This window comes from Marinomonas rhizomae (assembly GCF_003315485.1).
Taxonomy (GTDB): domain Bacteria; phylum Pseudomonadota; class Gammaproteobacteria; order Pseudomonadales; family Marinomonadaceae; genus Marinomonas; species Marinomonas rhizomae.
On the sequence record NZ_QNSE01000006.1, the window covers coordinates 57672 to 288357 of the forward strand.

Annotated in this window: 190 protein-coding genes, 7 tRNA genes and 1 pseudogene (2 of these 198 only partly in view); 65 read left to right on the forward strand and 133 right to left on the reverse strand. The window is 43.0% G+C overall.

Translation table 11 applies throughout. The features are described 5' to 3' along the window. The 3 genes from DFP80_RS08540 to DFP80_RS08550 form a co-directional block, all read left to right on the forward strand. A protein-coding gene (locus DFP80_RS08540; protein ID WP_113916390.1) for a TRAP transporter small permease crosses the window boundary here: on the forward strand, positions 1 to 298 show its 3' portion. 206 nt of this gene lie to the left of the window's left edge; the window shows 298 of its 504 coding nt (coding positions 207–504); its start codon lies off the left edge, out of view; it ends in the stop codon at positions 296 to 298. Next, positions 291 to 1610, forward strand: a complete 1320-nt coding sequence (locus DFP80_RS08545) for a TRAP transporter large permease (RefSeq protein WP_113916391.1) — start codon at positions 291 to 293, stop codon at positions 1608 to 1610. Before DFP80_RS08540 ends, DFP80_RS08545 begins: the two co-directional genes overlap by 8 nt. A gap of 128 nt (positions 1611 to 1738) precedes the next feature. Then, positions 1739 to 2197, forward strand: coding sequence for a MarR family winged helix-turn-helix transcriptional regulator (locus tag DFP80_RS08550; protein ID WP_175020601.1), 459 nt, complete (start codon positions 1739 to 1741; stop codon positions 2195 to 2197). A 106-nt stretch (positions 2198 to 2303) separates the two neighbouring features. Here the strand turns inward: DFP80_RS08550 and DFP80_RS08555 are convergent, their stop codons facing one another. Next, a complete protein-coding gene (locus tag DFP80_RS08555) occupies positions 2304 to 6548 on the reverse strand; it encodes a PAS domain-containing hybrid sensor histidine kinase/response regulator (protein ID WP_113916393.1) in 4245 nt (1414 codons plus the stop codon). Between the two features lie 291 nt (positions 6549 to 6839). Here DFP80_RS08555 and DFP80_RS08560 point away from each other — a divergent pair, with 291 nt between their 5' ends. Together DFP80_RS08560 and DFP80_RS08565 are read left to right on the forward strand one after the other, a co-directional pair. Further along, positions 6840 to 7829, forward strand: a complete 990-nt coding sequence (locus tag DFP80_RS08560) for a 2-hydroxyacid dehydrogenase (RefSeq protein ID WP_113916394.1) — start codon at positions 6840 to 6842, stop codon at positions 7827 to 7829. A 136-nt stretch (positions 7830 to 7965) separates the two neighbouring features. Then, complete coding sequence (locus DFP80_RS08565; protein WP_113916395.1) at positions 7966 to 8922, forward strand: sugar-binding transcriptional regulator; 957 nt, start codon at positions 7966 to 7968, stop codon at positions 8920 to 8922. Between the two features lie 105 nt (positions 8923 to 9027). Here DFP80_RS08565 and DFP80_RS08570 read toward each other — a convergent pair whose 3' ends face one another. From DFP80_RS08570 to DFP80_RS08630, 13 genes are all read right to left on the reverse strand, one after another. Continuing rightward, positions 9028 to 9600 carry an RpiB/LacA/LacB family sugar-phosphate isomerase gene (locus tag DFP80_RS08570; RefSeq protein WP_113916396.1) on the reverse strand — a complete coding sequence of 191 codons (573 nt, stop codon included), beginning with the start codon at positions 9598 to 9600 and terminating at the stop codon, positions 9028 to 9030. Between the two features lie 137 nt (positions 9601 to 9737). Then, on the reverse strand, positions 9738 to 10796 hold the full coding sequence (locus DFP80_RS08575) for an ABC transporter permease (RefSeq protein WP_113916397.1): 1059 nt from the start codon (positions 10794 to 10796) through the stop codon (positions 9738 to 9740). 2 nt (positions 10797 to 10798) lie between these two features. Continuing rightward, a complete protein-coding gene (locus DFP80_RS08580; protein WP_113916398.1) occupies positions 10799 to 12316 on the reverse strand; it encodes a sugar ABC transporter ATP-binding protein in 1518 nt (505 codons plus the stop codon). Next, positions 12316 to 12906 (reverse strand): DUF2291 family protein, encoded by a 591-nt coding sequence (locus DFP80_RS08585; protein WP_113916399.1) that lies wholly within the window; start codon positions 12904 to 12906, stop codon positions 12316 to 12318. The genes DFP80_RS08580 and DFP80_RS08585 overlap by 1 nt, the downstream gene beginning before the upstream one ends. A gap of 80 nt (positions 12907 to 12986) precedes the next feature. After that, the gene (locus tag DFP80_RS08590; protein ID WP_113916400.1) at positions 12987 to 13919 is read right to left on the reverse strand and encodes a D-ribose ABC transporter substrate-binding protein; all 933 of its coding nucleotides are present in this window, start codon (positions 13917 to 13919) and stop codon (positions 12987 to 12989) included. A 213-nt stretch (positions 13920 to 14132) separates the two neighbouring features. Then, positions 14133 to 15686, reverse strand: coding sequence for an FGGY family carbohydrate kinase (locus DFP80_RS08595; protein ID WP_241560211.1), 1554 nt, complete (start codon positions 15684 to 15686; stop codon positions 14133 to 14135). After that, the gene (locus DFP80_RS08600; protein WP_113916402.1) at positions 15649 to 16599 is read right to left on the reverse strand and encodes a transketolase family protein; all 951 of its coding nucleotides are present in this window, start codon (positions 16597 to 16599) and stop codon (positions 15649 to 15651) included. The genes DFP80_RS08595 and DFP80_RS08600 overlap by 38 nt, the downstream gene beginning before the upstream one ends. Continuing rightward, positions 16592 to 17422 (reverse strand): transketolase, encoded by an 831-nt coding sequence (locus tag DFP80_RS08605; RefSeq protein WP_113916403.1) that lies wholly within the window; start codon positions 17420 to 17422, stop codon positions 16592 to 16594. Before DFP80_RS08605 ends, DFP80_RS08600 begins: the two co-directional genes overlap by 8 nt. 260 nt (positions 17423 to 17682) lie before the next feature. Continuing rightward, positions 17683 to 18909, reverse strand: a complete 1227-nt coding sequence (locus DFP80_RS08610; protein ID WP_241560212.1) for a beta-barrel domain-containing protein — start codon at positions 18907 to 18909, stop codon at positions 17683 to 17685. Further along, the gene (locus tag DFP80_RS08615) at positions 18899 to 21076 is read right to left on the reverse strand and encodes a peptidase domain-containing ABC transporter (protein ID WP_113916404.1); all 2178 of its coding nucleotides are present in this window, start codon (positions 21074 to 21076) and stop codon (positions 18899 to 18901) included. Before DFP80_RS08615 ends, DFP80_RS08610 begins: the two co-directional genes overlap by 11 nt. A gap of 23 nt (positions 21077 to 21099) precedes the next feature. Beyond that, complete coding sequence (locus DFP80_RS08620; RefSeq protein WP_113916405.1) at positions 21100 to 22386, reverse strand: TolC family protein; 1287 nt, start codon at positions 22384 to 22386, stop codon at positions 21100 to 21102. Then, positions 22383 to 24545: a tetratricopeptide repeat-containing sulfotransferase family protein gene (locus tag DFP80_RS08625; RefSeq protein WP_113916406.1), complete on the reverse strand. Its 2163-nt coding sequence runs from the start codon at positions 24543 to 24545 to the stop codon at positions 22383 to 22385. The genes DFP80_RS08620 and DFP80_RS08625 overlap by 4 nt, the downstream gene beginning before the upstream one ends. 78 nt (positions 24546 to 24623) lie before the next feature. Further along, positions 24624 to 34505, reverse strand: a complete 9882-nt coding sequence (locus tag DFP80_RS08630; RefSeq protein WP_113916407.1) for an Ig-like domain-containing protein — start codon at positions 34503 to 34505, stop codon at positions 24624 to 24626. Between the two features lie 355 nt (positions 34506 to 34860). Here DFP80_RS08630 and DFP80_RS08635 point away from each other — a divergent pair, with 355 nt between their 5' ends. Continuing rightward, entirely contained in the window at positions 34861 to 35721 is an 861-nt protein-coding gene (locus DFP80_RS08635) for an inositol monophosphatase family protein (protein ID WP_113916408.1), read from the forward strand. Between the two features lie 52 nt (positions 35722 to 35773). Then, positions 35774 to 36064 (forward strand): nucleotidyltransferase family protein, encoded by a 291-nt coding sequence (locus tag DFP80_RS08640; RefSeq protein WP_113916409.1) that lies wholly within the window; start codon positions 35774 to 35776, stop codon positions 36062 to 36064. A gap of 53 nt (positions 36065 to 36117) precedes the next feature. Here DFP80_RS08640 and ptuB read toward each other — a convergent pair whose 3' ends face one another. The 6 genes from ptuB to DFP80_RS08670 all read right to left on the reverse strand — a co-directional run bounded on the left by ptuB (position 36118) and on the right by DFP80_RS08670 (position 45976). Then, positions 36118 to 36885: a retron Ec78 anti-phage system effector HNH endonuclease PtuB gene (gene ptuB, locus DFP80_RS08645; RefSeq protein ID WP_113916410.1), complete on the reverse strand. Its 768-nt coding sequence runs from the start codon at positions 36883 to 36885 to the stop codon at positions 36118 to 36120. Beyond that, complete coding sequence (locus DFP80_RS08650; protein ID WP_113916411.1) at positions 36882 to 38183, reverse strand: AAA family ATPase; 1302 nt, start codon at positions 38181 to 38183, stop codon at positions 36882 to 36884. Before DFP80_RS08650 ends, ptuB begins: the two co-directional genes overlap by 4 nt. Positions 38184 to 38232: 49 nt before the next feature. Next, positions 38233 to 39684, reverse strand: a complete 1452-nt coding sequence (locus tag DFP80_RS08655; protein WP_113916412.1) for a restriction endonuclease subunit S — start codon at positions 39682 to 39684, stop codon at positions 38233 to 38235. Then, positions 39681 to 41309: an N-6 DNA methylase gene (locus DFP80_RS08660; protein WP_113916413.1), complete on the reverse strand. Its 1629-nt coding sequence runs from the start codon at positions 41307 to 41309 to the stop codon at positions 39681 to 39683. The genes DFP80_RS08655 and DFP80_RS08660 overlap by 4 nt, the downstream gene beginning before the upstream one ends. A gap of 100 nt (positions 41310 to 41409) precedes the next feature. Continuing rightward, entirely contained in the window at positions 41410 to 44973 is a 3564-nt protein-coding gene (gene hsdR / locus DFP80_RS08665; RefSeq protein ID WP_113916414.1) for a type I restriction-modification system endonuclease, read from the reverse strand. A 103-nt stretch (positions 44974 to 45076) separates the two neighbouring features. Beyond that, positions 45077 to 45976, reverse strand: a complete 900-nt coding sequence (locus DFP80_RS08670) for a LysR family transcriptional regulator (RefSeq protein ID WP_113916415.1) — start codon at positions 45974 to 45976, stop codon at positions 45077 to 45079. 123 nt (positions 45977 to 46099) lie between these two features. Between DFP80_RS08670 and DFP80_RS08675 the strand changes: the two genes are divergently transcribed. Then, complete coding sequence (locus DFP80_RS08675) at positions 46100 to 46966, forward strand: MBL fold metallo-hydrolase (RefSeq protein ID WP_113916416.1); 867 nt, start codon at positions 46100 to 46102, stop codon at positions 46964 to 46966. Further along, on the forward strand, positions 46960 to 47580 hold the full coding sequence (locus tag DFP80_RS08680; protein ID WP_113916417.1) for a DsbA family protein: 621 nt from the start codon (positions 46960 to 46962) through the stop codon (positions 47578 to 47580). Before DFP80_RS08675 ends, DFP80_RS08680 begins: the two co-directional genes overlap by 7 nt. A gap of 75 nt (positions 47581 to 47655) precedes the next feature. Here DFP80_RS08680 and DFP80_RS08685 read toward each other — a convergent pair whose 3' ends face one another. The 5 genes from DFP80_RS08685 to DFP80_RS08705 all read right to left on the reverse strand — a co-directional run bounded on the left by DFP80_RS08685 (position 47656) and on the right by DFP80_RS08705 (position 53308). Next, the gene (locus tag DFP80_RS08685; RefSeq protein WP_113916418.1) at positions 47656 to 48633 is read right to left on the reverse strand and encodes a lipid A deacylase LpxR family protein; all 978 of its coding nucleotides are present in this window, start codon (positions 48631 to 48633) and stop codon (positions 47656 to 47658) included. Positions 48634 to 49149: 516 nt separating this feature from the next. After that, on the reverse strand, positions 49150 to 50523 hold the full coding sequence (locus DFP80_RS08690) for a short-chain fatty acid transporter (RefSeq protein WP_113916419.1): 1374 nt from the start codon (positions 50521 to 50523) through the stop codon (positions 49150 to 49152). Between the two features lie 160 nt (positions 50524 to 50683). Next, the gene (locus DFP80_RS08695; RefSeq protein WP_113916420.1) at positions 50684 to 51859 is read right to left on the reverse strand and encodes an acetyl-CoA C-acetyltransferase; all 1176 of its coding nucleotides are present in this window, start codon (positions 51857 to 51859) and stop codon (positions 50684 to 50686) included. A 57-nt stretch (positions 51860 to 51916) separates the two neighbouring features. Further along, positions 51917 to 52576: a CoA transferase subunit B gene (locus DFP80_RS08700; protein WP_113916421.1), complete on the reverse strand. Its 660-nt coding sequence runs from the start codon at positions 52574 to 52576 to the stop codon at positions 51917 to 51919. A gap of 27 nt (positions 52577 to 52603) precedes the next feature. After that, a complete protein-coding gene (locus DFP80_RS08705) occupies positions 52604 to 53308 on the reverse strand; it encodes a CoA transferase subunit A (protein WP_113916422.1) in 705 nt (234 codons plus the stop codon). A 289-nt stretch (positions 53309 to 53597) separates the two neighbouring features. Here DFP80_RS08705 and DFP80_RS08710 point away from each other — a divergent pair, with 289 nt between their 5' ends. Then, positions 53598 to 54809: an MFS transporter gene (locus DFP80_RS08710; RefSeq protein ID WP_206610569.1), complete on the forward strand. Its 1212-nt coding sequence runs from the start codon at positions 53598 to 53600 to the stop codon at positions 54807 to 54809. Between the two features lie 204 nt (positions 54810 to 55013). Further along, complete coding sequence (locus DFP80_RS08715; protein WP_113916424.1) at positions 55014 to 55895, forward strand: LysR family transcriptional regulator; 882 nt, start codon at positions 55014 to 55016, stop codon at positions 55893 to 55895. A gap of 88 nt (positions 55896 to 55983) precedes the next feature. Here DFP80_RS08715 and aldA read toward each other — a convergent pair whose 3' ends face one another. From aldA to dctP, 6 genes are all read right to left on the reverse strand, one after another. Beyond that, positions 55984 to 57423, reverse strand: a complete 1440-nt coding sequence (gene aldA / locus DFP80_RS08720) for an aldehyde dehydrogenase (RefSeq protein WP_113916425.1) — start codon at positions 57421 to 57423, stop codon at positions 55984 to 55986. A 21-nt stretch (positions 57424 to 57444) separates the two neighbouring features. Beyond that, positions 57445 to 58242 carry an HpcH/HpaI aldolase family protein gene (locus DFP80_RS08725; protein WP_113916426.1) on the reverse strand — a complete coding sequence of 266 codons (798 nt, stop codon included), beginning with the start codon at positions 58240 to 58242 and terminating at the stop codon, positions 57445 to 57447. 102 nt (positions 58243 to 58344) lie between these two features. Continuing rightward, on the reverse strand, positions 58345 to 59520 hold the full coding sequence (gene rhmD, locus DFP80_RS08730; protein ID WP_241560213.1) for an L-rhamnonate dehydratase: 1176 nt from the start codon (positions 59518 to 59520) through the stop codon (positions 58345 to 58347). Positions 59521 to 59547: 27 nt separating this feature from the next. Then, the gene (locus DFP80_RS08735; protein ID WP_113916428.1) at positions 59548 to 60861 is read right to left on the reverse strand and encodes a TRAP transporter large permease; all 1314 of its coding nucleotides are present in this window, start codon (positions 60859 to 60861) and stop codon (positions 59548 to 59550) included. Then, complete coding sequence (locus tag DFP80_RS08740) at positions 60861 to 61352, reverse strand: TRAP transporter small permease subunit (RefSeq protein WP_113916429.1); 492 nt, start codon at positions 61350 to 61352, stop codon at positions 60861 to 60863. Before DFP80_RS08740 ends, DFP80_RS08735 begins: the two co-directional genes overlap by 1 nt. 19 nt (positions 61353 to 61371) lie before the next feature. Beyond that, on the reverse strand, positions 61372 to 62394 hold the full coding sequence (dctP, locus tag DFP80_RS08745) for a TRAP transporter substrate-binding protein DctP (RefSeq protein WP_158601346.1): 1023 nt from the start codon (positions 62392 to 62394) through the stop codon (positions 61372 to 61374). A gap of 166 nt (positions 62395 to 62560) precedes the next feature. On the opposite strand from dctP, the gene DFP80_RS08750 reads away from it, so the two are divergent. Together DFP80_RS08750 and fdhA are read left to right on the forward strand one after the other, a co-directional pair. Next, positions 62561 to 63283, forward strand: coding sequence for a FadR/GntR family transcriptional regulator (locus tag DFP80_RS08750; protein WP_113916431.1), 723 nt, complete (start codon positions 62561 to 62563; stop codon positions 63281 to 63283). A 392-nt stretch (positions 63284 to 63675) separates the two neighbouring features. Then, positions 63676 to 64869, forward strand: a complete 1194-nt coding sequence (fdhA, locus tag DFP80_RS08755; RefSeq protein WP_113916432.1) for a formaldehyde dehydrogenase, glutathione-independent — start codon at positions 63676 to 63678, stop codon at positions 64867 to 64869. 98 nt (positions 64870 to 64967) lie between these two features. On the opposite strand, the gene DFP80_RS08760 is transcribed toward fdhA, so the two are convergent. Both DFP80_RS08760 and DFP80_RS08765 read right to left on the reverse strand, forming a co-directional pair. Next, positions 64968 to 66521: an NAD(P)H-hydrate dehydratase gene (locus DFP80_RS08760; RefSeq protein ID WP_113916433.1), complete on the reverse strand. Its 1554-nt coding sequence runs from the start codon at positions 66519 to 66521 to the stop codon at positions 64968 to 64970. A gap of 37 nt (positions 66522 to 66558) precedes the next feature. Next, positions 66559 to 67491 (reverse strand): 2-hydroxyacid dehydrogenase, encoded by a 933-nt coding sequence (locus DFP80_RS08765; protein WP_113916434.1) that lies wholly within the window; start codon positions 67489 to 67491, stop codon positions 66559 to 66561. Positions 67492 to 67757: 266 nt separating this feature from the next. On the opposite strand from DFP80_RS08765, the gene DFP80_RS08770 reads away from it, so the two are divergent. The 5 genes from DFP80_RS08770 (at position 67758) to DFP80_RS08790 (ending at position 73793) form a co-directional block, all read left to right on the forward strand. Further along, positions 67758 to 69152, forward strand: a complete 1395-nt coding sequence (locus tag DFP80_RS08770) for an aspartate aminotransferase family protein (RefSeq protein ID WP_113916435.1) — start codon at positions 67758 to 67760, stop codon at positions 69150 to 69152. A 112-nt stretch (positions 69153 to 69264) separates the two neighbouring features. Next, on the forward strand, positions 69265 to 69759 hold the full coding sequence (locus tag DFP80_RS08775) for an Lrp/AsnC family transcriptional regulator (protein WP_113916436.1): 495 nt from the start codon (positions 69265 to 69267) through the stop codon (positions 69757 to 69759). A gap of 196 nt (positions 69760 to 69955) precedes the next feature. Then, positions 69956 to 71437, forward strand: coding sequence for an NAD-dependent succinate-semialdehyde dehydrogenase (locus DFP80_RS08780; RefSeq protein ID WP_113916437.1), 1482 nt, complete (start codon positions 69956 to 69958; stop codon positions 71435 to 71437). A 17-nt stretch (positions 71438 to 71454) separates the two neighbouring features. Then, the gene (locus DFP80_RS08785) at positions 71455 to 72447 is read left to right on the forward strand and encodes a M14 family metallopeptidase (RefSeq protein ID WP_113916438.1); all 993 of its coding nucleotides are present in this window, start codon (positions 71455 to 71457) and stop codon (positions 72445 to 72447) included. A gap of 20 nt (positions 72448 to 72467) precedes the next feature. Next, complete coding sequence (locus tag DFP80_RS08790; protein ID WP_113916439.1) at positions 72468 to 73793, forward strand: NAD(P)/FAD-dependent oxidoreductase; 1326 nt, start codon at positions 72468 to 72470, stop codon at positions 73791 to 73793. A gap of 113 nt (positions 73794 to 73906) precedes the next feature. On the opposite strand, the gene DFP80_RS08795 is transcribed toward DFP80_RS08790, so the two are convergent. The 8 genes from DFP80_RS08795 to DFP80_RS08830 all read right to left on the reverse strand — a co-directional run bounded on the left by DFP80_RS08795 (position 73907) and on the right by DFP80_RS08830 (position 83547). Then, positions 73907 to 74308 carry a helix-turn-helix domain-containing protein gene (locus DFP80_RS08795; protein ID WP_113916440.1) on the reverse strand — a complete coding sequence of 134 codons (402 nt, stop codon included), beginning with the start codon at positions 74306 to 74308 and terminating at the stop codon, positions 73907 to 73909. Between the two features lie 52 nt (positions 74309 to 74360). Continuing rightward, a complete protein-coding gene (locus DFP80_RS08800) occupies positions 74361 to 76199 on the reverse strand; it encodes an ABC transporter ATP-binding protein (RefSeq protein ID WP_113916441.1) in 1839 nt (612 codons plus the stop codon). An 11-nt stretch (positions 76200 to 76210) separates the two neighbouring features. Next, positions 76211 to 77080, reverse strand: coding sequence for an ABC transporter permease (locus DFP80_RS08805; RefSeq protein ID WP_113916442.1), 870 nt, complete (start codon positions 77078 to 77080; stop codon positions 76211 to 76213). Further along, positions 77077 to 78030: an ABC transporter permease gene (locus DFP80_RS08810; RefSeq protein WP_113916443.1), complete on the reverse strand. Its 954-nt coding sequence runs from the start codon at positions 78028 to 78030 to the stop codon at positions 77077 to 77079. Before DFP80_RS08810 ends, DFP80_RS08805 begins: the two co-directional genes overlap by 4 nt. 73 nt (positions 78031 to 78103) lie before the next feature. Further along, a complete protein-coding gene (locus DFP80_RS08815) occupies positions 78104 to 79714 on the reverse strand; it encodes an ABC transporter substrate-binding protein (RefSeq protein ID WP_113916444.1) in 1611 nt (536 codons plus the stop codon). A gap of 129 nt (positions 79715 to 79843) precedes the next feature. After that, positions 79844 to 81121: an NAD(P)/FAD-dependent oxidoreductase gene (locus DFP80_RS08820; RefSeq protein WP_113916445.1), complete on the reverse strand. Its 1278-nt coding sequence runs from the start codon at positions 81119 to 81121 to the stop codon at positions 79844 to 79846. A 25-nt stretch (positions 81122 to 81146) separates the two neighbouring features. Further along, the gene (locus DFP80_RS08825) at positions 81147 to 81815 is read right to left on the reverse strand and encodes a haloacid dehalogenase type II (protein ID WP_113916446.1); all 669 of its coding nucleotides are present in this window, start codon (positions 81813 to 81815) and stop codon (positions 81147 to 81149) included. Between the two features lie 253 nt (positions 81816 to 82068). Further along, entirely contained in the window at positions 82069 to 83547 is a 1479-nt protein-coding gene (locus DFP80_RS08830) for an aldehyde dehydrogenase family protein (RefSeq protein WP_113916447.1), read from the reverse strand. A 324-nt stretch (positions 83548 to 83871) separates the two neighbouring features. On the opposite strand from DFP80_RS08830, the gene DFP80_RS08835 reads away from it, so the two are divergent. The 3 genes from DFP80_RS08835 (at position 83872) to DFP80_RS08845 (ending at position 86512) form a co-directional block, all read left to right on the forward strand. Beyond that, positions 83872 to 84756, forward strand: a complete 885-nt coding sequence (locus tag DFP80_RS08835; RefSeq protein WP_113916448.1) for a GNAT family N-acetyltransferase — start codon at positions 83872 to 83874, stop codon at positions 84754 to 84756. Positions 84757 to 85046: 290 nt separating this feature from the next. Then, positions 85047 to 85910: a GNAT family N-acetyltransferase gene (locus DFP80_RS08840; protein ID WP_113916449.1), complete on the forward strand. Its 864-nt coding sequence runs from the start codon at positions 85047 to 85049 to the stop codon at positions 85908 to 85910. 179 nt (positions 85911 to 86089) lie between these two features. Further along, a complete protein-coding gene (locus tag DFP80_RS08845) occupies positions 86090 to 86512 on the forward strand; it encodes a VF530 family protein (RefSeq protein ID WP_113916450.1) in 423 nt (140 codons plus the stop codon). A gap of 132 nt (positions 86513 to 86644) precedes the next feature. Here DFP80_RS08845 and DFP80_RS08850 read toward each other — a convergent pair whose 3' ends face one another. From DFP80_RS08850 to DFP80_RS08860, 3 genes are all read right to left on the reverse strand, one after another. Next, on the reverse strand, positions 86645 to 87958 hold the full coding sequence (locus tag DFP80_RS08850; RefSeq protein WP_175020602.1) for a sulfatase family protein: 1314 nt from the start codon (positions 87956 to 87958) through the stop codon (positions 86645 to 86647). 2 nt (positions 87959 to 87960) lie between these two features. Further along, complete coding sequence (locus DFP80_RS08855; RefSeq protein WP_113916452.1) at positions 87961 to 89901, reverse strand: TRAP transporter permease; 1941 nt, start codon at positions 89899 to 89901, stop codon at positions 87961 to 87963. A gap of 72 nt (positions 89902 to 89973) precedes the next feature. After that, positions 89974 to 90975, reverse strand: coding sequence for a TAXI family TRAP transporter solute-binding subunit (locus tag DFP80_RS08860; RefSeq protein WP_113916453.1), 1002 nt, complete (start codon positions 90973 to 90975; stop codon positions 89974 to 89976). Between the two features lie 363 nt (positions 90976 to 91338). Here DFP80_RS08860 and DFP80_RS08865 point away from each other — a divergent pair, with 363 nt between their 5' ends. Together DFP80_RS08865 and DFP80_RS08870 are read left to right on the forward strand one after the other, a co-directional pair. After that, positions 91339 to 93117 carry a SulP family inorganic anion transporter gene (locus DFP80_RS08865; RefSeq protein WP_113916454.1) on the forward strand — a complete coding sequence of 593 codons (1779 nt, stop codon included), beginning with the start codon at positions 91339 to 91341 and terminating at the stop codon, positions 93115 to 93117. Position 93118: 1 nt separating this feature from the next. Further along, a complete protein-coding gene (locus DFP80_RS08870) occupies positions 93119 to 94042 on the forward strand; it encodes a LysR family transcriptional regulator (protein ID WP_113916455.1) in 924 nt (307 codons plus the stop codon). An 87-nt stretch (positions 94043 to 94129) separates the two neighbouring features. On the opposite strand, the gene DFP80_RS08875 is transcribed toward DFP80_RS08870, so the two are convergent. The 15 genes from DFP80_RS08875 to paaF form a co-directional block, all read right to left on the reverse strand. Next, on the reverse strand, positions 94130 to 95158 hold the full coding sequence (locus DFP80_RS08875; RefSeq protein WP_113916456.1) for a TRAP transporter substrate-binding protein: 1029 nt from the start codon (positions 95156 to 95158) through the stop codon (positions 94130 to 94132). A 142-nt stretch (positions 95159 to 95300) separates the two neighbouring features. Further along, on the reverse strand, positions 95301 to 96632 hold the full coding sequence (locus tag DFP80_RS08880) for a TRAP transporter large permease (protein ID WP_113916457.1): 1332 nt from the start codon (positions 96630 to 96632) through the stop codon (positions 95301 to 95303). Position 96633: 1 nt separating this feature from the next. Beyond that, complete coding sequence (locus DFP80_RS08885) at positions 96634 to 97167, reverse strand: TRAP transporter small permease (protein WP_113916458.1); 534 nt, start codon at positions 97165 to 97167, stop codon at positions 96634 to 96636. 84 nt (positions 97168 to 97251) lie between these two features. Beyond that, the gene (gene paaZ, locus DFP80_RS08890) at positions 97252 to 99321 is read right to left on the reverse strand and encodes a phenylacetic acid degradation bifunctional protein PaaZ (RefSeq protein WP_206610570.1); all 2070 of its coding nucleotides are present in this window, start codon (positions 99319 to 99321) and stop codon (positions 97252 to 97254) included. A gap of 116 nt (positions 99322 to 99437) precedes the next feature. After that, the gene (gene paaE, locus DFP80_RS08895) at positions 99438 to 100511 is read right to left on the reverse strand and encodes a 1,2-phenylacetyl-CoA epoxidase subunit PaaE (RefSeq protein ID WP_113916459.1); all 1074 of its coding nucleotides are present in this window, start codon (positions 100509 to 100511) and stop codon (positions 99438 to 99440) included. Positions 100512 to 100547: 36 nt separating this feature from the next. Next, the gene (gene paaD, locus DFP80_RS08900) at positions 100548 to 101081 is read right to left on the reverse strand and encodes a 1,2-phenylacetyl-CoA epoxidase subunit PaaD (RefSeq protein ID WP_113916460.1); all 534 of its coding nucleotides are present in this window, start codon (positions 101079 to 101081) and stop codon (positions 100548 to 100550) included. Next, entirely contained in the window at positions 101068 to 101829 is a 762-nt protein-coding gene (gene paaC / locus DFP80_RS08905; protein WP_113916593.1) for a 1,2-phenylacetyl-CoA epoxidase subunit PaaC, read from the reverse strand. Before paaC ends, paaD begins: the two co-directional genes overlap by 14 nt. Before the next feature lie 7 nt (positions 101830 to 101836). Continuing rightward, positions 101837 to 102118, reverse strand: a complete 282-nt coding sequence (gene paaB, locus DFP80_RS08910) for a 1,2-phenylacetyl-CoA epoxidase subunit PaaB (RefSeq protein WP_113916461.1) — start codon at positions 102116 to 102118, stop codon at positions 101837 to 101839. Between the two features lie 19 nt (positions 102119 to 102137). Further along, positions 102138 to 103130, reverse strand: a complete 993-nt coding sequence (paaA, locus tag DFP80_RS08915; protein ID WP_113916462.1) for a 1,2-phenylacetyl-CoA epoxidase subunit PaaA — start codon at positions 103128 to 103130, stop codon at positions 102138 to 102140. Between the two features lie 178 nt (positions 103131 to 103308). Beyond that, positions 103309 to 104628 (reverse strand): phenylacetate--CoA ligase PaaK, encoded by a 1320-nt coding sequence (gene paaK / locus DFP80_RS08920; RefSeq protein WP_113916463.1) that lies wholly within the window; start codon positions 104626 to 104628, stop codon positions 103309 to 103311. Between the two features lie 93 nt (positions 104629 to 104721). Then, positions 104722 to 105936, reverse strand: coding sequence for a 3-oxoadipyl-CoA thiolase (pcaF, locus tag DFP80_RS08925; protein ID WP_113916464.1), 1215 nt, complete (start codon positions 105934 to 105936; stop codon positions 104722 to 104724). Further along, on the reverse strand, positions 105929 to 106396 hold the full coding sequence (gene paaI / locus DFP80_RS08930) for a hydroxyphenylacetyl-CoA thioesterase PaaI (protein WP_113916465.1): 468 nt from the start codon (positions 106394 to 106396) through the stop codon (positions 105929 to 105931). Before paaI ends, pcaF begins: the two co-directional genes overlap by 8 nt. Then, positions 106386 to 107924 carry a 3-hydroxyacyl-CoA dehydrogenase PaaH gene (gene paaH, locus DFP80_RS08935; protein ID WP_113916466.1) on the reverse strand — a complete coding sequence of 513 codons (1539 nt, stop codon included), beginning with the start codon at positions 107922 to 107924 and terminating at the stop codon, positions 106386 to 106388. The genes paaI and paaH overlap by 11 nt, the downstream gene beginning before the upstream one ends. Positions 107925 to 107926: 2 nt before the next feature. Continuing rightward, positions 107927 to 108718 (reverse strand): 2-(1,2-epoxy-1,2-dihydrophenyl)acetyl-CoA isomerase PaaG, encoded by a 792-nt coding sequence (paaG, locus tag DFP80_RS08940; RefSeq protein ID WP_113916467.1) that lies wholly within the window; start codon positions 108716 to 108718, stop codon positions 107927 to 107929. 43 nt (positions 108719 to 108761) lie between these two features. Then, positions 108762 to 109547 (reverse strand): 2,3-dehydroadipyl-CoA hydratase PaaF, encoded by a 786-nt coding sequence (gene paaF / locus DFP80_RS08945; protein WP_113916468.1) that lies wholly within the window; start codon positions 109545 to 109547, stop codon positions 108762 to 108764. 356 nt (positions 109548 to 109903) lie between these two features. Between paaF and DFP80_RS08950 the strand changes: the two genes are divergently transcribed. Together DFP80_RS08950 and paaX are read left to right on the forward strand one after the other, a co-directional pair. After that, positions 109904 to 110491 carry a phenylacetic acid degradation protein PaaY gene (locus DFP80_RS08950; protein ID WP_113916469.1) on the forward strand — a complete coding sequence of 196 codons (588 nt, stop codon included), beginning with the start codon at positions 109904 to 109906 and terminating at the stop codon, positions 110489 to 110491. A 105-nt stretch (positions 110492 to 110596) separates the two neighbouring features. Further along, on the forward strand, positions 110597 to 111520 hold the full coding sequence (paaX, locus tag DFP80_RS08955; protein WP_113916470.1) for a phenylacetic acid degradation operon negative regulatory protein PaaX: 924 nt from the start codon (positions 110597 to 110599) through the stop codon (positions 111518 to 111520). 123 nt (positions 111521 to 111643) lie between these two features. Here paaX and DFP80_RS08960 read toward each other — a convergent pair whose 3' ends face one another. The 15 genes from DFP80_RS08960 to DFP80_RS09035 all read right to left on the reverse strand — a co-directional run bounded on the left by DFP80_RS08960 (position 111644) and on the right by DFP80_RS09035 (position 129690). After that, positions 111644 to 113368: an ATP-binding cassette domain-containing protein gene (locus DFP80_RS08960; RefSeq protein WP_113916471.1), complete on the reverse strand. Its 1725-nt coding sequence runs from the start codon at positions 113366 to 113368 to the stop codon at positions 111644 to 111646. 416 nt (positions 113369 to 113784) lie between these two features. After that, positions 113785 to 114807, reverse strand: a complete 1023-nt coding sequence (locus tag DFP80_RS08970; RefSeq protein WP_147243844.1) for a LacI family DNA-binding transcriptional regulator — start codon at positions 114805 to 114807, stop codon at positions 113785 to 113787. 41 nt (positions 114808 to 114848) lie between these two features. Beyond that, a complete protein-coding gene (locus DFP80_RS08975; RefSeq protein WP_113916474.1) occupies positions 114849 to 116138 on the reverse strand; it encodes a D-tagatose-bisphosphate aldolase, class II, non-catalytic subunit in 1290 nt (429 codons plus the stop codon). After that, a complete protein-coding gene (locus DFP80_RS08980; RefSeq protein ID WP_158601347.1) occupies positions 116139 to 117095 on the reverse strand; it encodes a sugar kinase in 957 nt (318 codons plus the stop codon). It lies immediately after the preceding gene. A gap of 166 nt (positions 117096 to 117261) precedes the next feature. Beyond that, positions 117262 to 118203 carry an ABC transporter permease gene (locus tag DFP80_RS08985; RefSeq protein WP_113916594.1) on the reverse strand — a complete coding sequence of 314 codons (942 nt, stop codon included), beginning with the start codon at positions 118201 to 118203 and terminating at the stop codon, positions 117262 to 117264. Continuing rightward, positions 118196 to 119698 carry a sugar ABC transporter ATP-binding protein gene (locus DFP80_RS08990; protein ID WP_113916476.1) on the reverse strand — a complete coding sequence of 501 codons (1503 nt, stop codon included), beginning with the start codon at positions 119696 to 119698 and terminating at the stop codon, positions 118196 to 118198. The genes DFP80_RS08985 and DFP80_RS08990 overlap by 8 nt, the downstream gene beginning before the upstream one ends. 58 nt (positions 119699 to 119756) lie before the next feature. Next, positions 119757 to 120641 carry a substrate-binding domain-containing protein gene (locus DFP80_RS08995; RefSeq protein WP_113916477.1) on the reverse strand — a complete coding sequence of 295 codons (885 nt, stop codon included), beginning with the start codon at positions 120639 to 120641 and terminating at the stop codon, positions 119757 to 119759. A 418-nt stretch (positions 120642 to 121059) separates the two neighbouring features. Further along, positions 121060 to 121896, reverse strand: a complete 837-nt coding sequence (locus tag DFP80_RS09000; protein WP_206610571.1) for an inositol monophosphatase family protein — start codon at positions 121894 to 121896, stop codon at positions 121060 to 121062. Between the two features lie 32 nt (positions 121897 to 121928). After that, complete coding sequence (gene derI, locus DFP80_RS09005; RefSeq protein WP_113916478.1) at positions 121929 to 122390, reverse strand: D-erythrulose-4-phosphate isomerase; 462 nt, start codon at positions 122388 to 122390, stop codon at positions 121929 to 121931. 16 nt (positions 122391 to 122406) lie between these two features. Continuing rightward, positions 122407 to 123189 carry a triose-phosphate isomerase gene (locus tag DFP80_RS09010; protein ID WP_113916479.1) on the reverse strand — a complete coding sequence of 261 codons (783 nt, stop codon included), beginning with the start codon at positions 123187 to 123189 and terminating at the stop codon, positions 122407 to 122409. Beyond that, positions 123186 to 123962: a DeoR/GlpR family DNA-binding transcription regulator gene (locus DFP80_RS09015; RefSeq protein ID WP_113916480.1), complete on the reverse strand. Its 777-nt coding sequence runs from the start codon at positions 123960 to 123962 to the stop codon at positions 123186 to 123188. The genes DFP80_RS09010 and DFP80_RS09015 overlap by 4 nt, the downstream gene beginning before the upstream one ends. A 483-nt stretch (positions 123963 to 124445) precedes the next feature. Then, on the reverse strand, positions 124446 to 125402 hold the full coding sequence (locus DFP80_RS09020) for a sugar-binding transcriptional regulator (protein WP_113916481.1): 957 nt from the start codon (positions 125400 to 125402) through the stop codon (positions 124446 to 124448). Between the two features lie 181 nt (positions 125403 to 125583). After that, positions 125584 to 126516, reverse strand: coding sequence for a sugar phosphate isomerase/epimerase family protein (locus tag DFP80_RS09025; RefSeq protein WP_113916482.1), 933 nt, complete (start codon positions 126514 to 126516; stop codon positions 125584 to 125586). 12 nt (positions 126517 to 126528) lie between these two features. Continuing rightward, entirely contained in the window at positions 126529 to 128064 is a 1536-nt protein-coding gene (locus tag DFP80_RS09030; RefSeq protein ID WP_113916483.1) for a glycerol-3-phosphate dehydrogenase, read from the reverse strand. A gap of 33 nt (positions 128065 to 128097) precedes the next feature. Further along, positions 128098 to 129690, reverse strand: coding sequence for an FGGY-family carbohydrate kinase (locus DFP80_RS09035; RefSeq protein ID WP_113916484.1), 1593 nt, complete (start codon positions 129688 to 129690; stop codon positions 128098 to 128100). A gap of 563 nt (positions 129691 to 130253) precedes the next feature. Here DFP80_RS09035 and DFP80_RS09040 point away from each other — a divergent pair. From DFP80_RS09040 to DFP80_RS09055, 4 genes are all read left to right on the forward strand, one after another. After that, positions 130254 to 130919, forward strand: a complete 666-nt coding sequence (locus DFP80_RS09040; protein ID WP_113916485.1) for a DUF2291 family protein — start codon at positions 130254 to 130256, stop codon at positions 130917 to 130919. Beyond that, positions 130916 to 132463, forward strand: coding sequence for a sugar ABC transporter ATP-binding protein (locus tag DFP80_RS09045; protein WP_113916486.1), 1548 nt, complete (start codon positions 130916 to 130918; stop codon positions 132461 to 132463). Before DFP80_RS09040 ends, DFP80_RS09045 begins: the two co-directional genes overlap by 4 nt. Positions 132464 to 132493: 30 nt before the next feature. Next, on the forward strand, positions 132494 to 133546 hold the full coding sequence (locus tag DFP80_RS09050) for an ABC transporter permease (protein WP_113916487.1): 1053 nt from the start codon (positions 132494 to 132496) through the stop codon (positions 133544 to 133546). A 100-nt stretch (positions 133547 to 133646) separates the two neighbouring features. Next, positions 133647 to 134597 carry a D-ribose ABC transporter substrate-binding protein gene (locus DFP80_RS09055; protein ID WP_113916488.1) on the forward strand — a complete coding sequence of 317 codons (951 nt, stop codon included), beginning with the start codon at positions 133647 to 133649 and terminating at the stop codon, positions 134595 to 134597. A gap of 129 nt (positions 134598 to 134726) precedes the next feature. Here the strand turns inward: DFP80_RS09055 and DFP80_RS09060 are convergent, their stop codons facing one another. From DFP80_RS09060 to DFP80_RS09100, 9 genes are all read right to left on the reverse strand, one after another. Further along, entirely contained in the window at positions 134727 to 135485 is a 759-nt protein-coding gene (locus DFP80_RS09060) for a DeoR/GlpR family DNA-binding transcription regulator (RefSeq protein WP_113916489.1), read from the reverse strand. A gap of 30 nt (positions 135486 to 135515) precedes the next feature. After that, positions 135516 to 136784, reverse strand: a complete 1269-nt coding sequence (locus DFP80_RS09065; RefSeq protein ID WP_113916490.1) for a TRAP transporter large permease — start codon at positions 136782 to 136784, stop codon at positions 135516 to 135518. 2 nt (positions 136785 to 136786) lie between these two features. Then, positions 136787 to 137341 carry a TRAP transporter small permease gene (locus DFP80_RS09070; RefSeq protein ID WP_113916491.1) on the reverse strand — a complete coding sequence of 185 codons (555 nt, stop codon included), beginning with the start codon at positions 137339 to 137341 and terminating at the stop codon, positions 136787 to 136789. 18 nt (positions 137342 to 137359) lie between these two features. After that, positions 137360 to 138340, reverse strand: a complete 981-nt coding sequence (locus DFP80_RS09075) for a DctP family TRAP transporter solute-binding subunit (RefSeq protein WP_113916492.1) — start codon at positions 138338 to 138340, stop codon at positions 137360 to 137362. A gap of 57 nt (positions 138341 to 138397) precedes the next feature. Next, complete coding sequence (locus tag DFP80_RS09080) at positions 138398 to 139234, reverse strand: phosphogluconate dehydrogenase C-terminal domain-containing protein (RefSeq protein WP_113916493.1); 837 nt, start codon at positions 139232 to 139234, stop codon at positions 138398 to 138400. 13 nt (positions 139235 to 139247) lie between these two features. Then, on the reverse strand, positions 139248 to 140474 hold the full coding sequence (locus tag DFP80_RS09085) for a ribulose-bisphosphate carboxylase large subunit family protein (protein ID WP_113916494.1): 1227 nt from the start codon (positions 140472 to 140474) through the stop codon (positions 139248 to 139250). Next, on the reverse strand, positions 140475 to 141788 hold the full coding sequence (locus DFP80_RS09090; RefSeq protein ID WP_113916495.1) for a four-carbon acid sugar kinase family protein: 1314 nt from the start codon (positions 141786 to 141788) through the stop codon (positions 140475 to 140477). It lies immediately after the preceding gene. Positions 141789 to 142271: 483 nt separating this feature from the next. Beyond that, positions 142272 to 143525: a dihydrolipoamide acetyltransferase family protein gene (locus DFP80_RS09095; protein WP_113916496.1), complete on the reverse strand. Its 1254-nt coding sequence runs from the start codon at positions 143523 to 143525 to the stop codon at positions 142272 to 142274. 10 nt (positions 143526 to 143535) lie between these two features. Next, entirely contained in the window at positions 143536 to 145641 is a 2106-nt protein-coding gene (locus tag DFP80_RS09100) for an alpha-ketoacid dehydrogenase subunit alpha/beta (RefSeq protein ID WP_113916497.1), read from the reverse strand. 159 nt (positions 145642 to 145800) lie between these two features. Between DFP80_RS09100 and DFP80_RS09105 the strand changes: the two genes are divergently transcribed. Then, the gene (locus DFP80_RS09105) at positions 145801 to 146283 is read left to right on the forward strand and encodes an Lrp/AsnC family transcriptional regulator (RefSeq protein WP_113916498.1); all 483 of its coding nucleotides are present in this window, start codon (positions 145801 to 145803) and stop codon (positions 146281 to 146283) included. A gap of 42 nt (positions 146284 to 146325) precedes the next feature. On the opposite strand, the gene mdoH is transcribed toward DFP80_RS09105, so the two are convergent. After that, a complete protein-coding gene (gene mdoH, locus DFP80_RS09110) occupies positions 146326 to 148479 on the reverse strand; it encodes a glucans biosynthesis glucosyltransferase MdoH (protein WP_113916499.1) in 2154 nt (717 codons plus the stop codon). Between the two features lie 2 nt (positions 148480 to 148481). Then, on the reverse strand, positions 148482 to 150089 hold the full coding sequence (locus DFP80_RS09115) for a glucan biosynthesis protein G (protein ID WP_241560214.1): 1608 nt from the start codon (positions 150087 to 150089) through the stop codon (positions 148482 to 148484). 285 nt (positions 150090 to 150374) lie between these two features. On the opposite strand from DFP80_RS09115, the gene DFP80_RS09120 reads away from it, so the two are divergent. Further along, positions 150375 to 151142 (forward strand): M90 family metallopeptidase, encoded by a 768-nt coding sequence (locus tag DFP80_RS09120; RefSeq protein WP_113916500.1) that lies wholly within the window; start codon positions 150375 to 150377, stop codon positions 151140 to 151142. Positions 151143 to 151147: 5 nt separating this feature from the next. Here the strand turns inward: DFP80_RS09120 and DFP80_RS09125 are convergent, their stop codons facing one another. Then, positions 151148 to 152071, reverse strand: coding sequence for a LysR family transcriptional regulator (locus tag DFP80_RS09125; RefSeq protein WP_113916501.1), 924 nt, complete (start codon positions 152069 to 152071; stop codon positions 151148 to 151150). A gap of 134 nt (positions 152072 to 152205) precedes the next feature. Here DFP80_RS09125 and DFP80_RS09130 point away from each other — a divergent pair, with 134 nt between their 5' ends. Then, positions 152206 to 154122 carry an FAD-binding monooxygenase gene (locus DFP80_RS09130; protein WP_113916502.1) on the forward strand — a complete coding sequence of 639 codons (1917 nt, stop codon included), beginning with the start codon at positions 152206 to 152208 and terminating at the stop codon, positions 154120 to 154122. A gap of 280 nt (positions 154123 to 154402) precedes the next feature. Here DFP80_RS09130 and DFP80_RS09135 read toward each other — a convergent pair whose 3' ends face one another. Next, positions 154403 to 154657, reverse strand: a complete 255-nt coding sequence (locus DFP80_RS09135; RefSeq protein ID WP_113916503.1) for a hypothetical protein — start codon at positions 154655 to 154657, stop codon at positions 154403 to 154405. A gap of 55 nt (positions 154658 to 154712) precedes the next feature. Continuing rightward, on the reverse strand, positions 154713 to 154898 hold the full coding sequence (locus DFP80_RS21065; protein WP_113916504.1) for a DUF1036 domain-containing protein: 186 nt from the start codon (positions 154896 to 154898) through the stop codon (positions 154713 to 154715). Positions 154899 to 155071: 173 nt separating this feature from the next. On the opposite strand from DFP80_RS21065, the pseudogene DFP80_RS09145 reads away from it, so the two are divergent. Both DFP80_RS09145 and DFP80_RS09150 read left to right on the forward strand, forming a co-directional pair. Continuing rightward, positions 155072 to 155272 (forward strand): annotated as a pseudogene (locus DFP80_RS09145) (hypothetical protein); the annotation flags it as partial. A gap of 50 nt (positions 155273 to 155322) precedes the next feature. Beyond that, on the forward strand, positions 155323 to 155940 hold the full coding sequence (locus DFP80_RS09150) for a LysR substrate-binding domain-containing protein (protein ID WP_241560215.1): 618 nt from the start codon (positions 155323 to 155325) through the stop codon (positions 155938 to 155940). Between the two features lie 388 nt (positions 155941 to 156328). On the opposite strand, the gene DFP80_RS09155 is transcribed toward DFP80_RS09150, so the two are convergent. Next, positions 156329 to 157246: a helix-turn-helix domain-containing protein gene (locus DFP80_RS09155; protein WP_206610572.1), complete on the reverse strand. Its 918-nt coding sequence runs from the start codon at positions 157244 to 157246 to the stop codon at positions 156329 to 156331. Between the two features lie 32 nt (positions 157247 to 157278). Continuing rightward, on the reverse strand, positions 157279 to 158451 hold the full coding sequence (locus tag DFP80_RS09160; protein WP_113916506.1) for an alpha/beta hydrolase: 1173 nt from the start codon (positions 158449 to 158451) through the stop codon (positions 157279 to 157281). 292 nt (positions 158452 to 158743) lie between these two features. On the opposite strand from DFP80_RS09160, the gene DFP80_RS09165 reads away from it, so the two are divergent. Continuing rightward, entirely contained in the window at positions 158744 to 159415 is a 672-nt protein-coding gene (locus DFP80_RS09165) for a fibrobacter succinogenes major paralogous domain-containing protein (RefSeq protein WP_113916507.1), read from the forward strand. A 69-nt stretch (positions 159416 to 159484) separates the two neighbouring features. After that, positions 159485 to 160417: an SDR family NAD(P)-dependent oxidoreductase gene (locus tag DFP80_RS09170; protein ID WP_113916508.1), complete on the forward strand. Its 933-nt coding sequence runs from the start codon at positions 159485 to 159487 to the stop codon at positions 160415 to 160417. Between the two features lie 519 nt (positions 160418 to 160936). Here the strand turns inward: DFP80_RS09170 and DFP80_RS09175 are convergent. From DFP80_RS09175 to uvrB, 3 genes are all read right to left on the reverse strand, one after another. Continuing rightward, positions 160937 to 161013, reverse strand: a tRNA-Val gene (locus DFP80_RS09175). Positions 161014 to 161095: 82 nt separating this feature from the next. Continuing rightward, entirely contained in the window at positions 161096 to 161284 is a 189-nt protein-coding gene (locus DFP80_RS09180; RefSeq protein WP_113916509.1) for a hypothetical protein, read from the reverse strand. Positions 161285 to 161305: 21 nt separating this feature from the next. Next, on the reverse strand, positions 161306 to 163330 hold the full coding sequence (uvrB, locus tag DFP80_RS09185) for an excinuclease ABC subunit UvrB (protein WP_113916510.1): 2025 nt from the start codon (positions 163328 to 163330) through the stop codon (positions 161306 to 161308). 237 nt (positions 163331 to 163567) lie between these two features. On the opposite strand from uvrB, the gene DFP80_RS09190 reads away from it, so the two are divergent. From DFP80_RS09190 to DFP80_RS09225, 7 genes are all read left to right on the forward strand, one after another. Then, the gene (locus DFP80_RS09190) at positions 163568 to 165292 is read left to right on the forward strand and encodes a SulP family inorganic anion transporter (protein WP_113916511.1); all 1725 of its coding nucleotides are present in this window, start codon (positions 163568 to 163570) and stop codon (positions 165290 to 165292) included. A gap of 568 nt (positions 165293 to 165860) precedes the next feature. Continuing rightward, a complete protein-coding gene (locus tag DFP80_RS09200) occupies positions 165861 to 166934 on the forward strand; it encodes a TRAP transporter substrate-binding protein (RefSeq protein WP_113916513.1) in 1074 nt (357 codons plus the stop codon). A gap of 75 nt (positions 166935 to 167009) precedes the next feature. Then, on the forward strand, positions 167010 to 167603 hold the full coding sequence (locus DFP80_RS09205; RefSeq protein ID WP_113916514.1) for a TRAP transporter small permease subunit: 594 nt from the start codon (positions 167010 to 167012) through the stop codon (positions 167601 to 167603). A gap of 8 nt (positions 167604 to 167611) precedes the next feature. After that, positions 167612 to 168961, forward strand: coding sequence for a TRAP transporter large permease (locus DFP80_RS09210; RefSeq protein WP_113916515.1), 1350 nt, complete (start codon positions 167612 to 167614; stop codon positions 168959 to 168961). Between the two features lie 21 nt (positions 168962 to 168982). After that, entirely contained in the window at positions 168983 to 170140 is a 1158-nt protein-coding gene (locus DFP80_RS09215; RefSeq protein WP_113916516.1) for an iron-containing alcohol dehydrogenase, read from the forward strand. A gap of 40 nt (positions 170141 to 170180) precedes the next feature. Further along, positions 170181 to 171677, forward strand: a complete 1497-nt coding sequence (locus DFP80_RS09220) for a CoA-acylating methylmalonate-semialdehyde dehydrogenase (RefSeq protein WP_113916517.1) — start codon at positions 170181 to 170183, stop codon at positions 171675 to 171677. 105 nt (positions 171678 to 171782) lie between these two features. Further along, entirely contained in the window at positions 171783 to 172556 is a 774-nt protein-coding gene (locus DFP80_RS09225) for an IclR family transcriptional regulator (RefSeq protein ID WP_113916518.1), read from the forward strand. Between the two features lie 163 nt (positions 172557 to 172719). On the opposite strand, the gene DFP80_RS09230 is transcribed toward DFP80_RS09225, so the two are convergent. The 5 genes from DFP80_RS09230 to ihfB all read right to left on the reverse strand — a co-directional run bounded on the left by DFP80_RS09230 (position 172720) and on the right by ihfB (position 175827). Beyond that, the gene (locus DFP80_RS09230) at positions 172720 to 173034 is read right to left on the reverse strand and encodes a ComEA family DNA-binding protein (RefSeq protein WP_113916598.1); all 315 of its coding nucleotides are present in this window, start codon (positions 173032 to 173034) and stop codon (positions 172720 to 172722) included. A gap of 135 nt (positions 173035 to 173169) precedes the next feature. Next, complete coding sequence (gene pyrF / locus DFP80_RS09235; protein ID WP_113916519.1) at positions 173170 to 173877, reverse strand: orotidine-5'-phosphate decarboxylase; 708 nt, start codon at positions 173875 to 173877, stop codon at positions 173170 to 173172. A gap of 59 nt (positions 173878 to 173936) precedes the next feature. Further along, the gene (lapB, locus tag DFP80_RS09240; RefSeq protein WP_241560216.1) at positions 173937 to 175124 is read right to left on the reverse strand and encodes a lipopolysaccharide assembly protein LapB; all 1188 of its coding nucleotides are present in this window, start codon (positions 175122 to 175124) and stop codon (positions 173937 to 173939) included. Beyond that, a complete protein-coding gene (locus DFP80_RS09245; protein ID WP_113916520.1) occupies positions 175121 to 175444 on the reverse strand; it encodes a LapA family protein in 324 nt (107 codons plus the stop codon). The genes lapB and DFP80_RS09245 overlap by 4 nt, the downstream gene beginning before the upstream one ends. Positions 175445 to 175518: 74 nt before the next feature. After that, complete coding sequence (ihfB, locus tag DFP80_RS09250; protein WP_113916521.1) at positions 175519 to 175827, reverse strand: integration host factor subunit beta; 309 nt, start codon at positions 175825 to 175827, stop codon at positions 175519 to 175521. A 208-nt stretch (positions 175828 to 176035) separates the two neighbouring features. Between ihfB and ppa the strand changes: the two genes are divergently transcribed. After that, positions 176036 to 176566, forward strand: coding sequence for an inorganic diphosphatase (ppa, locus tag DFP80_RS09255; protein ID WP_113916522.1), 531 nt, complete (start codon positions 176036 to 176038; stop codon positions 176564 to 176566). A gap of 89 nt (positions 176567 to 176655) precedes the next feature. Here the strand turns inward: ppa and trxB are convergent, their stop codons facing one another. Further along, positions 176656 to 177609, reverse strand: a complete 954-nt coding sequence (gene trxB / locus DFP80_RS09260; protein ID WP_113916523.1) for a thioredoxin-disulfide reductase — start codon at positions 177607 to 177609, stop codon at positions 176656 to 176658. A gap of 162 nt (positions 177610 to 177771) precedes the next feature. Continuing rightward, complete coding sequence (locus DFP80_RS09265) at positions 177772 to 178524, reverse strand: HesA/MoeB/ThiF family protein (RefSeq protein ID WP_113916524.1); 753 nt, start codon at positions 178522 to 178524, stop codon at positions 177772 to 177774. A gap of 87 nt (positions 178525 to 178611) precedes the next feature. Here DFP80_RS09265 and DFP80_RS09270 point away from each other — a divergent pair, with 87 nt between their 5' ends. After that, on the forward strand, positions 178612 to 179910 hold the full coding sequence (locus DFP80_RS09270) for an inosine/guanosine kinase (RefSeq protein WP_113916525.1): 1299 nt from the start codon (positions 178612 to 178614) through the stop codon (positions 179908 to 179910). 119 nt (positions 179911 to 180029) lie between these two features. Here DFP80_RS09270 and DFP80_RS09275 read toward each other — a convergent pair whose 3' ends face one another. The 8 genes from DFP80_RS09275 to DFP80_RS09310 all read right to left on the reverse strand — a co-directional run bounded on the left by DFP80_RS09275 (position 180030) and on the right by DFP80_RS09310 (position 192099). After that, positions 180030 to 180539 (reverse strand): chemotaxis protein CheW, encoded by a 510-nt coding sequence (locus DFP80_RS09275; RefSeq protein WP_206610573.1) that lies wholly within the window; start codon positions 180537 to 180539, stop codon positions 180030 to 180032. A gap of 105 nt (positions 180540 to 180644) precedes the next feature. Beyond that, on the reverse strand, positions 180645 to 181508 hold the full coding sequence (locus DFP80_RS09280) for a Tim44 domain-containing protein (protein ID WP_113916526.1): 864 nt from the start codon (positions 181506 to 181508) through the stop codon (positions 180645 to 180647). A gap of 11 nt (positions 181509 to 181519) precedes the next feature. Beyond that, positions 181520 to 182527: a tryptophan--tRNA ligase gene (locus DFP80_RS09285; protein WP_113916527.1), complete on the reverse strand. Its 1008-nt coding sequence runs from the start codon at positions 182525 to 182527 to the stop codon at positions 181520 to 181522. A gap of 169 nt (positions 182528 to 182696) precedes the next feature. After that, complete coding sequence (recD, locus tag DFP80_RS09290; RefSeq protein WP_113916528.1) at positions 182697 to 184631, reverse strand: exodeoxyribonuclease V subunit alpha; 1935 nt, start codon at positions 184629 to 184631, stop codon at positions 182697 to 182699. Then, entirely contained in the window at positions 184618 to 188313 is a 3696-nt protein-coding gene (gene recB, locus DFP80_RS09295) for an exodeoxyribonuclease V subunit beta (protein ID WP_113916529.1), read from the reverse strand. The genes recD and recB overlap by 14 nt, the downstream gene beginning before the upstream one ends. Further along, the gene (recC, locus tag DFP80_RS09300; protein WP_113916530.1) at positions 188310 to 191756 is read right to left on the reverse strand and encodes an exodeoxyribonuclease V subunit gamma; all 3447 of its coding nucleotides are present in this window, start codon (positions 191754 to 191756) and stop codon (positions 188310 to 188312) included. The genes recB and recC overlap by 4 nt, the downstream gene beginning before the upstream one ends. 115 nt (positions 191757 to 191871) lie before the next feature. After that, a tRNA-Ala gene (locus tag DFP80_RS09305) sits at positions 191872 to 191947 on the reverse strand. Positions 191948 to 192023: 76 nt separating this feature from the next. Further along, positions 192024 to 192099, reverse strand: a tRNA-Ala gene (locus DFP80_RS09310). 200 nt (positions 192100 to 192299) lie between these two features. Between DFP80_RS09310 and DFP80_RS09315 the strand changes: the two genes are divergently transcribed. Beyond that, positions 192300 to 193526, forward strand: coding sequence for an EAL and HDOD domain-containing protein (locus DFP80_RS09315; RefSeq protein WP_113916531.1), 1227 nt, complete (start codon positions 192300 to 192302; stop codon positions 193524 to 193526). Positions 193527 to 193601: 75 nt separating this feature from the next. Beyond that, a tRNA-Leu gene (locus DFP80_RS09320) sits at positions 193602 to 193686 on the forward strand. A gap of 143 nt (positions 193687 to 193829) precedes the next feature. Here the strand turns inward: DFP80_RS09320 and DFP80_RS09325 are convergent. Next, positions 193830 to 194258, reverse strand: a complete 429-nt coding sequence (locus tag DFP80_RS09325; RefSeq protein ID WP_113916532.1) for an acyl-CoA thioesterase — start codon at positions 194256 to 194258, stop codon at positions 193830 to 193832. A gap of 117 nt (positions 194259 to 194375) precedes the next feature. After that, the gene (locus DFP80_RS09330) at positions 194376 to 194813 is read right to left on the reverse strand and encodes a DUF4156 domain-containing protein (RefSeq protein WP_113916533.1); all 438 of its coding nucleotides are present in this window, start codon (positions 194811 to 194813) and stop codon (positions 194376 to 194378) included. 209 nt (positions 194814 to 195022) lie between these two features. Between DFP80_RS09330 and DFP80_RS09335 the strand changes: the two genes are divergently transcribed. After that, positions 195023 to 195220: a CPXCG motif-containing cysteine-rich protein gene (locus DFP80_RS09335; protein ID WP_113916601.1), complete on the forward strand. Its 198-nt coding sequence runs from the start codon at positions 195023 to 195025 to the stop codon at positions 195218 to 195220. A 798-nt stretch (positions 195221 to 196018) separates the two neighbouring features. On the opposite strand, the gene DFP80_RS09340 is transcribed toward DFP80_RS09335, so the two are convergent. From DFP80_RS09340 to DFP80_RS09365, 5 genes are all read right to left on the reverse strand, one after another. Next, positions 196019 to 196366, reverse strand: coding sequence for a hypothetical protein (locus DFP80_RS09340; RefSeq protein ID WP_113916534.1), 348 nt, complete (start codon positions 196364 to 196366; stop codon positions 196019 to 196021). Between the two features lie 788 nt (positions 196367 to 197154). Next, complete coding sequence (locus DFP80_RS09350) at positions 197155 to 197868, reverse strand: heme-binding beta-barrel domain-containing protein (RefSeq protein ID WP_113916536.1); 714 nt, start codon at positions 197866 to 197868, stop codon at positions 197155 to 197157. Positions 197869 to 197992: 124 nt separating this feature from the next. Further along, positions 197993 to 198442, reverse strand: coding sequence for a translesion error-prone DNA polymerase V autoproteolytic subunit (umuD, locus tag DFP80_RS09355; RefSeq protein WP_113916537.1), 450 nt, complete (start codon positions 198440 to 198442; stop codon positions 197993 to 197995). A gap of 159 nt (positions 198443 to 198601) precedes the next feature. Continuing rightward, entirely contained in the window at positions 198602 to 198880 is a 279-nt protein-coding gene (locus DFP80_RS09360) for a hypothetical protein (protein ID WP_113916538.1), read from the reverse strand. A gap of 68 nt (positions 198881 to 198948) precedes the next feature. Continuing rightward, positions 198949 to 199545 carry a KilA-N domain-containing protein gene (locus DFP80_RS09365; RefSeq protein ID WP_113916539.1) on the reverse strand — a complete coding sequence of 199 codons (597 nt, stop codon included), beginning with the start codon at positions 199543 to 199545 and terminating at the stop codon, positions 198949 to 198951. A gap of 359 nt (positions 199546 to 199904) precedes the next feature. On the opposite strand from DFP80_RS09365, the gene DFP80_RS09370 reads away from it, so the two are divergent. Both DFP80_RS09370 and DFP80_RS09375 read left to right on the forward strand, forming a co-directional pair. Next, positions 199905 to 200204: a hypothetical protein gene (locus tag DFP80_RS09370; RefSeq protein WP_113916540.1), complete on the forward strand. Its 300-nt coding sequence runs from the start codon at positions 199905 to 199907 to the stop codon at positions 200202 to 200204. A gap of 133 nt (positions 200205 to 200337) precedes the next feature. After that, a complete protein-coding gene (locus DFP80_RS09375) occupies positions 200338 to 201912 on the forward strand; it encodes an AAA family ATPase (protein ID WP_113916541.1) in 1575 nt (524 codons plus the stop codon). Here the strand turns inward: DFP80_RS09375 and DFP80_RS09380 are convergent. The 9 genes from DFP80_RS09380 to DFP80_RS09420 all read right to left on the reverse strand — a co-directional run bounded on the left by DFP80_RS09380 (position 201892) and on the right by DFP80_RS09420 (position 208217). Then, complete coding sequence (locus DFP80_RS09380) at positions 201892 to 202767, reverse strand: tyrosine-type recombinase/integrase (protein WP_113916542.1); 876 nt, start codon at positions 202765 to 202767, stop codon at positions 201892 to 201894. The genes DFP80_RS09375 and DFP80_RS09380 overlap by 21 nt on opposite strands. Before the next feature lie 290 nt (positions 202768 to 203057). After that, positions 203058 to 203143: transfer RNA gene (locus tag DFP80_RS09385), tRNA-Leu, on the reverse strand. An 11-nt stretch (positions 203144 to 203154) separates the two neighbouring features. Next, a tRNA-Cys gene (locus DFP80_RS09390) sits at positions 203155 to 203228 on the reverse strand. A 22-nt stretch (positions 203229 to 203250) separates the two neighbouring features. Beyond that, positions 203251 to 203325, reverse strand: a tRNA-Gly gene (locus DFP80_RS09395). Positions 203326 to 203421: 96 nt separating this feature from the next. Continuing rightward, positions 203422 to 203982: a CDP-diacylglycerol--glycerol-3-phosphate 3-phosphatidyltransferase gene (gene pgsA / locus DFP80_RS09400; RefSeq protein ID WP_113916543.1), complete on the reverse strand. Its 561-nt coding sequence runs from the start codon at positions 203980 to 203982 to the stop codon at positions 203422 to 203424. 45 nt (positions 203983 to 204027) lie between these two features. Next, positions 204028 to 205851 (reverse strand): excinuclease ABC subunit UvrC, encoded by a 1824-nt coding sequence (gene uvrC / locus DFP80_RS09405; protein ID WP_113916544.1) that lies wholly within the window; start codon positions 205849 to 205851, stop codon positions 204028 to 204030. A gap of 18 nt (positions 205852 to 205869) precedes the next feature. Then, positions 205870 to 206511: a response regulator gene (locus tag DFP80_RS09410; RefSeq protein ID WP_113916545.1), complete on the reverse strand. Its 642-nt coding sequence runs from the start codon at positions 206509 to 206511 to the stop codon at positions 205870 to 205872. A gap of 121 nt (positions 206512 to 206632) precedes the next feature. Continuing rightward, positions 206633 to 207502, reverse strand: a complete 870-nt coding sequence (locus DFP80_RS09415) for a replication protein P (protein ID WP_241560217.1) — start codon at positions 207500 to 207502, stop codon at positions 206633 to 206635. Beyond that, positions 207411 to 208217, reverse strand: coding sequence for a DnaT-like ssDNA-binding domain-containing protein (locus DFP80_RS09420; RefSeq protein ID WP_113916547.1), 807 nt, complete (start codon positions 208215 to 208217; stop codon positions 207411 to 207413). The genes DFP80_RS09415 and DFP80_RS09420 overlap by 92 nt, the downstream gene beginning before the upstream one ends. 332 nt (positions 208218 to 208549) lie before the next feature. On the opposite strand from DFP80_RS09420, the gene hpf reads away from it, so the two are divergent. The 6 genes from hpf to DFP80_RS09450 all read left to right on the forward strand — a co-directional run bounded on the left by hpf (position 208550) and on the right by DFP80_RS09450 (position 211131). After that, positions 208550 to 208867 carry a ribosome hibernation-promoting factor, HPF/YfiA family gene (gene hpf, locus DFP80_RS09425; RefSeq protein WP_113916548.1) on the forward strand — a complete coding sequence of 106 codons (318 nt, stop codon included), beginning with the start codon at positions 208550 to 208552 and terminating at the stop codon, positions 208865 to 208867. Between the two features lie 162 nt (positions 208868 to 209029). After that, positions 209030 to 209683, forward strand: a complete 654-nt coding sequence (locus DFP80_RS09430; protein ID WP_113916549.1) for a Bax inhibitor-1/YccA family protein — start codon at positions 209030 to 209032, stop codon at positions 209681 to 209683. Positions 209684 to 209770: 87 nt separating this feature from the next. After that, positions 209771 to 210163 carry a sulfurtransferase complex subunit TusD gene (gene tusD, locus DFP80_RS09435; protein ID WP_113916550.1) on the forward strand — a complete coding sequence of 131 codons (393 nt, stop codon included), beginning with the start codon at positions 209771 to 209773 and terminating at the stop codon, positions 210161 to 210163. Positions 210164 to 210167: 4 nt separating this feature from the next. After that, positions 210168 to 210515 (forward strand): DsrE family protein, encoded by a 348-nt coding sequence (locus DFP80_RS09440; RefSeq protein ID WP_113916551.1) that lies wholly within the window; start codon positions 210168 to 210170, stop codon positions 210513 to 210515. Positions 210516 to 210517: 2 nt separating this feature from the next. After that, on the forward strand, positions 210518 to 210805 hold the full coding sequence (locus tag DFP80_RS09445; protein ID WP_113916552.1) for a DsrH/TusB family sulfur metabolism protein: 288 nt from the start codon (positions 210518 to 210520) through the stop codon (positions 210803 to 210805). A gap of 5 nt (positions 210806 to 210810) precedes the next feature. Further along, the gene (locus tag DFP80_RS09450; protein ID WP_113916553.1) at positions 210811 to 211131 is read left to right on the forward strand and encodes a TusE/DsrC/DsvC family sulfur relay protein; all 321 of its coding nucleotides are present in this window, start codon (positions 210811 to 210813) and stop codon (positions 211129 to 211131) included. A 77-nt stretch (positions 211132 to 211208) separates the two neighbouring features. On the opposite strand, the gene cobA is transcribed toward DFP80_RS09450, so the two are convergent. The 7 genes from cobA to DFP80_RS09485 all read right to left on the reverse strand — a co-directional run bounded on the left by cobA (position 211209) and on the right by DFP80_RS09485 (position 219624). Next, entirely contained in the window at positions 211209 to 211967 is a 759-nt protein-coding gene (cobA, locus tag DFP80_RS09455; RefSeq protein ID WP_241560218.1) for a uroporphyrinogen-III C-methyltransferase, read from the reverse strand. A gap of 48 nt (positions 211968 to 212015) precedes the next feature. After that, positions 212016 to 213317, reverse strand: coding sequence for a serine--tRNA ligase (serS, locus tag DFP80_RS09460; RefSeq protein WP_113916555.1), 1302 nt, complete (start codon positions 213315 to 213317; stop codon positions 212016 to 212018). Positions 213318 to 213383: 66 nt separating this feature from the next. Beyond that, a complete protein-coding gene (gene crcB, locus DFP80_RS09465) occupies positions 213384 to 213755 on the reverse strand; it encodes a fluoride efflux transporter CrcB (RefSeq protein ID WP_113916556.1) in 372 nt (123 codons plus the stop codon). Continuing rightward, positions 213752 to 215140 (reverse strand): replication-associated recombination protein A, encoded by a 1389-nt coding sequence (locus DFP80_RS09470; RefSeq protein ID WP_113916557.1) that lies wholly within the window; start codon positions 215138 to 215140, stop codon positions 213752 to 213754. The genes crcB and DFP80_RS09470 overlap by 4 nt, the downstream gene beginning before the upstream one ends. Continuing rightward, on the reverse strand, positions 215140 to 215766 hold the full coding sequence (lolA, locus tag DFP80_RS09475; protein ID WP_241560219.1) for an outer membrane lipoprotein periplasmic chaperone LolA: 627 nt from the start codon (positions 215764 to 215766) through the stop codon (positions 215140 to 215142). The genes DFP80_RS09470 and lolA overlap by 1 nt, the downstream gene beginning before the upstream one ends. 60 nt (positions 215767 to 215826) lie before the next feature. After that, positions 215827 to 218577 (reverse strand): DNA translocase FtsK, encoded by a 2751-nt coding sequence (locus tag DFP80_RS09480; RefSeq protein WP_113916559.1) that lies wholly within the window; start codon positions 218575 to 218577, stop codon positions 215827 to 215829. Between the two features lie 174 nt (positions 218578 to 218751). Beyond that, on the reverse strand, positions 218752 to 219624 hold the full coding sequence (locus tag DFP80_RS09485; RefSeq protein WP_113916560.1) for a hypothetical protein: 873 nt from the start codon (positions 219622 to 219624) through the stop codon (positions 218752 to 218754). Between the two features lie 545 nt (positions 219625 to 220169). Between DFP80_RS09485 and aat the strand changes: the two genes are divergently transcribed. Together aat and infA are read left to right on the forward strand one after the other, a co-directional pair. Then, the gene (gene aat / locus DFP80_RS09490; RefSeq protein ID WP_113916561.1) at positions 220170 to 220913 is read left to right on the forward strand and encodes a leucyl/phenylalanyl-tRNA--protein transferase; all 744 of its coding nucleotides are present in this window, start codon (positions 220170 to 220172) and stop codon (positions 220911 to 220913) included. Between the two features lie 227 nt (positions 220914 to 221140). Continuing rightward, positions 221141 to 221359 (forward strand): translation initiation factor IF-1, encoded by a 219-nt coding sequence (gene infA / locus DFP80_RS09495; RefSeq protein WP_110571526.1) that lies wholly within the window; start codon positions 221141 to 221143, stop codon positions 221357 to 221359. A gap of 101 nt (positions 221360 to 221460) precedes the next feature. Here infA and clpA read toward each other — a convergent pair whose 3' ends face one another. Together clpA and clpS are read right to left on the reverse strand one after the other, a co-directional pair. Next, positions 221461 to 223716: an ATP-dependent Clp protease ATP-binding subunit ClpA gene (clpA, locus tag DFP80_RS09500; protein ID WP_113916562.1), complete on the reverse strand. Its 2256-nt coding sequence runs from the start codon at positions 223714 to 223716 to the stop codon at positions 221461 to 221463. 20 nt (positions 223717 to 223736) lie between these two features. Then, on the reverse strand, positions 223737 to 224087 hold the full coding sequence (clpS, locus tag DFP80_RS09505; RefSeq protein WP_012070938.1) for an ATP-dependent Clp protease adapter ClpS: 351 nt from the start codon (positions 224085 to 224087) through the stop codon (positions 223737 to 223739). A 305-nt stretch (positions 224088 to 224392) separates the two neighbouring features. Between clpS and DFP80_RS09510 the strand changes: the two genes are divergently transcribed. The 7 genes from DFP80_RS09510 to purB all read left to right on the forward strand — a co-directional run. Then, on the forward strand, positions 224393 to 224659 hold the full coding sequence (locus DFP80_RS09510; RefSeq protein WP_113916563.1) for a cold shock domain-containing protein: 267 nt from the start codon (positions 224393 to 224395) through the stop codon (positions 224657 to 224659). A 130-nt stretch (positions 224660 to 224789) separates the two neighbouring features. After that, positions 224790 to 225518, forward strand: coding sequence for a pseudouridine synthase (locus DFP80_RS09515; protein WP_113916564.1), 729 nt, complete (start codon positions 224790 to 224792; stop codon positions 225516 to 225518). Continuing rightward, on the forward strand, positions 225412 to 225855 hold the full coding sequence (locus DFP80_RS09520; protein WP_241560220.1) for an NUDIX domain-containing protein: 444 nt from the start codon (positions 225412 to 225414) through the stop codon (positions 225853 to 225855). The genes DFP80_RS09515 and DFP80_RS09520 overlap by 107 nt, the downstream gene beginning before the upstream one ends. Before the next feature lie 69 nt (positions 225856 to 225924). Continuing rightward, complete coding sequence (mnmA, locus tag DFP80_RS09525) at positions 225925 to 227046, forward strand: tRNA 2-thiouridine(34) synthase MnmA (RefSeq protein ID WP_113916602.1); 1122 nt, start codon at positions 225925 to 225927, stop codon at positions 227044 to 227046. Between the two features lie 17 nt (positions 227047 to 227063). Continuing rightward, on the forward strand, positions 227064 to 227693 hold the full coding sequence (gene hflD, locus DFP80_RS09530; RefSeq protein WP_113916566.1) for a high frequency lysogenization protein HflD: 630 nt from the start codon (positions 227064 to 227066) through the stop codon (positions 227691 to 227693). Positions 227694 to 227968: 275 nt separating this feature from the next. Then, entirely contained in the window at positions 227969 to 230191 is a 2223-nt protein-coding gene (locus DFP80_RS09535) for an NADP-dependent isocitrate dehydrogenase (RefSeq protein WP_113916567.1), read from the forward strand. A 150-nt stretch (positions 230192 to 230341) separates the two neighbouring features. Beyond that, positions 230342 to 230686 carry the 5' portion of an adenylosuccinate lyase gene (gene purB / locus DFP80_RS09540; RefSeq protein ID WP_113916568.1) on the forward strand. The gene runs 1029 nt beyond the window's last position, so 345 of the gene's 1374 nt are visible here — the first part of the coding sequence; the start codon lies at positions 230342 to 230344; its stop codon lies off the right edge, out of view.

Sequence of the window (230686 nt, forward strand, 5' to 3'; positions counted from 1 at the left end):
AGCTTGCTATATACGCAAGGGGCACGTCATTGTTGACTTATTTACGGCTAATTGTAAACCCAGCACCTTACTCACGTTGGAAATAATAAGTGACATTGTGTTCACAGTTATTTCTTTTACTTTTGCTTATCGCATGAGTTTAAGCGGAATAGAAGCGAAAGAGTATTTAGAACAAAGCATGCTGCTTGAACTCCCCACTTGGTGGACTTTTATTATTGGTGTCATTGCAATGACCCTATGCGGCTTATGCGGTCTATATCGCTTGTTCGCTACGCTTCGTGGAGGTAATCATGAGTAATATTGAATTGGCTTTTTTAATGATGGCGGTGTTGATGGTCTTAATGAGCATCCGCATTCCAATTGCGCTATCCATGTTAGTGTGTGGCGCAGTTGGTTACGCCATGATCGGTGGTTTCCCTGCTCTATTAGAATATTTAGGTACTGCTCCAGTATCAAAATTCTCTAGCTACGATTTGTCGGTTGTCCCCCTTTTCTTACTTATGGGAGAACTGGCAACTCGATCTGGTATTACGGCAGAGCTGTTTAGAACCTGTAACACCTGGATCGGCCGACAACGTGGCGGTATTGCCATGGCTGCTATTGCAGGTTGCGCTGCATTTGGTGCTATTTGCGGGTCATCTTTGGCAACAGCATCTACTATGGGCAAAGTGGCACTTCCTGAAATGAAGCGTCTAAACTACTCTGGTAGTCTCGCCGCTGGCGCACTGGCTGCTGGCGGAACATTGGGAATTTTGATTCCACCTTCTATGGTACTAATCATCTTTGCCGTACTGACCGAGCAGAACATCTCCAAAATGTTTATTGCAGCATTTGTGCCGGGCTTCTTAGCCGCTGGTGGTTATATTCTTGCAATTGCTATTTATGTGCGCTTGTACCCTGATGCTGGCCCACGTGGTGAAAAAACGACTTTTGCACAAAAAATCAAATCCACTAAAGATGTCTGGCACATCACAGGGATTTTCTTAATCGTATTGGGCGGCATTTATTTAGGTATTTTCACTCCGACTGAGGCGGCGTCTGTAGGGGTTATTCTTACAGCAATTCTCGCATTCACTCACGGAAAAATGCGCCTTGATGGTTTGCTAGTCTGTCTGATGAAAACCGCTGTCTCGTCTGCAATGATCTTTTTCATTGTATTGGGTGCCGATCTTTTTAGTGTCTTTATTGCCCTCTCAAGACTACCAGATTTAGGTGTTGAGCTAATTCAGAACTCTGGGCTTTCTCCTTACACTATTTTAGTTTGCATGTTATTAACCTACCTAGTTATGGGGTGCTTTTTGGATAGCCTAGCAATGATATTGCTAACAATCCCAATCTACTTCCCAATGATAATGGCAATGGATTTTGGCATACCTCAAGCAGACTTAGGTATTTGGTTTGGTATATTAGCTTTGATTGTTGTTGAAGTCGGGTTAATTACTCCTCCCGTGGGTATGAACGTTTTTATTATAAAATCGTTTGATGACTCACTGAAACTAAAAGAATGTTTCAAAGGTGTGATTCCATTTTTAATTTCTGACTTTGTTAGAGTTGCTTTGCTGATCCTCTTCCCTGGCATCACTCTTGGATTAGTTCACTTAATAGGCTAGCGTAACAACCGACAATAGCTGCAAACCACCAGCTATTGTCGTATAGAGAACCTAAACAGTTTAGCACTACACCAAATTCACATTTTTATATTACAATGTGGGTTTACTTGATTAAAAATGAGACTTACATGGCAGACGATACAAAAAAAACAGATCAACCAGTAGACTTTGGATTACTAAATAACTTAGTTGGTTATCGCTTACGTCGTGCCCAAATGAACTTTTTCAGCAAATTTTCTGAAGTCTGTTCTGATCTCGGCATCAGCCCTGGTTTATTTGCCATTATAGCCATCGTGGAACGCAACCCAGGATTAACGCAAACAGCGGTAGCTCAAGCACTTGGTAATGACAGATCAGCCATGGTTGCCGCCGTCGATAAGTTAGAAAAAATGGATATTCTTGAACGCCGTCCAGCAATCAATGATCGTCGTTCATATGCTTTGTTTATGACCACGCAAGGTGAAAAGTTTTTCTTAACACTCAGCGAGCGAGTTATGGAGCATGAACAAATCATGGCGGCACGATTGGAAGGTGAAAATGAACTAGAGTGGCTATTGAAGACGCTAGATACCTTGTCTCATGGCTAAAGCGATATAACAAATTCTATCAAGCCTGAAGGTAATCAAAAAACAGCCCAGTCGTTTTACAATGATTGGGCTGTTTTTATAGGAAGGCCTTCACTACTGAACGAAACTATTCTATTTCAGCAAAAATCATAGCAAATTCCTCTTCCAACCCAACCTGTAATTCAGTTGTGTTAATAGACGCCATACAGGTTTCTATTTCGTCAATGTCTTCTGAAGACTTCAATACTTCTTCAAAGGCAAACAATCGATTGGACAGCTTCAGTAAGCCGATAGTCAGCGCCGCACCTTTTAAAGTATGAAGATTCTCACGCGTTTTAATTCTATCTTTTTCATCGACCCCTTCTTTTATCTTAGCTAATAAATCCTTTGCTTCCAGTATAAAACCCTCAACAACGCTTTTATAAAGCTCAACACTGCCACCAAAGCGACTCAAGATAGAATCTATCTCTTCATACTCATCAGACGCAGCAGCGGTCTCAAGCACCAAATCCAGCCCACCCTCAGATTTAAACGTCGCATTTTTAAGAATACAAGCCACCATTCGGTCGATGTCTAATGGCTTTCCAATGTGATCATCCATGCCTGCCTGAAAACAAGCTTGGCGGTCAGCCTCTGATACATTTGCAGTCATAGCAACAATCGGAAGTGAGGAAAATCTAGAATCTGCACGAATTTGTTTCGTGGCTTCTAATCCATCGACATCTGGCATCTGCATGTCCATCAGTACTAAATCGAACATCTCTTCCTTTCTATTTAATACCATAGCCACACCTTCTAACCCGCTTTCAGCCACAGTGACGCTCGCCCCTTCAGCAACTAACAGTTCTGTCGCCACCTGTCGATTAAAAGCATTATCCTCCACTAACAACAATGTCACTCCAGTTAATCGCTCTTCTTCATAGTTAACATTTTGGCCTATCATATTTGGCGATCTAACATTGGAAAGAGATTGATACACAGCTTCTGATAATTTGCTCAAAGTAATAGGTTTCAATAAATAACCAGTGACAAATTCCAGTTCATTTTCTAATTGATTGCTTTGCATACTAGACAATAGAATTATTTTTGGTGCTTGCTCAACTGTAGTAAAATTCGACTGTATTTTTTCAATACTTTCCTTCCCTCTAAAGTCGACTGTTTTGGTATCTAACAAAATTACGTCATAGGAATTCCCACGCTCGAACGCTTCGTGGATTAATGGCATAGCGTGTTCAAGTGCTTCTGCTTTTTCACTCACCCAACCGAGACTAAACGCCATACGAGAAAAAATCATTTGAGTCGCAATATTGCTATCAATAATTAGAATACGCAGCGATTTTGCCAATATTTGATTCGGTTTCTTTTCGGCTTGAATATCCGCAATGGGCAAATCAACTGTAAAATAAAAGCGACTACCTTCACCTAATATACTGTCTACACACAAAGAACCACCCATTAATTCAACGAAGCGACGGCATATTACCAAACCTAACCCAGAGCCCCCAAAGCGCCGGGCTGTAGACGTTTCTGCCTGAGAAAACACATTAAAAATAGAATCAATTTGATCTTGTGCGATACCAATGCCCGTATCTTTTACAGAGACAGTTAAACGCGATATGTCAGAATCAACCGTCTGCTGATTGATTTCTAAAACGACACTCCCTTGTAAGGTGAACTTCACTGCGTTGCTAACTAGGTTTATTAATATTTGCAGTAACCGTAGTTTATCTCCAATAAGGTAAGCAGGAATGTCTTTATCAATGTCAAAAATCAGCTCAACGTCTTTGCCTAGCGAACTTCCAGATAAAACGGTAGACAGCTCACATAATAAGTCTTCAACTTCAAACGGTGCCTTCTCTAACTCTAACTTACCGGCATCAACCTTAGAGAAATCTAAAATATCATTAATTAAATTCAATAAGGATTTCGCGGACATTTGTGCTTTGGATACATAATCATTTTGCTGATGAGTCAAAGTTGTACGTTTGACTAAATGAAGCATACCAAGGATTGCATTCATCGGAGTGCGGATTTCGTGACTCATATTGGCAAGAAAACTCGATTTAGCTGCGCTGGCTGCATCCGCCTCATCTTTGGCTTTTCGAAGCCAGCTTTCTAGTTCATGCTCTTGGGTAATGTCACGATTAATACCTGTTACTTTCGTCATTTTACCTGTCGAGCTTTTTTGTAGTGAAGCTCTGGCAAAGATGTAACGAATACTGTCATCCGGTAAGACAATTCGGAACACTGAATTATATTCATACCCCCCCTCGACAGCCTCTTTCAATGCTGTTTCGGCCATCGCTCGGTCTTCTGGATGAACTCGGTTACACCAGTCTGTATATTTAACATCCTCTTTTTTAACTGTCACAGGCAGGTGATATATGTCAAACATTTGATCACTCCACTCAAGAGTGTCATCTTCAATATCCCAAGTCCAAATACCTAACCCTGCAACGTCAGCAGCTAGCAATAACTGATCTCTGGTGTAAACAAGCTCACGCTGGCTTTGCTTCTGTTCAGAAATATCCATCGCTATGCCAAGAAAACCAATCACTTTATTATCACTATTTTTCATTGGCGTAATCACTAAGGTAACAGGACGTGAGTTACCATGTTTATCAATATAACTCCATTCGCGCTTATCGTAGTTATCACGTAATGCATTAAAAACAACTACTGCCATGTCATCAGAAACTTGCCTTCCTGTCGTTTCAAATATCTCAGTTCGTTGCTGATCTATCTCCGTTTTTAAATGGAACCTCATCGGTGTTATATGACCGACAACTTCCTCAGCCCTATAACCCAGCATTTTTTCTGCGCCATTATTAAATAGCGTAATAATGCCATTCTTATCAGTCGCAATAATGGACACTTCAGAGGATGCATTTACAACATCATTTAAAAGCAAGTTAAGTTCGACAAGCTCTGTCGTGCGCTCTTTAACTTGATTCTCTAAATTTGCGTTTAATTCTCGTATTTGAGCTTCTGCTTTTTTACGTTCAGAAATATCGCGTACACTTTGAGATACACCAATAATGCCATCATCGTCATTAAAAATAGGAGAAAACGTCAGTGAGACAGGGACTTCTGTACCGGCTTTCGTCTTTCTTCTTGTCTCAATAGAGATGGATTCTTTTTGTTCTTTTACTCTAGAGAAGAGTGCTTTATCTTCGCCTTGAAGCGAGCTCGGCACCAATAAGTCAAGAACCTTATGCCCTAAAACCTCGTCCTTAGTATAACCAAAGATAAACTCAGCACTTTTGTTCCAGCTAACAATAGCGCCATCTAGGCTTTTACTAATTATGCCATCAGCAGAGCTTTCAACAAGCGCCGTAATTCTAGATTGGTGAGCCACCACTTCACGCTGACGCACCATGTTTACTCGAACCACTACAACTAAAATAGTGCTCAGCACACTGATCAGAAAACCAACAACCAAAAATACAAAGGGATCTGGGAGGTGCAGATCAGCAATAAAAGCGGGAGATACATTCAGCTTACTTTGCCAATGACGTCCATAAACAGTCATTGTTTGAACTTGCTCATTGCCTCTATCGTTCAAGCTGCCACTATTATAGAAAAGAACTTGATCATCTAAATCCGTAATGTCTAATAGTTGGTAATGTACTTTTTCTGGGTCGTAATTTAAGCCACCAAGTACCTCTTCCATTAACAAAGGCGCATAACTCCAACCAAAACCTTTCTCTATGCGTTCGGCTTGAGTAACTGGCGTGCTACCCCCCCTATAAATTGGCATGAGTATCAAAAAAGATTGCTGTGGTTTTCCTGAGGCTTGAACTAAGGTAATTGGGCCAGTTAAACGAACTTCGCCTGTGTATAGAGACTCGGCTGCGGCTTCTCTGCGGTTCCTTTCTGATGCAATATCTAACCCGACAGCCTGACGGTTACGCTCAACAGGTTCAATATATTGGATAACATAGTGCTCGTTGAAATTAGGGTTAAGCATTTTTATAGAAAAATCTGGCCAGCCATCATTACGAGCAATTGACGTAAAATAATCTATATCAGATTGCAACACTCGACGAATAAAACCAAAGCCGCGAGCTCCAGTGAACTCTTCATCGACGTCTCTCGATCGACTGTACTGCTCAAAAGTTTCGCGTGTAATGGCATTTTCCCCTGCCGTAAGCACAGCGCCACGAGCTCCGCGAAGTCCATACTGATACAGCTCTATTCGAGATGTCACTTCTTCTTTCAATTTAATCGAAGCATCGGATGCGGCTTGGTTAACCCTGATTACATTTGAGTGTTGAACGTTATAGGTAACGGCGCAAGTGAGCAGCCCCCCAACCAACAAAGTAATTATCACCCAACGGTTATATATATTTTCAGATGATATCCAATTCACATTTGCCTCCTGGCAAGAGTCTCATTCAGTATAGACACCTAAAAAAGGCGTAGGGAAGCTAGTAGGATTAATTTTTCAGTATTAATCTATTAATGACTTATAACTTAATAATGTGTGATAAAACTAGCCAAGGTTACAAAATCTTACGCTCTGTCGTTAAGGAAAGTTTTCCTTTTTTAGCGGCCACTCCATTGTTATAAATCAAGATATTGGCCGTAAAGAGCATATTTTCAGCCTTTTTAAGCTATAAATACTCTAACCTTTTCTAATAAAACGACAGGATCATGTTCTATGAAAGTCGCTGTTTTCTCCTGCAAGCCCTACGACAAACGCACTCTGACAACCTTTGCTAACGATAAGCAACTATCCATGAGTTACTTTGAAAGTCGCCTAAGTATGGAAACCATCAGCTTAGTCAAAGGTTTTGATGCGGTTTCTTGTTTCGTCAACGACGATATCAACGCTGAGGTCATTCAGTGTTTAAAGCAACAAGGCGTCAAAACTATTGCCCTACGCTGCGCAGGATTTAACAATGTCGACCTAGATGCGGCACAAAAACAAGGCATAAAGGTATTTCACGTTCCAGATTACAGCCCAACCTCTGTCGCCGAGCACGCCGTTGCACTCATCATGACATTAAACCGAAAAACGCATCGTGCTTATCATCGAGTAAAGGAAGGCAACTTTGCCTTAGAAGGGCTAATGGGTTTTAACTTAGAAGGTAAAACTGTTGGCTGTATTGGTACTGGACGAATCGGCGCGGCATTCTGTCGTATTATGAAAGGCTTCGGTTGCCGTGTCTTATGTTATGACTTATTCCCATCACAAGAACTTATCGATCAAGGCTGTCAATACATAGCACTCGATGAAATCTACCAAAAAAGCGACATTATTAGCCTACATTGTCCTTTAAACCCTTCGACTCATCACCTAATAAACAAACACAGCTTAGAAAAAATGAAAGATGGCGTGATGATCATCAACACCAGTCGCGGCGCACTCGTACACGCACAAGAAGCTATCGATGCCCTGTACAGTGGAAAAATTGGTTATTTAGGCCTAGATGTTTACGAGCAAGAAAACAAAATATTCTTCGAAGACATGTCATCCCACATCATCCAAGACAGCGTATTCCAGCTTATGCTCACCTTCCCTAACGTTGTGGTTACCGGCCATCAAGGGTACTTTACTATTGAAGCGCTGAACCACATTGCTGAAACAACCATCGACAACTTATTGCATCATCAAAACGATAAAAACAACTCAAGACAATTAACCTAACCCTACAATATATTCTAGCCTTATTTCACTGGCTACTCTTAATATCTGGTGAAGTGAGGTTAGCAATAGTATTTTTTGTGATACGATCTTTAGTCTTGTAATTAAGAATAAAAGACCGTTTAGAGACCAGGAAATAATGTCAAAGACCGATGAAAAAAGATTGCTACTAAAGATAGCTACCCTTTATTACCAAGAAGGGTTAAAACAAGCGGATATTGCAAAAACACTTCGGCTATCACAATCCCAAGTATCCCGCTCTATCACTCGATGCCTTAAAGAGGGCATTGTAAAAATCAGTGTCATTCAGCCACCTTCGGTTTTCATTGGATTAGAATCTCAAATTCAACAACGTTTCAATGTTTCTAACGTTATTGTGGTTGATATAGAAGACAATCCAACAGATGCACAAATTAAACGTGTCATTGGCTCTTCTGCTGCTCATTACTTGGATACCTCGTTACGAGATGGCGACTTAATCGGCATTTCCTCTTGGAGTGACACCATCCGCTCTATGATAGACCAATTACACTCCACAAAAACAAAAGCCAAGGGCGTCATTCAAGTCTTAGGAGGCGTCGGTCACAACGGTAATATACAAGCCACAATCTTGACACAAAACATGGCTGACATCCTATCATGTGATGCCTTCATGCTACCGGCTCAAAGTATCGAACACTCTTTAGAAGATAAAAGCAAACTACTAAGCACCACCGAAGTGGCCGATGTCGTTGACATGTTTAATAAGGTAAACCTAGCCATTGTCGGTATTGGCATGCTAGAGCCTTCAAATCTGTTGCGAAATTCTGGTAACTACTACGACACGGACCGACTAAAAGAACTCGCCGATCGCGGTGCTGTGGGTGATATGTGTTTGCACTATTACGATAAAAACGGCAAACCAATAATAAAGCTAGAAGAGGATCCAGTGATAGGAATGTCGCTAGAACAACTTGAAGCTTGTGAGTTGGTCGTTGCTCTAGCAGGCGGTTTAGATAAAGTAGAAGCCATAAAAGGCGCACTATCTGGTAATTACATCAACGTCTTGATTACGGATCGAGTAACTGCAGAGGCGATCGTTAAGAATCCAAGCTAAATCGGCATTTAGCAACCGCCAACGACCACCCTTAATAACGATTTTGCCAGTAATAGTTTAACAAAGAATAAACAAAACCCCGGCAAAAAGCCGGGGATGGTCATCTTACGGTTCTTCAGGCCTATCTACTAGGCTTAGGGTCAAATCGCCTAATTTGTGCACTTCAAAATTATTGGCCTTGTATTCGTCGTAATCAAACGCTTCCATCTCATCCACGGCAATTTTATGATATTCATAAAAGTCTGGCCACCACTCATGGTCATCACCAAATTTAGTACTCAAGAACGCATCAACAGCTGCCTTACCCATCTCTGGTGCGACATACCAAGCTCCCAGAGACAAGACGTTAACATCGTTACCAATCACACAACGACGAGCAGCAGGAACACTTTCTACTACGCCACAACGAACACCAGGACACTTAGCCGCAGCCAAATGAACGCCCATCCCCGTACCACAGAAAATAATCGCACGTTCGAACTCTTTTTCAGTGATTTTTGATCCTGCGCGTAAACCAATGCGATGAAACATTTCCACATCAGGATCATCTGGGTCTTTCACACCGATATCTGTCACTTCCCAACCTTTGCTTTCCAAATACTTAACGATAACTTCTTTAAGCGGAAAACCAGCCCAATCAGCGGCGACTAAAATCTTTTTGTCTTTTATTAATTTCATTTTTATTCTCCAAAGGACACTCTAAAGTGATGAAAATTTAGGCAGTTGCTTCTTTCTTTAGTGTTTTCATTTAATAAACCTCGATGTTCCAATTTATAATTTCTTAAATTCATTTTACTAATGTCTTAAGCAATAAATTAAGATGCCAGTTTTTGAGAGCTAATGGCCGCTTTGTACTGTAATTTATTCTGCATTTGATCAATGATCACAGCGATAATAATCACAAGCCCTTTTATAACCATCTGCCAAAATTCACTGACGCCCATCATGACCAGACCATCAGCCAATATACCAATAACAAAGGCCCCTATTAGCGTTCCCATTATGGTTCCGCGGCCACCCGCCAGAGACGTACCACCCAACACAACGGCCGCAATAGCGTTCATTTCAAACGCTGTCCCTGTCGCTGGATGGCTAGCAACCAACTGAGAAGTCACCACAATACCGGCAACAGCAGCACACAAACCGGCAATGGTATACACCCAAACTTTAACATTATTCACTTTTATACCTGACAGTTCAGCAGCACGTTCATTATCACCAATCGCATACACATGACGGCCAAAAGGCAATTTTTTAGCGATATATGCGATGATGGCGGCCATAATAAACATCAACCAAATTGCGATTGGCAGGCCAAGAAGATACCCCGCACCAATAGCATCAAACCCTGTGTTACCCAATTCAGGATTACCCTGAAGCCCTGGGAAAGTCTCACCACCAGAGAGCAACATTGCCGCTCCGCGGATAATATACATAGTCCCTAAAGTACAAATAAATGGCGCAACTTTATATCGAGTAATAATTAGTCCATTTAATGCACCGATTAACCCACCGATAACAATAACAACAGGCACCACAACCCAAACACTAGGAAAGATAGCAATACCAAGTGGCTCAATAATCAAACTATTTGAAATTAAATAACCTGCGATCATGCCACAAAACCCTAAAGTAGCACCAATAGACAAATCAATTCCCGCAGTAATAATAACAAAGGTAATCCCCAATGCCAGAAAGGCATTAATAGAGATATGTTTAATCATGATAATCAAACTACTTGGTGCTAAAAAACCATCTACGGTTAAAGAAAAAAAACCTAATATAATAAATAATGCAATAAAGGTTCTCATTTTAAGAAGAAGCAACGCAACATTACCGCCATTATATAAACTTTTTTTATTATTTGTTTTCATAATTAAAACCCTTGGGCACTAGCAAAAACCAAACTTGACTCGTCAGTTTCATTTCTTAATAAGTTAGCGGTTATTTTCCCATTGGACATAACCAGTATTCGATCCGAAATTGCCATAATTTCTTTTAAATCAGACGTAGAAAATAAAATCCCGATACCTTGCTCTGACAACTTAACCATCATTTCAAAAACATCGCCTTTCGCACCAACATCAATTCCCCTTGTTGGTTCATCAAGAAGTAGTACCTTGGGCTCCGTTAATAAGGAACGACCAATCACCACTTTTTGTTGATTGCCACCACTTAAAGCTTGTATTTCAACTAAAGGAGAAGACACTTTTATGGAAAGTTCACTGATCGCTTTTGTTACCGCTTCTTTTTCAGCAGACTCATTAATAGCTAGGCCTTTCAAACGCTTCCATAAACTTGAAAGAGACAAGTTATCTGATACAGAGCTAATAGGAAAAATACCTGATTGTTTTCGGTCTTCAGGCACTAAGCCTATACCCATTTTTATACGCTCAGACGTGGCTGTCATTTCATTGATAACTCGATTATTTAAAGAGAACTCGCCAGAATATTGCGCCTTGCCCAACAAACACTCGAATAACTCTGTTCGGCCAGCCCCCATCAATCCATATATACCGACAATTTCACCCGACTTGAGAGAGAAAGAAACATCGTCAACCAATTTAGACTCAGCATCATTAATTAGCGTAATACCCTTTGCATCTAAGACTACATCACCAAAAGAACGATCAGGTTTTAAAAAATTCGTAACAGGATCGCTTCCTAACATTTCTCGGACTATCCAAGCGACATCAATATCTTTAACTAAAGCTTCAGACTGAAACTTACCGTCACGTAGAATAGTGATGTACTGTCCTATTTCCATTAACTCTTCCAAACGATGGGAAATATAGACAATGGACACACCCTGTTCGGTGAGATCATTAATGACATCAAATAAAATCTTCACTTCTTTCTTACTTAATGCCGATGTTGGCTCATCCAGTATCAAAATATCCACGTTAGCAATAAGAGATTTAGCAATTTCGACCAACTGCTTTTGGCCTACTTTTAAGTTTGCTACTAATTCAGTAGGATCTATATCCTGTTTTAATCGAGCCATTGCCTCTTTCGTAATAGAGTTTTGGCTATGGGTATCTATCGGGGATAACCCTTTTTGCTTTTCTCGACCTAAAAAAAGATTTTCTGCCACAGAAAGATTGTCGGATAAGTTAAGCTCTTGATGCACCATGCCTATACCATGTTGCGCTGCAGCACGAGGGCTGTTGATATTAATTGCCTTACCTTTTAAATAAAGCTGACCTTCTGATGGTGATTGAACCCCAGAAATGATTTTCATCAAGGTTGATTTTCCAGCACCATTTTCGCCAATGATGACGTTAACAGCCCCTTGATAAACGTTGTAAGTCACCTGATCCAACGCTTTTGTACCTGGAAATAGCATAGAAATATTTTCAGCGCTTAAAATGACTTCTCCATCTAGCTTCGACATTACATTGCTCCTTCTTTAATTTCTATAGGAACTGCATGGGTGATTTTATTAGCCTTGATAGTAAGTGCTGCCAATACGGTAACTGTCTTACCAACCCAAGTCGCGTCAGGCTGTTCTATTTGGTTTATGGCTTTTTTATTTAAAGCTTTTGATAGCTGAGCAAATTGAATTTGATTTTTAAACTGATCAAAAGAAATCAAAGAAGCGGAATCTCGAATAGAGTTTCCTTTTATAATCTTGCCAATTTGTAACTTAATGTCTCGGCCGCCACTGTTTACAACAAGAGAGGTTTTAAGCGACGTTTGATCAAAGCGACTAACCTTTCCCTGAAACCTTACAAACGAAATAAGATTTTCATTTTTACCGATAGTTGATAATTCAATGGCTTTTTCATGTGCTTCTTTGTTAATCAAAGGCCAAAGCTTGTCGGAAATTTTTTCTGGTGTCATATTCTTGAGTAATCCAGCGTCTGCAGCAGACATAGGAATAATAGGCTTCCCATTCTCATCAAGATCAACCACATGACAAGCCGCTAAACTCATAGCTAACACACCTAAAAGCACTCTTTTTATTACTGCATGTTTAAACATCGTCTACATCCTTTGGCACGGATAATTTCCAAACAAATCGGAAATAAAGCCAGTACTTTGGCTTTATTTCCAAGTAGTTATTATTTCAATGCAAAAGTATCTAATTGGTTCGCATTAGATTCATCGATAAGCACACAATCCATTAGCTGCTTTTCTTCTAACCCTGTAGAACCTGTTTTGATGTATTTGTCTGCTTGCACTACCGCCATTTGAGCTTGATCCCAAGCTGGCTGTAAAACAGTGGCTTTAATGTTTGCTCCAGCTAAAATAGAATCACGTACGTAATCACTGCCATCAAAACCTACCACAATGACATCGTTACGACCTGCGGCTTTTAGTGCAGCTTCGGCACCAAGCGCCATCGTATCGTTACCTGAAATAACGCCTTTAATATCTGGATACGCCTGAAGAATGGATTCCATTCGATTAAAGGCTTCGATTTGACTCCAGTTAGCCGTTTGCTGAGACACCATTTTAAGATCGGTATAGTCATCAATAACATCATGATAACCTTGTGAGCGTACTCGAGCATTGGTATCAGATTCTCGACCAAGCAATTCAACGTAAGAACCTTCACCTTCCATTAACTCAACGAATTTTTCAGCACCCAATTGCGCGCCTTGATAATTGTTAGAAACGATCTGCGAAATGGCGACACCTGTTTTATTAATCTCTCGGTCAATAAGAAACGCGGCCACACCTGCCGCCTTAGCTTTTTCTAACGCACCAATCGTCACATCGGCCCCCGCATTATCAAGAATAATCGCTTTGGCTTTTCGAGCAATAGCCGTCGAAATCAGCTGGTCTTGCTTATTAGCATCATCATCATGAGATGCCACTAGTGTTGTGTAACCTAAGGATTCCGCTTTGGCTTTGGCTCCCATCGCTTCAGACTTAAAAAATGGGTTATCGTGAGAAGGAGTAATGATAGCAATTAAGCCACCAGCTGACGCCACTCCAGAGAAAGCAACCGATAAACCAAACAAAGCAGAGATAAGGATTTTCTTATTCATATTATTTACCCTCTTGAATATATATTCATCTTAAGTTATTTATGCATAAACAGTGTAATAAACACCTCAAGAGATGTCTACATCACCAGTGAAAAAAATTAAATAGGATTATTTTTTATTACCAAACAGCCTGAAAATTTAAATAAAACTTAATAAAATCATAAAGATAAAAAGTTTTAACGTTCAAATAGGCACTCTATTTTCTAAATAGGATTAACAGGACAGCCTAGCTTTCTTAACAGCCAGCGCCCATTCTTTATAACGGTTCAGCCAGTAATCGTATTTATCTAGTCTAGGGGTAAATAAATGCCCCTGATTAGCCAGTTGAGCTAACTCATCTTTACCTTGCCACCAGCCAATAGCCAACCCAGCCAGATAACCAGCGCCCACCGCTGAAACCTCAGCCACTTCGCCACGACGAATAGTGACGCCTAACAAATCAGCTTGTGCCTGCATCAACCAATCATTCAGTGTAGGTCCACCATCAACACACAAATATTCAATTTTCTCTGGCAACTCTTCAGCGATAAGATGAAAAACATCTGCTACTTGAAAAAGCACCGATTCAAACGCCGAACGAGCAATATCAGCTCTCTCGGTAGCGCTTTTTAATCCACAAAAGATACCAGTAGCATCCAGATCCCAATACGGCGCTCCAAGTCCAGATAATGCAGGCACAAAGTAAACTGAATGACCAGAATCCGCTTGCGCAGCGAGTTGACACATAGTGTTCATATTTTCAACACCGAGCACGCGACGTACCCAGTCGATTGCAGATCCGGTATGAGTAATATTGCCTTCTAATCCATAGAATGTGGTCGAATCGTCCCAAGCTATGGTGGTACTGATTTCATTTCGGATAGTCGGCAACTTAGACATGGCCGCCATTACTGAGCTGCCGGTTCCATATGTTGCTTTTACAACGCCAGATTTATAACCTCCATGGCCATATAAAGCAGCATGAGAGTCGCCAATTTGAGAGGCAACAGGAACACCTTGCGGAAGCACACCAAACTCTCTAGTCAGACCAACGATATGAGAGGAAGGCACAACAGGAGGTAAAGCCGCCGCTGCAATGCCTAAACGTTCTAAAATAGTCTCGTCCCAAACTTGCTTACCAATATGATAAAGCTGTGTACGAGCGGCATTAGATGCATCCGTCACAAATACATTATTGGTCATATTCCACACCATCCAAGCGTTAATAGTACCGATACAGATGTCTCCTCTTTCAGCACGAGCATGACCGTCGGGAATCTGCTGCAATGCCAAAGACACTTTTGTCGCTGGAAACATAGGGTCAAGAGTCAACCCAGTCGCTGCTTGAACATAACGGCTAAATGCTTCGTCTTGACGCAAAGTTTCACACAGAGACTCCGAACGCCGACACTGCCAACTCATCACTTGAGTCAACGGTTTTCCGGTACTTCGCTCCCACAACACAACAGACTCGCGCTGATTACTGATCGCCACCGCCGCGATCTCAATATCTTCAGCAATAGTTCCCTCAGACTGCGCCAAAGAGTCCACAGCAAGGGCAATAGACACTTTCATCTTCTCAATAATTTCAAGCGGGTCTTGTTCAACCAACCCAGCCGATGGAAAGCTTATTGATAAAGGCACTGAACCTTTGCCAATGACCTTGCCTTGTTTATCCAAAAGTAACGACTTAACATTTGTCGTCCCTTCGTCTATGGCTAGAATCACACTATGCATTCGATGTCTCGCTTTATGCCGATGTTTGATTAACAAGTTGCTGGCAGACATTGACAATACCTGCGCTATCAATAGAAAGCATTTTTCGAGTGTATGGACGATTTCCGGCCGCAGCATAACAGCCATCTTGTACACCAAGACGTACTAATTTAGCAGTCATCCCCTGCTCGGCCATGACTTCTGCTACAACACTTCCCAGGCCACCATTAATGTTGTGCTCTTCTACACTAACAACATGCTTCGTACCATCAAGCATATTGGCCAAAGCGCAGCGATTCAGCGGACGAATAGAAGACACATTTACGACAGCAGCTTCAATACCCTGAGATTTCAGTATATCTGCTGCATCAACCGCTTCATGCACGACAGAACCCATGGCGCAAATCACCACTCGCTTTCCATTTCGTAATAAAGAAGGCTCGCCCGCGACAAAGTTATAATCTACTGAATGCAGTTGTGGTAAAGCCTTACCATCCATACGAATATATACCGGACCTTGTTCGGCAATGGCGTATTCAATGATCTGCTTGCACTCAATAGGACAGCTAGGTGCGAAAATTTTAATATTACCAAAACCTCGCATGACACTAATATCGTCAATGGAGTGATGTGTGCTGGCCAATGGGCCGTAGCTTGCACCAGAATTTAAACCAAACAACTTAACATTGGTGTTGTTATAACAAACATCGACCTTCACTTGTTCGTTAGAGCGCGAAATTAAAAAAGGCGCGGCGTTACAGGTCACGGCGACCTTACCAGCCAGTGCCAAACCTGCTGCAGTGCCTACCATTACTTGCTCAGCAATACCGACGTTTACCAATCGGTCTGGAAAAGCTTCGATAAAAGGTTTGATTTTGGCAGTGGAAGTCGAATCCGCTACCACGGGAACAAGATCAACGCCGTTATTTACGGCCTCGATAAAGCATTGCACCATGATATTGGCAAAATGTTCACTGTTAGACATCAGCTAACTCCTTTAATGCAAGTTCAACTTCTTCACCTTTTGGCACTCTATGATGCCACTCAGGACGACCAGCAATAAACGATACACCAGCACCTTTAGTCGTATTGGCTATCACCACATTTGGTTGGCCTTCTGCTCTTAGCCCTTCTAATGTTTCCACTATTGACGCGACGTTATTACCATCACATTGCGTCACACTAAAGCCAAATGCTTGCCATTTTTTATCCAATGGATCGGTTTTCATAATAGATACGGTTGGCCCAGCAAGTTGCAGCTTATTCTTATCATTAATCACAATAAGGTTATCGAGTTTATAATGGGCTGCTACTAGCGCTGCTTCCCAATTACTACCTTCTGCTAGTTCACCATCACCAGTTAAAACATAAACTTTTCTTGAACTGCCATCCCGCTTTGCCGCCAAAGCCAAACCAACAGCGACTGGCAAACCATGACCTAAAGCACCTGTATTTAATTCCACACCTGGGGTTTTCTGACGTACCGGATGCCCAGGTAAATGAGAGTCATTATGTTGATAGGTTGGTAACCACTCTTCTGGGAAATAACCCGCCTCAGCAAGACAGCAGTAGTAGCCGCCCGCCGCATGACCTTTAGATTGAATGTAAATATCTCGAGTATCATCAGATACACGATCTGGTGCGCAATTTAGCAACCGAAAATACAAAGATGTCACAATTTCGACTTGTGAAAGATCAGCACCCGTATGACCCCCTGCAGGACTATCCGCATTAAGTCTTATTATTTTTCGTCTAATCGATCGAGCCTTCTTTTCAAGCCCATCAACATCAAGCTGGAAAGGATTCATACACCCTCCTAATTGAAATACACGTTTGAATTTATTTTCTTGATTGAATAATTATTCTGTTAGAGCAAAAAAATCCGCTTCACTCTGATGTTTCTAGTTTTCTTTAATAATAAAAAGAAGGTAGAATTAAAGTGGATATTTATGCAAACAAGAATCTTTATTCTGCATTCTTATTTGAACATTGTCAACACAACAAAAAAGGGTCTAATGATTTCCCATTAGACCCTCAAGTTTTTTAACCCGTAGCGTTTTATAAATCGCTATTTCTCACCAAAGGCTTGGCTCAAGGTTTTACGCAATGGTTTCAATAAATAGTCCATAACGGTTCGTTTATCCGTTTTAATCGATACCTGAGCCGTCATACCTGGCAACATTTCCACGCTTCGGCCTATCGTAGTCGTAATAGGCAATTGCAATGGGATCACATGCACACGGTAATAAATCTCCTCACCTTGAGATGACTCTTCTTTAAGAGTATCTGCACTAACATAAATAACTTTCGCTTCTACGCCGCCATAAATGGTGTAATCAAAAGGGTCTAGCCGAATATTTGCGGCCATGCCATTTTTTACCCTAGCGATATCTTCTGGCCGAATTTTTGCTTCGACGATTAAGTCATCATCAATCGGGATAATCTGCATAATTTCCTCGCCTGCACGCAAAACCCCGCCAACCGTGGTGACACTGACGTTTTTTACTATTCCTGGGACTTTCGCAATAAAAACACTGTCTTGAAGCTCTTGTTGTTTTCTCGCTAGAATTTGTTCACTTTGCCCTAAGTCATCTTCAACTTTTGCAAGCTCAGCACTGGCCTCTTCTAAAAATTGGTTCTTACGGTTAATAAGTTTCGCCTCTGCGGCATTAAGCGCTTCTCTTGCTTTGAGCATTTCACTGCTGCTAACGTCACCAGATGCTTGAAGATACTTCACAATATCTTGTTCTTCTTGTGCAAGTGACACAGATACTTGCAAGGTGCGAAGCTCTTCTTTGATTCCAGTTTTACGTTGTTCAAAAAGTGCTTTCTCCACTTGCGCTATGTCTTCATAACGATTCAGCATCTCCTGAGAGAAATTGAGTTTTGCTTCACCAAGAATTTCCGCACGCAACCGAATAGCCTTGGCTTTTAATGCAAAAACACGGGATTCAATTTCCCCAACCGAAGCACTTAGACGAGTCTGATCAAGCTGACCGAGAATTTGCCCTGCTTGAACGCGATCCCCTTCACGGACATTTAGCTCGGAGATCACGCCGCCATCAACGGATTGAATCAGTTGCACTCGACTACTGGCGATCACTTCACCTTGCGCTTGTGCTACTTCATCAATATAGAAATGCTTAGCCCAAACCACAAATGCCACCAGTGCAAAGAAAATTGGCCAAGCAATCAATGAGCGTTTTTTTTGATGATAGCCAAACACCGAACCCTCATTTTGGCTACTCTCTATGCGAGAAGGGGCAGTATTGGCAGATATTGCATTAGATGGCATTGAAACCTCGCTTAACTCGAGATTGTGTTCCTTTAGGCGTCACTTGTTTGGAGTGATTCATCATAGCTGGAATAATAGCGGCTGGGGCACCGTCCCGAATGACTTTACCTTGCTGCATGACTAAAACTCGATTTGCGACATGCGCTGCAAGCATAGGTCGATGAGTCGACACGATAAGAATATCATCAGGTTTAATGTGTTTTTCTAGAACGTCCCACACTCGTTTTTCACTTTCCGCATCCAAAGAGGCGGTCGGTTCGTCCAACAGCCAAACGGTTGGCTTAGCCGTAATAGTACGAGACAAGGCAACCAATTGACGCTGTCCACCAGACAGACCTTCACCACCTTCAGCAATCTCTAACTCCATACCTTTTGGGCTACTCTGAGCAATTGCATCAACACCTAATTCAGTCGCAACTTGCATCATCTCTGTATCACTCACAGTGCCGGATAACGTCAAATTGCTTTTTAAAGTACCTTTGAACAAATGCACATTTTGAGGTAAATAACTAACATGTGAAGTCACAAACTGCGGGTCTATTTCCCACAAATCCAACGCACCCAATTTAATACGCCCCTCTGATGGTCGATATAAGCCTGCTAACACTTTAAGTAACGTAGACTTTCCGCAACCAATTGGGCCAACCAGCAACACTCGATCACCAGCATTAAAGGTAAGTTGTTCTATGTCCAAATGTTTCACTGGCGAATCGCCATAAACAAATCGAACTTGCTCAGCAGACACAGAGCCGATGGTTTGTTCACCCACTAAAAGGTGCTGAGAAGGCTTTCGCTCTAAATCTAGCGCAAGCAACTGGTCCACCATGGTTAAAGATTGCGAAACAGATTGCCATTGCACTAGATACTGCACGCCTTGCGCTACAGGGTTAATAACACGACCACCTAAAATACTGCAGGCAATCATGCCACCCATTGTCAAATTACCTGCTTCGATTTGAAACACACCGACGACTACCGCAGACACATAAGCAATCGTTGATAAACTTCCTGTCGTTGCGGTACTGACTTGACTGATGGTTTTCTGATGAACTTGATAACCAGCAAGGGACTGCGTTATTTGTTCCCACTCGTTAGAAAAACGCCAACCCGCGTTGTTGGCTCGAATGGTTTCTGATCCTCGAATCACGTCGATTAACAAACCCTGCCGCTCATTAGAACGCAGTATTTGTTTTTTAATTAAAGTTCTTAGGCGAATCTGAGTGACCACGCCCAAGAGTATTGCTAAGGGGAATAGCAATGCGTATACCCAACTTACAACACCGCCAATCACTGCAATAAAGGCGATGAACATAAGGGCAAAAGGTAAATCTATCAGGCCAAATACAATACCTGACGTGAAAAATTGTCGGACGGATTCCAGTCCATTTACTTGGGCATTGAGAGTGCCAAGACTATTCGGTTGCTTATCTAAACGCAGATGAAGGAGGTGATGAAACACTTGTTTAGACAAGCGCATGTCCACATCTGCCGCTAAGCTATCCAATACTTTCGCGCGAATACCTTTCAGCATCCAGTCAAGCAGCACAATACCCAGCATACCAACAACCAAAGTAGTTAAGGTTGAATAAGCTAGCGTCGGAACCACACGGTCATAAACCTGCAAAGCAAATAGCGATGTCGCAATAGCAAGTAAATTAATAACGACAGTTGCGACCAAAACATTACCGAGCCACATTTTATCTTGAAATAAGGCACTCAAAATCAATTTTCGGGCAGTAGGAATATCTTGCTCTTCGTTCTCTTCTAAACGGTTAGATTTCGCACGCTGTAACCACAACACCGAAGATTCCACCAGCACATCACTAGAAAGGGTTTGCGTGGGCAACCCCTCTCCTTGCTCAAGCAATACACTGTCCGCTTGCTCACCATTTTTAGCCAACCACCACTGGCCATCATAGGACACTAATGCCGGCAGTTGTCGACGATCAAAGCGACGCCACGCGACCATACCACCCTTGACGCCTTTGATATTTAAGCCATGCAAAATGGCTTGAATCTGATCCAATAACGCCAAGGACACAATGTCTTGACGCTGCAATGCGATATCAATATCGGCAGGTGATACACTAATTCCCAACGCCTTAAATAGACTGTGTAAGGCGGTGCCTGGTAACGTACAATTTTGTTTAGTAGGTTGATCACTCACCTAAAACCCCTTTTGATACAGCATTATTGATTTACTAAATTGGAGAACGGCAGGCTATCTAGACCACCAGTTAATGCGACTAAGCTTAGTAAATTAATTAATAAATTGTTTTTTGCTTTAGCCTGAGATAGCTTCTGCTCTGTTATTTCTCTCTGTACATTCAAAACATCAAGCCACTCTTTACGCCCGCTTTGATACTGCCTTACGTAAGAAGCCAAAGTAGCATTCAAGGTATCAATGGAAGATTGGTGTATTTCAATCAATGACTGTTGAGTTTTTCGGTTCAATAACAAAGTATTAAGACGGTTTCTTAAATCAAACTGAGTCACTTCCACATCTCGCTGGGCGGCATGAAGCTGCGATGCAGAAGACTCCTCTTGATACATATTAATGAACCCCATCCCTTCCAAAGAGCCTTCCATAACCAAGGTAAGACGAGATTCATCTGGATAAGTCGCGCTGTCACTGTATTCATGAGAAAACTTCACATACAAAGTCGGCATAAAGTTTGATCGCTTGCGATGTACATCTTTTAACGCCAGATCCACCAGCTGTTCTTTATATTGTACTTCAGCACTTTGTTTTAAAATGCTCTCTCTCATAGAGTCATCATCAGACAAATACTGAAATACATCACTCGATATAGGATGGACTGATTCAATCGGTAACTGTGTTAAGGTTTGCAAAACCATTAAGGCGTCTCTTAAATCACCTTGAGTTTGAATCTCTTGAGCTTGCGCTTGGATTAACCGAGATGCGGCTAACTGGGTATCCGTTTCTGATGCTAATCTCCCTATTTTTCGGCGCTCTACCTGTTCAACAAACTCTTGATACTTAAGTATATTCTCTTTAATAATGTGCAGCTGATCTTGCACACCAATCACTTTGGCGTAAGCAATCGCAGTATCTTCCAACAGTTGGCGAGTTAACCTTAGTTTATCAATAGATTCTGCAGCTACATCAATATTGGCATAGTCAATACTGGCATCAATTCGTCCAAATGCCCATAAAGGTTGCTTCAAGATAAAAGCCCCTTCTTGGTTATTATCTCTGTCTTCTCCATAAGAGACATTCAAACTTGGATAACGCTCTGCTTCAGCACTTTTAAGTAAAAACTCTTTCGATTCGATCTGCGCCTGCTTGCCAAGCAGTGCCGGATGACGCCCCAGCATGGCATTAAGTGCGGTTGGGAAATTCGTACCGCTATTACTTTCGCTAACAGCAATACAAGAAACGGTTAGTAAGACCAGCCCAACGAACACATATTTGCACCGTAATTGCTCTAAAATAGACAAAATACAAGGTATCATTTTGCCTCCCTATAGAACTTTGAACGAGTCGGCTGAAGAGGCTCTTTGCTAGTCCCTTGAGACTCTAAAAGCGTTCTCGCCCTAATTAGATTAGGTTGCCATTGTTGAGACTTCCACGGTGCAAGATCAATTGCCCTACTCAAATACTCCACCCCCATTGGAATTAATCCGTTGCGGATATAAATTTCCCCCAGTAAATAATGAGCAGGAGCAAAATCCGGCAAATGGTGCAATAAAACTTTGCACTGATACTCTGATTCTCGATAAGCGCCTTGCGTATAATACTCATAAGCTAAAGACAGTATATTTGCTTCAGGCAAGGTAACCATGTCGCGAACAGGCACAGGTGTTTTTTTACTCATGGCTCGCAATAGAAAAGACAATTCCAGCTTATGATTAGACCATTTTATTGAAGCATCATCCGGTGCATATTGAGCGACTGTTCTTACCTTCTGTTCAATATGATCTGGTACAAATAGGTCTAGAAAATCAAACAAACGAGCTGCTACAAAATTACCTTTCGAAGTAAGTTCCTCAAACGATACCTCTAATATTGAATCTGCAAAAAGGCTTTTCCAATGCGTCAACAAGCTGTTGTATTGCGCCAACTGTTGCCCTAACAAAGATGACACCGTCATAGATTCATTATCATTGGAAGCCATAAACTGACCTAAATGAGGCTCAAGCCAATTCGAAACAGACGAAGATAAAGCCAGTGCTCTTGGGTCGCGACGAACCGATATGATTTTAGCGTTAGGAAAGATGCTCTTTATCAGACCTATATGACAAATGTTGTGGATACTTTTATCTATCACTACAGGCGCATCAGAAACTTTGCCGTAATAAAGTGAATGCAGACCCTGTGCTATGTCACCCAATTGCTCAAGGCCCAGCGTATCAACAAGATCTGGATAATAGCGACTAGAGCCTTTTTTTCGATGCTGGTAATTTAATGCTTCCACTAATACTGGAAAATGGGAAGAAGCGCCAAGTGACGCCACTTGATCACTGCACACTAGTATTTGTTCGACAAGAGATAATCCAGAAAATGGCACGCCAACAATAAAAACTGGCTGTAAATCCTTTAGCAATTCGCCTTGCTCAATCGGTAACAGTCGTGTTGATAAAAAGTCACGATTAAAACGCGCTCTGATTCGAGCGCTGTCTTTAAAATCCACCACGGAAAGAGCACTAACATTCTGCCCAAATGCCCAATGTTCACCTGAATTAAACGTTCGTGAATCGTACTGAGACTGATAGTACTGCGCATCAGCAATTCGATTTTGATCGTAAGCAAAAATAGCCAATTGGCGATATAACTCAGCGTCATCAGGGAAGCGTTTAGCTGCATTTAACAAGGTTGCCTCTGCAACAAATCCATTCCCATGTTGCAAAAGGCACTCGGCATAAACAAGCACATTATCTCGATAACGCTGACCTTCTTCTGAGTGCGCATCTAACCAAACTTCCGCTTCGGCTAACTTTCCTTCCAATACCCAACACTCTAGACGTATGGCATCTAATTGCCGAGCCAAACCCTCAAGGCGTTGCGCCGTATAGCCTACGTGTAATTTAGTATTTGCTTGAGAGTAAGTACTTTCTTGCATTTGCTCTAATTGCGCTTCAGCTTGCGCTAAATTCAACCAAACTAACTCAAGAGGATGGATACAATCTAAACCTAAGTCACCTCTGACATCAGAATGATTTACCAATATCAACAAGCAAAGATTTACCCATACTTCTACTTTACTCGGATCATGCTCAAGGGATTGTACATATAACGGATAAGCGCCACGATTATCACCCAGCATTAACCGACAATAGGCTTTTCTCGCCAAGTTGAGAGCATTAGTAGGCTCCTTTTGCAGTAAACAATCCAAAGTAAGCTCGGCAGACTGGTAATCTGTTATTGCAATATAAACAGCACTCATGTCTTGCTGTTCAGCAAAAGTAAGCGGGTCAGATAACGCGGTTTCTAGCACTCGATTGAGTATGTTCCGCGCTGATTCTGGTTCGTTCAAATGCGCAAAAGATAAAGCCAAAAGGATTTGTACAGGCCGAGAGTCGACCTGTACAAGCTGTTCACGACAGGTTTGCTGCAGCGCAGAGTATTCTTGCTGCTCCGCCATATTACGAAGTAACGCGAGTTTAGAATCCATAAATGATCACATCAAAGTAATGCTTAACTCAATGCTCTCAACACATTATTAAGCGTTACCTTGATCACTCCTTGTCGTCTAAACGTCTGGCGTTTCAGTGGCGATAACTTGGGACAGAGACAACCCAGCGTCTGGGTTTGACGCCCAAGCATTTTCCCATAAGTCGAAACTATCCGGATCTATACTGAATTCACCTTCGGCCGTTAACGTCATATCACTGCTGCCAACAGACCAAGTAATGTCATCATTTGAATCGGCAGAGAAGCTCGTGACCGAATCATCACTCACCAGAATAATAGTATCGTCATCACCAAGATTGTCAGCACCACTCCATTGCACGGCTTCACTAAACGTCAAATGAGAACCATCGCCTACATTGATATAAATGTCGTAGGTTTCATCTTCGTCAAAAACTCGATCGTTAAGCTCTGTTGATTCTCCTGTAGTAAGGTCAAACACTAGGGGTTCAGCAACGACAATACCTACATCGTTGACATTCACATTCCCTGCAAGGTCCGCCACTAATACATAATAAGTGCCGCTTTCTAAACCATCTATAGAAAGAGTGGTTTCCTCCCCTGCCGTTACATCAACACTATTCCAATATGAAGTATCAGCGTTCAATACGGTATCAAACAGCCCCTCTTCCCATTGATCGTCATCTGACAAGAAATTCGATTCAAACAAGCTGCTGTGTACCAAATAAGCAACACCATCTTCATTACTCTCTACGGGAATATCGTCACGAACATTCACAGTTGACGAGTTGGCCATGGTTCCATCTGCATTAAATTTTTGTGTATAAATATCAGTATAAGTTTCACTATCATTATAAGTGTCACCTATCCAAGAAATTAAATACTCACCTCCACTTAACTCGACAATCGAAGGGGTTCGATCGAAAGAGCCATCAGTACTCGCTTCCAATAAAACGGTATCCCCTATCGCTTCACCATTTACATCGTATAACTGAACACTCACCCCATAACCATCTAGATTGGTTTGGTTCCAAGCAACGACAAACGCGCCTTCATCTCCGACTGACTCAACAGTAAAGCGAGGATTGCTATCCGCAGAAAGATCGACGTCATCCAGATCGACAACGGCACCATCCGCCGTTACAAATTTGGCGTAATATTCTCGATCGCCTGAGTCTGCATACTCTACACGACCTAAAAATACATAACTGCCTTGCTCTCCAACTGGCATAATGTCAGCGATTCGAACCGAGATTTCCTCGTCCTCTCCGATACTTTCAAATGGCGCAATAGCTTCTCCCGACAGAGTTCCATCGCTGGTATTAATCGTTTGTAGGTAGGTTATTTTTGATCTCGGACCACCAGTTTCTCTATCTCGCTCAGTCCAAACAACGACGACTTTATCTCCACCAATCCACTCTACCGCTGAGCGAGAGTGATGTATTCCTAGATTTAGGCCGCCCGTAGCAATCTCTATACTTTCGCCCTGGTACGCGCCTTCAGCAGTAAATACCTGAGCAAATACAACCGGATACCTTTCATAGTTATCGTCATCTTCATAGCTGTCATATTGATATGCAGAAGTCACCACCATATAAGAGCCAGTATCGCCAATAGCGACTGCGCCTTCATATTCAAAATAATTACTTGGACTATCTTGAAGTGTTGGCAAGGATTCACCTATGGCTTCACCTGAAGCCGAGTACAATTGGACATCTTTCTTGCCAACGACAATAAAGCTTCCGTCTTCGCCTATTGCCTTAACATGGGCTTGATATTCGTCACCAGTGTCATCTGAATTTGCAATTTCAGCAATTACCTCGCCATCCGCATTCATTAAGGTTGCGGTTAACATTCTGACACTTTGATCTTCATCGTAGTAATTATCGGTCACCACAAAATTACCTTCACTGCCAACAGGGAGGATAAAAGAATCCGTAAATTGGCCGTAATAACCCACGTAATTTTCTAAACTTTGAAGGTCACCCACCGCGCCATTTTCGTCAAAGATTTGATAGTAGTAATCAGCGGTATCAGAATCTTCATCGTATTGCTCCCACGTCACTACAAAAGAGCCTGTATCAGCCAATGGAATAGCATCCATTAGATCAAGATATTCAGTGATGCTGCCATGCTCTATTTTCATATAGTCCGATGTGGGGTCACCATTCGCATTCAACATCTGAACCACTAATTGAGAATTAACGTCTTCGGATTCAGAATTGAGGTACCACATAGAAACATAGGTTCCAGTGTCACCGAGCTGAATGGTTTTTTGATAATCTATAGTTGCGTCGGTCGAGTCACCTAAACCACCATCCAGTTTTTCAGCACCCGATTCTTCAACAACATTGTCATAAGGTGAATAACTGTTTTCATAAACCTCATCATAAGGAGTGTCTTCGTCCGTAATAATGACCTGACCATTGGTCGCAATGGCGCTGACTTCGCCCGTTGATCTGATCTGACGCACTTGAATATCGTCAATGGCGTATTCTTCGTCATAATCAAGGTCAATAAAGTAGCCATCTGCGTCCGTCCAATTGACGTCTGTGAAGGTCTCACCACCGTCAATCGAATAACTCCAACGAACAGTTCCTTCGGCTAAATCAAAACCTATTTCGGAGTCTATTTCCTCATCGTCATCATGATGGCGATACACTTCTGTTGCATTGCCTTGTGCATCGTACTCATAAGCAACAAAATCTCTGTATAAAAAGCTTACTCCTTCGTCTAGAAGCATGTAGGCACCTGAACCAAACTGCCACGTCTCGCCACCATTTAAGGAGTACTCAAACGCTACAGCATCGTCTGCTAAAAACACATTTAATGAGCCTTCACTGGTCACGCCATCACTATCGGAAAAACCTGTGTCTTCAAATAATTCGAAGCTTGGTGCTTCATAGGCGTCACCTGTCACCACTTGTTGTTGATATACAAATTCCGCTTCATTGCTGGCAATATCTTCAACATAAACGACGATATCGCCTGCGTTATACGTGGTATTCGGTGCTAATGAAAAGCTATCGCCAACGCCTTGTGTCCAGTTATTTTCATCTTCTCCACCACCAACAAGGGAGTAATACCATTCATTTTGGTCGTCATCTAATGTCACCAAAACTGAGTTGCCGACAACTTCAATTTGAGGATCTGAAATGATGTTGTCCGTGACAACATAGCCATCCGAGTTAGTGGCAATTTCACTGACATTGTCATCAGCGTCATACTGTCTAATCTGGATATCGTAGTAATTGAAGGTGGTGTTTTCTGTCAGATTAAAAGACGCTCCTTCCCCTTCTGTCCAGTTTGCACCATGATCTAGAGAATATTCCCAGCGCACCGCGTCATCCGTTAGAGTGACATCCACCTGCGTATCATTGGTGATTTCATCGTCATCGTACGTACCAGTGTCTTCATTTAATTCAACGTCTGGCTCAGCGAGTAACTCAGCACTGATCGTAACAACCGTTGTGTTTAGCGTGATATTGCCCGCTTCATCCGTCGCGTAAACCACATATTGACCAACTGGCAGCCCTTCTGTATTCAAAACATGGTCAGTATCTGCGCCAACTTCAACACTGCTCCAGTTACCTTCTTCTAACGCTAAAATATCTGACAATGTCGTAATGGAGGCGGAGTCTGAAAGACTAACAAGGTAAGCTGCCCCAGCTTCAGCCACAGATACTGGTAAATCATCCCCTTGTTCAATCTCTATTGGCGTAATCGATGTGCCATCAGCATTAAACATTTGTACGTGATGCGTTACTTCATTGACCCAGCTGGCTTGCTCTTCATCATAGTAGCCGCTAGATTCCACCCAAGAAATAAAGAAGTCACCCTCGCTGTTTAGCTGTGCCCACTCTACATTATAGATGTTGCCAGTAAAGTTAATCAGGTCTGTTTTGGCCGCGCCATCAGAGCCATATATTTGTACCCATGAATCGGTATCCGATGTTTCGTCGTCTTGGCCTTCCTTGAAGACCAAAACATCACCCGCATCGTTTAGTACACGAAGATCAAAGTAAGCCCAATCATCATCTTCGCTAGCCGCAATTTCTGTTACGCTATTTCCATCAACGAAATACACACCCGCAGCAATAAAGCTATCGTATTCATTATTTTCTTCAGAATAATCCACCGTAATGAAATACCCTTCATCCGTCACAGCACTGGCGGATTCGATAGACAAATCGTAATCTGTATCGGCATTAAACTCGAGCGGTAAGGCGATCGGATCGTTTTGCGGAGTGCCATCCGCCATAAAAGACTGGGTGTAAATAACAGGCTCGTCAGACTCATTTATACCAGCCCAAGTGACAGCAAAATCATTGTCTGAATTTAGTATGGCAATGCCTACTTCCAAGTCCACTAAATCGCTGAATTCACTCAGATCCACCCGTGCACCTAAGCTGCCATTGTCATTGACCAATTGCAGACTCATGGTCATGTCTTGTTCGTTAATCATCAAGGCAATAAAGGCACCATCTTCGCCAAGTAGACGCATACCATCGCTGTACTCTCCCGCTTCAGGGTTCAGTACAATGGTTGAGCCGATTGGAATCCCATCCGATGAATACGTCTGCGCTTTTACAATAGCTGAGGCATCCTCAAAGCTGACAACTTCATTCCATAGCACTACGAACTCGCCATTATTTCCTGTCGGAAGTACACTCGCGACGACGCTAGTGTCGAACGTTAGCAACGCCCCCTCCTCCCCTGTAGTCGAATCAAATAGCTGTAAATAAGCGACGGTGTCATCAGTACCATCTTCTGTCCAAGACGCTATAAACTGATCTGTTTCTGCTAACGAAATGATTTGTGAATCTCTAACCCACTCTTCAGTGGCTGTCGCTTGCTGTATCTCACCAACAGGCTGGCCCGCGGCATCAAACAATTGAAAATACAGGTTCGTTTCATCGTAGTAGTCTTCATCTTCGTTATAGCTTTCACCGACCCATGTTATAACCACTGCACCATCAGCACCCACAGGAGTAATGTCTTCGACACTGTAATAGTCTTCTGACTCATAAGTAGGAATAGGCACGGCATAGGGCAAACTCATTTCTGAACCATCGGCGTTATACCGTTGAACCATCAATAAAGTGTCACCAGCATCTTCGTCATCTTTGATCCAAGAAACCACAAAATCGCCATTCTCACCAAGACGGTACCGCTCTACGCCATAAAGTTGATCATCTCCGTCAGCGATAACCGTATCAATACTGCTATCCGATGCGAGATAAATGTCTTCTTCCAATTGAGATTCTGTGTCTGTCGTTACATCACTGTCATTGCTGAAGGTCGCACTTTCATTGTCATCAGCGTCAAATTGTTTTACTTGAATGCTTTCTGCCGCATAGGTCGTATTCGCATCCAGTTCAAAACTGCTTCCTTCTCCATCAGCCCAGTTCGCTCCGCCATCCAGACTGTATTGCCAGCTGGTTGCATTCACATCCAAGGTGACATTCATAGTAAGGCTACTGGTGATGTTGTCACTATCTGACAAACCAGTATCTTCAGCTAATGCCACTTCTGGAGCAGGTAAAGAGTCGGATTCAAACACCACCTCATTGCTGACTGCCACACTAACATTACCTGCAAGGTCTGCTTGACGGACTTGAATCTGACCGACGTCATAGGTTTGTAAAGCGCCCATTTCGAAACTCGTACCAGTTCCATCAGACCAAGTAGCACCACTGTCTAAAGAATATTGCCAACTTGCAGCATCGTCAGACAAAGTCACATCAATAGTGGTATCGCTAGTAATAAAGTCACTGTCAGATTCACCCGTGTCAGCATGCAGTGCAAAACTTGGCGTTGCAGGTGCAATAGAATCTGTCACAATCTCTGAATCGTTAGATCCAACGACTGACTCATTTCCCGCCGCATCTACTTGCTTCACTTGGATGTCGCCAATAGCGTAAGTAGTATTGTCGGCAAGCGAGAAGCTGGAGCCTGTTCCCTCTGTCCATGTTTCTCCAGCATCTAAACTGTACGACCAACTTTGTGTGCTTATCTCGCCGTTCGAGTCGAAATTAACCACTACATCGTTGGTAATACCGTCTGAACCATCAATTCCAGAATCTAGGTTTAAAGCGAAGGTCGGTGTCATTGCAGAAATGTCTATTTCAATCGTATCTTCGTTACTAGCAGAAACACTGACATTCCCCGCCGCGTCTAATTGTTGAACTTGAATATCGCCTGCCAAATAAGACGTATCCGCCGCCAATTCAAAGCTCGTTCCAGTCCCCTTTTGCCAAGTCAAACCGGCGTCTGTGCTGTACTGCCAGCTGACAGCGTCTTCCGATAACGCAACATTAATAAGCGCATCATTGGTAATATTATCGACAGTGCTAGAGCCTGAATCGCTGTTTAAGCTAAAGGTAGGTGCTGCCAGAGGCTGCGTATCGGTCGTGATCGCGCTACTATTTTGATAGGCAAGACTCTCATTACCTGCCAAGTCAGTCTGTTTAACTTGAATTGCACCAACGTCATAGGTGGTGTTCGCATCCAGTTCAAAACTTGTAGCTTCGCCATCCAACCACGTTGAGCCACTATCTAAACTGTATTGCCAAGTCGAAACGTCATCAGCCAGATCCACATTGATAACCAAATCATTGGTAATGCCATCAGAAACGGAACTTCCCGTATCCGCATTTAAGTCAAACTCAGGTGCATCGACTAAAGAGTCGACGATTACAGCGCTGTCATTCGCCGCGTAAGCACTGGTATTGTTTTCGGCATCGGTCTGCGTGACCACAATTTGCCCAATATCGTAGGTAGTGTTGTTCGCTAATTCGAAGCTGGTCGTTGAAATGTCTTGGTCATCTGACCAAGTTTCACCACCATCAAGGCTATAGTTCCAGCTCACCGCGCCTTCATCACCTTCCAGTAAAGTGACGTTCACCGTCGTTGCAGATGTAATGCCATCGTCATCCGAAACACCAGTATCGGAAGCTAATTCAAAGCTTGGTGGATCAATCGCCACATCCGTTTCTAACGCTTCATTAATGGCTGTATCGCTTACATTGCCCGCGACATCCGTTTGACGAACTTGAATGGCATTGGCGTCATAAGACGTTAATGGTTCTAAGCTAAAGCGCTCGCCGCTGCCATCATTCCAAGTCTCGCCAGCATCTAGGCTGTATTCCCATGAAGCAACATCGTCTGCTAGCGTCACGGTCACTGTGGTGCTAGTCAGCTCATTTGAAGTAAGTGAGAAATCCAGAGTTGGTGCAGAAACCACACTATCTAGAGTAATAACTTGATCATTTGAATCGACGACACTGACATTACCCGCTGAATCGTATTGGCGAACTTGCAACGAATCAATCGCGTACGTGGTGTTGTCAGCTAATTCGAAACTCGTCTCGGAAGCCTCTTGTGATGCAGACCAAGTACTGCCACCATCTAGACTGTATTGCCAGCTGACAGCGTCTTCTGACAAAGTCACATCAACCCTGGTGTCATTCGTTATGCCATCTTCGTCATTTGCACCCGTATCATCATGCAATGAAGCGCTTGGTGTACCGGGAGCGATAACATCAGTCGTAATAGCCTCGTCATTGGATTTTATAGCACTAACATTACCCGCCGTATCAGTTTGGCGAACCTGAATACTTTCAGCAGCATAAGTCTGGTTTTCATTGAGTTCGAAACTAGTTCCAGATCCGGTTACCCAATTCGCCCCGCTATCAAGGCTGTATTCCCAACTTTCTGTGTCTTTGGCTAACTTCACCCGATAAGTCGTATCATTGGTAATGCCGTCACTTTGGCTCTGACCGCTGTCGGTTGCAAGAAAGATAACAGGCGTGGTCGCAATGGTGTCTGTCACAATTTTCGATGACAAAGCAGACAGCTCTTCATTGCCTTCGCTATCAATTTGCTTCACTTGAATGGTGTCGGCTTGATAAGTTGTATTCGCTGTCAATTCAAACGATGTGCCCGTTCCATCCGTCCATGTAGAGCCTACATCTAAACTGTACTGCCAAGAGGCTAAATCAACGCCTTCGTCAAAGGTTACAGAAACCGTTGTGTTGTTGGTGATGCCATCACTGTTGCTTGTTCCTGTATCTTCAAAACTCAAATCAGGTGCCGAGGTTTCTAACGTTGTGATAGTCGAATCGTTGCTCGTTACATTACTTTCATTACCTGCTTTGTCGACCTGTTTAACCTGTATGTCTCCCACCACATAAGTAGTCTCACCTTTTAATTCAAAGCTTGATCCTGATGTACGAGAGATCCAAGTTGATCCGCCATCCAAAGAATACTGCCAATTAGTAACGCCGTCCGCCAGAGTCACATCGACGCTTGTATCACTGGTAATGCCATCGCTGTCAGACTCACCAGTGTCTTGATGCAATTCAAAAGCGGGGGCTTCTGGCGCGGTAGTATCCACCGTCACCGTCGTGGTCGAGTCAATATCATCAACTGTAACAACAACATCATAATTGCCGTCTGCCGCCGAAAACCAACCACTAGAAATAGGTACATAGGCGTAGCCTTCAACAACATCACTCGCTAAGACCGTGTAGTTAGTCGTGTTTTCACCAACTGTTAAGGTCACCACCTCATCAGCGGATACACCTTTGATTTTAACCTTGATAGTAGAATCCACTACCTCTGCGTTTATCACTTTGATTGCATCGCCATCAGCGTCAACAAGCACTGGCACGCTACTAAAAGAAAAACTTGATTCAATCACATTGTCTCGACCAGTTGGGCCGTCATTAAAGGCTTCCAAACCTTTAGTCAAGATATCAGCCACTTCAGAAGTAAGCTTTAAAGGAGCTTCTGTATCACTATTAGCCTCTTTCAGTGAATCGGCGATGGTAGCAATAGTTTCCGCAGCACTAGCATTACCTGCTTCAGAATCGGCACCAGACAGAATCGCCAAAGCTTGACCGTATTTGATGGAAGCCGCATCTGCTGAACTGGTGTCTTCAGTCACTACCGCGGGTTTTTCTAAAATATCGTCTAACCCAAACAGCGTGGCAACCTTACTATTCACCTCTACATTATCTGCTGTGACCGAACGATTTTCAGGCGTTACGCCTGCAATCTGTGTCGCCAATTCTGTAAGTGGCGTAACGCTAATCGCTTTATCACTCGAACCATCAGTGGTCGTCATTGCACGAAGAGATGTCCCTAAGCTTTTTTCTTCGCCTGTCGTTTCGTCTGTATAATCTGTTTCCGTACCGTTAATATCAGTGATTTCAACCAACATCGGGCCAGAATAACTGCCTGTATAGACGTAATCCCCTGTTGAATAATCATGCTCGGCAGAGCTAATTAAATCACCCGATGCATCATACAAATCGATTTGAACCGTGGAAAAGAAAATACCAGCAGCACTAGAAATGGTTGTTGATGATGTAGAGGCAGAGCCATCTGAATTTGAGCCGCCACCTGAACCGCCGCCGCCAGCTAAAGCTCCTAAGCCTAATGCCGCTGCGGCATACCATCCCCACCCCATTTCACCTTCCACACCTTGATTATCGGGCACTGGCTGGTCTTCGGGTTGCTCTTTTAGATTGGCGTCCATCACCCCTCCTTGAGCGATACTGTCTTCCGGAGGACGCATATCGGAGGGAAGCGTTGCATCTATCGCGTCATCCTTATCATCTAGAGTCACGACCGTATCCGTTTGAGCATCCCAAATTGGACTGTCGAAATCAGTGTCATCTTGCTGTATCACAACAAAATCTGTTGCCGATAAATGCGCCCCAAACTCGTCAAAAGAAACCTCTTTTCCTTCCTCAAAATAATCATTAATAACCAACAATACTTCACCGTTAACAATTACCTGCAAAGCTTCATCTTCTTTTTGTAGAACAACACCTTCAGGGTATATTCCAGTAGCAGAATCCACGAGAGAGTAAGCAACACCCGATTCAGCCGTGATACTAAGACCCCCAACTAGCTCCATTTGCTGTGGTTGAACGCCAGATGATTTTTTAATGATTAAAATTGAGTTTTTCATGGGCACACCTACTGTAAAGAAATACTAAATATTTTCATTTTACTAACACAATTAAACCAATATAGGAGTTATAGAGATTTCCGTCATACCACATATGGGGTATATTCAATAAATTAATGCAAATTTACTAAGGGAAATATATGGAAAGGTATCCACTAATGGACCTGGTCAATCTTATTGATGACCGTGGCTTTGAGCACAAACAGAGTTAGTTAGGACATTAGTAATCCGTTCTATTAACCTAGCTCCTTAACAGACATTTGTTTATGAAATAATCTACTAGACAGTAAACCATTCACTACTCCAATCGCGTATAATTTGGACACACTGAATAACGCAACAGGAGTGACGAAAGATGAACCTCGATAAACCAACTCAAGCAAGACTAATAAACATTGTCCGTCGAGCAGGCCAAGAGATCGTCATGCCCAGCTTTCGTCAACTGAGCGCGGCTGATGTGGATACAAAAAGTAGCCTAACTGACCTTGTCACTATTGCTGACAAAGCCAGCGAAGCTTTTATCACCACTGAAATCCAACAGGCGTTTCCAGGTTGGGCCATTGTCGGCGAAGAAGCCGTCGCCGAAGATCCATCAACCACAGATAAAATCGCCACAGCACAAACATGCGTCATCATCGACCCCATCGATGGCACATGGAACTACGCTCATGGATCGCCTGAGTTTGGCCTGATACTCGCCGTGGTGGTAAAAGGCGTCACACGTTTCGGCTTACTATACGACCCAGTCAACGACGACTGGATTTACGCCAACCTAGGCGAAGGGGCCTTTTTCCAACGCACCGCCATGGATGAAAAAGGCAAACATCAAACGCCCGCCCAAGCTCCGTTGGCTTTACGCCTCAACGACACCACAGAGACCGACCTAGATAAGCTCTTTGGCATCATGTCCGTTAACTCCTATACCGGCCAGAAAAAACAAGACTTCGCTCTCAAAGCCTCGCGCTTTGTGCGCATCAACAACCTGCCTTCTTGCCCAGCCTATCGTCAAATCGCCCAAGGTCATTTCCACTTCAGCCTAACCTACAAAATGCTTCCTTGGGATCACGCCGCAGGCGTACTCGTCCACACCGAAGCAGGCGGCATCTGCCGAACCTTAGAAAATAAAGACTATTCCCCATCCACGCTTGACGGCGAAATGCTGGCAGCGCAATCGGAGCAGCAATGGCAAGCGCTGGCGGAGTATTTCTGTCGCTGAATAATAAATTCACGCTATAATTATTTTCAACACAACAACATGGGTGTTAGGTATGGATAAGCATCACGCTTTAAAAATACTAGCAGGTAGTAAAAAAGAATTAGCAAAACGCTATGGCGTTATTGAATTAGCCCTATTTGGTTCTACTGCTCGCAACACCGCATCGCCACAAAGCGATATCGATGTATTAGTTACCTTTGATGGCCGCGCCACGGCAAAACGCTATTTTGGCGTTCAATTCTATCTGGAAGATTTACTTGGCTGCCCAGTTGATTTAGTAACGGATAAAGCATTAAGACCTGAATTTCGACCTTATATAGAACGAGATAGAGTCAATGTTTGACCCCTATTAGAACAGATTCGAAGGTCTGGGGTGGTTATTTACTCCATACAAACTTAGCCTGAGTAATGATTATTTCTTAGATGTTTTTCAGCCTCATTCCCCAAATAACCACGAATACTGGTAAAAAACTTAGGCCAATGACCACTAGCGTTTTTTCTTAGTATCGCTTTAGCAAAATTTTCACGAACATCGCCAATAGACATGCCTTGGGCAACACGAGCCCGAATCTGATCATTTAAGTCATTTAGTACCGCTCTACGCAATCGCTTTAAACGCTCGGCATCTAAATTTAGCTCATCAATAGTATTTTGTGCTTTTGCAACACTAACATTGGCTTGATCACAATTATCTGAATCAACGGTCAGATGACCTGTTGCTCTCTCGCAAGAAAATAATCGCGGAAAAGCAGGAAGATAAAGAGGATTTAAGATCACGTCATCCAAGTTCTTATCGCCTTTAGGGACATCGCAAGAATGATCTGGGCTTGTAAAACGCTTACCTGCATCAACCACATTTTTCTGGCTTCCACCATGACAACAACCCAACAAATTCTGCCAATCTAAATGCCAATTATGTACGGTGGTTTGATCGGATTTAGGGTGAAAATGCTCAACACGAAAATCAGCTTCATCATTTCCAGAGCTTGGCAAAAGATCAATCTCACAATAGGCACATAATCCACCTTGATCAGCCTTTATTTGATCTTGAGTTTCATTACGTCTACCTTTTTTATCTGTAAATTGCTCCCAAGTATTAGTAGATTTCGCCGTTCGATAACCTTTTAAAAGCGCTGGTTCAATTCCTTTTGAGACCTTTTTCATGATTGTTCACGCTCCCACTCTTTCATACGAATATCCATATCCAAACGAGCCAACTCTGGCTCATGTTCTGCGCCCCATTTATCGAGGGTTTGACGCATTTCTAGCGCCTCTTTTGAGTCCCACTTATCCTGCCTAACCAGCGCTTGATACTGCTCCAGCATTTTCACAACCTCTAGCGCTTCTACTCGTGGAGACGCCAGTCCTAATACATCCAATAAGACTTGCTGCGCTTCTGCCCCTTCCGAAAAAGCGATAGGAACTAATATCGGTTTACCTTCTTGCCAATCAATCACCCGAAGGCATTGCGGTTTTACTGAGGAAATAACCTGAGGACTATGAGTGGAAACAATAAACTGCACATTAGGAAACGTGCGCATTAAATCCAAAAGAATCGTTTGCTGCCAGCCGGGATGAAGATGCAGATCCACTTCATCTATCATCACCACTCCATGGCTTTCTAGTGGGTTACTCATCTCTGGGTTTGCTTCAGCCATGCGTCCTGCAATATCCATAACCATGGCTAATGTCGTTCGATAACCATCGCTCAACTGCTCTATGCGCAATCTCTTTGTAACACCTTCTTGCTGCCAGTCCACATAAATACCTGCGGGGTAAGCGCCTCTTGGATTAGAAAAATCAGGCACCATTTTGTTAACGGCCTCACGAATGGCTTTTAATTCGGGAATCTCTAAATCAAAAGAGCGCGCTTCCTTTTGTTTGTTGTTTTCAATTTCTTCTAGAGAATAAAAATATTCAACAAAACTACGAAAGTTAGTTCGGCTTTCAAGACAGCCTTTTAATGCATCAAAGCGCTGAAAGTTTTTACCAAAACCACGCCTTCTCGCCGGCACATCGAACACGCCACGGCCTGCTCCATAATAAGCCAATACAGGCAATTCAAAGTGAGTTCGGTTGTTATATTGCTCAATAAAACTATCGGCGTATTCGTTAATTGGCTTAACGCCCAGCGCATCAGGGATTTGTTTGGCTGTGCCTTTTGCTTTGTCACGCTTCTCGGTTCTATCCCACTTAACGCCATCAAAAGACTCGGCAGTGATACGCATATAAGCAGGCCTGCTGCCATCGGGCAAAACCTGAAAATCGGTCTCTTTCGGGTTGATGCCACTCACCCCCGGAAGACGAGTTAAAAATGGCCCCAGCGCCGTTGCTAAGCCATCCAGTATGCTGGTTTTACCTGCCCCATTTCTTGCCACCAACACCGTTAGTTGCTCGTCAAATGAAATTGGAAAATCATCGAAGCGTCTAAAATGCTCCAACTTAAGAGATTTTATCTTCATGCTTCACAACTCCGCTCAACATAAGGGATTAAATACAAAATAGTGTCCATCATTGTAACGTCTTAGTGGTTTTTTCAGCAATTTTCTTCCCAACCTTCTTCGCGGCCTTGGCAAGCGCTTCGCTTTCGGCGCGAGCGGCGGCGATGCGTTTGAGCAGTTCGTCGGCGGGTTCGTCTGTTGGATTTTGTGGCACCAGCTCGCCGCGAAAGGCTTTGGCTAGGATGGATTGGGTGAGTTTATCGACGCGCTGTTGGGCTTTTTGCACTTGCTTTTCGATGGTGTCGGCAAAGGCAAAGTATTGATCCACAAGACGGACGATTTCGGTTTGTTCTTCGATAGAAGGAAGAGGAATTGCTAAACTTTTTATATCATCTAGACCTAATCCAGCTTTAGTAGCGCCACGCTTGAGAACCTGAACTTGTTTCATTCCTACATTTTTAGAAGCTATACAAAAAGCTAAATATTCAGAATCAATAACACCTAATGGTCTAGCAAGAGCCAAATGTTGATTTATATAAGCTTCACCAAAATTTTCAGTAATGCGAGCAACTCGTCCAACATCTGCAGTAATAGAAATTATTAAATCATTCTCTTTTACTAGTGACCTTTTGCCTTCGATTGTAGCTGGTAAGTCCACATACTGAAGATCATTTAAATCCAGTTTTGTAGTGTCATAACGGACATTACTCATTCGCAAAAACAATGCGCCATCTTCTGCATAATATTCAGCCCATCCACGAGAGCCACTTGTCACATATTCCAAAATATTCGCCGAAGGAGTAACAATCCATTCATTAGGTAAGTCTGGTAAAGAGCTTTTTGCATTTTCAAAAAGCTCTTGCTTGAATTTTAACTTTCCCTTTTCAATTTTTTTACCTTTAAAAACATTCACTTTCCTCCACTCTTCGGTCAATTTCCCGCTAACGGCGGCGGCGAGGACGGATTGGCGGAAGCGTTTGAGAATGGCGGGGATGCCGTCGAGGCGGGCTTTGATGGTGTCTACCTGCGCTAAGACTTGATCCAATTTTTCGACGATGCGTTTTTGTTCAGCTAGGGGAGGAAACGCAACCTTCGTCTTCTCAAAAACTCCCTTGGTAACATGCCTGAGACCAACACCGCCATTTGCATTCCCTATCAGCTCTTCTAACTTATGATTGATTGCATGACGAAAAAAACCTTTAGAGATCAAATCGTTTGAAAATTCAATTTTGAAAATATGCTGGTTTAAAACAGCATTTTCACCTTTCCATTCATGAGTACCAAAAGATGTTCCGGGTGTTCCCGACCAAGCAAAAAGTAAGTCGCCTTTTTGGATAAAGTGCCTGTTGTCAAAATCACCATTAAAATAATTGAATGGTGCATCTTTCTTATTTAAATTTTGAATACGAATTATTGGAAGGCCAGATGTAGACCATTCAGTTTGTTTGAATGCTCTTCCATTATATAGCGAGCATAAATCCTTAATTTCTGGGTTTTTCCACCCTTTCGGCAATTCGCTCACGCTTGGCCTCCAAATAGTTCGCCTTGGCCTTTGTTCTGCTCTTTGCTCTGTTCTACGGTTTTTTCTTCCAGTCCAAAGGCTTGTTCTAGCAGTTGCTTTTGCGCTTCGGCTTCGTCGTCGGCGCCGAGGGCTTGCATGAGTTGGTAAAGCTCGCTCATGGCTTCGGTCAGTTCCGCCATGGCTTCGCCCGCTAAGATGTCTGGCTCGGGTAGGTTTTCCGAGTTACTGGCTTCTAGGTCTTTTAGCCATGCGATATCTAGGCTGTCGCCTTTTTGCTCACGAATGTAGTCGCGGCTGAATTTGCGCCAGCGGGCGGTGTCGTCGCCTTCGTCGGTAGAAAGCCCGTCGATTTCACCCATCTGCTGATAGACACCCTCTTCCCGTGGGGATTGGCCGTTGGCGTCTTCTCCGTAGGCCGCGATAAAGCCATCAAAGTGGGCATCGGTTAACATGCGGCGTTTGCCGAAGGTTTGCATGTTGGTGCGCATGTCGTAGACCCAGGTTTCTTGAGTGCAATTGGTGTCTTGCTGGGGATTATCTGGCGTGCCTTTTTGGAAAAACAGCACGTTGGTTTTCACCCCTGCGGCGTAGAAGATGCCTGTGGGCAAACGCAAAATGGTATGCAGGTTGCACTTGTTCATTAGGTCGCGGCGAATGTCGGTGCCTTTGCCGCCTTCGAATAATACGTTATCAGGAATCACCACCGCCGCACGGCCACCGGGTTCCAGTGTTTCAACTATGTGTTGCATAAAGCAGAGCTGTTTGTTGCCCGTTGGGTGCACAAACTTGCGAGTAATATTGGTGCTAGATGCGCTGCCAAACGGTGGATTAGACAAGACCACATTGGCTTTGGGCACACTTTCGCCATCCGCGCCCAAGGTGTTGCCCAAACGAATCGCGCCGTGTTCGCTGTCGCCTTCGATGTCGTGCAATAAACAGTTCATCAAGGCGAGGCGGCGCGTTTCTGGTACCAACTCTAGGCCAATAAAAGCCCGTTCCATTTGGAATTTTTGTATGTCATCGGGCAAGTCTTCTAAGTTATTACTGTGAGCCTTGATGTATTTGTCGGCTTCGATCAAGAAGCCCGCCGTGCCGGCCGCTGGGTCTTGGATGATTTCGCGGGGTTGCGGTTTCATCAGTTCCACAATGGCGCTGATCAGCGGGCGCGGCGTGAAGTATTGCCCCGCACCAGATTTGGTTTCGTTGGCGTTTTTCTGTAACAAGCCTTCGTACATGTCACCAAAGTCGTCGCGGGCTTTGCCTGTGCCGTCATTGTCGTACCAATCCAACTTGTCCATGTTGGTAATCAATTCGGTCAATTGCGCGGGTTGAGTAATGGTGGTGGTGGCGTTGAGGAAAATCGCTTGCACGATGGCATGATGATCGCCATCCAGTTTGTTCAATAAGGTTTTGTAAAAGCTGTGTTGTTCTATACCAATTTTGCTGGTCAGGTCTTTCCAACGGTAGCCTTCTGGCAATAAGTCTTCGTCTTGGCCAGTTTGTTCGCACATTTTTAGAAACAGCAAAGACGCCAGTTCATTCACGTAGTTTTGGTAGGACACACCGCCGTCGCGAAGGTTGTCGCACAGCTTCCAGAGTTTGGCGACCAGTTCGTTGTTGTTCATAAAACGTCTCTATTAATAACACAATTAAATAAGGTAAAAGCGCCCTAACAGGTGGTTGGCTAAGGCGTATTGAGTGACAGTTGGCGCGTATGATACCGAGCTAAGCCAGTTCGTCCCAGATATACTCGTTAAATTTCTGCAGAATCTCGTCCAGCTCGTTGTCGAAGGCGTCTTGCAGTTTGCGTTTGCCGCCATCGCGTTTGTAATTGCCGATTTTATAGACATCGTCGTCCAATACGACCTTGTCTTTTATGGAGCTGGCGAGACGATCCAGCCATTTGATTTGCACTGGGTTCCAGTCGTTTTCGCTTTTTATGCGTTCAAGGGCGTGGTCGACACGCACATCAAAAGGTAACAACTGCGGGTTTCTCATGCTGGCGCGGCGAATGTGACCGACCAGCTTAGCGGCGATGTCTTGGTTGGTTTTTTGCTTCCATGCGGTTTGCAACGCGGATTCGTCAAAGTGCTTGGCATCAAACCATTCTTGTAATTCCACCAGCCCTTTACGAGTAAGGTCTCGCGGCCGATTGACCACCGCATCAAGCGCCGCGAGTTGGTTGACGTTGTCTTTGACCAGTCGATCAAAGGCATCAAGGAAGTCATCTGGCTGGTTGTAATCGCCATACAGGGTTTCCACGCCAATTACTTTGTCTTCGATATCGGTAAAAATCGGGCGATCTCGCAAACTGTTTATCGTGCGTTTTAAGCCTTCGATTTGCTCGATCACGGTGGGTAGCTTGGCAAAATACTCAGCGGATTGCTTCGTGCCTTGGCTTTTTAAGGTATTGGCAAACTGAGCAAAATCACAGCCAACCACGTTGGTTAGACGTTCATCCAATTGTTGCACTTGCTGTTCGACCTCGCGGCTGCGGTCTTTTTGGTAATTCGCTTGGGTGATCACTCGCTGTAGTTTAGACACCAGCTGTTCATGGCTGTTGTCGGCAAAGGATTTGTCATTGCTTTCGATCACTGTGTAGGTTTTGTCGTCACGAATTTCGGCTACCAAGGTCGACAAGCTGACGTTAGGACGCACGACGACAGCTTGCATGGTGTCGACGGATTCCAGCGTAGCAAACAGGTCTACGGCATCAAAAATACGGAAATTGGTTTTGCCAACTTCGGGACACAAGCGCGTGGCGCGGCCTTTCATTTGCTCGTACAAGATGCGACTGCGCACCTTGCGTAAAAACACCAGATTACAAATGCTAGGAATGTCGATGCCCGTGGTTAATAGATCCACGGTGACAACGATGTTCGGTAGGCGCTCTTTCTCAAAGCGGGTAATCAGGCTTTGTACCTTGTTGGCGTCTTTGTCGGCGTTGCCGGTGATCTTGATAATGGCGTCGTGTTCTAGATTCGCGTATGTCAGGTTGTCCGATTGTCGAAAGGCGTTTCTTAAAGTATCGACCACCATGTCGGCGTGTGCGTTATTGACGCAGAAAATTAAGGTTTTCTGCTGGCTGCTTGGGTCGAGCCAGTTGGTTAATTCTTGGCATACGGCCTTGGTAAAGTTGGTCGCGATGATCTGCTTGTTAAAATGATCCACCTCGAAGTTCTGTTCGTCTTCCAAGGTATCCAGTTGTAAATCACCAGTGACAGCAAGACGTTGCACCTGCTCGCCTTTGGCAAAAGCAATGCCTTTGGTATTGAGTTCGGTGTTGATTTTGATCGGCGGTTGGTAGTCGTTTAAGTAACCATCTATCACGGCGGTGCGGTAAGAATAATTGAAAATCGGACGGCCAAAAATCTCGGTGGTATGCAAGGCAGGCGTGGCAGTCAGCGCCAATTTGAAAGCGTCGAATTGGTCGATCACGCGGCGATAAGCGGAAATGTAGTCACGCTGGTCACGAAATTCCAATTCCCCTTCGGTTTGTTCTTTATCCAGAATATAGCCACGATGGGCTTCGTCTATGATGATGGCGTCGTATAAACCAACGGGGATAAATTCGTCGTTTTGCAAAACGCGCTTCACCAAGGATTGCACGGTAGCGACATGAATTTTGGTGCTGCCTTCGGGGAAACGGTCGGTCAGCCCTTTGATGTTAAAAATGCTGTTAAAGGTTTGCCCTTGAATGCGAGTATCGTCGAAGGAAGCAATGGCTTGACTGCCCAAGGAACGACGATCCACCAAGAACAACACTCGCTTAAAACGCTGAGACTGAATCATTCGAAACATGATGGCGATGGCGGTGCGGGTTTTGCCTGTGCCCGTTGCCATGGCCAGTAAGGCGCTGCGCTGGCCACTTAGAACAGCACGCTCAACCGCACGTACCGCGTCTTCTTGATAATAACGTAAGCCCAGTTCGCTCATATCGGGGTGCGTGGTAAACCAGTTGTTTAATTGGCCGATGTTTTGATTAAGCTTGCTAAGCAACTCGTCTGGGGTAAACCATTGGGGCAAGGCGTCTGGCTGGTTGCTGGCGAGTCGTGTGTCTCTATACCAAATACCGCTTTTGCTTTTTACCGCCGCGCTGTAACCACGGCCATTGGCGGAGAAGCAAAAGGGAATATTGTAGCCAGTGGCGTTGTATTGGTTGATTTTCAGCTCGCTGACCTGCGCCATCATCTCGCTATCGTTGGCGGCACGTTGGGCGAGCTCGTTTTGGTACGACAGTAAATCAAAGGTTTGGCTGTAGCGGTAGGCTTCGTTTAGTTTGCTGGCAACGTCTATGTTGTAACGCTTGGCTTCCACCACGCCAACGGGTGTTAATCCGACAAACAAGACATAATCGGCAAAGCCCTTACCTGTGTTAGAAAGCGCCGTTTCATCGGTGCCTGTTGGCCATTCGGCAATCGCCATATTACGGCCAATTTGTGGACGCGTGCCATTGCTGTGTTTGAGGTGTTGAGTGTCCGCATCCCAACCAGCAAGGCGCAATTGTTCGTCGATCAAATAGCGGGTTTCTTGTTCATCCAAATTGAGCTTGTTTTGGCTGGCCTGCGTTGCTGTCACCTTGTGGAAAGTGTTTCGCTCTGGCTCGCTGAGTGTGGCTAATTCGTCTTCTTTGGCTTTGAGTTGGGCTTCTAAAGCGGCAATACGCGCTTCGCTTTGGGCTTGGGTTTCTTGCTTGCTACTTTCAAATACCGACAAACGGCCTTTTAGCTCGGCTAATTCGGTTTGTTGCGCTTCGATTTCGGCTTGGCTTTTATGCTCATTTTGTAGAGCCGCTTTTTCAGCTTGAGCAAGTGCTTGCTTTAATAAGGCCATTTCTTGTTGAAAAGCCTGTTGAGTGGCTTGCTGATCTTGCTTATTGGGCAATTGAAAAAGTGGCGAAGGGAAATCTTTGTCTTGGCTGATCAGTCGGTAATACCAAACCGCCAAGCGAAAGGCTAAACGCAGGCACATTTCCGCGTCGTTTAAGTCGTTATGGTATTTGTGAACGGCGTCGTTTCCAATGGTACGCAGCTTGTGAAAAACATCGAGAATGGTTTGATCGACATTGGCTTTCTTATTAATTTCATCGAGCAGCTTAAACTGGGTTTCTTGTGGCTCGATATTAAGCAAGGTGCCAAGATGGTTCGCCACGTATTCGCCGAAAATGCGCAACTTTACTAATGTCGTATTTGGATCACCTGGGTAATTATTCTCAGCGGCTTGAGCAATAGAGAAAAGAAAGTCGTTGTGACCTTTTAGAAATGCAAAATTGGATTTTGTGGTTGTCATTGCGTTCTAAAGTCCCTTTTTCGCTTAATGTCGTCATCTTGAATTGTCAGTTTACCCTGACAATTCAAATTGCGAAATCCTTTCATTGTTATTGGATAGATTTTCACCAAGGATGCTCGGCAAAGTATTGCTCCAGATGATCGATCAAGGCTCGCACATTGGGTGATAGATGTTTTCGTGACGAATAAAGCGCATAGATAATCAGGTCTTTGGGTTTCCACTCGGGTAAGACATGACATAAATGCCTATCGTTGATGTAACGATTGGCCAAGTAAGTCGGCAACATACTAATCCCCACCCCATTAAGCGTACCGTGAAGTATCGCGGTGGCTTCGTTGATGGTTAAACGACAATCTACCGTAATCGATTCAAATTGATCGTGTTTGGACAAATGCCAAATATGTTGCTCAAAGTTTTTATAGCCCAAGCAATCATGCGGAGATAAATCCTGCGGTTGCTGAATGCGACCTAATGCTTGTTGAGCTTGGTCTAGGTATTCAGGTGAAGCAACCAGAACGGATTCGCACACGGCAATGGGTTTGCCGATTAACGACGGATCCGGATTCGAGGCAATACGTATGGCAAGGTCAATACTTTTTTCCGTCAAATCAGCCGTGCTGTCTTCTAGGTCGATGTCGACACGTACTTTTGGATACAGCTGCATAAAGTCTTGAATCGCCGGCATCAATTGTGAAAAGCCAAACGACATACTGGTCGTTATCCTAACCAAACCAGACAGCTCTTTACCTGAGTTCGCCAGAGCGGTAATTTTTTCAGCCTGCTCAAGCCACAACTCAACGTCCTTTAAACACGCCTCCCCCGCCGTAGTAAGCGATATTTTACGAGTCGTTCGATGCAATAATCTGGTTTTCAGCCAATCTTCCATGGCTTCCATATAACGCGTCACCATAGGACGAGACATATTGAGACGCTCAGCCGTTACCGTAAAGCTACGTGACTGAGCCACATCGATAAATACCTTAGCGGCCGTAACACGATCCATTTTCATTCCTTTTAAAATTAGAACGATTTAAGAAACAATCTTGTTCATTTTTGTGTGTTTTTCTGATCATGTCAATTCTCTATTATCGCCACATCAACGCAACATTCACTCTTGGAGAATATAATGAAACAACTGGTTACCTTAGCGGCTTCCGCTCTTATCGCGCATTCTGCATTGGCAGCAGACACTAAAACGTTAACGCTGGATGTTTATAATGCCGCGCCTAGTAGCTTTGGCGTAACCTCTACCGTCGTATATGGCGAAACAGAAGCCATGGTCATTGATGCTGGATTTACGAAGGCGGATGCATTGCGCATTGCCGCTAAAGTATTGGATTCTAAAAAAGAACTAAAAACCATTTTTATTAGCCAAGCAGATCCAGACTATTATTTTGGTGCGGAAACACTGCACAACATTTTTCCAAAAGCAGACATCATTACTACGCCTGCTGTAAAAAAAGTTATTGAAGAAAAAATGGCGGGGAAATTGGCTTTTTGGGGCTCTCAAATGGGCGCAAACGCACCGGTCGCACCTATCGTCCCTTCCGCTTACACTCAATCTACTTTGACGATTGATGGTCAAACCATTGAGATTCGTGGTACGGAAGGTGTGTTAGCCCACCGCCCTTACCTTTGGATTCCATCCAACAAAGCCATTTTGGGCAACGTTGCCGTATTCGGTAACATGCACTTGTGGATGGCCGATGCGCAATCGGATGCGTCTCAAGCGGCTTGGAAAGTACAGTTACAAGAAATGCTCGACCTTAGACCAACTACGGTTGTACCGGGTCATATGGCACAAGGTACTGCGTTAACTGCAGACAACATTCGCTTCTCGCTTGATTACATCAATGCCTTCCAAACCGCGAAGAAAGACAGCAAAAACAGTGCTGAATTAATTAAAACGATGACAACGGAATACCCAAAAGCACAAGGTGATTTAAACCTAAACATCGCAGCGAAAGTCCATAAAGGTGAAATGAAATGGTAAAAGTGCATTATTTTTTCGACCCAATGTGTGGTTGGTGTTACGGAGCAACATCGTTAATTGGAATACTAGCAGAGATGACTGAGTTCGAAATTCATTACCACCCAGGTGGCATGATTCCGAAACGTGCGATTGATCCGTCTTTCAGGCAACATATTTTGCAGGCTGACAGTCAAATTGCCGCCATGACAAACACCCACTTTGGCGAGGCTTATAAAGCCAGAGTAGCAAACAGTGGCGAGTTTGTTCTTGACTCATACTTACCAACCCAAGCCTTTTTGGTTGGCATCGAGATGGGCATTGAACCACATTTGATGCTGAAAACGATTCAAGAAGCGCATTACCAAGATGGTAAAGAGCTGGATAAAGCCGAAGCGTTACAGGCTTTAGCGGTTTCTTTAGGCCTTGATGAAGCCACTTGGAAAGTAAAAATGGCAGAAGCGACATCTACCATGATGGAAGAGATCCAAGAAAGCCAAAAGTTGATGGGACGGTTGCAGGTAAGCGGTTTCCCGACCTTGATCATCGAAAAAGACGGTCAGTTCGTTCGCTTACCTCACAGTTCTTACTACGGTAAGCCAGCTGAATGGGAAGCGTATTTGGTGTCTTTGACATAATACGGCAATCCGTTATAAAAACCTCCTGCATTAAGGCAGTTAATACAGGAGGTTTTATTATGAAACTAAGTAATACTATAACTGCCACGCAAAGGTTAACGTTCCATAGCGTGTCAATTTATCCATCTCACGAGCATTTTCACGACCGTTTAAACTAAATGGCGCATTAATGGCAAATGACAAGGAAGCGTCATCCCAAGCGTAGGTTAGGCCTGATGTGAACATATTGCTGTTGTGATCATAGTCTACAGATCGACTGTCTCGGAAAGTATTGCCATCGGTAAATATTTGATTAAAAGTGTAGTCAAACTTCAATCCAGCATAAACAAACCAACCTCGATTTACGGCTAATGGATTCGATGCCCGCATATCACTGAGTAGAACTGTAGAGAAAGATTCATTCAGGTTACGACCGTAACGCAACATAAAGCCAGCACCGACATCACTTTTAAGCGTTCCTACACCGGCTTCCAGCCCTGTTAAAATATCCATATTATTGCTGTCTGATACCCAAGAACGCCAAGTTCTTCCTCGTGAAAAATGAAACACTAATTCATTTTCCAATTGCGTATCCCACCCCTTCGGATCTTGAGCTGAGATGATTTTATGTATCGTTTTTTGCGTTTGTTTACCTAAGGCAATTGGCCCCACAATACCCAAAGTGGTACTCACTTTATCCGCATAGCCTGGACCTATCGCAATGTAGGTATTAGTAAAACTAATTAATCCAGAATACGGCAAAGAATCTTCTGATGGGTTAGCCACAGTAAGATCTGAAGGCGTTGTTAATGATTGACCAAAGCTATAGACGTTTACAACTTGACCTGTATTTTTACTAGGCAAACTCCATGACAATGGCATCACCCAAGCATCTGGCTTTGGTAATGCCGCCACGTTGTTGTAGACATCGTAAAGTGAGACATAAATACCATTGGTATAGCCATTGTCTTCATTAACAAAGAAATCATTATCCAATGTAGCCGATACCCAATTGCTCTCAGCATACGCGGGAATTACGAAAAAAACAGATAAGCACAACATCAATTGTCGCATTAGAACCCTCGTTTTTATTAAACCAATTTCACTGTCAACGATGACATTGTTTGTATCACCCAGACTTATTTTTTACGCTTTCTTATTATCAACAGATGTTGACCGCTTAACCTAAGTTACCAATCATTATAAATCGAATACCCATAAACTAAGTCACTCAAGAGTTATAATAATATGGAGATATAAAGATGGTTTTAACATAAAACTCAAAAACATGACGCTTTGTGCACTAAAAGTGACTTATCTACGTTTAAATCCTCTTACATCAATGGGTTTATTAGCCATTTCCCCATCACTAAAATGTGAAGCATTGTTATTATAACGCTCCCTTATCAAATACCGTCCTATATAACATCTATAACCAAAAAGAAATCAGTCGACATTCAATGACTTCCAATTCATCTACTCTTTTATCACTTGAGATGGACGGTTTAGCACGAAAAAAACCACTGTTTGGATCATCCAAACAGTGGTTTTTCAATCAAAACAAAACCTGTAATTAAGCTAAATACGCTCTTAGAAAATTAAAAATCCCAAACAAATAATCACACCAGAACCGATCAAGGCCATCAAGCAATAACCCATGACGTCTTTTGCACCAAGCCCAGCAATCGCCAATGCTGGTAATGCCCAGAATGGTTGGATCATGTTAGTCCAGGCATCGCCCCAAGCAATCGCCATAGCCGTTTTCGCGGCATCTACCCCAAGAGCAGCACCAGCAGGCATCATAATAGGTGCTTGCACAGCCCATTGACCACCACCAGAAGGTACGAAGAAGTTAACAATACCCGCACTCAAAAAGGTGAACAGAGGGAAAGTGGTTTCATTAGAAATAGACACAAATGCCTGTGAAATAACACCGGCTAACGAAGCGCCTGAATCACCAGTCGCGGTCATCATGCCCATGATGCCGGCATAAAATGGAAATTGCAGCAAAATACCAGAACAGTTACGTGCCCCTTGAGAAATCGAATTCAGCAAACTTTTTGGCGTACCATGCAATAAGATAGCCGCGAATAAGAAGGTAAAATTGACGATGTTCAAGTTAAGCGCGAAGCCTTTGGTCACGAAGTAATAAATAATATAAGCAAAGCCCATTACGCCCAATGCCAAAGACAAGATACGGCTATTTTCAAGACGCTCAGCTGGCGTCATGTTCTCTTTTTCAACAACGTCGACGACTTGCTCTTCCAACAGTTCAGCATCAATCGTAATGGTGTCTTGTGGAGCTGGGTGCATCAAACGATTTAATAGCGGAATAGTGACAAACATAACCGCTAAAATCGTCAAGTTCATCGGTGAAAAGATGGTTTCTGACGTCGGTATTGCCGCCGTTACCGCGCCATTAGTAACAGCCTCAATATTTTTTCCACCAGCAATAGACAAGGGAATAGAACCAGATAAGCCGCCATGCCAAAATAAGAAGCCACTGTACGCTGAAGCGATTAGCAAACGGTAATCCACACCTTTTACTCGCGCGGCGATCTCACGAGCAAAGATAGCACCTACAACCAAACCAAAGCCCCAGTTTACCCAACACGCCATAGCACTAATAACCGTCACGAGAATAATCGCTTGTCCTGGCGTTGTCGCTACACCAGCCAGCATAGCCAACTTGCGTTTAAACGCGGGCGCACTGGCCATAGCATGTCCCGTCACAACCACCATCGCCATTTGCATAGAGAAACTGAGCAAATTCCAAAAACCACCCGCCCATGCGTTTACCACTTGCATTGGCCCTTGCCCTGTACTTGGCATAACAAACAAGAACACAACAAATGTTAATACGATGGCGAAAATGAAGGGATCGGGTAAGTATCGCTGTAAAAGCGTTACGAAAAATTGGCTTACGCTTTGTAAGACTGTCTTTTTTTGTTCGATAGTGTTCATCAATTTATCCTGTTTTTTTATATTTTTTATATTTTTTATATTTTTTATATTTTTTATTAGACGATAAAAGCGAAAGCAGAAAGGGGAATCACTAGGAGCCCCCTTTCTGCTATGCCACTTTATTACGTTTATTTATTTGGTCTATCTAGTACAAAACCTTTTAACGAGATACCAACATAGCGACACCCATTCCGCCGCCGATGCATAAGGTAGCAAGCCCCTTTTTAAGGTTTTGGCGCTGCATTTCATGAAGCAAGGTCACCAAAATTCGGCAGCCAGATGCTCCAATAGGGTGACCGAGCGCCACGGCACCACCATTCACGTTGACTTTTTCACTGTCTAAACCGAGTTCTTTATTGACACAAAGCGCTTGAACCGCGAACGCTTCGTTGGCTTCAATCAAATCCAGATCGGCCACTTGCCAGTTCGCTTTACTCAATACTTTTTGTGTTGCTGCAATCGGGCCCGTCCCCATAATTTCAGGGTCTACACCCGCGGCACTTGCCGCTTCAATTACCGCTAATACTGGTAAACCTAAACGCTTAGCTTCAACATCTGAAGTTACAATGACCATGGCTGCGCCATCGTTTAAAGTAGACGCATTACCCGCGGTGACTGTGCCTTCTTTAGCAAATGCAGGGCGTAATTTCGCTAACGATTCAACACTGGTTGAAGGGCGAATTTGTTCATCTGCATCCACAATGACTGGCTCGCCTTTACGCTGTGGAATGGAAACCGGCAAGATCTCTTCAACAAAACGACCTGTCGTTTGCGCCTGTGTGGCTTTTTGTTGAGAGTTTGCAGCAAAGGCGTCTTGCTCTTGGCGACTGATGTCCCAATGTTTGGCAATGTTTTCCGCTGTTTGCCCCATGTGATAATCGTTAAACGCATCCCACAAACCGTCGGTTACCATGGAATCTAACAATTCCCAGTTGCCCATTTTTTTACCAGAACGACTGTTTGGTAATACGTGCGCAGCCTGGCTCATGCTTTCTTGCCCGCCAGCGACAACCATGTTGGCATCGCCATTTAATACGGCTTGTGCTGCAAGTTGTACGGCTTTCAAACCGGAGCCACACACTTTATTGATCGTCATCGCCGATACATGTTTTGGTAGACCAGAATGAACCGCAGTTTGCCGAGCAGGGTTTTGACCACACCCTGCGGTCAGTACTTGACCTAAAATAACTTCGTCAATGTTCTCTTTTAAGATAGGGTGTTTGGCTAACATGCCAGACAATAATTGGGTACCTAGTTGTACGCCACTCAATGAAGATAAAGCCCCATTAAAAGCACCGATTGGTGTTCTTGCTGCAGCAACGATAACGGCCTTCATAAGACAACTCCTATAATTATTATTTGTTGTTCATCGCGGTTAATGATTATTCATCACTCAAGCAAAAACCATTTCCGGTACATGATCCGGTACAATGAGTTTGCCTTGTGTTTTTTCGATAATCTCTTCAACGGAGACGCCTGGTGCTCTTTCTTTCAACACAAAAGCGCCATCTTCAATTTCAAGCCAAGCCAAATCTGTGAGAACTTTTTTGATACAACCTTTACCTGTTAATGGAAGCGAACATGCCGTCAACAGTTTTGACTCGCCATTTTTTGAAGCATGAGTCATGGTGACAATAATATTCTCAGCCCCAGCCACCAAATCCATCGCACCACCCATCCCCTTGATAAGTTTGTTAGGAATCATCCACGACGCGATATTGCCGTTTACATCGACTTCAAAGGCACCCAAAACAGTTAAATCCACATGACCACCGCGGATCATGGCAAAGGATTCAGCCGAGGAGAAAATCGACGCCCCCTTTACGGTTGTCACGGTTTGTTTACCCGCGTTTATCATGTCCGCATCAATGGTTTCTTCGGTAGGAAACTCGCCCATACCAAGCAAACCATTTTCTGACTGCAGCATCACATCCATATTTTTGGGAACGTAATTAGCAACCAAAGTAGGAATACCGATACCAAGATTCACGTAAAAACCGTCTTGTAGTTCTTGGGCAACACGTTGCGCCATTTGCTCTCTAGTAAGTGACATAAGAAACCTCTTTTTTATTCTGTTGTTTTATTCTGCTGTCTTCACGGTTCTTTTTTCGATGCGTTTCTCAAATGTGCCGAGAACAACTCGATCCACATAGATACCAGGCGTATGGATGTGCGCAGGGTCTAATTCGCCAATCTCGACGATTTCTTCCACTTCTACGACAGTGATTTTGCCAGCAGTTGCGGCCAGAGGATTAAAATTCTGTGCGGTATGGCGATAAACGACGTTGCCATAACGGTCGGCTTTCCAACCTTTAACGATAGCGAAGTCACCAACGATCGCTTCTTCTAATAGATATTCACGGCCATTAAACTCTTTGGTTTCTTTGCCTTCTGCGACGGGTGTACCAACGCCGGTTGCGGTGTAAAAAGCAGGAATACCCGCACCGCCTGCGCGCATTTTTTCGGCCAACGTTCCTTGGGGCGTCAATTCGACTTCTAACTCACCATCCAATAGTTGCTTCTCAAACAACGCATTTTCGCCCACATAAGACGACACCATTTTACGCACTTGTTTGTCTTCGAGCAGAATGCCTAAGCCAAAACCATCGACTCCGCAGTTATTCGACACAATGGTTAAACCTTTCGTGCCTTTGCGTTTGATTTCAGCGATCAGGTTTTCTGGGATGCCACACAGACCAAAACCGCCCGCAAGCACCGTCATATCATCTTCTAGCCCGACCATGGCTTCTTCGTAAGAAGCAACGACTTTGTCAAAACCAGCCATATTATTCTCCTGTCTTTATTATTTTTAAATTCCATCCAGTTTGACCCAACACAATAAATTAATTAAATTTGTTTTTTCTATTTATTAATAATTTTTTCAAATTAATAATAAATTTAACTAAAAATGTGTATAACTAGGATTCTGCTTAGCTACATAGTCAATATTCTAAAATGACTTAACTACCGCTCTCCCATAGTGCATCTCTCATTTTGAAAGCATTTATCAGTAGCATTTTCACCCACCTTAATTAATAATGATTATCAAATTCATTTGTTTAAGGAGGAATAATATGAACCGTAAAATACAAAATGAAACCACCGCATTAATGATATTAAACATGCTATGTTTAACGGCTATGATGGCGTTTATTCCAGTAGTTGGTCCTGTAGTACGTAAGTTACAAATGTCAGAATGGCACGGCGGATTAGTCGTCACCGTCGCGGGGGTATTATGGATGTTTATGGCCCGATATTGGGGGCGTTTAAGCGATCGCCTAGGACGTAAAAAAGTACTGCTGAGAGCCGCCTCAGGCTATACAGTTAGTTTTTTCTTAATGGCTATTATCTTAGACGTAATGCTTGCCGAGCCACCTCCGCTTTGGGTTTCTTTAGCTGCCCTACTTATTTTACGAGGATCTGTTGGAGCCTTTTATGCGGCCTTACCCAGTGTCAGCGCCGCTAGAATCGCAGACATCACCGAGCCAAAGAAACGCCCGTCCGCTATGGCAAAACTGGGTGTCGCAAATGGCGTCGGTATGGTTGCCGGACCTGCGATAGGCGGTCTATTGGTTCAAGACAGTTTAATATTGCCTCTCTATGCAGCTATCATGCTTCCCTTATTCGGTATTGTCTGGCTAATCAAAAAAGTCCCTACAGATAAAGAGCATGTCGCTACAACATCGCCTCCGTTAGCACTCAAAGACAAACGCTTACGCCTGCCCTTATGGGCTATATTCTTAGCGATGAGCAGCGTGCTTACTGCGCAAATGATCGTTGGCTTCTATACTATGGACATCATACATTTAGACGCTCATGATGCCGCTCGCGTAGCTGGAATAGCCATGGCAACCGTTGGCGTGGTGCTGATTTTGGTTCAAGCTGGATTGTCTAAAATGAAAGAGCTCAATCCTAGATGGTGCATTGCAGTAGGAGCCTTTATTGGTAGTCTGGGCTTTATATTATTAACTGTGTCATCCGGGGTATTTGGTCTTATAACTTGTTATGCCATAATCGCATTTGGAATGGCATTCGTTTTTCCTTCAGTACAAGCATTAGCCGCAAATAGAGTAAGTGATAAAGAACAAGGGATTGCCGCAGGGTCAGTCGCTGCCGTTCAAGGGCTTAGCATGGTTATTACTCCTTTGATTTGCACTTTAGCCTACGAGATAAAACCTCAGATTCCTTATTTAATGGCTGCCATAGCACTAATCATTTTGACACTGATTACCATGCTCCAAAAAGAAAATAAGGATAAAGTAAAGCCAATTTCTTACTCATCTTAGACTATACTTACATCTTAGAATTTCTATCTAAAAAGCCTCATCAGGCGGAGGCTTTTCTACACAATAAACAACCTGATTTTTCCTCACTTGTTCAAGATAACCAAGCAAATTTGACTCAAAGTGACAAATTCTTTAACTTTCCTCCTTACTAATAAGTTTTACAAATAAATAAAACTTAAAAAATTTAACAAACGGGCAAGATAAATGAATATTAAGCAGGTTCGTGCCTTTTTGGCGGTCTCTCAAACTATGAGTTTTGCCAGCGCCGCCACTCAGCTGCATTTGTCTCAGCCAGCATTGAGTTTATCGATCAAAAGCCTAGAAGAAAACTTGGGCGGTAAATTACTTACTCGGACAACTCGTCATATCGCTTTAACACCAGAAGGTGAAGCATTAATGCCAATAGCCAGGCGATTGTTGGCCCAATGGGAAAATGCCGAAGACGAGATGAAGCAACGTTTTGCATTACAGCTTGGTAAAATCACCATTGCTTCCATGCCCTCTTTTGCAGCTTCGTTACTACCAAAAGCCATTCGCAATTATCACGCTTCATACCCAAATATTCAGGTCGCCATCGACGACGTGTTGTCTGATGTCGTTGTCGAAATGGTGCGTAATAACCAAGTTGAGTTGGGCATATCCTTCGAGCCAAGTAACCTTGTAGATTTATCTTTCCACCCTCTTTATGAAGATAGATTCATCGCGATCTTGCCAAAAAATCACCCACTGGAAGCACAAGAAACAATCTCTTGGAGCGCCTTATTGGAATACGATTTCATCACCTTGCAACGCCCTTCCAGTGTTCGCACTATGATTGAAAGCGCACTCAATAAGACTGGCATCGAACTCAACGTGGCGTTTGATGCTCACCAACTTGTAACAGTGGGTCGCATGGTCAGCGAAGGAATGGGCGTCGCCGTTGTCCCCGCGCTGTGCCGACAACAATCCATAGAACAAGGCGCGATCTGCCGCCCAGTGATAGAGCCTGAAATTCGCCGTCGCGTAGGCGTCATCTGCCAACCCAGATCCAATCTCTCCATAGCTGCTGCCGCCATGCTGGATGTGTTAATTGAGACTTATGCTTGAACCTATTTATTAAATTGCTTCATGAATAGATAAAATAGCGCTTGAGGTACATCAGGCGCTTTAAACAACACTTTATCTGAAACTGAAACTAAGATTGAAGATAGACAACATGAGTATTCGTGTACTCATACAAGCCATGCTTACCATCAGCACCACCAATTCCAGATTTTCTCACGCCAGCATGAAAACCTTGCATTGCTTCAAAGTTTTCTCGGTTTATGTAAGTTTCACCAAAATCTAACTCACGCATTGCTTGCATCGCTTTAGACAAATCACGTGTATAAATTGCTGATGTTAAACCGTATTCACAATCATTAGCATGTGTGATTGCTTCATCTAGAGAGTCAACTATTTGAATCGGCAGTACTGGTCCAAATATTTCTTTACGCATAATGTCCATAGACATATCACATTGACTCAATACAGTTGGTTGGAAGAAATAACCTTTTCCAGTATCTGCAACTCTACCACCACATTCTAACTTCGCACCTTGCTGCAGCGCTAACTCAACACTCGCTGCGACTTTATCAAGTCCAATCTTATTAACCATAGGCCCCATCACAATATCGCTGTCTTTTAGTGGGTCACCAAAAGCAACTTGCTCCATTGCTTGGGTAATACGCTTGGTAAACTCTGCTGCTGCACCACGCTGTACATAAACTCTTTCTGTACAGTTACAAACTTGTCCAGAGTTAATAACTCGAGAATCGCAAATTGCCCTAACAGCAAGATCTAAATCCGCATCATCAAGAACAATCGCTGGCGCCTTACCGCCCAACTCCAAATTTACTTTCGTTATATTTTTGGCTGCCGCCGCCATGATTTTTTCACCAGTACCCACACTTCCAGTAAAACTGATCATATCTACGTCAGGTGAAGCACTTAGTTGAGCCCCTACTAGTCCAGATCCGCAAACCACATTAAAAACACCTTTAGGTAAAGACGTTTCTGCTAGTAACTTTGTGAATTCGAAACAATTATTCGGCGTTTCCTCACTCGGTTTTATAACAATAGTATTGCCTGTTACCAAGGCTGGGGCCATTTTTCGTGCAATTAAAAAGAATGGAAAATTCCATGGCAAAATACCTGCTACGACACCAACAGGTTTACGGAGTAAGAAAATATTTTCGTTTTGACGGTCACTGGTGATCACTTCACCTTCAATACGACGAGCCCATTCGGCCATGTAGTCCATATAGTCGGCGGTAAAATTCACTTCGACTTCTGCAAGGGGGAGTATTTTACCTTGTTCTTCGCTAATTACTTTTGCCAACCTTGGAGCGTGCTCACGAATTTTTGCAGCAATTTCACGCAAATAACCTGCTCGTTCATTCGGCGTCTTACGTGCCCAAGGTTTTTGTGCCACACGAGCTGCATTAATAGCTTGCTGAACGTCATTCTCAGAAGAAGCAGGAACGTGAGAAATTAACGCTTCCGTAGCAGGATTAAAAACATCAAGACTATCGTCGCTGGAACAAAACTCGCCATTGATAAAATTCTGATAAGTAGGAATATTATTGTTTTTCATATTGTCTCCTATGTTTCTTATTTAGTAGGTACCTGAGTTATTTGATTTAGAACGAGCACCAAGGTATTTATTAAGGTTTTCTTTTGCTGCGCTACGCATCAAGGAAATGTCTATTCCAACGGCCACAAAACTACAACCCATTTGCATATATTTACGGGCATCGGCTTCCACAGGAGCCAAAATACCGCAAGCTTTTCCTGCTGAAAGTGTTGCATCGATCACCGATGAAATGCTGGATTGCACATCGCCATGGTAAGGGTTTCCTGGATGACCAAGACCAATTGAAAGATCCGCAGGCCCAATAAAGACAGCATCAACACCATCAACATTGGCAATTTCTTCTGCATTCTTAACACCTAACGATGACTCAATCTGCACAATCAAACACAACTCATCACCAGCTATGTTTAGATAATTATCAATAGCATCCCAGCGTGTTGCTCGAGCAAGACCACCACCGACACCACGAATCCCTTTTGGTGGGTAATGCATCGCTGAAACTAGCTCTTTTGCTTGCTCTGCGGTCTCCACCATTGGAATCATTAAGGTTTGGACCCCTATGTCTAAGAGACGCTTGATATTGTCTTTATCCGAACTTTCAGGACGCACGATTGGATGTGAATGATAAGGCGCTATAGCTTGTAACTGCCCCAATAAAGACTGTGTAGTATTAGGAGCATGTTCACTATCTACCAAAAGCCAGTCATAGCCTACAGTAGCCAAAATTTCAGCGGCATAACCCGTTGTTAGCCCAGCCCAGCAGCCGTATTGCTTTTCAATATTTAAACGCGATTTAAACGTATTTTTTGGAAGTTTCATTACCTTCTCCTACTCAAAATGTGCTCCGATGCCAGATTAAGGCAAAATATTCCCCTACCCATTACAATTAGGGCACATTTAGAAGTTATTAATAGGAAGTGTTTAGTGAATGTAAGGTCGGCTCAACTCACATTCAGGATTCAATCGAACACCAAATCCAGGTTTATCCAGAGCTGATATGTTCATCTTTCCGTTCAATGGAACAGGCTCGTCCAACAATAGAGGATTGAACATAGGTACAACTTTATCTGCGTTAGGAGCCATCATCAAAAACTCAGCAAATGGACTATTTTGACGAGTAAATACAAAGTGATAGCTATAAACAGACGACCCATGAGGAACCACAAGTTTATTATGTGCATCTGCTAATGCCGATATCTTTAAAAGTTCGGTCAAACCACCGCACCAACCCACATCTGGTTGGATTAAGTCACAACAATTTTTGTCAAACAGCATGCGGAAACCCCAACGCGTTGCCTCATGTTCACCTGTTGACACCATCATTCCATCAGGGATATTTTCACGAAGCTCGGCATAGCCCCAGTAATCGTCTGGTGGTAGCGCCTCTTCAATCCATTTCAAACCATATTCACTAGCCGCTTTTGCTAACTTGATCGAATAGTTCAAATCTAAACTCATCCAGCAATCGAACATTAACCAAAAATCATCGCCGACTTTTGAACGCATATGAGCAAGCGTTTCTATATTTTTTTTAAGCCCTTCGTCTCCATCAGCTGGTCCCCATTGCAATGGTAGCTTACCGCCAATAAAACCCATTTCTTTGGCCAAATCGGGACGAGCTCCTGTTGCATAAAATTTCAGCTCATCACGAACAGCACCACCAATCATCTTATGAACAGGCTCATTTCGAACTTTGCCTAACAAATCCCATAAGGCTAAATCAACACCAGAAATAGCATTTAACACCACTCCTTTACGACCATAGTACAAAGTTGAGTTAAACATCTGATCCCAGATCTTTTCGATGTCAGTAACATCAGCCCCTTCAACGAAACGAGCTAAGTGTTTTTCGACAATAAAAGCACCGATTTCCCCCCCTGTCGTGACAGCAAAACCGACCGTGCCATCTGTAGCTTCAATTTCGACCACTAAAGTACCTAATACATTGATACCAAAACTTTTACGACTTTGTTTATATTCCTCATATTTGCTCATTGGCGTACAGATATGATCATCTATCCAATGAGCTTCTGTTTGGTCATGGTAATCAGCGCCACCGCCTCTCACCACAAAAGCGCGAACTTCTTTTATTTGCATTTTCATCACCTTAGTTAATGGGTTTTATTATTGTTTAAGCGTACTAGGTAGCCACAAAGCAATGTCTGGAAACATCATGACAATAGCCAGTGCAATCACCTGTAAAATAATGAAAGGGATTACTCCACGGAAAATATCCATAAGTGACACATCTTTAGGCGCGACACTCTTTAAATAGAAACAAGCAGGGCCAAATGGTGGAGATATAAATGAAATCTGCATATTCATACAGAACAACACACCAAACCACACTGGATCTAACCCCAAAGATTTAATGATTGGAATAAAGATAGGCATGGTCAGAATCAAAATACCAATCCAGTCCATGAACATCCCCAAAATGGCTAATATCACCATCATAATGATAACAATCACCATTGGAGAATAAGGTAGGCCCTGCATTAGGCCCGAAAGGTAACGTGATCCCCCCATGATATTGAAAATACCAATAAGTGCTGTTGCTCCAAGGCTTAACCAGAAAAGCTTTCCACAGGTTTGCAGTGTTTCTAGCAACGCAGATTTTAACGAGTCCGACGTCAGCATTCTGCGCTTAACTAATACGGCAAAAGTAGCAATACAACCCATTGCAGCCGCTTCAGTTACCGAGCAGATACCTCCATAAATACTTCCAAGTACCCACAAAGCAATTAAGCCCGGGCCAATCAGATTTTTTAACGTTTTAAGCTTTTCAGAAAGGCTCAACACTTCGCTTTCAGGTAACGCTGGACCATGATCAGGGTTTAACTTACACAGCACATAGATATAAATCATGTACAAAGTAGAAAGCAATAAACCAGGTAATAACGTCGCTTTGAATAACTCTCCCGTTGACACTCCTGCAGTTACGCCATACATAATTAATACGATACTTGGAGGTATCATTGTTCCCAAAGCACCACCCGCAGCAATCGTACCAACAGCAAGCTGCTTGTTATATTTCAAACGTAACAATTGCGGCAAGGCAACTAAACCAAGCATAACGGTTTCACCGCCCACGATCCCCGTAATGGCTGCTAGAAGAACCGCTACAAACATGGTTTGAATAGCAACCCCCCCTCGTAGACGCCCAGACCAAACATACATAGCGTTGAATAAATCCTTTGCAACACCCGATCGCTCCATGAAAGCCGCCATCAACACAAACATCGGAACGGCTAGCAACGATGGTTCCATCACAAAAGTGTACATACGAGCAGCTATTAGCGTAATGCCATCTGGGCCAATCACCGCAAGCGTCGTCACAATTGCAATGGCCATTGTGACAAATGCTAGGGGTAACCCAAGCATCATCAGTACAATCATTGCCCCTAAAATACTGAGAGTAACGTACTGCACAGACATTAGTATTTACTCCCTATTCCATGGCTAAAAGTATCTTCAATAAAGTTGACCAGCGCCTGGAGAGACATGAATACAGCACTCACTGTAATCATAGGCTTGATAATGGCGGGAATGGGAACATCCCAACTTCCTCCAGTCGATTCACCACGTATGATGGCATCCATACCGAAACGCCATCCAGCCCATGCAATACATAAGCACACGACAAAACAAAAGAGACTATTTAGCTGAACTAAACGATGCCGCCACTTTTCAGGCAACATCTCTTGTATTGCCGTAATCGCAATATGATCTCGTTCTTTCATCACATAACTACCGGATAAAATGATAGCTGCTGCAGACAGAGCCAAACTAAGATCAAAAACCCAAGTAGTAGGGCTATTTAAGAGGTAACGCATGCCGACCTCATACCCAGTAATGGCAACACTGATTAAGAAAAACCAAGACACTACTTTTCCTAACCAATCTGAAATACCACGAATAATATTCATAATCCCCCCAAGAGCCTTGTTATTCGAGTAACCCTAGGCGCTTCATGAAATTAACGTGCGACTCGTATGCTTTATGAGCTAAATCCGACTCTTTAGAAGCTTCTAGCCAAACACCCTTAGCAATTTCACGCATCTTGTTCTGCTCTTCTGCAGACCAATAAATAGGTTCAACCCCTTCAGTTTTATCTTTTTCCATTATCTCGCCACGAGAAACCATGTCGGATAAGTTAATTTGAACGGTTAAATCTCGGTAGGCTGTAGTGATGATTTGCTGAATATCTTTAGGTTGGGCATCCCATTTTTTCTTGCTCACAGACATAGAAAGAACAGGTAAGGAATGGAAGTCAACGATAGGATACTTAGCCACTTCGTGATAACCAGCAGCACTATTCATTACATAGCTACTAGCATCAGCTGCATCTATAACGCCTTTTTCAAGCGCAGAATAGATATCAGCCATTCCCATATTTAATGGCGCGGCCCCCATATCAGAGAATATTTCCGAAGCAAGCCCAGAAGGAGCACGAACTTTAACACCTTTAAAATCAGCTACGCTACGGATCGGCTTTTTAGCAATTAAAGACTCAATTCCTGCATTTGAACAACCAACAAAATGAATGTCGTAGTTATCATATACTTCTTGGAAAAGCTCTTTACCTCCACCGAACTCACACCAAGCAAAAGCTTGTGTCCAATTAGTATACCCACCAACTAAATCAGCCAGCATGGCAAAACCTTTATCAAGACCGGCAAAGTAAGCAGGTGAAGTAATATCGCCATCAATAATGCCATATCCCATCGCATCAATAGTTTCACTGGCTGCAACAACAGAACCGCCGGGAAGTAACTCAAGTCGTAAACGTCCACCTAACATTTCGTTCACATTATTCACCCATGCATCTTCAGCTTGATAAACAATATGTCCAGTAGGTAGATGGCTTTGAATTTTCCAAACCTCTTCAGCAAGGGCATTTGAGGATAAAGCACCTAATGCCATACCTATAACGGCGACTTTAGATACAAATGTATGTTTTTTAAACATTCTTATTCTCCACACTTTTATATACATTTTTATTGTTAGGTACATAGGTAACCTGTCTGACAGGTTAACTATGTTTACTATTTAGCCTAGTTGAACTATTATTGTCAACATTAGATTTTAAAATGCCCATTTAAAACGGCATCCAACAAAATGGATAATTTGAACAATGACCAAATTTTTAGAGTCTCTCAATCTAGACCCTATAGACAGAGAGTCTATTGCGGAAAAAGTAGTGAATAAAATTCTTTCTCTAGTTCAATCTGGTAATTTGAAACCTGGTGACAAACTACCTTCCGAAAAAGAGCTAATGACAGTTTTTTCTGTCAGTAGACCTACCCTCAGAGAAGCACTACGCGCCTTATCAATACTAGGAATAACAGCGACTAGAAAAGGCGGAGGAACCTATATCTCAGAATTGAAAGCGGCAGACTTATTGAGACCATTAGAGTTTTTTGTCTCAATAGAAGATCAAAGTATTAAAGATATTTTTGAGTGCAGACGAATTCTAGAATGTGAGATGGTTGCCAAAGCAGCAGCTTGTGTAACAGATCAACAGCTTATTGAATTCGACCAATTAATAAGCGTTCAAAAAGAAGCAGTAAAAGACCCTGTAGCGTTTCGAATATCCGATCAAAAATTTCATGAGTTATTGGCAAATATTTCAGGAAACGTTGTTTTAGCACGGTTGGCCGACGGTATGTATAACATCGCCATGGATGCTCGCCGCAAGGCAACAGAAATGAAAGGAGTTCTACCTCAGAGTATTGCCGACCACATCGCTATAGTTAATGCACTCAAGAAAAAAGATTCTACTCTTGCATCAGAAGCCATGAGAGAGCATTTGAATAATATTGAAAACTCGACTCTACTAGCCATATCACATACGTAAGATGAACAGTTTAAAATAGTGATTCAAAGAAGTTTACCCTGTAAAGTATTTATTACCCGAGACCCAAAAAACCTCTTCAAGTGACAGCTTAAAGAGGTTAACCAGCCTATAAATCAAATACTTACACACTTAAATTGATACATTTTTTGTTGAGTTTAGGACTGTTTGCCTCTTCAGGTATCTGCCTGATCGCCCTATTCATCCTTTGGAAAGTTCCACCTATGGTACTTTTTAAAAAATAACACTTTCTGGCACTTAAATGATTTATTAACAGAAGTCGCTTTCAGCCCCTGTTTCTGTCGTATAAAGACTCATCCTTTTTGCTACTGGTGACAAAATAACCAGTCGAGCTCAAAAGCAAAAATAAAAACAACAGAAAAAAGGATGTCGATATGAGTAGTCATGCAAACCGCGGCGTTATTTATCAAGGTGACGGTACAGTCAAAGTCGAAGCCATTGCCTTTCCTGAGTTAGCCATAGGCAAACGTCGATGCGACCACGGCGTTATTCTCAAAGTCGTTACCACAAATATTTGCGGCAGCGATCAACACATGGTTCGAGGCCGAACAACCGCCCCAAGCGGCTTGGTACTCGGCCATGAAATCACTGGCGAAGTCATCGAATGCGGCCGAGATGTAGAATTCATTAAGGTGGGTGACTTAGTCTCTGTACCTTTCAATATTGCTTGCGGACGTTGCCGTAATTGTAAAGAAGGCAAAACTGGCATTTGTTTAAACGTCAACCCAGCTCGCCCTGGCGCGGCGTATGGTTATGTAGACATGGGAGGTTGGGTGGGCGGACAAGCTGACTATGTCATGGTGCCTTACGCCGATTTCAACTTATTGAAATTCCCCGACGCCGACCAAGCCCGTGAGAAAATCCAAAGCCTCACACTGCTGTCTGATATTTTCCCAACGGGATTCCATGGCTGCGTCACTGCTGGTGTTGGGCCGGGTTCCACCGTTTACATCGCCGGTGCGGGCCCTGTTGGTTTGGCCGCTGCAGCATCGGCTCATTTACTTGGTGCAGCTTGTGTCATTGTCGGCGACATGGTGGAAGACCGTCTTAACCAAGCACGCTCTTTTGGTTGTGAAACAATCGATCTTACCCAAGATGGTGACATTCAAGATAAAATCGAAGCCATTCTTGGTGACCGAGAAGTGGATGCCTTTGTGGATTGCGTAGGTTTTGAAGCCCATGCATGCGGCTGCAATCATCATCAAGAATCCCCTGCTGTCGTATTGAATTCCGCAATGCAGATGACCCGAGCGGGTGGACAAATTGGTATTCCAGGTTTATATGTCACAGAAGATCCAGGTGCTACTGACGAAGCGGCAAAACAAGGCAGCCTAAGCATGCGCTTTGGTCTAGGTTGGGCAAAATCTCATTCACTTCATACTGGCCAATGCCCCGTAATGAAATATCATCGTGCACTAATGCAAGCTATCTTGTTTGATAAGATCGACATTGCAAAAGCGGTGAATGTACAAATGATTTCACTGGATCAAGCGCCACAAGGTTATGCTGATTTCGATGGCGGCGCGGCGAAGAAATTCGTTATCGATCCACACAAAATGGTGAGTTGATAAGCCCAGAAGCAGAATAACTCAATGAAAAAGGCCCTGTGTTGCTAACGCTTAGAATCTCGTTAACAAGACAAGGCCTTTCATCTATTTTACTTTTTTTATGAGAAATATTGCGTCTTAAAAGTAGATAGCACCTTGGGGAGATGATCAGGTAAATCTTCGGCAATCAAACCTGCACCAATATCATTTCCCACTTCGCCATGCATCCACACCGCCGCAGCAGCCGCATCAAATGGCTCCATACCTTGAGCGAGCAGACCGACAATAAATCCTGTCAACACATCCCCAGATCCACCGGTTGCCAACTCCGCAGGAGCATTTGAATTAATAATAGCTAGACCATCTGGAGCTGCAATCACGGTATCTGCGCCTTTCAAAACCACAACAGCACCGCTTTGTTTAGCGGCGAGCCGAGCACGCGTTAATTTGTTGTCAGGATGGTTTTTCTTTATCTCAGGGGTGTTATTTATTTCAGGGCTGTTATTAATATCAGGAAACAGTCGCATAAATTCCCCCTCATGAGGCGTCATCACGCAAGGACCATTAATGGCATCAAAAAGTATTTGAGGATCTTCTGAAAACGCGCTGAGTGCATCTGCATCCAGTACAGTCGCTCGACCAGTCAAAAGCGCGGTAAGAGCTATTTTGCGTGTCCGAATACGTTCAAAACCAGCCAAGCCGGCTCCCGGCCCCACTGCAATCGCGTTATGACGGGAGTCTAATAACAACTCTTCAAAATCTTCCGTCTCTTGACTCTGTTCTAACTTAGCCACCATTACGCCAGTTAATGCTGTGGCGTACACAGCCCACGCTTTAATAGGGGCTGCTAGCGTGACTAAACCAGCGCCAATACGCATTGCACCACGGGCCGTTAAACGACTCGCCCCCGTCATAGTTTCGCCGCCGTATACTACTGCATGCCCACGATGGAACTTGTGTCCATCTAATCGCGGCCAAGGGTATTTTTGATACCAAAGTTCAGGGTTGTTTTCCCAAGTTTGCAGATTCAACTCGTCCAGAACAGTGACAGGAATACCAATATCAGCAACCATCAACTCACCGCATAAACCACGACCTGGAAACAATAAATGGCCTGGCTTCTTACGGAAAAAAGTCACCGTCAATTCGGCGTTGACCGTTACTCCAAATACCTGCCCAGTTTCCCCATCAAGCCCACTGGGAACATCCACCGCACAAACAGGCAAACCTGACTGAGCAACGGCTTCAAGCATGTCATGAGCAACGCCTTCTATTGGCCGCGACAAACCCGCACCAAATAAGGCATCCACCACCAACTCAGCATTTTCTAGCTGTGTTGGAGACAAGGTCTGCCATTCTCCTTGCCACGCCTTAGCATGAGCTTGTGCTTCCTCCGACATGACATCAATTTGCCCCATAAAGGCCAACGTCACTGGCCAACCATGCTGTAAAAGCGCTTGAGCAATCACAAAGCCATCACCGCCGTTATTACCCGGACCAGCCATCACTAAAACAGAGTGTTTTGACCATCGCGTCATAATGGCATCCGCCACCGCTTTTCCAGCCGACGCCATTAGCGTAAAAGCGGACTCACCCGCGACAACGGCGGCTTTATCCGCCATGCCCATTTCGTTTGGGGTTAGAAGTAATTGAGTGCTTGCGATCTGAGCCATGCTTTAGCCCCCTATCTTTTTACATTATTTCTAACAATCAATAACCCAAGACTTGGTTGATCTGATTGTTGAGTGTTTGCCCGGCAGCAAGTTTCATTGCATTACTCACTAGCTGATGAATAATTTCAGGTTTCGAGGCATCAGAAGCCACATGAGGTGTAATAAATATGCCTTTGGTTGTCCACAATGGATCGCTAGAAGGTAATGGTTCGACATTAAAAACATCTAACAATGCACCACGCAAGTGCCCTCTGTTGACGGCTCGGATCAAGTCCTTTGTCACTAAGTGAGCACCGCGACCACAATTCATTAGATACGCACCTTCTGGTAATTGACTCATCAAATCTTCGTTCAAAATCCCCTTGGTATGAACGTTTAATGGCAACATATTCACTAAAACATCAGACTGACTGACCAATGTCTGCAAACCATCAACACCAAAATGACAGTTTACATTAGGTAAAGATTTTTCTGTTCGAGACCAACCAGAAACACGGTAACCGAACTCAGCCAATTGGCTTGCTGCAAACCCACCTAATTCACCTAATCCTAAGATACCCACTCGCATCTCGCCCCTTTTACGCATTGGGTATCTTTGCCAATTCTGTGACGCTTGCTCCATAGCCGCTTTGTCAAAATTACGCTGTACGTTCAAAATACCACACAGAATATATTCAAACATGCCCACTTTTTGACCATCATCGACTACTCGGCAAACTGGCGCACCAGAAGACAGTAAGTCAGCGCCAATATGATCCACACCTGCCGCCACAGAGTGAATGAGTTCAATATTAGGGTACTGTTGGAGCAGTTTCTGATCCGGTGACCAACAAGCGGCCAATTTGGCTTTCTCGGCGCCGACATCCCCCGGTAGATATACTTCAACCTCAGGGTAAAGCTCACGACATAAGTTGATTAAAGTATTCGAATACGTAGGCGAATTGGTAGCAAATAAAATAGCAACGCTCATTTATGTTCTCTCTTTTACGTTAGGTCTTCGTAATTAAAATTGCTGGGGAAACAGCAATAACACCCAACAAGATACCGCTCGAACGTAGACTTTAAAAGGCGTCTAAACCGATAAAAACACTCAAAAACCACAAACCAAATAATATTCCGAATACGCCTCGAATTCGTTATATCTGCCTTGTTCTGACTATCTGACTCGACAGAATACACCGTCTTTTTGAGACTACCATAATAGTCACTTTTTAAACGACATATGGCAGATTCATCATGCAAGACGATTCTTTAGTATCGCTAGACAAACAACATTTGATTCACCCCGTTACAAACTATCATGCACACGAGCATCGAGGAGCCACCATTCTTAAGTCTGGACAAGGCGCTTATCTAACCGATAGTACAGGAAAGGAACTTCTGGATGCTTTTTCAGGACTTTGGTGTGTAAATGTTGGTTATGGTCAAGAAAGCATTGTACAAGCCGCCGAAGCACAAATGCGCACACTGCCATATGCGACAGGCTATTTTCACTTTAGTTCTGAACCTGCCATTAAACTGGCAGCAAAACTGGTCGAGATCACACCAACGTCGTTACAGCATGTGTATTTTACATTAGGTGGTTCTGATGCCGTCGATTCGACTATTCGATTCATCGTCAATTACTTTAATTCGTTAGGGAAGCCGCAAAAAAAACACTTTATCAGCATAGAGCGAGGCTACCATGGTTCGTCGTCACAAAGTGCGGGGCTAACGGCGTTACCCGTTTTTCATCGGCACTTTGACCTTCCCTTACCCAATCAACATCGCATTCCTTGTCCATACGCTTACCGTAACGCACAAGACACGAGCCCTGAGGCCATCATTGCCGAATCCGTCATGGCATTAAAGAACAAAGTAGAAGAGCTTGGTGTTGACCATGTCGCGGCCTTTTTCTGTGAACCTGTGATCGGTTCTGGCGGCGTGATTGTACCTCCTAAAGGCTGGTTAAAAGCCATGCAAGACTGTTGTAATGCCTTGGGGGTACTGTTTGTTGTCGATGAAGTGATTACAGGCTTTGGCCGAACAGGTCCTATGTTTGCCAGTCTAGCAGAAGACGTTACGCCAGACTTAATGACAATGGCAAAAGGCCTAACCGCAGGTTATGCGCCCATGGGTGCCGTCATGATGAGTGATGCCATTTACCAAGGCATTGCCGACGGTTGTGGTCCAGATGCACCAGTCGGTCATGGCTACACCTACTCAGCTCACCCTGTAAGTGCAACCATTGCACTGGAAGTAATCCGACTCTACGAAGAAGGAGGCCTACTTGCCAACGGGCAAGCAGTAACCTGTCATTTTGAGGCTGGGTTAACAGCGATGCTTGATCATCCACTTGTAGGGGACGCCCGTAGCCGTGGCTTACTAGGTGCTCTCGAATTGGTCGCAAATAAAAACAAAAAAACACCTTTTGATCCAGCACTTAAATTGTCTGAACGCGTCTCTACAGCAGCCTATAAACATGGCTTAATCTTCAGAGCATTTGCCGACAATATTCTTGGGTTTGCTCCTGCACTATGTTACACAAAAGAAGACTTTAATCTCTTATTTGAGCGGTTAAAACGTACCCTTGACGATGTACTCGAACAACCTGAGGTTTTGTCTTACATTGAGTCAGCTAAACACCCCTAATTAGCCACCTTATCTTGTCCGTAAACATTGTGATGCATCAATAGATGACGCCTCGCAATGTTTACTGTTAGTATCAAGGGAACCTAACTGATTAAAATAACTGGAGATTTTAATGAACGGCGCGCCGAAACTGGATCGACTTGATATTCGTATTCTGAGCCATCTGCAGCGCAACGGCCGTATTTCCAATGTCAACCTAGCCGACGAGGTTGGTCTCTCTCCTAGCCCTTGTCTCACTAGAGTCAAGCGTCTTGAGAAAGCTGGCTATATCATAGATTATGGTGCCCATATTCAATTAGAAAAGCTTGGTACTATCCAACGCGTGTTCACACAAATTACATTAAAGGACCATAGACCAGACCATTTCGCTCAATTCGAGGCTTACATTCGTAAAGTAGACGAAGTTCAAGAATGTCACCTTGTTAGTGGTGGATTTGACTATCAACTCATTTTTTTAACTCGCAATGTAGTGCATTACCAAGAAGTGATGGAAAACTTATTAGACCAAAATATCTTCATAGATAAATACTTCAGCTATATAGTTATCAAATCCCCTATCGTCAAAAAATACTACCCAATTGATAACTTATTCAGCCCAGAAGATTGACCTATAGAAACTCCATATTGTGCATAGTTGTCACTATCCGCACATTTTACTAGTCACGGCATAAACTTCTGAATCCAACCAAAAAAACACTCAATCCTGCGATTTATCCCCGTCATAACAAACGTAATTGTTAGCCCGCTCTCGCTAAAATAGTTATCAATTCTATGATGACTGTATTTTAAAAGGCCGCGACTCTATGACTTTGACACTAACTCGACCAGACCTTATCCGTTCCGGTAATTTCATAAACGGCCAGTGGCAAAACAGCAAAAAAAATGAGCAATACCCTGTTAGCAACCCTGCTAATGGCTTGGTATTTGCTCAAGCAGCAAACAGCACAGCCGACGATGCAAAACTCGCAATAGAGGCGGCCTACGTAGCATTTGAAGATTGGCGTAACCTACCAGCAAAAGCTCGTTCCCAATGCCTTATTCGTTGGCATAAATTGATCCTAGACAACAGTGAAGACTTGGCCCGCATTATGTCGTTTGAACAAGGAAAGCCACTTGCTGAGGCCCGCGGTGAAGTTGCTTACGGTGCCTCTTATGTGGATTGGTTCGCGAGCGAAGCTTTACGAACGTATGGCGACATTATTCCAGAAGCCGTTCAGGGTAAAAAACTCATGGTCGTCAAAGAGCCCGTTGGTGTTGTGGCCGCTATTACCCCATGGAATTTCCCGCTCGCCATGATCGCTCGTAAAATCGCCCCGGCTCTAGCGGCAGGCTGCACTGTGGTAGCCAAACCAGCTGAAGACACACCACTTACGGCATTGGCCTTGGTCGTTTTGGCAGAAGAAGCCGGTATTCCCGCGGGCGTATTAAACATCATCACGTCATCACGTGATCGAGTATCCGATGTGGTAGGGGTTTGGCTGACAGATTCTCGTGTGCGTAAAATCACCTTCACAGGATCCACCGCCGTCGGGAAGATCCTGGCTCGTGAATCGGCTTCAACACTCAAGCACCTTTCTTTAGAGCTTGGCGGAAATGCGCCATTCATCGTCTTTGAAGATGCTGATTTAGACGCCGCAGTAGAAGGTTTAATGGCGGCTAAATTCCGTAATGGCGGACAAACTTGCGTCTGTCCAAATCGCATTTATGTTCATGACAGTGTCTATGATGCTTTTGCAGATAAATTGACCGAACGAGTATCGTCACTAAAAGTCGGACCTTGGGACCGAGACGACAGCCAAATAGGCCCGATGATAAACGACCGAGCCATCGACAAAATACAGCAACATGTACAAGACGCCCTACAGCATGGAGCAAAGCTGCTAACAGGTGGCGAACGCATTCAAAATGCTATTGCCACTGGGCCCAATTATTTTGCCCCAACGGTACTGATCGATGCCAATCACAACATGCAACTAGCACACGATGAAACCTTTGGCCCTGTCGCACCTTTGTTTCGTTTTCGCTCAGAGCAAGAAGTCATTGAAGCGGCAAATAACACCCCATTTGGCTTAGCTGGTTATTTTTATTCGAATGACATCAAACGAGTTTGGCGAGTATCAAACAAGATGCAGACCGGTATTGTCGGTATTAATGAAGGTGCCATCGCATCTGAAACAGCGCCTTTTGGAGGTGTAAAGGAATCAGGTTATGGCCGTGAAGGCTCGCGTTATGGCCTTGATGACTACATGGACACGAAATATCTCTGCCAAGGTAATTTAAGCTAATCATGGAGACACGTTTAATGAACAATAAAGAGACTCATTCGACAACGGGCACCTTGCCAGAATACCCAATCGAAATCGATTTCCCAGACATCACCCCTTATGCTTCAGGCAATAATGGTATTCCCTATCTATATACTTTTGACAGTGGCGAGACTGGGCCTCATGTGATGATCAATGCCATCACTCATGGCAACGAAGTATGCGGAGCGATCGTGGTAAAGGAGCTCATCGACTTAGCCATTAAACCGCGTAAAGGCAGACTTACCCTAGCTTTCGCCAATGTGGCCGCTTACCTAAAGTTTGATTCAACCAATCCTGATACATCACGATTTGTTGATCAAGACCTTAATCGCGTTTGGACAAAAGAGATTCTTGATGATCTCAGTCAGAATTCCACAGAGTTACAACGAGCTCGTCAATTACGCCCTATCATTGACGAAGTAGATTTCTTGTTAGATTTACATTCAATGCATGAAAAATGCCCACCCCTTTGTGTGTGTGGCCCACTGGAAAAAGGGCTAGAGCTTGCCCAAGAACAACAATCACCAGCTTGGGTTATTCGCGATGAAGGCCACCCTGAAGGTTGCCGTCTTCGTGATTATGCTGGATTTGGTGACTCTAGTAGCGCAAAAAATGCCTTACTCGTTGAATGCGGCCAACATTGGGAATCATCAGCCGTGACCGTTGCACGTGATGTGACAGCGCGTTTTTTGCTGTTACATGGCCTCTTCCAAGACAGTGATTTACCCAGTAGTTGGTTTCAACCACTTGAGCCCAAAATGAACATTGTCAAAGTGACTGAACCAGTCGTGGCCACCAGCATGAATTTTCGTTTTACCGAGAATTACACCGGTCTCGAAACATTCAGCGAAGCTGGCAGTATTATCGCATGGCGCGATGGTAAACAAATCACAACCCCTTATGAAAATTGCGTTTTGGTGATGCCGTCGGTTCGTCAGTTGCGACCAGGAGTTACAGTAGTTCGCCTAGGCGAACTTCAAAGCGCGTAATAATCGGCTAGGAGAACAAGATGCCAGCTCCACTAATGAGTATTTCATCAACACCAGAGTTACCCGAACAGGCCGATGTCGTTGTTATAGGCGGTGGCATAGTCGGCGTATGTGCCGCATATTTTATAGCGCGCCAAGGCATGACCGTCGCCTTAATCGAAAAAGGCCGCATTGGCGCAGAACAATCCAGCCGGAACTGGGGCTGGTGTCGTCAGCAAAATCGCGATGCCCGTGAACTACCGCTTGCAACGAAAAGCCTCGACCTCTGGGAAGAAATAACCGCCGATATTGGCGAAGATTTGGGGTTTCGTCGCTGCGGCCTGCTGTATTTATCTGACAATCAAACAGAGCTAGACGGCTGGGCCAAATGGCGAGACTTTGCCAAAGGCGAAGGCGTAACAACGCATATGCTTAGTCCTAGTGAAGCCGCTGATCGCGGTAAAGCTACCAATAAACCATGGCTAGGAGGCGTATTCTCTCCTTCTGATGGCATAGCCGATCCTTCTAAAGCCGCACCACTAATAGCTAAAGGCGTAATGAAGCACGGCGGAAGTGTTCATCAATTTTGTGCTGCGCGCGGCGTAGAGACTGAGGCCGGCAAAGTTTCTGGGGTCATAACAGAAAAAGGTGTCATAAAGACGACTCAGGTAGTGATGGCAGGTGGCGCTTGGGCGTCGTCTTTCTGCAATCAGTTGGACATTCGATTTCCACAGTCTGCAGTGCGCTCATCCATTCTCTCTATCATGCCAGGGGCAACAGACATTCCAGATGCATTGCACACCTCCGGAGTATCGATCACTAAACGTGGTGACGGTGGCTACACGCTTGCCATTTCAGGCACGGCAAATGTAGATATCACTCTACAGCAGTTGCGCTTTGCAACGGATTTTTTACCTATGTTTGCAAAGCGCTGGAAAGCTCTGTCTCCGGGTGGTTTACAAGCTTGGCTTTCTGGCCATGAGACACGAACAAAATGGGCGTTAGACAAACCAACCCCCATGGAGCGAAATCGAATTCTCGATCCTGAACCTTCCAATAAATTAATTAATGAAACCCTGTCTCGTGCTCGCCGTATGCTTCCTGGACTAGGACATGTTCCTGTACAAGCATCATGGGCAGGTTATATAGATAGCACGCCAGATGGCGTACCCGTTATTGATCACGCTACAAATGTATCTGGCTTTATGATTGCTGCTGGTTTTTCGGGTCACGGCTTTGGCATCGGCCCCGGTGCAGGCAAGCTTATCGCGGAAATGATTGCAGGCAAAGAGACCTTTGTAGAGCACAAGCAATATCAACTTGCTCGATTGCATAAAAGCGTTTGGGGTAAAGTGTCTGAATTTTAAGCTGAAACAATATCCTAAGCCACTCAGAGCAACAAAACAAAACCCCATGCAGAGACCTGTCATGGGGTTTTGTTTATGCTGTTAAAACACTCAAAAGAAAAGTAAAACGCTAGCTAAGCCTTACAAAAACGTTCTCTATATTGACTAGGCGTGATGCCGCACAATCGTTTAAAGTGTTTAGCCAAGTGACTCTGGTCAAAAAAACCTACAGCGCCAGCAATCTCTGTAGGACGCTCACCCTGCTCAATCAAGGATTGAGCATTACGAATACGTACTCGACATACGTATTGATAGGGAGAAACACCAACTAATTGACGAAATTGCTTAGCGAGACTGAAACGGGTCAATCCAACTAAATCGGCTAAAGAATCAAGATTTATAGACTCTTTATAATGTTGTTCTATATGAGCTTTCGCTTGAGCAATTGCCTGGAACGCAGAGCCATTCTCATGCAAGGATAAACTTTCAATCTGTAACCATTGCTCATTAAAAGACAAACGTGCTTGATTTTCCATCCGTCATACCTCACCGCTTTATAAATCAACAAGGATTCACTTTGATACATTGTTAGACACTTGCAGCCATTGCATCAACTTGCACTCTAGTTTGGTCATGTGTCTGTCCTTTATGCTCGACAAACGCGTGATGACAAAGTATCTGATTGCCTTTTTTCAGCTTGATACGAGAAGGAATAATACGATTACACTTACCTTCTTCTCTTGCAGAGCAACGATCTAAGAAAGGACACAACTCAACATTAGGTTTAGGGGCGCCAATCGAAGGTAGGAGTTCATGGTTAGCTGTGGTGGATTCAAGCCAGCCTTGCTGCATCTCTGGCACTGAGTCGATAAGTAGCTGAGTATAAGGATGAAATGGTGGACGCTGAAACGATTCACCTGCTCCTTGCTCTACCTTGAAACCAGAATAAAGAACAACGACCTCATCACAAATGGCTTGAACCATGCTGATATCATGACTAATAAACAAATATGAAACGTTGAGCTTCTTCCGTAAATCCGCCATCAATTCTAAAATCGCAGCGCCAACCACCGTGTCCAGAGCCGATGTCACTTCGTCACATAGAATGATATCAGGCTCAGCCGCTAAGGCTCGTGCCAAATTGATTCGCTGCTTTTGACCACCAGATAATTCCGTTGGACGACGTTTAGCAATAGTGGCCGGTAAATGTACTAAATCAAGCAACTCAATAACCCTATCATGCTGCTTTTTTCCTTTCATTCCATGATAAAAACGTAGCGGACGGGCTAGAATCTCTTCTACGGTATGCAATGGATTCAATGCGGTATCAGCATTTTGAAACACATATTGGACACGTCGTAATTGTTCTCGGGAACGGTCGGATGCAGACGCTTCCAATGGCAAACCATCAAGATAGATATTCCCTAAACTTGGTTGCACTAAGCCTACAATGGTTCTAGCTAACGTTGTTTTACCTGAACCAGATTCGCCAATAACACCAACTGTCGCCCCTCGACGAATTTTTAAATCGATATCCTGAAGCACTTTTTTATCACCAAAACACACCTCCAAATGGCGTACCTCTAACAATGGCGTATCAGTATCTAAATCCATTTTTTTCTGTTCGATGGTATCTTGACGGGTCTCAGGCTTCATCGCCGACAAAAGACTTTTGGTGTAGTCATGCTGTGGTGTTTCTAAAATCTTTTTAGTTAAGTTATTTTCTTGGATTTGACCATTTCTAAGCACCACAATACGGTCAGCCATTTGCGCAACAACCGCTAGATCATGGGACACATACACGGCAGTAGTATTACGTTCGCGCACGACTTTCTTAAACGCTCTTAACACTTCAATTTGTGTCGTTACATCCAACGCCGTTGTCGGCTCATCCAATATGACCAGCGCTGGATCAGTGATCAACGCCATAGCGGCCATCAACCGTTGTAATTGACCACCCGAGACCTGATGAGGATAACGTTCGCCAATTTTTTCAGGAAAGGGTAATGCCAACTCTCGAAACAAACCAATGGCTTTTGCTTGAGCCTCTTTACGGCTGCAAGTTTTATGAATCATGGCACTTTCAATTACCTGATCCATTATGGTTTTTGAAGGGTTAAATGCAGCCGCCGCACTTTGCGCGATGTAAGATATGGTACGGCCACGAACTTTCGCTAGCTGAGCTGGAGATAGCGACAATACATCCACATCATCAATTTGCACAGAGCCGTCTACAATATGACAACCATTTCGAGCATAGCCCATTAAAGATAAAGCAATGGTTGTTTTCCCTGAGCCTGATTCACCAATTAATGCTAATACTTCGCCTTTTTTTAGACTAAAGTCCGCACCATGCACAATAGGGATATCCGCACCACCAGAACGTACCGCAACACGCAAACCACTTACTTTTACAAGTTCTGTCATCTTTGTTCTCCTTAATGATGTGCTGACTTATTGCCAATACTGTCGATTAGTAAGTTGACGCCAATAGTCAAAGACGCAATAGCAACGGCAGGTGCAATTACTGCTGGAGCACCAGCACCTAAACCAGAGATATTTTCACGAACTAAAGATCCCCAATCCGCATCTGGCGGCTGAACGCCTAACCCTAAAAAGCTCATAGAACTCAACAACAACACAATAAAAACAAAGCGCAGACCAAAATCAGTTAGCACTGGACGAAACATATTGGGCAATACTTCTTTGAAGATTATATACGCCATAGATTCGCCTCGAAGGCGGGCCACTTGGACATAATCCAGTGTCATCACATTGACCGCCAATGCACGTGCAATACGAAAACTTCCTGGCATATAAGCAATCGCCGCCATTATGATTAATAAGGGTACGGACGAACCAAACGATGCCACCATAATCAAAGCAAACATTTTGCTAGGAATGGAGATCAAGGCGTCTTGAGCCCGACTAATCACAGCATCGACCCAACCAGCTGATGCTGCAGCAACCAATCCAGAAACAACACCAGCGGTGCAAGCTGCAACCGTAGCAGCTAACGCCACACCTATGGTATATGGCGTACCATTTAATACTCGACTAAAAATATCTCGCCCAAGATAGTCTGTCCCCATTAAGTAGTCTTTACTCATAGGACCAAAGACATCATAACTAACAAAGTCATTCGCACCATAAGGGGCAACCATCGGACCGATGACCGCCATAACCAACCAAAAAATAATTAAAGCACCGCCTATCAGCCCACTGACAGATTGCACATGGAAGCGAGAAAATAAAGATAGGGGATTACTGGTATTCGTTGTGGCAACCGTCGTCTTATGTATACTCATTTTCGTAACCTCGGATTAGATACAATTTCACAAATATCAGCCATTAACACCAAAATGAGATAACCAAAGCAAAACAGCATGGCACAACCTTGAACCAAGGGCATATCCCTTGTACTGACCGCATTTAGCATTAAGGTTGCAATGCCAGGGTAGTTGAAAATCGACTCAACGATGATAACGCCACCCAATAAATAAGACAGACTCAACGCAATAGCATTGGCTATCGGACCCAGAGCGTTGGGCAACACATGAAGTAACACAATTCGAATGGGGCTAGCGCCTTTTAATAAGGCCATTTCTACATAAGGTGAACTTAGCTGATCGATGACCGCTGCTCGGGTCATTCGCGCCATCTGTGCTACCAATACACTACATAAAGTCAGTACCGGCATAGCATAAACTTTCAGCATTTCACCAAAGGTATTCGCACTTTCAATATGAGATAACGCCGATAGCCATCCCAATTTTACTGCAAAGATTAATACAGCAATGGTAGCAATTAAAAATTCAGGAACAGAAACAGCAAAAACAGCCAACATATTGCTATATCGGTCAAACCAAGAGCCACGATACATGGCCGAAAAAATACCAATCGACAAGGCCACAGGCACTGACACAAGAGTTGCAAAAGCAGCCAGGCTTAATGTGTTAGGCAAACGACTCCAAATCAACTCCATAATTGACATACCGTTTACCATAGAATAACCAGCATCCCCAACTAACAAGCCGCCAAGCCATTGGATATAACGAGTGTAAATAGGAAGGTCTAGCCCTAGCTGAGAACGCAAAGCTGCCAAGGTTTCAGGAGTAGCTGATTGGCCTAATAGCTCTTGAGCAGCATCCCCAGGCAATAAATTAGTGATCATAAAAATCACCAACGACACAATCAATAAGGTCAGCAAACCCAACCCTATGCGATTTATAATAAGTCGTGAAATAGTTTGATTCATGGTTCACCTATTGTGCAGAGTGTTGTGGCATACATCGCCACAACACTGGACATCATTAACAAGAAAATGCGACTTACACTTCCAGCCAAACTTGCTCTGCAAACATGTACCCCATAAAACCGCCAAGCGGGTGAGGCTTATAACCACCTAACTTACTACTACAGGCATCATTAATACTGCTAAACGTTGGGATACCAATACCGCAAAGGTCATGTACAAGCACTTGCATGTCACCATACATCTGCTTGCGCTTGCTTTCATTCGTTTCGCCACGAGCAGCCACTAACAACTGATCGAATTGGTCATTTTTCCAGCCAGATTCATTCCAATTTGAGCTAGATTGATAAAACAGGCTGAAAATTAAATCCGCTGTAGGGCGTGGATTTATATTGGAAAAACCTAATGCATCCTTCATCCAGTGATTAGACCAGTAGCCATCCGCAGGCACTCGTTTAATATCTAGCTTCAAACCCGATTGCTGTCCCGCCAATTGAATTAACTGAGCCATCTCAACAGAGTTATCTGCTGCGGAAGAAGCGACCATGGGAATACTTTGTCCTAACACCCCTGCTTTTTTGAAATGGAATTTAGCTTTTTCTGGGTCGTATTCACGCTGTGATAATCCACTAGTGTAATAACGATGTCCTTTAGGAATCGGTTGATCATTGGCAATCGTACCAAAGCCCCGACAAGCAATGTTTAGGATCTGTTCGCGATTTAAAAGAGACTTCATGCCCAATACAAAATCTGGGTTTTGCACTGGACCGAGCTGATCACGCATTACCAAATTCGTGTAACCACCAGAATCTGACTGAATGACGCGGGCCAATGGACTGGCCATTAACGTACTCATAGAACGTGGATTTACCGAGTTAATCAAGTGTACATCGCCAGACAATAGCGCATTGACACGAGCAGGCTCATCTGGAATAGAAAACAGCTCTACTTCATCTAAATAAGGAAGGCCTTTTTTCCAATAATCTGGGTTACGAGTACCGATAGAACGAATACCTGGTTGAAACTCCTGACAAATAAAAGGCCCCGTACCGTTAGCCTTGCTAAAATCTGTTGTCCCATCACGCACAATCAGAAAATGCGATACAGCTAGAATCGCAGGTAAGTCGGCATTTTTTGTTTCTAAACTGATGTGTATTTCATCGGTTCCCACCGCCTTAATTTCGACCATTTGCTTGGCGACTGTTTCGACTTTAGAGCTAGTTTTTGGGTTTTTATGTCGATTTAAACTGTATACAACATCGGCAGAAGTTAAAGGTTTTCCATCATGAAAGTTTACCCCTTTACGCAGTTTAATCACCCAATTCTGTGCGTCTCGAGTATCAAAGGATTCTGCTAATACCATTTTCGGAGCAAGACTTTCATCCAACATAGTTAGGCCATTATAAAACATATATTGGCGAGTATAGTCTGTTGAACCTGACCCTTTGGCTGGGTCTAACGTATCGGCAGTGGAACCGGATTGACTGGCCACTTTAATTTTACCACCGCGTGTGCCTTTCGCTGTATCGGCAAATGCTAAAGACGAACCTGGTACTAAAACTCCAGAACCAGCAGCAACCAATCCACTTGTCATCATTCCACGTAGCACCTGACGTCGTGAAACGCCCTGCGTGGCTGAATTTGAACTCTGTTGATCCACCAACGAACGCGTTTTTTCATCTTTCATTTTATGGTTCCTTTTGTGAGTTGTTATGTCTTTTGTGTGTCGCTATTTTTATAAATATTTATCTTTCTTATAATAAAACTCTATTCTTTGCCTTATGAGGCTGCAAACTTTGTTAAATCTCTTCTACCCCTAGTGAATGAGGTCTTGAAAACGATAATAAGCTCCTACAAACGGCAAAAACCAAGGCTTTCCGAAGTGACCAGGTACCGGCGGCCAATTCAGTTCTCGCCAAGGATTTACCATCTCATTACCCATCATCACCTGAGCCATCACCTTGCCCATATGTGTTGACATTTGAACGCCATGCCCACTGTATCCCAGTGAGTAATACATGCCATCGTACTGGCCCGCTCGTGGTAAGCGATCTGCCGTCATATCAACCAAACCACCCCAGCAATAATCAATACGAACATGACTAAGCTGCGGAAACACCTCCGCCATTGAAGCACGTAAGATATGCCCACTTTTCTCATCAGAACGAGGATTCGACATCGCGAAACGAGCACGACCACCAAATAACAAACGATTGTCAGGCGTTACACGAAAGTAATTACCGATATTCTTAGACGTCACGTAACTACGGCGCTCTACTAAAAGACGAGACAATGGCTCTGGTGCCAAGGGTTCGGTCACCACAATAAAACTGCCGACCGAGACCAAGCGTCGACGAAAATAACTAAAAGGCCCTTTAGCCGAACTACCTGTCGCAAGAAATACCTTATCTGCCGTAACAGTTCCACGGTTTGAAATCACTTGATATCGATTACTAGAAAGACGATCAATCCCCGTCACAGCAGCGGATTCATAAAGCTTAGCGCCATGCTTAACAGCCGCATCAGCCAAGCCGACACCAAATTTTCCCATATGCATCTGCGCACTGGTGGTTTGCAATATGCCACCATAAAATTGATCCACCCCCAACTCATCTCGCACTTGATCTGCTGTCAACATGACCACATTAGGATCCACTTCGTTCACCAAGGTCTCATGAGCACGAGCCAACTTATCGTAATGAGCAGGCTTAGCCGCTAACTTTAAGCGACCATTGCGGGTAAAATCACAGGCAATATTTTCTTCTTCAACAAGATCCGCCACCGTGTCCACCGCCGCCATATAAGAATGGTAAAACGCGCGCGCTTTGTCCGCTCCGATACGCTGCGCTAATGACGCATAATCATGGGCTAGTCCTGCATTACATTGACCACCATTACGGCCTGACGCCTCCCCAACAACATGACCGGCTTCAAACAACACGACTGAAAGCCCTTGTTTAGCCAGCTCAATTGCTGCAGATAAGCCAGTAAAGCCTCCACCCACAATTGCCACATCATACTGACCAGATGCGGTGCCTTGTTCACCCTTGGTAAAAGTGGATACCGTGTCGAGCCAATAGGATTCTAGCTTCATGATGATTCCTTCTGATAATGGCAGACTAAACGCCCAACAAATCGGCCAAACCAGCTAAATCGCTGACTTCATGATATTCATAGAAAGGCGTAGAAGGTTCATGACCACGGTTAACAAAAACCTTATTCTTGATGCCCATATCATGAGCAGACATCAAGTCATAACGTAAGCTAGAGGAAACATGCAACACATCCTCTGGACCACAACCTAGCTTATCCAGCATGTATTCAAAGCCTTTTAAATGAGGCTTGTAAGCCTGAACTTGTTCAGCGGTATAAACCGCATGAAAAGGCGCGCCTAATTTTTCAATGTTATGAGGAATTTGCTCATCCATGGCGTTGGTTAACCCCACCAACTTAAACTTTGTCGCTAAACGCGCCAAAGCATCAGGAACATCTGGATGCGCCCCCCAAGTAGGGACTGCGTTATAAAAAATCATACCTTCGTCGTCACGGTATTCAATTCCCCAACGCTGGCAAGTACGTTTAACGGCATTACACACCACTTGGTCATAAGGTTTCCAATCACCAAGTACTTCATCCAAACGATAAGCCGCAAAATCTTTTACAAACTGATCCATATCTTCCGCTGAGATACGATCTTCAAAAACACGACGTGCGGTGGGTCCCATTTGGAAATAAATTAAAGTGCCGTAGCAATCGAACGTAATATACTTGGGATTCAAGGTAGACATGTTTTCTCTCCATTTAACAATTCGGTAGCCCGTATTTTTGATGTCATCAAAAAAACAGTTCGTTAAGGTTTCTTAAAATTCTTGGCACTAAAAATACGTAATGAATTTATTACACCATTAAAACAAAGCCTGTTTGACTCGATTTTGTTTTGCTGCAACGCATTTTCAGCGGTATTGTCCCCTTACCTCAGCACAATCTACCGCAGATAATCAGAATGTCGTTATCAGGCAAGTTTTAATGCAATTAGCAGAATCAGGCTTCGTCGCCAGTGAAATCGATCAATACACTTTTGGTTTTTTGGTTGGCTTCATAAGCATAGCGGCCAAGATCTTTACCAATACCAGAGCTTTTAAATCCTCCTGTTGGAATGGCAAAATCCCAACTACGTCCATAACGATTTACCCAGACAGTGCCTGCTTCCAATTCATTCACCATGCGCATTGCGCGATTTAGATCGGCCGTATGTACGCCTGCCGATAAGCCATAAGAAGGATGGGATGCCAATTGCAACGCATCATCATCGCTATCAAAGGTTTCCACACACAGCACAGGACCAAAGATCTCATCTCGCACCGCTTCCATGCCCATGTTTACATTGGTCAAAATAGTCGGCTCATAAAAAGCACGATTGTTTTCTTTTAAACGGCACCCACCGACTAGAATCTCACCGCCTTGCTGAACAGTGCGTTGCACGACCCCCTCAATGCGATCCACTTCTCGTGACGAAATAATAGGCGACATGGTGGTATCATTTTGCCAAGTTGGGCCTGCAACCATTTCTGAAAAGATGTCGGAGATACGCGCCACCAGTTGATCAGCAATGCCTTTTTGTACCAAGAGACGAGAACCTGCGACGCAAACTTGACCGGCATTGGTGGTAATCGCCCCTGCAATTCGACGCGCAACTTTATCGATATTTTTAATATCATCGAATACCAACTGTGGACTCTTACCACCTAATTCAAGCGTCACCGGTTTCGTGCCAGTTTGCGCACAAGCCGTCATAATTAGAGCACCCGTTTTGGTCGACCCTGTAAATGTGACTTTTGATACACGTGGATGACGGCAAATAGCATCACCCACTTGCCCATCACCTTGCACCACATTAAAAATACCTGGAGGAATACCTGCTTCTATCGCTAATTCCGCTAAACGCACAACGCTGAACGGTGTCATTTCTGAAGGCTTCAATACCACAGCATTTCCTGCAGCCATGGCTGGGGCTATTTTCCAAGACGCCATAACCAAAGGAAAATTCCAAGGCGCAATAGCACCAACCACACCATAAGGTTCGGTAATCGTCATTCCTAAACTGCCGTTAGCCGTCGGAATCACTTCGCCACCGCATTTGTCCGCAAACTCAGCAAAGAAACGAATACCCTCTGCACAAAATGGAATATCCCACTGGGTCGCCGCCGAGATAGGACGAGTCGATCCTATCGCCTCAAGAGGAGCGAGGACATGCACATCGGCTTCTATTAAGTCCGCCCACCGTTTCATCGCCTTCGCTCTATCACGCGGGGATTGACTCGCCCAATTACTTTGCTTAAAAGCTTGCCATGCGTTTTCTACCGCATGATCTACCAAATCGAGATTAGCAACAGGAATAGAAGCGTAAGCCTGGCCATCAGATGGCCGCCAAACGTCCATTTTCTCACCGCTATTTACGGTTTTACCGCCAATAAAATGACTATTAGGAACCTGAACATCTACAGGATTAAAAGATGCCATATATTTACCTCCCACTTTATAAATACAAATTAAGCAAACTTACCTTGAAGTAACGTCAGTCATCACAAGCATGTTGTTTACTGCTTTTTCTATTTTAAGCGCGTAGAAGAAGCGTTTTATGCCGTTAAAAAGTAAGGTGACGATATAAAGCAACCTTTGTGACAAGATGATTAAGCCATTGATGCTGAATCTGCACACAATACCTATAACCTTGATATCACAAGACTAATTGGCAAGAACGTCCTAGTATTTGATAGCGCGCAATGACAAACTAAGATATGTATTTACAATTCGCAGTATTTGTAGAAAGTAGAGGTGGCAAACGTGCCAAGCGAGACCGAGACATCAAAGCGATTAGAAACATACGAACTCACAATCAGAGAAATGACGCTTGAGGATATCGATAAGCTACATGAGCTTTCGATCACCGTACTCTGGCCGCATCGTCCTGAAGATTGGCGTATGCTATTGCAGGTAGGGAAAGGCTTTGTTGGTTGCGACCCCATTGGGCGAATCGTTGCTTCTGGCATGTGGTTTCCAATAGGTGATCATTTCGCAACCATTGGCATGGTCATCACCTCACCTCGCCTACAAGCTTTAGGCGGTGGACGCTGGATAATGAGGCATGTTATGGCTCAGTGTGAAAATCGTGACATTGTATTGAGCTCCACTAAAGCAGGATACCGACTCTACCAGTCACTTTCTTTTCAACCCGTCGCGACCGTTTTTCAATATCAAGGCATTGCTACGTCGATAGATCAATCACGCCTATGCGTTAACGAAGGCATTAGACAACTTGAAGCCAATGATACAGAGAGCATACTACAGCTGGATGAAAGTGCCTTCGGCACAGACAGAAGCAACATTATCAAAACCATACTAGAAAAGTCTCTAGGCTCAGTATTAGTCCGTGACAATAAAGTTATTGGTTTTGCGTTATGCAGAAAATTTGGCCGCGGCCATGTAATCGGTCCGGTTGTTGCTCAAAACAGTGCTGACGCCATCTCTTTGATTGCCCCTCACGTAAATCAACATACAGGGAATTTCTTGCGTATCGACACAACAATACAAGATAAGGCATTTCTGGACTTTCTAAACGAATCTGGTATGCACGAATTTGATACCGTTACTTCGATGACAAGCAAACCACTTACACCAGTAAATACAAGCTTTCATAGTTTTGCTTTAGTCAGTCAAGCACTCGCCTAACGCAGTAACTCGCGAGTGCTATTGGCGATAAAGCCCGCCCGTTTTTTCCTGCTCTCTCACTATTTACCAACCACTAACATCTTCAAATACAGCTAATTGGCTTTTAGCTATCTTGTCACATCACAATATTGTGCCGTCATGAAACCACCTTTCGATAGATTTATAACATCAACACCGCCTTCTCGGTGCATACTGCCGTATTTCATTTCAGCTCTATTTTGCGGCAAGAACATCCTAGTATTTACTCATACCAAACTCCAAAATATCTTGCATATTATAAGGAGACAAGCATGACAGCGACTAAAGATACCCTTTCCATTTCTTACCGAGCAATGACAGAAACAGACATCAATACGGCCTATGATCTTTCTCAAGCCGTGAAGTGGCCACATCGAATTGACGACTGGAAAATGGTTCACAATCTCGGCACGGGATTTGTTGCCGAGCTTAATAATCAGCCCATTGGCACTGTCCTATGTTGGGACCATGGCGAAGAGTATTCTTCTCTTGGCATGGTCATTGTTTCTCCAGACAAACAAGGTAATGGCATTGGCCGAAAACTAATGAATCAAATATTGGAAGAGATCGGCGATCAGAAAAATGTTCTCCTATTCGCAACACCATCTGGCCAACCTCTTTATGAAAGCTTTGGTTTCAGCGCGTCAGGTAATGTTTATCAGCACCAAGCTGTCATTGAAACCGCCACGGCTATTGAAGCAAGCATGAAAGAAGGTTTGCGTAAAATCACTCAAGACGACTATGCAAGCATCGCTAAATTAGCGGAAACATCATGTGGCCTAGCACGAACAACAACACTAAATGAAATACTAAAATCCGCTTCTGGCGTTGTTATAGAAACACAAAATGAGATTACAGGCTTTGCGCTCATACGTGAATTTGGTCGTGGTTATGCTATTGGTCCGGTTATCGCTTCATCACAACAGCAAGCCAAAGTCATGATCCAATCTTTGCTCAATAATCGAGTCGGTGATTTTGTGCGTATTGACATCCCCCAAAGCAGCGAGTTAAGCACTTGGCTTGTAGAAATTGGCTTGCCCCAAGTCGATACTGTTGTCGAAATGGTTCGAGGTAACATTCCAGTTAGAGACACTCAAATGCGTCAATTTGCACTGATTAGCCAAGCCCTAGGTTAGATGTTTAGAAAATATAAAAAGCGACTACTACATTAGCAAGTCGCTTTTTTGCGAATAAAACATGTTGTCCCTTCTTAACCTTATGTTGTCCAGCCTTTACTATATTGTCTAAGCTATCACAGGTATGATGGCCCATTCAGAGCGCTTTTCAATATTTCGACTTATTACCGGACACTTTTATGAACGACGAGATCAACTACACAAACAATCCTCTACACGGCTTAGGATTACAAGAACTGCTAACCCAAATAGTTGATCACTACGGTTTTGAGATTCTATACGCTTACCTGAACATCAACTGTTTCAAAACTAACCCAAGTATTGAATCCAGTGTGAAGTTTCTTAAAAAAACCGAATGGGCACGGGAAAAAGTAGAAATATTCTATCTGTATAAATACAAAAACTTACCACGAGTGTCATCGGAACAATTTGCATTGCCACCAAGAAAACGCATTATTCCTGAAGGCCAGACGCCCCGTGAGCCGGTAGAATTGAGTCTAGAAGATGCGGAACGCGTACGCGAGAAGCAAGCATTAAAAGCAGCAGAGCATGGTAAAACGAAAAGGTATGGTAACGGCAAGTCTGGTCAATGGGGAAGATAGGCAAAAGATAAGGCCACTTTCCTGAAAAACATATAGCTCTTAGAAACAATTTCCGCATACTTCATAGGAATAAAAAAACCAGCACGCTATAACAGAGTGCTGGTTTAAGTTAGAACCATAAAACGGTAAAACTTATCGTTGTGGCATATCCGCTACGCTATAGCCTAAACTAACGGTTGCATCTTCCGGTATTTGTGGCATGGTCTCATTCCAATCCAGCCATTGCTGTCTCATGTCTGCGAGTTTATCCGGATAACGCTTCGCAAGATTAGCGCGCTCACGAGCATCATTTTTAACGTTAAACAAATACTCGTGTTCATCCACTTTGAGATATTTCCACTCCTCTAACCGCAATGCTCTTTGGGCCCGATGTTTCATACGCCAATACAAGGGACGTTCAAAACGTTCGGTTTCCCCTTTCAGTACCGGCATTAGCGATACCCCATCTACTGGATAATTGGGATCAAACTCACCATTACCCGCTTCAAGGAGCGTTCTAGACCAATCCATCGTCATACAGTGCTGCATACTGACACTGCCTTTTTTGACAACCCCAGGCCAACGAACGACCCAAGGCACTCGAATTCCGCCTTCGGTTAAGTCCATTTTGCCGCCGACTAAGGGCCAATTATCAGAGAAGCGTTCGCCACCATTGTCACTGGTAAACACAATGAGGGTGTCATCTGCCATACCATGCTTTTCCAAAGTTTCCATGATACGGCCAATGCCTTCATCCATGTGATGAATCATTTTTCTGTAGGTATGAATGTTGCCACCTTCTAGATGGAATAAGGTCGTCATTTTTTCAGACAAATGCTCATCATCTCGAGTTTCCCAAGGCCAATGAGGCGCGGTGTAGTGAATACTCAAAAAGAAAGGCTGTTCTGACTTTTCTTCGGCTCTACGATTGATGAAATCAAGCGAACGCTCTGAAATAAGATCCGTCAGATACCCTATTTCTTTGTGCTCTTCTTCGTTTATCCATAAATCGTGATCACCTTGCCCACTTTTATGAGAGAAGTAATCGACACCACCTGCCATGATGCCAAAAAATTCGTCATAGCCCGAAGCTCTTGGGCCAAACGTCGGTGGGTAACCCAAATGCCACTTACCCATTAGGCCAGTATAATATCCAGCTTTTTTTAATTGCGACGGCAGTGTGGGAATATGCGTCGGCAAGCCTAATGTATCACTGCCTTTACTCTTACTATTAATCGGCTCTTCTAATGCTCCACGAAGGCGATACTGATACGCCATGGTCATTAAAGCAAAACGGGTGGGCGAACAGACTGGGGAATTTGCATAACCCTCTAAAAAAATCATGCCCTCTTCTGCTAATTTATCAATGTTGGGTGACACCTGTCCGAACTGAGCCTCACGACCACCGTAACAACCCAAATCGGCGTAACCAAGATCATCTGCGACTATGTATATTATATTCGTCATTGTTATGCTCCCTTAAATTTTTGTAATATTTTTAAATCGTGACGTAAATGCCAAGCCCACGAGAAGATGGCCAATGAAATACCTATTTGATCCCATAAAATACCTGGGGCGAACAACATGACAGCCGCCACCAAACGAGCGACGATTTCATAAAAATGCAATTTACGCATATGAAAACCAGTCAAGGCTGTCGCCAGTAATAAAATACCAATAGCCAGTTTGATCAGTAGCCAGCTCCAGGAAACGAAATCAAAAGGAACACCAGAGTCCCCAACCGTTAATAGCATTGGGTTAAAGGCAAAGGTGAATGGAATAATAAAAATCATGATGCCGACTTTCGACGCTTGCACAGAAGTACCAATCGGACCGCCTTTGGAGATACTGGCGGCGGCAAACGCGGCAATGGCGACAGGTGGTGTTATGGCAGACCCAACGGCAATAAAGAACACAAACATATGAGCCGTCAATGGTGCCAAACCAAGCTGTTCCATCGCTGGAATCGCAATCGTCGCTACTGTCACATAAGCAGGCAACGTTGGCATACCCATGCCCAAAACGATGCAGCAAAATGCTGCGATCAATAATGAAAACAGTAATGAACTGGACACGATGCTAGACAGTAAAACACTGAATTTTACTGGAACGCCCGTGGCCGATAGTGCCGAAATAACAATACTTACTGCTGCAATCGCCATCAATAAACCAGCAAACGTTCTACCACCAACACATAGGCTTTTAATCAGCTTAACTGGCTTTTCTCTAATATCCGGATTAATTAAACTCAATGGAAACAAGCAAACAAGTGCGGTAATAGAAGCGCCAGACGGAGATAGCCCGTACAGCAACAATGCGACAATAATCGCAAGAGGAATAAAAATCAGCAGTAAGTTGAGATAATCTTGTTTGACTGGCTTATCAACCCCAACAAATTCATCATCCGCTTTAATATCTAAGCGGCGTGACTCAAACACTATCATGGCAAATAAGCTAGCATAGTAAGCGATCGAAGGTACTAATACGGCAATAATCACCGTCATGTAGTTCACACCTACGAAATCGGCCATCACCAATGCCGCCGCTCCCATAATAGGTGGCATAATCTGTCCACCCGTTGACGCTGATGCCTCAACAGCACCGGCAAAATTAGCTGAAAAACCACGGCGTTTAATCATAGGGATAGTAATAACGCCCGTTCCCACCACGTTGCCTACTGCACTACCAGAAACCGTCCCGAACAAAGCAGAGGACAATACCGCCGCATGAGCTGGCCCGCCTGCTGTTTTACGCATCCAATGAAAGGCGATTCGAATCATAGAATCACCAGCGCCGACACCTTCCAGCAAAGCACCTAGGATGATAAAAGGAAACACAGTGGTAATAACAATCCCAAAGGTGCTACCTAAAATCCCCGTATCTAAGCTGTATAAAAGGTTCTGGGCCAAGGTTTCATTCACATCATGACTTACCGTCTGCAGTGGTCCTGGCCAATATTGACCAGTGGCCATGTACAAAATCCCTACAACTCCCAACAGAGCAACTGGAACCCCCCAAATACGCCAACAAAAGAATAAAGCGCCTACTGATGCCAGAACCGCTATCCACATTTCATTTGAGCCGAACAAGAACATGCCATCGTCCAACTCACTGCTGATTTGATAGAAGGACCAACAACACCACAGCATGCCAAACATCAAAACAGTACTAATGAGAGCAACGAAAACATTAGACTTACCATTCAAATAACTTTCATACATGGCAAGCGCTACAGCAACAACACACAAGGCAAAAAAAGAAGCTCGAAAAGACACTAGAGGCAATGGCCCTATTCGAAAGTCACCGATTGCAGGCATCACATTAGCAAGACCATACATACAGATAACAAAGCTCAAGATGGCTATAGCCAACGAGACAAACCTTAGCAAAAGGCCAGAGGAGGAATGCATAAAAAACTCCCTTAAACGGAGGCCAACGCCTCCGTTTAATTAGAAATACAAATAAATAGGAAAGTTTAAATATTACTTAGGCATTAATTCAGCAGGAATATCGACACCAATTTCTTGATAATAACGCACAGCACCTGGATGTAGGGGAGCATTAACACCAACAAAATAGTCAGTGACAGGAAGGTCTCTAAAGTTTGAATTTGACTCCGCGAGAGCGAGGCGATTCTCGACATAATTTTTCGTCAAGGTGTAAGCAATGTCATCGGACATATCTTTTTTTACCGCCATCATCATAACGGTTTGCCATGTAATAGCCGGATTTTCATTCACTTGACCTGGATAGGTATTAGGTGGAATAACGGCTGTTTGCATCCCTAGCCCTTTAGGCGGCACCATTTTTTCACCAGGTATTCCCAGTATACGAATATCATTAGTCAAACTTAATTCAGCGACCGATTGAGATCCTAAACCAAAGGCACCAACATAAACATCAAATTGTCCATCTTGATAACTCTGTGTCGCAGCACCCCATGGGGCTTTTATAGGATCATATTCGCCTTCAGATAATCCCCCTGCATTCGCCAATGCTATGATTTGTTGATTGGCGGCACCTGCTGGAGGTCCAATAAAGACACGCTGACCTTTGGCTTCTGGCCAAGACGTAATACCTGAATCGGCACGTGTAATAGCATGATAGTAACTACCAGGGATTGTGAATAAGCCTCGTACATTATGAGACAGCTCTTTGGCTTTATCTGACATTTTTGCATAAGGCCCCACACCTTTTTGCAATGCTGAAAAAGCTGGCGGAGGCACCATGGCAGAATCCAAGCTGCCCTTAGCAATTTTAAGCAATGATTTCGTCAAGGTTTGATTCAATGATAATTGAACATCGACACCACTTTTAGACCAATAAGGCGCCATAGCTTGAGGAACCATTCCTAAAAGGCTATTTGGTGACGCTGATTCCATGCCAATCTGCTCAGCATAACTGGCCGATGCAATAAAGCTGCTAGCACATACCATGCTGACTGCACACAAGCCGCTGCGTAATAATTTTTTAGGGTTATACATTGAACTCTCCGCTGATATTATTTTTTTTGTTTGTTTAGCTCTAATCAATCTAACCTTTTCACTGATATCCGTAAAATAGCAATTTGAAAGCTCAATCAATCAAAAGTAAATATAAAAAAAGACGTCTTTTGTACATCATTCCTATATTATCAGACCTATTAAGTATGCGTTATCGATCGTTAGGACTTCCTATTTGTTATTTTACGAATAGAAAAATCTCTAATATCATCAACCGCTATTTAAAAATAGGATGAGTTAAAACAGCCTGATGCTTGTCTGTTAAACAGCATAAATGGAATAGCTGGCGCTTTTAAATACAATCAATAGACATTTGTTAATCCACTTTGCTATGACGGACACCCTATGTTTCAGACTATTATGTCGACTTTATTTCCCTTTTTAATTTGGCTAAAGAAGCAGAATCCGACTATCGTCAGAAATGACATCATCGCAGGGATTACAGGTGCGGTGTTAGTCTTACCTCAAGGTGTTGCCTACGCTTACATTGCGGGACTTCCCCCAGAGATCGGCCTTTATACCGCAATTGTTTCTGCTTCTATCGCGGCATTATTTGGCAGCTCTTTTCACATGATCTCAGGGCCAACCGCCGCGCTATCGATTGTCGTAGCTTCTGTTATCCATCAAATTAGTTACACATCTGTTACCGAGCAAATGTCAATTGTGGTGACCCTATCGTTTTTAGTTGGGTTCATTCAATTCTCATTTGGTGCATTGCGACTTGGTGCCTTAGTTAATTTTATTTCACATACCGTCATTATCGGCTTCACCACAGGTGCCGCCTTGTTAATAGCAACCAGCCAAATAAAGCATCTGTTTGGGATTGAGTTAACGTCCCGCCTATCTTTTCTTGAGGAAATTAGTGCGATTGCACAACAGATTACTCAGCTCAATCCATATGCACTCGCAATCGGAGCAAGCACTCTTGCTGCATCTCTCATAGTAAAAAGCATTAATAAAAAACTTCCTAACCTGTTAATCGGTATGGTTGTTGGCAGCCTATTGAGCCTGCTTTTGGGGGCTCAGAATCATGGCGTAATCATGGTAGAAAGCATGCCGGGGACATTACCACCTATTTCGCTCCCCAATATGTCACCCTCGAATTTACAGGCATTATTTTCTGGCGCCTTCGCAGTCGCGCTTCTTGGGTTGATTGAAGCGGCGTCTATTGCTCGTGCTATTTCGATGCGATCCAAACAAATTATCGACGGCAATCAAGAGTTTATTGGCCAAGGGATGTCCAATATAGTGGGTGGATTTTTCTCATGTTACCCAAGCTCTGGCTCATTCACCCGCTCAGGAGCCAATTATGATGCAGGGGCTGTTAGCCCAATGTCTGCAGTATACGCAGCGATAATTGTTGCTTTAGTCATTGCGTTTGTTCCTTCTGCCACCTCATATTTACCTTTACCGGCAATGGCTGGAAGTGTGCTGCTAATCGCTTGGAATCTGGTCGACCGAAAGCACATCATGGAAACCCTTAAACTCAGTCATGCAGAAGCTATCATTTTACTGGGCACTTTTTTATCAACCTTATTCATTCAATTAGAATTTGCCATTTATGTCGGCATCATTTTATCCATTGGCTTTTATTTGCGCCGTACCTCAAGGCCAAGAATCATTGAAGTTGCCCCCATACAAAGCACTGACAATCGAATCATTCGTAATATTCAGCGATATTCCTTAGAGACTTGTCCCCAAATCAAAATGATCCGAATTGACGGCTCACTGTATTTTGGTTCCGTAGACTATGTACAAAAAACCATAGCTAAGCTAACTCAAGATGAGACAAAGTATCTAATCATAGTCGCAAAAGGGATTAACTTTATGGATGTATCAGGTATTCATTTACTTGAGTCTGAGATATCTCGAATTGAAAAGCGTGGCGGCAGTGTCAGAATTTGCTCTCTTAAAGGCACGGTATTGGATGAAATCCGTTCTATGCCAATTTTTAGTTCTTTTTTGAAACACTACCTGACAGACAACTCGAAAGAAGCCATCTCAAGCCTACTAGCATTTATAGATACGCAAAAATGTCATCAGTGTAATGCGCGTATTTTTAATGAATGCAAAAACTTTCCATCTGCTAATATAGTAAATCAACACATCTCGGTAGGGTCATAAAATGGAATCTAAACACCTTGTTTATCTGTCTATCATTTTAGAAAAAGGTTCTATCACCGCCGCTGCAGAACATTTGAATATTGCTCAGCCTACACTAACTAGAGCAATGGCAACGCTTGAAATGCAAGCCGGCACTCAGCTTTTCACCCGCAGTCGATTTGGTGTTTCGAGCACGCAAGTTGGAGAGTCATTAGCCAGGGAAGGACGAGCGATCACACGCAGGTTAAGCGCGGCAAAAGAACAAGTTTCTCGCTATAAGTTAGGTATTAAACAAAATTTACGCATTGCTTCAGGCTCATTACTTGCGATGGAAATCCTACCTATCATCATTGAGAGAATGTTGGAGCAACACCCAGAAATCGCCCTAACCGTCACTTGCCTTAATCCTTCTATTGCTCTTGAAGGACTAATGGATGATCAATTTGACATAATCATTGCACCACAACCATCAGACAAAAGCGCGATGAACATTCACAAAGAGCTTATTATTAAAGACAGGATTGGAATATTTTGTAGTGAAAATCATCCACTGGCGAACAAGCCACATATTCAAATTGAAGACTTCGAAGAATTAGATTGGCTCAGCCTTGGCATTGCTTCCTACTTTGAAAAACAAACTACTGAAATGCTCGCCTCCTATAAAATTCACAGCGGGAGAACGAAAATAGTCTTTCGTAATGACGCGATAATGCTGATAAGAATGCTGTCCTCTGGACGCTACCTCGCTGCTCTTCCTTGCTTTCCAGTTTCCGTTATCAAAGACACCTACTCCATTAGGGAAATACGCCTCGATAATACTATTCCCATTGAACGAGATATCTACGTAATGTGTTCAGAATTCTTAAAAGAACAAGGAGCCTTCCAATCTTTCACAAAAATCACCCACGAAGTCTTTGCGGAATTAAAAAAAGACCTAGAGCAATAGTTAGTCAGAAACGAGCCTCACACAGGTAAAAACCACGCCCTTTTAAAGGCCGTGGTTTTACATTTTCCCATATAAATATATGAAAAATTATTGGCTGAGTTCACTGACATTTTTTCGAAAGTAAGCAAGTGCCGCCTTTGCATCTACTTTGCGATCTGATACTGAGTCAATCCATGCCTTATCTATGCCTTCTTCCAGCTTCTCCATAGCTTTCACGATCGCATCATCTTCAGATAAATAGATTACCTTCACGCCGTTCGCTTTTGCTTCCAGAATGCCATCTTGGTCTTCTTTCCCCCAAGCCGCTCCAGCAAGTCTTGAAAGTTTCTCACCTGATACACTCATAATGGCGTCGCGATCTTTTTTGCTAAGACTCTCTAGCGTATCTGGATTCATCACAATACTAAATGCAGTGGTATAAAGCCCTTTAGGAAACAGAGTAAGGTCCGTCGTCACTTCACTTAAGCGCAAAGTTTTTTGCTGTGAAGTCGGTAAAAAGGTGCCATCTACCACACCTTGTTGCATCATTTCATAAGACTTAGGTGCCGGAGCAGAAACAGGCGTCACTTCCAAACGTTCGGCCAGAGTATTTACCAGACCACCACCAATACGCATTTTTTTACCTTTCAAATCGTCTAACGATTTGACTGGAAAGTTAGTATTCAACTGACCAGGACCGTGTACAAACAAAGCAAGTAATTCAAGACCTCTGAACTCTTGATCGGCTTTAAAGAATTTTTCATAAGTATGCCACAACGCCACAGAGCCAACTTCTGCATCGGTTATTTCACCTGGAATTTCAGCCACACTGGCTAGCTTGAATCGACCTGGCAAATAAGCGTTAACACTAAAACCTACATCATAAACACCGTCTTCTACAGCATCAAAAATCGTTTTAGGATCACCAGTATAATTTTCAATAACCACTTCAACACGACCTTCAGTCGCCTTTTCAACCCACTGTTTCCAAGTTGGCCAAACAATTGAGTTTTGCGAGCTCGTTGGCGGCAGCCAAGTAGCCACATGCAATGTCGTTTCTGCTGCTGAAACCATTCCAGACGCTAAAATAGACGTACCGCATAGCGCCCACAGTAGATTTTTTTTAACATTCATCATATTTATTATTCCTATAGTTTATGATTTACATTGATAAAAACTGCTCTCTCAGAACAATGACTTTCTCTAAAACCAATCAAACTTTTATGGCTATCAAAAGTCATAAAACACCCTAGCCTTTCATAACGACCTATTTTAAAGCTCATTGATCGTATAAAAATTGAGGCAAAAACATCGATACAGGAACGATGAAAACGATAATAAAAAGTCGAACAATATCGGCACACCAGAATGGCGTAACACCTTTAAAAATCGTGCCTGCTTTTACATCTTTTAATACTGCACTTAATACAAAGACATTCATTCCCACCGGTGGAGTTATCAAACTAATTTCGGTGACAACCACCACCACAATGCCAAACCAGACAAGGTCGAAGCCTAAACTAGACACAAGAGGATAAAAAACCGGCACAGTCAGAAGCAGCATAGAAAGACTTTCAAACACCATTCCAAGAAGGACATAAATCACGAGGATAACCATGATCACCAGCATAGGACTTAACTCCAATGCCGTAACAAGGTTCAACAAAGTATCAGGCAGACCAGCTCGGGTGATGAAATCCGAAAAAATAAACGCGCCAATCACAACACAAAACAACATTCCAGAGGTTCTAGCGGTGTCTACTAATGTTTCTAAAATTCCACCAAAGCTCAGACTGCGACGACTCAAACCAATAATTAGTGCTCCACCAGCACCAATGCCAGCCGCTTCCGTTGGTGTAAATACACCTAAATAAATACCGCCCATCACAATCGTGAACAGCAATAAAACACCCCAAATACTCTTTAAAGCCGCCATTCGCTCTTTAAATCCCATTCTCTCCCCAGCAGGACCCGCTGCAGGATTTCGCCAAACTACAAAGCGAACGGCACACATATAGAGAAAAATACCCAACATGCCGGGAATAAAACCAGCCGCAAATAACTCACGAATACTGGTCTGCGTCAGCAATCCATATATCACCAAAATAACGCTAGGAGGAATCAAAATACCCAATGTTCCACCCGCTGCAATAGAGGCTGTTGCCAAGCTATCCGCATAACCAAATTTACGCATTGGCGGCATGGACACTTTTGCCATGGTTGCCGAAGTAGCCAAACTGGACCCGCAAATAGCCGAAAAACCGCCGCAAGCTAATACAGTCGACATCGCCAGACCGCCTTTTCGATGCCCTAAAAAAGCATAAGAGGCGTTATATAATTCCTGCGATAAACCAGAACGGGTTACTAGATTCCCCATCAAAATGAACAAGGGAATTACGGATAGGTTGTAATCTTGAACAGTACCTATCACTCGATTCGATGCCAGCGTAAGAGCAGCCGTCCAGCGAAAGGACAATACATTGTCAAAGCTTAGCCCCTGCAAAATAGCAAAACCTAAAAAACCAACCACTCCCATCGCGAAAGCGATCGGCATACGAATAACCAAAATTAAAAATAAAAGAACGGCAAAGCCGATTAACACAACTGACATGCTACTCTCCAAATTGCTGCGATTCGTTATTGCCTTTCAGTACGCGATACGCACCATAAGTCAGCATACAAGCCGCGGTTACCCAGCTCATAATGGCGATATATTCGGTTAAATATCCGGTTGGAATTTTTAAATATTCACTAACCTCACCACGACGCAGAGACCGTTCAGCCAGCTCATAAATACGAATGGCCAGAAAATAAAACGAAGAAGAGACTATAAATACCGAGAATATGCCGAGCACTTTAACAATACGGTTACCTAAAACATGATCCAATAAATCCACGACCACATGGCTTCCACGCCACGTAATCAAAGGCATTTGAGCAAATACCATGATAGCTAAACCCATTTGAGTCAGCTCAAAAGCACCATTAATAGAATTATTAAAAAGGTAGCGACCCACTACATCTACACAAGTCAACGCCATCAACGAGAACAACACAGTTGCAGATACGACTTCTAGCACAACCCCAATCCAACGATAGATATTTGGCTCTGGGTAATGCTTCTCAATCCAGCCCTTTATCGACATGACAACTCCTAAATTTTTATTATTTTATTGAGTCAAATACATATGAAACCCAAAATCAGGGGCGGATAAACCGCCCCGTCGGCATCAAACAAATTGCTTCTTAACCAAGGTTAAAATGTCATAACTAGCGACCAACTCTTCATGTTGATTAGTGACTTGAACATCCCAAACCACCACTCCTTGTGGCTCGCCTTTCGGGCTTAACTTGCCTTGATCGATTTTGCGTTTGCAGGTTAAACGTGCGCGAATGGTGTCGCCAATTGGAACGGGAGTGATAAAGCGCAAAGTATCCAAACCATAATTTGCCAATACCGGACCTTCTCCAGGGGAAACAAATAAACCAGCGGCAGCCGATAAAACAAAATAACCATGGGCAATACGCTGTTCAAATTGAGAGTCACGGGCAGCAATATCATCGAAGTGCATGTAAAAATGATCACCAGATAAACAGCCAAAATTCACTATGTCAGTTTCCGTGACAGTTCGTCGATGAGTCAGTAAAGACTCGCCAATGCGAAGGTCTTCGAAATAACGACGGAATGGATGCACATCACTTTCATAAGTTTCACCACCACGAACATATTCTCCAGTGACCGCTGACAACATGGTTGGTGAACCCTGAATAGCAGCACGTTGCATATAATGTTTAACGCCGCGTATACCACCTAATTCTTCACCACCACCAGCCCGTCCTGGACCACCGTGTTTTAACATCGGCAGTGGAGAACCGTGTCCAGTGGATTCTTTGGAGGAGGCTTCATTAAGAATATGTACTCGGCCATGCCAAGCCGCTAAAGCAGGCACCACTTTTCTCGCAATCTCAGGGTCTTGAGTTACTAATGTTGTTACCAAAGATCCCTTACCACGCGCCGCAAGCGCAATAGCATGGTCGATATTTTTATAAGGCATTAGGGTGCTGATTGGACCGAACGCTTCAATGTCATGCGCGCCGCCTTCTGCATCTGGATCATTACTCAGCAACAAGGTCGGCTGTATAAACGCACCTTTCTCAGAACCTTTACCTAAAAGCTCAAAGCCGTCTTCATGACCATAAACAAGCTGACTACTTTTTAATAACGCTTCAAGCTGCGCCAATACATCTACTTTTTGCTCAAAAGATGCCAATGCGCCCATGCGTACTGTGTCTAAATGAGGATCGCCAATAGACACTTTGGCAAGGCGTGCGGTTAAGCGCTCGGAGACGGCCTGAACTTGATTTTCAGGAATCATAACACGACGAATCGCAGTACATTTCTGCCCTGCTTTCACCGTCATTTCACGTGCTACTTCTTTAATGAAAAGATCAAATTCAGGGCTATCTGCTGATACATCAGGAGCCAAAATGGCACAGTTCAACGAATCGGCTTCGGCATTAAAAGGAATAGAGTTATTGATAATATTCGGTGTGATTTTTAATTTAGCAGCGGTGCTCGCAGAGCCCGTAAAAGTCACTACATCTTGACCATCCAAACGATCTAATAAATCGCCAGTACGTCCAATGATTAACTGCAAACTGCCTTCAGGCAATAAACCAGACTCTTGCATCAGACGCACACAAGCCTCAGTCAGATACGAGGTAGAGGTCGCAGGCTTAACAATACAGGGCATACCCGCCAAAAAGTTAGCGGCGAATTTTTCTAACATGCCCCAAATCGGGAAGTTAAACGCATTGATATGTACGGCAACACCTTGGCGAGGCACCAAAATATGTGAGCCAAAAAATTGCCCATCACGACCTAAAGGAAAGGCATCATCTTCATGAATCAGGTTACCCGATGGCAACTCACGTCGGCCGACACTCGCATAAGCAAACAGCGTACCTGCACCACCTTCTATGTCGACCCAGCTGTCATTGCGAGTCGCGCCAGTTAACAGCGAAGTTGCGTATAACGACTCCTTGTGCTCAAGTAAATATTTGCCTAAGTCACGTAAACAAGATGCGCGACTCTGGAAATCCATTACCATTAAAGAAGCACGCCCTTTGGTACGGGCAAACTCCAGTGAACAACCAAAATCAATAGCTTCAGCGTGCGTATGATAAATTACTTCACCGTTAACAGGGCTAGCTAACGCTTGTCCAGCTTGCTTCCCTAACCACTCCCCAGCAATAAAACTTTGTAGAACTGGGCTTTGTAAAACAGAGCTTGGGCTCATAGTGCTCTCCATCAGTGACATAAAGCCACCGTCATCTTTGTTGTTTTTATGATGCATCGATCGTATTTTTTTATGTGTTAAATCGTCTTTGTGATCGGCTGGGCCGCCCCATAGACTTATATCTGGTCAAAATCCAGCACAACCTTTTTAGACACAGGGTAAGACTGGCAAGAAAGCACATAACCCGCTTCCACTTCGTAGTCTTCCAGACCAATACTGATGTCCATATCCACTTCGCCTTCAACCACCTTACATTTACAGGTAGAGCACACACCGGCTCGACACGAGAACGGCAAGTCTGCACCCTGATCGTTACCCGCATTCAGCAAATTTTCGGTATTCTGCTTCAAGTCAAAGTTCATTGCATGACCATCACGAATGACGGTGATTTCCGACATATCTGCATTAGCAGCTGCGTGTGCACGCTGCTCTCGTTTGCGCTCATTACCTGCTGCGGCAAACAGTTCAAAGTGGATTTTTTCTTCTGGTGTACCAGACTCTTTTAATAAATCTCTCACCGTTTCCGTCATGGATTGAGGGCCACAAATAAAGGCCCCAGCCAGTGTCTTCACATTTACCCAACGCTCAAACAAGGCACGACATTTATCTTCATCAATGTGACCGTTATACAAATCAATATCTTGCTGTTCACGACTCAAAACGAAAATCAGATTCAACCGATCCATGTACGTGTTTTTTAAATCGGCAAGTTGATCTCGAAACATGGTGGAAGACGTGGAGCGATTACCATATAAAAGCGTGACTTTGCTGTGCGGCTCAGCGGCCAAAGTCGTTTTTGCAATGGATAGAATTGGAGTAATACCGCTGCCTGCGGCAACCAACAAATAGTCACCACGTCGAACTGGATCAAGCTCTGAATAAAAATGCCCTAGCGGTGGCATTACCTCAAGAACATCACCGACCTTGATCGAATCATTAGCAAAGGTAGAAAAAAGCCCATCAGGCACACGCTTTATGGCGACGCGCATTTCATTGTCTTGAACACCACTACAAATAGAATAAGAACGACGTACTTCTTGACCATCAATTTGAGTACGCAACGTCAAAAATTGACCTTGTTTAAATTGATAGCTTTGCGCTAAATCCTCAGGGATATCAAAAGCGAGCGAAATAGAATCACGAGTTTCACGACGTAAATCTGAAACAGTAAGTGAGTGAAATTGATTCATCTGTGTCTCCACGGCCACGTTATTTTTATCTATGGCTCAAATGCATTTAAAATAATCAAACGGTTCTAAACAAAACTTACACCGATACAAGGACTTGCAGGCTGTCGAGCCGAATTCACTTAATTGTTCAGTGTCTTCACTGCCACAATTTGGACATTCAACTGGTGTAATTCCCGACAACAAAGAGCGTTTACTTGAGCTCCCGACCGGAGGTGCAATTCCATAAGCTTTAAGGCGATTTCGCCCTTGTTCGTTAATCCAATCCGTTGTCCACGCAGGGTCTAAACGCTGCGCGACTTTAGGGTGTGAAAAACCGGCATTTTGCAGTGCATCACGTATCGAGGTTTCAATATATTCCGTGGCAGGACAGCCTGAATACGTTGGGGTAACCACCACAAAAAGATGCCCATCTGCCCAACTAATGTCTCGCACAATGCCTAGATCCATCACGCTAACCACGGGTACTTCAGGATCCATAACCTCTTCCAGCACGCTATATGCATACTGGATATCGGCCTCGCCCCCTGAACGACCTTGTTGGTCGGTGGCAATTAACTCACCAGCTGGCATCGGGATAAGCTCGTTGCAAGAACTGCATTTCTGCCAATAACATCCCCAGATGCTCTGAGTGCATACCGGTTCGAGCACTCAAGTAGAAAGCGCTTGGTTCATCAGGAACCGTTAACGTCGCTTTAGCGAATACGTTGTTTACTGTCGCCAGCCATTGTTCCGGCAATTCGCTAAGCGCTGGAATATTTCCTGATTCAGACAAAACCAATTCAGCGTCGCTTTTTTCAACCAATTCAAAGGTAAAGCGCCAAACGGTATCGATCGCTTTTTCCATGCGCTGATGGCTTTCTTCGGTACCGTCACCCAAACGCTCAACCCATTGAGATGAGCGACGCAAGTGATAAGTCACCTCTTTTAGTGACTTGGTTGCAATCGCCGCAATACGTTCATCACCTGCGTCTTTTAACATCGTAAGTAGATGAAATTGCCAAGCGTCATAAAAAAATTGCTTCGTCATAGTGACGGCAAAATCACCATTAGGCTGTTCTACCAACAACAAATTACGGAACGCACGTTCATCGCGGCGAAAAGCTAATGTGTCAGCATCCGTTCCATCGTTAATTCGTTCGGCGGCGTATTCATACCAATTGCGAGCCTGGCCAACTAAGTCAAGGCCAACGTTCATCATACCCATTTCTTCTTCAAGCGCTGGAGCACGCCCTGTCCACTCACAAAGACGCTGAGCATGAATCAAAGCACTATCGCCAAGGCGCAACAAAAATTCGGTTAATTCATCGTATTTAGTCATAACCACCTCACATATGCCCGACTTCATCTGGCAGCTCATAAAAGCTGGCATGACGATAAACTTTGTCTTCCGATGGATCGAATAAAGGTTCTTTTTCATCACTTGCAGTAGCGGTTATTGAGGCTGATGGTACGGCCCAAATACTCACACCTTCATTTCGTCGAGTATAAAGATCACGGGCATTTTCAATCGCCATTTCGGCATCTACGGCGTGAACACTGCCAACATGCTTGTGATTTAGACCATGTTTACTACGGATAAATACTTCAAAAAGTGTCCATTCAGACATGAGAGATACCTCTAATAAATTAGGCAGCAGCCTGTTGTTTTTGTTTTTTATTTGCATGAGCCACTGCCGCTTCCCGCACCCAAGCTCCGTCCTGAATCGCATTTCGACGTGTTTCCAAACGCTCTCGATTACAAGGGCCATTGCCTTTGAGAACCTCGTAGAATTCTTTCCACTGAATTTCACCAAAATCGTAATGACCACGCTCTTCATTCCATTTCAAATCAGGATCTGGAACCGAGCAACCCAATAGCTCTAATTGCGGTATGGTTTGGTCAATAAAGCGTTGGCGTAGCTCATCATTCGTATGGCGCTTGATTTTCCATGCCATAGACTGAGCCGAGTTAGGAGATTCCGCATCACTTGGGCCAAACATCATTAATGACGGCCACCACAAGCGATTGATCGCATCCTGCACCATGTCTTTTTGTGCCTGGATGCCATGGCGCATCATGTGCAACAGGATTTCGTAACCTTGACGCTGATGAAAGCTTTCTTCTTTACAAACTCGGATCATGGCACGGGAGTAAGGTCCATACGAAGTACGCTGAAGGGGTACCTGATTGACAATCGCAGCGCCATCAACCAACCACCCCACAGCGCCCATATCGGCCCAATTAAGTGTTGGATAGTTAAAAATGCTCGAATACTTAGCACGCCCAGAATGAAGCTTCTCAATCTCTTCATCACGATCCGCACCGAGCGTTTCCATCGCGCTATATAGATACAAACCATGGCCCGCTTCATCTTGAATTTTGGCCATTAGTTGTAACTTTCGCTTCAAAGTTGGCGCACGGGTCACCCAATTACCTTCTGGCAACATCCCAACAATTTCAGAATGAGCATGCTGGGAAATTTGACGGATCAAGGTTTTGCGATAGTTATCTGGCATCCAGTTTTTAGCCTCGATTTTAATCTCGGCATCAATTTTTTCCTGAAATGCCCTTTCTTCTGGCCCCATTTCAGCTAGGGATTTTATTGCTTTTGTCCCTGTTTCAACTTGTTGCGCGTACATAAGAACGTCTCCAATATCGTAAAAACAAATCACTTCATTAATAAGAGAATAGACTAACGATACATAAATTCAAGATATATTTTAATTTTATGTATCACTTAAACCTCCAAATTTCAGACAACAAAAAGCGGTAACCTCTTAAAGTAAGAGGTTACACTCTATTAAATAAAAAGCTTAATTAAGCGGAAATTCGTTTGTCGTAAACGTGTCTAGCCTTGCCCTCTGAACGAGCTATACTACCTATATCTCTTACCTTAACGTTAATGCTGATTCCTATCGACGACTTTACGTGGTGACGCAATTCGTTAATGGCACCATGGACTTTTTGCTCATCAAAGCCAGCACACTCGGGACGCAGCTCAACATGCACATCCACACCATCCATGTTTCCATTACGATACAAGTGTATTTCATAGTTTTCTGAAAAGTGATTTACTTTAATTACCTCTTCTTCAATTTGTGTTGGAAAAACATTCACACCGCGAATAATCATCATGTCGTCGCTACGACCAGTAATTTTATCGATGCGGCGCATGCGACGAGCGGTCCCCGGTAATAGTCGAGTTAAATCGCGCGTGCGGTAACGAATCATCGGCAAGGCTTCTTTGCTTAAGCTGGTAAATACCAACTCGCCCATCTCACCATCTGGCAACACCTCACCCGTATTCGGATCAACAATTTCAGGATAGAAATGGTCTTCCCATACCGTAGGTCCATCCTGACTTTCTGCGCACTCCATCGCCACTCCAGGCCCCATAATTTCAGACAAGCCATAAATATCCATAGCACGAATACCTGCACGCTCTTCTACCGAACGACGTAATTCTTGTGTCCACGGCTCGGCACCAAAAATACCTAAACGCAACTTAAGCCCAAGCGGATCGATACCTTGTTTTTCCATTTCGTCTAGCAAATTCAACATATAAGAGGGCGTCACCATAATAATGTCAGGCTGAAAGTCTTGAATCAGGCGCACTTGCTTTTCGGTTTGTCCACCAGACATAGGAATAACCGTACAACCAAGACGTTCGGCGCCATAATGAGCTCCCAAACCACCCGTAAACAGGCCGTAACCATACGCATTGTGTAACATATCGCCTTTTTTCCCACCCGCCGCACGGATCGAACGCGCCACAATGTTGGCCCAATTATCAATATCATTCTGGGTGTATCCTACGACCGTTGGCTTACCTGTCGTTCCGCTTGATGCGTGAAGGCGAACCACTTGATTCATCGGTGTTGCAAACATACCGTACGGATAGCTATCTCGTAGATCTGATTTTGTAGTGAAAGGAAGTTTGGCAAGATCGTCCAAGGTTTTAATATCATCTGGGTGCAAACCCAACTGATCAAAACGCTGCTTATACATAGGAACATTGCTATAAGCATGACGAACAGTCCACTGCAAACGCTCTAGTTGATGAGCTCGCAACTCATCAATACTGGCTGTTTCCATTGGATCAAGTTGATCTGGATTAAACCGACTACGAATATCCATTGTTGCGCTCTCTCTGTTATTATTTTTAGAATTTAGTATTCATGGCTGCATTATTTTTTTTGGTGACACAACCTTATTATTTTGACTGCTGAGTTAATTAAGTCGCTCAATCACCATCGCTATCCCTTGCCCAACACCAATGCACATGGTGCATAAAGCATAACGCTTATCCTTAATTTCCAACTCATTTAACGCCGTGGTAATCAATCGCGCGCCACTCATCCCCAATGGATGACCTAATGCGATGGCACCGCCATTTGGATTCACGCGAGCATCGTCATCTGCTAAACCAAGCTCGCGTAATACCGCTAAGCCTTGCGATGCAAAGGCTTCATTTAATTCAATAACATCCATATCCTCTAAAGTAAGACTCACTTGCTCGAGTACCTTTTTAGACGCTGGCGCAGGGCCTATTCCCATAATACGAGGTTCAACCCCTGCCGCCGCCATACCTAATATTCGACCACGCGCTTTTAAACCATAGGTTGCTGCGGCTTCTTCGCTTGCCAACAACAAGGCGCAAGCGCCGTCGTTAACACCTGATGCATTACCTGCGGTCACTGTGCCTTTACCATCTCGACGAAACGGTGTCGAGAGATTCGACAAAGCCTCCAAACTGGTGTCCGCACGAGGATGCTCATCTTGACTAACAACAATGGGGCCCCCTTTTCGTTGCGGAATAACAACCGGGATGATCTCTTTCGACAAACGTCCATTTTGTTGAGCGACTGCCGTTTTTTGCTGACTTCGCAAAGCAAATACGTCTTGGTCTACGCGGGAAATATTAAACTCCTCCGCTACATTTTCAGCGGTTTCAGGCATAGAGTGCACGCCAAACTGATCTGCCATTAACTTATTAACAAAGCGCCAACCTATCGTTGTGTCATACATATCCGCTTGGCGAGAAAAAGCCTGATCCGCTTTCCCCAAGACAAATGGCGCTCGCGACATAGACTCAACCCCTCCCGCAATCATCAACCCCGCCTCACCAGCACGAATTGTTCTGGCTGCCAAGCCAACCGCATCCATACCAGAACCACACAAACGATTGATTGTTGAACCCGGAACACTGTGTGGAAGACCAGACAACAAAGAAGACATACGCGCCACATTGCGATTATCTTCACCCGCTTGGTTCGCACAACCATACAAGACATCATCTACTTTTGACCAATCGACCGTCGGGTTTCGATCCATAAGAGATTTTATTGGAATCGCCCCCAAATCGTCTGCTCTGACTTTAGAAAGCGCGCCACCATAGCGCCCAACCGGCGTACGGATAGCATCAATAATAAGAGCATCAGTCATTTGCGTTCTCCTGTGACAGTATCTCGCCTTTAACGCGGTAAGATTTACCGTGAAATATAGCGATCAATTGATCTTGTTGATTATAAATCTCTACGTCGTAGTTTCCTGTACGCCCACCACGACTTTGCTCACGACAACTTGCGACAAGCACATCACCCTGAAAAGCAGGAGCGACAAAATCAATAGAACAACCAAGCGCTACGGTTGGTTGATTGTAGGTATTACAAGCAAACGCAAAAGCCGAATCGGCCAAGGTAAACATGTAACCTCCGTGGCACGTTTTATAGCCTTGCAACATAAAGTCTTGCACTATCATGCGAACTTTAGACTGACCTGGTGCAGAAAATAGTAACTCAATTCCTAAATGCCGACTGGCAACATCCTGCTGATACAAGGTTTGCGCACAACGCTCGGCAAGCTCCATTTTCACCTGCTCTTCAGTCAGCTTATTATTGGTCATGAAAACTTTCTCCTAACATTGCGGTACGACGCATTAATAAAGAAGGACGATATCTGTCCTCACCATAAGATTGATGCAAGTGACGCAGCACCCTTTCCACATAAGCAATACCAATAGAGTCTGCCCATGCCAATGGACCTTTTGGATAATTCACGCCAAAACACATGGCCGTATCGACACCCTCTGCAGTCGCAACACCTTGCAAAACGGCGTCAGCCGATTCGTTCGCCAACATAGCGACCGTACGCATCACAACCAAAGCTGGCGAATCCATCACTTCACTCACTTTAATGCCAACCAAATCAAGACACTGAACAACATCATTCAGCGTCTCCTCGGATGTCGATGCCGAACGGCTCAAGGCAATGTTAGTTGCACTTTGATAATGCAGAGCTAAGTCCACCAAAACCAGATCGCTCAGCTGTTCATCCTTGGCTCGTTCACACGCCATACGCCCATCGGTTAATGCCAGCAAGGCTCGGCCAATTCTTATATAGCCTTTTGCTAATCCAGATACTTGTGTTACTTGAACACCTGCCTGAGACAAACGCTCAACCAACCCAGCCAGATGACCAACATTTTCAGACACTTCACACTGTATCGTGCCCGCATGCATAGAAGACGAGACAAACACAACTTGAGCCTCAGGCTTTTCAGCCCCCTCTTGATAAGAATAAAAACCTTGGCCAGTTTTCCGCCCTAAAAATCCAGCATCGACCAAGTCTTTTTGAATCAAAGAAGGCTGAAAGCGAAAATCACCATAATAAGCATCAAATACAGAACAGGTGACGGCATAATTCACATCATGACCTATCATATCGGTCAGTTCGAAAGCGCCCATTCGAAAACCACCAGCCCCCTTTAACAAAGCATCCAGAGTCGCACAATCGGCCACTTGCTCTTGTCGTAAGCGAAAACTTTCAGCGTAAAAAGGGCGAGCCACTCGATTAACAATAAAACCAGGAGTAGAGGTCGCATAAACCGGCTTTTTCCCCCAATTTAAAGCGGTTTCATAAACACAGGCCGCAACATCAGAATCGGTTGCTAAGCCAGACACCACTTCAACCAGTTTCATAATGGGAGCCGGATTAAAGAAATGCATGCCAACCATACGTTCTGGGTGCTTCATTCCCGACGCTAAACGGGTAATAGAAATAGAAGAAGTATTACTGGCCAAAATACAGTCTGCAGAGCAAACCGACTCTAACGTATCAAAAATGGCTTTCTTGACGTCGATTTTTTCAACGATAGCCTCTACCACCAATCCAGCATCCGCCAAATCGTTCAGCGAGTTCGCGACCTCCAATCGAGCTAATATTTGCTGCACTTGCCCTGCGGTAAACTTTTTACGTTCTACTAACTTAGCTAATTGCCTTGCCATTGAATCGATAGCTGTTTGAGCAACCCCTTCTCGGTTGTCATAAAGCTTTACTTGATGACCCGCTTGAGCAGCCACTTGAGCAATCCCTGCTCCCATCGCGCCAGCACCAATCACCCCAACAACCGTATTTTGCTTTAAAGCAGACACAACTATTCCCCCTTAAATTCTGGAGTACGTTTCTCCATAAAGGCTTTCACGCCCTCACGGTAATCCTGTGTCTGACCCGCCATGCGCTGTAAATCAAGCTCAACATCTAGTTGCGTATTGAAATCGTGATCAAAACTTTGATTGAGTGCACGCTTAACAAAAGACAAACCTTTGGTTGGCTGAGTGGCCAGACGACGCGCCAACGACATTGCCTCTTCACGCAAATTTTCATCGTCTACGACTTTATAAATCATCCCCCACTCCAGCGCTTTTTCCGCCAAAAGTGGTTCTCCTAACAAGGCCAACTCTTTGGCTCTTGCCATACCGATCAAGCGTGGCAAAAACCAGGTTCCACCTGAATCTGGTATCAAACCAATCTTGCAGAATGCTTGAATGAATTTTGCGGATCGCGCCGCAATCACTAGATCACAAGCCAACGGAATGTTTGCCCCAGCTCCAGCCGCCACACCATTTACCGCACATATCACTGGCATTGGAAAAGCCTGTAACTGTTTAATCAGTGGATTGTAAAAACGTTCAATTGAAATACCCAGATCAGGTGACGCAGCATTAGGATCAACATTACGATCAGACAAATCTTGCCCGGCACAGAAACCTCGCCCCTCGGCCGTTAAAACCAGCACTCTAACTTGCTCATCTTTTAGCGCAGACTTTAGGGCTTGCTGTACTTCAAGGTGCATTGCCTCATTAAAACTATTAAGCGCCTTGGGGCGATTAAAGCTCAGTAATGCCACACCAGAATCAACCGAATATAAAATATGTTCGAAGCTCATTTTCTATTGCCTCTCTAAGAATTGAAAAATAACACCCAGAAAATTAGCGACCAGAAAAGTTTGGCTGGCGTTTTTCTTTAAACGCCATAATCCCTTCTTTTCTATCTTCAGTACCTGCCAGCACAGTAAAAGCATGGCGTTCAAAACGCAGGCCTGTTGCTAAGTCAGTATCCATGCCTTTTAGAATGGATTCTTTTGCTAAGCGCACAGCAAGGCTGCCTTTACTCGCAATGACTTTCGCCAAAGCCAAAGCTCTGGCAACAGTAAGTTCAGGTTGGGTTATTTCACTAATGAGACCAGCATCTTTTGCCTGCTGGGCATTGATAGGTTGACCGGTAAGCACCATTTGCATGGTGAGAGATTTACCAACAGCGCGTAAAAGACGCTGGGTTCCGCCTGCTCCAGGCATGATACCTAGATTGATTTCAGGTTGACCAAATTGCGCATCACGACCAGCAATTAGAATATCCGCATGCATGGCCAACTCGCAGCCGCCCCCCAAACAGTAACCATTAATGGCAGCAATAACGGGTTTAGAGAAACGCGTTATACGCTGCCAATATTGCTGACGCGGATCATTCAGCATACCAACGAGATCACGTTCTGCCATCTCATTAATATCGGCTCCGGCGGCAAACGCTTTCGAGCTTCCAGTTAGCACCAAAACCCGAATGTCACCCGATGCCTCAGCGACATCCATAACAGCGGATAATTCTGCCAATAGCTCTGTCGTTAATGCATTCAATGCTTCTGGACGGTTCAACTGTACCAACTGAACCCCACTCTCTACCTGATGCACCACCAATGATTGGTAACTTTTATTTGTCATTTAATTCAAACACTCGTTCTTATTGTTATTAATTCGCTCAGCCAAACACTCTTTATCGGACTCAATCGCGTTTCACTCAACATAAAGATGAACCATAATCAGATACAAAACAATAATAAATTTAACTTTTTACGTATCCCTTTAGTTAGACAAACAAATAAAACCAACTCATTAACTAAAAATTCATTTAAAAATCAAATACTTAAAATTAAAAACTATAATTTAAAATTCATTAAAGCAAAAATAAATCTTGATAAATTTCAACTTTAACGTAAAAAAACGAAAGAATTTAAAACATATCGACACAAAATAATCTAAAATAAAAAAAATAAAGAACCAAATAAAAAAGGATCAACATGCCTTATTACAAAATTGATGGTGTCACACCTGTCGTACACCCTAGTGCATACGTACACCCAACCGCGACGCTAATTGGCGATGTGATCATTGGAGAAGGCTGTTATGTTGGTCCAGGCGCCTGTTTAAGAGGGGATTTTGGACGTATTACCATGGAAGAAGAGTCAAACATCCAAGACAACTGTGTTGTTCATGGCTTTTCTGATAGCCATACCCTCATTCGTAAACATGGGCATATTGGTCATGGGGCCGTTTTGCATGGCTGTATCATTGGTGAAGATGCCCTGATCGGAATGAACAGTGTTGTCATGGACTATGCTGAAGTCGGCGAAGGCTCAATCATTGCTGCATCCTCATTTATAAAGAATCGCTTTACTTGTCCACCTAGATCTCTGGTGATGGGCTCGCCAGGAAAAATCGTTCGATCCGTCACAGATGACGAATTAAAATGGAAGCAAACAGGCACACGAGAATACATAGAACTCTCGAAACGATGCCTAACGTCAATGGTTGAATGTAATCCACTTAATGCCATAGAAGAAAATAGGCCAACACTGCAAAGTCGGTCACATCAACCAAAAAGCTAGTTCATAATGCACTTAGTCTGCTCTTTTAAGACTATTCCACTTTACTAAGCCGGACAGGTTTAAGAGAATAACCGCTGGCTTAACTCACTGGATCACCAGTTACCAATGAACAGAATTAATACTTTAGATACGTTAATCACTCGTTTTCAACAGCAAAAACCCATTCGAGCATCCTCTCTCGTCATCACTTTGTACGGCGATACAATTGAGCCTCATGGCGGTACCGTTTGGCTGGGCAGTTTAATCAAGCTGCTTGAACCAATGGGCATCAACGAACGATTAATGAGAACCACCATCTTTCGTTTGACTCAGGATGGCTGGCTGACCAGTGACAAGGTAGGAAGAAAAAGTTACTACAGCTTAACAGGTTCCGGTCGACGTAAGTTTGAACAAGCTTTCCGACGCGTGTACAGCACCAACCAAACCGTATGGGATGGTTCTTGGTGTTTAATCATGACACAACAATTGTCTGCCGAGGAAAGAAAGCAGCTACTAGACGATCTCAACTGGCAAGGTTTTGGCGTACTAACTGGTCAGCTTATTGGTAGTCCAAACACCAATCTAAGTGACGTAAATACCGTCTTAGCCTCATCTGGTTTACAAAGCAAAGTCATTGTATTTAAAACACATCAACAAGAAGAGCTAGCAGGAAGACAGATTCGAATGCTAGTAAGAGACTGTTGGGAACTCGATAAACTTGGCGCTCACTACCAAGAATTCATCAACCTGTTTCGCCCTGTATGGCAAGAACTGGATGAAAAAGACAATCTTGACCCTGAATCCTGCTTCCTGACTCGCACTCTGTTAATCCATGAATACAGAAAGCTCTTGCTGCGAGACCCACAACTACCTGAAGAGCTCCTCCCGGGAGACTGGGAGGGCAGAGCCGCAAGACAGCTATGTCGAAATATTTACCGCAAAGTCACCCCAACTGCAGAGCAATGGCTAGGGAGAAATCTAGAATCCGCCGACGGCCCACTTCCAGAAGCATCACAAGCTTTTTATAAAAGATTTGGCGGACTGAACTAAGCAACAAGCTTTATATAGTGGTCAAACAACACTGACCGCTATATAAAGTTAATTCAGCTACCCCTTCTTTCTTATTACGAGGTCATAAGGACACTCAATTAGATGAGCTAAACCCACTTTTCACTAACGCTTTTTATGCCAATATGTTTTGTACCAATTATCTTCTTCTATTAACTGGTCGTGGGAACCACTCTGTATGATACGCCCGCTCTCCATGACAATCACTCGATCAGCTTGACTGGCTAAATCAAGATCATGAGTGACAATTATTCTAGTGGTGTCTTTGCATTGTGTGAACAATGTATTACTTATCACTCCTCTATAATACACATCTAAAGAAGAGCTAGGTTCATCAAGAATAAGAATAGAAGGGCTACGAGCTAAGGCACGTGCAAATGCTACACGCTGCTTTTCCCCTCCTGACAGGTCAGCACAAGTTTTGTCGATATTCGCCGCCAATGAATCCAGAGTAATACCACTTAAATCGAGAATTTTATTACGTTCTGCCGAGGTTGTCTCAGTAGTAAAAATATTATCCAGCAACGATCGATTGAACAAATGGGGTTCCTGAGGAACATATCCAATTTTTTTACGTAGTGTTCGACTAGAGTTATTTGTAACTAATGTATCGTCAATTTTTACTGAGCCACTTTCTGGCTCCACAAGCCCTATAATTGACTTTATTAATGATGTTTTCCCCGCACCAGAATTACCAACAAGAGCAATACACTCTCCTGGTAGAATATTTAAATTTATATCCTTCAGATAGCTTTTTCCATCACTGGATTTTAACTTAAAATTAGTTATTGATATGGAACTGGGCTTAAGAGGAAAAGACGAAGGTAAACATTCAGGAAATTCACTATCAATAAGAGATAACCTATTTTCTTCTAATGCAACGGACGCGCGCTTAATACCACTAATAACCATACCAAAATAGCTTACAGGTAATAAAAACTGGAGGACATACGCATTTATTTGAACTAGTCCACCTAAAGTTAATACTCCACTTTTTACATCAAAAATGGATTTCAAAGTAATAATTAATAAACCAATTCCAAGAAATAAAATCTGTGTACTACTTACCAACTGTGTATATGCCATAGACTTAACAGCACTTCGTTTAGAATTGACTAGTGATTTTGAAATATTATCAATTTCATGTAACTCTGTTGCGTGAGCTATAGTCAATTCTTTGTTATTCAAGGCATCAATTATAGTCGAACTTGTATGCTGCATTGCAAGGTTAGCACTACGTTGTTTGTCCCCGATATGAGTATGAGTGAACACAGATATAGATAAGAAAGTAATAACGCATAAAATGAGAAGTGCTGAATAAATAAGCGGAGCAAAAAGAGCAAGCGCACTTACTGATAATACTAGCCTTATAATTAGGGGAATTACTTGCCATGTAAGGCCATCGATAAATATCGGCAATGCGTATAATAGTTGTGCCATTTTTGCAGAGAATTCTCCAGCAGGCATATGGCGAGAACGAGAATCAAATTTAAATATTGAATTCTTACAAAGCCGTTTCAAAGCCTCATTTTTTGCCTCTTCTATCACTTCTGTTGTTATGTATGCTCTGACCCTCAGTAGCAGTTCAGAGCATAGCCATATAGCTCCATAACCAATTCCTAGCCAATATACTACACCAGACGTATCAGCAGACGAATCGAGAGCATCAATCAGTTTTTTCAAAAGGATGGGAGCAGAAACAGAAAATAAAACGACAATGAGGTCTAAAGCACAAGCATAGAAAAATTTCAATTTTGCCGATTTTTTTGAGTTAAAAAGAAGGTCTACGCATATTTTAAAAGACGTAAATATTTGACTGGTGCTTAACATCTAGCACCTCCGATAGAGACTATTGTTGAAACTTCACCACTGAATATGACATAACAGAGCCTAAAGCTAGAATATTTTCCTAACTCAAATTTTCTGCTACTTATATCTAACTTAGTAACCATCGAGATAAATTTAACATTCTCAAAATAATAGTTTAAGTATTTATTTATATCTAAACAAAAATTCATAGTATGCTTCCTTGCATATATTAAATAAAATAAGCTACATTATGTGGTTACGTTACGATATTTAACCCCAAAACCGTATCTAACCCTGGCGCCAGCGGCTCATATTGCTGACCGCCTACAGAACCCTGAATTTAAAAGAAAGGCCCTGCCGGCAGCTTCCTGAACAACTACGTTATGAAACTCCATAACGTTATTTCACCACACGATGAACTAACTCCATATAGAAGATCAAGCAGACTCTCTAATAATCAATCGGCCATCCAGCTTAATATGACTCTCTATTTCATCTGGAATGACACCTATTAAGCTCATAATCATATCAATAGCACATTTACCTATGTTTTCTACATCCTGTTCAACCGTCGTTAGCGGTGGACAAGTAAACTTACTTAAAGGCTGATTATCATGACCTGATATTGAAATGCTCAAGGCATTTTGATCCTTAAATGTTATCAAACCTTCTGAAAACATAGCTGAAATAACCCCAAATGCCACCCGATCATTGGCACATATAATGGCGTCTCCATCCAATTGATTAGATCGAATCATGCGTAAAGCTTCTTCTCGCGCCCATTCCTCAAAATCCCAACGCAAACTTTGCCCGACAGGAAGGATAATAGAAGACTCATCACTGGCTTTCATAGCGTCAAGGTACACGTCCAAACGTTCCTGAGCATTACTATTTACATTCGGCATAGGAAAAAAAGCGGGACGTCGCCCTGCCCCAAGCATGTAGTCTGTAATAAGACCTATTGTTTGCCTATTGTTATTTCTGACACTGTAATTGGCTCCTTCAAAAACAGCATCAATAAACACCAAAGGCAACTCCATCTGGATTCTATGTAACTTTTTTTCAACTTGCCGAATCCCAGATGGCGCATAACAAATGCCAGCCACTTTCACCGAAAGAAAATTTTCAATCGCCTTGGATTCAAGAGCAGGATCACCATAAGAACACTCAATCATCACTGAGTAGCCGTAAGTCAGCGCGTTCATAGCAATCGAACGCACAATAGAGGCGTAAAAAGGATCTCCTAAAGACGGAATTAACACCCCTATTATCTTCGAATCTTTACGCATTAAGCGCGACGCCAAAAGATTTGGACGGTAATCCACTTCTTTTAGCATTGCCTCAATTTTCATTCTTGATCGAGGACTAACGGCGTCTTTTTTTTCAAAATATTTAGAGGCCGTAGGACGAGATACGCCAGCTAGCGCAGCAAACTCTTCCATTGTATTAACTTTTTTCAATCAAAAGTCCTCTCATAAAATAATACCCACAAAAGCAAAAACTAGCTCACAGAAAATTGATTACATGCCTGAGCATACATTTTTATCTCTGAACGAATGCGTTCCCGCAAGAAAACGGCAGGATCGTTCATTATCTCACCTTTTCTTAATGCAATATATTGCGCAGACATATATTGGCTAATCAATGGATACGGAGCTGGAGATACCGTCAAATTCTGAATCAACACCTTCAAACTTGCTTCAATATCAGCGTGATTCCAGTAGTAGCGAGAGCGATCGCTAAAACTAAACTTACGAGCAAACATTTTATCTTGCTCATTCCCATGATAGTAACCTTCCCAATACTTTGGATTATTTACCATGGTTTGCTCCAACACTTCTCGAATATTGGAACGTTTTTCAGGTTCAATCCATTCATCTTCAATATAACTTAAGGCAAATACCGCTTCACGAAATGCGAATGTTAATCCTGGACCCACTTTTAGAATCGCAAAATGGTCTCTTACTAGATGACTCAAACAAGATTGCGATTGATAGTCCGTTGAATGAGCTTCAAAAACCATTCCGGAAAACTGGTGAATAACAGACTTTAACTCTTTTGCTTTTACTGGGTTATATTCAATAACACTTGAGTGATCAAATTCCACTCCTGGCTGCACTACAACACCAATCACTCGATCAAAAGCATCGTCAATATCAAGATTAGAGAAAAGCACGCGGTGAGTATGAATGGTATCGGCCAAATCTATAGTAGAGGTTACCTGAAGTTCTTCTAAATCCTCTTGTGCACCACCAGGAACAGGAACCTCGGTACCTATTATGTAATAAGGTTTCTGTTGCGATAAAGAGACACGTTCAGCAGCCTGACACATAATAGCGGCACGCTTAGCAATCGTTTCCGACGACAAAGGTACCTCATCATCCGCACAGGACATACTTGCATCTAGGTGAATTTTAGTAAAACCCGCTTTAACATAAGCTTCTACAAGTGCCATCGCCTTTTCCATAGCATCAGCAGAAGAAAGATGCTTCCAAGGATTTGGGCCCAAATGGTCTCCACCAAGAATAAGCTGATTAGTATCATAATCAACGGACTTAGCCACCTCTGAAATATAAGCTTGAAAGTCAGCAGGGGTCATATTGGTATAACCACCGTCTTGGTTTACCTGGTTACAAGTCGCCTCAATAAGTAATGGAGAATTATTTTCTTTCGCCTCCAGCATAGCAGCTTCTAAAACAAAACGATTTGCCGAGCATACGGAATAAATACCTACCTGCTCACCTGATCGATTACGCTTGACGATGTTTTTTAGTATTTCTGTTGAAGACATTTATATTTCCTCTAAAGATTCAATGAAAGTATCGATAAACTTATTAAGCTCTTCTTCTGATGATGCTCCCTCCATTGGCCCCCAATGAGATACAGCCGTGGCTCCACTTGCATTAGCAAGACCAAGAGATTTTTTTGGTGAATATCCCAATTCACGACATGCAATATAAGTAGCTCCAAAAGTATCTCCTGCCCCAGTCGCGTCAATTTCTTCAACAGAAAAAGATGGCATAAAGAAATAGTCATTATGACTATAAAAAGCACACCCATCAGCCCCTTGTTTTAATACGATTTCACTAACACCCAATTCAAGTGCCGATTCGACCGCATCCTCTAAAGTTTGCTTATTAGTTAGAGCATATAACTCTTCGCCACTAGGCAAAAAGATATCGGTATTGGCTAAAACTTCTTTGAAAAATTCAAACAAAGTTGAATCACTTAATAACTCCTCCCTAACATTAGGATCGAAAGATATTCTCCCACCATTATTTCTTACGATTTCAATCGCCTCGCGTACCATATTAATAACAGCATGCGAAAAAATAGATGACCCCATAACATGCAGAACAGCACAAGTAGAAAGGCGCTCTTTTGCAACATCAGTTAAATAAAAAGCAGCAGCGGCACTATGACGAATATTAAAAATAAAATTTCGGCTACCATTGCTTTGGTATCTAACAAAGGCGGTTCCTGTTGGAAGTTCATTATCAACATCAATCAAACTAGTATTAACGCCATTTTCTATAAGTCGATTTAAACAAACCTTACCAAAATCATCTTGCCCAACACACCCAATGATCGAAGCTGGAACTTTCATTTTAGCCACTTGATTGATAAAAATAGCAGGTGCACCACTAGGGTAAGGCCCAAGAAACTCACCTGATTCAATAAATAGCTGGTTCGTTTTTTTAGCCATTACTTCAACAATAACTTCACCAAGAGTGATTACTTCTTTCATTACTTTACCTATACAGATATATATTGCCAAAATGTAAAATGGCGATACAAAAAATTCAAATAACACAATCATCAAGGATGGTTATAATTAATTTTTTTCATTAACAGTCTAGAAAACATGGCTGTGAAAATAATCACCACCTATAGCACTTAAGTAAATAAAAACACTAAGCTGCTTTTCTCTTATTCTTATAAACATCAATTCCTACAGCGATCAATATCACAACGCCTTTAACAATAAGAGAAACAAAAAAATCAACATTCATCAGGCTCATAACGTTACTAAGCACAGCGATAATCAAAGCACCAATTAAGGTGCCAATAATTGTACCTCTGCCACCGGTAAGAGATGTTCCACCAAGCACACAAGCTGCAATGGCATCCAGCTCCATACCATTTGCAGCTGTTGGCTGTGCAGAAAACATTCTTGATGCCAACATAACACCACCCACACCAGCCATTAATCCTGTGATCATATATGAGTAAATAGTGGTTTTAGATACGTTAATACCTGAATAAGCAGCGGCTTCTGGGTTACCACCCACAATATAAACTCGACGTCCAAAAGTTGTCTTTGATAAGACAAAATGATTCAGAGCTATCATCGACAACAAAATAATAATAGGGAAAGGGATACCAAAAAGATAACCGTTAAAAATGTATTCAAAAGGTGCATTATCATAAAGAGAGACAGCTTGACCATCACTGGTTAACATTGCGACGCCACGCCAAATTCCCATAAAACTCATAGTGACAATAAAAGGGTGAACTCCTAACCAAGTGGTAATAAGTCCATTCGAAAAACCACAAAACACAGCAACTAAAAGCGCTATTGGAAGCATCAGAGAAAAAGGCAAACCATTTGTTAATCCTATTACTAAAACCAGCCCCGTTAGTGCCACAATAGAACCAACTGACAAATCAATTCCAGCAAGTAAAATTGCATATGTCATTCCAAAGGCAACAATAGCAACAATAGATGTTTGTAATACAATATTAGTAACGTTATTTACCGACCAAAAATATTCGGATAAAAAAGAAGAAACCAAGCATAAAATTAATAATCCGCCTAGTATTCCAGCATATTCACGAAAAAAACCTTTAATCATTTGAATCAACTCCCGTTGCATAAACCATTACTTGATCTTGAGTTAATCCTTTCGTTTTAAACTCTTTCACTAATTTCTTTTCTCTCATAACAAATAATCGATCACTCATATTCATCACCTCGGGTAACTCAGATGAAACCAAAATGACAGCAGTTCCTTTTTCTGTCAGTTCACGAATAATGCTATAGATTTCATATTTAGCACCAACATCTACACCACGAGTAGGCTCATCTAAGATCAAAATATCAGGTTGTCTTTCAAGCCACTTAGCTAGTACGATTTTTTGCTGATTCCCGCCACTCAGCGACCCTACGCTTTGGAGTCTATTCTGTACTCGAATATTCATTCGCTTAATACTTTCTTCGGTTTGACTAACTTCTGCTTGCTCGTTAATCAGACCACGGGTTGCTATTCGCTCAAAACTCGCCAAATTACAATTAATATGCACACTGTGATCGAGTACTAAGCCCTCTTCTTTTCGATTCTCAGTAACAAATGCAATACCATTTTTAATCGCTATGATGGGAGTTTCTATTGTTACCTTTTTGCCCTTAATAATAATTTCACCTTCATATGGCAACATGCCAAATAAAGCATTCATTACATCAGATCGTCCTGCACCAACTAAACCAAAAAAACCAACCACTTCACCAGCATGAAGATCAAAGCTAACATTATGAAAGGCATTAGGATTAGTCAGAGATTTAACACTCAAGGCAAGGTCACCAATTTCTGATACTGACTCATTTTTTGATGGATAAATATCATTCATTTCTCGCCCCACCATCATAGTAATTAGAGGGTCGATTGATGTCTCTTCTTTATTAACTGTGTCTATATATTGGCCATCGCGCATAACGGTTATTTCATCAGAAATACGCATAATTTCAGCCATTTTATGACTAACATAAATAATGGATTTATTTTCAGATTTAAGTTCGGAAATTATATTAAATAGAATCTCAACTTCAGAATCAGATAATGATGAAGTAGGCTCATCAAAAATAACAACATCAGATGGATAACTTAAGCCTTTAGCAATTTCTACCAACTGACGTTGCGCCATTGATAAAGAACCCACTTTTATTTCTGCCGATATTGGTATGTGATATTTATTAAGAATTGCTTCAGCATCGGAAAGAATTTTTTTAGAATCAATCACACCAAAACGATGGGGTTCATTATTTGCAAATATATTTTCTGCAACTGTAAGGTTGTTACACAAAGAAAGCTCTTGAAAAATGATAGCGATGCCATTGTCTCGAGAATCTCTAGGTGATTTAAACTCAACATTTTTACCATTGCGTAAAACACTACCAAATGTAGGTGCATGAACGCCTGCTAGCATCTTAAGGGTGGTAGATTTACCACAACCATTTTCCCCTAAAATCGTGTGCACTTTTCCAGCTCGAAACTTTATGGATAGTCCATCTACAGCCTTGTTGTCGCCAAAATGCTTACACAACCCGACTGTTTCTAGTAATACTTTCGACATCAATAGCTCCAGAACAAAAAAATAGGGCCTACATCAGCCCTATTTCTATCGCCGTTAATTACTTACCTGTATAAAGCACAGGGACAATCGGATATTCAGACTTAACTTCTTTGCCATTCAAATAATCTGCAACGACTTTCATTGCCGTTTTACCCATGGCATCTGCATCTTGTTTCACAACACCAATAATATGATCATTTTCGTCTACAGCTTTAATACCCTCTGGCATACCATCAAATCCAATAACAACCGCTTTGGATTTTTGTTTAGTAACCGCAAGACCAGCACCAATCATCATGTCATCACCAAATGCAAAGATCAGGTCCGTCTCAGGATTTGCTTGCAACATATTAATAGTTGACGTCATAGACTCTTCACGAGTTTTGCCTGGTTGAACCGCAACGATTTTGATATCAGTATCTGCTACAGCATCACGAAAACCTTGCAATCTGGCTTCTACGGAAGAAATACCAGGATAAGACAGCATGACAACTTGCCCTTTACCGCCCAACTGTTTCACCGCTAATTTACCTGCAACAGCACCGCCACCGTAATTATCGGTCGCAATATGCGATACAATTTTGCTATTTTCAGCACCAATATCAACGGTAATGACAGGGATATTTGCACGTTCAGCTTTTTTCAGCGGCCCACGAATTCCCTTAGAATCCACTGGGGATATAACAATAGCGTCTACGTTTTTAGTAATACAGTCCTCTATATCGTTAATTTGCTTAGCAAGATCTTGGTTTGCCACAGAAACTTTTAAGTTGATATGTTGCAACTTAGCACCTTCTTTTAGGCCATTACCTAAAGCGATATAAAACGGATGGGATTGAGTCAAAAGAGAAGCACAAACAACAGGCTCATCTTTCGCATAGAGATTGAAAGAAGCGGAAGCAATAGTCACAGCAATTGCAGTAAAACGTTTAAGGTTTTTCATTTTGATTTTCCTGTACATTTATTTTTATAAGTATTACGCCAACACAAACCAGCTATTAATTATTAATAGTAGATGTGAAGAAAATTACCCTTTAAGTTTACGCGAGTCAATATTTTTTTTACTCGTGTACAAAAATGAAAACTTACCTACTTCTACATAACCACCCTAAAAGCATTATGGGTCGATTCAACTTGTGCTTGTAATGTCTACATAACTGCACTTTATCTAGACCTGCTATCGCAATGTCAAAAACTAAACCGCTGTGATAATTATTGAGGCAACTAGAAGGCTGGTAGTTGGAATGATGCTAGTATCATTGAAAGGTAAATCTAGATTGGAACTAAATATTAAACAAACTACTCTACCCTCAAGGAGTAGAGCCGTTCAAAGCAATGTAAGTATTCCCTATTTACTCTTACTACATCAGGTCGATAGACTGAAAATCTTTCATTATACGCTCTTGGATCGCCTCTGTTCGTCCAGCAACAATCACGCCTTTACGAACAGTCGGTTTATAGGGACTTCCATCCAACATGCAGACATAGCCACCCGACTCCTGATAAGCAAGAATTCCTGCGGCATGATCCCAAACCTTTGGTTTAGGGCTAATAAAGAAATCAACTCCATTCTGCGACATTGTTCTATATTCATGGCAGCAACAACGCAGATTAGAAGAGCGAGCATAGCTAACTTGCTGAACAGCAACACGTTCGCGAACAGCATTGTCTTCAAACAAAAAGGGCGAGAAAAATCCAACCAACTTAGAGTCAACAGGCTGCTCGCTTAGCGCTAAACGTCGTGGCAATTGGTCCGGTCGAACAAACCAAGATCCTTCATCTAAACTCGTTTCAATCCAGTCGTCATTTAAAGGGTCGTACAGCAAACCGTAAATGGTCTCACCTTGATAAATAGCCGCGATCAATACACCAAAGGTGGATAAGCCATGGGCAAAATTCCATGTCCCATCAATAGGGTCGATGATAACAACCAGTTCATCCGTATCAATTTGATCTAATACTGACTCATCTTCCGAAACAGCTTCTTCACCAATGATGACAGCGTGAGGTAACAGCGTTTGAAAGCGCTGTGTTAGTGCTTTTTCAGAGGCAACATCCGCTTCAGTGACAAGATCATCAAAGCTTGTCTTAGTCGATATAGCACCATCCGAGAGCCTTCTAAACCTAGGCAAAATTTCTGCCTTGGCAACGTCTCTAACGATTTCTATCATCTCTGATTTTTGCTTACGTGTTAACACAACACCTCCATTTTACAATCTAAACCTATGAATTACGGGCGAGCATGATATTTTTCATCAATAGAGTTTATTGCTTTAACATTATCTGCCGAGCGACCCTTTTCATCGAATACTTGAACCAAAAACGCATCGGCAATGGACTTCGCTAACTCTTGCCCAATTACACGTGCGCCCATAGTAATAATTTGTGCGTTGTTAGAAAGTGCAGCACGCTCTGCAGAATAAGTATCATGGGTAAGAGCAGCTCGAATACCCGGCACTTTACTTGCTGCAATACACACTCCAATTCCTGTACCACAACATAAAATGGCACGATCGTATTTTCCTTCTAAAACTGCATTAGCGACACGATCAGATAAGTTGGCATAAAACGGCTCAACCTCTCCAGAGTCAGTACGAGAAACTTCCTCTACATCGTAACGATTTTTAAGATGGTCAGCTAAAATTTTTGCTAGCCCTTCGCCAGCACTGTCTCCAGCAATTGCAATTCTCATGATGCTATCCTCGGCTTTAAATTTGCGTTTGAACGACTGCGGCACATTTATTTAAAATATCGATATATCCATCAACGCTCCAAGCGGATCGACCAATAAATAAACCATCAATGTGTTCGCAGGCTATAAGTTCTTCACAGTTATTAGGGTTCACCGAGCCACCATATAAACAAGGAACTTTGCGTCCCAATACTTTTTTGGCTACCTCCAGAATGTCAGCTTGTCTTGCGTCGGCATACTCAGCAGAAGCTGGAATCCCTCGCTCACCTATTGCCCAAACAGGCTCATAAGCAAACAAAATAGGCGCATCTTTTTGCTCATCGCTCAGAAACTGCAACGCATCACGCACTTCTTTTGCTAAGACACGAGCTGCCTGACCACTTTCTTTATCTGCCAATGTTTCACCAATACAGATAAGGGGAATTAAACCATGACGAATAGCAGACTCGACCTTACGGCCAACAGTCTCATTCGTTTCACCAAAATACTCACGTCGTTCGGAGTGCCCCAATTCAACGATATCGAGATGACAGTCATTCAGCATTAGAGGAGACACTTCTCCTGTCCAAGCTCCATGTTCTGCCCAATGCATATTTTGAGCCCCTACTTTTACGGATGTATCACGAAGCATTTCTTTTACTTCACGTACACATGTAAATGCAGGAATAACAAATCGCTGAATATGGGCATCTGCATTTGCATCATCAACCTGTAAAGCGGCTGAAAAAGCTTGCGCTTCTGCCAATGTCTTATTCATTTTCCAACTTGTACCAACCCAAAACTGCTTTTTATTCGTCATGTATTTTCCAGTGATCTCGCAATAGTTAACTGAATGCCAGCGTCCACCAACTGCTGTTGAACGTTTGGCTCTGGAACTTGGTCGGTGATGACCCAGTCAAAATAATCAAGATTTGCCAGTACATGAAGTGCAACACGATCAAATCGTGTGTGATTAACCAACAAGCAAGCCTTAACCGCCGCATTAAGCATGGCTTTTTTTACTCTGATCACATCAGCATCCATATGAAACACTTGGTTTCCAGATACCGCAGGACTCGATAAAAAAGCAAGATCCGCTCGTAAACTCGTTAAATTTTGCTCTGCCAACACACCGAAGTAACCATTAAACTTAGAAGAATACATTCCACCAAGTGCAATAAGATCAATCCCCTTTTCAAACTTTAATGCCTCCAAAATGGAAGCATTGTTGGTAATAACTGTCAGTGGCTTTTTACGAGGAAGCATGCTTCCCAACATTGCAGCCATAGATCCATCGTTGACCATCACAGTCATCCCAGGCTCAACCAGCTCCAATGCTTCTAACGCCATACGTTCTTTACCTTCACTACCTTGACGTTCACGCAGTCTAAAATCACTTTCAAATTGCATGCCTGCTTCAATAGTCGCACCGCCTCGCACTTTACGCAGCAAGCCGCCAGCTTCAAGTTCGTCTAAATCACGGTGAATTGTCATCTTGGAAACAGCAAAACGTTTCGCTAACTCCTCTAGATCAACAACACCATTTTCGACAAGAAGATCGATAATTTGCTGTCTACGTTCATCACGCTTCATAAACACTCACTTCGATAGCAAACCTCTTGAGTATGTTATAAACCCAAAAATAACATTTTAAAAGTTATATTTAACAAAAAAATGTTTATTTTGTTAAATATAATGTTATTTAAGACACAAACCCAAGAAATTCCGGATTAAAATCACAAAAAAAGCGTGAAAACAGCCAGTTTTCACGCAACTTAGTGAGTAGAATAACATTTATAAAATCGGATTTAGATAGGAAACCATCAAGATAACAGGGGAAACTACGTGAAACATGATTAGTAGATGTTAAAAATCACAGAAAATATCACATTCAGTATTTTTGATAACGGATTTATTATCATTTAATGGCTGAATTTTGGCCCATAGTCCAATAATCCACCTACATAAAAAAGAACGTTATTGGTGCTCTTTTTTATGTACATCATTGTTAACGCAAGAGCTCAACCAGGAGCTCTAACTTAGGTCACTTTAAACCTGACAAAGATATATATAGAATTATTCAACGGTTAGAATCGCACGTGCGGTAAACTCATCAGTAATCAACCCTGTGAGTAAGCCTCCTTTAAGTGCTGCTCTGATAGCTTCAACCTTCTCTTCTCCACCAGAGACCGCTATTACATCACCTTTATGCCCTTCCAAAGACACGGACAACATCCGAGCACTGAGAGAAGTTTCTATTATGTGGCCATTTTCATCATAAAAATGCCCCATCACCTCTCCAACCGCACCGGCACGGGCAATTTCAATAATCTCTTCCGGTTTAATAGGACCAGAGGAAACCAACTGAGCAGTTTGAGCAACAGTTCCTATACCAATAAACTTAATATCGGCATCATTGGCCATAGAGAAGACATCTTTAACGCCCTTTTGGTTAAGAAGAACTACCCTATCTTCAACAGAATTTGCCAATAACGGAACTGGCATGGTGTATGCTGGAGCGCCTGTTTTTGCAGCTATCCAGTGCAAAACGTCATCTCGGTTAATAGAATAGTCTCTAGTTAACCCTCCTAACAAGGATACAAAACGAATCCCCGACGTCTCAAGTTTAGGCAACTGATGAACCACTGCCGCCAATGCTCGCCCAAGCGCCAAACCTATTGTTATATTTGATTGCGTAGACAACACAGAACGCAAATAAGAGGCTCCTGCCTGTCCTAAAGTTTTGAGAGGAATGCCTTCTTCACCTAAATTTGGTGCAACAATACATTGACTCAAACCAAAGCGCTCTATAAGTTGATTTTCAAGCTTTACACACTCAGTTATGCTGCCGTCTATACTGACTTTTACAGCTCCTTCGGCCACTGCCTTTGAAATTAAGCGATGCACCTTAACCGATGTCAGCCCAAGCCTTTTTGCCACCGCCGCTTGAGTTAAACCTCCAACGTAATGCAGCCAAGCTGCTCGAATAGCTAATGAGCTGTCTGGTTCATTATTAGATTTTCTTTCATCCACAGCTATTGCTCTCTTTTTCCTGGATTAAGTTATAACGAACAAACACGATGTTCGATGTGCACAACGTATTAACATCACTTTTTAGTCCCATGCTTAAATAAAACCATGCGAAACTTTACAACACCTACTACATAACTTCGACTTGAATAGTAAGTATTTTTTTATTTGAATTAATACGTTATTAAATATTCAAGTCTCGAATCCCACTATCAATATGTGGCGCCCAAAAAGCGACGCTTTCTGCTATTTGCTCAACCACTTGATAATCTGTCGGATCACGCTCTTTGAAGCTCAGCTCAAGACAAATCTGATTGTCCTTAGCACCACCTTTATCAAGAGTTTCTAGTAAAGGTGCCGGCTGAATACGACCATTTTGATTGTATTCAGCTATAAAAGGTCGATGCCCTCCTTTATCCATAAGGCTTTGTTTAATATGAATAATAGGAGACACTGCTGGGACTACCTCTGCCCAAGCATAAGGATCATAATCTGCAGGATTACTAGATGTTACATCTCCATGGTCAATGTCTGCCATCATCCACATAGGAATCGCCATATTGGCATCCGTTAAGCGCTTTTGAAGAGTCATAGCAGAATCAATGGTATCGCCAAATTCACGTCCAACACTCATCGGCTCCCAATACACATAGTCTAAACCCGCCTGTTTAGCGTGCTCAGCCACTTCTGCCCAGCAATCAATGGCTATTTTTGTCAATTCTTCACGACGCACTTCGTCATTGAAATCCTTATGGGTCATGATGGCAAACTGTGTACCTATAGCATACCCGCCTAAATCGGCCGTTATATCTGCAAAGGTTTTAAACCATTCAATGTAATAACGACGAACGTCTGCATCTGGATGGCCAAAATGATTCAAGCGACCATATGGGCCTGTCATACCCGACGTAATACGGACGCCAGTCCGATCCAAAGCCACTTGCATTTCTCTTGTTAACCGACGAATAACAGCAGCTGGCCAACTAGGGTTAATAAATTCATGTGTCAATTGCACATCGCGGATTTTAATATCGTGCGCGATGGTGTCGATTAGATGGGACGGCTCGGCAAATCTATTTACCAGAGGGTTGGTATTAAGTCCTAACGTTAACGGCATACTTAACCTCTCTTATAAAATGTTTGAATGGGCTTGTGGCTGTGCAATATTAAACTGTTCTTGAAACCAATCTGAGAAGAATGTTTTTTGTTCCTCGCTTAAACGAAGCCCTTCTTTCGTCCGACGAGTAAGAACATCTTCTGGGGTCATCGCCCACTCATTTTCAACCAAATAACGCACTTCAGCTTCATAGAGGTTGGAACCAAAATGGACGCCAAGACCTTCAACACCCATTGCGTCTCCAACAATCTTATTAATTAGAGAACCATAATGTCGACCGTAATGAATGAGTAATGGCCGAGGAATCCAACTATAAGCAGCCTTAGAGTCCTGTATAAAACTTTGGAAATCTGCGTTACGAATGTCGCCACCCGGCAAAATCCCACCACGAGTCCAATCCCCTCCTATGTTTGGGAAAAAATGCTTAATCTTATGGATAGCATGTTCAGACAATTTTCGGAATGTTGTCAGCTTGCCGCCAAAAACATTCAGTAACGGAACACCATCGGTTTCATCCAAATCAAATACGTAATCACGTGTAACAGCCGATGGGTTACCCTTTCCATCATCAAACAAAGGACGAACGCCAGAGAAGCTAGTGATGACATCACTGCGTGTTAAGAATTCTTTAAAGTAACGATTAACAGCGGCGAGTAAATACTCAATTTCAGACTCTTCTGGCACAACATCTTCAACTCGACCTTCATAAGGAATGTCTGTCGTACCGATTAATGCCTTATTGTCTTCATATGGGTTAATAAAGATCACTCGTTTATCATAGTTTTGTACCAGATAAGCTTGCTGACCTTCCCAGAACTTAGGGACGATAATATGCGATCCTTTCACTAACTGAATATTGCGAGAGGTCTTTGAGTGTGCTACATCATTGACGATATTACGTACCCAAGGGCCAGCAGCATTAACCAAGACTTTTGCCTTAAAGCTGCGCATCTCTTTAGTGAATTCATTTTCAGTTGTTATCAGCCAATGGCCGCTTTGGCGCTTCGCCGAAATACACCGAGTTCTAGTCAGTACTTCTGCTCCTTTTTTAGCAGCATCTAGGGCATTCAGAATAACCAATCGAGAGTCATCTACCCAGCAATCTGAGTATTCAAAACCTTTTGTATACTGATCTTTTATTGAAAGCCCTTCGGGGTCTCGCAGCAAATCTAATGTCCTAGTACCAGGTAGGCGCTTACGTCCTCCAAGGTGGTCATATAAAAATAGCCCCAATCGTACCAACCATGCAGGACGGTCTTCTTTGCTATGCGGCAACACAAATCGCATGGGCCAAATAATATGACTAGCAGAATTCAACAGCACTTCTCGCTCAATCAATGCTTCACGAACCAAGCGAAACTCATAATATTCAAGGTAACGTAAACCGCCATGAACCAGTTTCCCTGATCGGGAAGATGTACCTTGTGCTAGATCACCTTTTTCGCAAAGCGCAACACTCAAGCCACGACCAGCAGCGTCACGTGCAATACCTGCACCGTTGATACCACCACCAATCACAAAAAGATCGAATACCTGTTTGTTATTCATAAAGAACCTCTTATTTCATCGCTAAAGATCACGCTATGACTTATCTGAAGAATCTACCTGAAAGTGCGTTTTTGAATGCTCCCTTAACTGCTCCATAGCAAACCATGTATCTGGAAGTTTCAAACGCTGCTGATAAAAAGCATTAAAAAGCACGTCATAACGATCACAGAGCGCTTTATCCTTCTTTTCAATTTTACCGAGCAATGGTGTAACCCACTCAGCAATACAATCATCCATCGATTTATATTCACCTATCGCCACGGCTGCCATCATTGCTGCTCCAGCTGCACCTGCCTCTTCTCTTCCTGATACGCAAACATCAGCGCAGACAGAAGCAGATAAAATCTTACGCAGAGTAGCCGACCTAACAGCACCACCACTTAAACGAAGCTCTTGGATTGTCCCTCCCATTGATTCATAGCAATCACGCATGGCCATACCAAGACCCTCCACAACAGCACGTACTAAATCGTGAAATCGGTGGTGATAAGTTAAACCTGTAAAACTCGCTCTAGCCCGGCCATTAACAAAAGGACCACGCTCTCCTGCATCTGAAATATATGGGTGATAAAGCAGTTGGCCCTCTTCTGCTCGCTGTAACCAAGTTTCAACTCTATCAACCATGACATTAGGAGAAGACTCGCAGCCAAAATCCTTTAACAAATCAGAGGCAACATTTAATAGCCAATCAAGATTTAATGCGGACGCCATATTGGTTTGCACTTGTGTAACTCGTCCGGGGATAGGTAAGGCAATCACGTAACCTGTACACTGATCATTGAGAAAAACATTATCAGACGAAACCGAGCGCATGTGCACACCTGTAGAACCGATGACAGAACAGGCTACGTTGTCTTGCCCTGTATGAACGCCTGCTCCTAATGCGGTCATCACCATGTCAACGTACGCCAAAGAGACAGGAATTCCCGCCTTCAACCCAGTAAGTTTGGCAGCCTCTGCTGAAAGAGGATGGGTTGTTTCACAGCCATCAATAATGTCTGGTAAGAGGTCTCGGTATTCACTCAATCCCAAACTGGCGATAACTTGATCATCGTATTGTCGGGTACGGAAATCACCAAAAGTAAAACTGGCTTCGGATGGGTCTGTCGCCCTCACCTTAGTCAAATTGAAGTACAGCCAATCCTTACAGTGAAAAGCGGTCTTTGCTTTTTCTATTAAATGAGGGTAATGGCAGGCCATATGAGCGAGTTGGACACCTTGCTGACAGGTGCTTAACCCTGTACCCGTTTTTTCAAATCTTTGGCGCTCACTGGATTGGGTATTAAGGATATCAACAGTCTGCGCGGAGCGGCCATCTAGCCATAGCCAAGCATCACAGACAGGTAATCCATCATCATCAATTAACCACGTGCCATCACCTTGGCCGGTAACCGACAAAGCAACAACACGCAATTGAAAGTCTTCTATTTTTTCACCCAAACCTTTCAGTGCCGCAATACAATCATCCCATGTCTTGCTGAGAGATTGAGTGGCAGAACCATTAGATGTTGCCTTGTAGGTGTTACGCACTGATGAAACGGCAACTTGTTTTCCATCAAGCGTAAAGGCAACCGCCTTAACAACTGATGTGCCAGCATCAATACCTACTATGAGATTGGTAGTCACTTGTCAGACCTCCATACGCTTGAGCAGACGCTTCGAAGGTAAACAAAGCGGGACAACTTTATTATTAGAAGCATGATTGAACCCCGTCTTGATCTAGCTAAGGAACCCAAAGCCAGATTGAAATATTTTTCTTATTGTGTGAATTATTTCCACATGGATCGAGTCTGTCAACCTTATATCTGTTTATTTTCTCACTTCTCTGTTAATTAATAGAGCAGAAGAAAGTAACTATTAAAATTTCAAAATCGTTGGCTAAAATCCATATAAACCTTATTTTTCATACAAATAACATAGAACTTTAAGACCAAATATAAAAATCTTGATCTATCTCATCATTCTTAAAAAATCATTTAGTATGAGAGAAAACAGATCGGCATGATTTTTTTTAAACTTTATGCAATAAATTTCATTGACAGATATTTATTTTTATCCCATTGTAGGTGATCAAAGATCAAACAATCTTCTAAAAATAAATGTTGATCTTGGCTCGATCGAACAGCACATAACATCATTTATTGAACTTTTGTGCGTTTAGAAGACAAGGCAGCCGGAGTAAAATAAAGATGATAAAAGCTACCACGCAATCGCAATTGTCTAATCAGATTAGTGCGAAAAAACGAAAAATAGCGCTTGTGAGTGCCATCTCAGCAACGATAATTTTCGGTGCTATGGCCCTTGATACAACCGTCATTGTTAATGGTTCTGTTAACGATCTAAGACAACAGGTTTTCTCTCCTGATAATTACGCAAATACCCACTATGCAGATATCAAATCCTATATTTTAGACAATTCAGTCAATGCAATTACACTTCTTAAAGAACTCCAAATTGATAAGAAAGCGACTGGGGATAAATATGGCGTAGGCGGTGGCATTGGTCCCGTTATTCCTGTTTCTTTTGAAGGTACCATTGATAGTGGAAGATCAGGCATTTTTAAAGTTAGCATCCCAGGATTCCCTGACAATCAAACCGTTCGCATTCAAACTGGTCCAGCGATTAATGGAACCGACCTTCGTGATGTAACGGGGAAAATTAGTTTTGGAGAATTCACCAACCAAATTGAATATCAAGACGTTGGTGCGGCATTGAACCGAGCGATGAAAGTAGACATTTTAGAAGATCTTGACCGAACTACTTTGACAGGAAAAATCGTTGAAATAACAGGGGTATTTCGTCTTATTAATGCCAAAAACTGGTTAGTTACACCAGTAAGGATGAACCTAAAATGAGCCTAGCCTTCAATCATTCATCAGATGAACCTAAAACCGATGTCGTTTTAGCTGCTCGTAATATTGCGAAGTCTTTCGGGAACACTCACGCATTAAAAAGCGTTAATTTTGATGTTTACCATGGGCAAGTAACGACATTGTTTGGTGAGAATGGTGCGGGGAAATCAACCTTAATGAAGGTTTTATCTGGGGTTATTGCACCAACCTCTGGCGACATAATTCTAGACGGCTCCCCGGCGCTCTTTAACAACGCGAATGAAGCTAGAGCAAATGGCATTTCAATCATCCATCAAGAGTTAAGCCTTGCGCCCAATATGAACGTGCGCGACAACATTTTTATGGGTAGAGAAATCATCTCCAACGGTAGTGTTGACTTTGCTGAAGAAGAGCGTCAAACACGAGAGTTGATGGCAGGACTCGCAGAAGATATCGATCCATTAACAATGGTTGAGGAGCTTCGCCTTGGACAGCAACAAATTATTGAGATTGCTCGCGCCATATCGCAAAAATCCAGAATCTTGATAATGGATGAACCCACTTCTGCACTCAGTGCAACAGAAGTGGAAGTACTGTTTAACGTCATTCACGATCTAACCAGTAAAGGCGTTTCCATCGTTTACATTTCACACCATTTAGAAGAAGCCCTATTGATCACAGATCATGCCGTGGTTCTACGCGATGGCACAATGACCGCTTATGCACCACGTAAGGATATAGACCTTGAATGGATTGTACGCAACATGGTTGGTGAAAATTTTGATTTAGGCTCGCCACCAGAAGGTTATCAGTTTGGTGATGTAGCGCTAAAAATAGACGATTTGGTCATATCGGACCCCAATGGGGCAGATTTCAATGTTGTTGATAAGTTGTCCCTAGAAGTTAAAGCGGGTGAAATCGTTTGTGTTTATGGGTTGATGGGAGCAGGACGCTCTGAATTCATGGAATGCATCGCTGGACGGCTTAACGCACAAACCGGAACCATTCTTCTTGGCGACGAAAATATTAGTAAACTCTCCATTGCAGAACGCATTAACGTCGGTTTGGCATTAGTACCCGAAGATCGTCAAAAAGATGGTCTGGTTCAAACTATGTCTGTCGGACAAAACTTATCTTTAGCCAGCATTTCTGATTTTACAAAAAAACTATTCATCTCGACGAACTCCGAAAACACATTAATTAAACAGTCAGTAAAAGCGGTGACAGTGAAGACTTCTGGAGCCGATGCCGCTATCGGATCTTTGTCGGGCGGCAACCAGCAAAAAGTGGTCATCGGTAAAATGTTGGCAACCAACCCGAGAGTCCTACTATTGGACGAACCAAGCCGAGGTATTGATATTGGAGCAAAAGCGGAAGTATTTAAATTGCTTTCAGAACGAGCAAAAGAAGGTCTTGCCGTTATTTACTCAACATCAGAAGTGGCAGAGTGCTTAAGCATTGCCCATCGCATTATTGTCATGCACAAAGGTCAGATTTCTGCCGAATTCGATTCAACAGTTAGCAAAGAAAAAATCATGGCTGCATCAGGCGAGTCCGTTGCCCATTAAAAGATTATAAGAATAATTTGGAGTATCACCATGTCTACCACAGCTCAAAACAAACCTGCAGTTCATACGCCTGCTCAGCCAAAAACATTAGATGTTGGCCGCTTACTACTGGAAGGTAGAGCCTTTTTCGCTTTAATAGCGATTATTATCTTTTTCTCTTTCATGTCACCTTATTATTTTACGTTTAATAATTTTCTAATTATGTCATCACATGTGGCTATTTTTGGCTTGCTCGCTCTTGGCATGTTGTTGGTCATTTTAAATGGTGGAATCGATTTATCAGTAGGATCTACCCTTGGCCTATGCGGAGTATTTGCTGGGTATTTAATACAAGGTGTAAACATTGAAATACTAGGCATCACTTTCTATCCATCTTTGTGGGTCGTTGTTGTCCTGACCTGTGCTTTAGGTGCTGCGGTTGGCTGTGTTAACGGCATACTCATCGCTCATTTCAAAGTCCCTGCATTCGTGGCAACTCTTGGCACTATGTATGTGGCGCGAGGTATTGCTCTTCTAATCACTAACGGTCTGACATACAACAAATTGGATGGAAAACCTGAACTGGGTAATACAGGTTTTGAGTGGCTAGGCTTTAACCGTTTAGCGGGCATTCCGATCAGCGTCATTGTATTGATTATTGTGGCATTAATATGCGGTCTCGTATTGAGCCGCACAGCCTTTGGTCGCTGGTTGTATGCTTCTGGTGGCAACGAAAGTGCGGCTAATCTATCTGGTGTTCCGGTTATCCGCGTGAAAGTCGTTGTGTACATGATATCTGGTGTTTGTGCAGCACTTGCAGGGCTTGTTCTTGCATCTCAATTAACGTCCGCAGGTCCTACGGCAGGAACAACCTACGAACTCACGGCAATTGCAGCAGTGGTTATTGGTGGAGCAGCATTGACTGGTGGCAGAGGCACTGTACGCGGCACTATCCTTGGTGCACTGGTGATTGGCTACTTATCAGATGGCCTTGTCATTATTGGCGTCTCGGCCTACTGGCAAACAGTGTTCACCGGTACTGTTATCGTCTTGGCGGTATTACTTAACAGCTTGCAATACAGCTCAAAAAGAAATAGCCGCTAAAAATGTTGTGTCTGCCTGTTTCAGAAAACAACAACAGGCAGACACATACAACTCGCCGGGTTTCGGCAAACTCTTAAAATAATAAATTGGAGTACTTGATATGTTCAACATGACTAAGCGTTTATTGATTGCATCAACAGCTAGTTTTACCTTAATGGCTGGTAGTGCATGGGCGGACGGTTTAATGTCTATCATTGTTAACAATCCTTCTAACCCTTATTGGTTTACCGAAGGACAAGTTGCTAAAAAAACAGCTGAAGACATGGGCTATGAAGCAAATGTGTCAGCTCACAAAGGGGATACAAATACTGAGAGCAAGCTGATTGATACAGCTATCACTAACAAAGCAAAAGCTATCATATTAGACCCAGCTAACGCTGACGGATCCATTGGTGCGGTTCGCAAAGCGGTAGCAGCAGGGATTCCAGTGATTATCATTAATGCCGAAATCAACCAAAGCGGTCTTGCAAAAGCGCAATTGGTATCCAATAACGCACAAGGCGCCGCATTAGGTGCCATGCAATGGATTGAAAGTGTTGGAGACTCAGGAAATTATGTTGAACTGTTTGGTGCACCAAGTGATAACAACGCCCAAACACGCTCAAACGGCTTCAAAACAGTGTTATCTCAGTATCCAGATTTGGTTAAAGTTGCGAGCGAAGTCGCTAACTGGGATCGTACTCAAGGCTATACAAAAATGCAGTCAATTCTACAAGCAAACCCAAATATTAAAGGTGTTATAAGCGGCAACGATGATATGGCGTTAGGTGCAATCGCAGCGCTAAAAGAAGCAGGTAAACTTAGTCAAGTAAAAGTAGGCGGATTTGACGGCTCTCCAGATGCAGCAGAAGCAATTCTCAATGGTGAAATGGAGTACACAGTATTACAACCTGTGGCAACCTTTGCAGCAGAAGCTATTCGCCAAGCTGATAACGTCATTAAAACAGGCAGCACAGGTATTGATTCTGAAAAACAATTGTTTGACTGCTACTTAATCACATCTGACAACATTAAATATTACACCTCTGCTTTCACACTATCTAAACATTAATCACGACTCGCTTTTAACGTAAGCTCTAGGGCTACAATCGTAGCCCTTTTTAGTCATCTAAAGCTAAAGATCAAGATTACAGAAGTAAAGTTGAACAATGTTAAATCTAGTAAGAAGACGCATTAAACATCACAAAATATGCAATTTACCATTAAAATTCATCAGCTTTTCTCTGGCCTCTTGGCTGAGTTCACTGTCTGTATAAATTTCTGAAAACTGATCTAACTCAGCCACTTTAAACAAAGAAAAGCTATTATATTTACTGCTATCAGCCACTAAAATACTTTCTTCAGCACTCTTCATCATATCGGCTTTAAGCGCTGTTTTTGCTTCTTTTGGTGTAGTGACACCATGCTCAAAGCTCCAAAAATTACTACTTATAAAAGCAATATCCGTATGAATAGACTGAAGTAGCCTTCTTGCATGCTCTCCAACGCAAGACTGGCTGGCATTATCAATTTCACCACCAAACATGGTAACTTCAATCTGTTTGAATTCACTCAAAAATAGCGCAATTCTTAAATCAGGGGTGATAACCCTAAGAGGAAGATGCGTGATATTTTTCGCAATTTCCATTGTCGTCGTGCCGGCATCTAAAATAATAGAATTCCCAGACTCAACGCGCTCAGCTGCTGCTTTAGATATCCTTTCTTTTTCAGCCTTAAATAATTGGTTTTTTTCTTGAACAGAAAGCTGTGTCGCAACAAAATTATTTAAAGTGACACCACCATGAGTCCTTCTAACAACACCCTGATTTTCTAGATCGATTAAATCTCTCCTTACTGTTGCAGGAGAAACATTTAGAGTCTGAACAAGCTCATCAACAGTCGTTAAATTAGTATCCTTTAGGTAATCAACTATATCTTTATAGCGGTGCTGTTTTTTCATCAACTTTGGTCACCCTAGTTAAGTAAATAATCACGAATTCACCCAAAATAGTGTAATCGAAGGAAATATTGTAATAAGAACCAAGCAGCAGAGCAAAGTCCCTAAAGGCACCAACGTCGCTAATATGACTTTTTCAACCTGGATTTCAGCCACTTGACTCGCAGCGAACAAGGTTACCCCAAGTGGAGGGGTAAACATACCTATAGCCAAGTTTACAACCATCACCACACCAAAATGAACAGGATCAATACCATAAATAATAGCAATGGGGGCAAGTATAGGTGCAAGCAGTAAAATCGAAGCAGATGTTTCAACAAACATACCAACAACTAAAAGCAATAAATTAACCGCTAAGAAAAACTGTAACTTAGTCGAAAAATTATCCGTAGCAAAAGTAGAAAGTAGCTGAGGCAAATCAGATCGACTCACAAGAAAACTTAACAATGAAGCTGCCGCAATAATTAGCATAACAGAAGATGTTGATACCACTGAGCCTTTTAGTATCTTTGGAATGTCTTTCAGTGTGATTTCTTTATAGACAAAAACACCGAGTATCAAGCCATAAATAACGGCGATAGCCGACGCTTCTGTAGGAGTAAAAACACCGCCATAAATCCCACCCAGAATCATGGTAGGCATGAGCAAAGCCAGTAAAGCATCTTTTGATGACGTAAGTAGATTCTGTTGATCATTGGCGTCATTTTTGCCATGGCCAGTTACAACACACCAAACAAGTACCATGGTAATCAGAGCCCCTCCCATAAAGAGCCCTGGACCTATCGCGGCCAGAAAGAGCTTACCTATAGATGTATTGGTACTAACACCGTACATAATTAATGGCACAGATGGAGGAATAACAATTCCCAAATTCGCAGAAGACGCCTGTATCGCCGTCGCCATAGGTTTAGGATAACCATGCGCTATCATAGCAGGAAGTAAAATAGCCCCTACAGCATACGCTGTCGCAACACTCGACCCAGACACGGCAGCAAAAATCATACTGGTGATAACACAAGAAATTGCTAAACCACCCTGAAGGTTGCCCACAAGAGATTTTGCAAAAGTTACCAAACGTTTTGAAACGCCCCCTTGCCCCATAATATTTCCGGCTAAGATAAATAAAGGAACAGCCATTAATGGAAAGCTATCTAGGCCAATAAACATTCGCTGAGGAATGATTATTAATGGGAGGTTGCTGAAAAAATAAAGCCCTACTGCTGACGCAATAACAATAGCGACGGCAATAGGAACAGACAATGAAATGAATGCAAGTAATAACGAAACAATGGCTGTTGGCATGACTAGACCTCTGCGGTTTTAGTTATTTTAAGATCGGCAGGTTCAGATTTATTTTCGACATTTAAAATATGCCACTCAAGCAACGATGGAATACTTATAACAGCGCCAATAGGAATACTAATATAAAGCCAAAACGCTGAAATATTTAACATAGCGACATTCTGATTCTTTACCCTTACCGCAATATCCCAGCCATACCATATCAACACACCAAAAAAAATCAGCACTATGATGGTAACCGCTCGTTTTACCCATAGACCAAAGATATCTGGCAGTACTTCCACAAAAAAAGTAATACTGATCATACTTCCACGGCTAAATACGCAACCCATAGAAATATAAACCATCCATACCATCATCACCCTAGCCGAGATTTCAGACCAAGCTGATGGAGCACCAAATACAAACCGTGTGATGACTTGATAAAACACTAATAAAGCCATAAGCCCCATAAGAACCGCAGAAACATTTAAAGCAGAATTATTAAGGAATCGACTAAATTTAATAATGAATTTTGCCATTTTTGTATCCTCAAATAAGAAGGCTGATACTTTCATACCAGCCTTCTTGACCTATTATTTCATGCTTTTTATTTCAGCTAGTTTCTCTGTAAACCCCATTTCCTTGGCGATCTTATTACGAACCCCCTCAGTAGCTTTTACAAAAGGCGCTATATCCACTTTATGAATAGTCATGCCTTTTTGAGTCAGCTGATCAGAAGCTTCATTCTCTAGTTTTTCACGTGACTGACGCATCACTTTAGCTGCGACATCGGCCGCTTGCTGAACCCACTTTTTCTCATTAGAGTTAAGACCATCCCAATATCCCTGAGACATAGCAATAACAGCGGGACTATAAAGATGCTGAGTCATCGAGGCTTGCTTTTGAACTTCATAAAGCTTTGATGTTACCGCAAGATTGATCGGATTTTCTTGTCCATCAATGGTTCCTTGTTGAAGCGCAGTGAACACTTCCGTCCAAGACATTGGGATTGGCGAAGCACCTAACGCATTAAATGTCGCTAAATGAACCCAATTTTCCATCGTTCTGATCTTTTTACCTTTAAGATCTTCGGGCTTCAAGATCGGGTCACCATTATAAGTAAGCTGGCGGAATCCATTTTCCCCCCACGCCAAACCTTTAATCTGATGTTCTGACATTCCGTTAAGAATACCCTTCCCTATATGACTATCTAGTACGCGATGCGCATGATCATAACTTTCAAACACATAAGGAAAATCAAAAAGATAAACATCTTTATCAAAGTTCCCTAAAGGCCCCGTTGAAGAAATAGTCATTTCAATAATGCCTAGCTGCAGGCTCTCAACCACTTCACGTTCACCACCCAAAGCACCCGCTGGTTTCAAATCGACTTCAATTTTATGGTTACTTAGCTTTTCCAGTTCTGATTTAAAAGCGTTACCGGCCGCGCCATATTGTGAATCCATCGTTTGGGTAAAAGCGAGGTTAATGGTTTTAGCCTCTAGAGCAAGCGGAGAAAAGGCGAGAGTAGTTAAAGCAGCACATTGAATTATTTTTGTCTTTATTATATTCATTGGGGTTTCCTTTAATTTACGTTATTGCTTATGATCATTTTATAAATTTAGGTTTTCTTAAGTGATTAATTGAATACTGTGAGCAAGTTCATCTTTATTGAAGACTTTCTTCCAATCAGGATAAAGCAACTTACCCAAGCCATTATCGATTGCTTTATTACAAGCATCAGAAAATTGACCGTCAATTTCATCAAAAATAACCGCTGACAGAATATTCATATGACCCAGAAGGAAGTCACGAGCACAATCATACGGAACACCACCATCAACCACTTCATCCATAGCTTGACGCATTGCCGTCAACAAAGTTGCGCAAACAGTTTCAGATAAACCTGGCTCTAACATTGCCATTTGATGCAAAGTCACACGGTACGAATTTTTGATCGGTGCATAGATAGTCTTCGCAAGATCTTCCCCAAGCTCCCATGCAGAATCAGGACCTTGCAGTAAAGTTGAGACAACGCTTTGTTTGGCATGTAAACCACCAAAGTGGTCATTTAAAGCATCTTGATTAAGTTCTTTATTAAAAATGACTGGATGACAAGGATGAGTCACAAAATACACAAGATCATCACGTTTAGGGAGATGACCAGCAAACGGTGCAGCAGCATCAAGGACCACAACCATAGTTCCCGGTTTCAAATGCTCACAAACCTGACTACTGATTTTTCCAATAAGAGTATCCGGCACAGCCAAAATAACCGCATCAGATGCTTCTAAAGCCGAATTTTGCTGATCAGGGCCAATCGCATCAATATTAAGCTGCTCTTTTAGGTTCTTACGACCTTGCTCGCTTATTTCAACGTGATTAACCTTATAATCTGAATTTTGCAGGTTTTTAGACAAACGCATGCCCATTTTTCCGCCTGCACCGATTAAAGATATAGTTGTCATACTTACTCCACTTTTATTGTTTTGCTTTATGAGAAAAATACGATAATGCCTGCGATAACTCAGGATGAGTCACGGCATAATCATATATATTTTGATCTGAAATACAGGAATCCCAAGCTTGTCTAATGGCTTTTACTCCACCCTGAGCACCCAATGGGTGACCATGTATACCACCGCCGCCGAGATACATTAGTTCTGTAGATTTACCTGTTCGATTGTAGGTTTCTGGTACCTGACCACCCCACTGACCGGAGCAAAAAACAGGTAAAGTTGCAGATAAATGGCCAAGAGGTTGAGTCATTGCATAATAAGCCTCCATCACGGAATCATTACCTTGCCAATACTTCCCATCAATACCATTAATTTGAAGATGATCTATGCCTAATAGACGCCAAACTTTTTGCCAAACATTGAAAGAAATCCCCCAATCGCTACGCTCATTAAAAGCCAGCCCATTAGTATGAGCATGCAAAATAACACCACTAAACTTATTAATTGAATCTAAACCGCAAATGCCTATTTGATTAACGTTTATAACAGCAGCATCACCGCCTTTGCTTTTCAAATACTCATGATTACGTTCAATTTCACCAATATCTGAATGACAAATGTTAAATGCATAAATGACTTTCTTACCGCTTTTTTGCTGCCAATTATCAATAACAGGCATAATAGCGTCGATGCGATCTTTTACATGAGAGTATGGCGGACTTTGTAGTTTCTCATCGTCTTTGATGAAATCAATGTCAGCAGCCACCAGCTGTGCAACCAGATTTGCGCTGTCTTCTGGCGTAATACCAATATTCGGTTTTAAGATCCCACCGATCACTGGCCCATCTGATATTCCCAATTTGCGATAAGTACCTTCAATACCAAATTTTGGACCTTGAAATTGAGCAACAAATTGATCGGTGAATTGAATGTCTTCTATTTTTAAACGTTCAATCACCTTAATAGAAGAGACCCCACCACAAGCAATAGTGAAAATAGCAGACAAGTCATATCCACATAAATCAATAGGGTAAGAGATAACCACACGGCCACGATATTGCTTTAATGATGAAACGAAATTTTCTTCTACAGAAATAATTTCGGCCGAAAAGCATCCCACATTACCGCTTGAGATATCTGGAATTTTCGTAAAAGTTCCAGTTGTTTGATCATTACAGATTTTCTCAGCAACTTGAGCTAAACTGATGAAACTATGAATTAAGTACGTAACCTCAAATCTATCCATCATTTACTCTCCACCTGAGCATAATCGAAAAAAGAAATCTTCAGATCCCATTTGCCCACCTTTAAGAGCCACCTCTAACCCATCTATATCACTGTCTTGAGCATGAGCTCTGCATAGAGGAACACCTGGGCAAAGTGGTGCAATAAACGTCAAAGCATCTAAGTTTAAACTTTGAATACAGTAACCTGAGGTATCGCCACCTGCGACAGCAAGTCGCTCAATAAGACCCGTCTTTGTAACGGCTAAAGCAATAGCACCAAGGAAACTACCAAGCATTTCATCAAAATGTAGATCTCCTTCTCGAGAAGTGATCGTTGAACCGCTTTTCTGAGGACCCAAAGCGGAATACACTAAAGGCGATTTATTGCCACGAAGTAAATCAATACAAGTTTGAACGATCTCATCTAAATATTGAGACCTGTTTTCAAGTATCAATAATCTGGCGATATCAAGTTCGACAGGAATAAAACCATGGCTCAATGCATAATCAATTTGACTACTTGTAATAGAAGAACAACTACCGGATAACGCTAAAATCCTAGACTTAGGAGTGATATTGATATTCTCTACCAGTTTATTTTGGCTATAAAGGGCATCTTCAAATCCGGATGAAGAAACAGAAAAATGCAGGCCGTCTTGGCAATGCTCATTAATCAGCACCCCAACTTTAGCTTGAGAGGAATGATCAACAGAATCAAAGACAACCACTTTATCCTCAGCAATAAATTGCTGTAATTTAGTCGCCGCAGAATCATCGGAGTACATACTTATATTAACTGAGGCACAATCAACCTCACCCAACTGATGCATATGTTTAACCAAGTTAGCTTCTGTCATTGGTGTTGCAGGGTGACAACTCATTATGGGGTGTCGATCTATGCGATAAGTCTCCCCTTTTGAATCAGCGAACAACTCACCAAAGCAAACATAGCGCTTAATTTTTGGAGTCCCCACCACAATAGAAGTCCAGCGAGGAGACAGAACATCAATGCCAACTTGAGTCGCAACAGCCAAGTTGCCTTTATGAAGGTTAGAATCGAAAGTTGAACAGACTTTATAATGTATATACTTAGGGTCGAAAGAATTTAGAAAACGATATACTTTCGGTAATTCAGCTCTCATCCACGCAGGATCTTTGCTTCGACTTATTCCTGCAACTCCGACACAGTCATAATCAGAAAAGTTAACCGCATCATTTCCCTCTGCCACACGAAGCAATAGAATCGTTTTCTTGCCACGTAAGCTTAGACTTTCAAGCACATCAGTGGAGCCAGTGAAATCGTCTCCGTAAAATGCCAATTCTACTGTTGAGTTCAAAACCAATTCCTTATTCTTATTTTTTGACAATTCCACTAAGAGATGAAGAACAAACCTTAAGCACAATGTCATTGTTATGATTTAAAATACTCAAAAAATCATATCTATTCAATCATTATTTTGATTATTTAACTTCATAAAAACAAAAATAAATCAAAAAATCTGTTTTTACAATCAGAAAATTCACATGAGACCCACATAAAAAATATAGAAAAACCAACTATAGCAATGCAATAGGATTCTAAGCACCATCAAACATGGCAAGAAATCTTAAATACGAACGTGGTTAAAGAAGAAAAGAAAAGAGCCAATTAGAGATAATGCTAGAAAGAATGTTAAAAATGATTTCAAATCCTCAAAATGCTCCCATGTACTTTACAAGAAAAAGAAAGCACCTGTTACTGCATAGAATTGAAACACAGCTCATCAAAAGACGACAGATTGACATGGGGGTCATTACACAACACCCCATGTCGTAAGTCATTATTTCCCCCAGCTTTCTATCGCTTCGACAAAATGACTCAGAAATAAATTAGTCTGGTACGCATCCAAGGCTCGATGATCGATACTAAGAGACACATAGCATTTTGGTCGGATGACAATTATGTCTTCGCCATTCACTTCTTCCACTACGGCTCTTTTTTCAAGTTTCCCGATACCCAAAATAGCAACCTGAGGCTGGTTGATAATAATTGGCGTAGCAAATAAACTGCCACTCACGCCATGATTGGAGATGGTGAATGTTCCATCCTTCATGTCTGCGGCAGCCAATTTACCTTGTCTGGCTTTATCGGTTTGTTGTTGAAGCGCTGATGCGATGTCAAACAAGCTCTTCTCTTGAACCTGTTTAACAACTGGGACAATCAGCCCCTCATCGCCTAACGCTGTGCCAACACCAATGTTGATGTCTTCAAATACTTCCAAAAACTCATCATGAAAACGTGAATTAACGACAGGAACTTTTTGCATTGCCTTAGCACTGGCGGCCAAGAAATAAGCGGTAAAAGTCAGCTTTACACCCGCTTCTTCAAAGCCCATTTTGCACATTTTTCTATGTTCTATGATGCGCCCCATGTCCATTTCAAAGACACTAGTAACATGTGGCGAAGTGTGTAGTAAGCTGTCCACCATATGATTGGCAATTTTCTTACGCATAGAGGTATGAGGAACAAGCTTACTTTTTAGACCATGTGACTTTTCTGCTGGAATTGAAACATCTAAGTTGCTTTGCTCTTTACCCGCTTGGGCATCAATAAAGGCTAAAATATCATCTCGCGTAATACGTCCGCCTTTGCCAGTGCCGTCAATGAAAGACAAGTTCAGATTATGCTTTCTCGATAGTTTTCTGACGGCTGGTCCGATTAAATGGCGTTTTGAGTCATCGCCAGCCACATCAGATTGAACAACATCGGTCACTGGCTCATTTTGCGAAGCGTCATTAGCAATAAGAGATGACAACGTCTCTACCGAAACTTTACCGCCCTCTGACTGCTCACCACAATCTAAGTAGCCAAGAATGGTCTTTTCATCGACATTGTCACCTGATGTCGCCAAGATTTTCCCAATAGAACCATCATTTTCGGCACACACTTCCATTGATACTTTGTCAGTCTCCAACTCCAATATAGGATCACCTTTTCGAACTTGATCACCCTCTCCTACCAGCCAAGTAGAAAATACTGCTGCCGTTCCCTCTAAAGCACCCATCGGAAGCGTAATAGTCATTGATTCGTTCATCGTTTCCTCCTCACACTTCAATCAGTTTTTTCATGGCGAGAGCAATCTTTTGCTCACTCGGCACGGCTTTATCTAACAACAGAAAATTGTGAGGATTAGGGATGTCTGGCATGGTCAATCGCTGGATTGGCGCATCAAGACTAAAGAACAATTCATCGGCTAACGTCGCGGCGATTTCAGCGCCAAAACCAGCGGTTTTATTGTCTTCATGAACAATCAAACAACGTCCAGTTTTCTCGACAGAGGTCAGTATTGCCTCTTCATCCCATGGCTGAATAGTGCGAAGGTCAATCACCTCAATACTCATATCAAGACTTATTGCGGCATTCTGGCAACGCTCTACCATCGCTCCCCAACAAACTACCGTTAATGCTGTGCCTGATAAAATCGTCTTTGCTTTTCCAAATGGTATAACATAGTCATCGCCAGGATATGGGCGGCGCGACCAGCTATTATCCAGTAAAGATCGATGCTCAAAGAAAATAGTCGGGTTATTGTCTCGTAAAGCAAAACGCAGCAAACCAACAGCGTCTTCAGCGTTAGAAGGCATTGCCAATTGCCAACCGACTTTATGCGCCCACTCCACTTCGTCGCTCATGGAATGCCATGGATCACCTCGGCGGGCAAACCCGCCTGGAACTCTGACTACCATAGGCGCAGCAAATTGATTATTAGTTCTCCAGCGCATAATGCCAGTGTCGGACAGTTGTTCAGCAGCAGGCTCGGCGTATTTGCGGAACTGTATTTCAGGCACTGGCATCAAGCCACTCAACGCCATGCCTACTGAACGACCAATAATCCCTTCTTCTGATAAACTGGTATCAAACACTCGATTACCGCCGAATTTTTCGTTCAGCCCAAGTGTTGCTCCGTGAACGCCACCTTTTGGTCCAACATCTTCACCGAATACAATCACTTTAGAGTTAGTTTCTAATTCGTAATCAAGGGTTTTACGAATCGCTGTTAGCATGTTAAGACGAGACCCTTCTGGCTTAGCTTGATCGCTTTTCGCTGGAAATACATGACCACTTGCCGCTAAACCACCTCGAAGCTGAAGCTGGTCTTTTTCGGCATAAACAAAGCGCGTAAGGTTTTCTGGATCGGGTTGCTGACGCTCCTTAGCTTTATCGACTGCATTACGAATATCACGATAACTTTCGTTTTTTAACTCTTGCCATTCATCCGCGGTCACTAAGTTATGACTTAACAGATAGCTTCTTAGCTTAGGAAGTGGGTCTCTTGATTGTTCATCGGCAATAAAGTCTGCATCTTTGTAGGTTTGAGTATCTTGAAAAGTGTGACCACATAAACGCGGTACTTTTAATCGAAGTAAGCATGTACCTTGCCCAGAACGCACATATTCGACGGCTTCTTTTATCAGTACTGGGGTCAATTCTGGATCGGTTCCGTCGCCATCGATAATCTTTAGATTTTTATAGGCTTTAAGATTCGCCACCTGATCCCCACCAGGCGTTTGTACTTCCTGAGGCACTGAAATACCGTAGCCATTGTCTTCAATGTAAAATAAATGCGGCAAGTTATTGGTTGTCGATATGTTTAATGCCGCCCAAAAGCCACTTGTCGACATGGAAGAATCTCCTCCCATTGAAACAGCAATGGCTCCCGCATAGCTCGCATCGTTTAACTGATTTTTATGATACAGAATAGATTGCGCCCAGCCAGAAATAGGCGAATATTGTGCACCAACACCGCCACACATAGGGAATAACATAGCGCCTTTTCTATCAGTATTGGGGTAGTTACACACTACACCGATGTCTCTGCCATCACTGTAGCCACCCGCTTTCGCCATAGGCGATGCAACCACTTCATCCAAATCGATTCCAAGGCTCATAACGAAGGGTCTAGATCGATAATAGCCACTTGCAGCATCGTGAGGATGAGTCAGCAAAGAGCCCAAAAGAATTTGCGCAAAATCATGCCCACGAGCAGAAAACTGGTTAAACACCAACTTTTCGGGCACTAATTCTGTTTCTTCGATCTCATCTAAAGCACGAGATAAAAGCATTAATTGACTAACTTGAAGCCAATCAAACTCAGGCTTTTGACATATAAAATGTGTGACGTGATTACTTTTTTCTAGCAATTGATTCATAGAGGTACACCATCTTCAGCGGCTTTTCAGCTTTATTGTTATAAGTATGATGTCGTTAATCTTATCTATGATTCAGCGAAATTATCTTTCTTAATTGCCAAGTCTTTGACAAACTGAGCAACAAAGTTTCTTCAAATAACAAAAAACGGAAACACTTTCATGCTCGATAAATTTGACATTAGTATTCTCGCGGCGTTACAAAAAGACGGCCGTTTAAGCAATCGGGATTTAGCTGATAAAATTGGTCTCTCAACCGCACCTTGCTGGCGACGCTTAAAACGCCTAGAAGACGAAGGCTATATTAATTGCTATACGGCGGAGTTAAACCCGAAGAAGGTGAACTTAAATGTGATCGCTTTCGCACAAGTCTCCATGGACAACCATCACCCAGAGACACTAGAACCTTTTCTTTCTAGTGTACGAAAATATCCAGAAATACAAGAGTGTCATTCCGTTAGTGGTGATTGTGATTTTTTGCTAAAGATCATCACCAGAGACCTAAACAGTTATGACGAACTATTGAGCAAGCAACTTTTACAAGCGAAAGGGGTTCGCTCAGTAAACACTATGTTTTCAATGAAACAACCCAAAATAACAAGGGAATTCCCGTTAAGTGAATTCCCTCTTAGCGATTACTCGTAATATTAAAAACGGCGCAAATACTATTTGCGCCCTTATCTCAATTTAAGCCGGCACAAACTCTTTTGCTTGTTTACTTACTCGCTTATCTTCTGGCAAGTATTTTTCCATTGCTGCCATTAGCTCTCGATGCTGCAAAATAGCGAGACACTCCCTTTCATTGAGATGATCTAACAAGCTTTGAATATTGTTACTGTTAAGGATTTGCCATTCAGCACAAATCCAAGCACGACAAAACTCTTTGTTTGGTTGCTCTTTTGGCATTTGAGCAAGGTGCCAATAAAACAATGTTGCATCAGATGACAAGCGCTTTAAAGAAGACAAAGCATCATCAAAATCAAGTTCGCTCTGTGCATTATCATAACGATCTTGCATATCAACAATTGGGTGTGGACGCTTTTCTTCTGGTGCGCGCATCAGACCCAAATAATGAATCACATTGCCACGTTTTGCACCGCCACTGATCCAAGATAACGGAATGGACAAAATCAAGCCAAAACTAATCGGTAAAGACCAATAGAACAATTCGATACTTAAAAACAAAGCCCCACTCGCTAATCCTAAGCCCAATAATGTATGGCTACAGTGCGCACGAGCGGCGACCTTCCATGACGTTGCACCATCGTCACGGGACTGAGGCTTCCAACCACTGTCGCGCCCCTTGAAGACATCGTAAACGACTTGGAATTGAGACAACATTAGAATCGGCGCATACAAAGCCGATAACACAGTTTCTAGCAAGGTACTTAAGGTCAGTAATATTGGACCGCCAAATTGCATACAACGGCGGAAGTTCAACATGGCGGACAACCAACCATATACTTTGGGCGCTAGTACCAACGCCATAGACAAGACAAATAAAGAGCGCGCTTTTTCGAAATCAAACACAGGCCAAGTTGGAAATAGTGACGGATTGGCAAAATACTCAGGACGAACAAAATACGCCTGAACCGCCAAGGCAAAGCCGACCACGATCAACATCAACCAAAAAACAGCACTTAGGTAAGACATGATGCCAGACATTAAATGCAGGCGAGTTGCAAAGTGAAAACCTCTCGCGAACACAAAAGCTTTGTGCTGCAAATTACCCTGACACCAACGACGGTCACGCACAATAACATCCACCAGCGACGGTGGCGCTTCTTCGTAAGATGCTTTCAAATCCGTATCAAAACGTACGCCCCAACCCGCGCGACGCAATAGCGCAGCTTCCATGAAATCATGGCTCATCACATGACCACCAAAAGGCGCTTTACCTTCTAAAACAGGCAAACCACACGCATCGGCAAAGGCTTTAGTACGAATAATCGCATTATGCCCCCAAAAGTTAGAAGAATAACCGTGCCACGCCGCCAAACCAGAAGCATAAATAGGACCAAAACAATGGTTGGCAAACTGTTGGATACGACTATATAAGGTGTTCGCGCGAATGATGGTTGGCAACGTTTGAATCAAACCTAAACCGGGCTCTGCCGCCATACGACGAGTCAGTGAAATCAAGCAATCCGCGCCCATTAAGCTGTCGGCATCCAACACAATCATGCATTCATAATCACCACCGTAGCCCGTCACCCATTCAGCAATGTTGCCTGCTTTACGTTCTGCATTATTGTAACGACGACGATAATAAATAGGACAAGCCGCCACCTCATCATTTAACAAAGGACGAAACACTTGTTCCTCGGCAATCCATGCATCCGCTTTATTGGTATCACTTAGAATGAAGAAAGCAAACTTACCTGGAGCTTGCTTCATCAAATCTTCATGCATCGCTTGGATATTGGCACGGATACGCAGAGGGTCTTCGTTATAGACAGGCAACAAAATAGCCGTAACGCCTTCTACGTTTTGTTCTTTTCGAGTATGAGAAAAAGGCCACAACTGGAAAACCAAGCCTAGCGTTGCCTGGGAAAACGCAAAAGAAATCCATGTAAAGTTAATACAAAATAAAACCAAGAACGCCCACTGCAAACCTGCAATCGCATTGGTATTCAGCACACTGTACATTTCAGTAGCTCCGTACCAAGATAATCCAGCAGTCGCTACCAAAACAAACAAGCGCGAAAGAAATGTCGTAACAGCAAAACCTTGCAATCTTTTCTTACGAGCTTGAGGGGCTTCATCGACGGCATGTCTTGGCATACTCAAAGGCGAAACTTGCGGCAATGCTAATTTTGTAGCGTTATCCTTTAATAACATGATTACTCCTTCATCCAACGATACAACCAAGTTGGTGCAACGGCAGTATCTCCCTGTTTAAGTTGAACTCTTAGTTCGGCTAAATTCACGTCTTGAGGGTCAAAAGAGACGTAAACCCGAACGCCATTTTTATGTGGATTCTTCACCGCTATTGCTTCGAGTATTTTCCCCTTGCTAATACTGGCATCGATCGTCAAGTCATCGACATTAATATCCGGCATTTTATTAAAATCAATGACCACTTCTGGGTTTGTTTTAAACAACTTCACGCCTTTAGCGCTGCGGACAATTCGAGGAGTATCTAACGAAACTGGCGTATCATTAGACCACGTCATCAAATATTGATAGGTATAAGTCTGGCCTTTTTTAAGGCCTTCTTTAGGCTGCCAATACGCAACAATATTGTCATTGGTTTCGGCATTAGACGGAATCTCCACAAGCTCGACATGTCCAGCGCCCCAGTCATTCATTGGTTTAATCCAAGCAGAAGGACGCGTGTGATAGCTGGCTTCTAGATCTTGATAATCTTCAAACTTACGATGACGTTGAATAAGACCAAAACCTTTTAGTGAAGTATCACTGAAAGCACTAACTTGCAGTGATTTTGGATTATTCAGAGGTCGCCAAAGCATTTCTCCTTTACCGGTTAGAATCTGTAGCCCATCTGAATCATGAACGGCAGTACGGTAATCAGCTACATCAGAAACATCTAATGAGCTATTAAACATGAACATCGACGTCAACGGCGCTATTCCGATATTATTCAAATCCACTCGCGGAAATAGGGTCGCTTTTACATCAATACGAGTCGGTTTACCTGGGTAAATTCCGAACCGATAAGCCCCTGTAATACTTTTACTGTCGAGTAAAGCGTGAACCACAATCGCATCTTGGCTTGATGATGGACGTTCAATCCAAAACTGTTTAAACATTGGGAACTCTTCACCCTTTGGTTGAGCAACATCTAACGCTAAACCACGAGCTGACAAACCATAAGACTGCCCTTTGGAAATGGCACGAAAATAACTCGCGCCTTGAAAGACCACAAATTCGTCATTGATATCTGCGTTATTAATCGGATAGTGCAAACGTAATCCGGCGAATTTACCGACTTGAGAGATCAATTCGCTAATGTCGGCATTGGGCGTGGTAAAAGAATCTGCCGATACATTCAAGGGAAAAGCTCGACCATTTTCAACCACATCAATAGAGACTAGGTCTTTAAATATAAAGCCGGGAGCAAACAACTGAACGGAAAATTTAGTTGGTGTGTTTCCCCATACCGCTTGGTTTTGCTGAAAGTTAATTTGTCGATAAGTCGGATAATCCATATCCGTCAACGTTTGCGGCGCTTTTTCCGCTGGTTTCATTGGGGATTCAGCCAACTCTTTCGCCAAATCAATAACAGTCTGATTTGAAAAAACATACCCTTTAGACTCTTGCTCTATTTGAACGTTTTCAGCCATAGGAACAGAATCTACCTTAATATCAGGCTCTTCTGCATAAGCATGCCCCATTAAGTTAATCAATAAAGACGTTAGTAAAGACCGTTTTATAAACCAAAACGAATTGGTGCGTTTGCGAGGTAAAGAAGTAAAAAATAGTATCAAAAGAAGCTCTCTCGTTGCTTAATTGGAGTTAACCAATCCTCAACATAAGGATGACGTCATAAATTTGACACTTATCATATAAGTAAACACTCGAGAGATTAAGGCAGCAAAGTCGGAGGAATTCATAAGAATTAAGGAGAGATTGTGTTTAAGGATATTTCACACTCATTATCGTCGCTCAAATAGCACACTGATGCTTATCATAATTTAGAAGATGATATTGTTTTACGACTAATATCACACAAAATATAGAAAGAATTCATTGATTTAACCGAGATAAATACCATGTTCGAAAAGCTTAACAATTGGCTAGAAAACCGACGTATCAACGCCATGGGATTCACCATAGATCAATGGGAATCTACCGTCGCCGATTGGCCAGTTATAGAGCGTTATCAGGGCTTCGAGCGTGACAAACTTCGTAATATGAGTTTTCATTTCCTTGCTCGTAAAGGCATCACTCCAGGAGCCAGCTTCCAATTCACCGAAGAAATGTGCCTGAAGCTGGCTACCATGGCATGTGTGCCTATTTTGCATCTCGGTTTAGATTGGTACGAGCACTGCAAAACTATTATTTTGTATGAAGGCGACTTTATCGCCAACCACCCTTATAAAAGTGACGATGGCGTCGTTCATGCTGAAGGTCGAGCTTTAAGCGGCGAAGCATGGTCAAAAGGACCGTTAATTTTATCGTGGGAATCCATTTTAGAAACAGGTGCTCATGCTCGTCATGGAAAAGCCAGTAATGTGGTCATTCATGAGTTCGCTCACAAACTAGATATGCTTCGAGATGGCGCAAATGGTGCGCCGCCGATGCATCCCGATATGAACCCCGGAGAATGGCACGACATATTCACCTCAGCATTCCAACGCTTACAAAAAAATTGGCAACATCACCAGCACTTGCCACTGGACGAGTACGCTTTGACCAATCCTGCCGAGTTCTTCGCGGTCTGCAGTGAAACCTTTTTTGAAGCCCCGAAAATGATGAAAAAAGAAATGCCCGATGTGTACAGGCTATTGTGTCAATTTTATCGGCAAGATCCAGTTTGATGGATTCATAAACCCAATCCAAAGGTTGATACAGAAGCATCTAGTTCTTGCATAAAGTCACGAATCAATTCATGAACCTTCATGCATTCTGGACGCTCCAAATTATCGACTTTTGACCAAAGCGCGATGTCTCGCCTTGGTCCTTTTGGTTCTGGCACCTGGATCATTTGATCTGTCTCAACGTCGCCTGTCATCAGGGCCAAACGAGCAGGCAACCGAACCAACATATCCGAGCTATTCAACAGATGCAAAACCGATCGGATACTCCCCGTAAACGCCATACTGGCCGCTTTTAGACCAATAAGCTCGCTAGGTCGATCAAGAAAACCAGCGTTAGCACCAGCCACTATCCAATTTTGTTTCTCCAACACATCTTGAGTAATAACAACATTAGAGCCTCTAAGAGCCGATTTTTTCCCAACAAAAACACCAGATCGATCTCGAAACAACAACTGCCTATCGAGCGCACCTTGCTTAACAGTAAGATGCGCAGGCGCCAAGAGAAAATCGAGTTCACCTTTTTGTAATAACTCAATCTGCGCAGCCGCGGACCCCGTTCTAAAATGAAAGACATAACGCTTTTCTTGCATAAAATAGGTCGTCATTTGTTCAACCGTAGCAAACTCCCAAAGCGGATCAATGCCAATGACAAATTCATTCTGATAGCCACTATGAAACTGTCGAATGACCTCTTCACCTTGCTCTGTTTCCGCCAAAATTCGTTCGCCAATTTGAGCTAACCTTGCACCAATTTCGGTAGGTTGCACGCCATAACGCGTTCGAATAAGCACTGGTGCACCGACTCTCATTTCCAATTGCTGAATACTACGCGTTAATGTTGGCTGAGTTATATACAACTGTTCACAAGCTCGACTAAGAGAGCCCTGCTTCACAACGATGGCTAATTGCTTCAATAAGTTAGGGTTCATTTATGCATTTTCTATTAGTCTTGATATAAAAATCTATTTTTACTTATATCTAAATTACATTACAGTCATTTCTATTCCAGACAGCAAATCTTTTCATTCCTGACACAGGATAGACAATAACAAGAGGATAAATCATGCAATTTTATCAACAAGGATTTCACCCAGGCGATCCTAGAATTACAGACCCTTTAGATCGAATCATTGCTCCGCCTTTAAAACACCCAATGCCATCAGAAGTCGATGTAATGATAGTCGGTTGTGGTCCAGCAGGACTCAACCTCGCCGCGCAGTTGTCGAAATTCGCCTCAATTTCCACCTGTATTGTCGAACAAAAAGACGATCGTTTATTAGTAGGCCAAGCGGATGGCATCGCTTGTCGTACCATGGAGATGTTCGAAGCTTATGACTTCGCAGATCAAATTAAACAAGAAGCCTATTGGGTAAATGAAACTGCATTTTGGAAGCCTAATACAGAACAACCAGAACAGATTACACGCAGCAGCAAGATACAAGATGTAGAAGACGACTTGTCTGAAATGCCTCATGTCATCATAAACCAAGCCAGAGTACATGACGCCTTTCTTGATGTGATGCGCCATGGAGCAAGAAAAGTAGTACCTCATTACTCCCGCCAACTAATCAACCTTGAAGTCAACCCTACAGTTACCGACTACCCAGTGACATTGACGTTCGAACGCTTAGACTCTCAACACCTGGGCACGATCGAAACGGTTAAAGCCAAATACGTCGTTGGCTGTGATGGCGCCCGTAGCACTGTACGAAAATCCATTGGTCGCGAGTTAGTCGGTGATTCTATTAATCAAGGGTGGGGAGTCATGGATGTATTAGCGATAACCGACTTTCCAGATATTCGCTTAAAATCCGCAATTCATTCCAATAATGAAGGTAACATGCTGATCATTCCACGCGAAGGTGGCTATATGGTGCGCTTGTACATTGAACTGGATAAGTTAAAAAGTAATGAGCGCTTAAGCAAAAAAAACATTACAACCGATTACCTCATTGCTGCAGCCAACCGCATCATGCACCCATACACTCTCGAGGTAAAAGAAATCGCTTGGTGGAGCGTGTATGAAATTGGCCAACGACTTACTACCGCATTTGATGACGCCGAAAATGGTCGATTACCGCATGTATTTTTAGCGGGCGATGCTTGCCACACTCACAGCCCAAAAGCTGGACAAGGGTTAAATACTTCGGTGAACGACACATGGAACTTAGGTTGGAAGCTGGCCCATGTATTAATAGGAAGGGCAAAACCAGAATTACTGCAATCGTATTCCCTTGAAAGACAAACTGTGGCTCAGCAATTAATCGATTTCGATCGTGAATTTTCAAAAATGTTCAGCGCTAAACCCAAATCCACAGCCAACCCTGATGGCGTTGACCCAGCCGCCTTTCAAAAGTATTTTGTTAAATTTGGTCGATTCACTGCTGGGACAGCCATTCACTATCCTCAATCAAACTTAGTATCCTCTGGAAAATATCAAGGTTTGGCGACTGGACAGACTATTGGTATGCGTTTTCACTCAGCCAAAGTCACCCGTCTTGCCGATGCAAAATCTATGCATCTTGGTCATAGCATGAAAGCCGATGGTCGTTGGCACATTTTCGCCTTCGCAGGAGATCAAAGCTTTATGAGCGATGCTTGCCAAGTGAAAGCACTATGCGAGTTTTTACAAAACAATCCATTATCTCCGATCCAGAGATTTACACCAAAAAATGCAGATATCGATGCCGTCATCAATGTGCAGGCTGTCTTCCAGGTATCTCACCGGAAAATAGAAGTAAGCGACATTCATTCACTCTTACAACCTACAAAGAGCCGCTATGGACTAAAAGATTATGAAAAAGTCTACAGCGCTCTTTATGAAGGGAATTCCTTCTATGACAAACGCGGAATTGACAAAAATAATGGCTGCATCATCATCGTTAGACCAGACCAATATATCGCTAAGGTTTTACCACTAGACGATCTAGATGGCTTAACAAGCTTCTTTGACAAGGTATTACTAAACTTAGCGACCTAGTATCCGAATTTAAGTAAAGAAAGTCGGATATTAATTCGGCTTTCTTTACTTACACTCTATTTAGGCGAAGTACCAGCTTCGACAGATCTCAATTCATCTTACTTCTAGGTAACACGATAGCCAGAACCCGCTCTAACAAAACCCTCTTCACCACGAAAAAGCCTCGCGTTTTCCATGGCAGTATAAACTTTGACCACAGTAGCTCTTACGATGCGAATAAGTCACACTATAGTGTCAAAACTAATATAGCCTTTTCACTTCATCACATCTTCCTTAGAGCTTAATCTATATTAAGCTCTAGAAAGTATGACTTACCTACTTTAATACCAAATGAAACAGGATAGCGCTTGTACTCTCGCTGAGCATAATCGTTTTTTTCACATACTGAATTAGGAATTTCAGTGAATTCATACCCTAAACTTCTACCAAAAGCTTTCGCCTCTCGCGTATATTTTTTTAACTCTTTGGCATTATGAGCCCAACATAAATACTTAGGTAAAACTAAGCCCAGCTTTGAGACCTTCGCATTTACCAAAAAAGGAACACCTTTTTTATCTGTAAAAGCAAACCAACTTGCTAACGGTGACGCACTATTTAACCCTCTCGCAGGTGCCTTTTTTTATAAAATACCAACCCTCTGTCAAGTTCGGGTGTCGATACCCTTGACTTCCCTTTAACACATAAAAATCTTCACTTGTTTTATTACATATGCTTAGCCCTTCTCTAGCATATAAAGTAGATGCAAAAAAAAGTACAAGAAAAACCACAATTTTCATAACACTCTATCCCTCAATATTTATAAAATTTTAAAGATAAAATTTATTTTTCACTAGGCGATTAAATAACTCACCATAAATCTATCTCTTAATCATAAATCAATAAAGTGTAGAACAAATGCAAGTACCAGACATTTTATTTCCCTAAACTCTAAGTTAAGAAAAGCGCCTTAAAAGTCGAACCCCCCTTTAGAATCATCAAGTGCCAGTTTGGTTTTAGAAAAGCTATTTATCGTGGGTTGGCTAAAAATGACAGTAAGCTCGCCATGCTGTTTGCTCTTGCAAACGTATTTCGAGTTGATCAGATGATCCGAGCCGCAAGTGGTGCCACAAATTACGGGTCTTTCATAAACTTCCTACCGGATATAAATTAACGATAGAAGGGAAAAAACTGCTGGAGTCCGCTCTTGCAGTGGAGTCGACAGTGAAAGAGCTGGAACGTAAAATTTTCGGACAAGAAATGCAGTTGGAAGGTGTATTGAGGTTAACGACAACAGACGCACTGTCTTGTTTAGTTTTAGGGGCGCATTTGGCGGCTTTTCATCAACTTTATCCAAAGATTCAGCTGGAACTCAGCTTAACGTCTCGTCGACTGAATATTTCAAACTTAGATGCGGATGTAGCGATTCGTCCCGCCACTGAGTTGCCAGAGTCATTCGTTGGTACTAAGTTATGTAAAATAGCCTTTGGTGTATACGGGGCACCAAGTTATATCAATAGCCTTCAAGGTAAGCATCATCATGAATCTGCATCTTGGTTAATCATGTATCAAGGTAGCGCTTCTCAACAAGTGTCAGAGCTGATTTTGGAAGAAAAAATAGTAATGAAAACAGACTCTTTTGAGGCGTTGACGGCAGCGGCTGAACATAAGATGGGGCTTGCTTACCTGCCTTGTTTTATTGGAGACAGTTCTGACACTCTTCAGAAAATAGATGTTAAAATGGTAAACCAGAGTACAGACCTTTGGATGATGACTCACAACGATTTAGAAAACTTGGATAAATCCAAATTTCTTTACGAGTTTTACAGCCTGTGTTACTGAACTCGTGATCAGTAAAAGGACGTTGATGTGACATGGATACGTTCTTGCGCTACCTTCATCAAACTTTAGGTAGATCTCTCCACCGAGCCATATAGGCTGGTGATAGGTGTTCTATAAAGCGGTGGCCAGTTTTACTTGACCACTACAATAAAGATCTATCAAAAAATGACAATAAGCTCGCGGTGTTGTTTGCGCTGGGAAACATACTGCGAGTGGATCAGATGATAAGGTCTGCACGGGGTTAATCCGTCTTGATGACGGTAGTTGGAGCTTTTAAGCCTCCACCTAGGGAATAAGACACACTAAAAACCGAGGTTTTTAGTGAATTAAAGAGCGAATCAGGCCAGCTGCGACTTAGTGCTAATAATCTGACTTAATCGCACGTTCCCTAGTGTGTTAACGTTGGATCATTTCGAAACTGTCGAGGGCTTACTCCAGTTTTGGCTTTAAACAGTTTTGAAAAGTGCTGTGGGTATTCAAAGCCCAACCCATAGGCTATTTGGGTAATGCTGTCATTGGTTTGGGAAATCTGACTCTTGGCTCGCTCTATTAAAAACAGATGAATATGCTCTAAAGCATTTTTCCCTGTCTCTTTCTTCAATAGATCGCTTAAATAGTAAGGCGATAAACCCATCTCTTTCCCACAGTATTGAACTGTGGGTATACCTTCTTCGAGTGGCTTGTCGCTTTGGTAATAAGAGTCTAAGAATTGACTAAAGCGTCTCATGTAATCGTGGTTTAAATCAGAGCGCACAATAAATTGACGATCATAAAATCGAGCGCAATACTTCAACAACAAATCAATACTTGAGCAAATCAACGATTGAGTGTGTTTGTCCATATTCCTTTCGGTTTCATCAGCAACACTCGAAGCGATATCAGTAATCATCACACGCTCACGCTCTGAAAGATGCAGCCCCTCATTGGTTTGATACTCGAAGAAAGAATAATCAGGTATCTTGTTACTAAGCTCAGATCTTGCTATCAGTTGAGGGTGAAAGGCAATCGTCCAACCCAATGAATCTTCAATGGGCTCTGTTGCTTCAATCATCAATTCTTGACCGGGAGCGATAAAGGTCATCGTTCCTTTGTCAAAATCATAGGCTGTGTGGCCATATCCAACCTTACAATGAGCAGAATCTTTCAAAGAAATGAGAAAGAGGTCAAAGCAAATTTTGACATCTTCCTTAACGCGCAATTTGACCTGAGATGGCTTGAAAAAACTCACAAGCGGATGAGTTGGAGCGTCGAGCCCTAACGCAGAATGTAGGTCCGAAATAGAGCTGAGGTGCAGTGTTTTAGTCATTTTTCTACTCTCAAAAAATTTATCTAATTGGCCTACAGGGCGATAGCTTTCATCGTTTTTTCCAGTTCGGCGTAGTATGGGTTCCAAGTCAGTCGAGCGTAAATGCGATCGCCTTCAGTGTAGCCCCATGCTGAAAACCAGGTTTGTTCACCCTGATTGCACGCCTCGACATCAGAAGAGTTCAAGCTGTTTTCACAGATGATTTTGTCTCCATCCTGTCCATAGTAACTATTGTCAGGGGCAAATAAAGAGCTCATATGAGAGGCTGTACTTATTCTAAGATCGTCTCTTTGCATTGAGTAGCGTTCTACTTTGATCGGAAGTTTAAATTCTGTACTCTCTCCGTACCATACCAAGCGACTTTGGGTGTGCGTAAAATATTGGTCAAAGTATTCATTTAGTGCATTTGCATCAATCACGCTATCCGCCTCTGAAACCACTAACATAACCGGAATATCCAATTCTTGATCCGCGATTTTGTTGCGAAGCACCTTCGCACTTTCTGAATAAGCGAGTGCGCTGACAAGAAGCCCAGAGTTATATTTGGCAAGGTTGCTCTCTTCTGTAAACCAACCTTCAGTAAAGATTGCCGCTAACGGTGTTAATTTTTCTAATACTGGCGACCTAGTTTGAAAGCCTGGTGAAAACAACATTAAGCCATCCACACCCTGATTCTCTAATGTATGAATAGAAACCAAGTTACCGCCCGTCGAAAAGCCTCCTAGCCAAACTTCATCATATTGCTGTTTTAGTAGCTCGGCATAGTGATCAATCATTATTTGCCAATCTTGATAGTTCACCATTTTCATATGCTTAGGGTTGCTGCCATGACCAGGCAAAAGTACAACCTGTACGTAAAAGCCCTGCTCAGCAAGGGAGTCTGAAATATCACTGAAGCTAAAAGGTGAGTCCCCAAGACCATGAGCGAGCAATATCGCTTTTTCTGAGTTTGGGTCCCCCTTACTGTAAGGGGCATTCATCACAAGCTCTATTTCGTGCTGACCGCGATCAGTGATAAAAGCTCGATTCTCTCGTAACCATTCAGTGGTTGTTTCCACATACTGTTCAAAAGTCGGCTGCAAGTAATTGTAGTACTGTTCTGATTCATGCATTGGTACACGAGACACATCGCTACTCGCACAGCCACTGATAATCATGACTAAGGTCATTAATAGTAACGCCAATGGAGATTTAATGGTTTTCAATGCTAGGTATTCCTCTGTCAGTTTTGTCTACTATGTTTAAAGAAATTCTACGTAAACCGCCAAGAAACACTTATTCATATCTCAAAAATATCATGTTCCTCAACATGGGGTGTTTTAAGTTAAGCAACTGATTAAATTGAACTTATAAGGTTAATTTGATAATTATAAAAATGTATAAGTTTATCTGACACTAACCAATTAAACTGATCCCATCTTTACAGCAGCCTTAAATACAAGGTTGATACTGAGGAAGCCATTAATGAAAAAGTACATATTATTTATAGGGGTCTGCATGATTTCTGCAACAGCTTCATTAGCCAATGACATTAACAAAGAGCTATATCAACTAGAGGATACGGTTCAAGATGTCGAAGGAAATATCTACCGTACCGTCACAATAGGCAACCAAACTTGGTTATCAGAAGGGCTGAGAAGTACTAAATTTCAAGACGGCTCTGCGGTAAGAACAGGGGTAATCCCTGAAGATGAGCCAGATAACCTATTGAAGTATGGCAGGCTATACGATTGGCATGATGTCTCTGATGAGCGAAACCTTTGCCCTGTAGGTTGGCGTGTAGCAACCGATGATGATTGGAAACAGCTAGAGCGCAATATAGGCATGCCTGAAGAGGAAATCGACCAAAACAGCTGGCGCGGAGGTGCGCAAAACCTTGGTGCTCAACTTAAAGAGTCACAAAGCGATGGTCTATTTAAGAAGTTTAATCCATCAATCATCAATAAACATCACTTTTTCGCTCGCCCTGCCGGTGTGAAGTGGAATGGTTTTTACATTACTCAAGGTGCCTACACTGAGTTTTGGACCGCAACTGCTTCTACTGACAAGAAAGCCATTATTCGAACCCTTGCTTACTCCTGGTGGAATGTACATAAAGGTGAGATCCGACGAGCGACAAGCACTAAGGATTACATGTTTTCTGTTCGCTGCGTAAGGATTGAAGGCTGACTTTAAAAAACTTAACGATTAAATCATGGCTCTGCGCCATTCTTACACTTCAAAATATTGGTAAATACTATGAGCTATTCTTCAGTTTTAATTACAGGTGCAAACTCGGGGCTAGGGTTTGAAGCCGCGCGACAATTCGCCGAAAAAGACGGTATTTCGAGAATCGTATTGGCATGCCGTGATAAAAAACGTGCTGAAGAGGCGCTTCGCCAATTAGAAGATTCAACGGATAAGGATATTTTTGAGATTTTGCTTGTTGACGTTGGCGACGTTGAATCATGCCGTCAAGCTGCCGACAACCTTGACGCACCTGTGGATGCCATTATTTTAAACGCTGGAGGTGGCGGAGGAACAACACCGACTCAACTGACTAAAGATGGGGTCATGTTTATCTTTGCGGTCAATGTATTAGGACATGTGGAATTTACTAACTATCTGATTAAAAACAATAAACTCGCCACTGGTGGCACAGTTATGTATGTCGCAAGCTTTGCCGCAAGAGGCGCCCCAGAAGTGGGTGCAAGCCGTCCTCCTATTAAACAAGGCTCAATTGACGAGTGGACGAGCGTAGTAAATGGTGAAAAATTTGCTGAAAACAAAAACTATACGGATATTTATGGCTCAGTGAAACTCATGGGGGCACTATGGACGATGAGTATGGCACGCGAGCATTTAGATAAAAGATTTATCACGGTTGATCCTGGAATGGCGCGTGGTACTTCTGGGACGGCATCCCTACCTTGGCATCAAAGGTTTATCATGGAATCTACAATGTGGGTGATGCAGAAACTTGGAAAGGCACACTCTGTAGATGTCGGTGCTAAACGTTATGTTGATGTGCTACTAAACAGCAATGAATATAAGACAGGTGCTTGGTGGGGAAGTAAGAAAGGCCTGACGGGGACACTGGCGAATCAGGTAGACCACTGGCCTGAAGTTATAGGTAGCCAATCAGCACAAAATAACGCTAACACTGTTATCAATCAATTTCTAACAGATTAGTACTGCTGCTCTTGGATAGCTACCGACTTGATAAACGCTTTTGGGCAGACATATGAGGTAGTTCTTTCTATTTAACACTCATTAGTTTTTCTGTATCACAAAGCCCTAAACGAACTTTGCCAGACTTTAGGCATAAATCATAATGGGGCATTTTCTAGCTAGAAAGTGCTACACCTAAAATTGGTATGGAAAACAATCCTTCCCATGGAACACCTATAAATTTAGTTAAAAAGAAAAAATAGCACACTCGTCAAACAGAAGGTGGCAAAACCTAACATTTCCTAACATCCGCAGCGTTACGCTTTACACCATAAAAGCAATTTACCCAGCAAACGTAAAGAAAAGGATTCTGGACACTATAAAAAGAACCGTAGATTTTCGGACACCTTAGGAGGGAAAGCGTAGTTTTATTGGGGTCGTAAGCAAGAAGAGAAATAACTTTATAGTTTGCAGATCGTTTGCAGATACAAAAAAGCCCCGACGTTGTGAATGATCACTAACTGTCGAGACCTTATAATTTGGTAGGACTAAGCAGATTCGAACTGCTGACCTCTACCATGTCAAGGTAGCGCTCTAACCAACTGAGCTATAGTCCTAAAAAGTGTTGATCATTATACTCAGGGCTTCTCTTTTGACAAGCCCTAGTACAAACTTTTTGAAGTCTTTGTTTTAAAACCGTTATTCATTGACTGGAACAAGCAATTCGTGACCAATAACTTCATCAATTAAACCATAAGGCACTTTGTATTTTTTGTCTTTAAATCGTACAAGGGCATAGTCGTAGCACATCTCAATCACGGTGCAGTTTACAATAACACCGTTATCGATGACTCTAATTATGTTGTAGTTTCTTAAGGTTATCGCCACGTTTATCTCCCTCAGCTTTGATTATTCACCGACGTCTTTTAACTTTTTCTGTAGCTGACGAATTTGATCACGATAACCCGCCGCTAATTCGAATTTCAGTTCTTCCGAGGCTAACATCATTTCTTTCTGCAATTGGATCATGGCTTTTCGTACCTGAGCTACGTCTTCCATGCTTTCCACTTGGTAATCTTTTGCCGTTTCGGCTACCTTCTTGGTTTTGCTGCCGCGCTTACCAGCACCTGGGTTGTAGGCGCCCTCCATAATGTCTTCAACGGATTTTGTGATACCTGTTGGTATAATGCCATGCTCTTCGTTGTAGGCGGTTTGCTTTTCACGACGTCGGTCAGTTTCGCTAATCGCCCGTTCCATAGAGCCTGTGATACGATCGGCGTACAATATGGCTTTACCGTTGACATTACGGGCAGCACGACCAATAGTCTGAATCAATGATTTTTCCGAGCGTAAGAAACCTTCTTTATCAGCATCAAGAATTGCTACCAAACTGACCTCTGGAATATCCAGACCTTCTCGTAACAAGTTAATACCTACCAAGACATCAAACTCTCCCAAACGTAAGTCGCGAATTATTTCTACACGCTCAACGGTATCAATATCGGAATGTAAATAACGCACACGAACGCCATGATCACTTAAATAATCACTTAAATCTTCCGCCATGCGCTTGGTTAACGTTGTCACCAAAACACGCTCACCAATAGGTGTTCGTAGATTAATTTCTGATAGTAAATCATCAACCTGAGTTGCCACAGGCCGAACTTCTAAAATAGGATCTATCAAGCCCGTCGGACGAACAATCTGCTCAACTACCCAGTCTTGATGCTCTTCTTCATACTTACCCGGCGTGGCTGAAACAAAAATTGTCTGCGGTTTAATCTGTTCCCATTCTTCAAATCGCATAGGACGATTATCAAGGGCAGAAGGCAAACGGAAACCATATTCGACAAGGTTCTCCTTACGAGATCTATCCCCTTTATACATTGCACCAATTTGTGAAACGGTAACATGAGATTCGTCGATAACGAGTAAGGCATTGGCTGGTAGGTAATCAAATAAAGTTGGCGGTGGTGAGCCTTCTTCACGACCTGATAAATAACGCGAGTAGTTTTCTATGCCATTGCAGTAGCCCAGTTCTTGCATCATTTCTAAATCGTATCGCGTACGCTGATCAAGGCGTTGCATCTCGACCAATTTGTTAAGCGATTTAAGTTGCTCGAGACGCTGATCCAATTCCACTTTAATGCGTTCAATCGCCGCTTGTACAGTTTCTTTAGGTGTTACATAGTGAGTTTTTGGATAAATCGTAACACGAGGAACTTTGCGAATGGTTTTGTTGGTCAGAGGGTCGATCATCGACAAGGTTTCGACCTCGTCATCAAATAGCTCGATACGAACAGCGGTGTCTTCCGAATCCGCAGGAAAAACCTCTATCACATCGCCACGAACACGGAAATTACCACGCTCTAATACCAAATCATTGCGGCTATATTGCAGTTCTGCCAAACGACGCAACACATCACGTTGGTCAATACGATCACCACGATCAAGATGCAGCATCATTTTTAAATAAGATTGCGGATCACCCAAGCCATAAATCGCCGACACGGTCGCAACGATAATAACGTCTTCACGTTCTAGTAAGGCTTTCGTAGCCGACAGTCGCATTTGCTCTATGTGTTCGTTTACCGAGGCATCTTTTTCAATAAAGGTATCCGACGCAGCGACATAAGCTTCTGGCTGGTAATAATCATAATAAGAAACAAAATATTCTACGGCGTTATGAGGAAAAAACTCTTTAAATTCGCCATAAAGCTGAGCGGCGAGGGTCTTGTTATGCGCCATCACTATAGTCGGACGCTTAACCTGAGAAATCACGTTCGCCACCGTGTAGGTTTTGCCAGACCCTGTTACCCCAAGCAGGGTTTGATGGGCAAGACCAGCCTCAACACCACGAACCAATTTTTCAATGGCTTTTGGTTGATCGCCAGCTGGAGAGTAAGATGAAACAACCTGAAACTCGTGCGACACAGATATTTTTCCTTAGCATTACAGTTGGTCAAAGAGATTAGCAAAAAATGCCGAATGCGTCTGGTATTTCCTTCTTTAAAGCCAATCCCCTTCCGCCACAAACTCATTTTTATGCACATTTTAAAACTTTACTAATTCAAAACCTACATATAACATTAAATACTAAGCTTATATCAAATAATAAAAACAAAATAATAACTTATATAAACATCTCTACCCACCCAACAGAGAAGCCTTATGACAACACTTGAGAAATACCTACCCGCTTTGGTCTGGCTAAAAGGTTACCGAACGGCCGATTTGAAGCATGATTCAGTTGCCAGCTTAATTTTCACCATTATGGTTATTCCTCAAAGCTTGGCCTATGCTATGTTGGCTGGTCTTCCGGCGATTACTGGCTTATATGCCAGTATTTTACCTTCTATCCTTTACTCACTGTTTGGTTCCAGCCGCACTCTAGCTGTTGGCCCTGTAGCACTTACATCAGTGATGACAGCTTCCGCGGTGTTGCCTTTTGCCGTCTCTGGCAGTGAACATTATGCTAGTATCGCGATTCTACTGGCCTTTATGTCTGGAGTGCTCTTATTGGTATTGAGCCTGTTGAAATTAGGCTTTTTGACCAACCTACTCAGCCACCCGGTAATTTCCGGTTTTATCAGCGCATCAGCCTTATTGATAATAATAGGGCAAATCAAGTACTTTCTCGGCATTGAATCTAATGGAAGTACTCTTGTTCCGCTGGCAACAAGCCTTTATGCACACGTAAGTAACACCAACCTGCCAACACTTCTATTAAGTGTCTTCTCCATCGCTTCATTACTGTTGGTTAAGCGCTATTTTGGACGTTTTTTGTTGCTCCTCGGCTTACCAACATCAAGCGTGCAATTATTTGAAAAGTCGGGCCCAGTCGTCGTGGTCATTGTGACCACTTTCATTGTCGCAATCTTGTCTCTTGACCAATTAGGTGTGGCAGTGATTGGCTCCGTTCCAACCACCCCGCCAACCATTAATTTAGACATCATAAGTTGGCAAATGATCAAAGCGTTATTGCCAGGTGCTTTCTTAATCACCATTGTTGGCTTTATAGGCTCGGTCTCTGTCGCCCAGTCTTATGCGGCAAAACGGCGTCAAGATATCCATCCAAATCAAGAATTGGTAGGGCTCGGCCTTGCCAATATCGGGGCGGCACTAAGTGGTTCTTTCCCTGTCACAGGCGGCTTTTCAAGAACAGTGCTAAACGCCGATTGTGGATCAAAAAGCCCAATGACAGGCATTATTTCTGCATTACTAATTTTATTGACATTATTGTTCATGACACCACTTTTTTATTACTTGCCCACCACTATTCTTGCTGCAATTATTTCTATTTCAATGGCGAAACTTATCAGTTTTTCGGACTTAAAAAAGTTATGGCAGTTTTCAAAAAAAGAGGCCTATTTGTTGATAGTGACCTTTTGTACCGTCATGCTAGAAGGTATGGAAACAGGGCTAATTGTAGGTGTCATTTTATCTATTTTATTTTTCTTGTGGCACACCAGTCATCCGCACATAGCCATTGTTGGTCGCGTACCTGGTACAGAGCATTACCGGAACGTGCAACGTTTTGAAGTAGAAACCCACAGCAAGGTACTCACTGTTCGTATTGATGAAAATTTATTTTTTGCCAATGCACGTGTTTTAGAAGAGCAGCTACAAAATTTGGTATCCCAAAACAAAGATATTCAACACCTTGTTCTTATGTGTACCGCGATTAATATGATCGACGCCAGTGCACTGCAAAGCCTAGAAAAGGTGGTGCTACGTCTTGCTGACGCAGGGGTAAAAGTCCACTTATCTGAAGTGAAAGGCCCAGTCATGGACAAACTTATTGGTTCTATTTTACTGGCTAGTCTGAGTGGCAAGGTATTCCTTACTCAGCACCAAGCGATAAAAGCTCTAACAGTAGAGCAAGCTGACGAATAAGCCGATTAGCACTTAATAAGATATAAGGTGAATCATCCGAGCCTATAGTCGCTCTAAGCGCTTGGGCCGATTCCCCCTTATTTACTAAAGTAGAAAAGTAAGTCCTACCACTTGCCACAAGCATGCACTCGGGAAAGCCGAAAATAAAGATTATTACATTCAAAAAGACCGATTAACCGACCTTCTTAATCAATTAACACCAAACTAATTGAAAAGAAAAACGTCGCTTGCCGCATCAATTTCATTCTGCAGTTTCTAGATAAACATATAACCAATGCCCCCCTTCCACTCTCACATTTTTGAGCAAACAACACATAACAACCTCTTTCTGAAACACGCTTCCCTCGATGATTCCCCAAAACACCTTGCCCACTTTATTCGGCATACAACTCATAAGCCCAACACTTTTTTATTATTTTGATAATAATTAAATCGAAATAACAACAAAAAAACAATTGACTTTTTTATTTTATTTAATAATGATAAATATTGTATCGTTATGACGATAGAGTGTAGAAATATAAAAATAATCCCAAGTTTCAGCTTGGACACCAACAAGGAAACAGTCATGTCACGCATTCAAACTTTGCTTAAGCAAACTATATCCGCAACCGCAGTCGCATCCCTTCTTGCAACAAGTATCAACACGGTCTACGCCGCAGAAGATAAAGTCCGCTGGAAAGTCCAAGCGGTATTTGGAACACACCTTCCTGGATTAGGCGATCCGATTAAACACGTTGCGAAACAAATCAAAGAAGCCACTGATGGAAACATCCAATTCAAAGTCTATGAACCAGGCAAACTAGTACCGCCTTTTAACATCACAGAAGCCGTTAAAAACAAACAACTCAAGGCTGGATACGCCTGGCTTGGTTATGATCAAGGCCGCATTCCAGCATCCGCATTATTATCAGCCGTTCCTTTTGGCATGGAGCCATGGGAATACACGGCTTGGTGGTACGATGGCGAAGGCAAACAACTCGCTGAAGCTTTATATGCGAAGCACAATATCCACCCCATTTTATGCAGCATAATTGGCCCAGAAACAGCAGGCTGGTTTAAAGAAGAAGTTAATAAAATGGAAGATTTACAAGGACTAAAAATACGCTTTGCAGGCTTAGGAGGGAAAGTTCTTCAACGAGCTGGCGCCTCAGTGACCGTGATACCAAGCGGCGAAATTTTCCCTGCGCTCGAAAAGGGTGCCATTGATGCTACAGAGTTTTCTATGCCAGCTATCGATCGCATCATGGGATTTGATAAAGTCGCAAAAAATAACTACTTTCCTGGGTGGCATCAGACTTTCACGGCCTCTCATTTGGTAGTCAATAAGGAAGTCTGGGATGACTTAGCCCCATCAACTCAAGCCACCATCGATATGGCATGCACCGCTGGAACCCTTCGAGCGCTATCGAATGGTGAAGCCTTACAAGGCAAAGTTCTGGCCGAGCTAAAAGAAAAAGGCATCAAAACACGCGCACTCAAACCCGATATGCTAGCGGGCCTGAAAGAGATTACCGATGAAGTCATGCTGGAACTTTCTGATCAGGATGCTGATTTCAAACGAATCTACGATTCTCAACAAGCTTTCCGCAAAGAATATAAAACTTGGCGTAATTTGGCATACCTACCAACAGATCTATAACTCAGAAAAAACGCATGTGTTAGCTCATCGTTAACACATGCAGACCTTTAAGATCTGTTGACAGGAAATGACATTATGCACACTCACTCTGATAACGCCTTAACAGGCTCAGCGGTCGAACAACCACATTTGCCCAACACCAAACTATCAAATGGGATTGACGCTTTATTAAAAACCATTGGCAATGCTGTGTCTTGGGTTTGGGTCCTCTTGATGGGCATCATCATCTTAAATGTTTTCATGCGATACGCATTAGGAGAAGGTCGTATCGAGTTTGAAGAGCTCCAATGGCACCTTTATGCGGTGGGGTGGCTCATTGGCTTATCATATTGCTTTACCTTTGATGAACACGTTCGTGTAGATCTAATACATGAACGCCTAAGCTTACGATCTCAAGCTTGGATCGAACTATTGGGGATGTTGTTTTTATTAACGCCTTTTATTGGTGTCGTCATTTGGTATGCCCTCCCCTTCATTAGCTACTCATGGGAACTCAATGAAGTATCCACAGCACCCGGAGGCTTACCTTATCGCTGGGCGATTAAGGCATTCTTGCTGTTGGGTTTCATTCTGTTGGCATTGGCTGTTATAGCGCGTCTTTCTCGCGTCTTGGCCCTATTGTGCCAATGTCGCCCTCCTCGCTCAAACAACAATGTTTCACACTCTTAGGAGCTCTTATGGAAATCAATGAAATTCTCGCTACCTTGATGTTTGCGACCTTCATAAGTTGCCTCTTTAGTGGTTTTCCCGTTGCCTGGGTCTTAGGAGGCATCGCGGTAGTATTTTCAGTACTGTCCATGGCGGCAGATCATTGGCTGGATGCCTTTATTGGCGTTGACTGGAATTATGTCTCCATTACGGTTCCTCGTATGTGGGCGGTAATGACTAACTGGGTATTAGTCGCCCTGCCAATGTTTGTTTTTATGGGATTGATGTTAGATCGATCAGGTGTTGCAGAAGATTTAATGAGTAACTTAGCACGCTTATTCGGTCGCGTACGTGGCGGTCTCGCTGTCACCGTTACTTTTGTTGGGCTTATGCTTGCAGCCTCCACAGGCATCATAGGTGCATCGGTTGTTCTACTCGCCGTCCTCGGCATCCCCATGATGCTTAAGGAAGGCTATAACAAGGAATTAGCTTGCGGCACTGTGTGTGCGACAGGCACCCTTGGCATACTCATTCCACCCAGTATTATGTTGGTCATGATGGGAGACCGAATAGGCATCCCTGTGGGAGATTTGTTCTTAGGTGCACTTTTGCCCGGAATGTTACTCGCCGCGCTATACGTAACCTACATCATGCTGGTGGCCTGGTGGCGACCTAATGCTGCCCCGGCACCCGAAGGCAGCGAAAAAGTAACCTTCGACATTGTACTGAATGTCTTTAAAGCAGTACTACCAACAACAGGGTTAATTTTAGCGGTATTAGGTTCCATTTTTTTCGGCATTGCCACCCCAACAGAAGCCTCTGGAGTCGGCGCATTAGGTGCCACTTTACTGGCCCTTAGCAAAGGACGCTTGAACCTCAAAGTACTTCAAGAGGTCGGCCGAGAAACTACAAAGACAACCGCATTTATTTTTGCCTTGCTGCTTGGAGCAACCGCTTTCTCTTTGGTTTTTCGTGGTTTAGGGGGAGATGAAATCATTGAAGGAGCTCTGACTAGCTTACCTTTCGGCCCGACAGGCATTGTCATAACCATCCTGTTCATCACCTTTATTCTTGGTTTTTTCCTCGACTGGATAGAACTCACCCTCATCATTCTGCCATTAGTCGCCCCTGTGGTGGCCAACCTCGGTTTTGATTTGGTGTGGTTTACGATTTTGTTCGCCGTGTGCTTACAAACTTCTTTCTTAACCCCTCCAGTTGGCTTTGCTTTGTTTTACTTAAAAGGTGTCGCTCCTGCCGGCATCAAACTTGGGCACATTTATCGCGGTGTGGTGCCATTCATTTTGATTCAAATAATTGGATTATTCATCGTGTTTTATTGGCAAGGCATTGTGACCTGGCTACCTGCCATTGCCTACTAATCATCTAAACAAGGAGCATTTATGTCGACTCAAATCGTGTTACCGAGAATCATGCAAGTAGGCGCGTCCGTTTCACACGAACTGCCGACGCTTTTAAAGGAGTTAAACTGTCATAAACCGTTAATTGTGACAGACAAAATGATGGTTAAACTGGGTTACATTCGTGACATTGCAAGTCACCTCAGCACCAACCAAATTGAATTCGACGTTTTTGATGAAACTGTCCCCGAGCCAACCGTAGACTCCATTATGGCCGGAGTCAAAATGGTGGCGGATGGTAATTACGACGCGGTGGTCGCGATAGGCGGCGGTAGTCCAATTGATAGTGCCAAAGCCATTGCGGTGTTAGGAAAATATGGTGGTGTAATGCGAGATTATAAATTCCCACGCGTTGTTTCTGAGCCTGGACTGCCCATTATAGCCATTCCAACGACCGCTGGAACGGGATCGGAAGTCACCCGCTTTACTATCATCACCGACGAAACCTGCGATGAAAAGATGCTCTGTGTTGGTACTGGCTTCATGCCAGTTGCCGCACTCATTGATTACAACCTGACGCTCAGCTTACCGCCACGTACAACCGCTGATACAGGGATTGATGCCTTAACACACGCCATTGAGGCATACGTTAGCAAAAAAGCCAGCCAATACAGTGATTCGCAAGCCATATCCGCGATGAAACTCATTGGTCCCAACCTACGCACGGCTTTTCATGATGGTCACAACCAACAGGCACGTGAAGCCATGATGCTTGGCTCAACGCTTGCTGGTATTGCATTTTCAAATGCCTCAGTCGCATTAGTACATGGCATGAGTCGTCCAATTGGTGCTTTTTTCCATGTTCCACATGGTTTATCCAATGCAATGCTATTGCCTACTGTGACAGCCTATTCTATTCCAGCTGCGTCAGAGCGCTATGCAGATTGCGCTAGAGCCATGGGCGTAGCAAAGGAAACAGACTCTACAGAGGTTGCGAATTCCAAACTATTAACCGAACTAAAGGCGCTTAATGAAGAGCTAAATGTACCGACCCCCGAGCAATTTGGCATAGATCGAACACAGTTTTTCGACAAGCTTGAAACCATGGCAAGCCAAGCACAGGCTTCTGGTTCTCCTGGTAACAATCCTAGAGTGCCAACGGAAGCTGACATGATCGAACTCTATCGCGCACTGTGGTAGATCCAACCATCATCTAACAACAAGACAACGAGGCATTTTTATGACAATCATTGGTCATTTTATTAACGGCAAAACACAGACAGAGGGCGAACGCCATCAAGCCGTTTTCAATCCAGCAACAGGAAACACAGACAAGCAAGTTTTACTCGCCAGTCAGTCAACCGTTGAGCAAGCCATTGCTAGTGCGGCCAAAGCTTACCCCGCTTGGCGCAATACCCCACCTATCAAACGTGCGCGCATTATGTTCAACTTTAAACACTTGCTTGAACAGCACGCCGATGAAATCTGTCGTTTGATTGGTGAAGAACATGGCAAAATCAGTCACGATGCAATGGGAGAATTACAGCGAGGTATCGAAAATGTAGAGTACGCTTGTGGTGTTCCTGAGCTTCTCAAAGGAGAGCACACTCGCAATGTAGGACCGAACATCGATGCGTGGAGCGAGTTCCAGCCTCTTGGCGTCGTCGCCGGAATTACGCCTTTCAATTTTCCAGCCATGGTTCCTTTATGGATGTTTCCAATGGCCATCGCAACGGGCAACACCTTCATTTTAAAACCGTCAGAGCGCGACCCATCTGCCACATTGTACCTTGCAAAACTCATGCAAGAAGCTGGTTTGCCTGATGGCGTATTAAACGTCGTAAATGGCGACAAAGAAGCCGTTGATACTTTATTACACGATTCACGCATTAAAGCGATTAGCTTTGTTGGCTCTACACCCATTGCTGAATATATTTATCAAACCGCTAGCGCACAAGGAAAACGCTGCCAAGCTTTGGGCGGGGCTAAAAATCATGCCATTGTCATGCCCGATGCTGACATGGATAACGCAGTTAATCAGTTACTTGGAGCCGCATTTGGCTCATCCGGCGAACGCTGTATGGCTTTATCCGTGGCCGTGGCCGTTGGCGACACAGCCGCTGACGCATTAGTTGAAAAGATGCAGAATGCGATGTCCTCATTAAAAGTCGGTGCGTTTAATGATTCCTCTAACGATTTTGGGCCTGTCATTACAAAAGCCCATCAAGAGAAAGTCATTGGCTATATCAACAGCGCTGAACAAGATGGAGCTCGCATTGTTGTGGATGGTCGTCAACCAAACATAGCCGGTTATGAACAAGGTTTTTTTGTCGGCGCCACTTTGATTGACCAGGTAACACCTAACATGCAGAGCTACCAAGAAGAAATTTTTGGCCCTGTACTTCAAGTCATACGCGTCAAAAGTATGGAAGCCGCCATGCAACTCATCAATGAGCATGAATATGGCAACGGCACTTGTATCTTTACCCGTGACGGTGAAGCCGCTCGATATTTTTCTGATCATATTGAAGTTGGAATGGTCGGAATAAACGTGCCTCTTCCAGTCCCTGTTGCATACCATAGCTTTGGTGGTTGGAAGCGTTCTTTATTTGGTGATTTGCACGCGTATGGCCCAGATGCTGTCCGCTTCTACACCAAACGCAAAACGATTACTCAACGTTGGCCATCAGCAGGTGTGCGTGAAGGCGTCACTTTCTCTATGCCTACAATGAAGTAATCTGTCATCTGAGTCGAATTAGTCTTGTGGTGCGCTAATTCGACTCTTATTATTTGATTATCTACATTGTCATTTATGACATTCGCATAAGGATTTCTATCAAATATGAGCAGCACACAACGTCGTGAAAAAGGCTCCAGCATCTCTCGCGTACTGGAAATTATTGAAGCGGTTTCTAAATCTGAACACCCTCTCAGCGCCGCAGATTTATCTGTTATTCTAGACATTCCGAAACCCAGTATACATCGACTACTTCAACAACTCGAAAGTGATGGCTTCTTACAAACCAACATGCGTGGTTTGTTGGTACCGGCAGAACGCCTGCATACTATTGCCTTAGGCGTTTTGTATGCCAGCCGCTATAAAGCTCAGCGCCAAGCTATTTTAAAAAAGCTAGCTGAGCAAGTAGGAGAAACGTGCGGCATATCCATTCCGAACGGAATTGATATGATCTATTATGATCGTGCTCAAACAAATTGGCCGTTACAGATCCATTTACCGGTTGGTATTCATACACCAGTAAATTGCACCGCTAGTGGTAAGTTGTACTTAAGCTCATTAAACAAAGAGCGTCGCCATCGTATTATCAGCACCTTGCCAACCCATCAATATGCTCGAAATACCTACACCAATGCTGATCAATTAGAACAAGCTCTCATTAAAATCAAAGACACTGGCGTGGGAACCGATAATGAAGAATTTTTAGACGGAATGGTGGCTATTTCCGTTGCAATCAAAGATCAGCAAGGTCGCTTGATTGCCTGTTTATTTTGTCATGCTCCTGTCATTCGAAAAAGTTTAGATGAGCTTTTGTCCTACATCCCTTTTTTAACCGCAGCGGCCAAAGAGCTTGGGAATTTAGCCGAAGAAGAGGATTAAACAAAATAGAAAACCAAACACAATCTGGCCGCCTTGTTACAACAAACTTTATAAAAAGTGGCCAGGTTGTGTTTTATCCAAAGAGTTCAAAGTCCATGGACGGGACTAACCTTAACGTCAGCCCGTAATACCTTACTTTCAATTGACGTCAAAATTAATCATATTATTCCTCTAAACTGTCATCAGAACCAACTACACGAAGCAAATCCTTATTACGAGCCAAAAGCGCGTCACCAATCCCCTTAACTTGGGATAATTGATCAATGGATTCAAAACGGCCATACGCCTCTCGATAAGCAATAATGGCCTCGGCTTTTTTTGCTCCAACACCAGACATTACTGCGGCAAACTGAGCAGCCGTCGCCGTATTAATATCCAAAGGAGTTGCAGCGAAAAGCGAGAGGGGCATAAAAGCCAGAGAAACAATAAGAAGTGAGCGAGAAACACAAACACGAACAATACGATTGAAATTCGTCATAGAAAAATCCTTTTCAAAATCAAAAATGGCATCTTGCCAATAAAAAACCACCTACAGTATCAACGAGGTTGAAACATATAAGTGGTTTTAGAGTAAAAGCTTTTTAATTAGAGTTCAAGACCCAACTTTAGCAATTTATACCATCACACCTAAATCAGCATTAGCCTTTGTTAGTACTCCAATGGGATCAGTCGCCTGTGTAATAGGACGCCCCAGCACAAGATAATGACTACCCGCCGCCATAGCTTCAGCGGGGGTCATAATGCGTTTTTGATCACCTTGGTCAGAACCTGCAGGACGAATACCCGGCGTGACTAAAACAAAGTCTTTACCTAGATCAGTCGAGAGCATACTGGATTCTTGAGCAGAGCAAACCACACCATCCATTCCAGAAGATTTCGCCAAAGCAGCAAGACGCTTCACATGTTGCTCAGGTGTTGCATCGATCCCGATCTCAACGAGATCAGTTTGATCCATACTGGTCAGAACCGTCACCGCAATCAACAAGGTTTTATTATCAGGCAATTGCTGTAATGCATTAGCAGAAGCTTCCATCATGCGACGACCACCAGAGGCATGCACGTTTACCATCCAAACACCAGCTTTTGCAGCAACACTCACTGCATTGGCGACTGTATTCGGAATGTCATGAAATTTCAGGTCTAGAAAGATCTCAAATCCTAATTGATGTAATTCATCCAAAATCACAGGACCGGCTGTTGTAAATAGCTCTTTGCCGACTTTCACTCGACATTGCTTTGGATCAAGTCGTTTCGCCATCTCAATAGATTGCGCCATGGTTGGGTAGTCTAGGGCAACCACTATAGGGGATTGGCAGCTCATTCAGTGTCCTCTTTCTTTCGGTTTCTATCGTTTGTAAGTCTCACAATGTTCAGACGGTTTTATTCGCCTTCCAAACCATGAATCGGCTTGACCACACCCCAATTTTTACAACTTGGGCATTGCCAGTGTAATTGGTGACCAGGAAAACCACACTGGCGACATTGGTATTTGTGTTTTGCTTGCACTAATTGATCTATAAGCTCAAATAAGACCACCAAATGTTGCTGGTTGTATCCTTGTGAATCAGCAAGCTGCAAGCTAATAAGTTCTTTAAAGCCTTTAATAGTAGGATGCTGCCTTAGCTGGTCAACCAAGAACATTTCGGCATAATCTTTATCAGTTTCCATATAATGTTGAACAAGCGCCATAATTAACGCCGTAGATGGCTTTTTCTGGTTCTGTTCTTGCAAAAACTTAATATAGCCGCCACTCCCCCATACTTTCTGATAACACTCTTTTAGCTTAGGGATGATAATCGAAATAAATTCAGGATCTTGCTCCGCTGCGTGCTTTAACTCTTTGATAGCATCGCGATAACGCCCCTGACTATTCAAGACATCTGCCGCACCAATGCTTGCCCGAACACAGCTAGAATCGACTTCTAAAGCATCCTTATAATGCTGAAATGCCGATTTCCATTGTTCTTTTTTTTGTAGCTCTTGCGCCATTTCACAATGAAAATGCGCCAAGCGCTTAATTTCTTTTTTCGTGGGTGTTTCTTTTATTAACTCAGAGCCAATTTGAATGGCTTTATCCCAGCTTTGTTCAAATTCATAAAGATCTACAAGCAAAGCGAGTATTTTTGGCTGAAATTCACTTTTCCGTGAAGTCGACGCCATGTTTAATAACAAACGTCCAGCTCTATCTAACAAACCTGCCGACATAAAATCGCTGGCCAACTCTAGTTGCACCATGCGCATTTCACGCTGTGATATTTCAGGGCGGGCAAGTAAATTTTGATGGATATTAATGGCTTTTTGTATTTCACCTTTCTTACGGAACAAATTACCTAATGTAAGGTGAATATCAAAAGTATCTGAATTTACCTCTAATGAATCAACAAAGGCATCTATTGCCTCTGAATGCTGATCATTAAGCAAGTGATTAAGACCACGAAAGTAATCTGTTGGAATACTCTTCTTAGCCTGTTTATTTTTCTTAGTCGGATTTTTACGCCCCATTGCCCAGCCAACGAAGAGCGCGACAAAAAGAACTAAAAACAACCCAACTTCGGTCAACTCAATCACTCCTTCCCAACAGAAAGCTCTTTAGCGATAGAGGCTTTACGTAAGGCATCCACTTCGTCTCGTGCTTTCTCATATTTTCGAGTCAACACCCTGATCTGACGCTCACTGCGTAAATACGCAACAGAGCTGACTAAAAGAGCCACACAAGCTCCTACGGTAAAAGATAAAATGATATAGAGGGCAACACTTAATTCGGGAGCTTGCCAAAAAACAAGATCAAGAGGAATAAGTTGTGGATTACGGATGGCAAAAAACACACCCACGGCGAGAAAGAAAATAACGAGTACAGTGTAAGTAACTCTTTTCAGCCATTTAAGCATAAAACAACCTACCAAAAATAGAATGGCGTTATTATGCCGTGGTAGCTCAAAGATTTCGAGGCATAAGACGTAAATTAGTTAAGTTCGTTAATATCTGCACCTTCAGGTAAATTGACTAGCTCTCTCAACTCTTTACCCGGTTTAAAGTGAGGTACATATTTTGCGCTCAACTCAACAGACTCACCCGTTTTAGGATTTCGACCTATTCTAGGTGCTCGATAATGTAGAGAAAAACTACCAAAGCCTCGTATCTCAATGCGCTCACCATTTGCCAAAGAATCAGACATATGTTCAAGCATTGCTTTAATTGCTTGTTCCACATCTTTCACTGGTAAATGGGATTGCTGATCGATTAGCAGCTCTATCAGCTCAGATTTTGTCATTACTGTCCTCGCGACTATAATTTGATCACTGTGTAAGACTAGCTAAATTCAGAAAGAAAGCAATAAGTTAACGCATTTTAAGACTATTTTTACTCATTTAATTCGATCTGAATAGCGAATATTACGAATGGATGCGTTCCACAACTAGCATAGAAGCTGTCTAGCTTTTATAATATCGTCCATATTTAATACATTGGAAGAAATAATAATGAGCTATAGTAAAATACCTGCAGGCAAAGATGCACCAAACGACATCAACGTTATCATCGAAATCCCAGCACAAGCGAACCCTGTAAAATACGAAGTTGATAAAGACATGGACGCTCTAATTGTCGACCGTTTCATGACAGCACCTATGTTTTACCCAGCTAACTATGGTTATGTAAATCATACTTTAGCAGACGACGGCGACCCAGTTGACGTATTGGTTATCACACCTTACCCGGTTGTTCCTGGTTCTGTTATTCGCTGCCGCCCAGTCGGTGTGCTCAATATGTCTGACGAAGCAGGTATGGACGCTAAATTGGTTGCGGTTCCTCATGAGAAACTAAGCAAAGAATACGGTCATATCCAAGATGTGAACGATATTCCACAATTGCTACGTGATCAAATCGAACATTTCTTCGAAAACTACAAAACTCTTGAAAAAGGCAAGTGGGTAAAAGTAGAAGGTTGGGCAAACGCAGAAGAAGCGAAAAAAGCCATCGTTGAAGGTGTAGAAGCTTACAACGCTCAGTAATTTGTTCACGCAAATTATATAGACATAAAAAAACCGATCTAAAGATCGGTTTTTTTATTTAGGACTTTTGCTAATCAATCTCGAGAAAACTATTCTTGAGAATCCAAGAAACGCTCAGCATCCAACGCCGCCATACAGCCTGTTCCCGCTGACGTAATTGCTTGGCGGTAAATATGATCAGACACATCCCCTGCCGCAAAAACACCTTCAATACTTGTTTGAGTCGCATTACCCTGCGTACCAGACTGCACAGTCAAGTAACCATCTTTCATTTCAAGCTGCCCTTGGAAAATATCTGTGTTTGGCTTGTGGCCAATCGCAACAAACAAACCCGCAACGGCTAACTCTTTTTTCTCGCCTGTTTGACTATTTTTGATACGAACACCAGTTACACCCGCATCATCACCTAGAACTTCATCTAGCTCAGAGTGCCACTCAATTTTCACATTACCGTTTTTCGCTTTTTCCATCAATTTGTCTGCTAGAATCTTTTCTGAGCGGAACTTATCACGACGGTGAATAACGGTAACGGTTTTCGCTATGTTAGAAAGGTAAAGCGCTTCTTCAACAGCAGTATTACCACCACCGATTACCGCTACATCTTGGTTACGGTAAAAGAAACCATCACATGTTGCGCAAGCAGACACGCCTTGGCCCATAAATTTTGTTTCGCTTTCAAGCCCCAAATATTGAGCACTGGCGCCAGTAGAAATAATCAAGGCATCACAAGTATAAACGCCGCTGTCACCTTCCAAACGGAATGGACGATTCTTCAAGTCAACTTTGTTAACATGGTCAAAAATGATTTCTGTTTCAAAACGTTCAGCGTGTTTGCGCATGCGCTCCATCAGCTCAGGACCTTGCACACCTTGATCATCACCTGGCCAGTTATCAACCTCGGTCGTCGTCGTCAATTGACCGCCCATTTGCATACCTGTAATCATCACAGGATTAAGGTTCGCACGAGCTGCATAAACAGCCGCTGTGTAACCCGCTGGGCCAGAACCTAAAATCATTAATTTAGCGTGTTTCACATCGCTCATGTTATTGCTCCTGTAAATGAATGCTTGCCTGACACAAAAACGGTCGGCGAAAAGTCTGTGGTGGATTCTAACGAAAATCTACTGAAATTCTTAGAGAAAAATATTAATTACTAAAATAGGGACTATCTATCAGTTTTCAAGCATCTAACTGATTTCAGCCATTTAACTCATTTCGTGTGAACAAGCCGCGCATTCAGGATCTTGAGTTAAACGCATCTCACGCCAACTCCCTTCAAAACCATCAAATAACCTCAGCACGCCATGTTTCACTGCCCCGCAGCCGCTGGCCAACTTCAGCGCCTCAAGTGCCTGATACACACCTAGCAAGCCCACCACAGGAGCGACAATGCCACTTTCGTTGCAACTGAGCTGCTGATCCGACAATGACGGATACAAACACTCGTAACAAGGTGTAGATTGCTGATGATATAAAAAGCTCACCAATTGCCCTTCCCAACGAATTGCAGCCGCACTGACCAATGGTTTTTTAAGAGACAAACAAGCGCGATTGATAGCTTGCCTAGCGGTGAAATTATCGGTGCAGTCCAAAATAACGTCCGCTTGCTCGACCGCTTTTAGTAAAGAAGCGTCCGCCAATTTATGCGTAATCACCTCTACTTTGACCGCCGAATTTTTGAGAGCAATTTGCTTCGCAGCAGCTTCTACCTTGTTCAGACCAACCTGACTCTCGTCATAAAGCACTTGGCGTGGCAGATTACTACTCTCTAATTGATCGCCATCCGCCAAAGTCAGATGACCAACACCAGACGCAGCCAAATAAGTAGCAGCAATATTGCCAAGCCCACCCAAGCCAATAACCAGCACTTTTGCTTTGGCAAGATTGAGCTGCCCCTGAATATCAAAATTGGCCAATAATAACTGACGACTATAACGATCTAACTCTGATTCGTTCATTTTCACCTTACTTTCTTTCTGCTTATCCTGCCCGACTGGTCAATTCTTTGCTAAACTCGCTTAATTATCTTATCCACGAGCACCAATATGAAGTTTCCAGGCAGACGCAAACTTAAACACTACTTTCCTGTTTCCCAACCAAAGCCCGTTTTGCCTACATCGGAAGTTAGACCCGATAAAGACACTTATATTGTTGGCTTAGACGAAACCATTGTCGACGTGGTCGCCAATGTCTCTGATCAATTTCTAAAGACATTTAATATCCAAAAAGGATTGTCCAATCTTGTCGATACCGACACAGCCTCCGCTATTTATAACGAATTAACGGCACAAAACAGTATCTCAGACCACTTTGCTGGCGGCACCATTGGCAACACCATACACAACTATTCCGTGCTAGCCGATGATAAATCCGTTCTACTGGGCGTTATGTCAGCCAATATCACCTTAGGCTCACCAGCTTACCATTATATCTGCCATACCAGCAGCAAAGTCGATATGAATCACTTACAAGGCGTTCCTGGGGACATTGGCCGTGGTATTACACTAATTACACCTGATGGCGAACGTACCTTTGCGATTGCGCCTGGTGACATGGATGAACTGGATGTAGACCACATCCCAGAGCACATAATAGCTGGCGGTGCAGCACTGGTAACTTGTGCTTACCCATTACGCCATCAAGGCAAACCTATCAAAAAAGCCATGCTAAAAGCCTTGGAATATGCTCACAACAATCAGGTCCCAACGGTTCTGACATTAGGCACCAAGCATCTAGTAGAAGAAAACAGAGACGAATTACTTGAGATCATCAAAAAACACGTCAATGTTTTAGCAATGAACGAACTGGAAGCCGAAGCATTAACAGGCTTACCTGATCCATTGCAAGCCGCCAGTGCTATTCTAGATTATGTTGATATTGTTTTGCTGACAGCCGGCCCAGATGGCATGTATTTATGTGGCCACACTGATGACGAGCTAAAACGCGAAACCACCAATCCGATTAAATCTGGCAGCTTGGCCGATTTCAATCGCTGGGAGTTCAGCCGCCCCATGCTGCGAGAAGTCTGTAAACAACCGGTAAAAGTCTTTTCTCATATCGATCCTTACATGGGTGGGCCTGAAAAAATCCGTAACACCAATGGCGCGGGTGATGGCGCACTGTCCGCATTGCTACATGATATTTCAGCGAATCACTTCCACAAAGAAGCGATTCCAAATTCCAGCAAGCATTTAGCCCCCTTTTTAGCCTATTCTTCTTTTGCTCAGATCTGCAAATACTCCAACCGTGTCAGTTATGAAATACTAGCTCAGAACGCATCACGTTTATCCAGAGGATTACCTGAACGAGAAGACAGCCTAGAAGAAGCTTATTGGGAAAGATAAGCTTCCGGCTAGGTAACCTAAAGCATCATTTTTAGACATAAAAAAAAACCATGCTCAAACGGCATGGTTTTTTTCTATGCTCACTCAATAAAAGAGCCGCTCAAAAAGAATTTACTCGCTTAACTCATCGCTTCGATGCCAAGTGCATCATTGCGTTCAAACATACGGTTAAGCTCAAGCAAAATAACCAACTCTTCTTCTTTCTGATAAACACCTTGGATAAACATCAAGGCCTCATCATTACCAACGCTAGGACTTTGCTCAATCTCACCTTGGTATAAATAGAATACTTCTTGGACAGCATCAACAAGCAAACCAACTTGCTCGCCATCGTGCTCGATAATAATAATTCGAGTGTCATCTGTAATAGTGCACTCAGGCAAACTAAAACGTACTCGAGTATCGACAACCGTCACGACATTACCACGTAAATTAACAATACCTAATACATAAGAAGGCGCACCTGGAACCGGAGCGATTTCACTATAACGTAACACTTCTTTAATCTGCATGACGTTAATACCATAAGTCTCGTCAATCAGTTTAAAAGTTAGGTACTGTAACAACTCGCCTTTTTTCGATTCCGCTAAGGCTTTCCCATTTTCTTTAATAGGTGTTAATTCAGACATGGCTCACATCCATATTCAATTTAATAAGAGTAATGTAGAACTCATCACAAGCTTTGTCTAGTCTAAACAAACCATGATGAGCCTACGAGCAAAGTTAAGTAACAATTAGTTGTCTTGTTGTATCCCAACTATTGTCCAATTTCCATTTGCATCAGACATATTTTTTTCCAAATGCCAAATTTCATTGGTATCTGAAGTCTGATCACCCTCTTTGATCCAGCCTGAAAACTGCAAAGAAATAGAAGCCGTAGAGCCAACATACTCACCACGAACAAGCTCAGCCATCAAAGAGATAACTTCTGTACGAGGCTTGTTATCACCATGAGTCGCGCGTTCTGCAACCAAAAGGTTGTAAAGCTCAGGACTAACATAATCTAGAATCTCATCGAAATTATTGTCATCCCATGCTTTTTGCAGCGTGATGTAATGATTTTTTGCTTCAGCAACAAACGCCTGCTCATTAAATCCTGGTGGAAGTTTGATCTCTGGCTGCGCACCAAAGCCACTAATTCCAGACATTGGAGAAGGCTGAACATTATCGCGAGTTGAGTTCGGCATTTCGCGGAACATACCATTTGCACCACTGGCTTGAGCCTGAGCGGCACGGCGTTTTGGCGCAATAAAGAACTTGTAGATCAAGAAACCTATCACAGCAAACAACAAAATGTCGCCGAAAGAGATGCCATCAAAAGCACCGCTACCTAACAAGGCTGCAAAAAGGCCACCAGCCAACAAGCCACCTAACAAACCACCACCTAAGCCACCTAAAAACCCAGGTTTTTTAGCACCAGCCGCAGCGTTTGTCGTGCTGCTGCTATTAGCTGTCGTGCTTTTCGATTTAGAAATAGAAAAGCTTTTACCAAAGCTCTTACCACCACCAAACTTTTTAGCCTGAACATCCGCACTATAACCGCCAGCGCCGATTGCCAAAACAAACGCCATAAACATGGCAAATACTGTTGTTTTCACAAAACTCTCCTTTATTTAAAGTTGACCAAACCAACGGCATTACGTAAGTCTGAAATCATTCCACGTGCACGAGCCCGTGCTTTGTCTGCCCCTGCCTGTAATATTTCTTCTACATGAGCAGGATTGGCGATTAACTCAAGGTACTTTTCACGTGGTTCAGATAGTTGACCATTAACCAGAGCAAAAAGTTCCTTCTTCGCTTCACCCCATGCAATTCCATCTGCAAAATTCTGACGCATTTGAGCGGTTTGCTCAGGCGTTGCGAACGCTTTATAAATATCAAACACAGTAGAGTCTTCAGGATCTTTCGCTTCACCTGGCTCTAACAAGTTTGTCTTGATCTTATTGATGCCTTTTTGTAGCTTTTTCTCGGTATCAAATAAGGGAATCGTATTATTGTAGCTCTTACTCATCTTACGACCGTCTAAGCCTTTCAGAATCGAGCCTTCTTCGCCTACTACTGCTTCAGGTAAAACGAAGTGTTCACCAAATAAATGGTTAAAACGACCTGCAATGTCACGCGCCATTTCGATGTGCTGAATTTGATCACGACCAACAGGCACCTTATGCGCATTAAACGCCAAAATATCCGCCGCCATCAAAACTGGATAGCAGAACAGACCCATAGTAATACCAAAGTCTGGATCCTGATCATTGGCAAGGTTTTCATCCACCGCACCTTTATAAGCATGCGCGCGGTTCATCAAACCTTTTGCAGTTACGCAAGTCAGTAGCCAATTCAATTCAGCAATTTCAGGAATATCAGACTGACGGTAGAAAGTTGCTTTGTCGGTATCTAAGCCACACGCTAGCCAGGTCGCCGCAATTTCTAAGCGAGACTGTTTCACACGCTCTGGATCCTGACATTTGATCAACGCATGATAGTCGGCAAGAAAGAAATAAGACTCTGTATTTTCTTGACGGCTCGCTTCGATCGCTGGACGAATTGCCCCCACATAGTTTCCTAGGTGTGGAGTACCTGTGGTGGTAACACCAGTTAAAACAATTTCTTTTGCCATTGTTGCTACTCTTTCCTACTTTACATAATGTCGAAATTTTAAAATGTTGAAATGCCGCTTACCCTAACATAAAAAAACCACATCAAGAATCGCACAACAAGATTATTTAGATTGAGTTTTCACTCGTTTTTTAAACCTTCTAGCAATAATGGCGCTGAATATCTCGATATCAATACCAAAGCTCATCAATAAGACCAGAATAACGCTGAATACGCGTACTGGTCGCTGCCCGAATTAACCCACTTGATCCCCACAAGGTAAACACCTTCTTTGCCCGAGTAATGCCAGTGTAAAGCAGCTCTTTAGTTAACACTGGCGATGGCGCCATAGGCAATAACAAAGCGACTTGATCAAACTCAGAACCTTGAGATTTATGCACCGTCATCGCAAATACCACTTCAAACTCGCTCAAGCGACTCGGCAGCAACCCCGAAAAAGAGCCATCCGGTTGCATAAACCAGACACGAAGACGCTGAAACTCATCTGGCATACAAAGGCCAATATCACCATTAAATAAACCTAATGCCGCATCATTTTTCGTTAACATTACGGCTTTCCCCGGATACCAAACATGCGGATCTTTTACCCGTCCACGTTGGTAAAAATAGTGTTCCAATTGAACATTCACCTTCTCGACACCAAACTCTCCTTGGCGTACCGCCGTCAAAATCTGGTAGCGCGAAAACACGTCGTACAGCGTTGCAATAGCTAAATTCTGACGTACTGCTTCCCAATACTCGTCATAACCTTTAGCCAATGTTGCAATGTCGGCCTTGGTTTGCCCTTCTTCTGGTGCTCGCCACTCAATATCGGCGTAGTCAGCTTGTAAACAACGTAAAACCGCTTGGCTGTCACCTACGTTCATGGCTTTTGCCAAGTGTCCGATACCACTATTAGCATCAAAGCGGTAACTGGTGCGCAACAAAGTCAACGCTCGGCTAATTGGCGGAGCCGATGGGTTACCAAATGGTGCCAGCTTTTCTCCAGTCAGGTGACCAAGGCGCTGCGCCCATTCTGGCTGGAAGTAGACCTCTTCGATGCCATAGGATAAATCCCCTAAAACACTGCCCGCTTCCACCGAGGCAAGCTGATCTTTATCGCCAAGCAAAATCAATCGTGCATGAGTTGGCATGGCATCAATCAGTTTCGCCATCATAGGTAAATCCACCATAGACACTTCGTCCACCAGCAACACATCCAAATGCAAGGGGTTTTCTTTATTGTGTTTAAAACGGCTGCGTCCAAATTCGCTACCTAACAAACGATGCAAGGTGCTGGCTTGTTCGGGAATGGCAAGCTTAACGTCGTCACTTAATGGCAAATCCGCTTTTGCATTTGAAATAGACTCGGTCAGTCGAGCCGCCGCTTTACCGGTTGGCGCAGCTAACTCGATACGTAACAACTTTCCTTCAGCAAGCGATTGAGCCACCAGTAACGCCAGTAAACGTGTCACAGTGGTTGTTTTGCCGGTTCCGGGACCGCCGCTGATCACAGAAAAAGGCAAGCTCGCCGCATTGGCGACCGCGACTTTTTGCCAATCAACCGTATCGGATTGATTCGGGAAAAGTTGTGCTAACAAACCTGCGTCGACGCCAAAAGGCGCAACAGCAAATTGTCCTTTGAGATAATTCAGCACCTGTTGTTCATATTGAAAATAACGATACAAATACAAACGCGTGCCAGCCAACACCATTGGTCGTTCGGCGACATTTTGTGCTAACGAAACTAAACGGCTCGCCTGCAAGGCTTCACACCAAGCAGCAACACTCTTAACGCCGCTATTGCCTAACGCTACTCGCAACTCCTCTAAGTCCACACCTTCTGGCGGACTTTGCCAAAGAGTTGCGAGATCGATACAAATATGCCCCGCACCTAAATACGCACTGCATAAAGCGCCAGCGATATGAACCGCACCATTATTTTCACTTAAATTGCCTTCTTGGGTATGTTGCGCCAGCTGTTCGATCCATTGGCAATCAATGGCTCGCAATACGCCTTTGGCTTGCCAACCAGACAAACTAAATGACGTAGTAGCAGATGAATTTTCCTCGAGCGTTTTTTCATTGATAGAGTCGAGCAAACCTAGCTGATTAGAAAAGTCCATATTGCACCGCCTCTTTATTTTCTGGCTTATCTCTTTCGCCACTAAACAGTTTGTCTAAAGCGGTCACATGCTCAAGACTTAAACGGCTTTGAAAAATACCCGTTTGCTGTTCTGGCTGCATGCCTCGCAGGAACAAATACACTACGCCGCCAACATGTTTGTCGTAATCATAATTGGCCAAGCGCTGCTTCAACAAGCGATGCAACGCCAAGGTATAAAGCTGATATTGCAAGTCGTATCTGTGCTCGGCAATGGCATGAACCAATTTCTCTGGCTCGTAATCCGCAAAGTTGTCACCCAAATAGTTCGACTTATAATCCAACACGTAATAACGCCCTTGATGCTCAAACAACAAATCGATAAAGCCTTTTAGCATGCCTTTTAACGGACGATCCTGAATCATAGGCGCAACACGAGACACCTCATCGTGTTCACGAGAAATACGATCCAATTGCAAAGCATTCATACCTGTCACCGGAATAAAAAACTCCATTTCCTTACGACAAGCCGATGGTGCCAAACTTCCTAAACTCATTCCCGCCATTAGCTCTGTGTTCACTATGTCTGGCAGCCATTCACTCAATACCTCTTGCCATTCATCAAAACCCTGACGTTCGTAAAAATCAGCCATTAACTTATGGTGACTGGTTTTTAATAAATCGTTAAAGCTCGGATTGCTCGACACATCATGAAGCGCTTTACCTTCCAATGTGTCATGCAAGAATGTCCCCGGCTTTGCGCCTTTGGGGAAAGTGAAGCGGTTTTGCTCTGGCGCTTCTTGACTGTCTTTTACATCAACGTCTTCCGTCAATGGATCCAGCAAGCGTGTGGTTTCATCCAAGCCAGGCACACTTTCATCGTGTTGCTCTTTGTCTTCTACCACCAGTGAGGAATAACTGCCCACCCACCAATCTCGTTCCACACGACCCGTAAAGTGCCTCGCATGAGGCTCGATCAATTGCGCCTGCGCCATTTTGAATCGAGGCAAACGCAGTGGTTCCTCAGGCAATTCCAGCAAGCTCATTTGTCCCTCTTGATAACGCTCACAAAGACGTTCGATGCTTGGGTACAAATCCCCTGCCTCAAGCGCCTCACCTTCACCAATCAAAGCCCCAACACCGCTAAGGTGAACATCTGACACTGCGCCACGAGACTTATTCGAGCTTTTGCCCACTTCCATAGAGCCAATAAAACACGCCTCTTTAGAACGCGTTAACGCCACATAAGCCAAGCGAATTTCCGCCGCGTATAGTTCTTCTTTATGCTGTTCGGTTTGTGTTTCATCGGGATCAATAGCAATCCACAATTGCTGCTGCGCATCGTGATACAAAGCCGATTTTTCTTGATCTCGATACGGCGTAAAAGCAAATGGCAAATACACGATGGGGTATTCCAACCCCTTACTTTTGTGAATGGTGACAATTCGCACCAGTTCCGCATCGGTTTCAAGTCGAATCTTTTGCTCGTCGCTGTTGCCATTTGGGTTTTGAATTGCCAACCTGAGGTAACGTAAAACGCCTTCTTTAGAATCCAACTCAAGAGACTTTTGCTGTAACTTTTCAGTTAAATGCAAAAAGTCCGTTAAGCGACGTTCGCCACCGGTATGGCTTAGCATGTTTGCGGCCAAAGCCACGTCCTGCATGAACTCACGTAACATCGGCAACAAACCTTGTTTGTCCCAAATATCTAGATAATCACGGAAAGCTTGCCCCCATTTCTCGTACACCACATCGTCGTGATTGAGGGTATCTAAGTCTTCCAACGACCAATCGACCAAGCTGGTTGCCAGTGCTGAGCGCAGTTTGCTTTCTTGTCCATTGGATAAAATCGCTGTCAATACGATCAATAGCTCTCGCGCTTCGACGGTTTCGAACACCGATCCCTTATCGCTCAAATACACACTGGCAATACCGCGCTGACGTAATGCGTCTTTCAAAGCATTGGCTTGACTAAAGTTGGTTACCAACAAGGCAACGTCTTTTGGCCGCACGCCTTTGCCATCAAGTAACGCCTGCCCTTGCTGACCTTCCAATAGAATTTCATGGAGATGCGCTGCGCAAGATTCCGCCATGGTTTGACGGTATTCTTTTGCCGACACAGGCTCATCACTGCGTTGATACAAAAACTGCAACGCCGCTTGCGCTTGGCCTTGTCGATAAAAACCACTGGCAACGCCACGATCTTGCACTTCCACGAAAGGAATCCCTGCGACACGAAAAGGTTCAGCTTGCGTAGTAAAAAGCCCATTAACCGACTGAATCATTGCCGCGGAAGAACGATAATTGGTCGCCAAGGAATACACAGCATCGACGCGTTTTTTGGCCGCTAAATAGGTATAAATATCTGCGCCACGAAAGGCATAAATCGCCTGCTTAGGGTCGCCAATCATGATCAAGCCAAGCGCATTTTGATCCACTTGCGCTGGTGCATAAATCGTCGAGAAAATCCGATACTGCACCGCATCCGTGTCTTGGAACTCGTCAATCAGAGCAATAGGATAAAGATGACGAATACGCTCGGCTAATTTGCCTGCTTCGTCTTGCGTTAGCGCCACATCGAGAGAGGTTAGCAAGTCTGTGAACGTCAGCGATTGCGTGCTGCGTTTCCAGCGTTTCATGCGCTCTTGAGTTTGTTGCCAGAGCTGAGTCAGCAAGACGGCTTTTAATCGCCCAGCATCCGGAAAGCTTTCACGCAACGCTTGCACCAAACCAAAGAATTCGTGCACGGGCAAATCGCCACCTTTGCTCAATCGACTGGCGTGCTCATTGGTATCAAATTTTTCTAGGCTTTTGTCTAACTCAAAACGCGTCGAGTTCGCCCATTGTGTGATGGCTTGAATGTCTTTCGACGGATCTTTACGCCAAAAGGTACGCTTGATACCACTGCGTTCAAGAGCGTCGATAATATCTTGCGACTGAGCGAGCCACATGGCGCGCACCGCCGCCATGGTTTTTTGTGCCTGACTTAGTGCATTTTCCCAGTCGTAATCTGGCACGGCGATTTTGGCATCAGGCTGATTGTTCAGTAAATACAAGTCTTTCAACAAGGCGTCTGGGGTCGACCAAATTGGCTGAATCAAGGCGGCTTTTGTGTCGTCCATCGGATAAAACACACTGCGCCAAACGTCTTTCACCGCCATAGACAACGGAGCCAGCTCGTCGGTCTCAATAGTTTGTTGAAACAACATCCGGCTTTCAAACGCATTCTGACTCAGCATGCGCTGACAAAAACCATGAATAGTAAAAACCGCCGCTTCATCCATTTGCTTTTCGGCATACAGTAGTTTTTCAATGGCACCAGCGCGTTGCTCGGCTGACATTTGCGCCATCCAATCCGCTAGAAATACATCGCTACTTTCGCCCTGCAATAAGGCTTTTCGCGCCGCTCGTATGCGACTACGGATTCGGGCTTTTAACTCGGCGGTGGCGGCTTCAGTGAAAGTCACCACCAAGATTTGATCCACCGTCAGCGGTTTGTCTAAGTCGTCGCTATTTTCAGATAAAGACGGCCCCGTTGGCACCAGCAAACGCAAATACAAGTTAGCAATGGTATAGGTTTTACCCGTACCGGCACTGGCTTCGATTAACCGTTTACCAAACAACGGAAAGGTTAAGGCGTTAAGCGGCTCAGGAATCGTGTTCAAGGTTCCTTCGCTAACAACTGACTCAGAAGAATGACTCATTCCATCACCTCCAAATGACGATGCATGGGCAACCAGATTTGCTCACACAAGGCGACAAACTGTTCCTTTTGGCGATTTAGATCAGGGAAATAACGCTGCCAATAAGCATCGTCCACCTCACTGCGAGTAAAAGCACTGCTATTGTCTTGGTAGAGTTTTAACGCCTGCTCCCAAGCAATATCCAAGTCTTCTTGCGCTTTGCTCGAACAATAGCTTTTACACCATGCATCAGCACTTTTGGCCGGTAAGGCAATCGGCTGACACAAGCCTTGCTGCAGTAACGCCAGCATAGTGTTGAGATACTCTTGAGCATCCTTCGGCGGGATAAGAATAAAACTGTGCTGTAGCAATTTGCCGTTTTTGGTTAAATTTATAAGATGATGTTGCTTTGGCGTACCTTGCGCGCACAAAGCCAAATGCTCAATCCACGCCTGCATTTTTTGATGGGCAGACAACTCGCCAATGCGATAAGACAAACGCGTCGTCGCTGTGGGCAAATCCAGCCAAGCTTGCAAAACAATACTGCCAAGGGCCAAGTTCACTTCAATCGGTTCACACTCTTCCAATGCATAACCTTGCAACACAGACAGTAATTGACGGCACTGGCCGCGGCTCTGCTGCAAAGACAAACGCCCTAGTGCGCCATAAGGCAAAGCGCCCATTAAAGATAAACGTTCGACGAACTGATTTTCCTCGCCTTTTAGCATGGCTTGCAGCAAACCTTCGCGTAATTGATAACCGGCCAAACCATCCAGTGCAAACGGCTCGTCTTCTTTTTCTTCCTCTTCTTGCAGGCTCAAATAGGCTTTTAATCGACGCTGGGTGAAGTAACGCGTTGGATGCCCAATAAAACGTGATAACTCATCAAGGGCAAGCTCTAATCTTGGCTGCTCCAAACCATCCAGAGGTGAAAACTCGGAATGCTCATCGTCCACAGGCACACTCAACAAGGCTGGCAGCCATTGCTCATCATAACTGTATAAGCGTTTATCAAATGCCTGCGAATTCGCTTCTAAAGATAGCTGAGACGAATAATACGCCGCGTTAAATGGCTGCAACGGATGTTCGAGAATCAACTGATCTAACAAGGCTTTCTGCGCGTCGTCTGGCGCTAATGCTTGATCGTCTTCAAACACACAGCTTTGGCCGATGTATTCCAGCAATTCACTTACTAAGATAGACGGATTTTTCTCGCTGTTGTCTTGAATACTGCGACCAACATAACTGATATAGAAACAATCTCGGGCTGACATTAGGGCTTCAAGGAACAAGTATTTATCGTCTTCCCGTCGGCTTCGGTCGCCACTGCGATATTGCCCAACCATTAAATCAAAGCCCATCGGCGCAACACTGCGTGGATAATCCCCTTCGTTTAAACCCAACACGCAAATCACTTTAAACGGCACAGAACGCATGGGCATCAAGGTACAAAAGTTCACTCGACCTGCTAAGAAGCGCTGACCGCCTTGAGATTCTTGCAACAAAGGTGATAACAACTGGCGGATCACTTGCTGATCCAATGGGGCATCAAAATGCGCTTGCTGCCATTGCAGGGTCAGCGCATCAAGCTGCTTAGTCAGTAAGACCTGAAAGGCATCGTCTTCTTCCAATAAGAAGAAACGCTCTGCTAAATAATACAGAGTCGAAATCCATTCTTTCGGCGCGAGAGATTCCATCAATTTCGCTTGAGCATCGTTAATGGCGACCAAGAACTCCGCCAGTTTACCCGCCACCGACGCTTCTAAACCTTCTACATCGCCGTAACTTAAGGTGCCCTCCCAAATATGGTCGTGACCCATGGCATAACCCAATAACATGCGACGCACGCCATTCAGCCAAGTATGGGATTCCTGAATGGGCAAATCATGTTGCTGCGCGGTTTTACCATCTAATCCCCAACGAATACCCACTTCCGTCGACCATTGGCGAATACGTTCTAACTCATCGGCGCTTAATTCAAAACGCGCCAACACCGCAGGCACTTCTAACACGCTGATCAATTCGGACAAGGTGAAACGACTTTCGCCTAAACCAAGCAAGTACAAATAGGCGTCAACAATCGGGTTTTCCATACCGCCAGATTGGTCAATCAAAGCAAAAGGAATCTGTTTTCTGCTCTGCGCGCTACCTTTTACGGAACCACTCCCTTTTACACCACCACTCCCTTTTACAGAACCAAAGACGGCCTTAACAAACGGGCTGTAAGTATTCACATCGGGCAACATGACGATGACGTCTTTTGGCGTCAGGCTCGGATCACTCTCGAACATTTGCAACAGCTGGTCATGTAACACCTCCACTTCACGCAATGGACTGTGGCAGCGATGAACACGAATACTTTGATCATCGGCAGCAAGGGGATGTCGATAGTCAGCGTTGGCAATGCTGGCGTCTCGCTCTTGTTTCGAGCCATGATTTTCTAAAGTCAGCACGTCTTGCTGAATCCATTGCAACATACCGCTCGATTGCTCGGTGCGACTTGGTTGATCGCTCAAATAATCTTCAAAAACTTCCAACTCGTTGTCAGCCATTTCTTGTAGCTGCGCAATATAGTCTCGACCTAAACGCCCCCAGCTTGACAACAGTGGATTAGCGTCCAAATGCAAGGTATCGGTACTCAATCCTGGCTTGAGCGTTTGGCGTTTTATTTCTCGACCTAAATAATGCTTATCAACCACATCGCCCCAGTAAAAACGGCAAGGGTTCTGTAAAAATAAATGCACATCAATCCAGCCAGAAGCAGCCAGCACGCGAAGAGACTCAAGCGTATTCGGCGGCAAAGAAGACACACCAAAAATAAAGATTCGCTCAGGCACGCCAACAGGTCGGGAAGACGATTGTGTGGCGTCATGCAAGGCTTCAATCAGATTGCCTCGATGATAAAGCGAGGTTCCCTGCTGGCTCACATCGGCAACCAGATCTCGCCACAAAATGGCTTGCCAAGGTTGCTGCTCAAAGATGGCTTTCAGCTTGGGATCCTGTGCTTCGCCGCCTTCCCAAGATTTGATCCAATCCGGACGGTAAACCAAATATTGGTCATAAATATCGGCTATACTGCTGCATAACTGAAAGCGCCGAATTTGCGTATCGTCTTCTTCAAGGTACCAACTCAGCGCCTGAAATTCTGGCTCACCAAGACGAGTATCCAACAAGCGCATCAAGCGCCACACTAAGAAAGGTTTGTTAAATTCACTCTGCGCGGGAATATCGTCTAAGGTTTGCGAAAAAGTTTGCCAAACAAAGGTCGAAGGCAAAGGAAACACCAAACCCGCGGCAATAGAATGCGACTCGGCCAAGAACATCTTCAGCCATTGCGCCATACCGGGGTTTTGCACCAAAATGGATTCATCATCAAACGGATTTTCTGGTGGAGAAACAGCCAGAATCTTCGCAAGCAACACGGCTAAATCTTCTAGACGGTTACCTGTGTAAAGTTGAAACATGCAAGAATCCTACGCGTTAGAAAGGAGCTTAATAAAATACTAATAAGCCTAACCTTGGACGCAACAAAAAAGAAGAACTGAATACTTTAAATGAAGGGAGAATACGGAAGTTTAGTGGTGGAGCCTAGCGGGATCGAACCGCTGACCTGTTCGCTGCCAGCGAACCGCTCTCCCAGCTGAGCTAAGGCCCCACAAAACGCTAAAGCGTATGTAGACAGAATGTCCTGAGAATAGTTTTTTTCCAGTTACCCGTTATTGAAAAGTAATTGGTGGAGCCTAGCGGGATCGAACCGCTGACCTGTTCGCTGCCAGCGAACCGCTCTCCCAGCTGAGCTAAGGCCCCAAAAACAGGCGAGAATTTTATGGGCGCTTCCCCACTGTGTCAACCTTTTTACGAACCACTCAGTGTATTTTAAAGACATTAAAACAACAAAATCTAACACTTAAAGAGTTGTTATCATAAACCGTCCTGTGTTTTGATAAATCTTTGTTTCCATAACACAAAACTGCAACGCAACAAGTTTGAATAAAATGAGAACCGCAATGATCGAATTTCCAACGGTATTAGATGATCTAATGATGGCTCAGCAACCAATACTCAAAAGAACAAAAGAAATTTTTGGGTATGAGCTGTTATTCCGTGGAAAGGACGCCCTAAACGCAAATTTCCCTAATGGCGAAATAGCCACTGGCCAAGTATTGGTCAATTTATGCATTGGAATAACTAAGTTAAAACCTCAATTACAAAAACCCTTTTTTATCAACATGACAACAGAACTTATGTTGTCAGACGCTTTTTTTCCCATTGACCCAGACACTGTCTATATCGAAATTCTCGAAAGTCAAAAGCTAACGCCAGAATTCTTTGCAGCATTAAAAAAATGGCGCTCTGCAGGCTACCGATTCGCATTAGACGATTATCAGTTTACAACCGAATACCAAGCTCTCTTGCCTTGGATATCCATCGTAAAAATAGATGTACTAACAACACCGCCAGAACAATACGCCACACAAATAGCGGAACTTAAGTCCCGAGGTTTAATATTGCTCGCCGAAAAGGTCGAAGATTTAGCCATGTTTGAATTTTGTAAGAACCTCGGCTTTGATCTGTTCCAAGGCTATTTTTTACAGAGACCTGAGCTTATTAAAGGCAAAAAAATTGACTCGGCAACACATGGAGCCATCGAGCTGGTCAATGCCTTACAAAATAAAGACATCAGCATTGATGCTATAGCGGATTTAGTCACCAAAAACCCCAAACTGTCGTACCAGCTACTGCGAATCTTAAATAGCCCTGTATGTGGAGTTACGAAAACCGTTGTCTCAATAAAAGAAGCGGTTATATTCTTGGGCTTGGTACAATTAAAGAAATGGGCTCTACTTATTACACTGACCTCATCCACGAACCAACCTAGCTCCCTGTTAAAGGTCTTACTCACTCGTGGCCGTTGCTGCCAGTTGCTTGCCGAAAGCAAAAAATCAGCTGTTGCGGACTCTGCTTTCATGGTTGGACTGATGTCCGGTATAGACGCCGTTTTCAATGTTGAAAAATCGGTCGTCCTAAAGCAAATCGCCTTAGACGAAAACACGCTCAATGCCATCATGAATCAAACAGGAGAATTAGGATCTTATCTAGCACAAACATTAAGCTGCGAAGAACAAAAATGGGATAACATTCAGGCAATGAGCTCAACGGAAAGGACAACGTTAAATAGAGCGTTTTTAGACGCTATGTTGTGGTCAGAAGAGGTTATGCAGTCAATTAATTAAATTACATGCTTTTTTTTTCGTTAAACGATTGACACTTATACAAAAAAATATAGAATTCGTTTCACCTTTTTCAAGGCCAGTGTGGTGGAATTGGTAGACACGACGGATTCAAAATCCGTTGCCTTCGGGTGTGGCGGTTCGAGTCCGCCTACTGGTACCAACATAAAAAAAGCGCTTACTTAGGTAAGCGCTTTTTTTTGCTCTCGACTTTCATTCCGTTCAGAACGAAACCAATACCCACTACAAATCAGTCTATTGCCTAGCAAGCATTGGTACGTCGAGAAATGAAACGACAATCAAGAATTAATCGTCAAAGCCATGCATGACATAATCTGGCAAGTCTTCTTCTTTCGGTATTGGCGTTGATGCACCAGATTCATCAATCGCGACAAACTTGAACATGCCCTCTGTTACTTTCTCACGCTGACCAATTCGACCACGACGAACCCATGCTTCCACAAGAATATTCATAGAAGTACGACCAACCGACTCAACTCTAGTATAAACCCCTAAAATATCACCAACCTTTACCGGTCGGATAAAACTCATGCCATCCAAGGCAACCGTCACCACACGAGACTGAGCACGTTGGCCCGCACAAATACCAGCCGCGATGTCCATTTGTGATACAACCCAACCACCAAAAATATCACCTGCTGGATTCGTATCTCCCGGCATAGCAACCGTCCTAGTCGTAAGACGACCCTTTGCCTTTTCTTCAAACTCTGACATAACTCTCTCTCAATCAATTTTCTCTGCTCACTAAAAACAAGTGTATCTGTTTATATAGACTGAGAGTAACAACAAAATCTTATCTCAGGCATTTAAAAAACCTATGACCAAACAGACTTATTTGACTAAATCAGCTTCATAATAAATCGCTGTACCTTTCGCTTCCGTTGTCGGGAACGAAAAACTCGAGCCAATAGAGGTTCCCAACCCACCTGAACTGTTAGCGCTTACTCCCACACCAGTGCCTAAACGCCTAAAAGACAGCTGAGTGACTTCATCTAAAATCACCCCATTTGCACCAATTTTAGCCGCTTGCTCTTTCAGCTCTTGAGTCGCTTTTTCTTTTCTAGACTCTTCCGTAAAACCGTTATCACTAGAAGCCTTAACCGTACCAACAACCTTATAATCAAACACTGGTGCTTGTTCGAATATTGTCACTTGCTCAACTTCAAGCTCCGGCATCTGCTGCCCTGTCACCACATGAGATCCCGAAGAACAACCAAGCAACAGCACAGGTAACGCCAAAGCGGATAAATATTTAATAAAGTTAATCATCACAGCACCTCACCTTTGAAGCTCAAATCATAACAGTGTTGCACAAATACCACGAAAGCAGATCGACAATACTGTGGATTTTTAAACACAAAACAAAGAATAAACATGACAACCCAACTAACTCACAAGCCAACGGAGCCATTATTGTCTATGCTCTAATCATAGCCAAAACCATACAAAAGAAAGGCAAAGAAAATAAAGAGGCACTTATGAGCAAATTAATCGAACAAGACATCTCCTGCCCTTACTGCGGCGAAAGCATCGAAGTCGTGATAGAAGTGCTAGATGAAAGCCAAGAATACATAGAAGACTGCCAAGTCTGCTGCCGACCGATCATCTTCAACATCGATACTGCCTTTGATGGATCAACCTCAGTTTCCGTTCACTCGGAAAATGAGACATATTGATTGAAAAATGCCAGCTAAAAAACACTCAGTGTAGAGCTTTAAAAGCTTGTCTCGATGAAGTAATGGCGAGCTTGGTAGCAACTTTAGGGCGATCAACAGCGAAGCCAGCATGACTTAAAAACATGTATGACACTCATATGCACAAGGCGAAATCGTTCGAAGTTTCCTCGCTTATAGATGACCCATGTGTTAGACCGTTTTTGGTGAGATTAGCAGGCCAGAACTTAGTCAAGTGCTGGTGAGTGATTGTGGTATTGATGACTTGGAAGAATTTTGCTGAAAGTCAAAAAGGTATTTCACAGCCCCACCCAGCATACCGAGCATTACGAATGCCGCTGTTTGTAGAAGCTCATCCGGTAGGAATTTCATAAGGTGCGTCCAGTCCAGAAACGAAAAAGCCCCGCACTTGGCGAGGCTTGATAAGTTGTGTTGCCGTCAGACATAAAACTAACAGCGTGGGGATAATTTAACGCCTAACTCATAGGCTTGCAAGCCTTGCGCGCGCAAAAACAGAATGTCGTTCTCTACTTATGAAAGCGACATTTTGCACATAGAGCCTTGTGCTTATTGGGCTAGAGAAAAGCGCGTTAACAACTCAATGGCGGCATGTTGGCGGCAAATCACAGGTGTTTTTTGATGAATATGTTTTGTTTAGGCACAAAAAAACCACCCGAAAGTGGTTTCTCATACAATACTAACTTTCCGAATGACTAAAATAGATCAGGCATTCGGGTTAGTAACTTTCGATTTTACGACTAGATGTGAGAGAGTTAAGAACATTTCCACTCATTATCCAACCTATGAATTATCAGCTTCAATCTTAGACTTTCTAATATAATTAAATACAATATCTGGATAAGTATTTTTAAAATGTTCTACATATTTAGCATGCGCAGCATTAAAAGGAGCATATACAACTCGTCTATATAAGTCATACTGATATAAGAAATAGCATGTAAACCCTAATCCAACAAGCCCAAAAAACGCTTCATCCATCGCAATTAGAAAAACAATCACTTCAAAAAACAATAACCAACACCAAAAGCGTCGCTTACCAGACCTTACTTCTTTTTTATTTTCATCTAGATAGATTGTTCTTACTGATGCTTTAATTGAATTGTCAGGATAAAACTTAACGATCTTCATCGTACTTTTATTTGTGATACTAGTTAAATAAAGATCTTCCTTTTGGCTTTCTACATAGGTAAAAACAATTTTAGTGTTTAACGTATTGACGGGGGGGTTACATCTACATAACGCCCATTAATTTGGACTGAACCACCAGATACAGAGCCATTTGTTCTTGCTTCCTGAAAGCGAGAACACTCTATTACTTCACCTGTAATATGGTGCACTTCACAAACTTCACCGCCAAAATCAATATAGCTTTCCACAACTTATCTCCGTATTATTGCTAAATATTTTCTGCATTAATTTTATCTTTTAAAGTAATAGGTAGATAGCAATTTTTGGGTATTCATTTTCCTTATATAACTAACCGCAATATATCGTACCCAAAACCAATACGGCAAACTCCCCCAACGCTAGGATGACCAGCCAACCAAGCCTAACAAACACAAAAAACCACCCGAAGGTGGTTTAGATGTTACTAATACTTCAATGATACCCTTTTCCAAGACAACTTGGACATGTAACTCTACGCCGTTTTTCAACCATATTTGCACCACGCAAATGATTTGTAGGCTCCCTATAAACTTCCTCTACCTTCCCTGTCTTACCACAATTAGAACAAGGTGTTTTTTTCTTACTTCCACTAGACTGATTGGAACCTTTTGACTTATTAGAATTGCCCATAAAAGAAACAATCAAAATCACAACGACTATAAAAAAAAGAATCTCCACTTCCATCCCTCTTTCCACTGCCAATAGTAAAAAACACCCGAAGGTGGCTTCTTAAAACACTCATATTTTTATTACACCTGCTTCCATAAAGTATTACTGTCTGTATGAAACTCTTCTGGTAAATTTGAACCATATTTCAGACCTGATGCTTCAAAATAACAAAGCTGCTTCCTTTTAACAATTATAGTCTTTGAGGGGTCATATACATTAGGTTGCTGCTGCTCAATTGTATTAATTTCAATAATCTGAGCAAATGAATTGATGTCAAAATATTGATCAAGATAGGGCGTATTAAGGATCCCATAGTTTTTGCTGCCCGCAGATGCAGAAAGATACATAATAAAATTAGTCGTATTATTACTCGTTGCCTGATAGCTAGTATTAACCATTTTCCCAGCCTCAGTCTCAAGGAAAGTAGGAGGAATAACCGGACCTGGCTCAAGGGGGAAATAAAGACCACCACTCGCCATCAGCACTTCTCCACGAGGAATTGCAAACGTTTTGATAAGTTCTTTATTTTCAGGGTTCCATAATAAGTACCCCGTTTCTTGATGCTGCTGCTGAATAAATGCATCACCGATCAACTCTGTCAAATAGCGAACACCATAAAGAGTCTGAGGACCATTTTGTACTGGTGCTATTGGAGAAAAAGTCATCGTTTCAACATAGCTGCTTTTGATTTCTGGTCCAGAATTAGGCGGTGTTGGAAATACATCTTTTCCTTCATTTCCATACCATACTCCAACTAAATCAGCTAAAGGCCCTAGGTTTGATAAATCATTCATAAACAACTCCTGTAATTCAATTGATTTATTCCCGTGTCAGGGAGATTTAAACATAGCAGGAGAATGTACAAAAAACACACAAAATATATAAAAGCTAAATAAGTTACTTTTATCATTACTTTTGCTAAACACCACGCTCCACATTGCGCACCACGCCGGTTACCACACCGAAGATTTCCAGCTCCGACTCCTCTGTAATAGGAATCGCTTTATACGCCTTGTTCTTTGGACGCAGTAAAACGTTTGGCTCTAACTCCAACGTCTTGACCGTCATTTCCCCATGAATACAGGCAATCACAATGTCGCCATGACGAGCCGTTATTGAACGATCCACCACCAAAACATCACCCGTATAAATGCCCGCATCCACCATAGAATCCCCCTGAGCCCGCACGTAAAATGTCGCGGTTGGGTGAGGAACACAAAACTCATTTAAGTCTAATGACTTCTCAACAAAATCTTGAGCTGGCGAAGGAAAACCCGCTGACACAGAATCCACATACAGCGGGATTCGCACACTGTTTGCCGCAATAAACGCCGCCGACTCAGACACACCAAGATAAGAAACACGCATAGACCACCTAAAAAACTGTATATTTATACAGTATAGTTTCAGACGAGACGAAAGACCAAGTGAATTTTTGTAAGAGGAAGGATTTCCGATTTTACGACCAGAAATGAGGCGAGATCAGAAAAGAGTAAAGTGAACCTTTTCACCTTACTCCACAACCCTCTAGAATCCACTAAACTTAATACTTGTTACAGGCTCACCATCCTTTAAAGGTATCTCTTTGCAATAAACCCAAACCTGATCAAGAGAAAGGTCTTCCCCCGACCCTTTTCGCTGCATCCCCCACTCAATACGAGTGACTTCATAATTATCTAAACCGTTTGGGTCTGTATCTGTGCTTCTCACACTGATGACATCGCCCACCCTTGGGACATCCTTCAAATTGCTATCCCATGTAAGAGTTTTATCATCAGTTGATTCAACGCAAATATCAATTTTCATTTAAAGTCCTTATTAATTTATTTAGGTTCTACAACTGTAGTGTAGAGCCTAAACAAACACCCAATAATCTAACCTTCTCCGAAGTGTCGGCCTGTGGCGTTTTTAACACGTTCGATGGTTTGGTCGACCCATGCGGGGTTGGTTTGGATTCTGGCGAGTTGTTGGTAGTTTCGGATGGTTTGGATCATGTTCATGATGTCGATGGCGGGGACGACGGCGATGCTTTCGGTGATGCCTAAGGATTTGGCAATGTCGTTAATGAGTTTGAGTTTTTCGTCGTCTTGGATGGGGGCGGGTAAAGTTTGTTGCACCGGTTCGGGTTCTGGCTGTTGGGCTTGGTCGAAGGCGCGGATGACTTCTAGATTGAACTTGGGGCTGATCCACATGGCGTAAGCGTACACCAATTCTTTGCAAACCCAAGTGCCTTTATCAGCTCCACCGCGTTTTGATTTAACAGCGTTATGCATATCTGCACATCGCTCAATTCCGTTCCTCAGATCTGAGGATCTGTCAATTTCAGCAATTAATTCTTGGGTAGTTTCTAGCCGTAAAAAATTGGCTGGCTGATGCTTTCTGGTAGCGCCAGATACGACGTGAAGATCATTAAGAGAATACAGTCCGTCGAGTGTGCGGATGTCTTTTGAAGAAATAATTAGATGAGCCATCGTTGGCCTCCTGCGAGTCTAATTGACCACCTCGTGAGGTTGCAATCCCAATAAGGTGGTGGATCTAAATTCAGGTTGCAACAACCGTCCGCAGGAACGGCCTAACCGAAGTTAGCCCAAACAAAGACCCACCATAACAGGCGGACTCCGGCCACAAAAAAACACGCGGTGCGTGTTTTAGGCCGCTGCGGATCAAACGGGGTTGCAATCCCGACACTGGATTTTGCCAGTGCAAGTTAATGGTAGATCAGGATGCGAAGGAGGTCAACAGTAGCCTCGCGGACAATAAAAATTGAAGCTACCAACCCATATAGGATACATTGTAAGCAATCATACAAACATTATAGATATGGAAAATCATGAAATTAATTGACGCTTTCTCTCACGACTCAGAAATGGTTCCTCTAATTGACTTATCTAGAGTCGATCCATCTAAAAACACCTATACTGTCATAGTTGGAAAAAATGGAGTTGGTAAAAGTAGGTTTATATCAAGAATGGCGAATTACTTTAAAGAGGAAGCCCTAAACAATATATACGATCACACCATCAATATATTCGAAAAACATACTTTTGACAGAGAAATTATAGCTATTTCAACAAGTCCTTTTGATAAGTTTTCACCTCAAAACAGAACAACACCGACGAAAAAAATATAGAACCTATAAGAGAGCGCCTATCAAACTACTCTTATATTGGAATGAAAAACGCTAGCTCTTTGAAAATAATTGAATTGGCCGCAAAGGAATTAATAAAAAAATATTAACAGACAAAAAAACATCTTTAATCGAAATGCCACAAATATTAGACAACCTCGGATTTTATAGTAGTTTAAAAATAGCATTTAAGCCAAAATACACGTCATTCCTAATAAAGCTTTGCTTATTAAAGTCAAAAAACCTACCTTATGAAGAATATAGTAATAAGTTATCTAAACTTATAAACGATAACAGCGACATTCGCACTACTATAGACTATGATAAAATTGAAAATATTTTAAAAATCAACGTGTCAAATTTATCCGTGTTATTATCAGCTTTAATGAGAGTAGAAGATCCAATTAGAACATCAGGAATATTTCACTTAGATTTGCTAAAAGAAAAAAATAATGACTTTATTAAGGATATAACATTACTTCTAGAATATGATTTTATAAGAATTGTTGATGTGAGGTTAAATAAAAAAAATCATGGAGAGATCTCTATACGTAGAGCCAGCTCTGGCGAGCAATGTATGATGGTTATTATGCTTGGCATTGCTGGGAACATAAAAAACAACTCACTAATTTTTATAGATGAGCCTGAAATAAGTCTGCATCCAAAATGGCAAGAAGATTTTATGCCTATGCTTATAAAGGCTTTTTCTATATATAGCGGTTGTCAATTTTTCATTGCTACACACTCACCTCAAATTGTCTCGGGTATGAAAGGAGAGAACTGTTTTGTAACAGACTTAGCCTCTAGAAAACTATATCCAGCATCTTTCTTTTCGGGAAAATCAGCTGATTTCCAATTGGCTGAAATATTCGGCTCTCCGGGACAAATGAATGAATACCTATCAAGATTATGTTTCAACTTAATATTTAAGCTAAGAAACAAAAAAGAAATAACAAAAAACGACTATGATAATTTAGATAGTCTAGAAAAATCCAAAAAGCAAATAAATGCAAATGATCCAATTATAGCACTAATAGAAACTGTAGAAGAGGTATTTAAAATGCCTCTTATTAACACCCCAATCACTTTTGATGAAGACGACATATCATTAATTTCTGAAATAAAAGATAGAGAAGCTTTTGATTCAAACTCATGGGGAATTGATGAACTTATCCCTCTTCGAAGTAAAGTTAGAGCATATTATAGAGACATTCAAAATGGTACATGTCCGTATTGTAAAGAAAGAATAGCAACTAGATCTGCAGGCAACGCCCAAATTGAACATATAATACCTAAAAGCGAACATATTATATTTATGTTTGAACCTAAAAATTTATGTGTATCTTGTGGCGATTGCAATGAATACAAATCAAGAAACTCGGTCACTAAAAATGACTTTATTGTGTGCAATAACCATAATCCACAAAGATATCCTACTTCACAAAACACCTTTAAAATCGTACACCCTCATTTCGATATATATGAAGAGCATCTCATTAAAGAAGGTTTATTCTACAGAGACCTAACTCCTAAAGGTCATTTTACAATTGGAATATGTAAGCTAAACCAAAGAAGCGCAAATTATGGAAGAGAACCAGAAGCGCTAGATGATTCATCACTTCATGACATATTTAATATATTCGAAGCAAATGCTGATGATGCTCAAAAAGAGATGTTAAAAAATATGCTGCTAGGAGCAATCAATGCATAACTCCCACTCCCCCAACGCTTTGCGCATCTGTTCTCTGGAATATTTGTGCATGTAGCGTTTGTCCAGTCCGTCCCGTTCGTGGTTGAGTAGCATTTCTCCTCTTTCCATTATAAGAAAGCCCAGTCGATCCCTGCTCTTCTTGTCTTGCCAGCAGTCGCGGGCGAGTTTGCGCATGTCGTGACTTGTAAACTTGATGCCGATGTCGTCGCTTAGGGCTTGGTACCAGCGCTCTACGGTGCGTTTCGATATGGGTTTGTCGCCTTTCACGCTGAATATGTAGCGGCCTTTTCTGGGCAGGCTGTTGATTAGGTCCATGGCGTGTTGGGTGATGGGCAAGCGGTGCTCTTTGCCGTTTTTGGTGTTCTCTGGCGGTAGGCACCACTCCAACGCGTTGGAAAAAAAGTGCCGCCATTCGGCTAAGGCGGTTTCCCCTATGCGGGTGCCGTGGAGTAGCTGCGTCATGAAGAAGACGCGCTTTGCCTTGGCTTGTTGGTGGATGGCCGCGACGAGTACGGGCAAATCATGAGGCTTGAGGTTGCCCGGTCGGGCTTCGGGTTGGGTGGTGGTGAAGCTTCGTAGGGTGATTTTTTCCAGTGGGTTGCTGGCGATTAGCCCCAGTTCTTTGGCGCGGGTGAAGGCGGTTTTGAGCACACTCAGTACGCCTTTGATAGTAGACAAGGCGTATTCCTCTTGCATGCGAATGTAGAGCAGCTTGTACAGTAAGGGCTTGTCTATGTCTTTGAGTGGCACCTGGGCGAACTGGCTGAGTAGATGGTTGCCTATGTAGCTGGACGCGGTGGAGACGTAGGCTTCTGAGTAGGTTTTGTCGGCGTCGATGTGCTGCATAAACCACATGAGCACTTCGCCAGCGGTGTGATAAGTGGCAACGGTTAATGACGCCTCTCTATTGGCGAGGGCGTGGGATCGTATGGCGGGAACAAATCGGGTCAGATCAAAATTAGCGTTTAGTCATAGTCTTTAAGCTTGCTTTCTTGTAGAGAGACAGAAAAGACTTTAAATTCAATTTGAAGTAACGCTAAGAAAATATGGGAAGACAAGCAATAAAAGAGTTTGAACCAGGAAGGCATTTCAGAAGAGGATTAGGTGCTCTGATAAATTTCAGGCATAAAAAAAGGCACCATAAATGGTGCCCGGGACCGGAATCGAACCGGTACGCTTATTCAGCGCAAGATTTTAAGTCTTGTGTGTCTACCAATTTCACCACCCGGGCATATCTGATTTTGGAGGCCGGAGTCGGAATCGAACCGGCGTTCACGGAGTTGCAGTCCGCTGCATGACCACTCTGCCATCCGGCCTTCTATCAGATTATCTTTTGATTGGAGCGGGAAACGAGGCTCGAACTCGCGACCCCAACCTTGGCAAGGTTGTGCTCTACCACTGAGCTATTCCCGCGTCTCAAAAGACGGTGCCTATTCTATGTATTTGAGCTTTCACGTCAAGGGAAAAATCCAAATAAATAACTAACTTAGGCACTTTTTTTAAATCTGTTTAGTTTTTGTTCGACTCTTTGGACATTAGCTCAGGCCAAGCCGCTTTTAAATAAATATACATAGACCAAAGAGTTAGTAAGGCCGCAGCAATAAGCACCACCTCTCCTAGATGAGCAACCAGGGTATCTGGTCGACTTCCTAGCAAGATAAAAATCGCCAACATCTGCATGGTGGTTTTCAGTTTGCCAATATAAGAAACCGCCACACTGGCGCGCTTACCCATTTCCGCCATCCACTCGCGCAATGCCGAAATAACGATCTCGCGACCGACGATGACTGCACTGGCTAGCGTTAGCAATGGATTAGAGTAGCTGGCCACTAATAAGACCAAGGCAATCGATACCATGAGCTTATCGGCCACTGGATCAAAAAAAGCACCAAAGGGCGTCGTTTGGTCAAGCTTTCTTGCTAAGTAACCATCTAGCCAATCGGTAATGGCCGCTAAAGCAAAAATAATCGCGCAGGTGTAATAACGCCCTTCCCACGGCAAGTAATAAATCACCACAAGAATTGGAATCATGAAGATCCGTACGGAAGTGAGTATATTTGGTATGTTCATCTTATTCCTAATTATTACGCTGAATGTATCTACATTCAGCCAAACTTAACTTTTATGAAGGTAGAGATAAATTTCTTCTGCTTTTTTAGCGCTAATCCCTTTGACCTTTGAAATATCTTCCTGACTGGCTGAGAGTAACTCTTGGTACCCACCAAAGGCTGTCAGCAGCTCTTTGCGTCGATTTGGTCCGATACCTGGAATATCTTCCAATACCGAGTGTCTGCGCTTCTTGTCTCGTCTACGGCGATGACTCTTAACCGCAAATCTATGTGCTTCATCACGAATATGTTGAATCAAGTGTAAGGCAGCCGAATCTGGCGGCAATACTACTTCATCTTCTTTGGAGCCGATGTAAAGGGTTTCAAGACCCGGCTTACGGGTATCGCCTTTGGCGACCCCTAATAAGAAAATATTCACCAAGCCTAATTCTTTCAACACAGCTTCAGCCTGGGTTAACTGACCTTTACCACCGTCAATAAGTAATACATCTGGCGCTTCTAGCTCACCACTTTTAACGCGTTTATAGCGGCGTGTCAGTGCTTGCTTCATGGCACCGTAATCATCGCCCGGCTCAACACCTTCGATGTTAAAGGAGCGATAGCGTTTTTTATCTGGCCCATCAGGCCCAAACACCACACAAGACGCGACGGTTGCTTCACCACTTGAGTGACTGATATCGAAACACTCCATGTGCTTTGGAGGATCAGAGAAGCCTAACAATTTTTGCAAGGCGGTTATACGGCTAAAGTGATTACGTTTGTCTGATAATCGCGCCTGTAAGCCCTGCTCTGCATTAAGTTTTGCCAAATCAAGCCAACGAGCGCGCTGACCCCTTACATTGCTTAGTACTTCGATTTTTTTCTGCGTGGTTTCAAAAATACCTTCCACCAACGCATCACCATCTTCTAATTCGTGACTAATGATAAGCGTCTTAGGTAACTCTTGAATACCACCAAGGTAAAATTGAGCAATAAAAGACGATAATAATTCACCTTCTGTTATTTCAATGGGCATTTTGGGGTAATGACTTTTACTACCAACCACTTTACCTTTACGTATCATCATCACATGAACACACAATCCGCCGGGCTGAATAATGGAGGCAATGACATCTGCTTCACCGGTTTGTCCATAAACATGCTGTTGTTCTTGGATGTGTTTGAGCTGAATGATTTGATCGCGCAATTCGGCAGCGCGCTCGAATTCCATGTCTGCGGCGGCGGCGCTCATTTGTGTGGTGATTTCCGTTGTAAGTTCTTGGTCTTTGCCTTGTAAAAACATGCGCGCGTGACGAACATCTAGCTCATATTCTTCATCGCTGATTAAGTTCACACAAGGCCCAGAGCAACGCTTAATTTGATATTGCAAACAAGGCCGAGAGCGATTCGAGTACGTGTTGTCTTCACACTGGCGCACTTTGAAGACCTTCTGCATGGTATTCAAACTTTCTTTTACCGCACTGCCACTTGGAAAAGGGCCAAACAAGGTGCCTTTATCGGTTTTATCACCACGACGAAACAGCAAAGCTGGATGATGGTGATTCGATAGCAAAATATAAGGATAAGATTTATCGTCTCGCAACAAAATATTATATGGCGGACGATGCTGTTTAATAAGCGTTTGTTCAAGAAGCAAGGCTTCTGTTTCGCTTTTGGTAACAGCAATTTCGATGGTGTGAATACGACTAACCAAGGCCATGGTTTTGGTCGTTAGCCCTGTCACACGAAAATAACTCGCAACTCGGTTTTTTAGATTTTTGGCTTTTCCGACATAAAGCAACTCACCTTTTACATCGTACATGCGATAAACGCCCGGACGCGTGGTTAAGTTGCTAACAAAATGCTTCGGATCAAATTCTGAATGGCTCAAACAAACCTCGTTTTTCGCCTAGCCCATACCAAGCACATTGTAACGTACCGCTAAGTGAATCAGCTCGACATCACTTTCAATGTTCAGCTTTGAAAAAATACGAGTACGATAAGTACTCACGGTTTTAGGACTAACACATAGGTACTCTGCAATTTCGTTGGATTTTTTGCAATCTACGATCATCTGAGCCACCTGCAATTCTCGGTCTGATAATTGCCCCAATGGCGAACCTTGCCCATCGATAGAAAACTTAGATAACGCCATTTTCTGAGCAATGCTTTTAGAAATATAATGCTCACCTTTAGACACCATTTGAATCGCCTCTAATAACTCAGACGTATTAGTGCCTTTAGTAAGATAACCAGACGCACCGGCTTCTAATAATTTCACTGGGTACAAATTGTCATCCAGCGCCGATAAAGCAATGATCTTGGTTTTCGGCAAAATGCGTTTTATTTCTTTCGTAGCGCCTAAACCGCCAATTCCTGGCATATGCACATCCATTAAAATAATATCAGGTAATAATATCTTAGACTGAATAATAGCTTCTTCGCCGCTGTGCACAACATCAACTACCTCAACCCCTTTTACATCCTGTAATACACGACTAATACCTTGGCTAACCACATCATGGTCGTCAACAATCAATACTTTTAACATAACAACCTCACCAAAACTTTCCTACGCCTCGTGTCGATTTCTGCCTTACCTTGCATGAAACCGCCTATAGCATCCTGCTAATAAAAAATTATGTTATACAACAAATAGAAAAAACGCACCGTTATTCTGGCAGCTTTTCTTTATACCCCATTTCTAAAAGCTTTTTTTGACTAATTTCGCGATAACGAGCGCGCACGCCAGACCCAGGTGTTTTTTGGGTGTAATAAAGTAAGGGCGCGACCTGTTCTTCATCAACCGATATATCTTTGGCAATTTTACTCGCTAAATCTTTCACACTGAGCGTTTGCTTGTCTTCAATCATAATGACTTTTGGAATCACTAAACGTTCGCCGGCAATTACTCGATCTACAATTTTCAAATAACTTTGCTCAAACAAAGGCCAGGAAACACGTTCTTCTTCAGACTTTAGTTTGTACCAGCCCGCCTGAGACCCAGCAAAAAACACCGCATTATGACTCCATTTATATTGCAAGGGATCCGTTCGACATGCACAAGCTTCAAGATATGCTGCACGTGGATCTGGTAAACCATAAGCTTTATATGCGGTATTAATCAGCTTTAAAAAGTCGGCGATGGTTGGTGGCCATGTGTGCTCTTCTTTCGTACGTTCTACGGCGTAAGCTAATAATGGCTCTTGAAAACCTTTCAGTGCAATCGCCCATTCGCGCTTCGCTAACTTTACGTCATCCGTTGTACTGTAAGCCGAGGCAAACTTATGGGTATAAATAGCTTTAAAACGCGCAAACAGCATATTAACCAAGATACGTGTTTGCTGCTCGGCCTCTGTTGGGCCCGATTCACGGCTGGCATTACCGCCATTAGCATATCCTGAATTATTGTACTCAGAATTTTTATACCCAGGGTTGCCAGAACCATACTCACCAGTCTGTGTCGTGGATGTTGGTGAGGGCGTCGCTAACCTGCTCTCTAGAGGTTTTATTAAATTTTGTACTGCCTGAGGTTCCTTCATATGAAGACCTATCCGATTGTTTGTATTGCCACTGACGTTTTACGTATTTAAAAAATTCGCTGTTCCAAGTTCTAACGTTTTTCCGCTGCTCTTTGATTCTAAGTAAAAACTCAGTTTGCAAAGACAAGGCAAATTCACGGGCGATACCCGCTTGACCAATTTGTTCTAACGTCGCTTCTTCAGGTTGCCATTGATCAGGTTGTCGAGCTCGTTCTTTTTGCTCCAAATACAAGTCAAAATCTGTGACTCCACGACGATCATTCACCACTGGTGGAGATGGTGCTTCGTATTGCCTAACAGGTTGCTTTGCAGGGTAACTTTTAGGCTGCGGAGTGAACTCTTCAGTTTTCTCCCGGGATGCTTTGTGCAACCGATCCATTTTGCTCATTAAGGAATCGTCTTTAGAAGACGCTTCGGCGGCTGGTTTAATAGTTTGTGCCGCTTTTTGAGATGACGCTAAGTGGATTTCAAGAACCTCTTCTTGGCGCTGAAAACTCAGTAGCTGACTAATTTGTAAGTTCGCCAGTAATCTCATCAACATAGGTACAGTCCAAAATGGTAGCTGAACACTAAGTCGACTCATTTCAACCCGTAAAGCACTGGAACCAACAAGGTAAGCTTGTTGCTTCAAAAAGGTCAATAATACAGTTTCTTCTAACCCAATCTGGGCTGCCATTGAAAATGATATCGGTAATGAATAGTCGTTATCCAACATAAATCTCGCTTCGCGCTTTTTACATACCTAACACAATAGTTAGCATAACAGTCTATCAAAAGCCGTCCTCATTAGCACGAGAACCTTAAACGAACCTTGCCTTCTATGTATAGAAGACACCCGCTATTTTCACTGAATATTAGACTTTAACAATAGATGAGTTTTATTAGCTACCAAAACAGCCGTTAAGTAATTTTGACAGCATTCAAAATCACTCCTATTCTCAAGTTACGGCAATGTTTTTTTCATTCAACTTTTTTCTATGCTCTGCAATAATGAAAAGAGAGTTCTGTATTGTCGGTTCCACGAACATCATTCAGGAGAAAAGTAGTATGCACACTACCAAAATTTCTGGTCACCATATCGATGTAACTCCAGCCATCAAGAATCATATCCATGAAAAACTCAACAAAGTGTCCAAGTTGACAGACCAAATAACGTCCGTCAATGTCACCTTGCTAAAGGACAACAAAAGCCAAAAAGCAGAAGCAACCATACATATTCCAGGCAAAGAGATCTTTGCCGCCGCCTCCTCTGAAGACAGGTTATTTCACGCAATAGACGACATGGTTGATAAACTGGTCAAACAAGTAGACAAATACAAAACCAAACAATACTGCGCCAATCACAAACCCGTGACGACTCACTAAGCATTATAAATAGCTCCCCCCTCATTATTTGCCAAGGAAACACCGCGATTTTGCGGTGTTTCTGTATATTTATCGCCTAGACAAACAATCATGCTTGAACTTTGGAACTTTCAGCCGCATATTAAGTCTATTAATAGTCTTAAACCTTAAAGGAGTAATCTCATGCGTTACACAGAAGCCCTTTCGACACATTCGTCACAAGCGGCAAACAAAACGCTCCGCAATACTTACGGGCTGTTGTCGCTTACCCTCTTGTTCAGCGCCTTCACTGCGGGCATGAGCATGGCTTTTAACTTACCCCATCCTGGCCTGATTATTACCCTAGTAGGCTTTTATGGTTTGCTTTTTCTAACACACAAATTTAAAAACAGCTCGGCTGGTATTCTTTGCGTATTTGCACTAACTGGCTTTATGGGTCTTACTCTTGGACCAATCCTAAGTGCTTACATGAATATGGCTAACGGCGCTAGCATGATCATGAGCGCTTTGGGTATCACAGGCCTTTCGTTCCTAGGTTTGTCTGCTTATGCTTTGGTTTCAAAGAAAGACTTTAGTTTCCTTAATGGATTCATCACTGTCGGTTTCTTTGTACTTTTGTTCGCAGTAATTGCCGGCATATTTGTAAAAATGCCAGCTCTACAAATCTTCATTTCTGCTGGCTTTGCGCTTTTCTCTGCGGCGGTTATATTGCTGCAAACGAGCCAAATCGTCCGCGGTGGTGAAACAAACTACATCATGGCAACAGTGAATTTGTATGTTTCTCTATACAACATGTTCCTAAGTGTATTATCTCTTCTTGGCATGTCTCGCGATTAATCGTACGTCACACCAATACGAAAAGGCCGCTGACTGCGGCCTTTTTTATGTGTAAAATTTGCAACATCTCATACCAAGGTTATTTTCATGCAATACACTTTGCTCATTACGGGGTCACCATACCAAAGTAAGGCTTGCCACTCCGCACTTCGCTTCATCCGCGCCGCTGTGACTAAATACCCAAACAGCATCAAGGGTGTATTTTTTTATGAGGATGCAGTGCTTATTGGCAACCAAACAGCACAGCCACCAAGAGATGAAATCAACCTCACCAAAGCTTGGCAAGAAGTAGCGGAGCAACATAGCATTCCTTTATATTTGTGTATTGCTGCTGCGGTAAGACGTGGCATTATTAACGAAAGTGAAAGCCGTCGTTACGAGTTAGAACAACACACGCTTGCAGGACATTTTCAGCTTGAAGGTTTAGGGACACTCGTTGATCTAATGAACACTACAAACAAAGTCATTCAGTTTAGGTAACCGCATGAAACACACATTAATTCACCTAAACGCTAGCCCTTATTCCAGCCTAGCTTGCAAAGAAGGCTTAGATCTTGCTTTGGTTCTGGCCACCTTTGAACAGCCTGTTGATTTGTGTCTCTCTGGCGCTGCTCTAGCACTTTTAACTGACAATCAACAACCAACCGTTGAACAAGGTAAAAATCTGCATAAGCTGTTAGCTGGGCTAGAGTTTTATGATATTGAAAACGTCTACATAGAAAAAACCAACACATGGATTAAAGACAACCCTACATGGCAAGGTGCTCAGTCACTTGATGACACTGAATGGCAGACAATGTTTTCACAATACCAACAAGTTTTCCGGTTTTAATTATGCAACTTCACCAAATAAATCAACTCGATTACCCAGCAACACTAGAAGCAACATGGCAAAACAGCCTACAAACTGGCGATCAAATACTCCTAATTGAAGATGGCTTTCTAAGGACCATTCATCAGGCTAACGCGATGCAAACCCTGATGAAAGAGAAGCAAGTTGAGTTTTATTATTTGCAAAGCGATGCAACTGCTTATGGTTTATCACCAAAGCTGGGCATCCCTCTATCAGATGAAGAATGGGTCGATTTAACCTTTTCAGCAGAAACAAACATTAGTTGGTAATTAGCATGACAGACAATACTGTAGTTTTAGATGAAGAAGGTTACTTGCTTAACCTACAAGATTGGACTCCAGAGCTTGCCAATCAACTGGCACAAGAGGCTGAAGTAGAGTTAACAGATGCCCATTGGGAAATCATTTATTTATTACGCGATTTCTATAAAGAGTTTGAAGTCTCTCCCGCTATGCGTCCACTGGTAAAAGCAGTATCAAAAAAACTTGGAGCAGAAAAAGGACGCAGTATTTATCTAATGACACTCTTTCCTGGCAGCCCGCCTAAGTTAGGCGCAAAAATAGCTGGCCTTCCAAAACCTGCAAACTGCTTGTAACAATCAGGATTTGATCGATATAAAAAAGCGGAACTATTAAGCTCCGCTTTTATTTGGAAGCCAAACCGCTAAGCAATTTAGTACTTTCCATACCACTCTAATTTCTTCTGCAAAGTCACCACTTCACCAATAATCAATAATGCTGGGGATTTCGCCTCATTCACCACTGATACGTCATACACATCCTGGACAGTAGAAGTAAAGACACGCTGCTCACTGGTTGTGCCTTTTTCAACAATGGCCACTGGCATGGATGGACTCATACCAAAACGAATCAACGACTGTGTAATATCTTTAAGGCCTGTTAACCCCATATAAATCACTAGAGTTTGCGCTGGATGAACTAACTCTTCCCAGGGCAACTCCGTCGTACCATCTTTCAAATGGCCAGTTAAGAATCGAACCGACTGAGCGTAATCACGATGCGTTAACGGAATCCCAGCATACGCGGCACAACCTGCTGCCGCAGTAACCCCTGGAACCACTTCAAAAGGTACACCCTCCTCGATTAGCTCCTCAAGCTCTTCACCACCTCGCCCAAATATAAAAGGATCTCCGCCTTTTAAGCGCACCACCATGTGGCCCTCTTTAGCTTTTCTCGCAAGCAAGCTATTAATCTCATCTTGCGGAAGGCTGTGTAAAGACTTGGCTTTACCGACATACATTTTTTCTGCTGATTCAGGAATTAGCTCAATAATTTCTTTACCAACCAAGCGATCGTACAAAACCACATCGGCCATTTTTAATAAACGATATGCTTTTAACGTCAGCAATTCAGGATCACCTGGACCCGCACCAATCAAATAGACCTTGCCCGTCATAATTTCACTATCCACTCACACAAAAAAAGCCTCCGTTGAGGCTTTTTTATTAGAAAATTTAGCTTACGCTTTTTTCAATACGGTCTTTCCGCCCATATAAGGCACCAACACATCAGGAACACGCACACTACCATCAGCATTTTGATAGTTTTCAAGTACGGCAACTAACGTACGACCTACAGCCAAACCAGAACCATTCAAGGTATGTGCCAATTCTGGACGACCTGTTTCTGGGTTGCGCCAACGCGCTTGCATACGACGCGCTTGGAAATCCCACATATTAGAGCAAGAAGAAATCTCACGGTATTTACCTTGGCCTGGCAACCACACCTCAATGTCGTAAGTTTTGTGTGCAGAGAAACCGAGATCACCACCGCACAAGATTACAGTACGGTAAGGAAGCTCTAGTTTCTGCAGAATAACTTCTGCATGGCCAACCAACTCCTCCAGTACTTGTTCAGAAATATCTGGACGACAAACATGAACCAGCTCGACTTTTTCAAACTGATGCTGACGAATCATACCGCGAGTATCACGGCCATAGCTGCCCGCCTCGCTGCGGAAACATGGTGTATGAGCAACAAATTTCTTATGCAAATCTGCATCATTTAAAATTTCATCACGCACCAAATTAGTCACTGGCACTTCTGCTGTTGGGATCAAATATAAGTCATTGTTACCGCTGTCTTTGTCCACAGGTACTTTAAACAAATCGGCTTCGAATTTAGGTAGCTGACCCGTTCCTTTTAGGGAATGAGAGTTTACCAAGTAAGGCACGTACACCTCAGTGTAACCATGCAAATCAGCATGTGTGTTGATCATAAACTGAGTTAAAGCACGATGTAGGCGTGCTAAGTCGGAATGCATAACCGCAAAACGAGAACCAGTAATTTTCACTGCCGCTTCGAAATCTAGCATTTCCATCACTTCGCCAAGATCAACGTGATCTTTTGGCTCAAAATCGAATGACTTAGGCGTTCCCCAACGACGAACTTCGACATTGTCGTCTTCAGTCTTGCCTTCTGGAACAGAGGAATGAGGGAGGTTTGGAATACCTTCTAGCAACCCTTCCAACTCTTCTTGAACTTGTGTCAGCTGTGTTTTAGCGGCTTCAAGATCATCACCTAGCGTTGCTGTTTGTGCTTTTAGTTCAGCTGCTTTGTCTTTATCGCCAGACTTCATCGCCTGACCAATTTCTTTGGACACTGAATTTCGGGCCTGTTGCAGCTGCTCCGTTTCTACTTGAATGGCTTTACGACGCTCTTCTAAAGAAGAAAAAGTCGCCACATCCAACTCGTAGCCTTTCTTTTTAAGTTGAGCCGCAATGGCTTCCGGGTCAGCGCGTAATGCTTTAATGTCTAACATTTGGGCAACAATATCCTTCAATCAGTGTGTATAAATAAATTAGGTTACTTTAAAAAAATAAAGGGATTATAAAAAACGAGCAACAGCCATACCTACGGCAAGGCCAGCAATCCCCAAAACACAGCTCAATAATAAATAGCTTACTGCACTTAGCCAAGCCTGCATGTTAATAAGAGAGACAATTTCCAAAGAAAAAGTGGAAAAAGTAGTAAACGCACCTAAAAAACCAACCATAACCAAAGGCCGGTAAGGTTCAAGGGAAGGCATGCGCTCACTGATCACTACAAAAGCGATCCCCATCAGAACACAACCCAATACGTTAATAATCATAGTCGCAAAGGGAAAATGGTGATTCCAATAGGTATTAATCCATTTCGTCATGCCATATCGACTTAGCGCACCAAAGGCACCACCTACAGCAATCATAAAATACATCATTCTTCATCCTCTTGAGATAGACTTTGAGGTTGGAAAAAAGAACCATAGCGCTGCAATGGACTCTGATCGTCTAAGTCCGATAACCAAGCCAGTTTATTATTGATTTTCTTTTCTAGACCACGATCTGTCGGATGATAATAACGCATATCCGCCAACTCTTCTGGCATATAATTTTCGCCTGCAGCGTAAGCATATTCTTCATTATGCGCATAACGATACTCATCGCCGTGCCCCATATTTTTCGCCAAAGACGTTGGCGCATTACGCAAATGTACCGGTACTTCGTAACTTGGTTGCGCTGCGACATCAGACATCGCTTGATTAAAGGCTTGATACACTGCGTTACTCTTAGGTGCGCACGCCATGTAAACAGCCGCTTGCGCTATCGCACGATTACCCTCGCCGGGCCCAACACGCTCAAACACATCCCACGCATTTAAGCCGATTTGCAAGGCGCGCGGATCAGCATTGCCAATATCTTCTGATGCAATAGCCAGCAGGCGCCGGGCGATATACAAAGGATCGCAACCACCATCCAGCATACGCGCCATCCAATATAAAGCACCATCGGGCGATGAGCCACGAACCGATTTATGAAAGGCAGAAATTTGATCATAAAAGACATCACCTTTACGATCAAAACGACGAACACTACCACCCAACACATCTTCTAACTGCTCTAGTGTTACCTTGCTTCCCGGCTCTACAAGATCCGATAATATCTCTAAGAAATTAAGACCTCGGCGAATATCACCATCAGCAGCTTGAGCCAACACTGACAAAAAATAATCGTCTATTTGAAAACCATTTTCTTGAGAATAAGCAGCGATACCTTTTTCATGGTTCTCTAAAGCTCGCTTAAGGGTAAGCTTTACCTCATCAACGCTCGGTGTTTTTAAACGATAAACCCGTGCTCTAGACAACAAGGCAGAGTTCAATTCAAAGGCAGGATTTTCCGTGGTTGCACCAATAAACAAAAAGGTACCGTCTTCAATGAAAGGCAAAAACGCGTCTTGTTGCGACTTATTGAAACGATGAACTTCATCGACAAATAAAACTGTCTGGGTGCCGTTCATCGCGCGCAATTGTTTTGCCTGGTCCACTGCTGCACGAATTTCTTTCACCCCAGACATGACCGCAGAAATTTCAATAAACTGCGCATCAAGGGAATGGGACAAAAGCTGAGCGAAAGTCGTTTTCCCAACTCCCGGAGGCCCCCAAAGAATAAAAGAATGGCAGTGTCCTGTCTCCACCATTCTTCGTAACGGCTTTCCCGGACCAACCAAGTGCGATTGCCCGATATACTCATCAAGACCAGAAGGTCGCATTCTGGCTGCCAGAGGCTGGTAACCTCCTGCTGATATGTCGGAAAAAAGATCCTTCATTACTGACCTTCTACAATAACATCCACATTCGCAGGCAAGTCTAAAACAAAATTCTCTTTCGCCACACCTTCATGCGCTTCAACGTTTTTGAATTCAATCACCGTTGTTTGCCCTAGCGCGTCTAAGATACTCATCGCACTGATCACCTTGTTACGGAATGACAGAGTCAATGCTTGAAATAAATCTTGATTTTCTTTCGGCGCTAAACGAAATTTTTCATCGCCAAGCTTCGTCACATTATAATGAGGCAATACTTTTGCAGCGGGTTGTCCAAGTAACGCAGCAGGAGAACTCCCTACCGCACCAGATAAAGGTTTTTTTGTCGCTTGCTCTAAATCCACATCCCATACGGTAATATATTTACCATCAGAAACAATACGCTGTGCAAAGGGCGTTACGCTATCCCAGACAAACTGATTTGGCTTAGCAAGAAGGAAAATACCTTCACTGACTTGTAGCTGCTTACCTTTTTCATCATAAGTGACCTGACGAAACTCACCTTCAATATTGCGATTCTGTTCAAGCAAATTTTCTATTGAAGCGGAAGAATCCGCAGCTTGCACCATTGCAACCTGAAAAGCCATTACAACAGAAAATAGCACCATAGTGACTAATTTATTTAACAAAATAGATCTCCACAAAAACACCCAAAATAAGAGTTCCAAAGAACTCTCGTGCTACCGTTTTTATTCCGGAATCAAAATATCACGCTGTCCATTAGTTCCCATTGGACCAACTAGACCCGCCGCTTCCATTGATTCAACCAAGTTAGCCGCTCTGTTGTAACCTATTTTTAATCGGCGCTGAATAGAGGATATCGAAGCTTTACGCGTTTCAATGACAATTTTCACAGCTTCATCATAAAGTGCATCTTTATCTTCACCGCCACCATCTGCCATTAAGTCTTCAGGGTTAACAACAACATCTTGAATATAGTCCGGCTCACCTCGCTGCTTCCACTCCTCAACGACAGCATGCACTTCATCATCAGAGACAAAAGCACCGTGAACACGAATTGGGGTTGGTAAACCAGCAGGCAAATATAACATATCCCCCATACCTAGCAGTTGATCCGCCCCACCTTGATCGAGAATCGTTCTGGAGTCAATTTTCGAAGACACTTGAAAGGCCATGCGTGTAGGAATGTTAGCCTTAATCAAGCCAGTAATAACATCCACAGATGGACGCTGCGTCGCAAGAATCAAGTGAATACCGGCCGCCCTTGCTTTTTGTGCTATACGAGCGATCAACTCTTCTACTTTCTTACCAACAATCATCATCATGTCAGCAAACTCGTCGACTATAATAACGATGTAAGGTAAAGGCTCCAAATGCGGCACAGTACGAGCGACACCATCTTCTGAAAACATAGCCATTTCAGGTTGCCATAATGGATCTTGAATTGGCTGGCCGGCTTCAATCGCGTCGCGCACTTTTTTGTTGTAACCCGCAATATTACGCACACCTAATTTTGACATGAGTTTATAACGACGCTCCATTTCATCAACAGACCAACGCAAGCCATTAGCGGCGTCTTTCATGTCGGTAATAACTGGAGTCAACAGGTGCGGAATCCCTTCGTAAATAGACAATTCAAGCATTTTTGGATCAACCATGATCATGCGCACTTCATCAGGCGTCGACTTTAGCAGCATACTCAGAATCATGGCGTTAACACCAACAGACTTACCCGAGCCAGTCGTACCCGCTACTAGCACATGTGGCATTTTTGCTAGATCGACAACCACAGGCTCACCAGAAATGTCATGACCAAGCGATAAAGTGAGCGCTGAAGAAGATCTATCATAGGCCTCACAATTTATCACTTCAGAGAAATACACGGTATCGCGGACTTGGTTAGGGATCTCGATCCCAATAGTTGATTTACCAGCAATTACTTCTACCACTCGCACGCTCATTACACTCAAAGAACGCGCAAGGTCTTTCGCCAAGTTCGTAATACGGGAAACTTTCACACCTGGCGCTGGCTGAATTTCAAAGCGAGTAATAACAGGACCAGGGTTAACCTCAACCACATCAGCTTTAACACCAAAGTCTTGCAAGCGCTGCTCTAGCAGCTCGGATAAAGCCAACAGTTCATCTTCTGAATAACCGCCTTGCTTAGGCCTTGGCTTGGTAAGAACAGAACGATCAGGTAAAGAGTAAGCTTCTACCTTTTTACTGTTTTCAGTGTCATCTGAGTGAGGACCGCCAAGTGAATCCAGCTGCTTCGCTTCAGATAAAGTACGAAATGCAGGTTTATGTGCGGAAGGAATCGTCGAAGGCTGCTTATTACCTTCAAACAACATAGTATCAGCTTGCTCTTTAGAGATACTTGTAGCTGAAGCAGCTTGCTCACTTTCTCGTTCAACAGGTTTCACCGTTGGAGCTGGTGTAGGCTGAACAGCTTTTTCCTTTATTGTGTCATCACTTTTTGCTGACCAAGATTCTTCTATGTATAAGGTGTCACCAAAATTAACCTCCTTATCGTCAAAAGATAAGCCATCGACAGATAAATCATCTAGACCACCAAACGCAGGTTCTTCATGAGTAGGCGGAAAATCCTCAACTGAGCCCTCCTCCTTCGCAGATTTAGACCTAGCAAATAGCGAAGAAAGGCTAAACTTGGATTTTTTAGACACTTCACGGGAAGACTCTGTATCAGTAGAGTCTTCGAATAAAATATTATCGCCCGCTTGCTTTTGGGTTACAGGTTCAGCCTTCACCTGTTCAACAGACGCCTTTCTTCTCTTTCTGACGATTGCAGGCTCTTCTGCTTCATCGGCCGTATCGATCAATTCAACAGTCGCAGCTTTTTTAGTGAGTTTTGCTTCACGACTATCTGACCATTTTTGATGAATAAACATAGCAAGGGTATACGCTCTTTCACCTAAACGGTCCATCAAGCTCAACCAATGGACTTGAGATAACAAAGTAAACGCCAAAATAACTAACGCTAAACTGACTAACGTGGCGCCATCATAACCAATAAAGCCATACAACAAGACGCCAAGGCCGCGCCCTAAGATACCACCTGCACCATACTGCAATGACGGTTCGCCAACAGTATGTAAAAAGCACAATACTGACCCAAAGGATAAATACAGAATGCTTCCAATAGTACAGAGTAAGGCATTATTAAGGGGCAATAAGGAGTGTGGGTTGCGCCATATAATAATCGCCACCCAGAAAAACAAGGGAGGTAAAGAATAAAATAAGGACCCAAAGAAGCCAGACGCTAAATCTGCAATAATGGCACCAATAGGCCCCATAGAGTTCTGCGTAGCGGCACCACTTCCGGAATAAAACCAAGCCGCATCGGTTGGGCTGTAGGTATAAGTTGCCAGTCCAAAAAAGAATAAAAACAGTAAAGCGGCAATAAACGCAGCTTGCTTGGCAAACATATCCCAAATTGGTGATCGTACCGACTCACGCATTTTCTCTGACAAAACGTACTTCCTATTTTATGTTAATCAAAACAACACATGCACCGTTTCACGGAGTCATAAGTTCGCTAAGCTTACCATAAAAAAAGCCAGCCCAAAGGGCTGGCTTTCGCTTTTACTAAGAAAGGTATTTATCTATCAAAGAAGACCTTATCAAGAAAGGTCTTAGAAGACCGATTTTACACCAACGATAGTACGGTTACCGTCACCGTTAGTCGCATCTGTTAGGTCTCCAGCGTAGTTTTCTACGTAGTAAGTCAAATCGCCAGCAGCGTATTCTGCAACGAAGTAAGTACCATCAATTTCTTGTTCCAATTCACTAGAGAATTCAAGAGTCAATGTCAATGCATCAGTTGCTGCGAATGCAACAGAAGCAGTTAGCTGCTCGCGATCAGTTGTTGTACCTGTACCTTTCTCACCAACACCGTAGTTCAAAGATACAGTCGCTGGACCAGATACGGATTGAAGACCTACGTTTACTGCATTTGCATCACCTACAGAACCACCAGAGATACCAGCTTTAAACGCGCCAAAATCTTTAACATAAGATGCTGCAAAACCAACTTCTGAATCTTCAGTGCCTGCTGGACGAGTTGCTTCTAATGCAACTGTCAATTCAGGTGTCACTTTGTAACGAACACCAGTACTGTCTGTATCACTAGAGCCTGTTACTAGATCAACACCACCATAAATCTCATCCATACCAAAGAATGAGCCTGTTGCTACAGTACCGTCAAAACGACCGAAGGAAACAGCACCTTGTTTTACGTAGATTTTTTCTAGACCGATATCTACGTCTTCATCAGTGCCAGTCCCTGCAATTTCAAGCTCAGCGTAAACAACACCAGTGTCTACATGTAGCTCAAGTTCACTTAGGTTAGTACCATCAGCAGCATCATTACCTTCACCGCTACCGTAGCTTACGTATTCAACGCCAGCTTCACCAGTGATGATAGCATCAGCAGCAAAAGTAGTAGTAGAAACAGCAGCCGCAACAGCAGATACCGCAAACACAGAAGCAAGTTTAATCGCTTTCATTCAAGATTCCCCTTTATATTATATAATATGGTCTTGTAGACCTATCGATCGATTTTCATCTAATCAAGAAACGTTGTTAAATCAACGATTCATGTATCCTAAAACCTATCAGTTTCACTTTCATGACAGCAGTCAAAAAAGCAATTTATTCTTGTAGTTCCCAACACCGTATTTGATTTATGTTTTCAAATTACCGTTTAGGACTGCATCGATTAAAACCAAGTTTTCCATTACGGGTCAAGCACTCCTTGCACTTTTTTTCTTTTTTTTTTCATTTTGCACTCTTTTTTGGATAAAAAGCACTCAACAAGCCGCTTAATGGACATTTTTCTTAAGTTATTCGTGCACATTAACATCAATTAAGAATAACATCGTGTCAATAAGTCGCAAGCTGAATATCTTTTTTTCCTTAATTATCCTATCGGTGCTGGTTTTTTTTTCTTTAGCTCTTTTTTGATAAAAATCATCAAAAGATAGTCTTTAAGGTGAAAAAAACTATAATCGAGCTATAAGACAGACTGAATAAATAGGAAAATAACCGCTTCATGCCAGCAACCGCTAACGAAGAAAAACACGAGCTTGTATTACTGTCAGAATCACCTTACGACACACCAGACCCTAGTAAGGCATTAGACGACCCTGAAGGCTTATCCGCCATAGGTGGTGATTTATCTTCTACTCGGCTACTTTACCTATATAGCAAAGGTTTTTTCCCTTGGTTTAGCGACCCGGACCCTATTTTGTGGTGGCACCCGGAGCAAAGATGCGTACTTAATCCAGAGGAATTTCACTGCTCTAGATCACTTCAAAAAGCCATAAAAAAAGACCAATGGTTATTTTCAGTGAATCAAGATTTTGAGTCCGTAATCCACCACTGCTCAGCTCTACGTGCGGAAAAGGAAGGCACCTGGATATCCAAAGACATTAAAAATGCTTATACAAAGTTATATAAATTAGGCTATGCGCACTCCATTGAAATATGGCTAAAAAATCAACTTGTCGGCGGCTTTTATGGTGTCGCAATGGGTAATATGTTTTTTGGTGAATCAATGTTTTCTCTCGTACCAAACGCATCCAAAATAGCGCTAAAAACATTTTGCGAGCTAGCAAAAAATAGCCAGATAGAATTGATAGATTGCCAAGTAGAATCTGACCACTTACTGTCACTAGGTGCTAAAAAAATACCAAGAGAAGACTTCTGTAGTACCTTAGAGCAACTCATTCCAAGCAGCAAAAAGAACCCAACCCTCATAAATATTGGAGAAAAAGCAGGTAAACAGCCGATTTAGATCAAAAATAGGCAACACGAAAACACAACTAGGTTTGCCTTACGCTGCATTTTTAGGCAAAATACGCTCGATCAAAATTCAGACGTCGCTAAATACACAATTATGATTAAGCTATTTAGCGCTCAATTGACCAAAGAGGAACATCTTTCCTCTTCGTCTGCAGACCTCCTTTGGGCATGGTCGGCGTCTACTAAATAATAGTAAGTTAACACCATAGGACACATATTGTGGCAAAAGAAGAAGGCTTAGAAATGGAGGGCACTATCATTGATACGTTGCCTAACACCATGTTCCGTGTCGAGTTAGAAAACGGACACATAGTGATTGCACATATCTCTGGTAAAATGCGCAAAAATTACATTCGTATTTTGACTGGCGACAAGGTAAAAGTTGAACTAACTCCTTACGACCTTTCAAAAGGGCGTATCGTTTACCGCGCACGCTAAGATAAGCAACCCCACATGGGCTGCTTGGATGAATGATATAAAAAAACCGGACTAAGTCCGGTTTTTTTATATCATAGCAAAAATATCACTGAATCAAATGATTAATGAACAACCGCTTCTTTGATCACTTCAAACTTCAACTCGTCCTTTTTCTCATCCAAAGCCACTTTAACATGACCTCCATCATGAAGATCACCAAAGAGAATATGATCGGCCAGAGGCTTCTTCAAATGCTCTTGAATAACTCGGGCCATTGGACGTGCGCCCATCTGACGATCGTAACCTTTATTGGCTAACCAACCTCTCGCGGTGTCTGAGACCTCTAGCAAGACGCCTTTAGGGTCTAGTTGAGCCTGCAGCTCTACCAAGAACTTATCAACCACGTTAAAGATAATGCGTTCATCTAGCTGCTGGAACTGAATGACGGCATCTAGACGGTTTCTAAATTCAGGCGTGAAAGTTCGATTAATCACTTCCATGCCATCAGTCGAGTTATCCTGACTAGAGAAGCCAATCGAGCGGCGAGCCAACTCTTCAGCACCTGCGTTTGACGTCATAACAAGAATCACATTACGGAAGTCCGCTTTGCGTCCATTGTTATCCGTCAAAGTGCCGTGATCCATCACTTGCAGAAGTAAATTAAAGACCTCTGGATGAGCCTTTTCAATCTCATCCAATAGCACGACACTGTGTGGATTCTTCGTCACGGCTTCTGTTAGCAAACCGCCTTGATCAAAGCCAACGTAGCCCGGTGGCGCACCAATCAATCGAGAAACCGCATGGCGCTCCATATATTCCGACATATCGAAACGAATGAGCTCAAGCCCTAATTGTTTAGCTAGCTGTTTAGTAACTTCTGTTTTACCAACCCCTGTTGGGCCGGCCATCAAGAAAGAGCCAATAGGCTTTTGTTCAGCCTTCAACCCTGCACGAGATAATTTAATTGCTGCGGATAAAGAATCAATAGCATTGTCTTGCCCGAAGACCACCATTTTTAAATTTCGCTCAAGATTAGACAGCACTTGCCTGTCATCTGAGTTGACAGCTCTCACAGGCACTCTAGCGACCTTAGAGACGATATCTTCAATATCGGCAACTGTGATAATTTTTTTACGTTTATCCTCTGGCTGCAGGCGCTGATAAGCCCCTGCCTCATCCACAACATCAATCGCTTTATCTGGCATATGTCGGTCAGTCACGTAGCGTTGAGCAAGCTCCGCTGCGGCCAATAAAGCTGGCTCTTCGTATTTAATTTTGTGATGCTCTTCAAATGCTCCAATAATACCTTTAAGAATTTGATAGGTGTCATCTACGCTTGGCTCATTCACATCAATTTTCTGGAATCGACGCGCCAACGCATGATCTTTTTCAAATACACCACGGAATTCTTGGAATGTGGTCGAGCCGATGCAACGTAATCCACCAGAACTCAAAACAGGCTTAAGCAGGTTAGAAGCATCCATAACACCGCCAGATGCAGCACCCGCACCTATGATGGTGTGGATTTCGTCAATAAACAGAATCGCATTAGGTAGCTTTTTCAACTCACCCAACAATTGCTTAAGGCGTTTTTCAAAGTCGCCGCGGTATTTAGTTCCCGCTAATAATGCGCCTAAATCTAGCGAATAAACAACACCGTCCGCAATGACATCAGGCACTTGTCCATCAACAATACGTTTTGCTAAGCCTTCAGCAATGGCTGTTTTACCAACGCCAGATTCACCCACTAAGAGCGGGTTGTTTTTACGGCGACGAGAAAGTGTTTGTATGACCCGCTCAACTTCGTACTCACGACCAATCAGCTTGTCTATTTTTCCTGCTTTGGCTTCTTCATTTAAATTTGTGGCGAATTTTTGCAAAGGCGCAGTCGCTGTATCCTCTGCTTCGTCATCATTATCCATGTCCTGAGAAGAAGCGTCACCCGTTTTAGAAATGCCATGAGCAACATAATTGACCACGTCAATTCGTGCCACTCCATGACGTTTTAAGAGGTAAACGGTTTGGCTTTCCTGCTCACTAAAAATAGCCACCAGTACGTTAGCGCCAGTCACTTCGCGCTTTCCAGAAGACTGAACATGAAAAACCGCGCGCTGCAGTACTCGCTGAAATCCTAACGTTGGCTGAACTTCACGTTCTTCGTCATCTTCAGGAATTAGAGGAGTCGTACTATCAACAAATTCCTCAAGCTCCTTACTTAAGGTATTTAAATCGACACCACATGCTTTGAGGACGCTTGAAGCAGCGCCATTTTCAATAAGAGCCAACAATAAGTGCTCAACCGTCATGAATTCATGGCGCTTGTCACGCGCCGCTTTAAAAGCCGTATTCAGGGTTTGTTCTAGTTCTTTATCTAACATTGCTATTCCCTCACTCTGAATCAGTCAACCTTTTGTAGGTCGCACATTAAGGGGTGCTCATTTTGTTCCACGAACTGTTGTACCATTGCTACTTTGGTTTCAGCAATATCAAAAGGGTAAATACCGCAAACACCTTTCCCTTTTTGATGTACTTCTAACATTACCTGATTCGCCTTTTCCCCATCCATAGAAAAAAACCGCTGTAACACAAATACGACAAAATCCATTGGCGTATAGTCATCATTAAACAATACCACCTGATACATGGAAGGTGGTTTTAACTCTGTTTCTTCTGGAGCAATCGCAATACTGGAGTGCCCGTGCTGCTCGTCATCTTCTGATACTAGTCTAATTTGTTGATCTGTAATCATCCCATGCCTCTGAGGCTACAATTTTTTACGTAACTGGCCAAATCTGACTCATTACCGCTTATATACGTTACAGACTGCCATTTGGATTTTACAAATCCCAAAAGGGCTTCTACTCTCTTTATTGGGGTGACCAAATGTGCAATCAATGTTTATCATTAAAATTTTAGCATTGATTGGTCAAAAACAATTTGCACCTATTTAGCAATCTGCGCTATCCGAGTTATGTTTTTTAACGCGCTTATCGTCATCATTACTCATTTTGAGTGACATAAGCAAATATCGACTGAGTGGATAAGGAGTGACTCATGCATCACGGATCAGTGAAGTGGTTTAACAATGCAAAAGGCTATGGCTTTATTGTGTCGGAAGATTTTAATGAAGATTTATTTATTCATTATTCAGCTATTAATGTTGAGGGCTACAAAACTCTAAAAGCGGGCCAGGCAGTGACCTTTGATGTCGAGCCAGGAGAGCGAGGCCTTCACGCAATTGAAATCAACCCGACAGCAGCGGCAGAAAACACTAAACAAGAGGGTACTCACTCCGACGATAAAAATACTCAGCTAGCTTAAAACCGCATTATCATCGCTATATTGAAGCGGATTTGTTATCTTACTCCTCATAATGAGGAGTAAGACTAACGCCCTTTTGCGCTGTTTTTTTTATACTCGTAACCTCTTCCCAACTCTATTAATCGAATCCATGCCCTCTAACTTAATTTTATTTAACAAACCCTTTCGAGTACTCAGTCAATTCTCCGCAGAAGGCGATAAGGCCACTCTTGCTCGATATATAGACATTCCAGAGTTTTATCCTGCCGGAAGATTAGACTTTGACTCTGAAGGTCTTTTACTACTGACCAACCAAGGCGCATTACAACACGTCATCGCCTCGCCAGACTTTAAGCTCCCTAAAACCTACTGGGTTCAAGTTGAAGGCAACATTTCGGATGAAGCACTAGAAAAACTAAGACAAGGCGTAGAGTTAAAAGACGGTGTAACCAAGCCCGCCGAAGCAGAACACATGAAAGAGCCTGATATTTGGGATAGAGTGCCACCTGTTCGCCATAGAGAAAACATCCCAACTAGCTGGCTATCGCTACAGATTCGCGAAGGTAAAAATCGGCAAGTTCGCCGCATGACAGCCGCGGTTGGTTTCCCAACACTCAGATTAATTCGTTATGCTATTGGCCCTTATACTTTAGAAAACACAGAGGTTGGCCAATGGAAGCATATAGAACCAACTGACAATTTACTAAAAGAGGTCATTCAGTTTGAAGCACAAAGACAGAGAAAAACTGCCTCACCTAACCGTCGCCGCCCTAGTGAGAAGAAACAACAAAGACCCCAAGGAAACAAAGTTTCTCATGGTGAAGGAATGGCAAGACGGAAACCTAGTCCTAAACCAACCAGCCGGCCACGTCGAAAATAACGAAAGCGTTATTGAAGCCGTCATTCGTGAAACAAAAGAAGAATCGGGCTGGCTAGTAGAACCTATCGGTCTGCTTGGCATGTATGCGTTTACGCCTTACGAAGGTTCAGACACTTATCATAGACTGTGTCTCTTATGTGAAGCCGTGGACGAAACCCATGAGCCACTCGATAACGATATTGTTTCTAGCCATTGGCTGACCTATGACGAAATAATGGCCTTACCTCATCGTAGCCCATTAATAAGAGCCTGCATTGAAGATTCATTTAATAACCCCATTATCTCCTTATCCTTCGTATCAGACCAATTTCTTCGACCAGAGAAAGTGATACAATAGCGAACATTAAATTCATCTGAGGCTACGCCTCTTCGTTTTACTAAAATGACAGTCGAGAAATTACAGCACATGAAAGAAAGCCCTATTGCGAACACCGCAAACAGCTCAAAAAAAGTCATTGTCGGCATGTCCGGCGGTGTCGACTCCTCTGTGTCAGCACTTATTTTGATACAGCAGGGTTATCAGGTTGAAGGCCTTTTCATGAAGAACTGGGACGAAGACGACGGCACCGAATATTGCACAGCAAAAGACGATCTTGCGGATGCTCAAGCCGTATCAGATAAGCTTGGCATCAAACTTCATACCGCTAATTTTGCATCAGAATATTGGGACAATGTCTTCGAGCATTTTCTTGCCGAATACAAAGCTGGACGCACACCAAACCCAGACATTTTGTGCAATAAAGAAATCAAGTTTAAAGCATTTCTAGAATATGCTATGGCATTAGATGCTGATTACATAGCAACCGGTCATTATGTTCGTCGCGGAGAAAAAGACGGTGAACCACTCTTACTAAAAGGCTTAGATGGCAATAAAGATCAAAGCTACTTTTTGTATGCTGTAGGTAAAGACGAAATCGCTAAAACACTTTTCCCTGTTGGTGAACTAGAGAAACCAGAAGTGCGCCGCTTAGCTGAAGAGTTTGGCTTAGTCACTCACAACAAAAAAGACAGTACCGGCATTTGCTTCATCGGTGAGCGCCGCTTCAAAGATTTCTTAGAACAGTACTTACCTGCTCAACCAGGTGATATAGAAACTCTTGAAGGTGACAAAATTGCTCGCCACCACGGCTTGATGTATCACACTATTGGCCAACGCCAAGGCTTAGGCATTGGTGGCTTAGCCAATTATTCAGATGATCCATGGTACGTCGTAGAAAAAGACCTAGCACGAAATGTGCTAATCGTAACGCAAGGCGGTCAGCACGAATCGTTATTTAAAACACATTTAATTGCTGACAATTTCGATTGGGTTGCAAGAGAGAAGCCTACTTTTCCGTTAACATGCAAAGCAAAGTGTCGCTATCGTCAGTCAGATCAAGAATGCACCATCACTGAACTCGCCGCTGGCCGCGTTGAAGTATCCTTTATGGAACCACAACGAGCCATCACTCCGGGCCAGTCCGTGGTATTTTATGTAGACGAAGTTTGTCTTGGTGGCGGCATAATTAACGTCGCCTTTAACAAGTAACCATTAAGAGAGAAAGCGTGAGTAGCAAAGAAAAAGAGCAAACTATCGCCCTATCCGCCATTTTCCAAGCGGCAGAATTAGTGTCGATTTTAGCGAAAACAGGACAAGTAGATAATGCTAGTTTACAACCATTACTAGAAAGCCTACTGATGGTTAACGCAGCGTCTACTGAAGATATTTACGGCGGCCAATGGGATTGCTCAAGCAACCTTGCTTTAGGCAGAAAAATCTCTCGTCAAGCGTTAGGCAAAGAGCGCAGCAGCGTAAACCCTGATACCCTGAGATATGCACTTAGTTTAATTCACCTTGAAAACAAACTCGCTAAAACACCAGATATGCTGTCTACCATTGGGCAAAAAATAGCGCAAATCGAGCAAAAAAAAGCCCATTACGAGAATGTTCTACACGAAAATATGCTAGCCTCGATTTCAGGTATGTATCAGGATACGTTAAGTAAATTATCCTTTCGCATTCAGGTACAAGGCGACAGTCGCTTTTTACAGCAGCCACAAGTTGCCAATCAAGTCAGAGCCATTTTAATGGCAGGTATTCGTGCTGCCATGTTATGGAGACAATTAGGCGGAAAACGATGGCATTTGATTTTTAAAAGAAAAGCATTATTGAGTGCATTAGAGTCACGAAACTGATTTAAAAAGACCCACAGGGTCTTTTTTTATGCTTAATAAACCACCTCTAATAGGCAATATTCCATCCGCTGAATAAATAAAATCTCAGCGAATAATTGAAATCAATTTCCACTATATCAGAGAGCCAATATCTCTAACTCATTTTTTTATGTAGTATATTGTACAAATTTTTAACCTGTGCGGGTTAACCTGTAAGAACAGTTTAAATTAGGGAATGGCGGCTAAAAGTCATCTTCGATTCAATAGGCTAATGCCTGAAATGTTAGGGGAATTACATGTCAACGAAACAAACCATTTACTATACATTTACTGATGAGGCGCCAGCTCTGGCAACCGCGTCTCTATTACCTATCTTTGGCGCTTTCGCGAAAGAAGCAGACATCGAACTAAAACTGACCGACATATCTTTGGCTAGTCGTGTTATTGCTGCTTTCTCAGATCTGCTTCCAGCAGACAAGCAAGCTGAAGACGGCCTAAAGTTCCTAGGCGATCTAACAGCAAATCCAGAAGCAAATATCGTGAAACTGCCTAACATCAGTGCCTCTTTACCGCAGCTTTACGCAACCATTAAAGAATTAAACGCTGAAGGTTACGGTCTGCCTGAATACCCAGAAAACCCGCAAACAGACGAAGAAAAAGACGTTCAAGCACGCTACTCTAAAGTACTTGGTAGTGCAGTGAACCCAGTTCTACGCCAAGGTAACTCTGACCGTCGTGCACCAGCCGCGGTTAAAGGTTTTGCCCGTAAAAACCCTCACTCAATGGGCAAATGGAGCAAGACTTCAATTTCTCACGTTGACTACATGCGTGATGGTGATTTTTACTCTTCCGAGCAGTCTACTACTATGGATTCCGCTCAAACAGTTAAGATCGAATTCGTTGCAAAAGACGGTTCTGTCGAAGTGAAAAAATCACTTCCTCTACTTGCTGGCGAAATCATCGACAGCATGAACATCAGCACTCAAAAGCTTCGCGCTTTCTTTGAAGCGTCACTACAAGAAGCAAAAGAAGACAACATCATGTGGTCTGTACACTTAAAAGCGACCATGATGAAAGTGTCTCACCCAATCGTATTTGGTCACGCGGTCACCGTTTTCTACAAAGACGTTTTCGAAAAATACGGCGAGCTTTTCAAAGAAATCGGTGTTAACCCAAACAACGGCTTGGGTAGCGTTTACGATAAAATTCAAAGCCTTCCAGAAGCGAAACAAGAAGAAATCAAACAAGCCATTCAAGACGTTTACAAAACACGTCCTGAACTAGCGATGGTAGACTCAGACAAAGGCATCACTAACCTTCACGTACCAAGCGACGTAATCGTTGATGCGTCTATGCCTGCAATGATCCGTAACTCTGGTAAAATGTGGGGCCGCGATGGTAAAGCACACGATGCGAAAGCCGTCATTCCAGACAGCACTTACGCGCGTATTTACCAAGAAACTATCAACTTCTGTAAAACTAACGGCGCATTCGATCCAGTTACAATGGGTACAGTGCCAAACGTTGGCCTAATGGCTCAAAAAGCAGAAGAATACGGCTCTCATGATAAAACCTATGAAATGAAAGCTGACGGCGTGATGCGCGTTGTGGATGCAAACGGCAATGTCCTAATGCAGCACAATGTTGAGAAAGGCGATATCTGGCGTGCTTGCCAAACCAAAGACGCCGCTATTCGCGACTGGGTAAAACTAGGTGTTACTCGTGCCCGTCAATCTGACACACCTGCTGTTTTCTGGTTAGAAGACGTTCGTGCACACGATAACGAGCTACGTAAAAAAGTAGAAGTTTACCTAAAAGACCATGATACAAGCGGTCTAGACATTCGCATCATGTCTTACAACGAAGCTATTCGTTTCTCTATGGAACGTATTATTCGTGGTAAAGACACTATTTCTGTAACAGGTAATATCCTACGTGACTACCTAACAGACTTGTTCCCAATCTTGGAATTAGGCACATCTGCGAAAATGCTGTCTATTGTACCCATGCTAAATGGCGGCGGCATGTATGAAACTGGCGCCGGCGGTTCTGCTCCTAAGCACGTTCAACAGCTTGTGAACGAAAACTACCTTCGCTGGGACTCTCTAGGTGAATTCCTAGCCGTAGCGGTATCTTTCGAAGAACTTGGTATTAAGCACAACAATGAAAAAGCAAAAGTTCTTGCTAAGTGCCTAGATAAAGCGACTGGCAAATTACTAGACACTAACAAGTCGCCTTCTCGTAAAGTAGGCGACATTGATAACCGTGGCAGCCATTTCTACCTAGCGCTATACTGGTCTCAAGAACTTGCGGCACAAACTGGAGATGCAACATTGGCTGCGAAATTCGCTCCTCTTGCTAAACAGTTAGCTGATAACGAAGACAAGATTGTTGCTGAACTTGCTGCCGTTCAAGGCAAACCTTCTGGCCTATCTGGTTACTACCACATGGACCTGAACGAGGTGGCTAAGATCATGCGTCCTAGTGCAACCTTTAATACAGCATTAGCAACACTATAAAGTAAAACGCTGAAAACCAAGCCCAGATACTATCATTTGGATAGTACCTGGGCTTTTTTATACCAATCCCTCCAGTGTATGACTGTATTACCTTCGCCCTTTTGCCTATAATAGCGACTCCCTGAAAACCATGTTCGAGGCGTTATCTCAATGGAATTAACTAGCTTAAATGCAATTTCCCCTATCGACGGTCGTTACGGATCGAAAACAAACGTACTACGTCGCTCCGTGAGCGAGTATGGTTTGCTGCGTATGCGAGTCATAGTCGAAGTTCGCTGGCTACAGGCTCTTGCCAAACACCCACAAATCACCGAAGTTCCAGCAATGAGCAATGAAGCCAGCGCGTTACTGGATCAACTTGCCGATAACTTCAGTGAAGCCGATGCACAAGCCATTAAAGACATTGAGAAAACCACAAACCACGATGTCAAAGCCGTAGAATATTTTATTAAGAATAAAATGGCTGACAATGCAGAGCTTGCTGCTATCTCCGAA

What these genes read in the sequence shown, in the direction of transcription:
- derI (WP_113916478.1), bottom strand. Translation starts at nt 122,390, where the DNA reads ATGAGAATTGCAATTGCTGGAGACAGTGCTGGCGAAGGGCTAGCAAAA.
- DFP80_RS09480 (WP_113916559.1), bottom strand. Translation starts at nt 218,577, where the DNA reads ATGCGTGAGTCGGTACGATCACCAATTTGGGATATGTTTGCCAAGCAA.
- DFP80_RS09055 (WP_113916488.1), top strand. Translation starts at nt 133,647, where the DNA reads ATGTTCAACATGACTAAGCGTTTATTGATTGCATCAACAGCTAGTTTT.
- DFP80_RS08575 (WP_113916397.1), bottom strand. Translation starts at nt 10,796, where the DNA reads ATGAAAACAAATAATAAAAAAAGTTTATATAATGGCGGTAATGTTGCG.
- DFP80_RS09165 (WP_113916507.1), top strand. Translation starts at nt 158,744, where the DNA reads ATGATTTCTGCAACAGCTTCATTAGCCAATGACATTAACAAAGAGCTA.
- DFP80_RS08800 (WP_113916441.1), bottom strand. Translation starts at nt 76,199, where the DNA reads ATGACAGAACTTGTAAAAGTAAGTGGTTTGCGTGTTGCGGTACGTTCT.
- DFP80_RS09040 (WP_113916485.1), top strand. Translation starts at nt 130,254, where the DNA reads ATGATAAAAGCTACCACGCAATCGCAATTGTCTAATCAGATTAGTGCG.
- DFP80_RS09010 (WP_113916479.1), bottom strand. Translation starts at nt 123,189, where the DNA reads ATGACGAATAAAAAGCAGTTTTGGGTTGGTACAAGTTGGAAAATGAAT.
- DFP80_RS08735 (WP_113916428.1), bottom strand. Translation starts at nt 60,861, where the DNA reads ATGTCTGTGCAGTACGTTACTCTCAGTATTTTAGGGGCAATGATTGTA.
- DFP80_RS09230 (WP_113916598.1), bottom strand. Translation starts at nt 173,034, where the DNA reads ATGACGAATTTCAATCGTATTGTTCGTGTTTGTGTTTCTCGCTCACTT.
- DFP80_RS08990 (WP_113916476.1), bottom strand. Translation starts at nt 119,698, where the DNA reads ATGTCGAAAGTATTACTAGAAACAGTCGGGTTGTGTAAGCATTTTGGC.
- DFP80_RS08795 (WP_113916440.1), bottom strand. Translation starts at nt 74,308, where the DNA reads ATGGAAAATCAAGCACGTTTGTCTTTTAATGAGCAATGGTTACAGATT.
- DFP80_RS08715 (WP_113916424.1), top strand. Translation starts at nt 55,014, where the DNA reads ATGAATATTAAGCAGGTTCGTGCCTTTTTGGCGGTCTCTCAAACTATG.
- DFP80_RS09515 (WP_113916564.1), top strand. Translation starts at nt 224,790, where the DNA reads ATGCCCTCTAACTTAATTTTATTTAACAAACCCTTTCGAGTACTCAGT.
- DFP80_RS09450 (WP_113916553.1), top strand. Translation starts at nt 210,811, where the DNA reads ATGACAGACAATACTGTAGTTTTAGATGAAGAAGGTTACTTGCTTAAC.
- DFP80_RS08870 (WP_113916455.1), top strand. Translation starts at nt 93,119, where the DNA reads ATGGAATCTAAACACCTTGTTTATCTGTCTATCATTTTAGAAAAAGGT.
- paaD (WP_113916460.1), bottom strand. Translation starts at nt 101,081, where the DNA reads ATGCCAGCTGGTGAGTTAATTGCCACCGACCAACAAGGTCGTTCAGGG.
- DFP80_RS09350 (WP_113916536.1), bottom strand. Translation starts at nt 197,868, where the DNA reads ATGAATGATTTATCAAACCTAGGGCCTTTAGCTGATTTAGTTGGAGTA.
- paaE (WP_113916459.1), bottom strand. Translation starts at nt 100,511, where the DNA reads ATGAATCAATTTCACTCACTTACTGTTTCAGATTTACGTCGTGAAACT.
- hsdR (WP_113916414.1), bottom strand. Translation starts at nt 44,973, where the DNA reads ATGACAACCACAAAATCCAATTTTGCATTTCTAAAAGGTCACAACGAC.
- DFP80_RS09125 (WP_113916501.1), bottom strand. Translation starts at nt 152,071, where the DNA reads ATGAACCCTAACTTATTGAAGCAATTAGCCATCGTTGTGAAGCAGGGC.
- DFP80_RS09075 (WP_113916492.1), bottom strand. Translation starts at nt 138,340, where the DNA reads ATGAATATAATAAAGACAAAAATAATTCAATGTGCTGCTTTAACTACT.
- DFP80_RS09440 (WP_113916551.1), top strand. Translation starts at nt 210,168, where the DNA reads ATGAAACACACATTAATTCACCTAAACGCTAGCCCTTATTCCAGCCTA.
- serS (WP_113916555.1), bottom strand. Translation starts at nt 213,317, where the DNA reads ATGTTAGACATTAAAGCATTACGCGCTGACCCGGAAGCCATTGCGGCT.
- DFP80_RS09375 (WP_113916541.1), top strand. Translation starts at nt 200,338, where the DNA reads ATGCCACAAATATTAGACAACCTCGGATTTTATAGTAGTTTAAAAATA.
- pyrF (WP_113916519.1), bottom strand. Translation starts at nt 173,877, where the DNA reads ATGAGCTGCCAATCCCCTATAGTGGTTGCCCTAGACTACCCAACCATG.
- DFP80_RS09045 (WP_113916486.1), top strand. Translation starts at nt 130,916, where the DNA reads ATGAGCCTAGCCTTCAATCATTCATCAGATGAACCTAAAACCGATGTC.
- DFP80_RS09050 (WP_113916487.1), top strand. Translation starts at nt 132,494, where the DNA reads ATGTCTACCACAGCTCAAAACAAACCTGCAGTTCATACGCCTGCTCAG.
- DFP80_RS08670 (WP_113916415.1), bottom strand. Translation starts at nt 45,976, where the DNA reads ATGGATCGTGTTACGGCCGCTAAGGTATTTATCGATGTGGCTCAGTCA.
- DFP80_RS21065 (WP_113916504.1), bottom strand. Translation starts at nt 154,898, where the DNA reads ATGAAAATTGTGGTTTTTCTTGTACTTTTTTTTGCATCTACTTTATAT.
- DFP80_RS08660 (WP_113916413.1), bottom strand. Translation starts at nt 41,309, where the DNA reads ATGAACAACAACGAACTGGTCGCCAAACTCTGGAAGCTGTGCGACAAC.
- DFP80_RS08980 (WP_158601347.1), bottom strand. Translation starts at nt 117,095, where the DNA reads ATGAAAGAAGTAATCACTCTTGGTGAAGTTATTGTTGAAGTAATGGCT.
- DFP80_RS08705 (WP_113916422.1), bottom strand. Translation starts at nt 53,308, where the DNA reads ATGGCTGGTTTTGACAAAGTCGTTGCTTCTTACGAAGAAGCCATGGTC.
- DFP80_RS08875 (WP_113916456.1), bottom strand. Translation starts at nt 95,158, where the DNA reads ATGATGAATGTTAAAAAAAATCTACTGTGGGCGCTATGCGGTACGTCT.
- DFP80_RS08650 (WP_113916411.1), bottom strand. Translation starts at nt 38,183, where the DNA reads ATGAAGATAAAATCTCTTAAGTTGGAGCATTTTAGACGCTTCGATGAT.
- DFP80_RS08700 (WP_113916421.1), bottom strand. Translation starts at nt 52,576, where the DNA reads ATGTCACTTACTAGAGAGCAAATGGCGCAACGTGTTGCCCAAGAACTA.
- DFP80_RS08710 (WP_206610569.1), top strand. Translation starts at nt 53,598, where the DNA reads ATGAACCGTAAAATACAAAATGAAACCACCGCATTAATGATATTAAAC.
- ppa (WP_113916522.1), top strand. Translation starts at nt 176,036, where the DNA reads ATGAGCTATAGTAAAATACCTGCAGGCAAAGATGCACCAAACGACATC.
- DFP80_RS08995 (WP_113916477.1), bottom strand. Translation starts at nt 120,641, where the DNA reads ATGAAAAACCTTAAACGTTTTACTGCAATTGCTGTGACTATTGCTTCC.
- DFP80_RS09285 (WP_113916527.1), bottom strand. Translation starts at nt 182,527, where the DNA reads ATGGCAAAAGAAATTGTTTTAACTGGTGTTACCACCACAGGTACTCCA.
- paaX (WP_113916470.1), top strand. Translation starts at nt 110,597, where the DNA reads ATGAACAGAATTAATACTTTAGATACGTTAATCACTCGTTTTCAACAG.
- paaG (WP_113916467.1), bottom strand. Translation starts at nt 108,718, where the DNA reads ATGAGCTTCGAACATATTTTATATTCGGTTGATTCTGGTGTGGCATTA.
- fdhA (WP_113916432.1), top strand. Translation starts at nt 63,676, where the DNA reads ATGAGTAGTCATGCAAACCGCGGCGTTATTTATCAAGGTGACGGTACA.
- DFP80_RS09340 (WP_113916534.1), bottom strand. Translation starts at nt 196,366, where the DNA reads ATGAAGATCGTTAAGTTTTATCCTGACAATTCAATTAAAGCATCAGTA.
- umuD (WP_113916537.1), bottom strand. Translation starts at nt 198,442, where the DNA reads ATGCGTGTTTCTTATCTTGGTGTGTCTGAGTCGGCGGCGTTTATTGCG.
- pgsA (WP_113916543.1), bottom strand. Translation starts at nt 203,982, where the DNA reads ATGAACATACCAAATATACTCACTTCCGTACGGATCTTCATGATTCCA.
- DFP80_RS09370 (WP_113916540.1), top strand. Translation starts at nt 199,905, where the DNA reads ATGAAATTAATTGACGCTTTCTCTCACGACTCAGAAATGGTTCCTCTA.
- clpS (WP_012070938.1), bottom strand. Translation starts at nt 224,087, where the DNA reads ATGATTACAGATCAACAAATTAGACTAGTATCAGAAGATGACGAGCAG.
- clpA (WP_113916562.1), bottom strand. Translation starts at nt 223,716, where the DNA reads ATGTTAGATAAAGAACTAGAACAAACCCTGAATACGGCTTTTAAAGCG.
- DFP80_RS08685 (WP_113916418.1), bottom strand. Translation starts at nt 48,633, where the DNA reads ATGCGACAATTGATGTTGTGCTTATCTGTTTTTTTCGTAATTCCCGCG.
- DFP80_RS09410 (WP_113916545.1), bottom strand. Translation starts at nt 206,511, where the DNA reads ATGTTAAAAGTATTGATTGTTGACGACCATGATGTGGTTAGCCAAGGT.
- DFP80_RS08580 (WP_113916398.1), bottom strand. Translation starts at nt 12,316, where the DNA reads ATGTCGAAGCTAGATGGAGAAGTCATTTTAAGCGCTGAAAATATTTCT.
- mdoH (WP_113916499.1), bottom strand. Translation starts at nt 148,479, where the DNA reads ATGTTATTAAAGGATAACGCTACAAAATTAGCATTGCCGCAAGTTTCG.
- DFP80_RS09205 (WP_113916514.1), top strand. Translation starts at nt 167,010, where the DNA reads ATGCACACTCACTCTGATAACGCCTTAACAGGCTCAGCGGTCGAACAA.
- DFP80_RS08545 (WP_113916391.1), top strand. Translation starts at nt 291, where the DNA reads ATGAGTAATATTGAATTGGCTTTTTTAATGATGGCGGTGTTGATGGTC.
- DFP80_RS09365 (WP_113916539.1), bottom strand. Translation starts at nt 199,545, where the DNA reads ATGGCTCATCTAATTATTTCTTCAAAAGACATCCGCACACTCGACGGA.
- DFP80_RS09360 (WP_113916538.1), bottom strand. Translation starts at nt 198,880, where the DNA reads ATGAAAATTGATATTTGCGTTGAATCAACTGATGATAAAACTCTTACA.
- DFP80_RS09210 (WP_113916515.1), top strand. Translation starts at nt 167,612, where the DNA reads ATGGAAATCAATGAAATTCTCGCTACCTTGATGTTTGCGACCTTCATA.
- DFP80_RS08675 (WP_113916416.1), top strand. Translation starts at nt 46,100, where the DNA reads ATGAAACAACTGGTTACCTTAGCGGCTTCCGCTCTTATCGCGCATTCT.
- DFP80_RS08825 (WP_113916446.1), bottom strand. Translation starts at nt 81,815, where the DNA reads ATGTCTACCTTGAATCCCAAGTATATTACGTTCGATTGCTACGGCACT.
- DFP80_RS08695 (WP_113916420.1), bottom strand. Translation starts at nt 51,859, where the DNA reads ATGAAGGCCGTTATCGTTGCTGCAGCAAGAACACCAATCGGTGCTTTT.
- DFP80_RS08880 (WP_113916457.1), bottom strand. Translation starts at nt 96,632, where the DNA reads ATGTCAGTTGTGTTAATCGGCTTTGCCGTTCTTTTATTTTTAATTTTG.
- ihfB (WP_113916521.1), bottom strand. Translation starts at nt 175,827, where the DNA reads ATGACAAAATCTGAGCTGATAGAGCTGCTAATCGATCAGCAATCCCAT.
- DFP80_RS08585 (WP_113916399.1), bottom strand. Translation starts at nt 12,906, where the DNA reads ATGTTTAAACATGCAGTAATAAAAAGAGTGCTTTTAGGTGTGTTAGCT.
- ptuB (WP_113916410.1), bottom strand. Translation starts at nt 36,885, where the DNA reads ATGAAAAAGGTCTCAAAAGGAATTGAACCAGCGCTTTTAAAAGGTTAT.
- DFP80_RS08760 (WP_113916433.1), bottom strand. Translation starts at nt 66,521, where the DNA reads ATGGCTCAGATCGCAAGCACTCAATTACTTCTAACCCCAAACGAAATG.
- DFP80_RS09380 (WP_113916542.1), bottom strand. Translation starts at nt 202,767, where the DNA reads ATGTGGTTTATGCAGCACATCGACGCCGACAAAACCTACTCAGAAGCC.
- DFP80_RS08830 (WP_113916447.1), bottom strand. Translation starts at nt 83,547, where the DNA reads ATGGCATCTTTTAATCCTGTAGATGTTCAGGTTCCTAATAGTCATTTT.
- paaC (WP_113916593.1), bottom strand. Translation starts at nt 101,829, where the DNA reads ATGACTAAATACGATGAATTAACCGAATTTTTGTTGCGCCTTGGCGAT.
- DFP80_RS09335 (WP_113916601.1), top strand. Translation starts at nt 195,023, where the DNA reads ATGAGCAAATTAATCGAACAAGACATCTCCTGCCCTTACTGCGGCGAA.
- DFP80_RS09120 (WP_113916500.1), top strand. Translation starts at nt 150,375, where the DNA reads ATGTTCGAAAAGCTTAACAATTGGCTAGAAAACCGACGTATCAACGCC.
- DFP80_RS08770 (WP_113916435.1), top strand. Translation starts at nt 67,758, where the DNA reads ATGCAAGACGATTCTTTAGTATCGCTAGACAAACAACATTTGATTCAC.
- DFP80_RS09085 (WP_113916494.1), bottom strand. Translation starts at nt 140,474, where the DNA reads ATGATGGATAGATTTGAGGTTACGTACTTAATTCATAGTTTCATCAGT.
- DFP80_RS08680 (WP_113916417.1), top strand. Translation starts at nt 46,960, where the DNA reads ATGGTAAAAGTGCATTATTTTTTCGACCCAATGTGTGGTTGGTGTTAC.
- DFP80_RS09190 (WP_113916511.1), top strand. Translation starts at nt 163,568, where the DNA reads ATGACAACACTTGAGAAATACCTACCCGCTTTGGTCTGGCTAAAAGGT.
- DFP80_RS09415 (WP_241560217.1), bottom strand. Translation starts at nt 207,502, where the DNA reads ATGAAGGAACCTCAGGCAGTACAAAATTTAATAAAACCTCTAGAGAGC.
- paaA (WP_113916462.1), bottom strand. Translation starts at nt 103,130, where the DNA reads ATGTACGCGCAACAAGTTGAAACAGGGACAAAAGCAATAAAATCCCTA.
- DFP80_RS09330 (WP_113916533.1), bottom strand. Translation starts at nt 194,813, where the DNA reads ATGATTAACTTTATTAAATATTTATCCGCTTTGGCGTTACCTGTGCTG.
- DFP80_RS08820 (WP_113916445.1), bottom strand. Translation starts at nt 81,121, where the DNA reads ATGAAGCTAGAATCCTATTGGCTCGACACGGTATCCACTTTTACCAAG.
- DFP80_RS09015 (WP_113916480.1), bottom strand. Translation starts at nt 123,962, where the DNA reads ATGAAGCGTGATGAACGTAGACAGCAAATTATCGATCTTCTTGTCGAA.
- DFP80_RS08750 (WP_113916431.1), top strand. Translation starts at nt 62,561, where the DNA reads ATGACCAAATTTTTAGAGTCTCTCAATCTAGACCCTATAGACAGAGAG.
- DFP80_RS08740 (WP_113916429.1), bottom strand. Translation starts at nt 61,352, where the DNA reads ATGAATATTATTCGTGGTATTTCAGATTGGTTAGGAAAAGTAGTGTCT.
- DFP80_RS09510 (WP_113916563.1), top strand. Translation starts at nt 224,393, where the DNA reads ATGCATCACGGATCAGTGAAGTGGTTTAACAATGCAAAAGGCTATGGC.
- DFP80_RS08845 (WP_113916450.1), top strand. Translation starts at nt 86,090, where the DNA reads ATGAACGACGAGATCAACTACACAAACAATCCTCTACACGGCTTAGGA.
- DFP80_RS08560 (WP_113916394.1), top strand. Translation starts at nt 6,840, where the DNA reads ATGAAAGTCGCTGTTTTCTCCTGCAAGCCCTACGACAAACGCACTCTG.
- DFP80_RS08865 (WP_113916454.1), top strand. Translation starts at nt 91,339, where the DNA reads ATGTTTCAGACTATTATGTCGACTTTATTTCCCTTTTTAATTTGGCTA.
- hpf (WP_113916548.1), top strand. Translation starts at nt 208,550, where the DNA reads ATGCACACTACCAAAATTTCTGGTCACCATATCGATGTAACTCCAGCC.
- aat (WP_113916561.1), top strand. Translation starts at nt 220,170, where the DNA reads ATGCCAGCAACCGCTAACGAAGAAAAACACGAGCTTGTATTACTGTCA.
- DFP80_RS08550 (WP_175020601.1), top strand. Translation starts at nt 1,739, where the DNA reads ATGGCAGACGATACAAAAAAAACAGATCAACCAGTAGACTTTGGATTA.
- DFP80_RS09060 (WP_113916489.1), bottom strand. Translation starts at nt 135,485, where the DNA reads ATGAAAAAACAGCACCGCTATAAAGATATAGTTGATTACCTAAAGGAT.
- DFP80_RS08625 (WP_113916406.1), bottom strand. Translation starts at nt 24,545, where the DNA reads ATGGATTCTAAACTCGCGTTACTTCGTAATATGGCGGAGCAGCAAGAA.
- DFP80_RS08855 (WP_113916452.1), bottom strand. Translation starts at nt 89,901, where the DNA reads ATGCATTCCTCCTCTGGCCTTTTGCTAAGGTTTGTCTCGTTGGCTATA.
- DFP80_RS09220 (WP_113916517.1), top strand. Translation starts at nt 170,181, where the DNA reads ATGACAATCATTGGTCATTTTATTAACGGCAAAACACAGACAGAGGGC.
- DFP80_RS08600 (WP_113916402.1), bottom strand. Translation starts at nt 16,599, where the DNA reads ATGTCTAACAGTGAACATTTTGCCAATATCATGGTGCAATGCTTTATC.
- DFP80_RS09155 (WP_206610572.1), bottom strand. Translation starts at nt 157,246, where the DNA reads ATGACTAAAACACTGCACCTCAGCTCTATTTCGGACCTACATTCTGCG.
- DFP80_RS09030 (WP_113916483.1), bottom strand. Translation starts at nt 128,064, where the DNA reads ATGAATAACAAACAGGTATTCGATCTTTTTGTGATTGGTGGTGGTATC.
- DFP80_RS08605 (WP_113916403.1), bottom strand. Translation starts at nt 17,422, where the DNA reads ATGAATCCTTTCCAGCTTGATGTTGATGGGCTTGAAAAGAAGGCTCGA.
- paaB (WP_113916461.1), bottom strand. Translation starts at nt 102,118, where the DNA reads ATGTCTGAATGGACACTTTTTGAAGTATTTATCCGTAGTAAACATGGT.
- paaZ (WP_206610570.1), bottom strand. Translation starts at nt 99,321, where the DNA reads ATGAGCCCAAGCTCTGTTTTACAAAGCCCAGTTCTACAAAGTTTTATT.
- DFP80_RS08590 (WP_113916400.1), bottom strand. Translation starts at nt 13,919, where the DNA reads ATGAATAAGAAAATCCTTATCTCTGCTTTGTTTGGTTTATCGGTTGCT.
- DFP80_RS08690 (WP_113916419.1), bottom strand. Translation starts at nt 50,523, where the DNA reads ATGAACACTATCGAACAAAAAAAGACAGTCTTACAAAGCGTAAGCCAA.
- DFP80_RS08810 (WP_113916443.1), bottom strand. Translation starts at nt 78,030, where the DNA reads ATGAATCAAACTATTTCACGACTTATTATAAATCGCATAGGGTTGGGT.
- DFP80_RS08815 (WP_113916444.1), bottom strand. Translation starts at nt 79,714, where the DNA reads ATGAAAGATGAAAAAACGCGTTCGTTGGTGGATCAACAGAGTTCAAAT.
- DFP80_RS09325 (WP_113916532.1), bottom strand. Translation starts at nt 194,258, where the DNA reads ATGTCAGAGTTTGAAGAAAAGGCAAAGGGTCGTCTTACGACTAGGACG.
- DFP80_RS08630 (WP_113916407.1), bottom strand. Translation starts at nt 34,505, where the DNA reads ATGAAAAACTCAATTTTAATCATTAAAAAATCATCTGGCGTTCAACCA.
- DFP80_RS09485 (WP_113916560.1), bottom strand. Translation starts at nt 219,624, where the DNA reads ATGAAAGCGATTAAACTTGCTTCTGTGTTTGCGGTATCTGCTGTTGCG.
- recC (WP_113916530.1), bottom strand. Translation starts at nt 191,756, where the DNA reads ATGTTTCAACTTTACACAGGTAACCGTCTAGAAGATTTAGCCGTGTTG.
- DFP80_RS09080 (WP_113916493.1), bottom strand. Translation starts at nt 139,234, where the DNA reads ATGACAACTATATCTTTAATCGGTGCAGGCGGAAAAATGGGCATGCGT.
- DFP80_RS08635 (WP_113916408.1), top strand. Translation starts at nt 34,861, where the DNA reads ATGAACCTCGATAAACCAACTCAAGCAAGACTAATAAACATTGTCCGT.
- DFP80_RS08610 (WP_241560212.1), bottom strand. Translation starts at nt 18,909, where the DNA reads ATGCCATCTAATGCAATATCTGCCAATACTGCCCCTTCTCGCATAGAG.
- DFP80_RS09200 (WP_113916513.1), top strand. Translation starts at nt 165,861, where the DNA reads ATGTCACGCATTCAAACTTTGCTTAAGCAAACTATATCCGCAACCGCA.
- DFP80_RS08565 (WP_113916395.1), top strand. Translation starts at nt 7,966, where the DNA reads ATGTCAAAGACCGATGAAAAAAGATTGCTACTAAAGATAGCTACCCTT.
- pcaF (WP_113916464.1), bottom strand. Translation starts at nt 105,936, where the DNA reads ATGACTGATGCTCTTATTATTGATGCTATCCGTACGCCGGTTGGGCGC.
- DFP80_RS08765 (WP_113916434.1), bottom strand. Translation starts at nt 67,491, where the DNA reads ATGAGCGTTGCTATTTTATTTGCTACCAATTCGCCTACGTATTCGAAT.
- DFP80_RS08780 (WP_113916437.1), top strand. Translation starts at nt 69,956, where the DNA reads ATGACTTTGACACTAACTCGACCAGACCTTATCCGTTCCGGTAATTTC.
- DFP80_RS09245 (WP_113916520.1), bottom strand. Translation starts at nt 175,444, where the DNA reads ATGCTTAAATGGCTGAAAAGAGTTACTTACACTGTACTCGTTATTTTC.
- DFP80_RS09065 (WP_113916490.1), bottom strand. Translation starts at nt 136,784, where the DNA reads ATGCCAACAGCCATTGTTTCGTTATTACTTGCATTCATTTCATTGTCT.
- DFP80_RS08775 (WP_113916436.1), top strand. Translation starts at nt 69,265, where the DNA reads ATGAACGGCGCGCCGAAACTGGATCGACTTGATATTCGTATTCTGAGC.
- paaK (WP_113916463.1), bottom strand. Translation starts at nt 104,628, where the DNA reads ATGGATATTCGTAGTCGGTTTAATCCAGATCAACTTGATCCAATGGAA.
- DFP80_RS09215 (WP_113916516.1), top strand. Translation starts at nt 168,983, where the DNA reads ATGTCGACTCAAATCGTGTTACCGAGAATCATGCAAGTAGGCGCGTCC.
- DFP80_RS09025 (WP_113916482.1), bottom strand. Translation starts at nt 126,516, where the DNA reads ATGCCGTTAACGTTAGGACTTAATACCAACCCTCTGGTAAATAGATTT.
- DFP80_RS09470 (WP_113916557.1), bottom strand. Translation starts at nt 215,140, where the DNA reads ATGAAGGATCTTTTTTCCGACATATCAGCAGGAGGTTACCAGCCTCTG.
- DFP80_RS08640 (WP_113916409.1), top strand. Translation starts at nt 35,774, where the DNA reads ATGGATAAGCATCACGCTTTAAAAATACTAGCAGGTAGTAAAAAAGAA.
- dctP (WP_158601346.1), bottom strand. Translation starts at nt 62,394, where the DNA reads ATGTTTAAAAAACATACATTTGTATCTAAAGTCGCCGTTATAGGTATG.
- DFP80_RS09225 (WP_113916518.1), top strand. Translation starts at nt 171,783, where the DNA reads ATGAGCAGCACACAACGTCGTGAAAAAGGCTCCAGCATCTCTCGCGTA.
- DFP80_RS09105 (WP_113916498.1), top strand. Translation starts at nt 145,801, where the DNA reads ATGCTCGATAAATTTGACATTAGTATTCTCGCGGCGTTACAAAAAGAC.
- DFP80_RS09270 (WP_113916525.1), top strand. Translation starts at nt 178,612, where the DNA reads ATGAAGTTTCCAGGCAGACGCAAACTTAAACACTACTTTCCTGTTTCC.
- DFP80_RS08850 (WP_175020602.1), bottom strand. Translation starts at nt 87,958, where the DNA reads ATGACGAATATAATATACATAGTCGCAGATGATCTTGGTTACGCCGAT.
- DFP80_RS09420 (WP_113916547.1), bottom strand. Translation starts at nt 208,217, where the DNA reads ATGTTGGATAACGACTATTCATTACCGATATCATTTTCAATGGCAGCC.
- recD (WP_113916528.1), bottom strand. Translation starts at nt 184,631, where the DNA reads ATGGACTTTTCTAATCAGCTAGGTTTGCTCGACTCTATCAATGAAAAA.
- DFP80_RS08975 (WP_113916474.1), bottom strand. Translation starts at nt 116,138, where the DNA reads ATGTCTTCAACAGAAATACTAAAAAACATCGTCAAGCGTAATCGATCA.
- DFP80_RS09265 (WP_113916524.1), bottom strand. Translation starts at nt 178,524, where the DNA reads ATGAACGAATCAGAGTTAGATCGTTATAGTCGTCAGTTATTATTGGCC.
- DFP80_RS08570 (WP_113916396.1), bottom strand. Translation starts at nt 9,600, where the DNA reads ATGAAATTAATAAAAGACAAAAAGATTTTAGTCGCCGCTGATTGGGCT.
- DFP80_RS09445 (WP_113916552.1), top strand. Translation starts at nt 210,518, where the DNA reads ATGCAACTTCACCAAATAAATCAACTCGATTACCCAGCAACACTAGAA.
- recB (WP_113916529.1), bottom strand. Translation starts at nt 188,313, where the DNA reads ATGAGTCATTCTTCTGAGTCAGTTGTTAGCGAAGGAACCTTGAACACG.
- DFP80_RS09070 (WP_113916491.1), bottom strand. Translation starts at nt 137,341, where the DNA reads ATGAAAGTATCAGCCTTCTTATTTGAGGATACAAAAATGGCAAAATTC.
- DFP80_RS09315 (WP_113916531.1), top strand. Translation starts at nt 192,300, where the DNA reads ATGATCGAATTTCCAACGGTATTAGATGATCTAATGATGGCTCAGCAA.
- DFP80_RS08985 (WP_113916594.1), bottom strand. Translation starts at nt 118,203, where the DNA reads ATGATTAAAGGTTTTTTTCGTGAATATGCTGGAATACTAGGCGGATTA.
- trxB (WP_113916523.1), bottom strand. Translation starts at nt 177,609, where the DNA reads ATGAGCGATGTGAAACACGCTAAATTAATGATTTTAGGTTCTGGCCCA.
- DFP80_RS08960 (WP_113916471.1), bottom strand. Translation starts at nt 113,368, where the DNA reads ATGTTAAGCACCAGTCAAATATTTACGTCTTTTAAAATATGCGTAGAC.
- DFP80_RS09170 (WP_113916508.1), top strand. Translation starts at nt 159,485, where the DNA reads ATGAGCTATTCTTCAGTTTTAATTACAGGTGCAAACTCGGGGCTAGGG.
- paaI (WP_113916465.1), bottom strand. Translation starts at nt 106,396, where the DNA reads ATGACCAATAATAAGCTGACTGAAGAGCAGGTGAAAATGGAGCTTGCC.
- DFP80_RS08860 (WP_113916453.1), bottom strand. Translation starts at nt 90,975, where the DNA reads ATGTATAACCCTAAAAAATTATTACGCAGCGGCTTGTGTGCAGTCAGC.
- DFP80_RS09275 (WP_206610573.1), bottom strand. Translation starts at nt 180,539, where the DNA reads ATGTCTGAATTAACACCTATTAAAGAAAATGGGAAAGCCTTAGCGGAA.
- mnmA (WP_113916602.1), top strand. Translation starts at nt 225,925, where the DNA reads ATGAAAGAAAGCCCTATTGCGAACACCGCAAACAGCTCAAAAAAAGTC.
- DFP80_RS09535 (WP_113916567.1), top strand. Translation starts at nt 227,969, where the DNA reads ATGTCAACGAAACAAACCATTTACTATACATTTACTGATGAGGCGCCA.
- DFP80_RS09430 (WP_113916549.1), top strand. Translation starts at nt 209,030, where the DNA reads ATGCGTTACACAGAAGCCCTTTCGACACATTCGTCACAAGCGGCAAAC.
- DFP80_RS08885 (WP_113916458.1), bottom strand. Translation starts at nt 97,167, where the DNA reads ATGTCGATAAAGGGCTGGATTGAGAAGCATTACCCAGAGCCAAATATC.
- DFP80_RS09100 (WP_113916497.1), bottom strand. Translation starts at nt 145,641, where the DNA reads ATGAATCAATTGCTAGAAAAAAGTAATCACGTCACACATTTTATATGT.
- rhmD (WP_241560213.1), bottom strand. Translation starts at nt 59,520, where the DNA reads ATGCAAATAAAAGAAGTTCGCGCTTTTGTGGTGAGAGGCGGTGGCGCT.
- DFP80_RS08950 (WP_113916469.1), top strand. Translation starts at nt 109,904, where the DNA reads ATGCCTTATTACAAAATTGATGGTGTCACACCTGTCGTACACCCTAGT.
- DFP80_RS09095 (WP_113916496.1), bottom strand. Translation starts at nt 143,525, where the DNA reads ATGAACGAATCAATGACTATTACGCTTCCGATGGGTGCTTTAGAGGGA.
- DFP80_RS08725 (WP_113916426.1), bottom strand. Translation starts at nt 58,242, where the DNA reads ATGAAACTTCCAAAAAATACGTTTAAATCGCGTTTAAATATTGAAAAG.
- DFP80_RS08595 (WP_241560211.1), bottom strand. Translation starts at nt 15,686, where the DNA reads ATGTCTGCCAGCAACTTGTTAATCAAACATCGGCATAAAGCGAGACAT.
- DFP80_RS08840 (WP_113916449.1), top strand. Translation starts at nt 85,047, where the DNA reads ATGACAGCGACTAAAGATACCCTTTCCATTTCTTACCGAGCAATGACA.
- aldA (WP_113916425.1), bottom strand. Translation starts at nt 57,423, where the DNA reads ATGAAAAACAATAATATTCCTACTTATCAGAATTTTATCAATGGCGAG.
- crcB (WP_113916556.1), bottom strand. Translation starts at nt 213,755, where the DNA reads ATGATGTATTTTATGATTGCTGTAGGTGGTGCCTTTGGTGCGCTAAGT.
- tusD (WP_113916550.1), top strand. Translation starts at nt 209,771, where the DNA reads ATGCAATACACTTTGCTCATTACGGGGTCACCATACCAAAGTAAGGCT.
- DFP80_RS08620 (WP_113916405.1), bottom strand. Translation starts at nt 22,386, where the DNA reads ATGATACCTTGTATTTTGTCTATTTTAGAGCAATTACGGTGCAAATAT.
- paaF (WP_113916468.1), bottom strand. Translation starts at nt 109,547, where the DNA reads ATGACAAATAAAAGTTACCAATCATTGGTGGTGCATCAGGTAGAGAGT.
- DFP80_RS08805 (WP_113916442.1), bottom strand. Translation starts at nt 77,080, where the DNA reads ATGAGTATACATAAGACGACGGTTGCCACAACGAATACCAGTAATCCC.
- DFP80_RS08785 (WP_113916438.1), top strand. Translation starts at nt 71,455, where the DNA reads ATGAACAATAAAGAGACTCATTCGACAACGGGCACCTTGCCAGAATAC.
- DFP80_RS09130 (WP_113916502.1), top strand. Translation starts at nt 152,206, where the DNA reads ATGCAATTTTATCAACAAGGATTTCACCCAGGCGATCCTAGAATTACA.
- DFP80_RS08790 (WP_113916439.1), top strand. Translation starts at nt 72,468, where the DNA reads ATGCCAGCTCCACTAATGAGTATTTCATCAACACCAGAGTTACCCGAA.